This window comes from Saccharopolyspora flava (assembly GCF_900116135.1).
Classification (GTDB): domain Bacteria; phylum Actinomycetota; class Actinomycetes; order Mycobacteriales; family Pseudonocardiaceae; genus Saccharopolyspora; species Saccharopolyspora flava.
In genome coordinates this window covers 114,271-338,515 of record NZ_FOZX01000004.1, presented here as the reverse complement: position 1 = coordinate 338,515, position 224,245 = coordinate 114,271, and the positions used below count along the sequence as shown (strand labels likewise).

Here is a 224,245-nt window from a genome sequence, read left to right as displayed (position 1 = left end):
TGTCCGGGTGCAGCTGGTCGACGTCGACCCGGCGCGCGAGGCCACGGCGCGCGCTCTGGGCGTCGACTTCGCCGCGCCCGCCGACGCCGACGGCGAGTGCGATCTCGTGGTGCACGCCAGCGGCAGCGAGCAGGGCCTGGCCCGCTCGCTGGAACTGCTGGCCACCGATGGCCGGGTGGTCGAGCTGAGCTGGTACGGCGACCGGGCGGTGACCGTGCCGCTGGGCGAGTCGTTCCACTCGCGGCGGCTGACGATCCGCGGCAGCCAGGTCGGAACGGTCGCCCATCCCCGCCGCGACTTCGCGCAGCGGATGGGTCTGGCGCTGGAGCTGCTGACCGATCCGGTCTTCGACCACCTGATCAGCGGCGAGAGCCGGTTCGAGGATCTTCCCGAGCTGCTGGCGGCGGGGCTTCCGGCGCTGTGCCACCGGATCGCCTACTGAACAGCACGATCACGCCGGGCAGCGCGGCGATGAGGGTCAGCGCCCCGTAGGTCACCGAGGTCGCCAGGCCCTGCGCCGGGTCGAGCCCGGTGGCGGCGAAGGCCAGCGCCAGGAACGCCTCCCTGGGACCGAAACCGCCGACGTTGATCGGCAGCGCCATCACCAGCAGGGCGAGCACGAGCAGCGGCAGCAGCACGCCCAACGGCGCTTGCGCCCCGGAAGCGCGGGCGGCCACCAGGAACAGGGCCAGGTGCCCGGCGACGGTGGCCAGCGACGACACCGCCACCGGCGTCACCGCCCGCCGGGTGAGCACGCCGCGCCGCGCGTCCCGCCAGAACGTCACCGCGGCACGGCGCACCGCCGGGACCAGCAGTCCCAGCCCGGCGAGGACGCCGACGACGAGCACCGCGGGCAGCACCGGCACCTGCGGCATCGGATCGGCGACCAGCACGACCGCCCCGGCCACCAGGAGCGCGATCTGCCCGGCGAAGCGCTCCAGCAGCACGGCCCGCACGCCGCCGCCGAGATCGCCGGAGCGGTGCCCGTGGCTGACGGCCCGGTGCACGTCGCCCAGCACCCCGGCCGGCAGCACGGCGTTGAGCAGCAGCGCGCGGTAGTAGTCGGCGACGGCCGCGCGCAGCGGCAGCCGCAGCCCGAGACCGCGCGCGACGACGCACCACCGCCACGCGCTGAACACCGTGGTGGCCAGGCCGATGCCCAGCGCCGCCGGGACCGTCAGCGGACCGATCGCGCGCAGTCCGTCGAGGAACGCGTCGGTGCCCAGCCGCCAGGCCAGGACCGCGAGGATCCCGACCGCCGCGAGCACGCGCAGCCAGGGCCACAGCCGGCGGATCACGTCCGCTCCCCCGGGATCGCCAGGACGTCGGCGTGCCCGACGACGGCCTTGAGCTCCCCCGCCCGTCGCAGGTAGTCGGGTGCCGCTTCGGCGAGGTCCGGTTCCTGCTCGCAGGCGGCCTCGACCCAGCCGCGCAGCCACTGCTCGGTCAGCGGGCCGGGTTCGAGCCGCCAGGGGCTCGGCCGGGTGAGCACGGTCGCGCCGCGCTCCTCGAACGCGGCGGTGACGTGGGCGACGGCGTCCGGGCCGAGCCCGCGGCAGCGCTGGTGCCGGTTGAAGGCCGCCTCAAACCTGCGGTCGAAGGGTCCCGGCGGATCGAGCTCGACGCTGCCGGTGACGGTGAGCGTCAACAACGCCGGACACCCGGCCTCGACGCACGCGTCCACGAGCACGTCCACCTCCCCAGCGGTGAGCACGTCCAGCAACGCCGAAGCCGTGACCAGCGACGTTCCGGTCAGATCGGCCCCGGTCAGCGCCCCGATCTCCGCGACCCGCACCTCAAGCCCGTCCGTCCCAGCGGCAAGGTCCCGGGTGGCGAGGGCGAGCAGCTCCGGGTCGCGGTCTTGCAGCACCCAGCGCTCCGCGACACCGAGCCGCCCGCTCAGCCACCTCCGCATCGACCCGGTGCCGCTCCCGAGATCTCGGATCGTCACCTGGGGGCAGTTTTTGCCAGAATCGCCCGGGGTTTCGGGGGCGAGATCCCGGGCGGTTCTGGCTAAAACCGCCCCCAAGCGACGCGCCAACACCACGCGCAGGGGGTCGAGGAGGTCCGCCGCGCGGGCGGCGGCGTCGGCGGGTTCGCGGAGCGCCAACCACTCCGGGTCGAATCCGGCGGCGGTCATGCCTCCAGGCTAGTGAGCGCGGCGGCCAGCTGCCGCGCGGTGGCGTCCCAGGTCGGCAGCTCCGCGCGGCGGCGCAGCGCGGCCGCGCGCAGCCGCTCCCGGAACGCGGGATCGGCGACCCAGTCGCGCAGCGCGGCGGTGAGGGCGTCGAGGTCGCCGGGCGGCAGGAGCAGGCCGCCGTCGCCGAGCGCGTCCGGGACGGCGCTGGCGATGACCGGGATGCCCCGGGCCAGGCCCTCGGTGACGGCCATCCCGTAGGTCTCGGCCAGGGACGGCTGCACGAGCAGGTCCGCGCTCGCGTAGACCTCGTCGAGCTCGGCGCCGGTGAGCGGTCCGCGCAGCACGCCGCCGCGTTCCCGCAGCACCCGCGCGTACCCGGAGTCCCGTTCCGGGCCGACGAACTCGCAGGTCAGCGGCATGTCGTCGAGCGCCCGCAGCAGCAGTTCCTGCCCCTTGCGGGGCATCAGCGCGGCCACGCACAGCAGCCGCGACACCCCGTCGGTGCCGGTCGCGACCGGCGCGGGATCGGTCCCGGGGATCGCGATCCGGGCACCGGGGAGCCGCCGGGCCGTCTGCGGGCTGGTGGTGATGACGAGTTCCGCCGCGCTCAGCGCCCGCTGCTCGGCGGCGTCGAGCAGCGCCGCGGTCCGGGCGCTGAGCCCGGTCTCGTCGGCCAGCGGCAGGTGCACCAGGATCGCGACCCGCAGCCGGCGGGCGTGGGCGGCGATGACGTCCGGAACACCGCAGGCCACGATCCCGTCGAACAGCACCACCTCCCCGTCGGCGATGCCGCCGAGCGCGTGGCCGAGCCGGTCCAGCGCCGCGCGATCCGGCTGCGGCCACGCCCCGGCGACCGCGCTGACCCGCACCTCGAACCCCAGCTCCGCCAGGCCGGTGGCGGCGCGCCGGTCGTAGACGTTGCCGCCGCTGGGCAGCTCGTCGTCGGGGACGACCCAGTGGACCCTCACAGCTCGCGTTCGTACCCGGCCCACGCCACGTGGGACTCGTGCAGCACGACCTTCAGCCCGCTCAACCCGCGCGCGGAGGCGCCGAGCTTGCCGGAGCCGATCCGGTCGGCGAGCCGATCGGCGACGACCTTGGCCAGGAACTCCGTCGAGGTGTTGATCCCGGCGAACTCCTCGACCTCGTCGAGGTTGCGGTAGTTGAGCTCGGCCAGCACCTCGCCGAGCTGCTCGGTGGCGCGGCCGATGTCGACGACGACGTTGTCGGCGTCGAGCTGTTCGCGCTGGAACGTCGCGTCCACCACGTACGTCGCCCCGTGCAGGCGTTGCGCGGGACCGAAGGTCTCGCCCCGGAAGCTGTGGGCGATCATGACGTGATCGCGAACGGTGATGGTGAACAGGATGCGCCCTCCGTTCTCCTCAGCGGGCCCGCCACGGACCTCCGCGCGCCAGCGACATCACCAGCCCGGCGAACGCGGCGACACCCATCGTGATCGCGGCGACCGCGAAGCCCAGCCGCACGGCGGGATCGTCGGCGTTGGCGGCGTAGGACGCAACACCGGACGAGCCGAGCCAGCCGGTGAGGATCAGCAGCGCCACCGCGGTTCCCGCGGCCTGCGCGCTGTTGAACAGCATCGACCGGATGCCGTTGGCCACCGCCCGCTGATCGCTGCCCACTCCGGCCATGATCGACCCGGTGTTGGGCGCGGTGAACAACCCCGTCCCGGCACCGATCAACCCCAGGCACAGCGCCATGAGCAGCAGCGGCGACCCGGGCACGGCCAGCTGCCCGGCCAGGCCGACGATGCCGGCGACCACCAGCAGCGCACCGAAGCTCGACAGCGTCCGCGCCGACCAGCGCAGCGACAGCCGGGCGCTCAGCGGCGCGCACAGCATCATCACCAGCGCCAACGGCATGACGACGACACCGGCCTCCAGCGCGGTCCGGTGCTCGACCATCTGCTGGTGCAACCCGACCAGGACCACGACCCCGGCCCGGCAGAAGGAGTTGAAGAACGCCGCCGCGTACGCCTGCCCGCGGCCGGGCCGCTGCAGCAGCCGGAGGTCCAGCAGCGGAGCCGAGATCCGGCGCTCCACCAGCACGAACGCCACCAGCAGCGCGACACCGAGCACGATCGCGGCGGGCACCCGCGGATCGGCCGCTCCCCACGGTCCGATGCGGTTGATGCCGAACAGCAGCACGGCCAGGCCGGTGCTCGACAGCAGCGCCCCGGCCACGTCGAAGCGCTCGCGAGGTCCCCGGGCGCGCGGGATCGTCGGCAGCAGCCGCGACCCCAGCACCACGGCGAGGATCCCGATCGGCACGTTGACCAGGAACAGCGCGCGCCAGTCGGCGACGGTCACCAGCAGCCCGCCCAGCGCGGGCCCGATCATCTGCGCGATGGAGGCGGCCGTGATGTTCAGGCTCAACCCGTGCACCAGCCGGTCCGGCGGGAACACGTCGGTGAGGATCGCGGTGGTGTTGGTGACGGTCGTGGCCGCGGCGATCCCCTGCAGCACGCGCAGCACGATCAGCGTCGAGGCGTTCGGCGCGAACGCGCACAGCAGGCTGATCACGGTGAAGCAGGCCAGCCCGGTGAGGTAGATGGTCCGCCGCCCCAGCATGTCCGAGATGCGGCTGAACACCAGGATCGAGGCGGTGTTGCTGAGCATGAACGCCACGAGGAACCAGTCGGCGGTAGCGGCGGGAACCCGGAACGAAGCCGACAGCGCGGGCAGCGCCAGGTTCAGCGAGGTGGCGTTGACCAGCACCAACATCAACCCGAGCGTCGTCACCCCGAGCGCCCGACGACACCGGCGACGGACCTCCCGCTCGTCCTCCGCCACCACACCCACAGCACAACACTCCTTAGCCTCGCGAAGATGCTAACCCCCAAACACCTCCCCAAACCCCACGCGAGACCCCGACCACACACTCCGGGCCGGCCTCCAACGGAGACCGGCCCGACAGAGAGGTCAGTCGTGAGCTCGACCAAGGACAAGAACCACCCCGGACTTCCTCGACAAGAATCAGGATTCCACCCTCACGGACCTCATCCACGTCACCGTCCAGGTCGACTCCCGGGGGGGAAGTTTTCATGAAAACCTCACCCACTCACGAAAACGGAGGGTTCGTGAGTGGTCCCGTCGGTGGGGGAAGTTTTCATGAAAACTTCCCCCACTCTCGGGAGGCGACCAGGTGACTCGAGGTCGGTTTGTGCTGGTCACGGGAGTTGTGTGGGTGGGGGTGGGACAGTTTTCATGAAAACTTTCCCACCCCTGGTGGGGTGAGGTTTTCATGAAAACTTCGCGTTCTCGGGAGACCGGAGTGGGGACGGTTGTGGTCCGAACTGTCCCGGGATCGGGACGGTGATCGTGAGACAGGTCGGACCGCGAACCGCGTCAGGCGACCGGGATTGCTGGGGATCTTCCGAGGACTGCGCCGGAGGCGTCCAGGGCTTCCACCGCGATGACGGGGTGGGTGCCCTGGAGGTCGATCTTGGTTTCGAAGGCCGACTTGGGGGCGTCCGCGACCGGGGTGAGGTGCTGGTCGTCCGGGCCCGCGTGGACACGCCACGTGGTGACTTCGGTGGCTCCGTTCCAGCTGGTGTAGACGCTGGTCACGCCGTCGCCGGGTTGGCCCACGACCGCTGGGGAGTCCGTGGGCCTGCCGACCCACCGGGCTCGGTGGGCGCGGTAGGAGGCCATGGTCTCGGTGAAGCGGCCGTGGAAGAGGACCTCGTTGTCGGGGCCGAACTCGGTGAAGTACGGCTTGCCGCCCCAGCCGACGAACATGTGGCCGTTGGCCAGCAGCTGGGCGTTGCCCTGGTTCGGGGCGAGCAGGCCCTCCGGGCTCTCCGCGCTGCGCAGCAGCGTCGCCGTCTTGGCCGTCTCGTCGACGTCGAGGGTCATGCCGCGGGACTTGCCGCGGCCGGCGGCGTCGGCGTTGTCGAAGAGGCTGATCGTGCCGTCCTCGTGCCGGCGAACGTCGTGCTGCCAGGCGAAAGCCGCGTCCTCGCCCATCTCGAAGTCGCTCTTGCGCCCGCACAGGCGCCACTTCACCTCGCCCGAGGCGCGGTCGATGCGGTAGATCGCGTGCGTGCAGCGGGCCGAGATCAGCAGCGCGTCGCCGTCCTCGCAGATCGCGTTGAGGTGGATGTAGTCGTGGTAGACCTCCGAGTCCTTCGGGACCGCGTAGAACGACTCGTCCAGACCCACGTGCTCCAGGCTGTTCCACTCGAAGATCAGCTCGCCCGAGGCGATGTCGATCTCCTGCACCACGCCTTCCAGCACCTTCGAGTTCGGCTGCCCGCCCACCGCGGTGGTGTCCAGCCGCACCTCGCGGTAGGCCAGGATCAGCGCGGTGCCCTGCGGCGTGATGACGAACTCGTGCAGGTCACCGGTCAAGTCGTTGGCCGGGACGACCTCGGCGATGCGCGTGTAGGTCTCGTCCATGATCACGAACTTGCCGTGGCCGAAGCCCGGCGGGACCACGACCGTGCCCTCCCAGAAGGTCAGCACCGGTTTGCCCTGGTACTCCTGCACCTTCAGGTCGAAGTTCACGCCCTCCGACGACGGGCCGAACCAGACCGCCTGGCCGGTGTCGTCCATGAGCATCGCGCCCGGCTGGATCGGGGCGCGCGGCGCGGGCGCGTTCACGTCCATCGTGCTGGCACCGGTGGGCGTGAGCAGCACCTGCCCCGGCTCGGTGCCCGACGCCGGGGTGATGATCTCCATCAGCGGCGGGTGCAGGTCCGGCCGGGTGACCAGGTCGGCGCCCAGCGCGCCGACCGCCGGGCGCGGCGCGGCCTGCGCCACGCCCGACAGCGCCGCAGGCACCAGGGGTGCCGCGGCCAGCATCCGCAGCACGGATCTGCGGCCTAACTTCGTGGTGGACATGGGTCTCCTCGACAAGGTTCGGCGGGTATCAGGACTCGAACGGCGAGGTGAACTTGCCCTCGCGCTGCGTCTTCTCGACCAGGTCGCGGATCGAGCCGGAGTCGTTGACGTGCGGGAACGGCTCGTCCGGCACCGGCACCTCCAGGAACTCGCACAGCCGGTCCCAGCCCTCGCCGACCTTGTACACCAGCAGCCGGTCGGCCGGAACCGCTTCCTGCACGGCGGCGTTGTGCGCCTCGAAGACCTTGATGGCGTGCTCGCGGTCGTCGAAGCGGCCGTCGAAGGTGCCGTTCCAGATCATCCGCTCTATGGTCGGCCGCATCTTGAGGCTGAAGTCGTCGTCGGCCGGCGGCTCCTGCACGAACTGGTAGATCGTGTTGAACACGCTGTCGTACCAGCGCTCCGGGTCGCGGACGGTCAGCAGCACCTTCGCGTCCGGGTAGAAGTCCATGAGCTCGCGCCAGAACGTGCAGCCCGGCCAGTCCACGGTGGACTCGAACCCGCCGAGCACCGTCTCCCAGTCGTCAACGGCCCCGTCCAGCGCGCGGTCCCAGTCCTTGGCCCGCTCGGGCTGGGCGATGACCTCGAACATGTGGTAGCAGGGCGCGAATCCGAGGTACTCCAGCGCCGCCTTCATCGACGCGGTACCGGTGCGGCCGAACCCGGCTCCGATGATCTTGACCATGTGTGTCGCTCCTTCGTCGGGTGTTCTCAGCGCGTCTCGGTGATCAGGACCGCTCCCGCGGTCGCGTTGCTGGCGGTGTCGATGAGCACCGCTCCCCCGGTGAACCGGTTGTGCTCGTAGGGATCGCAGAACACCGGTTGCGCCAGCCGCAGCCGGACCTCCCCGATGTCGTTGAGCTGCAAGGAATCCGCCGGTCCGCGCTCCAGGGTGGTGACGTCGAGGCGTTCGCGGACCTCGGTGACGATCGCCTTGACCACCCGGGTGGTGTGCTTGAGCAGCAGCCGGGTTCCCGGTGTGAGCGGGGTTTTCGGCGACATCCAGCAGACCGTGGCGGTCAGCTCCTCGGCCGCGGCCGGCGGCTGCTCCGGCGCGCAGAGCACGTCGCCGCGGCTCACGTCGATGTCGTCGGCGAGCCGCAGCGCCACCGACTGCGGCGCCCGCCCGAGCTCCAGCTCGGCACCGGCGGAGTCGACGGCGACGACGCGGCTGCGCATCCCGGACGGCAGGTGCAGCACCTCCTCGCCGGGCGCGACGGTGCCGCCGGCGATCTGACCCGCGTAACCCCGGTAGTCCTGGTCCTGCGCGCGGATCGCGTACTGCACCGGCATCCGGAAACCGCTCGTCTCCTCGGCGATCTCGACGTTCTCCAGGTGCTCCAGCAGCGACGGGCCGTCGTACCAGGGCATCTCGGTGGAGCGGTCCACGACGTTGTCGCCGCGCAGCGCCGAGATCGGGATCGCGGTGACCTCGCGCAGCGCCAGGCGCTCGGTGAACGCCGCGAACTCACCGGTGATGGTGCGGAAGACCTCCTCGTCGTAGCCGACGAGGTCCATCTTGTTCACCGCCAGCACCAGCCGCGGCACCCGCAGCAGCCCGGCGAGCACGGCGTGCCTGCGGGACTGCTCGGTCAGCCCGTTGCGGGCGTCGACCAGCACGATCGCCAGGTCGGCGGTGGAGGCGCCGGTGACCATGTTGCGGGTGTACTGGGCGTGGCCCGGGGTGTCGGCGATGATGAAGGCGCGCCGCGCGGTCTCGAAGTAGCGGTGCGCCACATCGATGGTGATGCCCTGCTCGCGCTCGGCGCGCAGCCCGTCGGTGAGCATCGCCAGGTCCAGCTGCTCGTCGCCGCGCTCCTTGCTGGCCACCTCCAGCTGTTCGAGCTGGTCGGCCAGCAGCGACTTCGAGTCGTGCAGCAGGCGCCCGATCAGCGTCGACTTGCCGTCGTCGACCGCGCCCGCGGTGGCGAACCGCAGCAGGCTGTCGGCCGGGGCGAAGACCGGTTCGGTGGTGCTCATCAGAAGTATCCCTCCCGCTTGCGGTCCTCCATCGCCGCCGCGCTGGTGCGGTCGTCGGCGCGGGTCTGGCCGCGCTCGGAGATCCTGGTGGCGGCGATCTCGGCGATCACCTCGGACACCGTCGTGGCCTCCGACGGGACCGCGCCGGTGCAGGTCATGTCACCGACGGTGCGGAACCGCACGGACCGCTCCACCAGCTGCTCCTCGGGTTCGCGCGGCAGGAACGGGTTGTCGGCCAGCAGCATCCCGTCGCGCTCGAACACCTTGCGGTTGTGCGCGAAGTACAGCGACGGCAGCTCGACGTCCTCGCGGTCGATGTAGGTCCACACGTCGCGCTCGGTCCAGTTCGACAGCGGGAAGGCGCGCACGTTCTCGCCAGGGTGGATCAGTCCGTTGTAGAGGTTCCACAGCTCGGGGCGCTGGTTGCGCGGGTCCCACTGGCCGAAGCCGTCGCGGAAGGACAGCATGCGCTCCTTGGCGCGGGCGCGTTCCTCGTCGCGGCGGGCCCCGCCGAACAGCGCGTCGAAGCGGTGCTCGGCGATGGCCTCCAGCAGCGACGCCGTCTGCAGCCGGTTGCGGCTGGTCAGACCCTCGGGCTCAACGGTGCGCCCGGCGTCGATGGCCTCCTGCACGGAGGCCACCACGAGCCGCACGCCGAGCTCGGCGGCGCGGCGGTCCCGGAAGTCGAGGACCTCCTCGAAGTTGTGGCCGGTGTCGACGTGCAGCACCGGGAACGGGATCGGGGCGGGGGCGAAGGCCTTCTCGGCGAGCTTGAGCAGCACCGCGGAGTCCTTGCCGCCGGAGAACAGCAGCGCGGGCCGGTCGCGTTCGGCGACGACCTCGCGGATCAGGTGCACCGCCTCGGATTCCAGCACGTCCAGACGAGACAGTCCGGCGGGCATCAGCGACTCCCCTCGGGTCGATCGGACAGGGCGGTGAGCAGGTCCACGGCCAGCTCGCGGCGGCAGACCAGCAGGTCCGGCAGCCACGGGTCGGGGCGGTCGTAGACGAGCTCGGAGCCGTCGAGGCGGCTGGTGTGCAGTCCGGCGGCGCGGGCGATGCCGACCGGGGCGGCGCTGTCCCACTCGTACTGCCCGCCGCCGTGCAGGTAGGCGTCGACCTCGCCGAGCACCACGGCGGTGATCTTGGCCCCGGCCGATCCCATGGGAACCAGCTCGGCGCCGATCTGCTCGGCGATCTCGGTGACGAACTCGGGGGGACGGCTGCGGCTGACCGCGATGCGCGGGCGCGCGATGCCGTGCGTGGGCTGCTTGGGCGGCTCACCGGTGTCGAGCACGATGCCCTGCGCGGGCAGCGCGACGGCGGAGGCGATGACCTCGTGCCCTTCGGCCAGGGCCACGTGCACCGCCCAGTCCGCGCGGCCCGGTTCGGTGAACTCGCGGGTGCCGTCGAGCGGATCGACGATCCACACCCGTTGTCCCGCAACGCGTTCCGGCCCCGCCACGCCGTGCTCGGAGAGCACCGGGTCGTCCGGCCGCTCCTGCGCGAGGGCGTCGACGAGCAGGCGGTGGGCCGCGGCGTCACCGGCGTCGCCGAGCGCCTTGGGGTCCGAAGTGGACTCCTCCCGCAGCCGCAGAAGGCACTCCCCCGCTCGCTGCGCCAGCCCGGCGGCCAGCTCGTGGTCGTCCACGCTCACCCCACTACCTCCCTGTGTTCGTGCGCGGCGGATCGCCGCGACATCGCGTTGCGCAACGGCGGGATCGCCGTTCCCAGCAGCACGACCAGAAGCCCGGCCGCGACGCCGGTCAGGACGTCGGTGCCGAGCATCATCAGCCCGGTGGTCACCAGCATGCCGCCTAGCAGCACCCGCACCGGGCGATCCGGAACGCGCGCCGAGACCAGCGATCCCGCCAGCACACCGGGGATCGACCCGGCCAGCAGCGACCCGACAAGTCCGATGTGGACGTCACCGGCGACGAGGTGGCCGAGCGCCGAGACCAGCACGAGCGGGACGGCCTGGACGAGGTCGGTGCCGACAAGCCGCGCTGAGCTCAGCCCCCGGTTGAGCAGCAGCAGTACCACGATGATGATCGATCCGGAACCCACCGAAGTCGTACCCACGACGAGTCCCGCGACGGCGCCAAGCAGCACCGTGGGAACCGGCCGCACCCGCGTTCCGTCCGATGTGGACTCGCGGCGGGACAGCAGCATCCGCGCGAACAGCGTGATCGCGGCCAGCAGCACCGCGGCACCGACGAGCTCCTTGAGCAGCGACTCGGTCCCGCGCCCCAGCGAACCCGCCAGCAGCGATCCGGCCGCCGCGCACGGCAGCGAACCCAGGCACAACCAGCCCACCAGCGCGGGCTGCACGGTGCGGCGCCGCAGGTGCACCGCGGCGCCCAGCGGCTTCATCACCGCCGCGGCCACCAGGTCCGAGGACACCGCGGCCAGCGGCGGCACGCCGAAGACCAGCGTGAGCAGCGGCATGGTCAGCGCGCCGCCGCCCATGCCGGTCACGCCCACCATCAGGCCGGTGAGCAGGCCGGTCGCCGCTACACCGAGGTCCACGACCGCACCCAGCCCCGCTCGCGCAGCAACGCCACGACGCGTTCCACCGCCTCGTCCTGCGACAGCGCGGAGGTGTCCAGGACGAGGTCCGCGTCGTCGGGGACCTCGTAGGGGGCGGAGACGCCGGTGAACTCCGGGATCGAGCCGCTGCGGGCCTGCCGGTAGAGGCCCTTGCGGTCGCGGCGCTCGCACTCGCGCAGCGGCGTGGCCACGTGCACCAGCACGAAACCGCCGGTTTCGCGCACCATCCGCCGGACCGCGTCGCGGTCGGCGTGGTACGGCGCGATCGGCGCGCAGATCGCGGCGCCGCCGTGCCGGGTGATCTCGGCGGCGACGTAGCCGATGCGGCGGACGTTGCGGCTGCGGTCCTCGGCGGAGAAGCCGAGCCCCTCGCACAGCGTCCGGCGGACCACGTCGCCGTCGAGCAGGGTCACCGCGCGGTGGTCGTGGCAGCTGAGCTCGTCCCGCAGCGCGCGGGCCAGCGTGGACTTGCCCGCGCCGGACAGGCCGGTGAACAGCACGGTGAATCCGCGCGCCACCAGCGGCGGGTGCAGGCGGCGCTGCTGCTCGGCGATCGCGGGGGTGGTGAACCAGCCGGGCAGCTCCTCGCCGGCGTCCAGCAGCTCGCGCAGCCGCTCGTCGCTGAGCCCGGGCAGACTGTCGGCGGGGGCGACGTCGGCGGCCGGCAGCCAGCGGTCGGAGCGGTCGCGCACCACCTCCGGCGGCTCCAGCACCGGGATCGGGGCCTGGTCGAGGGCGGCCTCGGACAGCAGGTGGGTGGCGCCGTAGGCGGCGGCGACGTGCGCGGTCAGCAGCGCGTCGCGCTTCGGGTCGGCGCGGTGGACCAGCGGGACCGGCACGATCGTGCTGCCCTCGGGCAGCTCCGGGCGCGCGACCAGCACGGACTGGACGAGCGCTTCCGGGCGCGGGCCGGTCATCCGCGGCAGCAGCAGGACGTGCGCGCCGAGCTCGGCGGCCGTCTGCCGGATCTGGGCGAGCTCGCGGTGGTGCAGCGGCGCCGACGGCAGCACGCCGAGCACCGGGCCGTCGGGCAGGCCGGAGCGGACCCGGTCGGCAGGCGGCCGCAGCCTGCGCAGCACGCCGGTGGGTTCCTCGGCGGCCAGCACCGGGCCCGCCGCGTGCCAGCCCGCCTCGTCGGCCCAGGGGCGCTCGTTGCGGACGACGGCGACCGGGGCGCCCTCGGCGTCGCGCAGCTCGATCTCGTCGGCGGCGGCGATCTCCTCGGGCACGTCGAGGGTGATCGGCTCCGGCCAGGCCAGGTCGGCGGTCAGGCGCTGCCGGGTGCGCACCGACTCGACCTCGTCGGCGGACAGGAAACCGCGCAGCGGGGCGAAGGCCCCGTCCAGCAGTAGCTCCACATCGGACAGCTGGGCGGGCTCGGGGATCCAGGTCGCGCGACGTTGCGGACCGGCGGGGGCTTCGGCGTTCCCGCCCGAATGATCGGCATCCGTTCCGTTCGCGCTCACAGGCACCTCGGTCCTCAACTCGGGGACGAACCGGTCCATCCCGTGGGACGTCTGGATCCATACGGTGGCCGACCGCCCCCACCCGGAGAAGCCCGGTGACGATTACTCGCCAGTTCCGATTTTTCCCAAGTGCCGAACCGAATTCGCACACCGGGTCAGGTTTCAACCAGACATACTTCGTGTACCACGCGAATGATCGGCTCGCAGTCCGCGTGCGCACAAACGGGTGCCCACGCCGCGCGACGAGCCCCTCCGCCCACGGCGGTCGATCGCCGTTCACCGGGGGCCACGCGCCGTTAACGCGCCGTGCCGTTGCCGGTTTTCCCGTACGACGTGCGCGACCCCGGCCCACCGTCGCGAAGGTGAGCCGGGGTCGCTGTGAGGGGGACCTCACCAGGGGACAGTTTTTCCTCGAATTAACCCGACAAAACGGACTCTGATCATGGGTGATTCGAGGAAGAACTGTCGTGCTCCAGGAGTTCAGCCCTCCGCCGGGTAGCCGAACCGCATGATCGCCTGCGGGATGAGCGAGGTGCCGAGGCTCTCGGCGAGCGCCGTGCGCACCTCCCGCATGTGCAGCGGCTGGGTCATCATCGACACCGACAGACCCGCGCTGGTGGCCTCCAGCCACGCCCGCTCCACGGCCTGACCCGCGTGCACGTGATCGACCGCCCGGTCCCCGCGGGTGCCCACCAGCAGCACCGACTCCTCCCGCAGCAGCCGCGCGAGGACGTGCTCGTCGGGCAGGTGCGTGGTCAGCGCGGTCAGCCCGACCGCGGCGAGACCGCGCAGGTCACCGGACGCGCGCTGCAGCTTCCTGCCCTCCGGCGTCGCCCACCCGGTCAGCTCCCGGGTGTAGCCGGTGTCGGCGTGGAAGGCGTGCGCCGAGCGGCTCAGCATCCGCGCGACCTCGACCGCCTCGGCGGCCGAACCGACCCAGCGCCCTCCGCAGCGCGGACCGGCGGCGGCGTCGCGGATCTTCTCGCGCAGCAGCTCGGGCACCGGCCTGCGGGAGAACGGCTCGCGGTGGCTGTGACGCTGCGGGATCGATCGGGCCCAGCGCTGCTCGCGCGGGCTCGGCTCCGCCGGTTCCCCGGCGCTGACGACCGCGGAGACCAGGCCGCTGGTGGCCCCGAACTCCACGTGCGCGCGCCAGCCGAGGTCCCGCACCGCCAGCACGAGGTTCATCAGCGCCGCGCCGCAGGAGATCCGCTGGTCGCGGCCCTGGGGATCGTGGTCCATCAGCGCGGCCGGGTTCTCGCGCAGCACGGCCGTGCGCCGGTGCAACGTCAGCGTCCACGGCCGGCTGTTGTGCACCGACGGGGCGCGCGAGACCGATTCGCAGAGCTCGGCGATCTCCGTCGGCGTCCACTCCAGCTCCTGAGCCCGGACGTCTTCCAGCTGCTGCGCGACAGTCATCTGATCACCCTCCCTCGTCACGACGCGCCCCACCCCAGGGCGGTCCGCCGGGGCTTCCCACGTCCCCGGCCGTCACCGAGACTCCGGGCCGCCACCGGGTGCGCACAGGGAACAAAGTCCCGACGAACCGGACACCTCACCCGCTCCGGTGACAGCGCGAACCGGCCGCTCCGCGCCGGGTGTGACCGCCCTCTCGTTGCGCACCGGTTGCACGGGTCAACTAGGTTCGGACGCATGACCACTCGTTCGACGCCGCTGGACCTGCCGATCGCCGGCCTCGCCGGGCTGTTCGCCACCTCGGGGGTGTTGCACCTGGTCAGACCGCAGATCTTCGAGCCGCTGATCCCCTCGGCGCTGCCCGCGCGCACGACCGTGGAGGTCTCCGGCGTCGCCGAGATCGCCTGCGCGGCCGGACTGCTGCACCCGCGCACCCGCGCCACCGCGGGGCTCGCCAGCGCGGCCCTGCTGGTCGCGATCCTGCCCGGCAACGTCAAGATGAGCGTCGACGCGGGCAAGCGCGCCCGCCGCAAGCCCGGGCCGAAGTCCGCGGCGTTCTTCGCCGGAACCCTGGCCCGGCTCCCGCTGCAGTGGCCGATGATCCGCACCGCCCTGCGCGCCGCCGGACGCTAGAACGCGCAGGGGAGCTCCATCACGCCGTTGACGAAGCTGGTCCGCTGCCGGACCGGTTCGCCGGTGGCGTGGATGTCGGGCACCCGGGTGAACAGCTCCCGCAGCATCAGCCCGATCTCGCGGCGCGCCAGGTGCGCGCCGAGGCAGAAGTGCGGCCCTCGCGAGCCGAAACCCAAGTGCGGGTTGGGGTTTCGCAGCACGTTGAACCGGTAGGGATCGACGAACACCGTCTCGTCGCGGTTCGCCGACACGTAGTACATGATCATCCGGTCGCCGGTCCGGTAGCGCTGCCCCAGCAGGTCGACGTCGTGCTTGACGGTCCGCCGCATCCAGTTCACCGGCGTCGCGTAGCGCAGGACCTCCTCGATCGCGGCCGGCAGTCGCTCGTCGAGATCGGCCAGCACCAGGTCGCGCTGGTCGGGGTGCTCGGTGAACAGGGTCAGCGCGTGCGAGAGGGCGTTGCGGGTGGTCTCGTTGCCCGCCACGACCAGCAGCACGAACAGCTTGACCAGCTCCAGGTCGCTGAGCGCTTCGCCGTCGACGTCGCCCTGGACCATCGCGGTCACCACGTCGTCGGTGGGGTTCGCCCGCCGGTCGGTGGCGAGCTCGCTCATCAGCTCGTGCATGTACCGCGCGCTGTCGAGCAGCACCGTCGGCCGGGGCCGCCCGCACGGGTCCTCGTGGTCGGGGTCGCCGACGGCGGCGATGAGGTCGTTGGTGGCCGTCACGACCTCGGGCCGCGCGGAGGCCGGGACGCCCATCATCCGGCACACGATCTCCAGCGGCATGGGCATGGCGACCTGGCTGACGAAGTCGCACGGGCCGCGCTCGACGAGCGCGTCGACGATCTCGGTGGCCAGCAGGGCGACGTCGTCGGAGGCCTTGGCGACCATGCGCGGGGTGAACGCGCGCGCCACGATGCGGCGCAGCCGCGCGTGCCTCGGATCGTCGGTGCTGAGCATCGACCCCAGCAGCTCGGTGACCTCCGGCGGCGGGTCGTCGAGACCCACCGCGACCGGTTCCGAGCTGAACACCTGCGGATTGCGGCTGACCTCGGCGACCTGGTCGTAGCGGGTGAGGGCGTAGAAGCCGGGGCCGTCGTCGAGCGGGCAGTGCACGGGCTCGTCGGCCGCGCGCATCGCGGCGAACACCCGGTCCCACTCCGAACGCGGCTGTGCCCAGAAGTCGAGGTCGGACAGATCTACAGCGGTCATAGCGTCTCCCCACTCGATCTCCGACGCTAGGAGCCTCCGCTTGCACCGCTCTTTCACCCGGCGATCAGCCGCCCGCGGCGAGGAGCGGCAACGTTGGGCCGGACGATCGACTTTCGTGGGCCGTCCGTGTGGCAAGAACGTGAAATCGCCCGCTCAGCGGGGAGAATCGAGCGCACCGCAGCAAGAGGTGGGACATGTCCGGTTCGCTCTCGGGATCACGGCCCAACATCGTGCTCGTCGTCCTCGACGACCTCGGGTACGGCGACCTCGGCTGGTACGGCTCGTCGATCCCCACCCCGCGCATCGACGAGATCGGCCGCCGCGGCACGACTTTCCGGCAGGCCTACGCCGGCGCACCCATCTGCACGCCCTCCCGCGCGGCGCTGCTGACCGGGCGCTGCGCGCAGCGCGTCGGGCTGCCGGTGGTGCTGTGGCCGGAGGAGGAGCGCGGGCTCCCGGCGTTCGAGCGCACCGTGGCCGAGGTGCTGCGGTCTGCGGGGTATCGCACGGGGATCTTCGGCAAGTGGCACCTCGGCGATCCGCGGCTGTCCGGCAACCCGTGGGACGCCCAACCCGAATTCCTGCCGTCCGCGCACGGTTTCGATCACTACTGCGGGATCCCCTACAGCAACGACCAGGGGTGGGGCGACCAGCAGCGGCTGCCGCTGTACCGCGGCGACGCGGTGGCCGTCGACGACGTCAACACCGAGCGCGGGCAGGAGCTGCTGGCCGGGCAGTACACCGACGCCGCGATCGCGTTCATCCGGCGCAGCGTCGCCGAGCAGCGGCCGTTCTTCGCCTACGTGCCGCACAGCGCGGTGCACCAGCCGTTCCACGTGCCCGAGGAGACCGGGGGCGTCGACGGCAGCTACCCCGACATCGTCCGCGAGGTCGACCGGCAGGTGGGGCGGCTGCTCGACGAGCTGCGGGCGCTGGAGCTGGTGGACTCCACCCTGGTGATGCTCACCAGCGACAACGGGCCGTGGTTCTCCGGCAGCACCGGCGGGCTGCGGGGCCGCAAGACCGATCCGTTCGAGGGCGGCATCCGGGTGCCGTTCCTGGCCCGCTGGCCCGGGCGCGTCCCGGTCGCCGAGAACCCGCACCCGATCGCGTTCGTCGACGTGCTGCCGACGCTGGCCGACCTGGCCGGGGCCGCGCCGCCCTCGGACCGCCCGCTCGACGGCGTCAGCATCGCACCGGCGCTGGCGGGCGAGCCGATGCCGCCGGGCCGCACCCTGTACTTCTACGGCGATCTCGAGGAAGGGCCGGCGGGCGAGGTCCGGCAGGACTGGATGTGGAACGTCGCCGCGCTGCGCCAGGACCGGTGGAAGCTGCTGTGGCCGGCCACCGTCTGGCCCGAGCTGGGCAGGGAGATGCTGATCGACCTGGACCGCGATCCCGGCGAGACCACCGACGTGGCCGCCGCGCACCCGCTGATTTGCGACTCGCTGGCCGAGCGGGCGCGGATCTTCAACGACGACGTCCTCAGCCACCGCGACGCGGCGGTCCGGCGCACCCGGCGGACGCGGTGATCCGGATGCGAGGATGCGCACGTGAACGTCAAGGACCTGTGCCCGTGCGGCCTCGGCGAGCCCTACTCCGACTGCTGCGGGCCGCTGCACTCCGGTGAGCGCCAGGCGGCCACCGCCGAGCAGCTGATGCGCTCGCGCTACAGCGCGTTCGCCGTCGGCGACGCCGACTACCTGCTGCGCACCTGGCACCCGAAGACCCGACCGGCGGAGCTGGACCTCGACCCGGAGCAGCGCTGGCTGCGCCTGGAGATCCTCTCCCGCAGCGGCGGCGGCCCCTTCGACACCGAGGGCACGGTCGACTTCCTCGCCCGCTACCGCCACGACGGCCGCACCCACGTCCTCTCCGAGCACAGCCGCTTCACCCGCACCGCCAAGACCTGGCTCTACGTCGACGGCGACGTCAAGTCCTGAACCTCACCACAGGACAGTTTTTCCTCGAATCACCCGCGATCGATGTCCGAAATGTCTTGTTAATTCGAGGAAAAACCGTCCCCTGCCGAGCACCGCACACCCCGGAACCCCCAAACCCGAGATCCACACTCCGAGGCCACCCACCCCAGCGGTCAAAAACCGCAACATTCGTCGGGTCAAAAACCGCGGTATTCGACCGGTCAAAAACTGCGGTATTCGACGCAACGAAAACCGGGGTTTTCGACCGGGGGTCGTTCGGGTGGGTGAGGGGGTGAGGGTGTGGGGGTTATTTGGCGGGTTTGGGGAGGTAGGTCTTGGGGGTGAAGGTGAAGATCGTGTAGGTGCGGTCTTCGAGGGTGAAGCGGGCGTGCTTGGTCATGCCGAGGGCGCGGTGGACCTTCAGCGAGCGCTGGTTGGTGTTCTCGATGAACAACGCGGCCGACGGGTAGCGGTCGCCGAGCATGAGGGCCATGCCGGAGAGCAGGAGCCGGACCACTCCCCTGCCCCGGTACTTCGGCGCCACCACGACCGGGCCGTAGTAGAGGACGGGGCCTTCGAGCTTGCGCGTGAGCTGGACGGTCCGCTGCGCGGGCGGCGGCATGGGGCCGTCGCCTTCCGAGGTCAGCACGACTCCGGCGATCTTGTCCTTGTCCTCGGCCAGGAAGATGCCCGGCCCGCCGGCGAGCGCTTCCAGCGCCGCCTCGTCCCACTCCCCCTGGACGAAGCCCTGTTCGCCGCGCTTGTCCTCCGGCACCACGTCCTCGTGCGCGGAACGGAGCAGCTCGAGGATCGCGGGCCGGTCCTCCTTGGTCGCCAGGCGTACTGCAATGGGCATGCCGCGAAGCCTAACCCCCGCCCCGACCAGCGACGTTTCCGGTCATGGTTGAAGCGGGGACCGCCCGACCGACCCCCGCTCCAACCGCCCCCCAGTTCCCCCAGCAACCGGCTCGTTCCGCTGACGACGGGGTCGGGTGGAGCCGGACCACCCGAATCTCGCAGGTCATCTTCTCGCCCGCCAGGCACTCACCGGTTTCCGGGACGCTGGGACGTCTCCCACGTGTCCCACCTGCGCGAACACGAACGCGTGGGATGTTCCGGGGAACGCGCACAGCCCCTTCCGGACGCATTCCGGACCGGCCCGACCCGTGCCACACTGGCTTCTCGGTCTCGTGGAGTGACGGGAGCGCGGGTGACGGGTACGCGGAGCGTCGAGGCGTTGGCGGAGGCGTTGAGGGCGCTGAAGACCCGCAGCGGTCACAGCTACGAGCAGATCGGTCGGCGCGCCCACCTGGGGCGGTCCACGGTGCACCGGTACTGCAGCGGCGCGAGCGTGCCGTCGGAGTTCGGAGCGATCGAGCACATCGCCAAGGCCTGCGGTGCCGACCGCGAGGAGCTGTCCCGCCTCTACCACCTGTGGGTGCGCGCCGACGCCGCCCGCGAGACCCCCGACGCGGATTCCGAGGCCCGCGAGCCCGGTGCTCGGCGCCGGCGATGGCCCTGGTGGCTGCCGGTGGCGCTGCTGTGCGCGGTCGCGCTGGTGGCCGCCTACGCGTGGTTCCCCACCGGTGATGATCGGCCGGTGCCCGCGCGATCGGCCATCTCCGCACCGAGCTGGACCAGCGCGCCGATCCCGATCGCCCCGGAGTTCGTGGGCGTGACGACCAACAGCAACACCGGCCTGATGCCGTCGTTCCCGGTCGGGTCGGTGCGGCTGTGGAACTCCTCCACCGGCTGGCACGACCTGGAGCCCGAGCGCGGCCGCTACGACTGGACGGTCCTGGACACCCTGACCGGCAGCGCCCGAGCCAACGGCGTCCCGGTGACGATGACCTTCGGCAACACCCCGGACTGGGCGGCCCCCGGCAGCCCGCGCACGCCCGAGTCCGACGGCTCCCGCAGAGACCCGCCGCAGGACATGGCCGACTGGGACCGCTTCGTGCGCGCCGTGGTGGCCCACGCCGGGGACCGCATCGGCGCCTACGAGCTGTGGGACATCGGCAGTCCGCCCGACTTCAGCGGCACGGTCGAGCAGCTGGTGGAGATGACGCGCCTGGGCAGCCGCGCGATCCGCGAGCTCGCCCCGGGAGCCGCGGTCGTCTGCCCCGGTTTCGCCGACCTGTGGAGCCCGGCCGGGCACGACTGGATGCAGCGCTTCAGCGAGCTCGGCGGCTTCGAGCACTGCGACTACGCCTCGGTGAAGGTCAACCCGCGCAGCGCCTCCGACCCGCCGGAGACCATGATCGAGCTCCACGCGCGGATCGACGCGACGCTGCACCGGGGCCGCGGCGGCATCAGGTTGTGGAACGCGGGCTGGGCGCCGGAGGTCACCCAGCAGCGGCGGGTGGAGCCCGAGCGGGCCGCCGATCACGCCGTGCGCTACTTCCTGGCGAGCCTGTGGAGCGACTACGAGCGCACCTACTTCTACAACTGGGGCAGCGACAGGGTCCCGATGGTGCTGCAACCGCTCGGCTACGCGCCGACCAAGGCCGGGTTGTTCGTCGGCGAGCTGCAGCGCTGGCTCACCGGCGCCGAGATCACCTCGTGCGGCCAGGGCGAGCGAGCGGGTCTGCCCGGCAACGTGTGGCAGTGCCGGTTCCTGCGGGCGGGCAGGCCGTTCGTCATCCGCTGGACCCACGACGGCACGGCGCTGCTGCCCCCGGAACCCGGCACCACCCGCGTCCGCCACCTCGACGGCACCAGCGCGAGCCCGTCGGAGCGGATGCCGGTCACCGAACGCCCGGTCCTGATGGAGATCGGCTAGGCATCGCCGCACGGTCCTAGTGGTAGTGGTGCACGACCGCGTGGCCCTTGCCTCGGGCGATGAGGGCGCGGTTGACCGGCACGGTGAGCGCGAAGGCGATGGCCAGCGACGCCGCGAGCGAGAGCCAGAACAGCCAGGTGGTCAGGCCCGCGTCCATCGCGCCGGGGATGAGGACCATGAACAGGTTGTCGACGATCTCCATGACCGCGATCGAGACCGTGTCGGCGGCGAACGCGACGCCCAGGGCCGCGGTGAGGCCGACCCCGGCGCGCAGCACCGGCGCCATCGTGAGGCTGTAGCCGAAGACGAAGGCCAGGACGACCGAGAGCACGATCGTGCCCAGGTTTCCCCAGCCCAGCGCGGTGCCGATGACCATGCCGAGGATCTCGCCGATCGCGCAGCCGGTCAGGCAGTGCAGCGTGGCGCTGATCGCCGAGCGGGTCAGCCCCCGCCCCTCGGCCCCGGAGTGGTGGTGGTCCATGACGACCTCCCGGTTGGTCCGTTCCGACTGACCCGAACATACCCCCAGGGGGTATGGGTGTGCAACGCGCGGTGTTCCCCGGCAGCCCTCTGACCTGGCCGAACGGCGTCGCAAAAAATCTGTTGCCGCCTCCCCCTGACGAGTCATAGCCTGCGGGTACACAGGAAAGGAGGTGGTCCGACGTTGAATACCAACAGGACTTGTGAGGTGGCTGTCCGCTAGGACCGCCCACGGCACTCCTGCCGACCCGAGCGCGCGACGATCCCGCGGGATCTCCGCACGGGAGCGCGGTCGGCGAATACCAGGCAGCTACCCGGCCCCGGAGCCCCGAACTGTGTCCGGTTCGGCCTCCTCCCCGAGGAGGAAACGGCTCCGGGGCTGCTGCGTGTTCAGGCCGGTTCGCGTTCGGCGAAGAACGGCACGAAGTCCTTCCGCCGCCCGTCGGCCCGCAGCGTGTGCCCCATCCGCTTGGCGAAGCGCGGCGTGATCCACCGATCCAGCACCCGGGTTCCGGAGAAGTCGGTGGCCAGCTGCTCCTCGAACTCGTCGAGGTCCTCCAGCCGGTGCAGCCACACCTGCGCGACCAGGTTGGCCTCGCTGCCGATCGTGGCGCACAGCCGGATCTCCGGCAGCGACGCGATCGCGGCGGCGACCGTCGTCAGCTCGCGCTGCGGCACGTCCAGCCACAGCGTCGCGGCCACCTGCCACCCGGCCAGGTAGTGGGCGACCTCGCAGCGGGCGGACACGTAGTCCGAGGCCAGCAGCCGCTCGATCCAGCGGCTCGCGGTCGCCGTCGAGCAGCCGAGGCGCTGCGCCGCCTCCGACGCGGGCAGCCGCGCGTTCGGCCCGAGCATCCGCAGCAGCGCGAGATCCCGCTCCCCCGGCCGCGACTTCCCCTGCCCGCCAGCGGGTTTCAACGCGCGCTGCTGGTCGGGCGAGAGCGCGTCCAGCCGCCACGACCCGCCCTCGCGCAGGATGCGGCGGAAGAAGTGCGTCCGGGTCGCGCGCACGCCCGGGATCGTGGCGATCGAGGTCATCACCTCCTCGTCGAGCGCCATGACGCTGCCGGCGGAGACGGTGAGCATGAGGTCCCGGCGCCCCGAGGTCGCGTCGATGTTCCAGACATTGCTGAGCCTGGCGAGATCCTCGGTGACCGCGCGCCGGTTGCCGGGCACGGTCTCCACCTCGACGAACGCGTTGGCCTGCCAGCCGTGACCGGTCCAGGCCGGGTTGCGGCGCGGGTAGCAGCTGAACCACGCCAGGCCCTCGCGGGTGAGCCGCCGCCAGCGCCGGGTCAGCGTCGAGGGATCGACGTCGAGGACTCCGCCCAACCGCGTCCAGGTGACGCGCGGGTTGATCTGCAGAGCGTGGATCAGGCTCAGATCCGTCTCGTCGACTTTCGAAGAATCCTGCACGAAAACGACCGTATTCGAAGTTCTTTGCATCAACGAGACCCCGCGCGTGAACGGGGGATCATTCCGGAATCCAGCAAGTGAGCACGCCAGCCGGTGCGACGGGGCCCCGCCGCCGGCGTGCGCCGTGATCGACCCCTGGAGGCCGGGATGAGCACCCCGGGCATCGCCCACTCACCGATCCTGTGGCTCGCCGCGCTCGCCGTGTTCGCGGTGATCGCCGTGCAGTCCGCCGTGTACTGGCGCGCCGCCGTGCGCGGCGCCCCCGAAGCAGGGATGAGCCGGAAGGAGCTGGTCGGCGCGTTCCGCGTCGGGGCCCTGTCGGCGCTGGGACCGTCGCTGGCGGTCGTGTTCGTCGCGATCGGGCTGATCACCCTGTTCGGCACCCCCGCCGTGCTGACCCGCATCGGGCTGATCGGGTCGGCCGGGTTCGAGACCGCCGCGGCCCAGACCGCCGCCGAGGCGGCGGGCATCGAGCTCGGCGGCGCCGGTTACGACGACCGGGCTTTCGCGCTGGTGCTGTTCACCATGTCGGTCGGCGGGGCCGCGTGGATGATCACCGCGCTGGTGTTCACCCCGATCCTCAAGCGCGCCGACGCGAAGGTCCGCGCGCTCAACCCCACCGTGATGGCGGTGGTGCCCAGCGCGGCGATGATCGCCGCGTTCAGCTACCTGGGCCTGGCCGAGACCGCCAAGTCCGGCGTCCACCTGGTGGCGTTCCTCGCCGGGGCCGCGGCGATGCTGCTGCTCCAGTTCCTCGCCCGGCGCCTCGGCGCGCGGTGGCTCAAGGAGTGGTCGCTGGGGATCTCGATGGCCGTCGGCCTGGCCGCGGCCGGGATCGCGCTGTGAGCGGGAGGTGCGTGATGGCGGACGACTTCGAGCGCACCACCTCCCGGTGGGGCCGCTGGACGATGTCGGCCGGGCTGGTGATCTCCCTGGCCGGGCCGGTGTACCTGATGTTCGGCGCCGGCCTGTGGCCCGGTTTCGGGCTGGTGGCGCAGGCGTGGCTGGCGGTGGCGGCGGTGTTCGGCGTGATCTGGTTCGTCGAACCGATCTCCTACTACCCGATGCTGGGACCGGCGGCGACCTACCAGGCCTTCATGATCGGCAACATCGCCAACAAGCTGCTGCCCTCGGCGGTGGCCGCGCAGCAGGCGATCGGCGCCAAGCAGGGCACCCGGAAGGCCGAGATCGCCGCGGTCGTGGCCATCACCGGCGCGGCCGCGGTGCACCTGGCCTCGCTGCTGGTGTTCGTCGGGCTGCTCGGCACCTGGCTGGTGTCGGTGCTGCCGCCGGGTGTGCAGGAGGTCTTCGGCTACGTCGTGCCCGCGATCTTCGGCCCGGTGCTGGTGCAGTCGGCGATGACCGCCCGGCACCTGCGCACCGTGGTGATCGCCGTGGCCTGCGGGCTGATCGGGGTGTTCGTGCTGGTCCCGCTCGCGCCCGCGACGAGCACCTTCGCGATGGCGCTGTGCGTGCTGGCCGCCGTGGCGCTGTGCCTGGTCTTCCGCCCGAAGGCGGAGGTGTCCGAAACCGAGGAGAGAGCGGAGGTTTCCGCGTGAGCGCGACCGCAGTCAAAGAGGTCCTGGCCGGACTGGACGACGTCCGCGACGACCTGCACGCGCTGTACCGCCACCTGCACGCCCACCCCGAGCTGTCGATGCAGGAGCACCGGACGGCGGAGCTGATCGAGGAGCGCCTCGCCGCGCTGGGCGTCCCGGCGTTCCGCTGCGGCGGGACGGGCGTGGTGGGCGTGCTGGAGAACGGTCCCGGACCGGTGGTGGCGTTCCGCGCCGACACCGACGGGCTGCCGATCGACGAGCGCACCGGGCTCGACTACGCCTCGACGGCCACCGGGGTGCTGCCCGACGGCACCGAGACGGCGGTGATGCACGGCTGCGGGCACGACACCCACGTCGCCTCGCTGCTGGCCGCCGCGACGTTGATGTCCGGTGCCCGCCACGCCTGGTCGGGGACGCTGGTGCTGCTGTTCCAGCCCGGTGAGGAGGTCGCCGCCGGGGCGCGGGCGATGGTCGCCGACGGGCTGTGGGACCGGGCGCCGCGCCCGGAGGTGGTGCTCGGCCAGCACGTCATGTCCGGCCCGGCCGGTGCGGTCGGCTGCGCGACCGGGACCGCCGCGTCGATGGCCGACTCGTGGCAGGTCGTGGTGCGCGGGCGCGGGGCGCACGGGTCGCAGCCCGACCTCGCGCTGGACCCGATCGTGCAGGTCGCGCACACCATCACCCGCATCCAGGGCGTGGTGTCGCGGGAGGTGAGCCCGCTGTCGTCGGCGGTGGTGACGGTCGGGCGCATCGCGGGCGGGTTGAAGGAGAACATCATCCCGGACTCGGCGATGTTCACCCTCAACGTGCGCACCTTCGACGACGCCGTGCGCACCCGCGTGCTGGAGGCGCTGCGGCGCATCATCCGCGCCGAGGCCGAGGCCTCCGGAGCACCGGAACCGGAGATCACCGAGCTGTCGGCGTTCCCGAGGCTGGTCAACGACGAGGCGGTGTCCGGCCGGGTCACCGCCGCCCTCGACGCGCACTGGGGCGAGGGCTCGGTGCGCGCGGCCGAGGCGATGATGGGCAGCGAGGACTTCGGGGTGCTCGGCGAGGCCATCGGCGTGCCCTACTGCTTCTGGACGATCGGCGGCACCGATCCCGAGCGGCACGCCCGGGCCGAGGCCGACGGGGAGGTCGTGCCCGGCAACCACTCCCCGTTCTTCGCGCCGGTCGTCGAACCCACCTTGTCGCGGATGGTGGAGGCCGCGGTGGTGGGGATGCTGGAGTTCTTCAGCGGCGAGCCGCGGTGAGGTGGTGCGCCGCGATCGCCTCCAGGTGGACGAGATCGCAGGAGACGCTGGCGAAGGTGTAGCCCTGCGCCAGGCGCGGCGGTGCGGCCTCGCCGTCGGAGACGTGGAACCCGGCGGCGATGCCGGCCTCCGCCGCCGCGCGCTGGATCTCGTCGACGGCGGACTCGAACTCCGCGGCCACGGCGGGGTCGCCCGGGTGGGCGCCGCCGACGGCCAGGCACAGGTCGGCGGGGCCGACGTAGACGGCGTCGAGGCCGGGAGTCGCGCAGATCTCGCGGACGTTGGCCAGGCCCTGCGGGGTCTCGATCATGGCGATCACGACCGTGGACTCGTCGGCGTCGGCGGGGCGCGGGCCGATGCGCAGGCCCGACCGCATCGGGCCGTAGGAGCGGCGGCCGCGCGGCGGGTAGCGGGTCGCCTCGACGGCCGCGGCGGCGTCCTCGGCGGTGTCGACGAGCGGGACGATGACGCCCGCCGCCCCCGCGTCGAGGGCGTGGCCGATGCCGCTGGGCTCGTTGGCGGCGACCCGGACCAGGCCTTGCGCGCCGCCCGCCGCGTCGATGGCCATCAGCGCGTTGAGCATCCCGACGTGGCCGATCAGGCCGTGCTGGACGTCGACGACGAGGTAGTCGTACCCGACTCTCGCGATCCGCTCGGTGGCCGCCGGGGCGTCCAGGGCGATCCAGTAGCCGACGAGCTGATCCCGAGCGCGCAGCGAGCGCGCGAATTCGGCTGCGGGCACAGCGGTTCCTCCCGGAGGTGAGCGGCGGTTTCCGTCGCTTCTGTTCCTACCCATCCGGACGTGGAGTTGCAGCGTCGAACCGGGTGATCGCGGTGAGGAGGTGCTCGGCAGGGGACAGTTTTAGCCATAATTGCCCCTGAAAAGACGGGGCAATTATGGCTAAAACTGTCAGAGTCCGAAGAGCGAGACGGCCGAGACGAGCGCCAGGCCCACTACTGCGAGTGCACCCGAGGTGACCGCGAGGCGCTGGGCGAGGACGCGGCGGCCGGACATCGCGGCGGCCGTGCCGACGATGAGGGCGAGCGGGATCAGCACAGCGCAGAGCAGGTCAAGAGGCGCCATCGCCCGATCCCTCCCCGTAACATCGGCGTTAACTCCGGTCGGCGGCCCCCAAACTAACGATCAGCCGGGCTTCCGTAAACACCTCACAGCGGGTGACTTCGGGCACTTGGCGCCAAAACGCCAGTCCGGCCGCCCGGTGAACCCGAGCGGCCGGACGGACGTGCGGAGGATCAGCTCGGGGTCGGCAGCGACCGGCTGATGATCTCCTTCATGATCTCGGTGGTGCCCGCGTAGATCTGCTGGACGCGCATGTCGGTGAACACCCGCGCCACCGGGTACTCCTCCATGTAGCCGTAGCCGCCGAACAGCTGCAGGCACTGGTCGGCGACCTTCATCGCCCGCTCCGAGCACCAGTACTTGACCATCGCCGCGGTCGGGATGTCGAGCTCGCCCTCGACGTGCAGCTCGATGCACTCGTCCAGGAAGGACCGCGCGACCCGGGCCTCGGTGGCGATCTCGGCCAGCTCGAACTTGGTGTTCTGGAACTTGAAGATCGGGCGCCCGAAGGCCTCCCGCTGGTGGACGTAGCTCAGCGTCTCGTCGAGCACGAACTCCATCGCCGACACGCAGGCCACGGCGACGATGAGCCGTTCCTGCGGCAGCTGCGTCATCAGCTGGACGAAGCCCTCGCCCTCCTTCTCGCCGAGCAGGTTCGAGGCGGGCACGCGGCAGTCGTCGAAGAACAGCTCGCAGGTGTCCTGGCCCTTCATGCCGATCTTGTCGAGCACCCGGCCGCGCTTGAAGCCGGGGGTGTCGGTCGGCACGATCACCAGCGAGATCCCGGACGCGGCCTCCTCCGGGTTGGTCTTGGCCGCCACCAGCACCACGTCGGCCTGGTAGCCGTTGGTGATGAAGGTCTTGGCGCCGTTGACCACGTACTCGTCGCCGTCGCGGATCGCCTTGGTGGCGATGCCCTGCAGGTCGGAACCGGTGCCCGGCTCGGTCATGGCGATGGCGGCGACGGACTCGCCGCTGGCCAGCTTCGGCAGCCACTCGCGCTTCTGCGCCTCGGTGCCGTAGGCGAGCAGGTAGTGGGCGACGATGCCGCTGTGCAGCGAGGCGCCCCAGGAGCTGTCGCCGACGCGACCCTGCTCCTCGATCACCACGGCCTCGTGCGCGAAGGTGCCGCCGCCACCGCCGTACTCCTCCGGGATCGACAGGCACAGCAGGCCCGCTTCGCCGGCCTTGTTCCACAGCTCGCGGTCGACCTGCTTGTTGGCGATGAACCGCTCGGTGTTCGGCTTGATCTCCTTCTCGGCGAACGTGCGCGCGAGTCCGCGCAGGTCGTCGAGTTCCTCATTCATCCAGGGCGAGCGGCGAGCGGGCACGGCGAATCCTCCCATTACGGAACGCTGGGGTACTGGATACACGTTGTAGCACGCGCGTCGGACTGGGTACAAGCTGTATCAGAGGGTACGGTGTCGCCGTGGTGAACGTGGCGAGATGGGTCGATTCCACGGTGCGGCGCCGGACGGCGAAGGAAGCCCTGGACAACGACTCGCGGCGCGCGCAGATCGTCTCGGCCGCCGTCGAGGCCATCGACGAGAGCGGCCCGCACGTGGGCATGGCGCAGATCGCCGACCGCGCCGGGCTCCCCCGCCCCAACGTCTACCGGCACTTCGCGAGCAAGGACCAGCTCGACGCCGAGGTCACCCGCTTCGCCGCCACCGAGCTCATCCGCCGCGTCCGGCCGCACCTCACCCGCGCCGGCACGCCGTTCGAGGTGATCCGCGGGATCGTCGCGGCCAGCATCTCCTGGGCCTCCGAGCACCCGAACCTCTACCGCTTCGTCGCCGCCCAGCAGCAGACCAAGGCGCTGCACCGCGCCCGGATGGGCCGCACCCGCTTCCTCAACGAGATCGTGGAGGCCATGCGCGGCTACCTCGACGCCGCCGAACTGCCCGCCGCGCCACCGGACGGCGTGCTCGCGGGCATGATGGGGATGGTCGACGCCAGCATCATCTGGTGGCTCGACCACGCCGACGAGACCGAGGACGAGCTCGCCACCCGGGTCAGCCGCCAGATCGCCGTCGTGCTCATCGAACTCCTCGCCCAGCTCGGCATCGACATCCCCGACGACCAGATCTTCCGCCCCGCCTAGGGACTCTCCAGGCCGTACACGCGCTCGGCGTTGTCGCGGCCGATCATGCGCGCGACTCGGAGGGCGTCGTCGAGCGCCCAGTCGCCGGATTCGACGTGCCCGGACAGGACTTCGGCCATTCCCCGGCGCCAGAGCCGGGCGCCGAGGTGGTGCAGCTCGGGCAGGCCCCAGGCGTCCGAGGAGTAGAGGGTCTTGGCGAACGGGGCGAGTTCCAGGGATTCGGCGAGCACCGCGGTCGAGCGGGCACCGGTGTGGGTGAGGGCCAGCCCGACGTCGAAGTGCACGTGCGGCAACACCTGCGCCAGGTAGGCGGCGTGGCGGTGGAACGGGTAGCAGTGCAGCAGGAGCACGTCCACGCCGCGCGGCTCGACCTCGCGCAGGAATCCGGTCAGCAGCAGCGGATCGCAGCGGTGCAGGTCCAGGTCGGGGTCGCCGAACCCGGCGTGCAGCTGGAGCGGCAGGCCGCGCTCCACCCCGGCCCACAGCGCGAACCGCAGCAGCACCGGATCGCTCACCCGGGGCGCGCCCTCGCCCAACCAGGTCCCGGCCGCTTCCACGACCTCGGCGCGCTCCGGCGGCCGCGGGTCGAAGTCGAAGCCGAAGCGGTAGGCGACGATGCTCTTGAGCCCCACCGCCGAGGCCGTCCGCCGCGCCAGCTCCTCCTGGAACCGCGCGGGCAGGTCGGCCGCCGACACGCCCGATCGGCCGACGTCCTCCAGCACCGATTCCAGCCGCACCACCTCGTGCACCGGTTTCCCGGACGCCTCGGCCAGTTCCGCCAGGCCGCCGCCCAGCCCGGTGTCGACCAGGAACCGGCCCGCGCCGGAGGCCGCGAGCAGCCGCCAGGTCACCTCCTCGGCTCCCAGCGACACCCGCGCGGCCAGGTACTCCTCGGGCGTGGCGTGCGGCCGGAGACCGAGCACGGGCGCGCACCACCGCCGCAGCGCGAACCCCAGCGGCGAGTCGAACTGCGTCATCCAGCCCGGGATCGGGCGGTCGGACTCGGTGAGCAGCGACTCGAACCCGGCCCGGTCGAGCTTGCCCGGCACCACGCCGTGGACGTGGTGGTCCACCAGTGCGATGTCCTCGATCCCCGCGCGCAGCTCCTCCACCCCTCGCACGGTACCCGCCGGCCGCGCGAGCTGGCAGGGTCGCGCAACTCGAATTATTATCGTGTCACAACAACGATTTTCGATGTCTACTGTGGAGGGTTGAAGGGTGCGCAGCGTTGCCCGGGGACGGATGAAGAACCGCTTCGACCGATGGGACCGGGACGGCCTGGGCGGCCTGCGGCGGGAGGACTTCGAGCGGGAGGCCCGGCACATCGCCGCGGCGTTCGGCGCCGACCCCGAGGCACCGGAGGCCGTGCGGCTGCGGGAGGCGTTGCGCGGGCTCTTCGACCTCTGCGCGGACCAGGCCGGTGTCTCCCCGGACGCCGCGATCAGCGAGGTGCAGTTCCTCAAGGTCTCCGAGGACCTGATCTTCGAGCAGGGCGAGGCCGCGTTCAACCGCGCCCTGCGCCCCGTCGCGGCGGGCGTGATCGGCGTGTGCGACCGCGACGGGGACGGCCGGATCGACCGCGCGGAGTTCGTCCGGTGGCTGACCGCCCTCGGTCTCGACGACGCCCGGGCCGACGAGGCCTTCGAGCACGTCGCGGGCGGGACGGCCACGCTGGGGCTGGACGAACTCCTCGCGGCGATCCGCGACTACCACTACGGCCGGCTGGACGTCGAGCTCATCGCGGGCTGACCTGCGGCGACGTGGTCCGCCGCCAGCGCCGTGACGGTGCGGCGGCAGACCTTGCCGGTCGGGGCCAGCGGGAGTTCCGGCAGGCGCAGCAGGAACTCCGGGAGCTTGCGCCGCTCCAAACCCCGCTCGCCCTCCAGGAACTCGGTGACGTCGGACAGCGACAGCTCGGCGCTGCCCGCGGCCTGGCTGACGCAGGCGCACATCCGCTCCCCCAGCTCCTCGTCGGGCACCGGCACGCACGCCACGTCCACCACGTCCGGGTGCGCGGCCAGCTCCCGCTCCACCTCCGCCGGGCTGATCTTGAACCCGCCGCGCGAGACGACGTTCTCGACCCGCCCCAGCACGTGCAGCCGGCCGAGCTCGTCGAGCACCCCGAGATCACCGCTGCGCACCCACCCGCCGCGGGTGCGGTAGCGCTGGTCGAGACCCGGATCGGCGACGTAGCTCAACGGCGTCATCGGACCGCGCGCCCAGATCTCCCCCGCATCCCCGGGACCGACGTCGCGGCCCAGCTCGTCGACGACGCGGATCTCGGCGACCTCCGGGTCGGGGATCCCGGTGCCCGACCCGTTGCCGGTGCCGGTGAGCGCGGTGTGGCAGTTGATGCCGTCGGACGAGCCGTAGATCGTGATGACCCGCGTCCCGAAACGGCGGGTGCAGGCGCGCGCGGTCACGTCGGACAGCGGTGCCGCGCTGGAGACCACCGCGCGCAGGCTCGACAGGTCCTCGCCCGGCTCGCTCGGGTGCTCGGCCAGCCTGCGCAGCATGGTGGGCACGCCGAACAGGTGGGTCGGCCGGTGCCGGGTGACCGCGCGCAGCGCCTCCGCCGCGTCGAACCCGTGCTGCAGCACGACGGTCGCGCCGAGCGCGGCGATGCTCACGTGCGTGACCAGCGAGCCGTAGCCCGAGGAGAGCTTCATCAGCACCAGGGCGCGCATCGGCTCGTCGCCGCTGATCTCGCGCACGTAGTTGGCGCGGCCACCGGCCATCGCGTTGTGCGAGTAGGCGATCATCTTCGGCTCGGACTGCGAACCGGAGGTGACCAGCACCCGCACCGGCGCTTCGGGCTCGAGAACCGGTGGGTGCCAATCGGTTCCGCTGTCGAGGTCGTCGAAGAGGAACGCGCGGCGCACCGTCGGCAGCGCGGCGGCGACCTCGGCGTCGGCGGGGTCGGTGAAGATGCCCGCGGCCGCGCGGGACCGGCCGAGCAGGCTGCGGGTGTCCTGGGTGCCCGACCCGTCCGGGTAGGGCAGCGCGACGGCGCCGATGGCCGCGACGGCGAGCTCGGCGACGACCATCCGCCAGCCGTTGGGCATCCGGATGCCGATGATGTCGCCCTCGCCGAAGCCCTCCGCGCTCAGCGCCGCGGCCACCCGCCGGACCGCGTCGTCGAGGTCGGAGTAGCCGAGCACCACGTCGCCGTCGACGACGGCCTCGCGGTCGGGGTGCGCGCGCACCCGCTCGACGAACAGGTCGTAGACCGGTCGGTCGGGGCACAGGCCCTGCTCGACCCAGTGCCTGCGCAGCTCGGCGGGCACCAGGTCGCGGATCTCGATGCCGTTGCGCGACGTCCAGGTCATGCGAACTCCCAGGGTGGTTGCGGTGCGGTGTGCGTCGTGCGGGTGAGCGCGCGCTTGAAGCGCGGGTCGGCGGCCAGCTCGCGCAGGTCGGTGCGCACCGGCGTGCCGTCGGGCAGGACGGGCCTGCCGTCGCGCCGCACGAACCGGCCCGTCCCGCTGGGCTGGCGGGGGATCAGGCCCGCCGCCGAGTACAGCGAGCTGTCCACCCGAGCCCCGGCGCCGGTGCGCTCGCGGCGCAGCAGCGCGGCGAGAACGCCTGTGGCGCAAACGAGTCCGCCCATGATGTCGGTGAGCGTCATCAGCGACGGTGCTCCCTCGGCCGCCAGCCCGCTGTGGGCCTGCACGAGGAAGTCGGTGCCGAGCGGCGGATCCGGCCAGGGCAGCGGCGCCCAGCCCGAGGACCAGGCGTGCACGAGCCCGGGCCGCACGCGGGCGAGATCGTCCGCGTCGAGCCCGTGCGCCTCGGCCCTGCCGGGCGCCCAGTTGTGCACGAAGGCGTCGGCGCCGGAGACGAGTTCACGCACACCCTCCTGCCCGGCAGGGGTTTTCAGGTCCAGCTCGGTGACGCGCTTGCCGTCGTTGAGCACCCGGAAGCGCGCCGAGCAGTCCCCCGAGACCGGCGGGATGCCGCGCATCGGATCGCCGCCCGGCGGTTCGACGCGCACGACGTCGGCGCCGAGCATCTCCAGCACGTGCCCGGCCATCGGCCCCTGGATCCGGCGGGTCGACTCGACGACGACGATGCCCTCCAGCGGCCGACCGCCCGGCCACGGGCGTGAGCGGGACGTGCCCGGCAGGTCGTGCAGGGTGATCGCGGGGACGGGGGTCGGGTGGTCGCGGTCGGCGCGGATCGGCAGCACGCTCACGCCCGCCTGCTCGGCGACCCGCAGCAGCTCGCGGAACGGGAACCGCCGGGTGCGGGCGAGCAGCGCCGGCGGCAGCGAGCAGGAGGCGGTGGCGAAGCGCTGCTGGAACGGCCACCAGCCCGCGGCGACATCGGCCCGGTCCGCGTCGAGCCCGCTCCAGAACCGCTGCCACCCCTCGGGGTGCAGGGTCTCCAGCTCGAAGCGGACGCCGTCGCGGGAGCGGAACGGCGGGCGCTCGCCCGGTTCCCAGCGCTCGTCCCAGTCGTCGTCGGCGGTGGCCACGGCGAGGTACTGCCCGACCGCCAGCAGCGCGGCCTGGGCGACCGAGGTGCGCGCGGACCCGATCCGCGCGCCGCGCGCCCGCGCCAGCTCGGCGGCCAGCGACGCCTGCGCGGCCAGCACCCCGGCCACCGCCGAGGCGTAGTCGACGCCGAGCCTGCGGGGTTCGCCGGAGGCCCGGCCGTGGACGTGCATGATCCCGCATGCGGCCTGCACCGCGGACTCGTCGCGCAACGTCATCTCCACCGGCCCGGACCAGTCGACGTCGCACCAGACGGCGGGAGTCTCGCCGAGCTCGCGGAGCAGCCCGGCGGCCACGCGCTCGGCGATCACGGCTTGCGCCCCTGCACCGAGTGCAGAACGCTCGACGACGCGCGGAATCCGGGGTCGCGCATCACCTCGCGCACCCGCTCCAGCTCCGCGTCGGTCATCCCGGCGGCGAGCAGGCCGTCCCGCAGGTGGTGGGTGTGGTTGAGCTGCAGCATCAGCTCGGGCGATCCGGCGTGCCGGGTGCCGATGTGCGGGCGCGGGTCGATCGCGACCAGCCCGGCGGCGCGCATCGCGGCGGCGGCCTCGCGGCCCCACTCCGGGTTGCCGCCGCGGGAGCGCATGTGCCCAGTCTTGGCGGCGAGGAACTTCTCGTACAGCGCGGCGTCGGTGGCCAGCAACACCGGTTCGTAGCCGGCGTCGAGCTCGTCGACCTGCAACCACCCGCCGGGCTTGAGCGAGCGGACCAGCGCGCGCAGCACGGCTTCTCGCTGCGGGAAGTGCTGCAGCAGCATCCGCACCACGACGAGGTCGAAGTGCTCCTCCGGCAGCGGATCGGTGGTGATGTCGTGCACCGCCACCGTCAGGTTCGGGTGCGGCTCGACCTCGACGGGCGCGAGGTCGGTGGCCAGCACGCTCCCGGTGGGGGCGACGCGCTCGGCGAGCCAGCGGGCGATGCTGCCGCCGCCGGTGCCGACGTCGAGGCACCGCCAGCCGTCGCCGACACCGGTCTCCGCCAAGCGCCCGGTGGTGATGCCGTCGTAGGCCTCGGCGAGGCAGCGGTGCTGCTCCGCCACGTGCGCGTCCTCGCTGGTGAAGACGTAGCTGCGAGTCATGTCCACCGCCCGGTTCCGTAGGTGTCGTCGCTGCCGGTGAGCCGGTCCAGCAGGGCGAGCCTGCGGACCTTGCCGGTCCCGGTGCGCGGGACCTCGTCCCAGGTCAGCGCCACCGGCTCGGCCATCTCCGGAAGTCCGTGGCAGGCGTGGCGCCACGCGTGGTCGGACAGCGTCCCGTCGGCGGTGACCACGACCGGCAGCGGCGGCCCGTCCGCGCGGGCCAGCAGCACGCACTCCAGCGCGTGCGGGAGCCGTTCTTCGAGGGTGTCCTCGGCGGCCAGGCAGCTGCCCTCGGCGGCGCAATCGACCTCGCGGTCCACCAGGTGCACGCTGCCGTCGCGTCCCCGGATGGCGAGATCGCCGGTGTTCCACCACCGCCCGCGCTTCTTGGCGGCGTAGCGCTCGGTCTCGCCGAGGTAGTCCAGGCACAGCGCGCGGGTGCGGGCCAGCACGAGCCCCGTCTCCCCCGGCCGGACGGGGTGGAAGGTGGCCGGATCCACCACGCGCAGACGGGTTTTCAGCGGCACCGGTCGTCCCGCCGGGTGCGCGCGGGCGCGGCGCCGCTGCACCGAGGAGCGGTGGTGCAGCCGGAACGTCAGCGGCCCGGTCTCAGTCTGCCCCCAGCCGTCCAGCCACACCGGGTGCTTGCGGCCGCTGGCCTTCAGGTAGGCGCGCAGGGTCGGCGGGTGCACGGCGTCGTAGGTGCTGATGAACAGCCGCACCCGGCGGAACGGGTTGGCCAGCCGCGCGGTCAGCGGCCGGAACCGGACGAACGCGGCGGGCAGGCCTTCGAACACCGTCGGCGGGTGCTCGCGCAGCAGCGGGTCGGCCCGGTCGGGGTCCTGGGAGGTGAGCACCACGATCTCGGCGGGTGCGGCGCTGATGGTCGCGGCGGTCCAGCTGAAGGTGCGCCCGTGCGCGTAGGAGCTGGCGGTGGCCACGACGTCGTCGCGCCGCATCCCCACGACGGGTGTCGGCAGGGCTTCGAAGCGGGCGAGGTTGCCGATGATCGTGCGGGTGGAGTGCACGACGAGCTTGGGAACGCCGGTGGTGCCCGAGGAGTGGGTGATGATCAGCGGCGCGTCGTCGTCGCGGCGCTGCGGCGCGGGCGGGGTGCTGCCGCGCAGATCGTCGAGGGAGACGGTGCCGGGGGCGGGCGCGGTGCTCACGGTGGTGCGGGCGAAGGAGGCCAGGTCCACGCCCTCGGCGACGCCGCGGCCGAGCACCCGCGGGGAGGTCACGAGCACGTCGGGTTCGAGGCGTTTGAGCAGCGCCGAGGCGGTTTCGGCGGACAGGTGCGGCGAGAGCTTCGCCGGCACGGCCCCGGCGCGGATGGCGGCGCAGGCCAGCAGGTCGACGTCCCAGTGGTCGTCCTTGAGGATCGCCACCCGGCCGCCGGGCCGCGCCCCGGCCGCGACCCACCAGCCCGAGGCGGCGCGCACGAGCTCGGCCAGCGTCGTCACGTCGTGACGCCGGCCCGCTTCGGGTGCGATGTCGAAGGGCCGGTCGAGGTGGACGGTCGTGGTGCGGCCTCGGGCCGAGGCCTGCTCGAAGAGCCGACCCATGTCGTGCGGTAGCAACGCGAACTCCTTGTCGTCAGACCGGAATCGGTGAGCCGAGCCTGCTGAGCGTGCGGGAGACCGCCAGCGCGGCGGTGCGCACGGCGCCTTCGCTGTGCGGGCGCAGGTTCACCCAGTCGCCCGCGTAGTCGACCGGCCCCGGTTCGCGGTCGCGGAAGGCGGGCAGCGCGGCGAGCGCGGCCGGGGTGCACTCGGGCAGCGCGCAGCGGTGCCGGTGCACCTGCGCCTCCCCGCGGATCGGGAGGTAGCGCCGGATCGCCTCGGTGGTGCGCGCGATGATCTCGTGGTCGGGGGCGTCGAGCAGGCCCGCCGTGTTCGCCACGTTGATCACGGCCGTGACCAGGCCCTTCCCGGCCGGAACGCGGCGCGGGTGCTTGAGGTGGTCGAACAGGATCGCGGCGAGGAACTCCTCCTCGGCGCGCGGGGTGATCACCAGGTAGGGCCTGCCGGGCAGCTCGACCGGGGCGTCGAGCAGGAACGGCACCTTGATCGCCGAGGAGAACGTGCACGCGGCCAGGAACTCCGCTTCCGCCGGGGGCGCACCGGGGTGCAGCCGGGCGGCGATCGGCGCGGGCACGCACAGCAGCACCTGCCGCGCGCTGACCACGTCCGGCCCCACCCGCAGCCGGGCACCGGTCCCGTCGGCGACGACCTCGGTCACCTCCTGCCCGGTGACCACGTCGAGCTCGGTGGCCATGCGGCGGCAGGGCGTGTCCATGCCGTCGCGGTAGGTGCGCCAGCCGGAGGTGGCACCCACGGCCCGCTGCATCCCGAGGAGCACTGCGGCGGAGGACTTCTCGGGATCCCACAGGCAGAACGAGGCGGCGGGCTGGAGGAGGTAGTCGCCGAGGTCGCGGTGGTGGCGGCGCGCCAGCTCGGCGACGGTGGTGTCGCCGAGGTCCGAGGCCTCGGGCCGTTCCGGGTCGACGTCCACGGCCAGCCGCGGCAGGTCCAGACGGGCCCGTGCCGACAGCCCGGCGCCGGTGACCAGACCGCGCGCCGACCCGAATCCCAGGTGCGCCCGCCCGTCCCGCCACATCCCGATCGGCCGCCCGATCGCCGGGACGTCCTCGGCCCGGAAATCCAAGCGCCGCAGCAGGTCCCAGGTCGCCGGGTAGCCGTGCGGGGAGACCTGCTCGGCACCGGTGTCGATGGCGTAGCCGTCGCGGCGCGCGGTCATCATCCGCCCGCCGACCTGCCCGGCCGCCTCGTAGACCCGCACGTCCAGCCCGGCCCGGCGCAGCTCGTGGGCCGCGGTCAGCCCGGCGATGCCCGCGCCGACGACGGCCACGTCCACGTCGCGGCTCATCCGAGGGCCACCAGGACGTTGGCCAGCACCAGCAGCACGACGCAGGAGCGGTGGACGGTGAACCCGAGCTTGCGGGCGCGCATGATGTCGCCGACCGAGAAACCCAGGTGGTACTGCCGCGCCCGCAGCGCGGTGACCGGCAGCAGGAGCAGCGCGAACCACCACGGCGCGACCCCGGTCAGCGAGGCCAGCGCACCCAGCAGGAACTCCCCGATCGACAGCGCGGCGACGAACCGCGCGTTGCCGCGCCGCGAGGTCAGCGCGGCGACCGTCGGGCGCGCCACGGCGCGGTCGCCGTCGACGTCGTTGGTGTTGGAGTACACCCCGAACATCAGCGGCCCCATGCCGAACAGCACCGCCTGCACCAGCACGAAACCCGAGAACTGGCCGGTGATCAGGCCGTAGGGCGCCAGCACCAGGGTCGCGCCCAGCACCACCAGGAACGCCTCCTGGAATCCCCGGTAGCTGAGCTTGATCCCGTAGGAGTACTGCAGCGCCGCGGCGAACACGACCACCAGCAGCACCACGGTCCACATCGGACTGCTCGGTGCGGTGAGGATCGCCGCTCCCCACAGCAGCGCGCCGATCGCCGCCGCGCCCCAGGCGAAGCGCAGCGCCTCGGCCTCGGTGAGGGTGCCGGCCACCAGCGGCTTGCGGAGCTTCTTGCGCAGCCTGTTGTCCGGGCCGTAGTTGACCAGGTCGCTGCCGTCGCGGAATCCGGTGATGTCGTCGAAGGCCACCCCGGCCACGATCACCGCAACCTCGCCGAGCAGGAACAGCAGCAGCGTCCCCGGCTCGGCGGGCGCGGCCGAGGCCACCACGAGGATGCCCAGGTAGTAGTCGTAGACGTCGAACTTGCCGAGCCGCAGGTAGCTGCGGAACCGGGATTCCCCTGCGGTTCCCAGTGTTTCAGTGGACATGCGCGCTGAACTCCTCCACCGCGTCGGCCACCCGCTCCACCTCGGCGTCGGTGAGGTGCGGGTAGATCGGCAGCGCCAGGATGCGGGCGCAGGCGCGTTCGGCGTTCGGCCACCGCTCGCCCACCGGGGCGTGCCGGGCGAACGCGGGCTGCGCGGGCAGCGGCTGCGGGTAGTACACGTGCGAGCCGATGCCCTTGTCCGCCAGGAACTCGCGCAGCTCATCGCGCCGGTCGCTCTGCACGCAGTAGACGTAGTAGCAGCGCCCGTTGCGGCCCGGCGGTGGCGGGGTGATCCCCGGCAGTCGGCTGAAGCGCTCGGTGTAGTGCTCGGCGATGCGGGCCCGGCGCTCCAGCCGCGCGGCGAGCCCGGCGTAGCGGTAGGACTGGAACGCGGCCTGGATCTCGTCGAAGCGGCTGTTGACGCCCACCACCTCGTGCACGAACCGCTCGCGCTGACCGTGGTTGCGCAGCATCCGCACGTGCCGTCCCAGCTCCGGGTCGCGGGTCACCACCGCACCGCCCTCACCGGGCATCCCGAACGACTTGACCTGCACGAACGAGTACACCCCGGCCTCGCCCCACAACCCGGCCGGGGTGCCGTCGAGCACCGCGCCCTGGGCGACCGCGGAGTCCTCCAGCAGCCGCACCCCGCGCGCGGCCGCGATCTCGGCGAACCGGGGCATGTCGGCCATCACCGAGAACATGTGCGCGGGCATGATCGCCTTGGTCCGGTGGGTGATGCGCGCTTCCACCTCGTCGGGATCGGCGACCATGGTGCGCGGGTCGACGTCGGCGAACACCGGCTGCGCGCCGACCTCCAGCACCGCCGAGGCCAGCGGGGCGCAGCCGAACGCCGGCACCACGACCTCGTCGCAGGCGCCGACGCCCATCGCGCGCAGCACCAGCCCCAGCGCCGCGGTGCCGCTGCCGCAGGCCACCACGTCGGCGGCGCCGAGCTCCGCGCGCAGCAGGTCCTCGAAGGCGCGGGTGTGCTCGCCGAGGATGAACTTCTGCTCGGGCGCGGTGCCGATCTCGCGGATCAGGTCGAGCATGACCTTGCGGTCGCCCTCGAACAGGTCGGGCGGGAAGAACGGGATCTGCATCAGGGCCTCCCGGCGTAGAACTCGCGGATCGTCGCGCACACCCGGTCGACCTGCTCGTCGGTGAGGTCGGCGTGCAGCGGCAGCGCGAGGGCGCGCCGGCTGGCGGATTCGGCGCGCGGGAAATCACCGCGCCGGTGGCCGAGTTCGGCGAAGCACGGTTGCAGGTGCAGCGGGACCGGGTAGTAGGTCTCGGTGCCGATGCCGCGCTCGGCGAGGTGCCCGGCCAGCTCGTCGCGCAGCTCCACCTCGATGAGGTGCACGTAGAACACCGGCTCGTCGCCGGGGACCGGCAGCCGCACGACGCCGTCGAGGCCGCGCCGGTAGCGCTCGGCGAGCTCGGCCCGGCGCGCGATGTCGTCGTCCAGGTGCGCGAGCTTGGTCAGCAGGATCGCGGCCTGGATGTCGTCCATCTTGCTGTTGGTGCCGGTCATCCCGGTCTCGGTGGAGATCGTCGGGAAGTCGTCGAGGGTGCGCCCGAACCGCCCGTGGTGGCGCAGCCCGGCCACCAGGTCGGCGACCCGGTCGTCGTCGGTGAGCACCGCGCCCGCGTCGCCGAGCGCGCCGAGGGTCTTGGCGGGGAAGAACGACAGCACTCCCCCGGCCCCGTGCAGTCCGGCGTGCACACCGCCCTGCCGCATGCCGATGGCCTCGGCGCTGTCCTCCACCACGGTGAGCCCGAGGTCCCGGGCGACCTCGCCGAGCGCGGCCATGTCGGCCATCCGGCAGAACAGGTGCGCGGGCATCACGAAGCGGGTGCGCGGGGTCGCCACCCGCGCCACCTCGTCCGGGTCGAGCGCGTAGGTGTCGCGGTCGACGTCGGCGAACACCGGGGTCCCGCCCGCCAGCACCACCGCCGAGGCGGTGGCGATGAACGAGTACGCGGGCACCACGACCTCGTCACCGGGCCGCAGGCCCAGCGCCCGCAGCAGCAGGACCAGCGCGTCGGTCCCGCTGTTGACGCCGACCACCCGGCGGGCGCCGGTGTAGTCGGCGAGCGCGGCCTCGAGCTCGCCGACCTGCTTGCCGTGGGAGAACTTGCCGTTGTCGAAGACCTCCGCTATGCGCGCACTCATCTCCGGCCAGAGCCGTTCGAACGTGCGCGCCTGGGAGAAGAACGGAACGGACATTTCCGCCACTCCCCCAACGAATTCCGTCCCGAGGGACACGCTGGACCAACCCCCCGTGTGCGCGTTCAGAACCTGAATCGAACCTAACGAGAGTTGATCGTTTTCGACGGCTGGAGGAGGCATCTTCACTCCTTCCAGTGAGACGTCGTTTTTCGCGGCGGCAGAACGACTTCCGCGACCCGAGCGATCTGTACAGTCGGCCGCGGCCGGGTTCTCCGGCACCTCTCCCTTCCGCTTCTCGGTCCACAGAGGACGTCGTGCGATGCTGCAACCATTCGTGATCGGGCTCGGCCGCGCCGGTTCCGGCCTGCACCTGCGGGTGCTGGCGCAGGCGCGCGAGGTCGCGCCGGGGCTGTTCGCCGACGGGCCCGTGGTGGCCTGCGACCCCGACGTGCGACGGCACCGGCCGGACGTGACGCTCGTCGACTCGATCGGAGCCGCCGCGGCGAGCCTCGACCCGCACCGCACCGTCGTGCACGTCTGCACCCCGCCGCAGGGGCGCGCCGGGCTCCTCGCGGAGCTCGCCGAGCACGGCTTCCGGCGCGTCATCGCCGAGAAGCCGCTGGCCACGAGCCTGGAGGAGCTCGCGGCGATCGAGACCATCCGCGACCGGCACGACATGGACATCGCGGTGGTGAGCCACTGGCTGGAGTCCCGGCTCACCGAGCACCTGATCGGGCTGGTGGCCCGCGGCGGACTGCGTTCGGTGACCTTCGACCAGGACAAGCCGCGGTTCACGCGTTCCTGCGCGACCACCGGCCACCCGACCGCGTTCGACGTCGAGCTGCCGCACTCACTGGGCGTGGTGCTGCGGCTGGCCGGTGCCGCCGAGCTCGCCGAGGCCGAGTGCGCCGACATGCGCGTCGCCGACACGGTGCTGCCGCGGCTCGGCAGCGCCCGGCTCGTCCTCGACCACGCCGGGGGCGTGCGCAGCGAGATCCGGTCGGACCTGACCGCGCCCATCCGGCGCCGCCGGATCAGCCTCGAACTCGATTCCGGCACCGTCGTCGGCCACTACCCGATCGGCGCCGACGACGACCACGCTCAGCTGGAGATCAACGGCCGCCGGGTGGTCTTCCGCGACGACGCGCTGACCCGCTGGATGGTGCGCGCCTACGTCCACCACCACCGGCCCGCGGGCGAGCACGGCACGTTCGACCTGCACGCCGACATCATCCGCCTGCTCACCGCCGCCAAGGAGAGGACGCTCGCGCATGCACGCTGATCAGCTCGCCGGAATCGGGGACGAGGCCGCCGCGTCGCTGCCGGACCAGATCGCCGCGATCACCGCGCTCGGCTGGCCGGGCATCGAGCTGCGCAGCGTCGACGGGGTGCCGCTGGCCGACCTGGACTCCTCGCGCTTCCAGCGGGTGCGCCGCGCGGTCGCGGGAGCGGGCCTGCGGGTGGTGTGCCTGGACTCGCGGATCGGCAACTGGGCGCGCCCGATCACCGCACCACCGGACGCCGACCTGCGGGAACTCGACGTGCTGGCCGATCGGTGCGCGGCGCTGGGCACCCGCTACGTCCGGATCATGTCCTACCTCCCCGACGGTCTCGGCGAGACCGAGTGGCGGGAGCGGGTGCTGGAGCGCATCGCGCTGCTGGGCGATCGCGCGGCCCGGCACGGCGTGGTGCTGCTGCACGAGAACTGCTCGGGCTGGGCGGGTTCCGACCCGGAGCGGATGCTCCGGCTGGTCGACGCCGGCGGCCCGTGCCTGCGGCTGCTGTTCGACGTGGGCAACGGGATCGAGCACGGCTACGACGCCTTCGAGGTCCTGCAGCGGGTCCTGCCGCACGTCGAGCACGTGCACGTCAAGGACGCCGTCGGCGGCCCCGGCCGCGCCGAGTACGTGCTGCCCGGCGACGGCGACGCCCGCGTGCACGACTGCCTGCGGCTGCTGCTGGACCACGGCTACCGGGGTGCGCTGTCGCTGGAACCGCACCTGGTGACCCGGCCGCACGAGGGCGTGGCCGGCTCCGATCCCGAACCGTTCCTGCGGGCCGGGCGGCGGCTGGAGGGGTTGCTGCGCACCGCACCGACCGGTGTCGCGTGATGCTGTTCTCCGACGCCGACTGCGCCCTGCTGCTGGAGCTGCTGGAGCTGCCCACCGTCAGCCCGCTGGAGACCGCCGAGGAGCCGCGGCTGTGGCAGGCCCAGCGCCGCTACGCCCGCGCGGCCGAGGACCTGGGGTTCCGGGTGCTGCACCACGGCCCGCCCGATCCGGGCGTGCTCGACCGCGACGACGTGCCCGAGACCGTGCGGAGCGCGGGACCGGGTTTCCTCGACGCGCAGCCGAGCCTGCTGCTGCGGCGGGGTCCGGAACTGCCGCGATCCGAGACGGTGATGTTCAACGTGCACCTGGACACCGTCGCCGGGCTCGAACCCGTCGCCCTGCGCGACGGGAGCTTCACCGGACGCGGCGCGATCGACGCGAAAGGCCCTGCGGTGGCACTCCTCTCGGGAATCCGGGACGCGCTTCCCGCGCTGGGCGAGGACGTGTCGGTGCTGCTGCAGGTCGTCTCCGGCGAGGAGGGCGGGGCGATGGGCACCTACGGCACCCGGCCGCTGGTCGAGCAGGGCCACGTGGGGCGGCTCAACATCTGCTGCGAACCCACCGGCCTGCGCTACCTGCCGCGCTCGACTGCGTCGATGACCGCGCGGGTGCGGGTGGACGGGCAGGGCTCGATCGACGACCGGCCCGACGCCGGGCACAACGCGACCGCGCTGCTCGGGTTCCTCGCCCAGCACCTGGCGTCGCGGCTGGACACCACCGACCGGCCCGGGCGGCTCTGCGTCGCCGGGCTGCGCACCGGCGACCTGCACAACCGCGTCTACGGGTCCGGGCAGCTGCTGCTCAACCTCTCCTACGCCACCACGGCCGAGGGCGCGGCCGCCGAGAAGGCGCTGCAGCGCGCGGTCGAGGACGGCGTCGCGGAGTTCCGGGAGCGCTTCGCCGGCAGCCGGGAGTTCGCCCGCACCGCCCGCGACGCCGCCGCCATCACCCACCTGGACTGGGTCAAGCGCGGCCTGCCGTGCCTGGACGACGCCGATCCGTGGGCCGAGGGCCTGCTGGAACGCGCGGGCGCGGCGCGCTGGCCCGACGACGAGCCGTCCTTCACCTGCGACGCGATCTGGCTGCACGACCTGCCCGGCTGCTTCACCGCCGTGCTCGGCCCGGGTCGCCTCGACACCAACCACGCCCACGCCGACGGCGAGCACGCCGACCGCGCGGAGCTGGAGGAGTTCGCCGCCGTCGTCTCGGCGCTGCTCACCGAGTTCGCGCGGCACCGCACCGGAGAGGAACACGATGCACCCGACCACCACGACGTCCCCTGACACGACGACCGTCCCGCACGAACGCCTGCACGGCCTGGTCGCCGAGCGGTTCCGCGCGCACGGCGTGCCCGAACGGCGCGCCGACCTGGCCGCCTCGGCGCTGTGCCACGGCGACCTGTGCGGGTTCGACTCGCACGGCGTGTTCAACCTGCCCCGCCTGTACCTGCCGCTGCTGGAGTCCGGCCGCGCCGACCCCGCCGCCGAGCCGGTCGTGCGCGCCGAGCTGGGGGCCTGCGCGACGGTCGACGCCGGTCGCGCGCTGGGCCTGTGGGCCGCGGCGGAGCTGATGGACGACGCGATCGCCCGCGCCCGCGAGCACGGCGTCGGGCTGGTGTCGGTGCGCGGTGCGACGCACTTCGGGTGCGCCGGGTTCCACGCGGCCCGCGCCGCCGAGCAGGGCATGATCGGTGTCGTCGCGAGCAACTGCGGCGGTCAGCGCATCGCCCGGCCCCCGCTGGGCGCGGTCCCGCTGCTGGGCACCAACCCGCTGGCGGTGTCGGCGCCCGCCCTGCCCGGGCACCCGTTCCTGCTGGACATGAGCACGACCGTGGTGCCCACCGGCAAGGTGCGGGTCGCCGCGGGCGACGGCGCGGCGATCCCGGAGGGCTGGCTGGCCGACGATTCCGGCGCGGCGGTGACCGATCCGAGCGCCTTCGACGGCGGCACCGCGCACCTGCGCTGGCTGGGCGGCGACCCGGACACGGGCGCCCACAAGGGTTTCGGACTCGGTCTGGTCGTGGAACTGCTGGCCGCGCTGCTGTCCGGGTCGGCGCTGGGCCCCACCCCGGAGGCCGTGCTGGGCGACGCGGGACGCGACGACGACATCGGCTACTTCCTGCTGGCGATCGACGCCGAACGGCTGCGCCCCGGTTTCGCCGAGGCGGCGCGGACGATGTTCGGCGCGGTCCTCGACTGCCCGCCGGAAGGCCGGGTGCACTACCCGGGCTGGCAGGAGGCCGAGCGCGCGAACCAGCGGCGCCGCGACGGCGTCCCGGTCCGGACCCGGCTGCTGGCCGAGCTCGGCGAGGTGGCCGGCTGATGCGCGTGGCCATCGTCGGGCTGGGCGCGATCTCGGCCTACTACCTGGCGGCCGTCGAAGCCCGGGGCTGGGAGCTCGCCGCGGTCTGCGACCTGCGACCGGAGAAGCTGCGCGAGTTCGCCCCGCACGTCGGGCGGTTCACCGACCACCGGGCGCTGCTGGACTCGGTCGAGCTGGACGGACTCATCGTCACCGCCCCCAACGACGCGCACGCCGCGATCTGCCGGGACGCGCTGCGCCGGGAAGTCCCGGTGTGCGTGGAGAAACCGCTCGCCGTGTCCCTCGACGACGCGCGGGAACTCGTGGACCTCTCGGCCCGCTCCGGTGTGCCGCTGCTGACCTCGTTCCACCGCCGCTACAACGACAACGTGCGCCGGCTGCACGCCGAGGTCACCGCGCGCGGCGGTGCGGCGGCGCTGCGGGTGCGCTACCTGGAGCGCATCGAGGAACACCTCGGCGGCGACACCTGGTACCTCGACCCGGCGCGCTGCGGCGGCGGGTGCGTCGCCGACAACGGGCCGAACGCGTTCGACCTGGTCCGCCTGTTCCTCGGCGACGTCGACCTGGTGCACGCGGTGGTCAAGCACGAGGGCGGCACCGACCGCCAGGCCGTGATCGAGCTCGAATCGGCCGCGGGAGTCCCGGCGGTCGTGGAGCTGGACTGGTCGCATCCCGGCGAGACCAAGGACGTCGAGGTGCTGCTGACCGACGGCACGCGGCTGCGCGCCGACATGCTGGCCGGCCACCCCGGTTTCAAGAACTCGCTGTGGCACGAGTACCACGGCGTGCTCGACGACTTCGAGACCGCCGGGACCGATCCCGGCGGACTGGCCGCGCTGCGGCTGGTCCACGACACCTACCGGTTCTGCCAGGAGGGAACGCGGTGAACCCCGAGGAAGACGGTCCGAAGAGGACGCTGCGGGCTCGCGTGGTCAAGGTCCTGGTGCACCACCGCGCCGAGCGCGGGATGTCGCTGGAGCCGCACGCGAGCCGCTGCGTCCGCGCCGGTGACGTGCACGAGCTGGTCACCACCGATCACACCGACACGGCCGAGGGCGCCCGCATCGACCGGGTCGCGTTCCTCGGCTTCGCCGAGTTCGACCGGGGCGGCGTGCTGGACCGGGGTGACGAGGTGTGGTTCGGGGATCGCCGGATCGGCACCGTGCTCGGCTTCGACGCCTGCCACTTCCCGAACCACTACAACGTCCTCATCCACGCCGAAACCCCGCTCAGCGGCGCGGATCTCCAGCTGCGACCGGAGGCCCGGCTGAGCTTCGGCCAGCCGCTAGAGGTGGCGGATGTTCTCCCCGGCCAGCTTGCCCCGGGTGTCGAGCAGCAGGCACCGTGAGGCGACGAGGCGGACCGGGTCGTAGCAGGCGTGGTCCTGCAGCAGGATGGCCAGGTCCGCCTCGCGCAGGCCGTCCTCGACGCGCTCGACCCGGTCCAGTTCCCGTTCGCCGACGGCGAATTCGGGCACGTTCGGGTCGTGGTAGACGACGTCCGCCCCGGACTTGAGCAGGCCGGAGGCCACCGGCAGCGCGGGCGTCTCGCGGGTGTCGGCGATGTTCGGCTTGTAGCTCGCGCCGAGCAGCAGCACGCGAGCGCCCTCGACGGCGATCCCCGCGTGCTCCAGCAGCCGCTCGGCGCGGTGCCGTCTCGGGAAGCTCCTCGATCGGATTCCGAAAACCCTTGCCGCGAAGCGCTATCCACATCAACGAGTGCGCATGCTCGATGCGCTCGATCGTGCGACTCGGACTGCTGCGCCCGGATGTTCGTGCTGACATCGAACCGAAGGACGTCGAGGTCCTTCATCCACCAGAACTAAGGAGTTCCATCACCATGCTGTCCCAGTTCGGCAAGAAGTCCGCCGTCGCCGGTGCCGCCGCAGCCCTCGTCGCCGCCCCGCTGCTCGGCGCCCTGACCGCTCAGGCCGCCCCCTCCCCCGCGCCCGAGGACACCAAGGCGCTGCTGTCCTGCGACCTGTCCGGAACGGCCGAGTTCGCCCCGGCGCTGTCGGCGAACCCGCTCGGCGAGCAGACCCAGATGAAGGTCGAGGGCTCGGCCAAGAACTGCGCACCGGCCGGACGCGAGGCAGCCGACGTGCAGAGCGCGACCTTCAGCGGCGACCTCTCCGGCACGATGTCGTGAACCTCGCTGCCGCGCGACGTCGGCGGCGACGTCGACATCACCTGGAAGTTCAAGGACGGCAGCACCAAGACCAGCAAGGCCAACTTCGCCCTTAACATGGAGGGCGACCTGACCAAGCCCGGCCAGCCGGTCAACGGCGCGTTCGAGGGCAAGACCACCGACGGCGAGTTCGCCGACGCCCAGCACAAGGGCACCGGCACGTTCGACATGGCCTCCGCCGCGGGCGGCTGCCTGGCCGGTGGCCTGTCCTCGCTCGACTTCCAGGGCAAGTACGAGCTGAGCAAGTGACCTCCTGACACGGCAGGTCCCCCACGCAACGAGGGGCGGGGCAACGAAGCCCCGCCCCTCGTCGTGCACCGAGCGGATCAGCGCATCTCGACGACGATCTTGCCGAAGGGCCCCCGATCGAGGGCGTCGAAGGCCGCGGGCAGCTCGGCCAGCGGGTAACGGCTGTCGATCACCGGCCTGAGCCCGGTGGTGCGCACCGCTCTGACCAGGTCGCGCAGCGCGCGACGGTGACCGGTGGCGATCCCGTGGACGGTCACGTCCTTGAGCAGCAGCGGCATGAGCGGAGCGGAGAACTCGAACCCCTCCAGCGAACCGATCTGGTGCACGTGCCCGCCGACGGCCACCGCGTTCACGGCCTTGCCGAGGTGCGCCCCGCCGACGATCTCCAGCACGTGGTCGGCACCCCGATCACCGGTGATCTCGTAGACCGATTCGACGAGGTCGGCTTCGTGGCGGTCGATGACGTGGTCGGCCCCCAGATCCCGCGCACGGGCGATCTTCGCCGCGCTGCCGGAAACGATGACCTCGGCGCCGTGCGCCTTGGCGATCTGCAGGGCGAACAGCGAAACCCCGCCGGTTCCCTCGACGAGCACCACCTCACCGGGCCGCACCCGGCCGCGCTCGACGAGGGCGAACCAGGCGGTCAACCCGGCGCACGGCAAGGTGGCGGCTTCGGCGTGGCTCAGCGAAGGCGGCGCGTGCACGAACCAGCCCGCCGGGAAGGCGACGTGCTCGGCGAGCACGCCCGGGTAGTACCCGCCGAGCGTCCGGTACGCGGGGGTGCGGGCGTCGCCGGGGCGCAGGCCGTCGGTCCAGTCCGGGGTGAACGTGGAGATCACGTGATCGCCGAGATCGAACCCCGTGACCCCCTCGCCCAGCGCCACGACGGTGCCGGACAGATCCGAACCCGGGGTGAACGGAAACGCCAGCGGTAGCCCCCGGCCGCTCTCGGTGACCATCTTGTCGCGGTAGTTGAGCGCGACGGCCCCGACCTCGACCAGCAGCTCACCAGGGAGCCGGTTCCGGAACCGGAACCTCCCTGAGCTCCAGGCTGTCTCGGCCGATCTCGTTCATCTGCCAGCGGCGCATCATCGCTCTTCCTCGTGCGGAGGACGGTTCTCCCCGTCCCGGTGTCGGGTCATCCCGGCCAGCTGCCGCAACGAGCGCTCCGCGGGCGAGCCCGGGTCGGCGGAGAACAGGTAGAGGGTCTGCCCAGGGGATCCGATGACGGCGAACGAGTGGTAGTTGACCGCGATCTCCCCGACGAACGGGTTGTTGTAGTGCTTGAGCCCGTCGGTGCGGACGTGCACGTCGTGCCGCGCCCAGATCTCGCGGAACTCCTCGCTCCGCGCCGAGAGCTCGCCGACGAGCTCGATCAGGCGCGGGTCGTCGGCGTCGGCGGTGGCCCGGACGCTGGCCACCACTCCGCGGGCGACGGTGTCGCGGTCCCGGTAGAGGTCGCGGGCGACCGGGTCGAGGAAGATGTCCCGCATCAGGTTGCGTCCGGGGGTGAAGCCCTCGTTGAGCAACGTCGCGAGCTCGTTGGCGGCGAGCACGTCGCGGTGCCGACCGATGACCGCTGCGGGTTGCTCGGTCCACGCCTCGACCATGCGCTTGAGCTCCGGGCGGATCGTCTCCGGTTCCGGCACCCGTCGGCGGCCGACGGGTGGCGCTTCGGCGAGCACGTGCAGGTGCGCGGTCATCACCTCGTCGAGCTGCAACGCCCGGGCGAGGGCGTCGAGCACGGCGGGTGACGGATTGCGGTTCCGCCCCTGTTCCAACCGCGCGTAGTAGTGCGGGCTCACCCCGGAGAGGAAGGCGACCTCCTCCCTCCGCAGCCCCGGCACCCGCCGTTCCCGGTGGTCCGGCAACCGCACCGTGCCGGGATCGACGACTCCGCGCCGAGCGCGCAGGAACGCCCCCAGCGAATTCGAGCTCTCCTCAACCACGAAACCCACGGTATGCGCACTTCAAGGCCCGTGCCGCGCCCTCCGAGTGCTACCCGGGCAGCCGGCTCGCCCCGAGAAAATCAATCAAGCGTGCTTGATTTTTCTTGGTGTCGGGCCCACGCTGGTCGGCATGGCCAACGTGGGCGCTCTGCTGGACGACCTGTGCGCGGAAGGCGATGAGCTCGACGAGCTCGTCACCGGACTAGACGAGGCGAGGTGGGCGCTCGCCACGCCCGCCGAGGGGTGGACGATCGCGCACCAGATCGCCCACCTGGCCTGGACCGATGACGTGGCGCTGCTGTCGGCGACCGATCCCGACGGCTTCGCGGCCGTCGTCGAGAAGGCGATGCGGGACCCGTTCGGGTTCGTCGACGCCGCGGCCGCCGAGCGGGCCCGGGCCCGGCCCGCCGACCTGCTGTCGACCTGGCGGCTCGGCCGCGCCCGACTCGCCGAAGCCCTGCGCGGCGTCGAGGACGGGCGCAAGCTCGCCTGGTTCGGGCCGCCGATGAGCGTCGCCTCGATGGCCACCGCGCGGTTGATGGAGACCTGGGCGCACGGCCAGGACGTCGCCGACGCCCTCGGCGTCACCCGCGCGCCCACCGCGCGGCTGCGCCACGTCGCGCACATCGGCGTGCGCACCCGCGACTTCGCCTACGCCACCCACGGCCAGAACCCGCCCGCCGAGGAGTTCCGCGTCGAGCTCGTCGGCCCCGGCGGCGAGGCGTGGGAGTGGGGACCGGCCGAGGCCGCGCAGCGGATCTCCGCGCCCGCGCTGGACTTCTGCCTGCTGGTCACCCAGCGGCGGCACCCGGACGACCTCGCGATCGAGACCACCGGTGAGGACGCGGCGCACTGGCTGACCATCGCGCAGGCCTTCGCCGGCGCACCCGGCAAGGGCAGGAAGGCGGGCCAGCACTCATGATCGGCAGCGATCCCGACCTGCTGCGCGTCGGCAACTGCTCCGGTTTCTACGGCGACCGGTTCTCGGCGATGCGCGAGATGCTCACCGGCGGCGAGCTGGACGTGCTCACCGGCGACTACCTCGCCGAGCTGACCATGCTCATCCTCGGCCGCGACCGGCTCAAGGACCCCGATCTGGGGTACGCCAAGACGTTCCTGCGCCAGCTGGAGGACTGCCTCGGTCTCGCCGCCGAGCGCGGCGTGCGGATCGTGGCCAACGCCGGCGGTGCGAACCCGGCGGGCCTGGCCGACCGGATCCGGGAGCTCACCGCGCGGCTCGGCCTGGACGTCTCGGTCGCCCACGTCGAGGGCGACGACCTCACCGCGCGCGCCGCCGAGCTCGATCTCGGCTCTCCCCTGGTCGCCAACGCCTACCTGGGCTGCTGGGGGATCGTGGAGTGCCTGAACTCCGGTGCCGACGTGGTGGTCACCGGCCGGGTCACCGACGCCTCGGTCATCGTCGGACCCGCCGCGGCGCACTTCGGCTGGCAGCGAACGGATTTCGACGCGCTGGCCGGAGCGGTCGCGGCCGGGCACGTCATCGAGTGCGGGACGCAGGCCACCGGCGGCAACTACTCGTTCTTCACCGAGATCGCCGACCTGACCCGCCCCGGCTTCCCCATCGCCGAGCTGCGGCGCGACGGTTCCAGCGCGATCACCAAGCACCCGGGCACGGGCGGCGCGGTCACCGTCGACACCGTGACGGCGCAGCTGATGTACGAGATCCAGGACGAGCGCTACGCCGGACCCGACGTCACCACCCGGCTCGACACCATCGAGGTCGTCCAGGACGGCGAGGACCGGGTGCTGCTGCGCGGCACGCGCGGCGAGGCACCGCCGCCGCAGCTGAAGGTCTCGCTGAACACCCTCGGCGGGTTCCGCAACGAGATGGACTTCGTGCTCACCGGTCTCGACATCGAGGCCAAGGCCGAGCTCGCCCGGCGCCAGCTCGAAGCCGGGCTCCCCCGGCGTCCCGCCGAGCTGACCTGGACGCTGTCGCGGCTGGACCGGCCCGACGCCGACACCGAGGAGACCGCGAGCGCGATCCTGCGCTGCGTGGTGCGCGATTCCGACCAGGACGTGGTGGGCCGCGCATTCTCCAACGTCGCGGTCGAGATGGCCCTGGCCAGCTACCCGGGCTTCAGCCTCACCGGGGTCCCGGGCAAGGCCTCCCCCTACGGCGTGTTCACCGCGGGCCACGTCGACCCGGCCGAGGTCCCGCACGTCGCGGTCCTGCCCGACGGACGACGGGTCGACGTCCCTCCCGCGTCCGGGGTGGGGGAAGTTCTCATGAAAACTTCCCCCACCCCACCACGGGAACCAGAACCACTGCCGGGACCCACCCGCCGGGTCCCCCTGGGGACGTTCGTCGCGGCGCGCAGCGGGGACAAGGGCGGCAACGCCAACATCGGCGTGTGGGTGCGCACCGAGCAGCAGTGGCGCTGGCTCGCGCACGCGCTCACCGTCGAGAAGCTGCGCGAACTGCTGCCGGAGGCCGCCGAGCTGCCGATCACCCGCACGACGCTGCCAAACCTGCGGGCGCTGAACTTCGTCGTCGAGGGCATCCTCGGCGACGGCGCGGCGTCCCAGGCCCGGTTCGACCCGCAGGCCAAGGGACTCGGCGAATGGCTCCGGTCCCGGCACATCGACATCCCGGAGGCGCTGCTGTGAACCCGTGGGACACCGACGAGCGGCGGGGGTTGCGCGAGACCGCGCGGCGCTTCACCGAGAACGAGATCCTGCCGCACCAGGACGAGTGGGAGCGCGCGGGCTCGTTACCGCGCTCCCTGCACGAGAAAGCCGGAGCCCTGGGGCTTCTCGGCGCGGCGCTGCCGGTGGAGGCCGGCGGGGGCGGCGGCGACCTCATCGACGCCGCGGTCATCGCCGAGGAGATGCACCACGCGGGCGTCTCCGGCGGCACCTTCGCCTCGCTGTTCGCCTGCGGCATCGCCGTGCCGCACATGGCCGCCGCCGGTGATCCCGGCCAGATCGAGCGCTGGGTGAAGCCCACGCTGGCCGGACGGCTGATCGGATCGCTGGCCATCACCGAACCCGGCGGCGGGTCCGACGTGGGGCACCTGCGCACCCGCGCCGACCGCGACGGCGACCACTACGTCGTCAACGGCGCCAAGACCTTCATCACCTCCGGCTGCCGCGCCGACTACGTCGTCACCGCCGTGCGCACCGGCGACGACGGCGCGGGCGGGGTGTCGCTGCTGGTGATCGAGAAGGGCACGCCCGGTTTCACCGTCTCCCGCAAGCTGGAGAAGATGGGGTGGCACGCCTCCGACACCGCCGAGCTGGCCTTCACCGACGCCCGCGTCCCGGTCGAGAACCTGGTGGGTCCGGAGAACTCCGGGTTCCTGCAGATCGCCCAGGCGTTCCTCAGCGAACGCCTGTCGCTGGCGGTGCAGGCCTACGCCGGGGCGCAGCGCTGCCTGGACCTGGCCGAGCAGTGGTGCCGCGACCGCGAGACCTTCGGCCGCGCGCTGATCACCCGGCAGGCCGTGCAGAACACGCTCACCGAGATGGCCCGCAAGATCGACGTCGCCCGCGTCTACACCCGGCGGCTGGCCGAGCGCGCGGTCGCCGGTGAGCAGGACCTGACCGTCGAGGTGTGCTTCGCCAAGAACACCGCCGTGGAGGCCGGGGAGTGGGTGGCGCACCAGGCGCTGCAGCTGTTCGGCGGGCTCGGCTACATGCGCGAGTCCGAGGTCGAGCGCCAGTACCGGGACATGCGCATCCTCGGCATCGGCGGCGGCACCACCGAGATCATGACCGGACTGGCGGCGAACCGATTGGGGTATCGAGCGTGACGATCGTGAAGTCCGCAGTGGACACGAGTTCCGGCGAGTACGCCGACGCCGCGAAGGCGATGGTCGACAAGATCGCCGAGGTCGACGAGGCGCACGCCACCGCGCTGGCCGGCGGCGGCCCGTCGAAGGTCGAACGGCACCGCAAGCGCGGCAAGCTCACCGCGCGCGAGCGCATCGAGCTGCTCGTCGACGAGGACTCGCCGTTCCTGGAGCTGTGCCCGCTGGCCGCCTGGGGCAGCGACTTCCAGGTCGGCGCCTCGGTGGTCACCGGCATCGGCGTCGTGGAGGGCGTCGAGTGCATGATCGTGGCCAACGACCCGACCGTGCGCGGCGGCACCTCCAACCCGTGGACGCTGCGCAAGTCGTTGCGCGCCAACGAGATCGCCGAGAAGAACCGGCTGCCGGTGATCTCGCTGGTGGAGTCCGGTGGCGCCGACCTGCCCACGCAGAAGGAGGTGTTCATCCCGGGCGGCGCGCTGTTCCGCGACCTCACGCGGCTCTCCGCGCAGGGGATCCCGACGATCGCGCTGGTCTTCGGCAACTCCACGGCCGGCGGCGCCTACATCCCCGGCATGTCGGACCACACGGTGATGGTCAAGGAGCGCTCGAAGGTGTTCCTGGGCGGGCCGCCGCTGGTGAAGATGGCCACCGGGGAGGACGCCGACGACGAGTCCCTGGGCGGCGCCGACATGCACGCCACCACCTCCGGTCTGGCCGACCACTTCGCGGTCGACGAGCCGGACGCGCTGCGGCTGGGCCGCTCCATCGTCAAGCGCCTGAACTGGCGCAAGAAGGGCCCGGCCCCGCGCGCCGAGGTGCGCGAACCGCGCCACTCCCCCGAGGAGCTGCTGGGCGTGGTGCCCGCGGACCTGAAGGTGCCGTTCAACCCGCGCGAGGTGATCGCCCGCGTCGTCGACGACTCCGACTTCGACGAGTTCAAACCGCGCTACGGCTCCAGCCTGGTGACCGGGTGGGCGGAACTGCACGGCTACCCCGTCGGCATCCTCGCCAACGCGCGCGGCGTGCTGTTCTCCGAGGAGTCGCAGAAGGCCACGCAGTTCATCCAGCTGGCCAACCGCGCCGAGACCCCGCTGCTGTTCCTGCACAACACCACCGGCTACATGGTGGGCGCCGAGTACGAGCAGGGCGGCATCATCAAGCACGGCGCGATGATGATCAACGCGGTGTCCAACAGCAAGGTCCCGCACATCTCGCTGCTCATGGGCTCCTCCTACGGCGCCGGGCACTACGGCATGTGCGGGCGCGCCTACGACCCGAGGTTCCTGTTCTCCTGGCCCAGCGCGAAATCCGCGGTGATGGGACCCGCGCAGCTGGCCGGGGTCATCTCGATCGTCGGCCGCGCCGCCGCCGAGGCCAAGGGCCAGCCGTTCGACGAGGCCGGTGACGCCGCGATGCGGGAAGCGGTGGAGAACCAGATCGAAGCCGAGTCGCTGCCGATGTTCCTGTCCGGACGGCTCTACGACGACGGCGTCATCGACCCGCGCGACACCCGCACGGTGCTGGGAATGTGCCTGTCGGCCATCCACAACGCCCCGATCGAAGGCGCCGAGAACTTCGGCGTCTTCCGGATGTGAGGTCCGAAGCGATGATCACCAACGTTCTGGTCGCCAATCGCGGTGAGATCGCCCGGCGGGTGTTCGCCACCGCGCGCCGCATGGGCCTGTCCACCACCGCCGTGTTCTCCGACCCCGACGCGGGCGCGCCGCACGCCGCCGAGGCCGACGCGGCCCTGCGCCTGCCCGGCGACACCCCGGCCGAGACCTACCTGCGGGCCGAACGGCTCGTGCAGGCGGCGCGGGCGGCCGGGGCCGACGCCGTGCACCCCGGCTACGGGTTCCTGTCCGAGAACGCCGCCTTCGCCCAAGCCGTTTCCGACGCCGGGCTGACCTGGGTGGGCCCGCCGGTCAAGGCCATCGAGTCGATGGGCTCGAAGGTCGAGGCCAAGGCGCTGATGGCCGACGCCGGGGTGCCGGTGCTCGCCGAGCTCGACCCGTCCTCGGTCGCCGAGTCCGACCTGCCGGTGCTCATCAAGGCCTCCGCCGGCGGCGGCGGTCGCGGGATGCGGGTCGTGCGGGACCTGGCCGAGCTGCCCGGGCAGATCGAGGCCGCGCGCCGCGAAGCCGAGTCCGCCTTCGGCGATCCGACGGTGTTCTGCGAGCGCTACCTGGAGACCGGTCGCCACATCGAGGTGCAGGTCCTGGCCGATCGGCACGGGACGGTGTGGGCGCTGGGCGAGCGGGAGTGCTCGATCCAGCGCAGGCACCAGAAGGTCGTCGAGGAAGCCCCGTCGCCGCTGGTGGAGCGCACCCCGGGGATGCGGGAGCGGCTGTTCGAGGCGGCGCGGCTGGCGGCCTCGGCCATCGGCTACGAGGGCGCGGGAACCGTGGAGTTCCTGGCCGACGAGCGGGGCGAGTTCTTCTTCCTGGAGATGAACACCCGGCTGCAGGTGGAGCACCCGGTCACCGAGAACACCACCGGTCTCGACCTGGTGCGGCTGCAGCTGCAGATCGCCGACGGCCACGCCCTGCCCGCCGAACCCCCTGCCTCCCGAGGGCATTCGATCGAGGTGCGGCTCTACGCCGAGGACCCCGCCCAGGACTGGCGGCCGCAGAGCGGAACCCTGCGGCGGATCGAGATCCCCGGCGCCGCAGCCGAGTTCGCGGCGCTGGACTCCCCGGGGATCCGGCTGGACTCCGGTGTCACCGACGGCGACGCGGTGAGCATCCACTACGACCCGATGCTGGCCAAGGTCATCTCCCGCGGCGACACCCGCGAAGAGGCGGCGCGGCTGCTGGCCGCGAGCCTGTCCCGGGCGAAGATCCACGGCCTGGTCACCAACCGCGACCTGCTGGTGCGCGTGCTGCGGCACCCGGCGTTCCTGGCCGGGGACACCGACACCGCGTTCTTCGACCGGCACGGCCTGGGCGCCCTGGCGCGGCCGCTGGCCACCGACGACGCCGTCGCGCTGTCGGCGGTGGCCGCCGCGATGGCCGCCGCGGCCGAGAACCGCCGCACCGCAGGGGTTCTCGGCGGACTCCCGTCGGGCTGGCGGAACCTGCCGTCGACGCCGCAGACCAAGACCTACACCTGCGGTGATCGCGAGATCGAGGTGTCCTACCTCGCCAAGCGCACCGGTGCCGAGATCGCCGACCACCCCGGGCTGGTGGTCGTGGAGGCCACCCCGTCGCGCGTGGTGCTGGACGTGCCCGGCGAGCACGGGGCGCTGCGGCGGAGCTTCGACGTCGCCCGGTACGGCGAGCACGTCCACGTCGACTCCCCGCTGGGCCCGGTCGCGCTGGTGCGCACCCCGCGCTTCACCGACCCGGCCGAGCGCGTCAGCGAGGGATCGCTGCTGGCACCGATGCCCGGCAAGGTCATCCGGCTGGCCGCGGCCCCCGGCGAGGCGGTCACCGCGGGACAGCCGCTGCTGTGGCTGGAGGCGATGAAGATGGAGCACACCGTCGCCGCTCCGACCGACGGCGTCCTCGCCGAGCTCAACGTCACCGCGGGTCAGCAGGTCGAGGTGGGAACCGTGCTGGCCGTGGTCGACTCCCCCGACACCGAGGAGAAGGCATGAGCTTCATCGAGACCGACGAGCAGAAGGAGCTGCGCGCCTCCGTCGCCAAGCTCGCCCAGCGCTACAACCACGTCGACTACGTGCTGCCCAAGGCGCGTGCGCACGAGCCGCTGACCGAGCTCTGGAACGAGGCCGGGCAGCTCGGGTTCCTCGGCGTCAACATCCCCGAGGAGTACGGCGGGGGCGGTGCGGGCATCTACGAGCTCGCGCTGGTGCAGGAGGAGCTCGCCGCCCAGGGCGCGGGGCTGCTGCTGGTCGTGGTCTCCCCCGCGATCTGCGGCACGATCATCACCAAGTACGGCACGGCCGAGCAGAAGCAGCGCTGGCTGCCGGGACTCGCCGACGCCACCACCACGATGGTCTTCGCCATCACCGAACCGGACGCGGGCTCGAACTCGCACCACATCACCACCACCGCCCGCCGCGACGGCGCCGACTGGGTGCTGCAGGGCCAGAAGGTGTTCATCTCCGGTGTCGACCAGGCCGACGCGGTGCTGGTCGTGGCGCGCACCGAGGACTCCCGGACCGGCAAGCTCAAGCCCGCGCTGTTCATCGTGCCCACCGACGCGCCGAACTTCGTGGCGCAGCCGATGGAGATGGACATCATCGCCCCGGACCGCCAGTTCACGCTGTTCCTCGACGACGTCCGGCTGCCCGCCGACGCGCTGGTCGGCGAGGAGGACGCGGCGCTGATGCAGCTGTTCTCGGGCCTGAACCCGGAGCGCATCCTGGGCGCGGCGCTGGCCACCGGCATGGGCCGCTACGCGCTGGACCGGGCCGTGCAGTACGCCAACGAGCGCCAGGTGTGGAAGACCCCGATCGGCGCGCACCAGGGCATCGCGCACCCGCTGGCGCAGCACAAGATCGAGGTCGAACTGGCCAAGGTGATGATGCAGAAGGCCGCCACGCTCTACGACGCCGGGAAGGACATGGAGGCCGCCGAGGCGGCGAACATGGCCAAGTACGCCGCCGCCGAGGCCAGCATCGCCGCCCTCGACCGCGCCATCCAGACCCACGGCGGTTCGGGCCTGACCTCCGAGCACGGCCTCGCCGCGATGCTCGGAGCCGCCCGCATCGCGCGGGTCGCCCCGGTCAGCCGTGAAATGATCCTCAACTACGTCGCCCAGCACAGCCTGGGCCTGCCCAAGTCGTACTAGGGGGATCAGCGGTGATGAGGTCGCGTGAGCCGAAGCAGGATCGCAGTCGCGTGACGCGGCAGCGCTTGCTGGAGGCCACCATCGACTGCTTGGCGTCGCAGGGGTGGGACGCCACGACGGTCACGGCCGCCGCGCAGCGGGCGGGGGTGTCGCGGGGCGCCGCGCAGCACCACTTCCCGGCTCGCGAGGACCTCATCACCGCTGCTCTGGAGCACATGTTCGACGCGCGGATGGCCGAGATCCGCGCGGAGGGCACCCGGCTTCCCGAGGGGCCCGGCCGCACCGAGGCCGTGGTCGCGCGGGTGGTCGACTACTTCACCGGCGACCTGTTCAAGGCCGCCCTGCAGGTCTGGACGGCCGCCGCGGCGGACCCGTCGCTGCGGGAGCGGATCGTCCCGCTGGAGGCCAGGTTCGGGCGTTCGGTCCACCAGGTGGCGATCGAGATGCTCGGCGCCGACGACCGCGATCCCACCACCCGGCGCCTGGTGCAGGCCACCCTCGACATGGCGCGCGGCCTGGGCCTCGCCGACGTCCTCACCGACGACTCCACGCGCCGCGAGAACATCGTGGCCCAGTGGGCGAAAACCCTCGACGACGCCCTGCCGGCGACTTCCTGAGACGCGACAGGCCCGCGTCCCCGCCGGACTCGGACGGGATCACGGGCCTGCTCGGTCAGCGCTCGATCACGGCACGACCTGGACCTCGTCACCGACCTGGAGCTTGTCGAAGAACACCTCGGAGGACTTCTTCGACAGGTGGACGCAGCCCGCGGAGCGATCGGTGAGGCTGCCCTGGTGGAACGCGACGCCGGTGTTGGTGAAGAACACCGAGTTCGGCATCGGGGCGTCGAACTCGCGGCTGTGGTGGTCCTTGTCCTTCCACGTCACGTGGAAGGTGCCTGCGGGGGTGGGGGTGTCGGGGCGGCCGCCCAGCGCGGAGGCCTCGCCGTAGTAGACCTCGCCCGCGCGGATCAGCCAGGCGCGGTTGCGCGACAGGCTCACGCACGCGTGCGCGGTGGCGGTGCAGGGGGTGCCGGGAACCAGCTGCGGCTCCGGCGCCGGCTCGGCGGCGGCGCTCGCCGCACCGAGGGGCAGCACGGTGGCCGCCGCGGTCACCGACACCATCGCGATCCTGCTTAACATCCGTTCTCCCAACGTTCTCGGCCTCGGCCCGAACCCCAGTTCACGCGGGATGGGGACCTGGAACATGCCTCTTGGTGATCGAAGCAGCACACACTGTAGCGGAGGAGGTTTCGATCCGGTGACGAACGGCGGCAACACCACCCGAGGCGCGCAACCGGGTCAGCCCGCGACGCGGCGGACGCTGTGCACCTCGCCCATGTACTCGACCTCCTCGACCGTGACGTCCTGACCCTCGGTCGGGGCGTGCACGATCTTGCCGTTGCCGATGTAGATGCCGTCGTGGCTGGCGGAGCTGTAGAAGAAGACGATGTCGCCCGGCTTCATCTCCGACTGGGACACCGAGCGGCCCGCCGAGACCTGGGACCGCGTCGAGCTGGGCAGGTCGACACCGGCCTGCTTGTAGGCCCACTGCACCAGGCCCGAGCAGTCGAACTCCGACGGGCCCTTGGCGCCGAAGACGTACGGCGAGCCCTGCTTGCTCAGCGCCGCGTTCACCGCCTTGATCGCCGCACCGGACCCGGCGAGCTGGCCGACCGCGCTGGTCACCCCGGACAGCGCGTCCTTGTCCTTCTCGCTGAGCTCCTCGTACTGCTCCTTGACCTTGGCGACCTGCGCGTCCATGTCCTTCTTGCGGTTGGCGATGTCGCCTTCGAGCCGGGCCGCGTCGGCCTCGGCCCGCTCCGCTCCGGCGCGGGCCGCGTGGGCCTGCTGCTGCGCGCTCTCGGCGCGGTGGGTGGCGTCGGCGAAGGCGTGCACGGCCTCGTTGTTGTGCTGGGCCATCAGGTCCAGCGCGGCGGCGCGATCCAGGAACGCGTCCGGGGTTTCGCTGTCCAGGACGGCGCCGATCGAGTTCATCCGGGCGCCCTTGTAGGAGGCCTCGCTGAGCCGGTCGACCCGGCCCCGCAGCTGCTCCTCCTGCGCGTGCGCTCCCGCGGCGACCTTGTCGGCCTGCTGCGCCTCGGCGTTGAACCGGTCGAGATCGCGGCGCTTGGCCTCGTGATCGTCCTGCGCCTTCTTGTAGTCCTCGGTGAGGACCTCGGCCTGCCGGGACAGCTCGCGCAGCTTCTGCGCGGCCTGCGACGCCTCGCCGGACTCGGGCTGGGCCACCGCCGCCGGGGCGCCGCCGAGCATCGCGGTGGAGACGGCCGCGACCGCCAGCAGCGCGGTGCGCTTGGGGACGTGGTGCGCGTTCGACATGGGGCCGTTCACTCCTTCGAGCGGGACTGCGGCAGTGGGCGGTCACCCTAGATGCCCGCTCAACCGGAGGCCGGAACCGGCCAAATCCCCTCGATGAAGTCGTGCGCTGCGACAACGATCTCAACCGGCCGAAGTGGAGGGAGGCCCTCCGGCCATCCGCCGATCGTGATCCTTCGCACCGCCGCTCCCGGCTAACACCGGGCGGCGCCGCGACGACGTGCGCCCCGACGAACCAGGTCAGCCCGCGACGCGGCGGACGCTGTGCACCTCGCCCATGTACTTGACCTGCTCGACCATGACGTCCTGGCCCTCGGTGGGCGCGTGCACCATCTTGCCGTTGCCGATGTAGATGCCCACGTGGCTGGCCGAGGAGTAGAAGAAGATGAGGTCGCCGGGCTTCATCGACGACTGCGACACCTTGGTGCCCACCGACACCTGCGACTGCGTCGAGGCCGGCAGCGACACGCCCGCCTGCTTGTAGGCCCACTGCACCAGACCGGAGCAGTCGAACGAGCTGGGGCCCTTGGCGCCGAAGACGTACGGCGAGCCCTGCTTGCTCAGCGCCGCGTTGACCGCCTTGATCGCCACGCCGGAACCGAGCAGCGCGCCGACCTTGCTCTTCACGCCGGACAGCGCGTCCTTGTCCGAGTCGCTGAGCTCCTCGTAGGTCTCCTTGACCTTGGACACCTGGGCGTCCATGTCCTTCTTGCGGTTGGCGATGTCGCCTTCGAGCCGGGCCGCGTCGGCTTCGGCGCGCTGGGCCGCGGCGCGGGCGGTGTAGGCCTGCTGCCGGGCGCTCTCGGCGCGGTGGGTGGCGTCCGAGAGGGCGTGCACCGACCGGCTGTTGTGCTGCGACATGAGGTCGAGCGTGGAGGCGCGGTCCAGGAAGGCGTCCGGGCTCTCGGAGTTGAGGATCGCGGCGATGGAGTTCATCCGCGAGCCCTTGTAGGAGGCCTTGCTGAGCCGGTCGACCTGACCGCGCAGCTGCTCCTCCTGCGCGTGCGCGCCCGCGGCGACCTGGTCGGCCTGCTGCGCCTCGGCGTTGAACCGGTCGAGGTCACGGCGCTTGGCCTCGTGGTCGTCCTGCGCCTTCTTGTACTGCTCGGTGACCTCTTCGGCCTGCCGCGACAGGTCCCGCAGCTTCTGCGCCGCCTCGGAGGCGGACCCCGCCTGGTCGGGCTGCGCTCCGGCCGGGGAGGCGCCCAGCAGGGTCGACAGCGTTACGGTGGACAGAGCCGCTGCCGCCACCAGCGCCTTGCGCTTCGGCGTGTGCTTGGCGTAGTGCGTCATGGGGCCTCGTTCACTCCTTCTGCCAACGGCGCGGTGAGGAGGGCACCGTAGAACGCCCCCGCAGCGCGGGGAGAAGCGGACAACGACGCTCAAATCGGTTGCGAGTGAACGAATCCGGCATCGAATCCGGCCGAGAACGGGCATTTCCGCGCGGCTTTCGAACCTGCCCCGGAACGTGATCTTCGGCACCGTCCGATTCGGCTAACGCGCAGCACCCCCGGAACGACGTAGTGGAGAAGGCCTTCCGCGCAGCGCCCGCAACCGGGAAGAATCGGCGCAGACTGGGATTTTGCCACTTCCCCGAGAATGCGATCCCCCTGACGCGAAAATACCGCGACACATCCGCGCGAAATTGCGATGACCAGCCGAATCATTCCCCATCGCAGCCGCTTTCAACGCCGCGACCTCGACGATCACCGCTTCGCAGTTTCGCCAACATGGTCTAGACCCGTTGACACCGCACAGGCCGGACCATACGTTCTGCCGCGCTATCGGAATTCCACCTGACCGTTCTCCGGGGCCGAGCGCGCCGCGTTCCGGATCGATTCACGACCCGAGGATTCGCGACCGGGTCGTCCTGAGGGGAGACCCCGTGACGAGGAAACCGATCCGCTGGGCCGCGCTGGCGGCCGGACTGCTGATGCTGCCGATCGCCGGCGCCCTGACCGGGCAGGCCGCGCAGGCCGCGCCCGGCGATCTCAAGGCGGCTCCGTACTACATGCCGCTGGACAACAACCCGCAGGACATCGCCGAGGCGATCCAGTCCAGCGGGCAGAAGGACTACATCTTCGCCTTCGCCCTGGCGCCCTCCACCGATTCCTGCACGCCGACCTGGGACGGCAAGCCCGGTCAGGAGGTCGCCACCGACACCGCCGTGAAGGCCAAGGCCGACGCGGTGCGCGCCGCGGGCGGCAACCTGTCGGTGTCCTTCGGCGGCTACAACGGCATCGAGCTCGCCGCGGCCTGCGCCGACGCCACCGCGCTCGCCGATGCCTACCAGCAGGTGATCGACAAGTACGAGCTCAACCACATCGACCTCGACATCGAGGGCGACGACCTGGGCGACGTGCCCAACGAGACCAAGCGCTTCGAGGCCATCAAGATCCTCAAGGAGCGCAACGCCGACCTGCACGTCACCCTGACGCTGCCGATGACGACCGTCGGTCTCAACGAGGCGGGCAAGGCCGAGATCCAGCGCGCCAAGGACATGGGTGCCGAGATCGACCTGTTCAAGATCATGGACTTCGACTACGGCGGCCCCGGCCAGGACATGGCCAACAGCGCCATCTCCGTCGCCGAGGCCTTCCACCAGCAGCTGCGCCAGATCCACCCCGAGTTCGACGACGCCGCGGCCTACGCCCGCACCGGCGTGATCCTCATGAACGGCCACACCGACCAGCCGTCCGAGCTGTTCACCCCGGACACCTTCCGCGCGCTGCTCGACTACGCGAAGCAGAAGCAGATCGGCCGCCTCTCCTACTGGGCCCTCAACCGCGACCGCGTCTGCACCGAGCCCGGCGGCTGGGCCGACGGCAAGTGCAGCAGCGTCGAGCAGCAGCCCTACGAGTTCACCAAGATCATCGCCGAGTTCCAGTGATCCCCCGGAGAATCCTCATGCGCATCCCCCGCAAGATCGTGACCGCCCTCGTCGCCGGTTCGATGCTGCCCCTGGCGGCAGGATCCGCCCTGGCGCAGGACGCCCCCGCCCCGCTCGCCCCCGCCCCGGCCGAGATCAAGACCGCGCCCTACATCGACGTGATGCAGGAGAAGCCGACCCTCACCGAGGTCGCCGACGCCACCGGCCAGCAGCACTTCACGCTGGCCTTCGTGCTCGGCAGCGCCGCGGGCTGCACCCCGATGTGGGGCGGCGAGCGGGCCGTCGACGACCCGGCCATCAAGGGCCAGATCGACGAGCTGCGCGCGAAGGGCGGCGATGTCATCGTCGCCACCGGCGGCGCGATGGGCCCCTACCTGGAGAGCGTCTGCGGCAGCGCCGACGAGCTGCTGGGCGCCTACAAGGCGATCCTCGACGCGACCGGCGCCAACCACCTCGACGTCGACGTCGAGGCCAACATCCCGCAGGACCTCGTCAACGAGGCGCTGGCCAAGCTCCAGGCCGAGCGCGGCACCAAGATCAGCTACACGCTGCGGGTGCAGGCCGACGAGACCGGTCTCGACCCCTACTCGGTGCAGGTGTTGCAGAGCGCCGCCGCGCACGGCGTCGACGTGCTGGTCAACCCGATGACCATGGAGTTCGGTTCGCAGAAGCCCTGGGGCGACGCGGTGATCGCCGCCGCCGAGAGCACGCTGCGGCAGATGAAGGAGATCTGGCCGAACCTCAGCGACGCCGACCTCAGGGCCCGGCTGGGCGTGACGCCGATGATCGGCCGCAACTTCAACGGCAACATCTTCACCCAGGACGACGCGCGTCAGCTGCTGGACTGGGCCAACACCAACAAGATCGGCCTGCTGTCGTTCTGGTCGGCCGGCCGGGACAACGGTGACTGCCCGGGCGGCGCGGTGTCGCCGACCTGCAGCAGCATCGAGCAGCAGCCCTTCGAGTTCACCACCCTCTTCAAGGGCTTCGGCGCCTGACGCGCCGGTCGCGGTACCGGCGTTCCCGCGGGAGCGCCGGTACCGCGCTCAGACCCCCAGGCACTCGTAGGTCGTGCGCACGTAGTCGCGGGTCTTGGCCGCTCCCACGAGCTCGGCCGCCATCTTGTTCATCGCGTAGGCCAGCGTCATCCGCCGGTCGAGGTCGTTGACCACCACGGCACCGCCGTGCCCGACCCACCAGCAGATCCGCCCGGACGGCGTCGGCAGCAGCTCCGGCGTCGGCAGCGCGTAGCCCATCCCGAACGGGATCCGGTGTCCCAGAACCCGGTCCGGAGCGTCGGACTGCAGCTCGAAGATCCGCTCGATGACCTGCGACGACAGGTAGCGCCTGCCCCCGATCTCGCCGCCGTGCGAGATCGGCGACTGCATCCGCGCCACCGAGCGCGCGTTGCCCTGGCCGTTGAACCCGCCGAGCTCGGCGCCCAGGAACTCCCGCGTGGTGGTCACCTTCATCGAGAACAGCGGGTTGAGCAGCGCCCGCTGCCCGAACTCCCCCAGCTCCGGCGCGTGCGGCGGCGACTTGAGCCGCGCGACCCGCGCGTCCACCGATTCCGGTGCGCCGAGCCAGTAATCGGCGCCCAGCGGTTCGGCGAACCCGGTGCGCAGCAGCTCCCCGGCGGAGCGCCCGGTGGCCCGCAGCACGAGCTCGCCGAGCAGGTGGCCGTGGCTGATGGCCTGGTAACCCGACCCGTCCCCCGGCTCGAACCACGGCCGCTGCGCGGCCAGCAGCGCCGCCGCCCGGCGCGTGTCGTAGAGGTCCTCGACGGTCATCGTCGCGTCCCAGCCCGGAAGCCCGCTGGTGTGCCCGAGGACGTGCCGGACCAGCACCCCGCCCTTGCCCCGCTCGGCGAACTCCGGCCAGTAGCGCGCCACCGGCGCGTCCAGGTCCAGCTCGCCGGAGTCGGCGAGCCGCAGCACCACCAGCGCGAGCATCGTCTTGGTCACCGAGAACGTGTTGACCAGCGTGTCGGCCTCCCACGGCACGCCGTCGGAGGCCTCGCCGCCCCACAGGTCCACGACCGTCTCGCCGTCCTGGATCACGCACAGCGAGGCGCCGCGCTCCTGGCCGTCGGCCAGTCGTCGTTCCAGCAGGTCCCGCAGCGGTGCGAACCGGGGTGCGCAGCGACCGTTGGTCATCGGGCTCGTTTCCTTCCTGCGGCGATCTCGCGGCGCAGATCGCGGACGTACCGGGCGAAGTCGAGCTGGATGGTGTGCCGCGGCGCGTCGTAGTACTGGCGCAGGTGCGCGCGCTCGTCCTGCCCCATGATCCGCCGCATCCGCGCGGGATCGGGAAGCCGGTACTCGCCGGTGAGGTGCGCGGCGATGAGCTTGCTCTGCTGCTCGGCGAGGTTGACGATCGTCGGCGAGGCCTGCGCCAGCCCGGCGAAGTAGAGGTTGTCGATGCCGGGCTTGAGAATCCGCTTGTACAGCGGGAACCGGTGCTCGGCGTCGGGCTGCAGCTCCGCGTCGTCGAAGAACGGGAAGCTCATCGTGTAGCCGGTGGCGAACACGATCACGTCGGCCGCGATGCGCCTGCCGTCGGTGCACTCGATCTCGTCGCCGTCGAGCCTGCTGATCGCGGGCACGCAGGTCAGGTCGCCGGACCCGGACTTGGCGAGGAAATCGATGCTCACCGAGGGGTGCGCGGCCAGCGGTTCGTGGTCGGGTTCGGGCAGGCCGTAGTCCCGCATGGCGCCCACGTTGCCGCGAATCGCCTTCCGCGCCAAGCGCAGTGCCAGCGGTTTCGGCATCCAGGGCGGCATCATGAGCTTGTCGGCGGGCTTGCCGCCGCGGTACTTCGGCAGCACCCACACGCCGCGCCGGGCCGAGACCCACACGTGCTCGGCGATGGAGCGGTGCGAGAGCTCCGAGGCGATGTCCAGCGCCGAGTTGCCCATGCCGACCACCACGACCCGCTTGCCCCGCATGTCGACCGGCGAGAACGGGCTGCGGTAGGCGTGGCTGTGCAGGGTGGTGCCGGTGAACTCGCCCGGGTACTGCGGGGTGCGCGGGTTCCAGTGGTGGCCGTTGGCGACCACCAGCGCGTCGTAGTCGCGGGTCTCGCCGCTGCTCAACCGGACTCGCCAGCGGCCGTCGGAGGTGCGGGCGGCGTGCTCCACGCGGGTGTTGAAGGTGATGGTCTCGCGCAGACCGAAGTGCTCGACGTAGTCGCGGAAGTACCGGTGGATCAGCGTGTGGTGCGGGAAGTCCGGCCAGTCCGGGGGCGCCGGGAAGTCCTCGAACTGCAAGCGGGTGGTCGAGGTGTCGATGTGCAGCGATTCGTAGCAGGCGGACCTTCCGTTGGGGTTGTCGAAGTACCAGTTCCCGCCGACGTCGTCGGACTCCTCGAAGCAGTCGTAGCGGATCCCCGCGTCGCGCAGCCGCTTGGCGGTGGTGAAGCCGGAGCACCCGGCACCGATGATGCAGACCACCGGATCCGAACCCATCGGCAACCTCCTCGTCGCGATGCGATCGACGAACGCTCCCTCGCGGAGCGATCGCCGGTCGACTCTGCCATTTCGCTGACGCGGTGTCTAGTGAGTGGATGCCGGGTAGGGTCGGGCCCGTGACGACCCTCCGGCAGCAGCAGAAGCAGCGGACCCGCGGTGCCCTGCTGACCGCGGCCCGGCGGTTGTTCGTCGAGCGCGGCTACGCGGCGGTCACCGTCGACGACATCACCACCGAGGTCGGCTGCAGCCGCGCGACCTTCTACCTGCACTTCAGCGGAAAACCCGACGTGCTGCGGCGGATCGGCGCCGAAACGGTGCAGCAGCGCGCGGTCTCGGTCTACGCCGACCTGGACGAGGTGCTGGCGAGCGGCTCGCGAGCCGAGTTCGCGGAGTGGCTGCGCCGCGCCGTGGACTGGTTCGAGCGCAACCGGGACATCCTGCCGGTGTGGGACGAGGCGGTGGCCCTGGAACCCTCGTTCCGGCCGATCGCAACGGAGGCGGTGGCGGAGCTGCCGGCGGCGATGCCGCGCTACCTCGAGCGGTGGGGCCAGGACCGCGACGACGAGGCCCGGCTGCGGGTCGGGCTCCTGGTGACCCAGCTGGAGCGGTTCTTCACGCGCTGGGCCGTGCAGGGCACGCTGGACACCGGCGAGACCGATCCCGCGGTGACGCTGACCGACATCTGGTACCCGGCGTTGCTGCCGCCCGAGCAGCGCCACTCCACCGAGTCGGACTGAAAAGTCTTTCACATCAATTCGTTTCGCTGAGTGATCGCGACGATCACCCCATCCAGCGATGCCGATTCGCTCGCCTTTTCGAACCGCGCCGTGCATCATTTAGTACATGAGTTCGAATGCGATGAACCCCGGAATTCGACCCCCTCGACGGTCCACAGTGCTCGGAAGGAACGCACCGATGTTCACGACGATGCCCGCACCCCAACCGGAATTCGCCACCACGCATTCTTTTTCGCGCGGTCCACCGCCGCTGACGGCATGACGCACCGCACCGACCTCCGGGCCGGTTGACCCAACATGCCTGCGCGGCTTGCTGTTTGACAACTCCAGAGTGGGAAGACGAGACCGGAGGCGCTCTGCGGTCGTCGCGCGGGCCGATCACGCCCGCGCGACGACCGCCATCCCGGCGGCGCGAGGTGATCAGAACCGAAGGCGGGCCCCGCCACGTGTTCACAACGACCCGACCGCACAACGGAAGAGCCCCCATGCCGATCCCCGCCCCCGACTTCGACCAGATCTTCGTCGACGGTTCCCGCCACGAGCTCTCCGACGGCGACGGCGCCACCGTCCGGCTGCACCGGGAGACGTCGCTGTGGATGCCCTCCGGCAAGGTCTACGCCGGTGAGCCCTTCATGTTCGGTTCCGCCGAGGACGGGGCGTTCGTCCAGGAGGTCCCGCCGGGCACCTACCCGGTGGTGCTGGCCGAAGCCCGCTTCGGCGAGGCCGACCAGCCGAGCTGGTACCAGGTGGTGGCCGCGATCAAGATCCAGGTCCGCGACGAGCCGTCCACCTCCTGGGAGATGGCCGTGGTCGCCGGGCAGGACGCGACGACGCTGGACGGCCACTCCTTCTTCGGCTACCCGGTCGACGGCGGCACCGGTGGTTTCGTCGACGCGGGCAACCTCGCCCACTGCGACGACGAGGACTACATCGACCGCGTCCTGGAATGCCTGGAGGAGCGCGACTTCACCGGGGTCGGCAGGCTCGCCGACGAGGAGGACCGCACGATCGTCGTGGTGTGCTCCTCCGGCGGCGGCGACGGCCACTACCCGACCTGGGTCGGCCGCAACGCCGACGGTGAGATCACCTGCTTCGTCACGGACTTCTTCGTCCTCACCGGCGACGACGAGGAGGACGAGGTCGATGACCGGGGCGATGACGGGGACACCGGCCCGGACGAGAACGCCTTGGAGGAGTACGCACCGGGCGACTACGCCACCGGTGACCGGATGCGCGTCGGGCAGACGTTGCGCCGCGAATCGCTCACCTCGCCGAACGGGCGCTTCTCGCTGGTGCACCAGGACGACGGGAACATCGTGCTCTACGACACCGAGTCGCTGCGGGCGTGGTGGGCGTCGAACACCTGCGGCGCCGACACCGCCTTGTGCGCGCTGCGCGACACCGACGGGCTCGTCCTGTTCTCCCCGCGGGGCAAGCGAATCTGGTGCAGCGGGGCGACGCGCCCGGCCACCGAGCTCGCGGTGCGCGACAGCGGCGAGGTCGTCATCACCGACGCCGGCGGCGAGACCGTCTGGACCTCCGGCAGCGCCTCGGTCGCGCCCTCGGGACCGGCCGCGATTGGCGACCGGATGCTGCCCGGCCAGACGCTCGGCCGCCAGTCGCTGACCTCCGAGTCCGGTCGTCACACGCTGACCCACCAGGACGACGGGAACCTGGTGCTCTACAGCAACGAAGGTCGCGGAGCGCTCTGGGCCTCCGACACCCAGGGGCGCGGGACCGGCCGCTGCAAGCTGCTCGACAGCGGCGATCTCGTGCTCTACGACCGGCGCGGCGGGATCGTGTGGTCGACCGGGACCGACGGCCACCCGGGTGCCGTGCTCACCGTCGGCGACGAGGGCGTCGAGCTGCGCAACGCCGATGGCGTCGCGGTCTGGAGCATCCGCACCGCCCGGGGAACCGAGTGCACCGCGCCGCTCGCCACGACCGCGGCGACACCGGCCGTGCCCCTGCAGCCGTTGCTGGCCGCCGAGATGATCGCGGCGGTACCGGCCATTCCGGCGGTACCGGTCGAAGAACCCCGGAACTGACGGGATTCCCGCGATGTCCGCCGGGCGTCAGTCCCCCGCCTTGACCGGCTCGGGCTTCCCGTCCTCCTCGTCGCCGACCTTGTCCTCCCCTCGGCGGCGGAAGAACTGGAAGCCCGGGATGCCGGCGATCGCCCGGCGGACGTCGTAGGTGACCTCGAGGAGTTCGTGGATCTCCGGACCGACCCGGTCGAGCGTGCGCAGGATCGGCAGGATGTCCGACAGCACGTGCTCGGTGAGCTGCGGGAGCTCGTCGACCAGCCGGATCGCCGCGTCGACCTCGGACTCGGAGAGCTCGTCGACGAACCGGTCCAGCAGCGGCGCGGCCTTCTTGGCCGTCGGCGCGTAGACCGCGAGCAGCTCGTCGGCGTCGGCCGAGGTGCGCCGCACCTGGTCGACGGTCTTGGCCGCGTCGTCGCACACCCCGCTCGCGCGCCCGACCACCGCCTCGGCCATCGCCGAGACCCGCCCGGCGTCGGAGACGATCGGCGCCGCGGCGACGGCGACGGCCCGGGCGTCCTGGATCGTGTCCTGAGCGTCCTCGACGGTGCCGTTGGCTCGCTGGACCAGGTCCTCGACCTGGTCGACGACCGCGGAGATGCGGCGGACGAGCTGCTCCGCGTCACCGAGGAGACCGAGGACGCGGGTCGGGGCGGTGGCCACGGCGGTGGCCGATTCGGTCGCCCAGCCCACGGTCGACTTCGCGAGTCCGAGGACGTCGGAGGGCGCGGGTACGCGGAACACCATGTCCTCCACTGTGCACACCCGTTGATCGAATCGCCACCACATCACGGCGCGTCGCCGGTCACCGCGGAGCCGTTCCCCCGGGAGGTACGGAGGTTGCGCCCCCGGGCGCCTACTCGATCCTCACGCGGTCGCCGGCCCCGTCCGACAGGAACGCGGCCAGCGCAGCTCCCCGTTCGAGCAGTTCCGTCCGCTCGCGGCGGGAGAACCTGCGCAGCGGCGCGATGTCCACCGTGTCGCCGGTGCACCGCCAGGTTCCGGCGACGCGCCCGTCCACCAGGACGACGCGCTCACCGGCCACCGACACACCGCGGTGCTCGTCGTCGACCACGCGGCTGCGGTCCTGGTATCCGAGGACCGCGTTGTCGAAGGCGGGCAGGAACCGCACGGGCGCAGGCACGTCCGGGTCCGGGCGCGGGGCGTCGGGCAGGTCCAGCAGCTCGCGGCCGCGCACGTCCCGGAACGACACCAGTTCCGCGCGCAGCGCCTTGACCGCGTCCGGCAGTCCCGCCAGACCCGACCAGGCGCGGATGTCGGCGGTGGCGGCGGGACCGAAGGCCGCGAGGTAGCGGCGCACGAGCTCCCGCCCCACCCCGTCGTCCGGTGAGGCGGGCTCGACCTCGCGACCGAGCCAGGTCGAGATCGGCAGGTAGCGCGCCGCTCCCCCGGTCCGCCACAGCCCGCGCGGCGGCAGCTGGACCACCGGGATCAGCGCCCCCACCAGCGTCTCCCCCAGCGCTCGAGGGCTGATGCCAGGCCGGTTCCGGGCCACCGCGGCGCCGAGCTCGGCCATCGAACGCGCCTCGCCTCCGTCCAGCACCTCCCGCCCTTCCGCGGCGAGCTCGTCGAGGTCCATCCCCGACAGTTCGCGCCGGTAGACGCCGAGGACGCGCTGCAGCAGCATCGCCTCGTGGCGCGTGCGCCAGGCCAGCACGTCCTCCGCCGTCAGCAGGTGGATGGTGCGGCGCATCAGGTGCGTCCGCACCACGCGCTTCGCGGTGAGCAGGTCCGAGAGCTCGGCCGGGTCGAACGCGCGCAGCCGCGACCAGAGGCCGACGAAGGGTTCCTGCGGTTGCTGGGCCTGCAGGCCGCACAGGTGCGCGACGGCGTCGCGCGGCGCGAGTGCCGCGGGTTCGAGCAGCAGCTGCCGGGCCAGGCTCGCTCGGTTGAGCGCCCGGTCGTCGAGAACCACCACGGGATCAGGTGGTGGTCCGGCCGTCGAGCGTTTCGCGGATGATGTCCGCGTGCCCGGCGTGCTGGGCGGTCTCGGAGATCACGTGCAGCAGCACGCGCCGCGCGCTGAGCACGGTGCCCGGCTCGTTCCACGGGGCATCCGGCACCGGGTGCTCGATCAGCAGGTCCGGCAGCGCGGCGACGATCTCCTCGGTGCGGGCCGCCACCTGCGCGTAGCGCTCCAGGATCCCGTCGAGGGTGTCGCCGGGCAGCATCTGGAAGTCGTTGAGCCGGTCGGTCATCCACTGCGGGTACTCGCGGGCGGTGCCGGACTCGATGTCACTCCAGGTGACACCGTCGGGCAGGTCGAAGGACATCGCCGACGAGCCCTCCACGACGAACCGCAGCCATCCCTCCTCGGTGCTGGCGACGTGCTTGACGATGCCGCCCAGGCACAGCTCGCTGCGGGTGGGACGTTCGCCCAGCTGTTCGTCGCTGAGGCCGCGCACGGTGATGAGCACCTGTTCGCGCGCGGTGGCGAGTTCGGCGAGCAAGTCCCGCTTCTCGACCTCGAGCGCGTTCTTCGTAGCAGTCATACGAGCAGGGTGGCACCGGTAGCGGTCAGGACGTGTCCGCTATCGGGTGCACGATGGGAGATATGCCGACCACCTCAGCCCGGTTGCTCGCGCTGCTGTCCCTGCTCCAGGCACGGCGGGACTGGCCCGGTCGCGCGCTGGCCAAGCGCTTGGAGGTCAGCGACCGCACGGTGCGCCGCGACGTCGACCGGTTGCGGGAACTGGGCTATCCGATCTCGACGGTCAAGGGACCCGACGGCGGGTACCGCCTGGAGGCGGGCAGCGACCTGCCGCCGCTGCTGTTCGACGACGAGCAGGCGGTCGCGCTGGCCATCGCGCTGCGCATCGCCACCACCGCGGGCGCCGGCATCGAGGAGGGCGCGACCCGCGCGCTGACCACGGTGCGCCAGGTGATGCCCTCCCGGCTGCGGCACCGGATCGACTCGCTGCGGGTGACCGCCGTGGAGCGCAGCACGGCGCACCGGGTCGGCAGCGACGTGCTGATGGCGCTCAGCGGAGCGGTGCACGCGCGCGAGGAACTGCGCTTCGACTACAGCGGGTCCGAGGCCCCGCGCCGGGTTCACCCGCACCACCTGATCACCTGGGGCGGGCGCTGGTACCTCGTCGCCTGGGACCTCGACCGCGCGGACTGGCGGATCTTCCGCGCCGACCGCATCACGCCGCGCGTGCCGACCGGACCGCGCTTCACGCCCCGCGCGCTGCCGGGCGGGGACGTGGCGGCCTTCGTCCGCGGCCGGTTCCAAGGGTCGCAGGACTGGCCGTGCCGAGGGGAAGTCGTCCTCGACCTGCCCGCGGCCACGGTCTCCCGCTACACCTACGACGGTGTCGTCGAGGCGCTGACCGACGACCGGTGCCGGCTCGTGCTCGGGTCGTGGTCCTGGCGGGCGCTGGCCGCCGAGATCGGCAAGTACGACGCGGACATCGAGGTGATCGGTCCCGCGGAGCTCAGGGCCGCCTTCGCGCGACTCGCGGAGCGGTACGCGAAAGCGGCCTCCGACCAACCCGGTTCGAGATGAACGACGGCGAACCCGGACGCTCAGGGTTCGATGAGTCCGGCCCGGATCGCGTATCGGGTGAGCTCCAGCCGGTCCTTCATGCCCAGCTTCGCCATCAGGTTGGAGCGGTGGCGCTCCACGGTCTTGATGCTGATGACGAGCAGGTCGGCGATCTCCTTCGAGGAGTGCCCCTCGGCGACGAGCTTGAGGATCTCCTCCTCGCGATCGGTGATGGCCCGCTCCGGTACCGCCGCGCCGTGCTCCACGCGCTCGAGGTAGCTGCGGATCAGCGCCGTCACCGCGCCCGGGTACAGGAACGGCTCGCCGCGCACGGCGGCGCGGCAGGCCTCCACCAGGTCGCGGTCGGCGACGGACTTGAGCACGTACCCGGAGGCACCGGACTTGAGCGCCTCGAACAGGTACTGCTCGTTGTCGTACATCGTCAGGATCAGCACCCGCAGGTCCGGTTGCAGCCGGATCAGCTGGCGCGCCGCCTGCAACCCGGTCAGCCGCGGCATCGCGATGTCGAGGATGGCCAGGTCCGGCCGGTGGGTGCGGGCCAGCTCGACCGCCTCGGCCCCGTCACCGGCCTCGGCGACGACGGTGAGGTCGGGCTCGTTGTCGAGGATCAGCCGGACTCCGCGCCGGACCAGCACGTGGTCGTCGGCGAGCAGGATGCGCGTCGGGTCGGTCATCGCCCGCTCCCGTTCTGGATCGGCACGTCGAGCCGCACCTCCGTACCCCCTTCGGGAGCGGGCTCGACCGCCAGCACGGCACCGGCGAGCAGCGCGCGCTCGCGCATGCCCCGGATGCCCGCGCCCTCCGCGGCGTCACCGATGCCCACGCCGTCGTCGCGGATCCGCAGCCGCACCGCGGAGCGCTCGACGCGCACGCTCAGATCGATGCGGGCGGCCTGCGCGTGCCGGACGGCGTTGGTGATGCTCTCCTGCGCCACCCGGTAGATGACCAGCTCGACCTCCTCGCCCAGCTCGGGCAGCTCGCCGTCGATCCGGCAGCGCGCCGCCCCGCCGCGCACCTCCGCGGTGAGCGACTTGAGCGCGCTGGCCAGGCCGAGCTCCTCCAGCACCCCGGGGCGGAGCCGCCGGGCGATGCGGCGGATCTCGTCGAGGCTGTCGCGGGTGGTCTCCTGCACCTGGTGCAGGGCGGTGGCCACGGCTTCCGGCGCCTCGTCGGACACCCTGCGCATCTCCAGCAGCACCGCGGTCAGGCTCTGCCCGACCTCGTCGTGGAGCTCGCGGGCGATGCGGCGGCGCTCGGCCTCCTGCGCCGACAGGGCCCGGGCGTTGCTCGTGGCGCGCTCGATCTCGAGCCGGTCGAGCATCGCGTTGAACGCCTTGATCAGGTCCGCGATGCCGCCGTGCCCGGCCACCGGCGGGCGCGAGCCCGGCCGCAGCAGGTCGATGGTGGTCATCGCGCGGGTCAGCCGCCGCAGCGGCAGGAACCCGATGCGCAGCAGCAGCGCGTTGGCCACGAGCATCGCGGCCAGCCCGGCGACCAGGATCAGCCCCTCGGCGGGCAGCACCGGCGTGGACACCGTGGCCGGGCTGAGCACCAGCAACGCCGTCGCGCCGGAGAGCACCGCGGCGTTGAGCAGGAACACCCGCCAGAACAAGGACACGCCCACACCTCCTCACACCCCCTTCATTCGACCACCGGACGCGGTTCGAACACACATACGGGTGGGGGCGCTCGAGGAATGGGTGTCAACCCCGATGTCGAAAACCGCCTGTGTGGGTGAGGCTGAGTCGGGTACCTGCGGCAGAGGAAGAGCGACAAGCGTGACAACAGCCGGATCCGGCGGGGCGAAGAGCCGCCGGAAGATCAGCTGGGATCTGGTTCGAGCCGGCTGCGTGGTGCTGGTGATGCTGTACCACTCCACCAGCCTGAGCGTTTTCCTTCACCCGGAGCTGGAACCGCGTGCCGTCGAGTTCCCCTACCAGGTCGGCGCCAGCCTGCTGCTGGTCGTCTCCGCCTACTTCGCGTGCGTGACCATCAGGCGCGGCACGATGCTGCGCTACTGGTGGGGCCGGATCGCCAGGCTGCTGCCGTCGTTCCTGGCGGCGGTGGTGATCAGCTACTTCGTGCTGCGCGCGTTCCCGATCGAGGGCTGGTTCTTCCCGCTGCCCGAGGACCTGCGGGCGAACCTGCTGATGCTGTGGCACTGGAAGCCCCAGGACTACCCGTTCATCGACGGTTCGCACTGGACGGTGCCGTTGCAGCTGATGGGCTTCACCGCCGCGGCCCTGCTCTACAAGAGCAGCTGGGGCCACGGCAGGCGGATGCTGATCATCATGTGGGTGGCGGTGATCCTGCCGCTGCTGCAGTGGCCGATCCGCATCAACGACCCGGTCGAGAGCTACCGGGTGGTGGTCGACGGGATCGGCATGCACCGCTGGCACCTGTTCGTGGCCGGTGTGGCGATCTGGATGTGGTCGGTCAACCGCCTGAGCACGCCGCACTTCGCGACGCTGCTGGCGCTGTGCATGGCGGCCCAGGAGGTGCACAACTACACGCGCACCCCGGAGGGCCTGCTCGCCGACACCGGTTCGTCGGTCGCGGTCGCCATCGGCATGTGCGTGATCGCACTGGTCGCGCGTTCCCCCGACCTGCCGATGCCGCCGCTGCTGGCTCGTGCCGTGACCTGGTTCGCCGGCATCTCCTACGGCACGTTCCTGATGCACCAGGCGATCGGCTACATCGTGCTGCGCAAGCTGCAGGACGTGGGCGTGGACACCATCACGCAGACGCTGGCGATGCTGGTCACCGGCACCCTGCTGGGCTGGATGCTCACCCGGGTGGTGGAAAAACCCGCCCACGAACTGCTGATGCGCCCCTTCACCCAGCGCGGTTCGGCTCACACCCGGGAAACAAAAGCCACCGGGCAGCGTTGAACCCGGTGTGAAGAAGATCGGGTTCCTGTCCTTCGGGCACTGGTCGGACTCGCCGCACTCGCAGACGAGGACGGCCTCCGACGCCCTGCACCAGGCCATCGACCTGTCGGTGGCCGCCGAAGAGCTCGGCGCCGACGGCGCCTACTTCCGCGTGCACCACTTCGCGCGGCAGTACGGGTCGCCGTTCCCGCTGCTGGCGGCGGTCGGGGCGCGGACGAGCCGCATCGAGATCGGCACCGGCGTGATCGACATGCGCTACGAGAACCCGCTCTACATGGCCGAGGACGCCGGGGCGGCCGACCTCATCTCCGACGGCCGGCTGCAGCTGGGCATCAGCCGGGGGTCGCCGGAGCAGGTCATCGACGGCTTCCGGTACTTCGGCTACCAGCCGCCGGAGGGCCAGACCGACGCGGACATGGCGCGCACCCACACCGAGGTGCTGCTGGAGGTCCTCAAGGGCGGCGGTTTCGCCCAGCCCAATCCGCGGCCGATGTTCCCGAACCCGCCCGGCCTGCTGCGCGTCGAACCGCACTCGCCGGGCCTGCGCGACCGCATCTGGTGGGGGTCGGGTTCCAACGCCACGGCGCGGTGGGCGGCCGAGCTGGGCATGAACCTGCAGAGCTCCACCCTCAAGGACGACGAGAGCGGCGAGCCGCTGCACGTCCAGCAGCGCAAGCAGATCGAGGCCTACCGGGAGGCGTGGCGCGCCGCGGGGCACGAGCGCGAGCCGCGCGTGTCGGTCAGCCGCAGCATCTTCGCCATCGTCAACGACCTCGACGACATGTACTTCGGCGATGAGGACAACACCGAGGACAAGATCGGCAACATCGACGCCCAGACCCGGGCGGTCTTCGGCCGCTCCTACGCGGCCGAGCCCGATGTGCTGGTCGAGCAGCTGGCCGAGGACGAGGCGATCGCGGCGGCCGACACCCTGCTGCTGACCGTCCCCAACCAGCTGGGCGTGGACTACAACGCCCACGTCATCGACAGCATCCTCCGCCACGTGGCCCCGGAGCTGGGCTGGCGCTGATCCTCCGGGCGAGCCGGCCCCGCGGCCGGTGCACCGGAACTGGCTGAGCCAGTCGGCCAGTTCGGTATTGACTTCGCCGCGCGATTCACGGAAAGTGGCTGAGCCAGTGAGCCACTGTGCCGCGCACCACACCCCCTCGTGGTGCGCGGGCCCGCGCAGGCAAGGAGGCAAAGGTGCCGCCCGAAGTCATCTCGATCCTGGTGCTGGTCGCCGCGTTCGCCATCGCCACCACGTTGTCGGTGAACATGGGCGTGCTGTGCTTCGCAGCCGCGTTCCTGGTCGCCACGGTCTTCGGCGGGCTGTCCGAGGACGACATCTTCGACGGCTTCCCCGGGGACCTGTTCGTGGTCCTGGTGGGCGTGACGTTCCTGTTCGCGATAGCCCGGGCCAACGGCACGACCGACTGGGTCGTGCAACGCGCCGTCCGCATGGTCGGCGGCCGCATCGCGCTGATCCCGTGGGTGATGTTCGGCATCGGCGCGGTGCTCACCGCGATCGGCGCGGTCAGCCCGGCGGCGGTGGCGATCGTGGCTCCGATCGCGCTGAACCTCGCCGCCCGCTACAAGATCAACCCGCTGCTGATGGGCGCGATGGTCGTGCACGGCACGCAGGCCGGCGGGTTCTCCCCGATCAGCATCTACGGCGGCATCGTCAACGAGGTCGTGGCCAACAGCGGCCTGCCGGGCAGCCCGGTGGCGCTGTTCCTGGGCAGCTTCGCCGCCAACGCGGTGATCGCGGGCGTGGTGTTCGTGGTCTTCGGCGGGCTGCGGCTGCGTCGCGCCACCGAGGCCCGGCAGCTCATCGCGACCGGTTCGGGCGGCACCGGCGGCGCCATCGCCGCCGACGACCGGGACGAGGACCTCCGGCTCAACCGCGACCGCGTGCTGACCCTGGCCGGGCTGGCCGTCCTGGTGATCACCACGCTCGGTTTCGGCCTCGACGTCGGCCTGATGGCGATGAGCATCGCGGTGGTGCTCAGCGTGGTCTCGCCGAAGATGGGCAAGGCCGCTCCGGCCGAGGTCGCCTGGCCGACCGTGCTGCTGATCTGCGGTGTGCTCACCTACGTCGGCGTGCTGGAGAAGATGGGCACGATCGACTACGTGGGTCACTCGGTGGCCGGCATCGGCGTTCCGCTGCTGGCGGCGCTGCTGCTGTGCTACATCGGCGCGATCGTGTCGGCCTTCGCCTCGTCGGTGGGCATCATGGGCGCGCTGATCCCGCTGGCGGTGCCGTTCCTGCAGAGCGGCAGCGTCGGGCCGATCGGCATGATCACGGCCTTCGCGGTGGCGGCCACCGTGGTCGACGTGAGCCCCTTCTCCACCAACGGCGCGATCGTGCTGGCCAACGCCAAGGACGTCGACAAGGACTCCTTCTTCCGGCAGCTGCTCGTCTACGGCGGGGTCATCGTGGTGGCGGCGCCGCTGGCGCTGTGGATCCTGCTGGTGCTACCGCACTTCGGCTGACCGGGGCCGGCCGGGGCGCGCCGCTCGCGACGCGCCCCGGCCGCGACCTCAGACCAGCTCGCCGCCCTGCACGACGTGGCGGATGCGCTCGGGTTCGGCCAGCGCGGCGATGTCGGCGAGCGGGTCGCCGTCGCAGACCACGAGGTCGGCGCGCGCTCCGTGCCGGAGGGTGCCGATCTCGCCGCTCATGCCGAGCAGCTCGGCGGCGGTGCTGGTGGCCGAGCGGATCACGTCCAGCGGCCGCTGCACCTCGCTGCGGATCCGGAACTCCTCGTTCTGGTGGCGGTGCATCCCGCCGAGCAGGTCGGTGCCGTAGGCGATCTTCACGCCGCCCCGGTGCGCGGTCTCCAGCGCGGCGAGCCCGGCGCCGAGCACCTCGTCGACCTTGCGCCAGCTGTCCTCGGGCAGCCCGAACTCGCGCCCCTCGGTCTTGAGCGCCCAGTAGGTCACCAGCGTGGGCACCAGGAACGCGTCGTGCTCGAGGAACTCGGCCACGTTGGACTCGTCGATGAGGTTGCCGTGCTCGATGGAGCGGATGCCGGCGCGCAGCGACCGGCTGACCGAGCGCGCGGTGTAGGCGTGCGCGGCGACGTAGCGGTTGGCGGCCTCGGCCTCCTGCACGACCGCGTGCAGCTCGTCCATCGAGTACTGGGTGGAGTCGATCCGGTCGGTCGGCGAGGCCACCCCTCCCCCGGCCATCACCTTGATGTGGTGGGCGCCCTTGCGGAGCTCGTCGCGGGCGGCGGCGCGCACCGCGTCGACGCCGTCGGCGATGCGGCCGAGCCCGGCGCAGCACTGGTGCCCGTCGTGCACGCGCGTGCCGCGCGGGCGGCTGTCGCCGTGCCCGCCGGTCTGGCTCAGCGCCTTGCCGCAGAACGCCAGCCGCGGTCCGCGGATGAGCCCTTCGGCTTGCGCGTCGGCGAGCCCGAAGTCCGCGCCGGACGCGTCGCGCACCGTGGTGAACCCGCGGTCGAGCATGCCGCTCATGATGCGCGCGGAGTGCGCCGCGGCGTAGGCGGGCGACCAGGTGGTCAGCGCCCCGAGATCGGCGGTGGCGGCGGTGACGTGCACGTGCGCGTCGATCAGGCCGGGCAGCACGGTCGCCCCGCCGAGGTCGACGATCCGCGCGTCATCCGGGGCCTTGAGCCCGGGGCCGGTCTCGACGATGCGGCCGTCGGCGCACAGCAGGTCGCCCTCGGCGTACTCGCCGGTCTCGACGTCGAGCAGAGCGCCGGAGCGCAGCAGCAGTGTGGTCACGGGGTCGGTTCCTCCTCGGGTCGGTCGATGCGCTGCACGAGTTCGCCCAGCGCGGGTGCGGCCAGCACCGCCAGCTCTTGCACGCGCGGCACCTGGGATCGGCGGTAGGCGCCCGGCGCGTCGAGCAGGTTGAGCACGCCGAGCGCGCCGGAGTCGCCCACCACGGGCACGTTGATCACCGACCCGCAGCCGAGTTCGGCGATGAGCCGGTGGTCGGCGAAGACCTCCCGCACCGAGGCCTCGTCCGGGCCGAAGTAGGGCTCTCGCGCGACGATGCAGCGCTCCAGCCAGTCCGCGGCGACCTCGACGCTCTTCTCCCCGCCGACCGGGTACTGCTCGGGGTGACTGCTGTGCGCGCGGTGCAGCACGCGGCGACCGGGCAACCACGCGAGCACCGTGAACAGCCGCACTCCGACGTCGCGCCGGACGCGTTCCTCCACTTCGGACAGTCTCATCGGGCCTCCGCCTTCGTTCCGCCGGTTTCGGTGAGCTCTTCCAGCGACCGGCCCGCGGTGGACAGCCCGAACAGCAGGGTGCACACCACGCCGACCGCGAGCACGGCCGTGGTCAGGCCGAACACGCCGGCGAAGCCCAGCGAGGCCGCCGACAGCCCGATCACCGACGGCGCGATGATGCTGCCGACCCGGCCGAACGCGCTGGACAGGCCGGACCCGGAGGCCCGGATCCAGGTCGGGAACACCTCCGGCGTGTAGGAGTACACGGCCGCGTAGGTGCCGTTGAGGAAGAACGACAGCACCGCCGCCGAGGTCGTGATCAGCACCGGGTCGGTCATCTGGCTCATCCAGAACGCGCTGGCGGCGGCACCGGCGAGGTAGAGCGCGATGGTGTTCTTGCGGTCCAGGTACTCGCCGAGCCAGGCCGCCGAGAAGTACCCGGGGACCTGCGCCAGGTAGATGATGATCGAGAACTCGAAGCTCTTGGTGACCGTGATGCCCTGCTGCACCAGCAAGGTCGGGATCCAGGTGAAGAACCCGTAGTAGGAGAAGGTGATCACGAACCAGATGAGCCAGGTGATCGCGGTGCGCCGGGCCATGGAGCCGCTCCACAGGTACTTCAGCGCGGACAGCAGCCCGACCTTGCGCGTCTCGGCGGGCTTGTCGACGACGGCCTCCGGAACCGGCGGCAGCTCGGCGCGGGTGGCCGCCCGAACCTTCGCCTCCAGGTCGACCACGACCTCCTCGGCTTCGGCGGTGCGGCCGTTGGCCAGCAGGTAGCGGGGTGATTCGGGCAGCGAGCGGCGCCACCACAGCAGCAGCACGATCGGCGCGGCGGTGATCACCTGCGCCCAGCGCCATCCCTCGGGAACGGGCTGCACGACGAAGCGGCCGAGCAGCGCGGCGGCCACGAACCCGAAGGAGAAGAACCCGGCCAGGGCGCCGACGAACCAGCCGCGCCGCGCGGCCGGGACGAACTCCGACAGGAAGGGCGCGATGATCGCGCTCTCGGCGCCGGCGCCGAACCCGGCGAGCACGCGGGCGCCGAGGAAGATCTCGTAGTTCGGCGAGAGCGCTCCGACCACGGAGAACAGGGCGTAGACCGCCAGGGCCCACATCATGACCTTCTTGCGTCCGATGCGGTCGCCGAGCAGTCCGGCGCAGGTGGCTCCGAACAGGAAGCCGAAGGGGGTGGCGGAGCCGATCAGGCCGAGCTGGGCGTTGGTCAAGCCCCATTCGTCCTGAACGCTCGGCAGCAGGAAGGCCACCACGGCCGAGTCCATGCCGTCGAAGGTGTAACCGAGGCCGCCCAGTAACAGCAGCAGGTAGTGCGGCCGGCTCAGCGGGAGCCGGTCGAGTCGGGCCAGCAGGGACACGGGGTGCCTCCCAATGCGTCTCAGCACCAAGCGAAAGTGCACAGCAACATATAGTGCACAAATCGCGAACTGCAATACCTGTTGCGTTGAGAGCTCGTTAAGCTGTGCCCCCGACGAGAGGAGCCCCATGACCGACGGCGGGCCCGACGGCTTCGAGGCGTGGCTGCGCGGACGCGTGCCCGAGCGCGGATTGCGCAGCAAGGGCGCGTCCGTGCTGCAGGTGCTGCTCACCCAGCCGAGACGCGTCTCCTACGGTTCCGCCGCCGAGGCCGCCGCGCTGGCCGGGGTCAACGTCGCCACGGTCAGCCGGACCGCGCAGGCGCTGGGCTTCACCGGCTGGTCCGACCTCCAGCAGGAGCTGCGGGCCCGCTACCTGTCCTCGCTGAGCGCACCGGACGTGGCCTCCGCGCAGCACACCGAGGGCGAGCTCGGCACCGCGTCGCTGCGCCGGGACCTGGAGTCGCTGGCGGTGCTCAACCGCCGCCTCGACGAGCAGCTGCTGCGCACCGTCGCCGAGGCGATCGCGCGGGCCCGGCGCACGGTGATCGTGGCCAACGGCAGCTACCTCGCGGTCGGCTCCGCGCTCGGCCACAACGTCCAGCTGGCCGGCTACGACGCGAGCGTCGTGCACGACGAGGCCGAGCTGGCCAACGCGATCTCGCGGGTCGGGCCGGACGACGTGGTGATCGCGATCAGCTTCTGGCGGCTCTACCAGAGCACGGTGACCGCGGCCGAGGAGGCGCACGAGCGGGGCGCGCGGGTCTTCGCGCTCACCGACGCGGCCAGCCCCGCCCTGGCCGCGGCCGCCGAGGAGGTCGTGCTGATCCCGGCCGAGGGCGTGGCGTTCTTCCCGTCGCTGGCACCGGGTTTGGCGATGGCGCAGGCGATCGCCGCACAGCTGTCCACGGTGGACCCGGACCGCACCCGCCGGTCCATCGAGGCCGCCGAGGCCCAGTGGTCGCGGTTCCACCTGCTGCACCGCACACCCCGGCGCGACTGAGCCGCTACCCGAGCACGAGCGGCACGCCGGCGGGCAGTCCGTCCAGTTCGGACTCGGTGGGGGCGCGCCTGCCGGTGCCCACCAGCAGCGCGTCGGTGTCCGACAACGCCGCGGGGAACGGGGTTCCGGCGATCCGGTCGAGCAGGTGCCGCGAAGCGGCCAGGGTCTCGCCGGGCGGGCCGGGCACGTGCGGCAGGTGCGCGACCAGGTCGAGGTGGTGCAGCGTCCACTCCAGCACGTAGGCGTCGAGGAAGTCGGCGACGGTGAGGACCTCGCCCTTCGTCTCGACCCGGCCCTGCGGATCGGCGAGCCGCGCGGCCCGGCCCGCGGCCGAGCCGACGTCGTCGAGGTGGAACTTCAGCAGCCGCGGATCGTGGTACGCGGCGGCCAGCCGGATCGTCAGCGCGTCCAGCGGGTCGTCACCGCTGGGCTGCGCGGGCGCGAGATCCCAGTAGGTGACGGCGTTGCGGGTCGGTTCGGACTCCGCCGGTGTGGCCAGCGTGATCAGGACGTCCTGCGCATCGGTGATCAGGTGGCACACCAGGTCCCGCACCAGCCAGCCGCGGCATCCGGACGCCCGCAGCAGGTCGTCGTCGGCGAGGTCGGCGACCACCGACCGCAGCGACGTCCACGCCGTGGTGAACAGCTCCATCCCGCCACGGTAACCAGCCCGGCTTTCACGCGGCCGACACCCGGGCGCGCAGACCGTCGAGCAGCAGGTGCAGTCCCTGCTCGAAATCCGCCGCACCACCGGGATTCCGGTCAATCGCACCTGCGCTGGCGGCCTGCATCGCGGTCTGCTCCTCGACGGTGTGCCCGAAGACCAGGTGCAGGATCGCGCGGGTGCCGACGTCGACCAGATCCTCCGGCAGGCCGCCGTCGGCGAGCGCGGAGCGCAGCGCGGCGGCGGGCTCGCGGGCGCCGAGCCCGAAGGTGTGCGCGGTGACGACGACCTCGGCGCCGTCCCGGTAGGCGAGCATCGCATCGCGCAGCTCGCCGCAGATCTCGATCACCCGCCGGTCCCAGCGCTCGGCCCGGCGGGGCCTGCTCCCCCGCTGCAGGATCTCGTCGGCCACGGCCGCCAGCAGCGACTGCTTGTTGGGGACGTGGTGGTAGAGCGCGCTGGGCTGCACGCCGAGCTCGGAGGCGAGCCGGCGCATGGTCAGCGATTCCAGCCCGTACTCGTCGAGCACCGCGACGGCTCGTTCCACGACGTCGCTGCGGTGGTAGCGCACTCGAGACCTCCCGTTGACCGATCGACTCCCCCAGTCTAGCCTGAACGCCGTTCAGGTGAACACTGTTCAGGTCGACTTCGGGAGACACCCATGAGCTCCACCTTCGATCAGCTCGCCGACGCGGTCCTGGCCGGACGCGCCGCCGCGGCCGAGGACGCGCTCGCCGTGCTGCGCGCCGACGACGCCGAGCTGATGTCCGTCGTGGCGGCGGCGAGCAGGCTGCGCAGGGCGCACTTCGGCAACACCGTCAAGGTCAACTACCTGGTGAACCTGAAGTCCGGGCTGTGCCCGGAGAACTGCCACTACTGCTCGCAGGCGCTCGGCTCGAACGCGCCGATCCTGAAGTACTCCTGGCTGTCGAAGGACGAGACGCTGCGCCAGGCCGGCGCCGGGCTCCAGGGCGGCGCGAGCCGGGTCTGCCTGGTCTCCTCCGGGCGCGGACCGTCCCACCGCGACATCGACAAGGTCACCGAGATGGTCGGCGCGCTCAAGTCCGAGCACCCCGACGTCGAGGTGTGCGCCTGCCTGGGCCTGCTCTCCGACGGCCAGGCCGAGCGGCTCAAGGACGCCGGGGTGGACGCCTACAACCACAACATCAACACGGCCGAGAGCCACCACGACTCGATCGTCCAGACCCACACCTACGCCGACCGCGTGGACACCGTCGACAAGGCCAGGACCGCGGGGCTGTCGCCCTGCTCCGGGCTCATCGCGGGCCTGGGCGAGACCGACGAGCAGCTGGTGGAGGCCCTGTTCGCGCTGCGGGAGCTGGAGTCGGACTCGATCCCGGTGAACTTCCTGATGCCCTTCGACGGCACCCCGTTCGAGAACACCTGGGAGCTCTCGCCCGCCCGCTGCGTGAAGATCCTGGCGATGGCGCGGTTCGTCTGCCCGGACCGGGAGATCCGCATCGCCGGGGGCCGCGAGATGCACCTGCGCTCGCTGCAGCCGGTGGCCCTGCAGGTCGCCAACTCGCTGTTCCTCGGCGACTACCTCACCTCCGAGGGCCAGGAGGCCGAGGCCGACCTGGCGATGATCCGGGACAGCGGGTTCGTCGTGCTGGGCTCGGAAGAGGAGATCGCGCAGCGGCCGGCCGATCCGGCGATCCGCCGTCGCGGCGCGGGCACCGACGTCCTGCCCAACGCCTGATGACCACCCCCGCGTTGAGCGACGCCGCCGCGCTGCTGGCCTTCGACCGCGAGCACCTGTGGCACCCCTACACCTCGATGCTCGACCCGGCCCCGACCCGGCTGGTCACCGGAGCCTCCGGCAGCAGGATCGAGATCGACGGCACCGGTGAGGTCGTCGACGGGATGGCCTCGTGGTGGTCGGCGATCCACGGCTACCGGCACCCCGCGCTCGACCGGGCGCTGCGGGAGCAGGCCGAGCGGTTCTCGCACGTGATGTTCGGCGGGCTCACCCACGCACCGGCCGTCGAGCTGGCCCGGCGCCTGGTGGAGATCACCCCGGACGGGCTCGACCGGGTGTTCCTGGCCGACTCGGGTTCGGTGAGCGTCGAGGTCGCGATGAAGATGGCGCTGCAGCACCAGCGCGGCCGGAAGCGCCCGCGGCGCACCCGGTTCCTCACGGTGCGCGGCGGGTACCACGGCGACACCTTCGACTGCATGAGCGTGTGCGACCCCGACGGCGGCATGCACTCGATGTGGTCGTCGCTGCTGCCCGGGCAGGTGTTCGGCGAGCGGCCGCCTGCGCTCGGCGAGGACGTGACGGCGTGGGCCGAGGGCTTCCGGGCGCTGGCCGCCGAGCACGCCGACCGGCTGGCCGGGCTCGTCGTGGAACCGCTGCTGCAGGGCGCGGGCGGGATGCGCCCCTACCCCGCCGAGTGCCTGCGGGTGTTCCGGGAGGTCGCCGACGAGCACGGGCTGGTGCTGATCTTCGACGAGATCGCCACCGGGTTCGGCCGCACCGGCACCTTCTTCGCCGCCGAGGCGGGCGGGGTGAGCCCCGACGTGCTGTGCCTGGGCAAGGCGCTCACCGGCGGGTACCTGACGCTGGCGGCGACGCTGTGCACCGGCGAGGTGGCGCGCGGGATCTCCGGCAGCGACTCGGGCGTGCTCATGCACGGCCCCACGTTCATGGGCAACCCGCTGGCCTGCGCGGTCGCCTCGGCGAGCCTGGACCTGCTCGCCACCGGCGAGTGGGAACGGGACGTGCGCCGGATCAACACCGGGCTGCAGGCCCTGCACGACGTCGACGCCGCCGAGGTGCGGGTGCTGGGCGCGGTCGGCGTGGTCCGCCTCGACCACCCGGTGGACGTGGCGAAGGCGACCGAGGCGGCGCTGGCCGAGGGCGCGTGGCTGCGGCCGTTCCGGGACCTGATCTACACGATGCCGCCGTACGTGTGCAGCGACGCCGACGTCGCGACGCTGTGCGCGGGCATCGCGGCCGCGGCGGAGGCGGGATGAGCTGGCCGCGGTGGCTGGCCGAGCAGCGGGCGGAGCGCGAGCGCGCGGGTCTTCAGCGCGCCCTGCGCCCGCGCGCGCTCGGCGAGGACGTCCTCGACCTGGCGAGCAACGACTACCTGGGCTTGAGCGCGCACCCCGAGGTGCGCGCCGCCGCGGCCGGTGCGGCCCGGTCGTGGGGAGCGGGCTCGGGCGCGTCGCGGCTGGTCACGGGAACCACGACGCTGCACGGCGAACTGGAGGCCGAACTCGCCGGCTTCACCGGCCGTCCTGCGGCGCTGGTGTGCTCCACGGGCTATCACGCGAACCTCTCGGCGGTGACGGCACTGGCCGATCGCGAGGCGCTGATCGTCTCGGACGCGCACGTGCACGCCTCGCTGGTCGACGCGGCCCGCTTGTCGCGCGCGACGGTGGAGGCGGTGCCGCACAACGACGTCGACGCGGTGCGGGCGGCGCTGGACTCGGCAGGCGGGCGACGCGCGATGGTGCTGGCCGAGTCGGTGTACTCGGTGCTCGGCGACGCGGCACCGCTGGCGGAGCTGGCCGGGATCTGCGCAGAGCGCGGCGCCCTGCTGCTGGTGGACGAGGCGCACGGGCTCGGTGTCGTCGGTGACGGGGGCCGCGGCCTGGTGGCCGGTCTGGAGCGGGCACCGCACGTGGTGATGACGGCGACGCTGTCGAAGTCGCTGGGCGCGATGGGCGGCGCGGTGCTCGGGTCGCCGGAACTCGTCGAGCACCTGGTCAACCGGGCGCGGCCGTTCATCTTCGACACCGCGCTGGCCCCGGCGCCCACCGCCGGGGCACTGGCGGCGCTGCGCGTGCTGCGGGACCGCCCGGAGCTGCCGGAGCGGATCCACCTCCGGGCCGCGCGGCTCGCCGAGCGACTGGGCGTCGCCTCGTCCACGGGCGCGGTGCTGTCGGTGCCGATGCCCTCGCCGCAGCGGGCGCTGGCCGCGCAGGCCGCCGCGCGGGAGGCCGGTGTGCGGGTGGGGTGCTTCCGGCCGCCGTCGGTGCCCGACGGGGTGTCGCGGCTGCGGATCACCGCGCAAGCCGGGATCGCCGAGCACGCCTGGGAGCACGCGGTCGAGGTGCTGACGGGAGTCGTCGAGCGGCACGGAGGTGGGTCGTGATCGTCTTCGTCACCGGGACCGACACCGGCGTCGGCAAGACCGTGGCCACCGCCGCGCTCGCCGTCCACCTCGGACCTGACGTGGTGGTGGTCAAGCCGACCCAGACCGGCACCGACGAGCCCGACGCCGAGGTGGTCCGCCGCCTGGCCGGATGCCGGGTCGCCCAGCTCGCGCACCTCCCGGACCCGCTCGCCCCGGACACCGCCGCCCGGCTGCGCGGGACCGCGGTCCCCGCGATCGGCGAGCACGCGACGCGCCTGGCCGAGCTCGCCCGCCGCTACGAGGTCGTGATCGTGGAGGGGGCCGGCGGCGCCCTGGTCCGCCTCGACACCGCCGGGGGCACGCTGCCCGATCTGGCCGCCGAACTGGCCCGCGATCACGAGGTGCGGGTGCAGGTCGTCACCCGGGTCGGCCTGGGCACGCTCAACCACACCGAGCTGACCGTCGAGGCGCTGCGCGGACGCGGCCTGGACCCGGCGGGGCTCGTGCTGGGCTCGGTGCCCGCGAAGCCGGACCTGGCGGAGCGGTGCAACACCACCGAGCTCCCCCGCGTCACCGGCGTGCCGGTGCTCGCCGCGCTGCCCGAGGGCGCGGGCTCGCTCCCGCCCGGGGAGTTCCGCGCCCGGGCCGGTTCCTGGTTCCGCTGAGGCTGATCGGCTCGTCGGGCACCCGCGCCGAAGCGCGGCACGTTCCGGCGCGACAGTGGACTATCTGGGCGTGACGATGCGGTGGTCGAAGGCGTAGACGATGGCCGCGGCCCGGTCGCGCACGCCGAGCTTGACGAAGATGTGGCCGACGTGGCTCTTCACGGTCACCTCGGAGATGCCGAGGTCGGCGGCGATCTCGGCGTTGGACAGACCGCGGCCGAGCAGCACCAGCACGTCGCGCTCGCGGGAGGTGAGCTCCTCGGCGGAGGTGGCCTCGGGTTCGGGCGCGCTGCTGCGGTAGGCGGTGAGCACGCGCCCGGTCACGGCCGGGTCCAGGCAGGCCTCGCCCGCGGCCAGCGCGCGCACGGCGCGGATGACCTCCTCGGCGGGCGAGTCCTTGAGCAGGAAACCGCTGGCCCCGGCGCGCAGCGCGCCGGAGAGCAGCTGGTCGTCGTCGAAGGTGGTCAGCACCAGCACCGGCGGCGGGTCCTCGCCGGCCTGCAGCCGGCGGGTGGCCTCGATCCCGTCGACGTGCTTCATCCGCAGGTCCATGACCACGACGTCGGGCCGCTCGGCGGCCACGGCGGGGGCCACCTCGGAGCCGTCCGCGCACTCGCCGACGATGCCGAACCCGTCCTTGCGGCGCAGGATGCGCCGCAGCCCCGAGCGCACCAGCTCTTGGTCGTCGACGAGCAGCACCTTGATCATCGGGCCTCCTCCGCGGGCACGTCGTCGGGCGCGAACTCGGCGCGCACCACCCACCGGCCGCCGTCGGGGCCGGCGTCGAGCCGCCCGCCGAGCAGTTCGGCGCGCTGGCGCATCCCGGCGATGCCGTTGCCCGTCACGGCCTCGGGCAGCGCGCCCGACAGGTCGTTGGCCACGGTCAGCGCGGCACCGCCGCCGAGGACCAGCCGCACCTCGGTGCTGCTGCCGGGCGCGTGCTTGACGACGTTGGCCAGCGCTTCGCGGGTGATCCGGTAGAGCGCGAGACCCGTTGCGGCCGAGACGGATCCGGGATCGCCGTCGATGTCGCAGACCACCGGGACCCCGGCCCGCACGACGTCGGTGACGAGCTCGTCGATGTCGCCGATCCCCGGCTCCGGGCGGACTTTCGACGGTTCGGAGTCCAGCAGCCCCACCGTGCGGCGGATGTCGGCGATGGCCTGGCGGCCGAGGCGTTCGGCGTCGGTGAGCGCGTCGACGGCCTCGTCGACGTCGCGGTCCTCCTGCAACGCGCGGCGGGCGCCGGTGAGGTGCAGCAGCGTGATGCTCAGCGAGTGGGCGACGACGTCGTGCACCTCGCGGGCGATGCGGCGGCGCTCGTCGTCGGCGGCCTGCGCGGTCCGCTCGGCCTGCGTCCGGCGCTCCTGCTCGAACAGCCGCAGCTGGGTCCGGATGATGTAGCCGGTCGCCCAGCCGAGCGCGACGGTCACCAGCGAGAACGCCAGCCCGTAGCCGAGGTGGCCGAGCGCGGCGGCGGTCGTGGGGACCAGCGCCGCCACGGCCGCGGTCGTCAGGCTCACCCGCGCCGAGGTGACGGCGGCGCACTCGGCGAGCATCACCACCAGGATCAGCGGCGCGAGGTCGTTGGCCACCGGGTGGACCAGCAGGATCGAGGTGCCCAGCAGCGCGCAGACGGCCACGCCGAGGGGCCGCCCGCCGTCCGGGACGGGGCGGCCGGCCAGCAGGTACACCACCGGGACGATCGCCAGCAGACCGCCGACCAGCGTCCAGTCGGCGACCCCGGCGGCCAGTCGCTGCGCCACCGCGACCGCCGCGACCACCACCAGGCACGCATGCCCGGGCAGCACGACGGCCGGCGGGTAGCCGAACGGCAGCGCCGCGGCCCGGCCGTGCACGTAGCGGATCACACGCCTCATCCCGGTCAGCCTAGAACGCCGCGCGAGCCCGGTGGATCTCCTCCTCAGGTAGGAGGCGGAACCGGACCCGCAGGACGATGTGCGCCCGGTCACCCGCCGGATAGCGTGATGGCATGACGACCTCGATCGCCCCGTCAGCGCCGCACCGGGGACGCTGGTGGGAGAACGCGACGCCCTCCGGTTCCCGCGAGTGGGTGCCCTCGCCCGCGGGCCCGACCGACGAGCCGGGCACGCCGCCCCCGCTGCACGGCTCGGGGCGCCTGCGCCAGACCCTGCGGTTCGCCCACGACCAGGGTTCGCTGCTGTTCGAGGCCGCCCGCGAGCACGGCGACATCTTCGGCGTCACCACGCTGTTGGAGAAGCGGCCGCTGGCCATCACCGCGCACCCGGATCACGTGAAGTCGCTGTTCACCGCGGGACCGGCGCTGGCGCCGTCGACGGCGGGGCAGTCGATGCTGCGGCCGATCGTCGGCGATTCGGTGCTGACGGTGACCGGCGAGCCGCACCGCCGCAAGCGCAAGCTGCTCATGCCGCCGTTCCACGGCAAGGCCATCGCGCGCTACCGCGAGCAGATCCGGGAGGCCACCGACCGGGAGATCGCCTCGTGGCGGCCGGGTTCGCGGATCCGGCTGGCCGACGCCGCCCAGAAGGTCACCCTCGACGTGATCATGTCCGGCGTGTTCGGCATCGACTACCGCTCCGGCGAGGCCGAGCAGCTGCTGCGCACCCGGTTGCGGCAGCTGCTGGGCCTGTCGGTGAGCCCGCTGGCCCGGGTCAGCGAGGTGCTGTCGATGCGCAAGACCGAGCCCTTCGGGCTGCAGAAGTGGGGGTTGGCGCACCTCGACCGCGCGGTCATGGCGGTCATCGCCGAGCGGCGCGCCGCGCACGTGCCGGGAGAGCGGCACGACATCCTGTCGCTGCTGCTCGACGCCCGCGACGACGAGGGCGAGGCGCTCAGCGACGGCGAGCTGCGCAACGAGCTGCTCACGCTGGTGCTCGCCGGGCACGAGACCACCGCCAACTCCATCGGCTGGGCCTTCGAGCGCCTGGTGCGCAACCCGGGTCCCTACGGCAGGCTCCGCGAGGCGGCGAGAGGCGAGGACGCCGAGAACTACGTCGAGGCCACCATCCACGAGTCGATGCGGGTGCGGCCGGTGATCCCGATCCTGGGCAGGCGGGTCAAGGCCGACTGGCGCTTCGGCGACACCGTGGTGCCGGCGAACACGCGGGTGCTGGTCGGGGTGTTGTCGCTGCACCACCGCGACGACGTCTACGCCGATCCGTTCACCTTCGACCCGGAGCGCTTCATCGGCGTGAAACCCGGCTCCAGCACGTGGATCCCGTTCGGCGGCGGCGACCGCCGGTGCCTGGGCGCGACGCTGGCGATGGAGGAGATGCGCATCCTCACCGCCGAGATCGCGCGCCGCACCGACCTGAAAGCCGTGTCGCAGGCGGCGGAACGCCCGGTGCACCGCAACGTCACGATGATCCCGGGACGCGGCGGGACGGTCGAGATCACCTCGGTGCGACCGTGATCACGTCCGTGACCTGGCCGACGTCCGGCTAATTCCCGGCCGTCGCCGCGCGATCTCGTCAACGGGGAGACACCCCGCCGACGAGAGCGGAGCGATGAGCACCGACACGCGAACGCGCATCATCCTGAAGAACCTGGCGCCGCTGCGCGAGCAGGCCGAGCCCTACGACGACTGGCGGCGGCTGGACCGCGAGGCCGCGGTCGCCGCCCACCGCATCCGGGACTTCGAGCTGCCGGGCCGGAACAGCGACGCGAAGCGCTGACCCGCGTCCCGGCCCGGGGGATCAGGCTCCGGGGGCGAGGATGTCGGCGTCGAAGCCGACGGCCTGCAGGGTGCCGAGCGGGTCGGCGACGAGCTTGCGGGCTTCCAGGTCCATGATGCCGAGGACGCAGGTGATGTCGGCGGAGATGGTGCCGTCGGCCTTGGTGATCACCGTGTCGAGGTGGAAGGACTTCCCCGAGCCGAACTTGGCTTCGCAGGAGGCCTCGACGTGCTCGTTGGCGCGCAGTTCGCGCCGGAAGTTCACGGTGGTGCTCAGCAGCACCGGCGACAGCTTCTTCGCGACCAGCCCGTCCCAGTCGCACCCGGCCGCCTGGAACCCGGCGACCCGCGCCACCTCGCCGTACTGGTGGTACACGGCGTGGTTGACGTGGCCGAGCGCGTCGAGCTCGTAGCTGCGGACCTGAAGCGGAACACGAAAAGTCACGTTCCCACCGTAAGCAGCGGGTCCGGCGCGCGCGCCGCAATCATGACCAGGATCGCATGAGGCCCAGACCTCATCGGGGGTGCCCGGATCTCGTCAGGGCACCTGGTAGTCGCTGTCGCGGGCGTCGGTGATGGCCATGTGCCCGGGCGCGTGGCCGATGGCGAACGAGGGCGCGGACTGCATGACCGCCGCCTGCGGGGTGACGCCGCAGGCCCAGAACACCGGGATCTCGCCGGGCCGGATCTCCACCGCCTCGCCGAAGTCGGGGGCGTCGAGGTCGGTGATGCCCAGCTGCTCCGGCGAGCCGATGTGCACCGGGGCGCCGTGCACGGCCGGGTAGCGGGAGGTGACGCGCACGGCGGTGGCGACCAGTTCGGCCGGGATCGGGCGCATCGAGACCACCAGGGGACCCGACAGCGCCCCGGCCGGGCGGCATTGCCGCGACGTCCGGTACATCGGCACGTTGCCGCCGGTCTCGATGTGGCGGACCGGCACCCCGGCCTCCAGCAGCGCGGCCTCGAAGGTGAAGCTGCAGCCGATCAGGAAGCTCACCAGGTCGTCCCGCCACAGGTCGGTGACCTCGGTGCGTTCCTCGACGAGCCGCCCGTCGCGGTAGACGGTGTAGGCGGGCAGGTCGGTGCGCAGGTCACCGGCGAACAGCGACGCGCTGGTCTCCCCCGGCTCGGTCACGTCCAGCACCGGGCACGACCGGGGGTTGCGCTGGGCGAACAGCAGGAAGTCGTAGGCGTGCTCGCGCGGCAGCGAGATCAGGTTCGCCTGCGTCCACCCGACGCTGAACCCGGAGGTGGGCACCCGCAGCCCGTCCCGGAACGCCGCCCTGGCCTGCTCGGGTGAGAAGTCCTTCGCCATCGCGCACTCCTGTCGTGCTCAGAGGTATCGGAAGTGGACGTGCTGACCGGGGCGCGCCTGCGCGGCCTTGGCCACGTCCTCGGCCACCACCACGCCGATCACCGGGTAGCCGCCGGTGACGGGGTGGTCGGCCAGGAACAGGGTGGGCGTGCCCAGCGGCGGCACCTGCAGGGCTCCGGTGACCATGCCTTCGCTGGGCAGCTCGTCGGTGATGCTGCGCTCCAGCACCGGCCCGTCGAGCCGCATGCCGACCCGGTTGCTCTCGGAGGTCACCTCGTAGGGCGCGCTGACCAGCGTCGACAGCGCCTCGGCGGTGAACCAGTCGTCGCGCGGGCCGGGCCGCACCCGCAGCACGACGTGCTCGGGCGGGTCGGCGACGGGCGCGAGGTCCACGACCGGGAACCGCTCGGGCGGTGTCCCGACGGGCAGTGCGGTCCCGGGCGTCAGCGGAGCGGGCCCGAGGCCGGAGAGCACGTCGGTGGACCGCGATCCCAGCACCGGCTCGACGTCGATGCCGCCGCGGACGGCGAGGTAGCTGCGCAGTCCGACGGCGGGAACGCCCAGCCGCAGCTCGGTTCCGCTCGGCACGCGCAGCACCGAGTTGGGCGCCGCGCCGCGACCGTCCACTGTGATCGGACAGGGCGCCCCGGTGAGCGCCACCGTCAGGTCCCGGTCGGCGCGCAGGGCGAGTCCGCCGAAGGTGATCTCGATGCCGGCGGTGTCCTCGTCGTTGCCGACCAGCCGGTTGGCCAGCCGCAGCGAACGGGTGTCGGCGGCACCGGAGGTGCCCACGCCGATCCCGGCCAGGCCCGGCCTGCCGAGGTCTTGCACGGTGGCCAGCGGGCCGGTGGCCAGCACTTCCACGCTCATCCGATCTCCCTGAACCGCACTCGCACGCCCGGTCGCAGCAGGGCGGGCGGGTCGCGGTCGATGTTGAAGATCTGCAGGTCGGTGCGGCCGATGAGCTGCCACCCGCCGGGTGATTCGCGCGGGTAGATGCCGCTGAACGCCCCCGCCAGGCCGACGGCTCCGGCGGGCACCGCGGTGCGCGACTCGGTGCGGCGCGGCACCACCAGGTCCTCGGGCCCGCCGGTGAGGTAGCCGAAACCCGGTGCGAAACCGCCGAAGGCGACCTTCCAGTCGGCTCTGGTGTGCCGGTCGACGACCTCGCGCTCGGTGAGCCCGGTCAGCCGCGCGACCTCGGTGAGGTCGGCGCCGTCGTAGGTCACCGGCACTTCCAGCTCCTCGCCCTCGTCGCGCAGCCCGTCGCGGGGTTCGGCGGCGCGCACCGCGTCCTCGACGGCGCGCGGGTCGGCGCGGCGCGGATCCAGGTGCAGCAGCAGCGTTCTCGCCGCGGGGACGAGGTCGGTGACGCCTTCGGGCGGGGCGTCGGACAGGGCCGCGTAGAGGGCGTGCACCTGCCGCAGGTCGTCGAGTTCGACGAGCAGCCCGGAGTCGGCGCAGGGCAGGAACCGCATCATCGGCCTCCCGCCGCGAAGGGCCGCAGCTCGACCCCGGCGTCGGCGAGCCGGTCGCGCACGGTGCGGGCGATGTCGACCGCGCCGGGGCTGTCGCCGTGCACGCAGATCGAGTCGGCGAGCACCCGGATCTCGCTGCCGTCGACGGCGCGGATCGGTTCGCCCGCTGCCAGCGCCAGGCAGCGCTGGGCGATCTCGTCGGGGTCGTGCAGCACGGCGCCGGGTTCGCGCCGCGACACCAGCGTCGCCTCGGGCGTGTAGGCGCGGTCGGCGAAGGCTTCGCGGTGGGTCGGCAGCCCGGCCCGCTCGGCCTGCTCGAGCCACTGGGATCCGGGCAGTCCGAGCACCGCCAGTCCCGGGTCGTAGGCGCGGACGGCGTCGACGACGGCGGCGGCCTGCTCGGCGTGGTGCACGATGGCGTTGTAGAGCGCGCCGTGCGGTTTGACGTAGCGGACCTCGGTCCCGGCGACGCGGGCGAAGCCCTCCAGCGCGCCGATCTGGTAGAGCACGTCGTCGGTCAGCTCGCGCCGGGGCACGTCGATGAACCGGCGGCCGAACCCGGCCAGGTCCCGGTAGGCGACCTGCGCGCCGACGGCCACGCCCCGCTCGGCGGCGCGCTCGACCGCCGATCGGATCACCGTGGCGTCGCCGGCGTGGAAGCCGCAGGCGACGTTGGCGCTGGTCACCACGCCCAGCAGCGCTTCGTCGTCGCCGAGTTCCCAGCGGCCGAACCCTTCGGCCAGATCCGCGTTGAGATCCACCGTCGTCCTCACTTCCCCACCGCGATCGGTCATTCCCAGAGGGCGGCGATGCCGCTCACCGAGTTGACGCCCAGGTACACCGTCACCAGCCACGCCACGGCCCCGAGCGCCAGCAGCCAGCGCGGGTAGCGGTAGCCGCCGAGCAGGTCGCCGCGCCGGGCCGCGACGAACATGAGCACGCCGAAGCCCACCGGCAGGATCAGCCCGTTGAGCGCGCCCGCCAGCACCAGCAGTGTGGTCGGCGCCTGCTTCAGCAGCACGAACACCAGCGCCGAGACGGCCACGAACGCCACGACGAGCCAGTTGCGGGCCTTCTCCAGCGACCGGGAGAAGGTCACCAGGAACGACACCGAGGTGTAGGCGGCGCCGACGACCGAGGTGATGCTGGCGGCCCAGAGGATCATGCCGAACAGCCGCAGTCCGACCTCGCCGGCCGCGTGCTGGAAGGCTTCCGCGGTGGGGTTGCCGGAGCCGAGCGCCGCGCCGCCGGTGACCACGCCGAGCACCGCGAGGAACAGCACGAGCCGCATCACGCCGGTGACCAGGAGCGACACCACGGAGCTGCGGCTGACGTCGACGATCTGGTCGGGTCCGGTGACTCCGGCGTCGACGAGCCGGTGCGCGCCCGCGTAGGTGATGTAGCCGCCGACGGTGCCGCCGATGAGGGTGGTGATGGCCAGGAAGTCGACCTGCTCCGGCCACACGGCCTGCACCAGCGCCTGCCCGACGGGCGGCGAGGAGGAGAAGGCGACGAACGCGGTCAGCACGATCATCGCGATGCCGAGCACGACGACGATGCGGTCCATGGCCACGCCGGCGCGCCTGCTCAGGAAGATGCCGATGGCGATCACCGCGGACAGCGCGCCGCCGATCTTGGCGTCGAGGCCGAACAGGGCGTCCAGGCCGAGGGAGGTGCCTGCGATGTTGCCGACGTTGAACACGAGCCCGCCGAAGACCACCAGCGCGGCCATCGCGTAGCCGAGCCCGGGCAGCACCTTGTTGCCGAGGTCCTGGGCGCGCATGCCGGAGACGCCGATGACGCGCCAGACGTTCAGCTGCACGGCGATGTCGACCAGGATCGACACCAGGATCGCGAAGGCGAAGGCGGCGCCGAGCTGGACGGTGAACTGGGTCGTCTGGGTGATGAAGCCGGGGCCGATGGCACTGGTGGCCATGAGGAACACGGCACCGAGCAGGGTGCTGCGTCTGCCCTTCGAGCCGTTCTGCCGGGGCGTGCTCGTCTCGGTCATGGCACTCCGATCGCGGTCGGGCGGTTCCCGCGCTTGCTGCGGTTCGGGACAACATAGAGAATTGTTGAACAATCCCGCAATCCCTCGTGTGGAACTTTCCCGTTAAACTGTTGATCACCTGCACCGACTGCACTGGGGGCCCGAGGTGACCGCGACCGACCCGTGGGCGGATCTGCTGGCGGCCGACCGCGCGCTGCTGGACCGCACCAGCACCGCCGAGCGGGTCGCCGACGTGCTGCGGCAGCGGATCATCGACGGCGCCCTGTCCCCCGGCACCCGGCTGTCCGAGGAGAGCGCGGGCAAAGCCCTGGCCGTCTCCCGCAACACGCTGCGCGAGGCGTTCCGGCTGCTGGTGCACGAACGGCTGCTGGTGCACGAGTTCCACCGCGGCGTGTTCGTCCGGGTCCTGTCCGCCGAGGACGTCATCGACCTCTACCGGATCCGCCGCCTGCTGGAGACCAGCGCGGCGCGCCGCGGCGCGAACCCCGAGCTGGTCGCCGCGGTGGATCGCGCGGTCGGCGACGGCGAGCGCGCGGCCGCCGAGGAACGCTGGTGGGACGTGGGCACGGCCAACATGCGCTTCCACGAGGCGGTGGCGGCGCTGGCCGGCAGCCCCCGGGTGAACGAGACGATGCGCCAGCTGCTCGCCGAGCTGCGCCTGGCCTTCCACGTGATGTCGCGGCCCGAGGAGTTCCACCGCCCCTACCTCGGCTTCAACCGCGAGATCGCCGATCTGCTCACCGCGGGCCAGAGCGAGCGGGCGGCCGACAAGCTCGACGCGTACTTCGACGCCGCCGAGGACCAGCTCGTCGCCGCCTACCGCGACTACCAGGGGTAGAGGCTGCTCAGCAGCACGTGCACGGCGGTGCCGCCGAAGATGCTCAGCACCGCGTTGCGCTTCCACAGGTGCAGGCCGACGGTCACCGCCAGCGACAGCGCCGTCGGCGCGACCGCCGCGACGCCGGTGTCGCGCAGGGTGTAGACGGCGAGGATCACCATGACGCCCACCGGCATCCGCGAGCCCAGGAAGTGCACGGTGGCGCTGCTGCGCAGCGGTGCCAGCGCGGCGAACGGCAGCGCCCGCAACGCCCAGGTGACCACTGCCGACACCGCCACCACGCAGCCGACGTAGATCGGGTCAGGCATCGGATTCCCTCCCGCGCACCAGGTTTCGGATCAGCGGGACGCGGCTCAGCAGCAGGCACCCGGTGAACGCCCCCAGCGCGGGCAGCAGCATCCCGTCGCCGAAGATCAGCATCGACACCAGCGCGCAGATCATCGCCAGCGCCGGCGCGGGAACGCTGCGCCGCGCCCGGTAGGCGTCGAGGGCGAGCACGACGAACAGCGCGGTCAGCGCGAAGTCCAGCCCGTCGAGCCGGACCGGCACCAGCTCCCCGAACAGGGCGCCGAGCGTTCCGCCCGCCACCCAGTAGCCCTGCAGCAGCACCTGCAACCACACGATCCGCCTGCCGCTCCACTCCCGCGCCGCAGGTCCGGTGCTCAGCGCGTAGGCCTCGTCGGTGAGCGCGAAGGTGCTGTAGATCTTGCCGATCCGGCCGCGCACCCGGTGCAGCGGGAACGACAGCGCGTAGAACACGTGCCGGAAGTTGACCAGCAGGGCGGTCACCGCGACCTGCGCGAGCGGAGCGGCGGCTGCGATGAGGCCGATCAGCAGGAACTCCAGCGAGCCCGCGTAGACCAGCGCGGTGAACGCGGTCGCCCACCACCAGTCGAATCCGGCGTGCGTCACGAGCAGTCCGAAGGCGATGCCGAGCGGGATCATCGCCAGTCCGACGGAGCTCGAATCGCGCAGGGCTGCGCGGAAGTCGCCGCGCGGCGGCGCAGTGGTCTCATCGACCAGAAGAGCGGGCATGCCTGCAATTTTAGGTGTCGATCCGGGTAATATGGTTGCCCTGCGTTCCCCGTTTTCGAGCTTGAGAGCAATGATATGACGCTGGATGACCTCGACCGAACAATATTGTCTCACCTGCGTCAGAACGGCAGGTTGACCAACGTCGAGCTCGCCCAGCGCGTCGGGCTCACGCCCGCCCCGTGCCTGCGACGGGTCAAGCGCCTGGAGTCGGAGGGGATCATCGCGGGCTACCGAGCCCGCATCGACCCGGCCGCGGCCGGGCGGGGTTTCGAGGTGATGGTCTCGGTGGAGATCAGCATCAACGACCGGCAGACCGTCGAGGAGCTCGAAGCGGCGATCACCGCCTACGACGAGGTCATCGAGGTCCACCGGCTGTTCGGCCGTCCCGACTACCTCATCCGCGTCGCCGTCGAGGACTCCGCCACGTTCGAAACCTTCCTCACCACCAAGCTCATGGCCCTGCGCGCCGTGGCCCGGGTCGACTCCCACATGATCATGAAGAAGCTCAAGACGAGCGACTGAGGTCCCGGTCGGCGGTGATCAGCGCGGTCTGCCGGCGAGGACTATTCACCCTTGGGTTCGCCGGGCGGTTCCTGGGTGCCGTGGCGCGGCGGGTGCGTCGGCTGCGGGGATCCGGCCGGGGTTACCGGCGATCCCTTCGCCGTGTCGCGCGCTTCGGCGGGCTGGGCCCGGTGCTCACCGGGCGCGGGTTCGGCGCCGCGGTCGAGCTCGCCGAGCCGCTGGTTGATGAGTTCGACGACCTGCGGGCGGTCGTTGTGCCGCTGCTCGTAGTCGAGCACCCGGGTGAGCTCGGCGCGGCCGAGCGACCGAATCATGTGCTGCAGCGAACCCGTCGACAGCTGGTCGTAGTCCGGCAGCGGAAAGTCCTGCTCCTGCATCGCGGTCTCCTGGTCCGGGCGTGGGTCGGCGGGGGCGCGTACGGCCCCCGCCGATCGGAAATCCCTGGAGTCCTGCGGACTCCAGGGATTCTGCGGTCAGTCGTCCCGGCGCAGGGCGTCCTTCGCGTGCTCGCCGGCCTGCTTGAGGTTGCCCTTGGCCTGCTCGGTCTTGCCCTCGACCTCGGTCCGGCGGTCGCCGGTCGCGCTGCCGAGCTTCTCCTTGGCCTTGCCCAGCGTCTCCTCGACCTTGTGACGGGCCTTGTCCATCGCAGACATGTGCAACTCCCTCTCTTCGTCGGGCACCCCCGGCCTACCCCCGCACCCCTGATCCCGAAACACGCGACTCGCTGCGAGCCGGTGACCGGCGGTCGAGAATCGGAGCACCACCGGAGTCGACTCGGGAGACACCCATGAGCACAACGGCGCAGATCGGCGTCACCGGACTGGCTGTCATGGGCCGCAACCTGGCCCGCAACTTCGCGCGCAACGGCTACGCGGTCGCGCTGCACAACCGCACGCCCGCCCGCACCCGCGAACTCGTCGAGGAGTTCGGGCAGGAGGGCACGTTCGTGCCCACCGAGTCCGCGGAGGAGTTCGTGGCCGCGCTCGAACGCCCGCGCCGGCTGGTCGTCATGGTCAAGGCCGGGGATCCCACCGACGCGGTGATCAGCGAGTTCGCGCCGCTGCTGGAGGACGGCGACGTGATCATCGACGGCGGCAACGCGCACTTCGCCGACACCCGCCGCCGCGAGCAGGAGCTGCGCGAACGCGGCATCCACTTCGTCGGCACCGGCATCTCCGGTGGTGAGGAGGGGGCGCTGCACGGACCGAGCATCATGCCGGGCGGTTCGAAGGAGTCCTACGCCTCGCTCGGCCCGATGCTGGAGCGCATCGCCGCCCAGGCCGACGACGGCGCGCCGTGCGTCACCCACGTCGGGGCCGACGGTGCCGGGCACTTCGTGAAGATGGTGCACAACGGCATCGAGTACGCCGACATGCAGCTCATCGGCGAGGCCTACCAGCTGCTGCGCGACGTCGGCGGCTACTCGCCCGACGAGATCGCCGGGATCTTCCGGGCGTGGAACACCGGGCGGCTGGACTCCTACCTCATCGAGATCACCGCCGAGGTCCTCTCGCACGTGGACGCCGCGACCGGGCGCCCGTTCGTCGACGTGGTGGCCGACCGGGCCGAGCAGAAGGGCACCGGCCGCTGGACCGTGCAGCTCGCCCTGGAGCTGGGCGTGCCGGTGTCGGGCATCGCCGAGGCGGTGTTCGCCCGCTCGCTGTCCGGCCACACCGCCCTGCGCGAGGCGTCCGCGCAGCTCGCGGGCCCGACGCCGCAGGCGCTGGGACCCACCGAGGCGGCGACGTTCGCCGACCGGGTCGAGCAGGCGCTGTACGCGTCGAAGATCGTGTCCTACACGCAGGGCTTCCACGAGATCGCGGCCGGAAGCGCGCAGTACGACTGGAACCTGGATCTCGGTGCCATCGCGTCGATCTGGCGCGGCGGCTGCATCATCCGCGCGGCCTTCCTCGACCGCATCCGCGCCGCCTACGACAGCCGCCCCGACCTGCCGAGCCTGCTCGCCGACGCCGAGTTCGCCGAGGAGATCGCCGAGGCGCAGGACGATTGGCGCGCGGTGCTGGTGGCCGCGACCGAACAGGGCGTTCCCGCACCGGGTTTCGCGGCCGCGCTGTCCTACTACGACGCGCTGCGCGCCGACCGGCTCCCGGCCGCGCTCACCCAGGGCCAGCGGGACTTCTTCGGCGCGCACACCTACCGCCGCACCGACCGCGACGGCACCTTCCACACCCTGTGGGGAGGCGACCGCACCGAGGTCGAGGCCTGAGTCAGGGCTCGCGGGGCGGTCGCGCGGCGGGGACCGCGAGCGCCGAGGGCACGAGCAGCACCGCGACCAGCAGCAGGGCGTGCAGGGTGCCGACGTGGTCGGCGAGGTAACCCAGCAGCGGCGGGCCCGCGAGGAACGCGGTGTAGCCGATGGTGGACACGACGCTGACCCGGGCCGCGGCCCGGGCCGGGTCGTCGGCCGCGGCGCTCATGCCGACCGGGAACCCCAGCGAGGCGCCGAGTCCCCAGATCGCGGCTCCGAGGAACACCAGCGGCAGCCCGGTCCCGTGCACCACCAGCAGGACGCCGACCGCGGCGGTGGCCATCGTCGCCCACAGCACCTCGGCACGGCCGAAGCGGTCGAGCAGGACGGTGCCGACGACGCGTCCGGCGGTCATGGCGCTGAGGAACACGGCGAACCCGACGGCGCCGAGCCACGGCGGGAGGTGATGGCCGTCGACCAGCGAGACCGCCAGCCAGTCGTTGGCGGTGCCCTCGGTGAGCGCCATCGTCAGCACCATGAGCCCGATCAGCAGCGTGCGGGGTTCCGCCCAGGCGCGCAGGATGCCGCCACCGGACCTCCGAGGGGAGTCGCGCTCGGGCTCGTCGCGGGCGGGCAGCAGCGCCGGGACGGCCAGCGCCGGTCCGACGGCCACCAGGACCGCGGTCGCGATCAGGTGCACCACGACCGGCACGCCGAGGCCCGCGCAGGCCGCGCCGATCCCGGCGCCGATCACCGTGCCGAGGCTGAAACCCGCGTGGAACCGGGGCATGATCGTGCGCCCGATCGCGCGCTCCACCGAGGCACCGTCGATGTTCATCGACACGTCCCACAGCCCGGTTCCCAGCCCGAACGCGAACAGGCCCGCCGCGGTGATCCACACGTTGCCGAACGCACCGGCCCCGGTTCCCGACAGCGCCAGCCCGGCAGCGCAGACCACGGCTCCCCCGCTGATCACCGCCCGAGCCCCGAACCGGTGCACCACCGCCCCGGACAGCGGCAGCGCGAGCAGCGAACCCACCGAGATCGCCAGCAGCATCCGGCCCAGCTCGCCCGGCGTCACCGACAGCGCGTCCCGCACCTCCGGGATCCGCGACATCCAGCTCGCCATCGCGAACCCGTTGAGCGCGAACACCACCGCCACGGCGTTGCGCGCTCGCAGCACGCCGGGATCGACCCGCGTTTCGACCGGCACGCGCTCCCCCAGTCCGCAGCATCGATCCAGGACTCCGCCGAGTCTGCGACCTGACGCTGAAGCGGTCAAACCACTTTCGTGCGAAAGCGACGCGTCAGGCGGTCTTCCCCGCGTGCCGGTCGAGAGCGGCGGGGTCGTGGGCGGCGAAGACGTCGATGCCCTCCGGCCGGGCGGCGAGTTCGCGGAGCCGCTCCTGGTTGTGCCGCCGGGCCCGGTCGTCGGCGGCCATGACGCGCTGGAACGCGCGCAGCCCGGGCGGGCAGTGCGGGGGCCGGGCAAGCTCGCCGCCGCTGAAGAAGGCGTCGCCCGCGTGCAGCAGCCAGCCGGATCCGGTGTCGACGGCGACGCCGACGTGGCCGGTGGTGTGGCCGCCGAGCGGGACCAGCAGGATCTCCTCGGGCAGCCCGTCGAGGTCGCGCACCGCCTCGAAGCCGAACCAGTCCTGCCCGGACGCGCCCTCGTAGGTGGCCCAGTCCGGGCCGTGCGCCCACTGGCTCGCCCGGTAGCGCATGTCGGAGGCCTCGGTGGCCGCGCGCAGTTCGGGGGCGTGGACGTGCACCTTGGCCTGCGGGAAGTCCCGCAGGCCACCGGCGTGGTCGAGGTCGAGGTGGGTGAGCACCACGTGCCGCACGTCGGCCGGGTCGTGCCCCAGAGCCTTGACCTGCGCGAGCGCGGTCGAGGCGGGGTCGAGCAGCGGGTGCATCAGCATCCGGAACGGCGCCGGCAGCGAGGTCTGCGCCGGGTCGGCATCGGCGCTGCCGAAACCGCTGTCGACCAGCACCAATCCGCGCTCGGTCTCGACGAGCAGGCAGTGGCAGACCATGCGGGCCCGCCCGAGCACCGAGCCCCGCCCGTCGATGAACCGGCCGCCGAGGGGACGCATCGGACCGCAATCGAGATGATGAACCCGCATGACGGCCACCTTAGGCGATCAGCCGCCCGCCATCGCCCCGATGATCATGTACGGCTCCTTGCCCGAGACGACCTCCTCCGGCAGCGGATCGTCGATGTCGGCGTTGGACAGGTCGAGCTCGCAGGCGAAGAACCTGATGAACGCCCGCCGCTTCCGGGTGTCGTGGTCGCGGACCGTGCCGCGCAGCGCCGGGTAGCGGGCTTCCAGCGCGTCGAGCACGAGCCGCTGCGTCGGAACCCCGTCGACCTCGACGAGGACCTCGTGCTCGGGGATCTTCGCCAGCGTGCGCAGGTGCGCGGGAAGCAGGATGCGGATCATGGCAGCGTCTGCACCTCCACCGACAGGACCGAGGGGAGGTTGTTGACGATGGGCTGCCAGGTGTCGCCGGAGTCGGGCGAGACGTAGACGTCGCCGCCGGTGGTGCCGAAGTAGACGCCGCAGTCGTCGAGCTCGTCGACCGCCATCGCGTCGCGCAGCACGTTGACGTAGCAGTGCTCCTGCGGCAGTCCCTTGCCCAGCGGCTCCCACTCGTTGCCGCCGACGCGGCTGCGGTAGACGCGCAGCTTGCCCTCCGGCGGGTAGTGCTGCTCGTCGCTGTGGATCGGCACCACGTAGACCGTGTCGGGTTCGTGGGCGTGCACGTCGATCGGGAAGCCGAAGTCGGTGGGCAGGTCGCCGCTGATCTCGTACCAGGACTCGCCCGCGTCGTCGCTGCGCATCACGTCCCAGTGCTTCTGCATGAACAGCACGTCGGGCCGGTCGCGGTGCAGCGCCAGGCGGTGCACGCAGTGGCCGACGTCGGCGTCCGGGTCCGGGATCTGGCCGGAGTGCAGGCCGTGGTTGATGGGCCGCCAGGACTTGCCGCCGTCGTCGGTGCGGAACGCGCCCGCCGCCGAGATCGCGATGTAGAAGCGGTCCGGGTTGTTCGGCGCCTGGATGATCGTGTGCAGGCACATGCCGCCGGCGCCGGGCTGCCAGTGCGGGGCGGATTCGTGCTCGCGCAGCGCGGGCAGCTCGTGCCAGCTGCGGCCGGCGTCGGTGCTGCGGAAGAACGCGGCGTCCTCGACCCCGGCGTAGATCGTGTCGGGGTCGGTGGCCGAGGGCTCCAGGTGCCAGACGCGGGTGAACTCCCACGGGCGCGGAGTGCCGTCGTACCAGAGGTGGGTGCCCGGGGTGCCGTCGTAGGAGAAGTGGTTGTCGACGGGGTTCCAGGTGCGGCCGCCGTCGTCGGAGCGCTGGATCTGCTGGCCGAACCAGCCCATCGACTGGGAGGCGAACAGGCGGTCGGGGTCGGCCTTGGAGGCTTTGAGGTGGTAGAGCTCCCAGCCGCCGAAGTGCGGGCCTTCCACCTCCCACGTTGCGCGGGTGCCGTCGGCGGTGAGGATGAACGCTCCCTTGCGGGTGCCGACGAGGACTCGGACACGACTCATGAGTGGGCTCCCTGCGCTGGTCAAGGCTGGTGTCACGCTCAACGTAGGCTCGCCGCGAGGGCTTGTCTTCTCCGATCTTGCGCAATCGGCGAGGCCAGCGGCGGCAGCGCGACCAGCACCGGAGCCGACCAGGGCGGCACCACGCGCAGGGTGATGTCGCGGTCCTCGCCGGGGCGCGCGGGGCCGATGCGCACGGGGGTGGGCGAGCCGCCGACGACGTTCCAGCCCGGCACCAGCTGCTCGGTGTGCTCGGCGCGGGCGGCGAACGCCGTCGCCAGCAGCCAGTAGGTGCCGGTGCCGATGCCGGTCAGCGCGAAGCGGCCCTGCTCGTCCAGCAGCGCCCCGACCGCCGGGATGCCGCGCGGGCAGCGCTGCGGGAACAGGCCGACGTAGATCGCGGCGTCCCCGCCGAGCGCGAGGCGGGCGTCCGGGCCGAGGTGGACCGCGCCGGTGACGGCGCCGCCGACGCCGGGTTCACCGGTCATGACGGGCCGGGGCGGGGCGTCGCTGAGCAGGTCGGGCAGCCTGCGGAACTGCACCGGGGACAGCCCGATGTCGGCGGTGAACCGCCGGGTGAAGGTGCCCACGGAGCTGAAGCCGACCTCGCAGCAGATGTCGCTGACGCGCTCGTCGGTGTCCAGCAGGAGCCGTTTGGCGCGCTGGAAGCGGTGCGCGGCCAGGAATCTGCCGGGCGGCTGGCCGTGGGCGCGCTCGAACGCGCGGGCGAGGTGGAAGGGGCTGTAGCCGACGTGGTCGGCGACGTCGGACAGCGTGATGGGTTCCCGGGCGTGGCCCGCGATGAAGCAGGCGGCCTCGACTGCGGCGTTCGACATCGGCACCTTCCCCCGTTCGGCCCAGTCCCGGCGGCATGACGCGACGGTACCGCGCACATCCGACATTCCGGATTCGAAATCGGGCCGAGACCCCGCTGGGCTAGGCTGCCCGTGTTTGATCTTGAGAACGGGGAGTGTCGGTGCGGAAGCTGGTGCGGCGCGGCCGGTCCGGGCTCGATCGCGCGGTGTTCGCCGCCGCGCGGGCGTGGCCGTTGTCGCTGGTGGCGCTGGGCGCCCTGCTCATCGCGGTCGTGCTGCTGCCGACCGCCGCGGGGATCGCGGCGGCGGTGCTCGTGCTGGTGCCGGGCGGCGTCCTGCTGACCACGCACCTGCGCGGGGTGCGCGGCCGCTGGGCGGGCCACGACTTCTCCCCCGCCGAAACACCGTTTCCGCACACCGAGATCGGCGTTCCGGCCGCCTACCCGGATGCCCGGTACGTGCCGCTGGCCGGTCGCGGGACCGCTCTGCTCAGCGACGAGATCGACCACGCCGTGCGGGAGCGCCGCTTCGCGGTGCGCCTGGACGAGCGGCCCTACCGGCCCGCGCCGCGGCTGCGCGCCACCGCACCGCACCTGCCCGCGCTGCGCTCGGCGGAGAACCCGCTGTTCAACGGGCCCGTGGTGGGCCTGCGCACCGACCCGCTACCGGGCACCGGTGACGCCGAGGTGCGGCTGCACCGGGCCCGCTACTTCGACTTCCAGTGCACCAACGAGCTGTGCGGGCTGCGGATCGCCGACCGCGAATCCGGTGCGGTGTTCGACCCGCACCGCGAGCTGCTGACCGACGCGGCGGGCCGACTGCGCCCGCTCGACACCGGGGAGCTCGCCGACGTCGTCGGGATCTCGACGCTGGCGTTCACCACCGACGGGCTGCTGGTGATCGTCGGCGACGGCGACCCGTCCGGCAGCGGCTCGCTGGAGCCGCGCGACCTGCTCACCGCCGACGGCGCGCCCCGAGGTGAGCTGGGCGAGGTGCTGCGCACCGGCATGGAGCGGGAACTGCGCGAGGAGACCGGGCTGGCGCGGGGATCGGTGGCCGGCACCGAGCTCACCGGGTTCGCGCGCTGGATGGAGCGCGGCGCGAAACCGGAGTTCTTCGGCATCACCCGGCTGTCGGTGTCCAGCGCGAGCCTGCACCGCGACGAGGTGTCGTTCCTGGAGGTCGACCTGGCCACGCTGAGCCGGGAGCTGCGCACCGGTTCGCCCCTGCTGGACGCGCCGAGCCTGCCGCAGCCGATCCGCGAGCACGGCTCGCTGCCGCTGCTGCTGGCGGTGCGGGCGGCGGCGCTGCGGTAGGGGAATCCTTCAGCACCGCACCGGGAAATCACCGATGGCGGCGGGTCGCGGATCTTCCTAGCGTTGATCGGCACGAGGCGGTTCCTCGACCGAGAAGGACGCGCCATGCCTGTGCTCAGCGAGAACGGCGCCCCGCGCGCCGGTATCGGGCGGATCGGCCTGGCCAGCGGGGTGGGTGCGACGCTGGAGTTCTACGACTTCGCCATCTACGGCACGGCGGCCGCGCTGGTGTTCGGGCAGATCTTCTTCCGCAGCGACGACGAATGGTTCGGCGCATTCCTGGGCCTGGCGACCTTCGCCGTGGGGTTCCTGTTCACCCCGCTGGGCGCGCTGCTGTTCGGCTGGATCGGTGACCGCTGGGGGCGACGCTTCTCGCTGCTGCTGACGTTCGCGGTGATGGGCTCGGCGACGCTGCTGATGGGTCTGCTGCCGTCGTACCTGGCGATCGGGATCACCGCGCCGCTGCTGCTGATCGTGCTGCGGGTGTTCCACGGGCTGGCGCGCGGCGGGGAGATCGGCGGCGCGGCGGTCCTGGCCGTCGAGCACGCGCCGCCGCACCGCCGCGGGGTGTTCGGGTCGTTCGCGGCGCTGGGTTCGCCGATCGGGCAGCTGCTGGCGAACCTGGCGTTCGCGCTGGTCCTGCTGCTGCCGATGCGAGCCGTGATCGACTGGGGCTGGCGGCTGCCGTTCCTGGTGGGCGGCGTGGTGCTGGCGCTGGGACTGTGGGCGCGGCGCGGCGTCGACGAGACCCCGGAGTTCGCCGCGCTGCCGCCTCGGCGGAAGACCCCGCTGTCGGCGCTGTTCCGCGACGACTGGCGTCGGCTGCTGCTGGCCGCCGGGGTGAACCTCGGGTTGAACGCCAACATGTTCATCCTCGCCACGTTCATGCTCTCCTACGCCACGGCCGCCGCGCCGCAAGGGCTGGCGCTGCCGCGGCAGCCGATCGTGCTGGGCAGCGTCGTCGGCCTGCTGTGCCACTCGGTGACGATCGTGGTGGCCTGCGCGCTGTCGGACCGGCTGGGCCGCAAACCGGTGATGATCTCGGGCGCGGTGGCGGCGCTGCTCTACGCGCTGGTGATGTTCCGCATCGCCGACATCGGCACCCCGCTCGCGGTGGGAGTCGCGGTGATCATCGGCTTCACCATCGGCGGGTTCCTGTTCGGGCCGCTGCTGGCCTTCTTCTCGGAGTTGTTCGGCGTCGAGCAGCGGCAGTCCGGCGTGGGCCTGGCGTTCCAGCTCGGCAGCGTCCTCGGCGGCGGGCTGGCTCCGATGATCGCCAACCGGCTGATCGCGGTGACCGGCAGTTCCGACGCCGTCGGCGCCTACATCGCGGCGGGCCTGCTGGTGTCGCTGCTGTGCCTGCTCGCCCTGCCGGAGACCGCGCCCGCACGAACGGGAGGAACCGCATGACCGACCCGACGTTGACCGCCCGGATCGCCGCGCTGACTAGGCGAGTCGAGACCCTGGAGGCCGAGGCGGAGATCCGGCGGATCCAGGCGCGCTACCTGTTCCTGTGCGACACGCCGTGCCCGGAGTTCGCGGTGCGCGACGACGCCGAGCGCATCGACCTGATCATGGAGCTCTACGCCGACGACGCGGTGTGGGAGGGCGTCGGCGAGCACTACGACGGCCAGTTCGGCCGCGCCGAGGGGCACGACCAGATCCGGGCGCACTTCGAGCGGTTCTGGTCGCGCGATCCCGCGCTGGTGCTCAACGCGCACTACCTGACCTCGGAGCAGATCCACGTCGACGGCGACGAGGCGACCGGGCTGTGGATCCACGTGCAGCCGTGGCTGTTCGCCGACGGCACCGGTCTGCTGCGTTCCAGCAGGCTCAGCAACGCCTTCCGCCGCGAGCCCGGGGGCTGGAAGATCACCCGCACGCGCACCGAGAACGTGTTCGTCGCTCCCCTTCCGGACCGGTTCGCCTCAGATCACCCGTCGGCGTCGGTGCTGCTGCGACCCGGCCCGGGTTCGTAGCGGATCGGACCTGTCGGGCCGCGTGACGCGTGCCTAGTCTTGACCTTTCCCCTGGTTCGCCTGGAGGGATCATGACGACGACGCTTTCCGCCCCGGTGGTGCACATCGTCGACGACGACGAGGCGCACCGGCAGTCCCTGGTGTTCCTGCTCAAGACCGTCGGCGTGCAGGCGCTGACCTACCCGGACGCGGCCGGTTTCCTCGCCGAGTTCGATCCGGCCGAGCCCGGTGTGGTGATCGTGGACGTGCGGATGCCGGGGTCGAGCGGGTTCCAGCTGCAGGAGGAGCTGTCGGCGCGGGAGTACCCGGCTCCGGTGATCTTCTGCTCGGCGCACGGCGACATCCCGATGTCGGTGCGCGCGATGCGGCTGGGCGCGGTGGACTTCCTGGAGAAGCCCTACGAGCCGCAGCGGATGCTCGACGTGGTGCAGGACCAGCTGCGGGAGGCCGAGCGGTGCTTCGCCGCGCACGCCGAGCGGCTGCGGGTCCGCGAGCGGATCTCGACGCTGACCCCGCGCGAGCGGGAGGTCCTGCGCCTGGTCGTGGACGGTCTGTCGAGTCAGCTCATCGCCCGCCGGCTCGGCACGAGCGTGAAGACCGTCGACGTGCACCGCGCCAGGATCAAGTCCAAAACGGGCTCCACCAGTCTCGGCACCCTCGTCCGAGACCTCCTCCAGAACTCGATCCCCCTCTGACCCCGCGCAGTTTTCATGAAAACTGCACTCCCCCACGAAAACCCAAAACCCCCTCGGTCACGCCCCCACAATCGCGAAGTTTTCATGAAAACTCCCCCCACCCCCACACCAACGGACACCGAGAGACCCCACGACGACCACCTCGAAAACCACTTGTGGATAACGTCTTTCATCGGACTCGATGAGTACCGTCCTCGTGGGGAGGGGAAGTTTTCATGAAAACTGACATCCGGGAGGAGGACGTCGGGGTGGTGGTCGGGTGGAGGAAGTTTTCATGAAAACTGACATCGGGAAGGGGACGTGAGGGTGGTGGTTGGGTGGGGGAAGTTTTCATGAAAACTGCGCCCACCCAACACGACCGGGTTCCGGTCAGGGTTCGGTCCAGGTGGCTTGTGCCGTCCAGTAGTGCATGCCCGAGGGGCTGATGCCGTGCCGCCACGGGGTGGTGCGGCGCAGGAGGGGTTCGACCTCGGCGGTGGCGGCGTCGGCGGCGTCCGGACCGTCGGCGTCGACGAGCCAGTGGACCCACTCCAGCTCACGACCGGCGGTGTCGTGGACGAACAGGTCGACGTGCCGCCAGCCGTAGCCGTGCGTGTCCTCGTAGCAGGTCAGGGTCATCGTCCGGTCATCCACGACGCGCTCCCGCCAGGCCGTGGAACTCGCGCTGGAAGTACACCAGGCCACCGCTGCCGGAGCGGGTGATCACCCGCTCGGCCTCGAGGAACATCACCGAGTGCGAGCCCTGGACCCGCACCTGGCTCAGGCGCCCGATCACCGAGGAGGCCGCGTCCCGCAGCACCGGCACCTCGGCGAAGTCGCAGACCTCGCCGGTGAACCGCTCGTGCATCGGCAGCGCCCCGGCGAAACGCAGCGCCAGGTCCCGCTGACCGGAACCGAGCACGTTCACGCAGGCCCGCGCGTTGGCGGCGAGCACGTCGTGCGCGCGGCTGGCGCGGTGCACGCACACCAGCATCGTCGGCGGCTCGTCGGTGACCGAGCAGGCGGCGCTGACGGTGATGCCCGCGCGCCCCGCCGGACCGTCGGTGGTGACGACGCTGACCCCGGCCGACAGGGTCGCCATCGCCGCCCGGAACTCCCGCTGCGCGGGCATCAGCTCTGCCACGGCTCCTCCTCCCGGCCGGCTCCCCACGAACCTACGTTCCCCCGGCTCCCCGGCGACATCGAGACTTCCCCACCGCCCGCTGAAGCTTTTCCCTACGCCAGCGGGAGGGTGAAGGCGAACAGCGAGCCTCCGCCGTCTCGGGGTTCGCACCAGATCGAGCCGTGCTGGCGGTTGATGATGCGGTAGCTCAGCGCGAGGCCGATGCCGCTGCCGTGCTCCTTGCTGGTGAACGACTCCGCGAACGGGTCCGCCCGCACCCCGCACCCCCGGTCGGCGACGACGACGGCCCCGTCCTCGTCGCGGAGCTCGGTGATCAGCTCGATCCGGCGGTCCGCGCGGTCGGTCCCGGCCATCTCGTCGATGGCGTTGAAGCACAGGTTGAGCACCACCTGCCCGGTCAGCACGCGTTCGCAGCGCACCGGCAGCGGCTGCTCGCTCAACCGCACCCCGACCTCCACCCCGGCGGCGGACGCGCGCAACCGCACGAAGTACAGGCATTCGTCGACGATCGCGTTGAGGTCCACGACCTGCTCGACGTGTTCGAGGTGGCCGACGAACGACCGCAGCGCCCCGACGATCGCCGAGACCCGGTCGATCTGCCGGTCGGCGCTGTCCAGCCCGTACTCCAGCTGCTCGGTGGTGCCCGGCGGCACGCGGCCGACCGACTCCAGCGCCTGGGCGTGGGCGCGCACCCCGGCGACGAAGTTCGCGGCGGCGGCCAGCGGCTGGCCGAGCTCATGGGCGATGGCCATCGCCATGTCGCCCATCGCGTTGTAGCGGGCCAGGTGGTTCTCGTGCCGCAGTTCCAGCTCCCGCCGCTCCTCGCCGCGGATCCGGGTGGAGACGTCGTGCAGGATCATCAGGAACGCGTCGACGTCGCGCAGCCGCTCCAGCCCGCCTTCCAGCGTCACGGGTTCGGCGCCGGGGATCTCCAGCCGCACGGGCGCCGCCGGGTCGGCCGCAGCCGCGGCCTCCGCCCAGCCGATCTCGGCGCCGTCGCGCCGCAACCGGGCGTAGGAGGTCAGCAACCGCCCGACGGGCGGCTCGGTGTCGCCGGACAGCCCGAGGTGCGTCAGCGCGGTGTCGGTGGCGAAGCGGATCGCACCGGCGGAGTCGAGCATGAACGCGACCGTGGAGGTGTGCCGGGCCAGCGCGTCGACGTAGGAGGTGGTCTGGCGCAGCTCGGCCTCCACCCGCTGCTCCCGCTCGACGTCCCGGAACTGCACCATCACCGCAGGTCCCTGGGCCAGTTCGACGCGCACGGCGACGGCGTCGGTGGGGATGACGCGCCCGGTTCTGGACCGGTAGTGCCACTCGATGCGGCTCATGCCCCGCTCGACGGCGTCCTGCAGCCAGGCCCGGCCGATGACCCGGTCGTACTGCTGGGCGGAGCTGCTCATGTGGTTGGCCTTGAGCGGCCGCAGCTCGCTGACGCTCCACTCCAGCAGCGCGCACGCGGCCGGGTTGGCCCACAGGATGTTCTTGGTCGCCGCGTCGTGGATCAGCACGCACAGGTGGGAGGCGCGCATCATCGCGACGAAGTCGGAGTCCACCAGTTCCGGCGCCTGCGGATCGACCACCATCACCCCAGGCTAGATCCGGTCGGCGGCCTCGTCGCTGAAGATTTCCCCTACTCGCCACCTGGGCAATCCCGATGTCGCCGCGCGCCGCGGCTGCTTAGCGTCGAAGCGCACCCCGACGACGAGGAGCGTGCCATGCTCGAGGGATCCGCCGGTGACGCGGCGTGGGAGGCGGTGCTGACCGAGCTCGCCGAGCGCCGCGAGGAGTTCCACGCGCAGTCCTACGTCCCCCGCGACTTCGTCGGCAGGCTCAAGGGATTGGGGCTGTTCCGCGCGTCCACCCCGGCTCGGTTCGGCGGCGCCCCGCTGCCGCCGCCGGAGTTCCTGCGCGCCGTCGAGCGGATCTCGTCGGTGGACGGGTCCACCGGCTGGGTGGCGGGTTTCGGCTCGGCCGGGACCTACCTGGCGTGCCTGCCGCCGGAGACGCAGGCGGAGGTCTACGCCGAGGGACCGGACGTGGTCTACGGGGGCGCGATGTTCCCGGTCAACCCGGTCACCCGCACCGAGCGCGGCTACCTGGTCTCGGGCCGGTGGCGGTTCGCCAGCGGCTGCATGGCCGCCGACCTGCTCAGCGTGGGCATCCCGGGCGACGCCGACGGCGACAACCGGCCGCGCGCGGCGGTGCTGCGTCCCGAGCAGGTGGAGATCGTGCGGGACTGGGACGTCACGGGGATGCGCGCCTCGGGCTCGTTCGACGTGGTGGTGCGCGACGTGGAGGTGCCGCACGAGTGGACGTTCGTGCGCGGCGGTGCGTCGTGCGTGGACGAGCCGCTGTACCACTACCCCACGATCGGCTACCAGGCTCAGGTGCACGCGGCGGTGGGTCTGGGCGTGGCGGGGGCGGCGCTGGACTTCGCCGCGCGGGCGGGGTCGCGCACCGGGGTGACCGGCGCTCCCCCGCTGGCCGACCGCGCCTACTACCGCACCGGGTACGCGCAGGCGGTGGCGTCGCTGCGGTCGGCGCGCGCGTTCTACTACGAGGTCGCCCAGGACGTGTGGGACACCGTCGCGGCCGGCGGCGAGGCCTCCGACGAGCAGAACGCGCAGATCCGGTTGTCGGCGACGCACGTGGCGGCCACGGCCGCGCGGGTGGTGCACGAGGTGTGCGGGTTCTCCGGGACCGCGACCATCGACAACTCCCATCCGCTGCAGCGGATGCGCCAGGACTCGCAGGTGCCGGCGCTGCACGCGTTCCTGATGCCCTCGATGTACGACGCCGCCGGGTCCGTGCTGCTGGGACGTCCGCCGACGGTGCCCGGATTCCGCTGATCCCGACCTCGACCCCGGGGAGACGCCATGACCGCTGCACCGCTGCGGGTGCTGTTCTGCATCGGCATCAACCAGAACTTCTTCGACCTGCCCCGCGACGGCGTCACCGCCGCAGACGTCTGGAGCGCGTTCGTCGAGATGATGGACGGCATCAAGGCGCTGCCGGGCGTGGAGTTCATCGGCGACATCGACGACGACAGCCACCTGGTCGGGCCGTCGGACTCGTGGCCGTGGACCTGCTACCTGCTGGCCGACGTCGACTCCCAGCCGACCGTCCGGGCCGCGTGCGACCTGTTCCGCACCGTCCGAGTAGGACAGTCGGAGTGGAAGTTGTGGAAGTACACCAAGATCGAGGCCCGGATCGGCCGGGCGCTCACGCCGCGCGAGTACTGAGGTGTCCCGATGACCGCCGAGATCACCGCGAGCAACGTCCACGCCCTGCCGCCCGCCGAGCTCGTCGCGCCGGACCGCGTCGCCGCGCGGCTCTACACCGATCCCGGGATCTTCGAGCTGGAGATGACGCGGATCTTCGAGCGCAGCTGGGTGTGGGTGGCGCACGACAGCGAGCTGCCGGAGCCGGGCACGTTCAAGTCCACGCACGTCGGCAGGCAGCCGGTCATCGTCACCCGCGACCGGCGCGGCGAGGTGCGCACGATGCTCAACCGCTGCCGGCATCGCGGCGCCAGCGTGTGCGAGCGGAAGTCGGGGCGCGCCAACGGTTTCACCTGCCCCTACCACGCGTGGTCCTACGGGCTGGACGGCTCGCTGCGCGGCGTCCCCTACCCCGACGGCTACACCGGGGTGCTGGATCGCGGCGGCATGGGCCTGCGGCGGCTGCGCACCGAGTCCTGCGGCGGGATGATCTTCGCGACCTTCGACGACGACGCCGAACCGCTGGCGGAGTTCCTGGGCGACGCGCGGCCGTGGATCGACCGGTTCTTCAAGCAGGGCGGCGGCTATCCGGTGAAAGTGCTGGGAACGCACCGGTTCCGGTATCGGGGGAACTGGAAGATCCAGCTGGAGAACACCACGGACGGCTACCACTTCCCGATCGTGCACCGCTCGTGGATGGCGTCGGTGGACGCCGAGACGGCGAACATGATGAGCTTCATGACCGACCCGGAGGCCGTCACGCACGACCTCGGCCACGGGCACTCGGTGATGCGGATGGTGCCCGAGCACTCCGATCTCGACGTCGACGACGGCACCGAGAAGCTGCAGGACCGGTTCCGCTCCCTGGTCTCCCGGCTGGAGTCGGCCGGTGTCGACGAAGCCGGGATCCGGCGGCTGGTGCGGGCGATGCACGGAACCGGGTTCAACCTCAACCTGTTCCCGAACGTGTCGATGTCGATCTCGTTCTTCCGGGTGCTGCGGCCGATCAGCGTCGGCGAGACCGAGATCGAGCACGTCGCGATCGGCCCGGACGGGCCGCCGGAGATCACCGGGCCGGTCAACCGCGAGCGGCTGCGCGCGCACGAGCACTTCCAGGGGCCGTTCGGGTTCGGCACGCCCGACGACGCCGAGGGCTGGGACCGGGTGCAGCGCGGCACCACCGCCGCCCCCGACATGCCGATCATGGTCAATCGCGGCCTGGGCCGCGAGACCTCGTCGCCGGAGGGCTGGCCGACCTCGCACGTCACCGACGAGACCGGGATGCGCGCCGCCTACGCGCAGTGGAAGGCGATGATGGCCGATGGCTGACCTGCGAAATCCGGTGCTGGACGGTGATGTCCGGGTGTCCCGGGCGATCGAGCTGGTGTGGCGGGAGGCCGAGCTGCTCGACCGCAAGGACTACCGCGCGTGGCAGGAGCTCTACGCGGAGGACGGCGTCTACGCGATCCCGATCGACCGGGACGCCGAGGAGTTCGACGACGTGCTCAACATGGCCTACGACGACGCGCGGATGCGGCGGTTGCGGGTCGACCGCATGACCGAGGGCTACGCGATCGCCGCGGTGGACTCGGCGATCACGGTCCGCACGGTCTCCCGCTTCGTGCCCACCGCGGTCTCCGACGCGGAGGTGTCGTTGCGCGCCGCGCAGGTCCTGGTGGCCTACAAGCGCGGGACGCACGACCTGTGGGCGGCCGACGTCGACTACACGATCCGGCTCGGCGAGCGGGACTCGCTGGTGCGCAAGGTGATCCGGCTGGTCAACAGCGAGGACGCCGTTCCCGCAGCGGGATTCCTGCTGTGACGGCCGTGGTCACCGGCGGGGCGAACGGGCTGGGCGCGGCCATCGCCCGCCGCCTGCACGCCGACGGGCACGCCGTGGTGATCGCCGACGTCGACGGCGCGGGCGCCCGGGAGCTGGCCACGTCGCTGGATCCCACCACCGCGCGCGGCCGCGCGGTCGACGTCACCGACCGGGAGGCGCTCACCGGACTGCTGGAATCGGTGGTCGCGGAGTTCGGGCCGGTGCGGGTGCTGGTGAACAACGCGGCCCGCACGAAGGCGACCCCGCTGTTCGACATCACCCCGGAGGAATTCGACGAGGTGATGGCCGTGAACGTCACCGGCACGTTCCAGGCCTGCCAGGTCTTCGGCGCGCACATGGCCGAGCAGGGCTACGGCCGGATCGTGAACATGGCCTCGCTGGCGGGCCAGAACGGCGGCACGGCCACCGGCGGGCACTACGCGTCGTCGAAGGGCGCGATCATGTCGGCGACGAAGGTCTTCGCCCGCGAACTGGCCTCGCGCAGCGTGACGGTCAACGCGGTCTCGCCGGGCCCGCAGGACTCGCCGGCGGTGCGCGGCATCGTCGGCGAGGAGAACCTGGAGGCGTTCGCCCGCAACATCCCGGTCGGGCGCCTGGGCGATCCGGCGTTCGTCGCCGACGTCGTCGCGCTGCTGGCCTCACCCCGCGCGCACTCGGTCACCGGCGCCTGCTGGGACATCAACGGCGGCCTCCACATGCGCTGAGCGGGGCGGCTACGCGTGGGGCTCGTGCGGGAAGGAGATCTCGCGCAGGATCGCGCGCAGTTCGTCGAGGCGGCGGGGTGACATCCGGTGGAAGTAGCCGTCCTCGAGCTCGGTCACCCGCGCCTGCGCCTCGGCGACGAGCTCACGCCCGGATTCGGTGGCCTGGACGAGCTTGTTGCGCCGGTCGCGGGGATCGGGGATGCGCGCCACCAGGTCTCGCTGCTCCAGCTCGTCGACCAGCGCCACGACCTGGCTGGGGTCGAGCCCGATGATCTCGGCCAGCCTGCGCTGGTTGATGCCCGCACCCTCCTCCGCGGACAGCGCCAGGACCGAGTACGACCGCACCCGCAGGCCCAGGGGCTCCAGCTCGGCGCTGACCGAGCGGGCCACCACACCGCTCGCCCGCGACAGCAGGAACCCCAGGTCATCGACCAGGCCGTGATGCGCGCCCACGTTCGGTCCTCCCCTTCGTCCGTGCCGCACACACTAGCACCACATCAATCATTGAATTCTGCAACGATGGATGTTCTCCTTCTTGCAGGTCCCGCTTCGAGCCGCCGGAGATGAGCGCGATGAGCAGGTACGAGTACGGCATCGACTTCGAACGCATCAGCGCGATCGACGTGCACACCCACGTCGAGATCGACAGCCACGGCCACCGCTCCCTGGACGACGAGCTGATGGCCGCCTCGGAGAAGTACTTCAAGTCCGGCGCCGAGCGGACCCCGAGCCTGGCGAGCATCGCCGAGCACTACCGCGAGCGGAACATGGCGGCCGTCGTGTTCACCGTGGACTGCGCCTCCGAGACCGGGCACCCGGCGAACTCGGTGGAGGAGATCGCCGAGGGCGCAGCCGAGCACAACGACGTGCTGATCCCGTTCGGCTCGGTGGACCCGTGGCAGGGGAAGGCGGCGGCGCGGCGCGCTCGCGCGCTGGTCGCCGACCACGGCGTGCGCGGGTTCAAGTTCCACCCCAGCCTGCAGGGCTTCGAACCGCACGACCGGCGCTTCTACCCGCTCTACGAGGCCATCGCCGAGTGCGGGGTGCCCGCCCTGTTCCACACCGGCCAGACCGGCATCGGCGCGGGCCTGCCCGGCGGGCACGGGATCAAGCTGCGCTACTCGGACCCGATGCTGCTCGACGACGTCGCCGCCGACTTCCCGACGCTGACGATCATCATGGCGCACCCGTCGGTGCCGTGGCAGGACGCGGCGATCTCGGTCGCCACGCACAAGCCCAACGTCTACATCGACCTGTCCGGCTGGTCGCCGAAGTACTTCCCGCCGCAGCTGGTCCGCGCCGCGAACTCGATGCTGCGCCACAAGGTGCTCTTCGGGTCCGACTTCCCGGTCATCCAGCCGGACCGCTGGATGCGCGACTTCGAGCAGCTGGAGATCAAGGACGAGGTGCGGCCGCTGATCTTCAAGGAGAACGCGCTACGCGCGCTCGGTCTGCGCTGAGCGCGCCGTGACGCCGAGGACGATGAGCAGCTGCGCAACGGCGTAGGTGGCCATGATGGCGATGATGTTCGCGTCGCCCGGCAGCGCGGTGGCGAACTCGCCGAGGGCGATGAGCCCGTCGGAGACCATGAAGATCGCCCCACCCGCCCAGGTCAGCGGGTGCACGCCGGTCGACAGCACAGCCATCGACAGCAGCAGCAGGCCGTAGACGACCACGGCCGGCGTCAGCACCCCGGCGTGCGGCAGGCAGGCCGCGACCAGCGCCGCGAACACCAGCAGGTACGGCACCAGCCACCCGCGCCTGCGCGCGAGCACGCTGCGGTCGCGGTCCGGCAGGAAGGCCAGCACGAACACGATCTGCGCGAGCAGGAAGCCGCCGACCATGCTCAGGAACTCCGCGTCCCCGTCCAGGAACCGGGGAACGGTGTCGCCGAGCCAGGAGAACCCCAGCGCCACCAGCACGAGCCGCACCAGCCGGGGCCGGGGACCCGGCACCGCCAGCGCCAGGTGCGCGGCGAGCACCGGCATCAGCAGCACCTGCGTCGCCACCGCCACCGGCTCGTGGTCGACGACCTGGGCCACCACGAGGTGGGGTCAGGGGGTGGTGGCGACGTAGACCGTGTTGGCGGAGGTTCCTCCGGTGTAGTGGTTGTCGAAGGTGACGACGTGGGGGGTGACTTCGTCGAAGACCTCAGCCAGGGTGCGGGTGAAGGCGTCGTGCGGCGGGTCGTCGGACCAGAGGGCGAAGACGCCGCCCGGGTGCAGGTGCGCGGCCATCCGGCGCAGGCCGTCGGGGGTGTAGAAGTCGGCGTGGCCGGTGTCGAGGACGTGCTGCGGCGAGTGGTCGATGTCGAGCAGGATCGCGTGGAACCGCCGCCCCGCGTCGAAGCCCTCGTCCGACTCGGCGAGCGCGAAGAAGTCCCCGTGCGCGAACCGGTTTCGCGGATCGCCGGTGAGATCCCGCGCCAGCGGCAGCAGTCCGCGCTCGTGCCACTCGATGACCTCACCGAGACCCTCCACCACCAGCAGCGACCGGACCCGCGAGTCCTCCAGCGCCGCGCGGGCCGTGTAACCGAGCCCGAGCCCGCCGACGACCACGTCCAGCTCCGAACCGGACACCGCGGCCAGCCCGAGCCGCGCGAGCTTCTCCTCGGCGACGGTGAACAGGCTCGACATCAGGTACTCGTCGTCGAGCTTGACCTCGAAGACGTCCACGTCCAGCACCGGGTCCCGGCGCCGCCGCAGGCTGATCGCCCCGATCGGCGTCTCCCGCCAGTCGATCTCCTCGAACCGCAACCCCACAACGCCACCTCTTCCGAAAACCCCGACCCTACCCGCCGGCCCCGCCGGACCACGGCAGCGGCGTTTTCGACGGTATTCCCGGTTGGCGCAACGTTCGGCCGCAACGGCCGCCGCTGCGCAACGAAAGCGGCTTCTGAAGTTCACGGTCGACTCGCTAACGTGACGCGCCGGCGAAGTGCGGCAGAGCACATCCGGACGGGACGCCGAGTGCGTCCACAGTGGAGGATCACGTGGTGGAGGACGCGCTCGCGCAGTCGCGCGGATCGGGGAAAAGCCGTGGAGCGCAGCTGTTCCGGCGCAAACCGGTCGCCGATCTGGTCGCCGACAGCGGCCAGGGGCAGGGCGGTGCGCTGCGGCGGTCGCTGGGGCTGTGGCAGCTGACCACGCTCAGCGTCGGCGCGACGCTGGGGACCGGGATCTTCGTGGTGCTGGGCGAGGCCGTGCCGCTGGCCGGGCCCGGGGTGGCGCTGGCGTTCGTCATCGCCGGTGTCACCGCGCTGCTGTCGGCGCTGTCCTACGCCGAGCTCGCGGGCATGATCCCGGTCGCGGGCTCCTCGTACTCCTACGCCTACGCGACGATGGGCGAGCTCGCGGCCTGGGTGTGCGGGTGGTGCCTGATGCTGGAGTACGGCGTGTCGGTCGCGGCCGTGGCGGTCGGCTGGGGCCAGTACGTCAACGAGCTCCTCCACCTGTTGGTGGGCGTGGAGCTGCCGGAGTCGCTGAGCGCCCCGCCGGGAGACGGCGGCCTGCTCAACGTGCCCGCCGCGGCGGTGGTGCTGCTGGCGATGGTGGCGCTGCTGGGCGGTGCGCGGGAGAGCGCGCGGGTCAACACCGCGATGGTGGTGATCAAGACCGCGACGCTGGTGCTGTTCTGCGCGCTGGCGTTCACCGCCGTGCGAGCCGGCAACTACTCGCCGCTGCTGCCGCTGGGCATGGGCGGGGTGAGCGCGGCGGCGGGCAAGCTGTTCTTCTCCTACATCGGTTTCGACGCCGCCTCCACCGCCGGTTCCGAGGCGCGCAACCCGCAGCGCGACCTGCCGCGCGCGATCATGCTCTCGCTGGTGCTGGTGACCGTGCTGTACTGCCTGGTCGCGCTGGCCGCGGTCGGCGCGATGCACTGGACGGAGTTCGCGGGCACCGAGGCGGCGCTGAGCAAGGTGCTGGGCGGCACGACCGGTTCGGTCCTGCTGTCGGCGGGCGCGATCGTGGCGGTGGCCAGCGTGGTGCTCACCGTGCTGTACGGGCAGACCCGGATCCTGTTCTCGATGTCGCGGGACGGCCTGGTGCCGCCGCTGTTCTCGCGCGTGCACCCGCGCACCGGCGTGCCGCGCGCCAACACCGCGCTGGTGTCGGGTTTCATCGCGGTGCTCGCCGCGGTGGTGCCGCTGGGCGAGCTCGCCGACGCCACCAGCATCGGCACCCTGTTCGCGTTCGCCCTGGTCAACCTGGCGGTCGTGGTGCTGCGCCGCCGCAACCCGGAGCTGCCGCGCTCGTTCCGCGCCCCGCTGGTGCCGCTGGTCCCGGCGCTGGGCGTGCTGTCCTGCTGCTACCTCATGTTCAGCCTCGGCGCACCGACCTGGCTGGCCTTCGGCGGGTGGATGCTGCTCGGCCTCGCCGTGTACTTCGCCTACGGCCGCAGGCATTCCGGCCTCGCGGGCTGAGCGCGCACCGCGTCGCGGCACGTACGGTCGGGGGAGGACGACTCCGACGAGAAGGGCGGCGTGTTGCGCAAGGTCAAGGACCTCACCGGACCGGGAATCACCGACCACCTGGGCATCGGCGGCACCGACCTGGGGGTCACCGCGATCGCACCGGACGGCAGGCTGGTGGCAGTGTTCGGCGACACCTTCGACCGGGCCGGGGTCGGCGGGCCGGGCTGGCGCTCGCCGGTGGTGGTGTTCGGCGACGCCGCCGGTGCGCGCGGCGGCATCCGGTGGACCGGGTCGCTCGGGCCGCGCAGCGACTACGCCGACCAAGCCCTGCCGTACCAGCACGATTCGGTGATCGACGGGCGCCCGGTGTCGACCGTGCTGCCGACCGACCTGATCACCCTCGGCGACCAGATGTTCCTGCACGTCATGGTCTGCCAGGGGCTGGGCAACGTGCACTGGACGGAGATCCACCGCTCCACCGACAACGGCGAGACCTGGCAGCACACCGGCGCGACCTGGCCCGGTGACGCGCACGGCGGGCTGTTCCAGATGCTGACCTGGGAGCTCGGCGACGACGGTTTCGTCTACGCCTTCTCCACGGGTTTCCAGCGCGACAAGGGCCTGATCCTGCAGCGGGTGCCCGCCGACCGGATCACCGATCCCGCCGCGTGGCAGGGCTGGGGCTTCCGGGACGGCCGGTGGGCGTGGGGCAACCCGCCGACGGTGGCGCTCACCGGCGCCTACGGCGAGCTGTGCCTGCGGCGGGTCGAGGACCGCTGGCTGCTGGCGCTGTTCAACGCCGGCGACTACCGGATCGACGTGCTCAACCTGGACGGTCCGACGGCGAACCTCTACGAGGCGGTCCGGGGCACGGTGCTGCACGGCTGCGCGTGGGGCTGCGAGGACCACGAGGCCGGGCACGTGGCGCAGCTCTACGGCGGCTACATCGTCCCGGGTTCGACGCTGGACGACCTGCACCTGGTGGTCAGCCAGTGGAACACCGAGCGCAACTGGCCCTACCGCGCCATGCAGTTCGCCGGCACCGCTCCGCGACCGGGCGACCGGCCGCTGCCGCCGCCTCCACCGCCGGGCGAGAGCGGTGGTCTGCTCAAGGACGCGGTGCTCAAGGGCGCCGGGAAGCTGGCGAAGCGGTTCCTGTCGTGAGTGATGTCCGGCACCGCCGAGCGTAGGTTACTGACGGGTAATATAGCCTCTCGGGTCATGAGCACCCAGACTCCGACCCACGCGCTGTGGACCAAGCTGTCCGGCATCCCCGGCGGCCGCGCCCTGTTCTCGCTGAGCGTGAGCCTCAAGGCGCCGTACTTCCGGACCGTCCTGCCCTCGATCCGGGAGATGAAGCCGGGCCGCTGCGTGGTCACCTCGCCGAAGTGGTGGGGCGTGCACAACCACATCGGCACCTACCACGCGATCGCCGCGTGCAACCTCGCCGAGGTCGCGATGGGCATGGTCGCCGAGGCCACGGTGCCCACCTCGCACCGCTGGCTGCCGAAGAAGATGCGGGTCGACTACGTCGCCAAGGCCGAGACGAGCATGCGCGCGGTGGCCGAGCTGGAGTCGATCCCGGAGTTCGGCGACGAGGGCCAGGAGGTCGACGTCCCGGTCAACGTCTACGACAAGCACGACGAGGTCGTGGTCCGCGCCGTCATCACCATCTGGGTCACCCGCAAGAAGAAGTGAGCCCGGACGCGAACGAGCCCCCGTCCGGAGCGGACGGGGGCTCGCCGGTGCTACGAGGTCCGGATCAGACCAGGTCGTAGCGGTCGAGGTTCATGACCTTGACCCAGGCCTTGACGAAGTCGTCGAGGAACTTCTGCTTGCCGTCGGCCGAGGCGTAGACCTCGGCGATGACGCGCAGCTCGGAGTTCGAACCGAAGACCAGGTCGTTGCGGGTACCGGTCCAGACGACCGCACCGGAGGCGTCGGTGGCCTCGAAGGTGGACTTGTCGTCCGAAGTGGACCGCCAGGTGTAGGCCATGTCCAGCAGGTTCACGAAGAAGTCGTTGGTCAGCACGCCCGGCTTGTCCGTGAACACGCCGTTTTTCGACCCGTCGTAGTTGGCGCCCAGCACGCGCAGACCGCCGACCAGCACGGTCATCTCCGGGGCGCTCAGGGTGAGCAGGTTGGCCCGGTCGATGAGGTGGTACTCGGCGGGCAGCTCCGCGGCCTTGCTCGAGTAGTTGCGGAAGCCGTCGGCGATGGGCTCCAGCGCGTCGAAGGAGTCCGCGTCGGTGTGCTCCTCACCGGCGTCGACGCGACCCTGGGTGAAGGGCACCTCGATGGTGGAGCCGGCGTCGGCGGCGGCCTTCTCGATCGCGGCGGAACCGCCGAGCACGATCAGGTCGGCCAGCGAGACCTTCTTGCCGAACGACTGCTGCACGCCCTCCAGCGCGGAGAGCACGGTGGCCAGCTGGTCCGGGTTGTTGACCTCCCAGTTGCGCTGCGGCTCCAGGCGGATGCGGGCACCGTTGGCGCCGCCCCGCTTGTCGCTGCCGCGGAAGGTGGAGGCCGAGGCCCAGGCCACCGACACCAGCTGCGACACGCTCAGGCCGGTCTCGAGGATCTTGGCCTTGAGGGCCTTGATGTCCTCATCGGACAGCGTGTCGTTGTCGTTGGCCGGCAGCGGGTCCTGCCAGATCAGGTCTTCCTCAGGCACCTCCGGGCCGAGGTAGAGCGACTTCGGGCCCATGTCGCGGTGGGTCAGCTTGAACCAGGCGCGGGCGAACGCGTCGGCGAACTCGTCCGGGTTCTCCATGAACCGGCGCGCGATCGGCTCGTAGATCGGGTCGTAGCGCAGCGCCAGGTCGGTGGTCAGCATGTTCGGCGCGATCTTGTTCGACGGGTCGTGCGCGTCGGGCACCGTGCCCTCGCCCGCGCCGCCCTTCGGACGCCACTGCCAGGCACCGCCCGGACCCTGGAAGACCTCCCACTCGAAGCTGAAGAGGTTCCACAGGAAGTTGGTCGACCACTTGGTGGGCGTGGTGGTCCAGGTGACCTCCAGACCACTGGTGATGGTGTCGCCGCCCTTGCCGGAGCCGAAGTTGTTCTTCCAGCCCAGGCCCATCTGCTCCAGGCCCGCGCCCTCCGGCTCGGCCTCCAGGTTGGAGTCGGGGGCCGCGCCGTGGGTCTTGCCGAAGGTGTGACCACCGGCGATCAGCGCGACGGTCTCCTCGTCGTTCATCGCCATCCGGCCGAAGGTCTCGCGGATGTCGCGAGCGGCGGCGACCGGGTCGGGCTGACCCTCCGGGCCCTCCGGGTTGACGTAGATCAGACCCATGTGGGTGGCGCCCAGCAGACGCTCCAGCTCGCGCTCACCGGACGCGGTGGAGATGCGCTTGTCGCTGCCCAGCCAGGTGGTCTCGGCACCCCAGTAGACGTCGTCCTCGGGCTCCCAGTCGTCGACGCGGCCGCCGCCGAAGCCGAAGGTCTTGAAGCCCATCGACTCAAGCGCGACGTTGCCGGTCAGGATCATCAGGTCGGCCCAGGACAGCTTGCGGCCGTACTTCTGCTTGACGGGCCACAGCAGACGGCGCGCCTTGTCCAGGCTGACGTTGTCCGGCCAGGAGTTCAGCGGGGCGAAGCGCTGCTGACCGCCGCCGGCGCCGCCGCGACCGTCGCTGATGCGGTAGGTACCGGCCGAGTGCCACGCCATGCGGATCATCAGCGGGCCGTAGTGCCCGAAGTCCGCCGGCCACCAGTCCTGCGAGGTGGTCAGGACCTCCTGGATGTCCTTCTTGACCGCGTCCAGGTCCAGCGTCTTGAACTCCGCGGCGTAGTCGAAGTCCTCGCCCAGCGGGTTCTTGTTCGGGTGCTGCTTGGCCAGGATCTTCAGGTTGAGCCGCTTCGGCCACCAGTCGCGGTTGGCGTCACCCTGGGTGGGGTGAGTGAGGCCCCCGTGCGCGACCGGGCAGCCGCCGGTCTCGTTCGTCTCTTGGGTGTCAGGGCTGTCAGACACGGGAATCCTTCCGAATTTTCAGTGCGGTTCTTCAGCGGATTCGGGGGCACACGATGCGCAGAGCCCCCAGTAGATGACCTCGGCCTCGTCTATGACGAAGCCGTGGGTATCCGACGCCGTCAGGCACGGCGCCTCGCCCACGGAGCAGTCGACGTCGTGGATCTGGCCGCAGGACCGGCACACGACGTGGTGGTGGTTGTCCCCGACCCGCGCTTCGTAGCGGGCCACGGAACCCATCGGCTGGATGCGGCGCACCAGCCCGGCGATGGTGAGGGCGCGCAGGACGTCGTAGACGGCCTGGTGCGACACCTTGGGCAGGTCCTGGCGAACCAGTCCGATGATCGAATCGGTGTCGGCGTGCGCGTTCTCGTGGACCGCGGACAGCACTGCCACCCGAGGCCGCGTCACGCGCAGAGCCGCCTCGCGCAACAGTCGCTCGTAGTCCGCGGTCGTGTTCACGTGATCCACCCTGCCGCATTTTCTTGAACTAATCAAGTCAAGCGTTCGGCGTGTCCCCGTCCGGGTGATCCGGATGGGACCCGCGGGACGTGTGAGGTGCGCGGGGTCCCCCGCACCTCACACGGACAGGAAGCGAGAACCCCGTGCCCGAACCAGGTTTTGCGCCCGGCGTGCTGGACGCCCACGGCGATCCGAAGTGGATCACCGAGCTGGCCTGCGCCGACCCCAACCACGTCCTGCACGTCGTCCGCGGCCTGGACCCGAAGGCCGCGCTGGAGGTCCTCGGCGCCGAGCCGCACCTGATCCAACGCTGCGAGCTGCCCGAGAGCAAGCCCGACGACTGGACCTCGCTGCCCGAACTGGCGCTCGGGAGCGACCCGGATTCGGCGGCGGCGCTGCTCGCGGGCAGCGTCGGCGGGTGGACGTTCGTCTACGACGACTCCGGCCACACCTTCCACGACGCCCTCGAGGAGCTGTCGGCGTCCGGCCGCACCGCCGCGACCAGCGTGTTCACCATCAACGCCGACGCGAGCATGGCCTACGCGGTCGACGGCGAGGAGCTCGCCTGGGTCAAGGTCGACGACCTCACCGAGGAGGACATCGCCGGCTTCCCCGACGAGCTCCGCGCGGCCTTCGAGACGGCGGGCGTGGTCGAGCAGGACTACCTGGATCCCGACGACTTCGACTTCGCGGTCACCATGCGCGCCACCTGCGCCCTCGCCGGCCTCACGGCCTTCACGATCGACGACCTCCGCGCGCTCCCCCTCCTCGGAGCCAACGTCGGGTGATCTTCGCGCGGCAGCCGACAGTTTTTCCTCGAATCACCCATGATCGACGTCCGTTTTATCCGGTCAATTCGAGGAAAAACTGTCCCCTGCCCAGGAGCTCCCCACCGCGAGGCCGCCGCGGCGCGGGACGGCTCACGTCGCGGCGGCTCGCAGGGACGGGAGGAATTGGTCGAGGGCGTACGGGAGCGACAGCGGTGACGGGGTGTTGAGACCCGCGATCGTCGGGTAAGCGAGGACCTCGACCGTGCCTGGGAGCTGGGCGAAGCCCGGGATGCCCGCGAGGGCCGAGCGGTCACCGCCGTTGACCACGAAGGCCACCAGGTCCGCGCGCAGCAGGTCCACGCGCTCCGGGCTGACCCGGATCCGGGCCTGGTGGGTGGCGGCTCCGGTCTCGACCACCGGCGGGTGGATGTGCATCCCCAGCGAGTGGAACAGCTGCGCGGCGCCGTCGTTCTCGTCGGCGACGAGGTACATCGCGTCGCCGACCACGTACTGCCCCATCGCGAAGGTCTTGCCGCGCAGCCCCGGCAGCCGCCGCGCGGTCTCGGCAATGCGGCCCTCCACCTCCGACACCACGCGCTCGGCGTCGGCGGGCCGGTCCAGGAACCGGCCCGCCGTGCGCACCAGGTCCTGCCAGGCGGGCACCGAGTCGGCCCGGGGCGGCGCGGCGATGGTGGGCGCCGCGCGGGACAGCAGCCGGTAGGTGGCCGGGTCGGTGATCGCGTAGGACGACACGATGAGATCCGGCTTGAGCGCGAGGATCCGCTCGACCGGCACGCCGCCGGAGACGTCGAGCCCGACGGCGCCGGGATCGAGCCGCTCCCACGGGACCCGACCGGCCGGCATCATCCGGTCCACGCCGTAGCCGACCGGCTGCACGCCGAGCGAGAGCAGCACGTCGGTCCACTGCCGGTCGAGGCTGACCACGCGCTTCGGCACGTGGTCGATCGCGGTGGTCCCGAAGCGGTGCGCGACGGTGACCGGCGAGGCCAGTGCGTCACCCGCGGAGTCCTGCCCGGCGGGAGCGCAGGCGGTGACGCCGAGCAGGACTAGGAACAGTGCGACCAGCCTCATGAGCAGCGAGGCTAGTCGCACTTCGATCGTCCGGGAACCCGGAAGATCACCTCCGTCGCAATTCCACCGGAAGCCCGTCCACCGGCACCGGCAGCGAGACGTAGTCCCACTTCACCTCGTACCCGCGCGGCACCGTCCAGGTGTAGCCGCGCAGCATCTCGTGCAGCAGCGCCTTGACCTCCAGGGTTCCGAAGTGCAGGCCGATGCACTTGTGCGCGCCGCCGCCGAAGGGCACCCACGCGAACCGGTGCGACTTGTCCTCCCGGCGGCCCTCGGCGAAGCGCTCGGGGTCGAAGTCGAACGGGTTGCTCCAGTGGTCAGCGGAGAAGTGGTTGAGGAACGGCGAGACCCCCACCATCGTCCCGGCCGGCAGGTGGTGGCCGAGGACCTCGGTGTCGCGGACGGTCGTGCGCACCATCGACGGCACCGGCGCCACCAGCCGCAGCGACTCCTTGATCACCAGGTCGAGGGTCTCCAGCTTTTCCAGCGCCTCGATGTCGGGGACCTCGTCGCCCAGCGCGAGGGATTCGGCGCGGGCGCGCTCCTGCCACTCCGGGTGCTTGGCCAGGAAGTAGGCCACGGCGGTGCTGGTGATGGTGGAGGTGTCGTGGGCCGCCATCATCAGGAAGATCATGTGGTTGATGACGTCGTCGTCGCCGAACTGCTCGCCGTCCTCGCTGCGCGCGTGGCACAGCGCCGAGAACAGGTCGTCGCCCTCGGAACGGCGGGCGCGGCCGATGTTGTCGGCGAAGTAGCGCTCCAGCAGCTTGCGCCCGTTCACGCCCGCGGCCCAGCGGCCGCCCGGGACGGGGTAGCGCACGACGGCGGTGGCCGCGCGGACCGAGTCGACGAAGGCGCGGTTGATGCGGTCGGCGTCCTTGCCGCTGCGCTGGTCCATGAACACGCGGGTGGCCACGTCGAGGGTGAGCTGCTTGAGCAGCCAGTACAGCCGCGGCCGCTCCTGGCCGCCCCAGGCTTGGACTCCCTCGCGCAGCGTCGGCCCCATCTGGTCGACGTAGCCGGTGAGGCGTTGCCGGGTGAAGGCCTGCTGCATGATCCGCCGGTGCGACATGTGCTCGTCGAAGTCCAGCAGCATCAGGCCGCGGTGGAAGAACGTGTCGATGAGCGCGCGCCAACCGCCTTGGGAGAACGCCTTGTCCTTGTTGATCAGGGCGATCGAGGTGGCTTCCGGGCCGCCGAGGGTGACCATCGGGCGCCCCAGCGAGTGCGCCCAGGAGATCGGCCCGTAGAGCTGGAAGCGGCGCAGCGCGAAGGAAGGCCCGTAGCGCATGAAGTCCAGGGAGTGGCCGATGAGCGGCGGGCCGGCGTCGCCGAGGATGGGTTTGAGCCCGCTCCCGGGCGGTGGCGGGGCGAGTTCGGTGACGGGCCACCGCTTTTCGAGGATGCGCTGATCCACCGAACGCGGCAGCGGTATCGACGTCAGCGGCGGGACTCGCCGTCGGATCGCTTCGTTGACCTTCTCCAGCTGGAAAACCACTGCTGCTCCTCACCCTTGAAGAACGGCCCCGTTCGGGGAACGGGTGGGTCCTGCCGAGTTGTTCACCGATCGTCGAGCAACACCCCGGCATCGGACGGGGACGAGACCTCAGCACGCGCGAGGAAGATCAGCTCTGGAACTCAGCGGAACGGGCTCTGACACGGCTCGTCGTGGGCAACGTCGTGCGTCCGATAGTCGCACCGCAACACCCCGCGGTCAATGTCACACCAGAACTGTCCCGTACCACCCCACATCACCCGATCGTGACCCAAACCCCCAGCTCACGCCCCCGCAGGTCAAAAACCCCGGTTTTCGTCGCGTCGAATACCGGAGTTTTCGACCGGTCGAATACCGGAGTTTTTGACCCGACGAAAACCGGGGTTTTCGACCGGAGGCGGGGTGAGGGGTGGTCAGATGGTGTCCATTGTGGAGATTCGCCAGGTGTTGTCGGGGGTTTTGGTGAGGGTTGTTCGGATTCTGGCGCCTTCGATGAGAGGGGTGGGGTGCCGGGAGCTCGTGGTGAGTTGGTTGATGAAGGCGAGGAGGACGACCTCGTCGTCCGTGGCCGTGACGACGCCCAGGGCGGAGACCGTGGTTCTGGTGGTGATGCGGTCCCGGGTGGCGGCGGGGCGGATCGCGGTGCGCTGGAGTTCGAGGTAGTCCCGGGCGAAGGGGCCGGTGACGGCGCGGGCCGCGGCGGCGAAGTCCCGGTCGAGCGTGTCGTGGCTGTAGCTGAGGACCTCGGGGATCTGCTCGGCGGCCGCGCGGGTGGCCTCGGCGCGCGCCGCCTCCACCCGGGTGGCCTCGGCCTGCCGCAGGTACAGGACGGTGACCCCGGCGGTGGCGGCCAGCAGGACCGCCACGACCAGCAGCGGGACGAGCAGGCGGCGCTTCGGCTTCGCGGGGGCGGCGGTGTCATCGACGACGTCGGTGGCGGTCATGGCACGAACTCCAGGTTGGCGACGAGCCAGGTCTGCGCGGTCTTCTCCACGGTGATCCGCAGCCGGTACTGGCGCTGCTGGCCCTCCGGCGCGCCGGCGTTGCCGACCGTGGCCCGCACCGCCGCCAGAGCGACCGCGGTGCGCCCGTCGGAGCGCTCCAGCGCGGCCTCGACGACCTCGCCGCGCGAGGTCACCTGCGAGCCGGTGACGATGTCGCGGAACGCGGTGGCCTGCGACGCGAACTGCTCCTTGAACGCGCCCGTGGCCATCCCCGCCAGCCGCTGGGCGTCCTGGTCGATGGTCCGCGCGCTGAGGTTGGTCAGTCCCAGCGCGGCCTGCCGGGCCGCGGCCACGGCCTGCCGGTCGGACTCCGCCTTGTCGGCGGCGGCCTGCGCGGTCTGGTGGAACCGGGTTCCCAGCACGGCGAGCCCGATCAGCACCAGCGCCGCCAGCACCAGTCCGCTCGCGCGCCTCACTTCAGCAGCAGATCGCGCCACGTCCCCTCCTCCGCTCTCGGGTGTTGCCGCGCGTCGCCCAGCAGCACCAGGTGGCCGTCGGGCAGCATCGCGTTGCCGGTGTCCGGGTCGTAGGTGGCCACGACCTCGCCGGGAGCCGCCCCGCAGGAGGCGGCGGACGATCCGCGACGGCGAGGATCGTTGGCGCACGGGTAGTTCCGCGCGCCGCGGATCGAGCGCGGGTCGTCAGGCACGACGTGGCAGTACTGGTCCGGCGGGACCTCGGCGGGCGACTCGTCGTCGAAGGAGCGCTGCCGGTCCATCGGCGTGTAGCCGGAGTAGCACGGGGGCGGATTGTTGACCGAGACCCGGATGCCCAGGTGTGCGCTGCCGGGGGCGGCGCCGGGCTGCTGCACGACGCGCTGCAGCGCCGCGGTCACCGCCGGGTAGAGCACGAGGGTCTGCGCCACGCCCGGCAGCTGGGTGCGCACGACCTGGCCCGTCGAGCCGAGGTCGGTGAGCAGCTGCGGCAGCGCGGGCGTCAACCGCTGTTCCAGGCCGATGAGCTGCTCGGCGGCGGGCGGGGTGTGCGCGAGCAGCCCGCGCAGGTCCTGGTCGCTGCGCCGCAGCTGCTCGCTGAAGGACGCGAGATCCCGCAGCGCGGAACGGGTTTCGGGCGCGATCTGCTGCTGGGTGCGCAGGAACGGGCCGAGCTGGTGGATGAGGTCGACGGTGGGTTCGAGGTTCAGCCCGGCCTGGTGCAGCACCGTCCTCGTGTTCTCCAGCAGGGTCGTGACCTGCGGTTCCGCCCCGCCGAGCCCGGTGGTGAGCTCGTCGAGGACGACGGTGAGCTTGTCCTGCGGGATGGAGGCGGCCAGGTCGTCGAGGCTGGTGAGCAGCTCGTCGGTGCGCGGCAGCGTCGTGGTGGCGGTGATGCGGTCGCCGGGGCGCAGCCAGGGCGGCCCGTCGCCGTCGGGGGTGAGGTTGACCGACTGCTCCCCGATCGCGGACTTGCCGCGGATCGCGGCGCTCACCCGGGCCGGGACGCGCACGTCGTCGTCGATGCCGAGGGTGGCCACGGCGGTGCCGTCGCCGAGGTCGACCGAGCGCACCTTGCCGATCTCGACGTCCCGGTAGCCCACCATCGCGCCCGGGTAGAGCCCGGTGGCGTCCGGGAACACCGCGGTGACCTCGTACTGCCCGAAGCCGAGCAGCTGGCGCAGGTCGAGGTAGTTGATCAGCACCGTGCTCACGCCGAACACGGTGAGCGCGGTGAACACGGCGAGCTGGATCCGCACCTTCCTGGTCAGCATCAGTTCCCTCCCAGCAGGTCGCCGAGCAGCGGGATCGCCGGGTCCGGCGGCGGGTTCTCCGGCGGCGGCGAGTCCGGCGGGGGTTCGATCGGCGAGCCGATGCCCAGCGGTCCCCGGATCGGGTCGGTGGCCTGCAGCGCGGTGCGGGCGGCGTCGAAGACGGTTTCGGCGGGAGTGCCCGCCAGCAGCCCGGATTCGAGGCCGGGCGTCGAGAGGTCCAGCGTCACGGCCAGATTCAGGAAGTCGCCGCGCACGACCTTCTTGTAGGTGCTCAGCGGGAACAGCAGCGTTCCCAGCGTGTCGAGGGATTTCGGCACGTCGTCGCCCGCGGCGACGAGCTGCTGCAGCGAGGGCCGCAGGTCGTCGACGACCGACAGCAGGTCGTCGCGGGAGCGGTCGAGCACCTCGCCGCCGACGGCGCCGAGCCTGCTGGAGGCCTCAAGCGCGGAGCGCAGCGAGTCGCGCTGCTCGTTGAGCACGCGGATGCCCGGCCCCAGCTCGTCGACGGCGTGCCCGAGCCGCTGGGAGTTCGCGCGCAGCCGCGCGGCCAGGCCGTCGACGGCTTCGATCGAGCGCACGATCTGGGCCTTCTGCTCGTCGGCGGAGCGGGCGAGGGCATCGAGCTGGTGGATGAGGTCGCGGGTCTGCTGCTCGTTGCCGCCCAGCGCCCGGTTGAGCTCGTCGGTGATCACCCGGACCTGCCGCAGTCCGCCGCCGTTGAGCCACAGCGACAGCGCGGCCAGCAGTTCCTCCGTGCCCGGGTAGCGGTTGGTGCGCTCGGCGGGGATGACGGCGCCGTCGGCGAGCCTGCCGACCGGGTCGGGCGGGGCGGCGAGTTCGACGTACTGGGCGCCGAGCAGGCTCTTCTGCCCGACGTTGGCGACGGCGTTGGCGGGCAGCACGACACCCGGGTCCAGGCCGATCTCGACCTCGGCCTGCCAGCCGTGCAGGCCGATGCGGCGGACCGCGCCGACGGTGACGTCGTCGACCTTGACCTCCGAGCGCGGCACCAGGTTGGCGACGTCGGCGAAGCGCACCACGACGCGCCGCGCGTCGGTGCCGCTGCCGGGACCGCCGGGCAGCGGCACCAGCTGGGCGCTGTCCACGGCACACCCGGCGAGCAGGCAGCTGATCAGCAGCAGGGCGAGACCGCGCATCACGGGCCTCCCGGAGCCGGTCGCTGGTGCGGGTTCCCGGTGCGGTGCAGCGGGTCGAGTCCGACCGGCGGGTAGGGCATGTCGAGGGGTTTGAGCAGCGGGTCGAGCGCGGCGCGGCAGTCGTCGATGGTGCCGCCGGCGGAGAACACCATCTGGCAGGTCAGGCTGGACACGCTCGCGGTGTAGGGCATCTGGATGCGGGTGCTGGCCGAGCCGGTGCTGGGCTCGTAGACGTTGTAGAGGTTGGCCAGGGTCTGCGGCGCGACGTGCAGCACGTCGGCGAGGTCCCCGCGGCTGGCGGCCAGCGTGGAGCCGACGTCGCGGAGCTCGCCGACGGTGTCGCCGAGCTGCTGCTGGTGGGTTCGGGTGAAGTCGGTGATCGTCACCAGCGCCCGGTCCGAGGCGGCCAGGGCCCGGCCCAGTTCGGCGCCGTTGTCGTCGGCGAGCGCGCTCAGCGAGGCGAGCTGGGTGGAGAAGGTCGTGAGCTGCTGCCGGCTGTCGTTAAGCCCGGCGGTGAGCTCGTCGAGTTGCCGCAGGCTGGTGAACAGGTCCTCGCTGCCCGCGGCGACCGTGCCGGACGTCCCGGCGAGCTGGTCGAGCGTGCGGCGGAACTCGGCGCCGTTGCCGCCCAGGTTGTTCGCCCCGGCCTCGATCGCCCGCGACACCGCGCCCTGCCGGTTCGCGCCGTGCGGGCCCAGAGCCCGCGTCAGCTCGGTGAGTTCGGCGTTGGTCTGGTCCCACTCGGCGGGCACCGCGGTGCGCTCGATCGGGATCCGGGCCTCGTCGGCCAGCACCGGGCCGCCCCGGTAGACCGGCGCGAGCTGCAGGTACCGGCCGCTGACCAGGCTCGGCGCCACCAGCGCCACCGAGGTGTCGGCCGGGACCTTCCGGGCGGCGTCGTAGCCGAAGCGCACCCGCACGTGGTCGCCTTCGGGCACGATCTCGTCGATCTCGCCGACCCGCACCCCCAGCACCCGCACCTCGTCGTCGACGTGGATGCCGCTGGCGCTCGGGAAGTAGGCGGTGGCGTGCTTCTGCCGATCGGCGGTCAGCAGGTAGGCCGCGGCGGCCACCAGCAGCGCGCCGATCAGCAGCGCCAGCACTCGCCGGGTCATCGGGTCCCCCTCCCCAGCAGGTCCTGCAGTCCGGGAACGGCGTTGGTGGGCGGGATGTTGGCGAAGAAGGCGTCCAGGGCGGGCATGGTGGACAGCACCTCCCCGAGGGTGCGCAGCATCGGCACGGCCTCGTGCAGGGCGGCGGTGAGCTGATCGCGGTTGTCCCGCAGGATCGCCACCGCCGAGCGGAGTTCGGTCAGCGCGGGCCGCAGCTGCGCGTCGTTCTCGCGGGCCAGCGCGTCGAGCTGGTCGGCGGTCGTGGTCAGGTCGGCGAGCAGCCGCTCGATCGCGGCCTGGCGCTGGTTGAGCGCGGTCAGCAGCGCGGTTCCCTGGTCGAAGATCGCCCGCAGGTCCTGCTGGTGGCCGGCGAGCACCTCGGTGGTGGCGCGCGCGTGCTCCAGCAGGGAGCGCAGTTCGGCGTCGCGGGCGTTGACGCTCTCCGCCAGGCGCCGCAGGCCGCTCAGCGCCTGGGGTGCGCTGCGCGCGGTGCCGTCGAGGGTGTCGGCCACGGCGGTCAGCGCGGTCGTCAACCGGTCGGTGTCGAGCCGGGAGGTGGTGTCGGTGAGGCTCTGCAGGGCTTGGGTGACGTCGTAGGGCGCGATGGTGCGCGACAGCGGGATCTGCGCGTCGTTCGGCAGCTCCCCGGGCCCGGCCGGTGCCAGGCTCAGCGCCTTCTCGCCGAGCGCGCTCTGCGCCTTGATCGCCGCGGTGCTCCCCTCCCCCACCCGCAGGTCGGGTTCGTCGACGGTGAACGACACCAGCACGTCGGTGTCGCGCAGCTCAACGTCCTCGACGCGGCCGACGGTCATGCCCGACACCACCACCGGATCGCCCTCCACGAGGCCACCGGCCTCGGAGAACACGGCGTGCAGGCCGCGTCCGGCCAGCAGCGGCGAGATCGCGTCGCCGCTGAGCGAGAACAGCACGACGACGGCGATCAGCAGCGAGCCGACGACGCCGAGCCGGGAGTCGTTCACGTCAGTTCCCGCCTTCCTCGGCGCAGCGCCGCACATCGCTGTCGATCCACGGGGTGTAGAGGTAGCCGCCGGTGGGGGCGCTGGTGCGCACCCGCACGCTGCACAGGTAGGCGTTGAAGAAGTTGCCGTTGACGCCGATCCGGCCGATCCGCCGGTAGGCCTCGGGCAGCTCGCGCAGCGCGGAGCGCACCTGCTCGTCGTGGGCGTCGAGGGTGCCCGCGATGGTGCCCAGGTCGCCGATCTCGGCGCGCAGGTCGGGCCGCAGCCGGGGCAGCAGGTCGGCGGCGGTGGCGGTGAGGCCGTGCAGGTGGTCGACGGCGCCGGTGATCGCGCCGCGGTCGGCGGCCAGCCCGTCGACCAGCTGCCGGGTCTGCCCGATGACCTCCGAGACCTGCCGGTCGTGCGCGTCGAAGGTGGCCAGCGCGGCGTCGAGGTTGCCGATGACGTCGCCGATGAGCCGGTCCCGGTCGGCGAGGGTGTGGGTGACCGAGGCCAGCGAGGTCAGGAACGAGTCCAGCGCCCCGGCCTCGCCCTGCAGCACCTGGATCAGCGAGCCGGAGAGCTGGTTGACCTGCTCCGGCGACAGCGCCTGGAATAGCGGCTGGAACCCGCCGACGAGCACGTCGAGGTCCAGCGCGGGCGAGGTCCGCTGCAGCGGGATGACCTGCTCGCCCAGCGGCGTTCCGCCGTCGCCTTCGGCGAGTTCCAGGTAGCGGTTGCCGACGAGGTCGCGGTACTTCACCGCCGCGCGGGTGCCGCTGGTCAGCGGGGGCGCGCCGGAGACGGTCATGCTCACCAGCACGGTGGCGTCGGGCCGCATCCGCAGGTCGTCGACCTGCCCCACGCGCACGCCCGCGATCCGCACCGGGTCGCCGGGTTCCAGGTAGGACACGTCGAAGAACACCGCGCGCACCTCGGTCTCCTCCCCGGCCCTGCGGGTTTCGCCGAGCAGCAGCGCGATGTAGCCGGCGGCGAGCGCGGCGACGGTGAAGAACGCGGCGAGCTTGACGACCTCGGCTCTCACCGGCCACCTCCCAGCGGGGAGAGCGGGCCGAACAGGTACACCGCCAGCAGGTCGGGGTTGAGCCGCGGGCTCTCGTCGGTGCCGCGGTAGGGGTTGGCGCCGGTGTCGTAGTTGACGTACGGCGGGATTCCCCGCACCTCGGGCAACCCGTGGCAGTCGGGGCCGGTGTCCACACCGGTCTTGGGCAGGTTCTGCGGGTACTCGTAGGCGGGGATGCCCGGCAGCATGCTCACGGTGACGTGCGTGTTGGGGTGGGTGCCGCCGAACTCGGGCCCGCCGGTGACGGCCCGGATGAGGTCGCCGTTGTGCACCATGCCGCCGAAGAAGCACGGCACGACCGGCGAGTACCGCCGCAGCAGCCCGGCCGTCGGTTGCAGCTCGTCGAGCGCGGACACCAGCGGAGGGCCGTTGTCGTCGAGGAACTCGCCGGTGCCGTTGCCGAGCTCGGTCAGCGACAGCAGGAATCCGGCGAAGGCCCGCTTCTGCTCGACCAGGGTGCTGCCGGTGCCGCCGAGGTTGCTCGCGGTGGCGGTGAGGTCGTCGGTCACGTCCCGGTAGTGCTCGGCGACCGCGGTGACCTGCGGCAGCCGGGATTCGAGCTCGGGCAGGTTCGGGTTGAACGCGCGCAGGTAGCCGTCGGTGTCGGCGATGAGCGCGCGGATCCGGTCGCCGTTGCCGCGCAGCGACCCGGACACCGAGGTCAGGGCCGCGTTGAGCTTGCTGGGCGGCACGCCGCGCAGGGTGTCCATGACGTGGTCGAAGGTGTGGTCCAGCTCGACGGTGACGCGCGCGCGGTTCAGCACCGCTCCGGCGGCGATGTGCTCGCCGGTGTCGGGACCGGGCCGCAGTTCGACGTACTTGGCGCCGAACACGGTGGCGGGCACCAGGTTCGCGGTGACCTGGGCGGGGATGCGCTCGGCCTGCGCGGGGTCGAGCTCGACGGCGAGGCGGGCTCCGGTGCCGTCGCTGGTGACCTCGGCGACCGAGCCGACCTCGACGCCGCGCAGCTTGACCGGCGAGCCCGGTTCCATCAGCAGCCCGGAGCGGTCGGCGAGCACGGTGATCGGCAGGACGCGGTCGAAGGCCCGGTTGTACTGCGCCACCGACAGCACCGCCAGCAGCGCGACGCACACCGCGAACGCGGCGCCGATGAGGACGTATCGCGAGTTCACCGGCCTCACCCCGAGATGTGGACCGAGGAGGCGGAACCGTAGATCGCCAGGTCGAGCAGCAGGTCGACCAGCATCACCCCGATCAGCGAGCCGCGCACGGCCTTGCCGACCGCCTGACCGACGCCGGCGGGACCGCCGCTCGCGGCGAAGCCGTGGTAGCAGTGCACCGACATCACCACGACCGACATGGTCAGCGCCTTGACGAACGACCACAGCAGGTCGGAGGGCACCAGGAACGCGCTGAAGTAGTGGTCGTAGGTGCCGCCGGACTGGGCGTAGGCGACGGTGACGACCAGCCGGGTCGCGGCGAACGAGCCGAGCACGGCCAGCGAGTACAACGGGATGATCGCCACGAACCCGGCGATGATCCGGGTGGTCACCAGGTACGGCACCGACCGGATCGCCATCACCTCCAGCGCGTCGATCTCCTCGCTGATGCGCATCGCCCCGAGCTGCGCGGTGAAACCGGCGCCGACGGTGGCGGTCAGCGCCACCCCGGCGATGACCGGCGCGGCCTCGCGGGTGTTGGCGTAGGAGGAGACGAACCCGGCCAGCGCTTCGACGCCGATGTTGGCCAGCGAGGAGTAGCCCTGCAGCCCGACCTCGACGCCGATCGCGGCGGTCATGAACACCACGATCACCACGGTTCCGCCGATCACGGCCAGTCCCCCGGTGCCGAGGCTGACCTCGGCGATGAGGCGCACGACCTCGCGCTTGTAGCGCATCAGCGCCGTGGGCACCGAGGCGTAGACGCGGCCGTGGAAGACGACCTGCCTGCCGGTGTCCTCGAGTCTGCGCAGCGGCACCCGGATCACCCGGGTGCGCTTGGATTCGCCGATCGCCATCCGCTCAACTCCTCGTTTGCAGGAACACCGCGGTGATCAAGGAATTGGCGGCGAAGAGCAGGATGAAGCTGAACACGACGGTCTGGTTCACCGCGTCGCCGACGCCTTTCGGACCGCCTTTCGCGTTGAGCCCGAGGTGGCAGGCGACGAGTCCGGACAGCAATCCGAACACGGCCGCCTTCAACTCGCTGACGAGAAGATCATCAATTCCGGTGAGCAGCGTCAGATTCGCGACGAAGAGCCCGGCGCTGGCCTTCTGCACGAGCACCGAGAACAGGAAGCTGCCCGCCAGTCCCACGAAGGTGACCAGTCCGTTGAGCGCCAGCGCCACGACCGTGGAGGCCAGCACCCGGGGAACCACCAGGCGGTGCACGGGGTTGAGCCCCATGACGCCCAGCGCCTCGATCTCGTCGCGGATCTTGCGCGCCCCCAGGTCGGCGCAGATCGCCGTCGCCCCTGCTCCGGCGACGACGAGAACGCTGACCATGGGCCCGATCTCGCGCACCACGGCCAGCCCCGCGCCCGCCCCGGCGAGGTCGGTGGCACCGATCTCGGTGAGCAGCTGGTTGAGCTGGAAGACGACGATCACGCAGAACGGGATGGCCACCAGCAGCGTCGGCACCACCGACACGCTCACGATCATCCAGGACTGCTGCAGGAACTCGCGGAGCTGGAAAGGGCGTCGGAATCCCTGACGCACGACCTCGGCCGACAACCGGTAGAAGGAACCGACGGGAACGCTGATCCTGGCCATCCCGGAATTCGCCATCGACCGACCTCCCCCGGGCAGGCAGAAATCCACTACGACGCGAAAAGCGATTCACTGCAAGAAGAACGAGAGACGGTCGCTCGAAAAGACAAGTGCACGAGTAGCAATCGGCGGCGGCTGTTCGGCGGTGCGGACGATAGTCGCATTACGCTCCCTTAACGTCAACAACCCCCGCCCGAAACACCACCCAGCGGAACCCCCCAGCACACCCACTGCTCCAACAAGGTGACCCCCACCCGAGCCACCCACCCCGACCCCCCTCCGGACCTCGCGGCCAGGCCCCGGCGGGGCCTCGCGTGCCGCTGCCCGGCTCCGGGTTCGACGGGGTCCTGGAGCAGGGCAGTTTTAGTCATAACTGTCCCTGAGAAGACGGGACAGTTATGACTAAAACTGCCGTCGCCGAAGGACTCAGCACTGGGACGCGCCCGCGTCGGCGGCGGCAGGGCCAGGCGTCGGGTGGGGGTCGTCGGTGACGGGGTCGAGGCGGGGGAGTTCTGCTGGGAGTTCGGTGCGTCTGCGGACGTTGAGCTTGCGGTAGACGCGGGTGAGGTGCTGCTCGACCGTGCTGACGGTGATGTAGAGGCGGCGGCCGATCTCGCGGTTGGTCTGGCCGCGGGCGGCGAGTTCGGCGACCTTGCGCTCGGCCTCGCTCAGCAGCGGCGTTCCGGACGTGGTCGGAGTGGGTTCGGGGCGGGTGTCGAGGTGGTCGCGGAGGTGGTGCGGCAGGACCTCGGCCTGGCAGGACTTGGCCATCTGGTCGGCTTTGCGCAGCACCAGGCGGGCGTTGCCGAGCTGGCCGAGCTCGCTGTGGGCCTGGCTGAGGTCGGCCAGCGCGCGGGCCAGCTCCAGCCGGTCGTCGACGCGTTCCAGCAGCTGCACGGCTTCGCGGAGGACGGCGACGCGCTGGCGGGGTTCGCTGCAGGCGGCCAGCACGCGCAGGGCGATCGCGCGCAGGCGCGCACCTCCGCTGTCGTGCCCGAGCTGCTCGGCGACCAGGTCCCGGGCCTCCTTGCGGCGGCCCAGCAGCAGGTAGGTCTGGGCGAGGTCGCTGCGCCACGGGATCGCGGTCGGCACCGCCGGGTCGCCGCGGCGCATCCGGGCGGCGATCCGCTCGAAGGCGTCCAGGGCGGCGAGGGTGCGGCCGGTGGCCAGCGCGTGCCTGCCGGTGGCGTGCAGGTGGCGCAGGCCGAAGGTGGTCGCGGCCATCTCGTCCGGGACGGGACGGGCGAGCAGTTCGGCGGCCGCGTCGTGACGCCCCAGCGCCGAGTTGACCAGGATCAACGTCGACTGCGGCAGTCCGACCAGCACGCCCCAGCTCTGCGGGTGCAGCAGCTGCAGGGCCTCCTGGGCCTGGGTCTCGGCGGCGATGAGGTCGCCGCGTCGCCACGACATGTCGGCCCGGACCGCGCTGATCAGCGCGCGAGTGGTGGTGGCGCCCTGCCTGCGGGCCTGGTCGGCCACGGCCGCGCACCAGCGCTGGGCGCGCTCGGCGTGCCCGGTGTGGTCGAGGGCGAGCACGGCGGCGGCCGCGGCCTCGGGCAGCACGTCCCCGGAGCAGCTCTGCAGCACGTGCTCGGCGGCGCGCAGCACCTCGCCCGGGGCGTCCTGGGTCCAGGCGCCCATCAGCTGCGCGGTGCGCTGCCAGCGGGTGTCGCCGACGTCGAGGGCGGCGGGTTCGGGCAGCGCGCCGTGGATCCACTCGGCGGCGATGCGCAGTTCGGCGGCGTCGCGCGGCTGCGGTTCTCCCGCGTGCTCGCGGGTGGCGCGCAGCAGGTCGCAGGGCTGCTCGCCCTGCCACCACCGCAGCCGGGCCACCGGGATCGCGTCGCGCCACGACAGGTCGCCGCGGTCGGCGAGCGTGCCGAGGTGGCGCACGGCCAGCGACGGGTTGAGCCGCCAGGCCGCGCGCACCAGGGCGGCGCGGATCTCGACGCGTTCGCGCTCGTCCTCGGCGGCGGGCAACGCGAGTTGCAGGCAGCGCACGGCCAGGTCGGCATCGTCGAGCAGGGACTGCTCGGCGGCGTAGCGCAGCGGCCGCATCGCCCAGCGGCCCGGGACCTCGCCCGCGGCGGTGAGGTGGCGGGCGATCTCGACGGCCGGGTGACCGCGCCGGTGCAGCAGCTCGGCGGCGCGCGCGTGCAGCCGGGCTGCCTCGGCGGCACCGAGGCTCGCCAGCACGACGTCGGGGTTGCGCAGCCGGTGCTCGCGCAGCAGACCCGTGGATTCGAGGACGTCCAGGACGGGTCCCACGGCCCGGGTGCTGCGGTCGAGCAGGTCGGCGACCAGCGCCCGCGACGCCTGCTCACCGAGGATCGCCGCCGCCACGGCGACCGGCAGGAAGTCGGGGTCCCAGCGCGTCAGGCAGTCCAGCACGGCGCGGCGGAAGCGCGGGCCGACGGCCAGGCCGTCGTCGACGAGCGCGCGCAGCAGGAACGGGTTGCCGCCGGTGAGCGCGAGCGCCGTCGCGGCCCGGTCGGCGTCGCCGATCAGCTCGGCCACGCCGGATTCCGTCAGCGGGGCGAGATCGAGGCGGTGGTCCGGTTGGCGGACCAGCTCGGCGTGCGGCGCCTCGCGGGTCAGGTCCGGCCGCTCCCACTCGGTGAGCACCAGCAGCACCCGCGAGGACGCGATGCGTCTGCGCAGGTAGAGCAGCACCTGCTGGGATTCGGGGTCGGCGAGGTGCACGTCGTCGACGGCCAGCACCAGCGGTCCCCGCTCGGTCGGCAGCAGCGCGCTGATCTCCTCCAGCGCGCGGGCGTCGAGCGGCGAGGTGGCGCGGTCGCGCACGCTGCGCCCGGTGCCGGCGAGCAGCTGGGCGATCACGCCGAGCGGCAGCTCCCGCTCGGCCCGGGAACCGACGGCCCGCAGCACGGTCGCGCGCCCGCCCGCGAGGTCGCCGAGGGCGTCCAGCAGCGCGGTCTTGCCCGTGGCCATGCCGCCGCCGATGAGCACGACCCGGCCGCGTCCCCGCTCGCAGTCGGCCAGCGATTCTGACAATCGGGCTAATTCGCTGATCCGTTCGGTCACCATCGCCTGAACTCCACACGTCCACTCGCGCAACGGTTCTCGGCTCGTGACCGGTGCCGGTGCGCGGACTCGCCGCCTACACCCCGCTCCGACGGGGCCGGCCGCGACGCGGTTCCGCGACGGCGGTGAAGTCCTGCGGTTGTTCCCGAACGAAAACGTCCCGGGGCGAACGCCTCAGCGGCGGGACAGGGCGCGCCGCAGCTCCTCCTTGCTCATCTTCGAACGCCCTTCGATGCCTTCGCGCTTGGCGTCCTCGTAGAGCTGCCGCTTGGTGCGCCCGCCCGGGCCCTCGCGGTTGCCGGAGCGCTTGCCCCCGCGGCGCTGCGGCGGGATGTCCTGGGTGGAGACCTCGCTGCGCTGCCGGGCGGTCCCCTTCTGCGCCCGGTTCTTGTTCACGGTCCGCGCGGCGATCTCCTCCGCCCGGCCCTCACCGGACCCGCGCTTCTTCGCCCCCTGCTTGACGTGCTCGTACTGCCGCTCGTCCTTCGCGGACCACGCACGCTGCGGCATGAGCCCCCTCCAATCCCGAACGCATCATCACCTCCCCCACACCTACCCCCGCACCCCACGCCGAAAACCCCCTCCTCGGGTCAAATACCGCAGGTTTTGTCGGGTCAAAAACCGCAGGTTTTGACCGGTCGAATACCGCAGGTTTTGACCCGAGGAGGGCTAGGAGGTGGCGTGGGTGTTGCGGAGGAGGCGGGCCGCGGCGAGGGCGAGGGGATCGAGGTCCTGGGGCGGGGCGTCGACGAGGTGGTCGAGCTCGGACTTCATCCGGGGGTCCCAGAACATCCTGATGTGGTCGGCCACCTCCTGCGCCGCTTGGCGCGCTGGGAGGTGGGCGAACTGGATGGCGATGTCGTTGGCCATCCGGACCTGCGGCGAGACGTCGGTGCTCACTCGCTCATCACCGCCTCCCGCTGCTCGGCCCCGGCCTGCTCCTGGCTCGCCTCGCGGGCGACCTGCACGGCGGTCACCTTGTACTCCGGGCAGTTGGTGGCCCAGTCGGAGTTCTCCGTGGTCACCACGTTCGCCCCGGTCACCGGGTGGTGGAAGGTCGTGTACACCACGCCCACCGGCATCCGGTCGGAGACCTTCGCGCGCAGCGACGTCGTGCCCACCCGGCTCGACAGGTTCACCACGTCACCGGTGGAGATGCCGCGGTCCTCCGCGTCGTGCGGGTGGATCTCCAGCACGTCCTCCGGGTGCCAGGCGACGTTGGCGGTGCGCCGGGTCTGCGCGCCGACGTTGTACTGCGACAGGATCCGGCCCGTGGTGAGCACCAGCGGGTAGCGGCGGGTGCTGCGCTCGCGGGTCGCCACGAACGGGGTGAGCACGAACTTCCCCTTGCCGCGCACGAACTCCTCGGCGTGCATGATCGGCGTGCCTTCCGGCGCCTTGTCGTTGCACGGCCACTGGACGCTGCCGAGCTCGTCCAGCTTGGCGAACGACACGCCCGCGAAAGTCGGTGTCACGGACGCGATCTCGTCCATGATCTCGCGCGGGTGGTCGTAGTGCATGGGATAGCCCATCGCCTGGGCGATCTCGCAGGCCACCTGCCACTCGTCCTTGCCGGGCTTGGGCACCATCACCGGGCGGACCCGGTTGATCCGCCGCTCGGCGTTGGTGAACGTGCCGTCCTTCTCCAGGAACGAGGTGCCCGGCAGGAACACGTGCGCGAACTTGCTGGTCTCGTTGAGGAACAGGTCCTGCACGACCACCAGCTCCATCGCCGACAGAGCCGCCTGCACGTGCCGGGTGTTGGGGTCGGACTGGGCGATGTCCTCGCCCTGCACGAACAACCCGTGGAAGCTGCCGTCGACCGCGGCGTCGAACATGTTCGGGATCCGCAACCCCGGTTCGGCGAGAATCGGCCGCTCCCAAAGCTTCTCGAACACCTCGCGGACCGCGTCGTCGGCGACGTGCCGGTAGCCGGACAGCTCGTGCGGGAACGAGCCCATGTCGCACGAGCCCTGCACGTTGTTCTGCCCGCGCAGCGGGTTCACGCCCACCCCGTCGCGACCGATGTTGCCGGTCGCCATCGCGAGGTTGGCCATGCCCATCACCATCGTCGAGCCCTGGCTGTGCTCAGTGACGCCCAGGCCGTAGTAGATCGCGCCGTTGCCGCCGGTGGCGTAGAGCCGCGCGGCCTCGCGGACCTGCTCGGCGGGCACGCCGGTGATCGACTCCACGGACTCGGGGCTGTTCTCCGGCCGGGCGATGAACTCCGCCCACTCCTCGAAGCCCTCGCAGCGCGACGCCACGAACGACGAATCGGTCAGGCCCTCGGTCACCACCACGTGCGCCAGCGCGTTGACCATCGCCACGTTGGTGCCCGGCGAGAGCTGCAGGTGGTGGGAGGCCTCGACGTGCGGGCTGCGCACCAGGTCGATGCGGCGCGGGTCGACGACGACGAGCTTGGCGCCCTCCCGCAGCCGGCGCTTCATCCGCGAGGCGAACACCGGGTGCCCGTCGGTCGGGTTCGCCCCGATCACCACGATCACGTCGGCAGCGGCCACCGACCGGAAGTCCTGGGTCCCGGCCGAGGTCCCGAAGGTCTGCTTGAGCCCGTAGCCGGTCGGCGAGTGGCACACCCGCGCGCAGGTGTCGACGTTGTTGTTGCCGAACGCCGCCCGCACCATCTTCTGCACCGCGTAGACCTCCTCGTTGGTGCAGCGCGAGGAGGTGATACCGCCGATGCTGTTGGCGCCGTGCCGGGCCTGGATGTCGCGGAACCGCTCGGCCACGTAGGAGATCGCGGTGTCCCAATCGGTTTCGCGCCACTCGTCGGTGATGCTCTCCCGGATCATCGGGCTGAGCCTGCGGTCCGGGTGAGTGGCGTAGCCGAACGCGAAGCGGCCCTTGACGCAGGAGTGGCCCTCGTTGGCGCCGCCGTCCTTGTAGGGCACCATGCGCACCAGCTCGTCACCGCGCAGCTCGGCCTTGAACGAGCAGCCCACCCCGCAGTAGGCGCAGGTCGTGAGCACCGAGCGGGTCGGCATGCCGAGGTCGACCACCGACTTCTCCTGCAAGGTGGCCGTCGGGCACGCCTGCACGCACGCGCCGCACGACACGCAGTCGGACTCCAGGAAAGGATCCCCTTGCCCGGCCACGACTTTCGAGTCGAACCCGCGGCCGTCGATGGTCAGCGCGAAGGTGCCCTGCACCTCGTCGCAGGCGCGCACGCAGCGGGAGCACACGATGCACTTGGAGGCGTCGAAGTCGAAGTACGGGTTGGAGGTGTCCTTCGGCGCGTCGAGGTGGTTCTCCCCCTCGTAGCCGTAGCGGACCTGGCGCAGCCCGACCACGCCGGACATGTCCTGCAGCTCGCAGTCGCCGTTGGCCGAGCAGGTCAGGCAGTCCAGCGGGTGGTCGGAGATGTAGAGCTCCATGACGCCCTGGCGCAGCTTCTCCAGCCGCGGCGTCTGGGTGCTGACCTTCATGCCCTCGGCCACCGGCGTGGTGCAGGAGGCCGGGGTGCCCTTGCGGCCGTCGATCTCCACCAGGCACAACCGGCACGAGCCGAACGCCTCCAGGCTGTCGGTGGCGCACAGCTTGGGGATGTCGGTGCCGGACTCGGCGGCGGCGCGCATCACCGACGTGCCCTCGGGCACGGTGACCGGCACGCCGTCGATCTCGACGGTGACGGTGGCCTCCCCCGCCCGGGCCGGGGTGCCGAAGTCGGGTTCCTTCAACAGGCCCATCGCCTACTTCGCCTCCTTCAGGAAGTCCTCGGGGAAGTGCTCCAGCGCGCTGCGCACCGGGTTCGGGGTGAGCCCGCCCATCGCGCACAGCGACCCGTCGGTCATCAGCTCGCAGAGGTCGTTGAGCACGGCGAGGTTGCCGTCGCGGTCCTGCCCGCCGACGATCCGGTCGACGGTCTCCACCCCGCGCACCGCGCCGACCCGGCACGGGGTGCACTTGCCGCAGGACTCCTCCGCGCAGAACTCGAACGCGAAGCGCGCCATCGCCGCCATGTCGGTGGTGTCGTCGAAGACCGTGATGCCGCCGTGGCCCAGCATCGCCTGCGCCTCGCCCAGCGCCTCGTAGTCCATCGGCAGGCCGAACCGCTCGGGCGGCACGTAGGAGCCGAGCGGACCGCCGATCTGCACCGCGCGCACCGGCCGCCCGGACGGGGTGCCGCCGCCGTAGCCGTTGACCAGCTCGTCGATGGTGATGCCGAAAGCGGTCTCGAACACGCCGCCGCGCGCGACGTTGCCCGCCAGCTGGAACACCTGGGTGCCGCGCGAGCGCTCCACGCCCAGCTCGGCGTAGGCCTGGCCGCCGTCGGCGAGGATCGCCGGGACGCTGGCCAGGGTGAGCACGTTGTTGACGACGGTGGGTTTGCCGAACAGGCCGGTGACGGCCGGGATCGGCGGTTTGGCGCGCACCATGCCGCGCTTGCCCTCCAGGCTCTCCAGCATGGAGGTCTCCTCGCCGCAGATGTAGGCACCGGCGCCGACCCGCACGAACAGGTCGAAGCGCAGGTCCGAGCCGAGGATTGCCTCGCCGAGCCAGCCCGCCGCGTAGGCCGCGTCGATGGCCCGCCGCAGCGCGCGCACCGCGTCGGGGTACTCGGAGCGGACGTAGACGTAGCCCTCGGTGGCGCCGACGGCGTGGGCGGCGATGGTCATGCCCTCGATGAGGCAGAACGGGTCGCCCTCCATGAGCATCCGGTCGGCGAAGGTGCCCGAGTCGCCCTCGTCGGCGTTGCAGCAGATGAACTTGTCGGGGCCGTCGGCCTGCAGCACGGTGTTCCACTTGATCCCGGCCGGGAACCCGGCGCCGCCGCGCCCGCGCAGGCCGGAGGCGGTGACCTCCTCGACGACCTCGGACGGCTTCTTGGCCAGCGCCGCGCGGAGACCGCGCATCCCGCCGTGCGCCTCGTAGTCCGATGTGGACAGCGGGTCGGTGATGCCGACGCGGGCGAAGCACAGCCGCTGCTGGTCGCGCATCCACGGCAGCTCGTCGACCACGCCCTGGCGCAGCTCGTGCTCGGCGCCGCGCAGCATCCCGGCGTCGATCAGCTCCGGGACGCGCCCCGGGGTGACCGGGCCGTAGCCGACGCGGCCCCGCTCGGTGTCGACCTCGACCAGCGGTTCGAGCCAGAGCATCCCCCGGGAACCGTTGCGCACCAGTCGGATCGGCTCGTCGGCGGCGCGCTGGATGGCCGCGGCGACCTCGTTCGCGCCGACCGAGACGGCGGCGGAGTCCTGCGGGACGTGCACGGTGATCATGCGCTGCCCTCCGCGAGGATCTCGACGAGCCGGCTGCGATCCACCCGGCCGTGCAGGCATCCGTTGATCTGCGCGGACGGTCCGAGCGCGCAGTTGCCCAGGCAGAACACCTGGTCGAGGGTGACCGAGCGGTCCGGGGTCGTCTGGCCGATCTTGACGCCGAAGACCTGCTCGGCGTCGGCGACCAGCCGCTCGGCGCCGACCGACTGGCAGGCCTCGGCGCGGCAGATCTTGATCGTGGTGGCGCCGGCGGGTTCGGAGCGGAAGTCGGTGTAGAACGAGATGACCCCGTGGACGTCGGCCCGCGAGAGGTTGAGCTCCTCGGCCAGGATCGGCACCGCCTGCGGATCGATCCAGCCGAACTCCTCCTGGAGGTGGTGCAAGATGGGCAGCAGCGCCCCGCGTTCGCCCCGGTGCGCTTCGACCACGCCGCGCACCCGTTCCGCTCTCGTCATCTGCGTCTCCACTCCGTTGTAGATTGGGTCCACGGTCGCGCCGCCGGACGCGGAGTTCAACGCACGCTCGTTTATGCAGCGATAAGCGCGGAGTATCGCTGTGCACCGACCGTCACCGAATTCGTGCCATCTTCGCTGGACAGGGGCATTTTCCGGACTTTTCCCGGGCCGCCGCGGCGCATTTCGCGAACGCTGCGAGACCGGGCGCGACCAGCGTTTTCACCCATCTGCGTCAATCCTTGATCATTTCTTCCCGGGTGCCGCTGGTTGGGCCTCCCGCGCCGTTCGTCCGGGGTTGCCGCGCACTCGTCCCGTTCGCCTTGCCGGGTGTTTCCGGGGGCGCCTAACTTCGATTCCGACGGTGAATCGGGGAATTGCCGTCAACCCCGATTCCCGCCGCCGGAAAGCGAACTCCGGCGGACCGCGAAACCCGAGGAGATGCGATGACCTGGGAAACCCCTGACTACACCGTGATCGACGTCTGCGCTGAGGTCACCGGCTACTTCTACCGGTCCGAGGACTGATCGATCGCTCCCACCACGGCTAGCCCGGTGCCGCGAGGCCCGGCCCTCCGCTGGTCGACGACCCCGGTTTTCGCGCGACGAAAACCGGGGTTTTCGGGCTCGGGGCGGCCCTGCGGCACCGACATCCCCGGAGTCCGGTGAAAGGGAGTGGCGTCGATGCCCCCGGCCACGCATCGAGTCCGAGCCTGCGCGACCCACGAGCTGCCGCCCGGCACCGTGCGGCGCCTGCGCACCATGCCCCCGGTGGCGGTGTTCAACGTCGCCGGCCGCCTCTACGCCATCGACGACGTCTGCTCGCACGCCTACGCGATCCTCAGCGAAGGCCACTTCGACGGGACGTCGCTGGAATGCCCGATGCACATGTCCCGCTTCGACGTCCGCAACGGCGAACCGCTGTGCCCGCCGGCGACCGAGCCACTGCGCACCCACCAGGTGGAGGTCACCGGCAACGAGATCGTCGTCCACGTCGAGGTCGGCAACGGCTGAGGGACGGTTCTCAGCCAGAAACACCTGGGATTTCACCCCCGGCCCCCTCGACTCGGGACAGTTTTCATGAAAACTGCACCACCCCTGAGGGGAACGGTGATGATGAGACCCCTTCTCCCGTCAGGACGGGGGAAGTTTTCATGAAAACTTCGCGGTGTTCGGGACGGGACAGTTTTCATGAAAACTGTCCCGTCCCCAGCACCGCACACCCCGGACACCCCGGTGCCGGGGTGCGGTCGCGTGGGGCTCAGCGGGTCGAGGTCGTGACCCGGCGGTAGACCGGGTCCGGCGTCGTGGTCCGCGGCGCGTTGGCCTTGTCCACCGCGTCCTCGACGAGGTGGTGGTCCGGCGAGTAGGTGCAGACCGGGTCCGTGCGGGAGGCGTCGCCGGTGAGCGCGAACGCCTGGCAGCGGCAGCCGCCGAAGTCGATCTCCTTGCGGGAGCAGGACCTGCACGGCTCCGGCATCCAGCCGGTGCCCCGGAACGCCTCGAACGCAGGGGATTTCGCCCAGATCCAGTAAAGCGAGCGCTCCCTCGCCGACGGGAACTCCAGGGTGTCGATGTCGGCGGCGACCGGGCACGGGTACACCCCGCCGTCCGGCGCGACGGTCAGCGCCGTGGCGGCCCACCCGCCCATGCAGGGCTTCGGGAACGGCTCGTAGTAGTCCGGCAGGATCCACAGCAGTTCCATCGTCCCGGCCAGCTCGGCCTTGCGACGGCGGTAGACCTGCTCGGCGGCCGCCAGCTGCTCGCGGCTGGGCAGCAGCACGTCCCGGTTGAGCAGGCCCCAGCCGTAGTACTGCGTGTTGGCCAGCTCCAGCCGCTCGGCGCCCCACTCGCGGCAGACGTCGATGATCGCGTCCAGCCGGTCGAGGTTGAGCCGGTGCAGCACGACGTTCATGTTCAACGGCAGCCCGGCGTCGGCGATGATCCGCGCCGCCTCCCGCTTCTTGTCGAACCGCTTGGTCGCCGCGACCAGCTCGCTGGCCTCGGCGTTCTCGCCCTGCACGCTGAGCTGCACGCTGTTGAGCCCGGCGGCCACCAGCGACCGCGCGCGCTGCTCGGTGAACCCGAGGCCGCTGGTGATCAGGTTGGTGTAGAGCTCGCAGCCGCGCGCCTCGGTGATGAGCTCGGCCAGGTCGGGGCGCAGCAGCGGCTCGCCGCCGGAGAAGTGCACCTGCACGACACCGAGGTCGGCGGCCTCGCGGATCACCCGCAGCCAGTCCTCGGTGCTCATCTCCCGCTCACGCGCCTGCAGCTCCAGCGGGTTCGAGCAGTACAGGCAGTGCAGCGGGCACCGGTGGGTGAGCTCGGCGAGGAGCCCGTAGGGCGCGGAGGTCATGCCATCACCCACCCCTGGTCGCGGGCGTCGCGCAGGAACGTCAGCACGTCGTCGGTGATCCCGGTGGTGCCGAACTGCTCCTCCAGCACCTCGACGATCTCGCGCACCGTCCGGTCGCCGTCGCACAGCCGCAGGATCGCCGAGCTCGACGCGTTGAGCTCGACGACGCGTTCCGGCAGCAGCAGCAGGTCGGCGTCGCGGACCTTGTCGTGCTTGAGCATCGCCTTGGTCACCAGTCGGGGTCTGCTCTCGGGTTCCATCACCGGTCCTTGCCGTAGGCGAGCTGCACCGCATCGAGCAGGGTCCACAGCACGTCGCACTTGAACTCCAGCGCGCGCAGGCACGCTTCCTGCTTCTCGCGGGTGTCGGCGTGGGTGAGCACGAGGCCGAGCAGGTGCTCGATGTCAGCGGGCTGCTGGGTCAACCGGGTCCGGAAGTACTCCAGGCCGCGCGAGTCCAGCCACGGGTAGTGCTTCTCGACGTCGACGATGCGGCGGCTGAGCAGGTCGGGCGCGAACAGCTCGGTCATCGCCGAGGCGACCGCCTCCAGCCAGGGCTTGTGCCGGCAGAAGTCGACGTAGGCGTCGACGGCGAAGCGCACCCCGGGCAGCACGGTGCGGACGTCGTGCAGCTCCTCGCGGGACAGCCCGACCGCGGCGCCGAGCCGCACCCAGCGCTCGATCCCGCCTTCGGTGTCGGCGGTGCCGTCGTGGTCGGTGATGCGCTTGATCCACCGGCGCCGCTGCGCTCCGTCGGGGAGCTTGGTGAGGATGAACGCGTCCTTGATCGGCAGGTTGATCTGGTAGTAGAACCGGTTGCGCACCCAGCCGCGGAACTCCTCCTCGGTGAGGTCTCCGGCGTGCATCCGCTGGTTGAACGGGTGCAGGTGGTGGTAGCGCGCCTCGCCCACCGCCCGCAGCTCGGCCTCGAACTCCTCCGACGACCAGGGCCTCATAGTTCGACCTCCAGACCCGCACGTCCCACCTCGATGCCCTGCGCCGCGAGTTCAGCTCGCTCGGCGGAGTCCGGGTCGAGGATGGGGTTGGTGTTGTTGACGTGGACGTAGATCTTGCGGCGGGCGGGCAGCGCGGCCAGCCGGCGCGCCGATCCGTCCGGGCCGCTGATGGGCATGTGGCCCATGGACCTGCCGGGGCGGTCCCCGGTGCCCTGGCGGGCCATCTCGTCGTCGGTCCAGAACGTCCCGTCGACGAACACGCACTCGGCGTCGGCGACCTGCTCGGCGAAGTGCTCGTCCCACCGCGGCACGCCCGGCGCGTACACGGCGGTGCCGCCGCTGACCGGGTCGTGCAGCACGTAACCGGTCTCCCACTCGCCGGGTCCGGCGAGGCGGCCGACGTAGCGCGGCGGTTTGCTGCCGGTCGCGAAGGCCGTCACCCGGAGCCGTTCGTCGAGGTCGACGGGCTTGCCGACGTGGAGGGTCTCCCACCGGAAGTCGGCGTAGTCGGCGACCAGGTCGCGCACCGGGAAGTGGTCGGTGAGCGCCGCGAGCACCGGTGCCGTGCCGCGCACCTCGAGGGCCGAGCCCTCGCGGAGCACCAGCAGTCCGATGGTGTGGTCGAACTCGGCGTCGGTGAGCAGCACGCCGGCGACCGGTGTGTCCCGCACCCCGGGTCCGGGGTGCAGCCGGGGGTCGGCGGCGATCTGGTGGTGCACGTCGGGAGTGGCGTTGAGCAGGTACCAGCGGTCGCCCGTGCCGGACACCGCCAGGCCCGCGTGCGCCGAAGCGCGCTCCGGTGCTGTGCGGGCCTTACGGCATCCGGCGCAGGCGCAGTTCCACTGCGGGTACCCGCCACCTGCCGCGACTCCCAGGCAGTGGATGAGCACGATCGACCGTCAGCCCTGGTGGTGGTAGCCGGTGACTTCGGCGCAGACGTCGATCACGGTGTAGGCAGGGGTCTCCCAGGTCATGAATGCCTCCTCGCAGTTCACGTGTTCGGGCAGTTCACAGCCTCGGCGATCGGTCGTCGCGGTGACAACCGATCGCCGACCGGCGGCGTGGAACCGCCCACGAGCGGCACCGCGGGGACTACGAGCGGTGCGGTTCGAGCTTGCGCGTGATCGCCCGCTCCGGCAGCGCGTGCCGCTCGTCAAACGCCCAAGAGGCGACGGATTTCCGGCGCGTGACGCCGGGAGACGGGGACCGTTTCGGGCACCCGGGGGTCGGTGACGAGGAACAGCTCGCCCTTGGTGCCGCGCTCGACCTCGGCGACCCGGCGGAGGTTGACCAGGAACCGGCGGTGCACGCGGCGGAACCCGTGGCGGGTCAGCGCCTGGTCGACGTGGTCCAGTCCCCTGGTGGCGGCCAGGATCCGGCCGCGGTCGGTGCTGAGCCACACGGTGTTGCGGTCGGCCTCGGCGTAGCGGATCTCCGACGGGGCCAGCAGCACCAGGCGGTCGTTGCGTATCCCGATGACCCGCGGGGGCATCGGCACCGCGGCGCCCTCTCCCGCGCGCCCGTACGGTTCGCCCTCTTGGAGACCGAAGGCGCAGAGCATCCCGACGACGCGGTTGGCCTCGGTGATGGGCCGCAGCGTCGCGGGCATGGTTCCTTCGGCGGCGACGCCGAGCTGGGCGTAGCCGCTCCACTGTGGATTCTGCGCGGCGCGGCTCGCGGCCCAGCGCACCACGTCGTCGAGCTCGGGGATCTCGGGGCAGGAGCGCTCGCCGGGTTCCAGCGCGCCGCGCGAGGCCGGGGCGTCGCCCGGCAGGCGCAGCATGGCCAGGGCCGCGGCGTTGGCGGCGATGATCTTGCCGCCGCGGTCCAGGGCGACCAGCGGGCCGGTGGAGTCGGTGCGCTCCTGCTTGAAGGCGGCGACCGCGCGCCGGGCCTCGCCGACGGCTCTGCGGTGGATCTCCTGCTCGATGCCGGCCGCGGCGGTGCGCAGCCAGGTCGGGACCTGCTCGGAGAGCGTCGCGCCCCACCGGGAGATGTTGATCGAGGCGATGGCCGATCCGGTGACGACGTCGCGGATGGCGATGCCCGCGCAGTCCCACTGGTGCAGCCCCTCGCACCAGTGCTCGGGTCCGGTGACCGTCACCGGGCCCGCGACCTCGAAGGACGTGCCCATCCCGTTGGTGCCGGTGGCCTTCTCCGACCACGACGACCAGGGCGCCATGTTCGACATCTCGGCGCGGCGCCGGGTCGACGGGTCGCCCCAGGTGCCGAGGATGCGCCCGGTGCCGTCGGTGACCGCCACGACCCCGCCGTCGAGCTCGACGTCGCGGCCCGCCAGTGCTCCCAGCCCGCCGAGCTGGGTGAAGATGACGTCGTTGTCCGGTCCGTGGTCGTGGTGGCCGGGGGCCGGTGGTGCGGCGTCCAGTCCCGGGTCCACTTCGTACTGATCTCGGCAGCGGTACCAGGAGGCGAGGATCTCGGGGCGCACCGACGCGGTGACGTCGTCACCGGTGGCGAAGGCCTCCCAGGCCTTGGCGACGGCGGAGGTGGAGGTCAGCGCATCTCCGCCGGGCGTGCTCGGTGCGATTTCCAGCGGCGGGACCAAGCCGGCCATCACGACCTCCTCGTCGTCGTCCAGACATGCGCCACCGCCCACTGGGCGTGACCCCGATCACGCTAAGGGGTCGCCATACGTGGAAGCAAGAGCGGCCATCCACTTGGTCCAGTGACCAGGCGTGCAATTGATCTCGTTGCACACCAAGGAAAACCGTCCGTTCGGGTAGTTGCGGAGTCCGAACGGGCAGACCGCGCATCCGCTTCGGGCGATCACCGCGCGCAACCCCGCCCCACCAGCGGGCCGGGCCTCGCGTTCGTGCGCGGGACTAGCATGCCCGCATGCTGCTGCGGCAACTGGAATACCTGACCACCCTCGCGCGCGAGAAGCACTTCGCCCGCGCCGCGAAGGCCTGCTACATCTCGCAACCCGCGATGTCGGCGGCGATCCGCAAGCTCGAAGCCGAGCTGCACGTCCAGATCATCCAGCGCGGCAACCGCTTCATCGGGTTCACCCCCGAGGGAGAGCGGATCCTCAAGTGGGCCTACCGCATCCTCGCCGAGCGCGACGCGCTGGTCGAGGACGTCGGGGCGATGCGGGAAGGGCTCAGCGGCCGGCTGCGGATGGGCTGCATCCCCACGGCGCTGTGCGTGGTGCCGATCCTGACGTCGCTGCTGTGCCAGGACCAGCCCCGGGTGCGGGTGCAGGTGAGCTCGATGACCTCCATCGAGATCCAGCGGGGGCTGTCGCAGTACGGGCTCGACGTCGGGGTCACCTACATCGACAACGAGCCGCTGACCGGCGTCCGCACGGTCCCGCTCTACCACGAGCGCTACCTGCTGCTGGCCGCCGAGGACGACCTCGAGGAGCGCGACAGCGCGACCTGGGCGGAGGCGGCCGAGCTGCCGCTGTGCCTGCTGTCGGAGGACATGCAGAACCGGCGCATCCTCAACTCGGTCTTCGAGCAGGCCCAGGCCCGGCCCCAGCCCGCGGTCGAGACCAACTCGATCAGCGCCCTCTACGCCCACGTCCGCGAGGGCCCGTGGGCCACGGTCCTCCCCCACTCCTGGCTGCTGCGCTTCGGCGTCCCCGAGGGCATGCGCGCGGTCCCCCTCAAGGACCCCGAGATCAGCAAGACCATCGGCCTCGTCCTCCACGACAGGGACCCCGAACCCATCCTCGCCAAGGCCTTCGTCGACACAGCCCGCACAGTCGACCTCGACGAACTCCTCACCGCCACCACCCCCACCTGACACCCCACCCCAACCCCAGCGACAGCAACGCCACAGCGGGCATCCTCCCGGGCAGAGGACAGTTTTTGCCACAACTGTCCGGACATTTCGGGCACCACCCCGCGACAGTTTTCACTAAAACTGCCCCCTACCCACCACCACAGGCCAAATACCGGAGGTTTCGACCGGTCAAAAACCGCGGTATTCGACCGGTCAAATACCGCAGTTTTTGACCCCGGGAGCCGCCGGGACGACGCTCGCGGACTTCCGCTAGACGACCTTCGTCGGAACGTGGGCCTCCGCACGGATCAGGGAGAGGTGAGCGCGCGGGCCAGGGCGGGCCAGACCGTTCAGCTCCCCTTGCGACGCGCGAGACCCCCGTTCCGGTAGGCATTTTCCGGGCGCATGGGCGTCGGCGGGTTCGGTCGGACCTGGGGTGGCTGGGAGTTGGTGTTGGTTCAGCTTTACTGGATGGGATCGTGTTGCGTCAAGGGTTTGTCCTGACATTCTTACCTGGTGGAGCAAGGGTGGCGGACCGTGGGTCCACTGTGGACCCAACGCTGCGGAAGCGGTTCGCGCGTCCGGGTCTTGACATCGTTGTGATGCGCCGCACAGCATTGATCGGCACCAGGGATTGATCGACACCAAGGCACTCCCTCCGGAGGAATCGAGGACCTCGCCGCGATGAAGATCGGAGTAGCCGGGGTCGGCCGGATCGGCTCCATGCACGCCACGAACCTCGCCGCGCTCGACGACGTCGACCAACTGCTTCTCTTCGACCCGGCGCCCGGCAGAGCCGAGGCCGCCGCCCGCGAGATCGGCGCCACCGCCGTGACCACAGTGGACGATCTGCTCGCCGCCGACGGCGTGCTCGTCGCCACCCCGACCGACACGCACGCTGCGATGGTGCGCGCCGCGCTGTCCGCCGGAACCCCGGTGCTGTGCGAGAAACCGCTGGCCCCAGACCTGTCCACGATGTCGGCGCTGGTCGAGGAGATCGAGCGCTCGGGAGTGCCGGTGCTGGTGGGCTTCCAGCGCCGGTTCGACCCCGACACCGCCGAGGTGCACCGCCGGATGCGCGACGGCAGCGCCGGGTCGGCGTACCTGGTGCGCGCGGTGTGCCACGATCACCTGCCGCCGCCCAAGGAGTTCATCGCGACCTCCGGCGGGCTGTTCCGCGACTGCCTGATCCACGACCTCGACGCCGTGCCGTGGCTGCTCGGCGAACCGGTCGCCGAGGTCTACGCGTCCGGATCGGTGCTGGTCGACGAGTCGTTCCGGGAGGCCGGGGACGTCGACAACGCGGTGGTGTCGCTGCGCTTCGCCGGGGGCGCGCACGCGCTGCTGTCGGCCGCGCGGCACGACCCGGTGGGCTACGACTGCCGCCTGGAGGTCTTCGCCTCGCGGGACACCCTCACCGTCGGGTTCGACGAGCGCGCCCCGCTCAGCACCGTCCGAGGCGGCCCCGACGAGCCGTGGACGTCGTTCACCGAGCGCTACCACGACGCCTACGTGCGGGAGGCCCGCGTGTTCCTCGACGTCATCGCCGGAAAGGCCGAGAACCCCTCCCCCGCAAGGGAAGCGCTGGTCAGCCTGCGGCTGGCCGAGGCGTGCGAGGAATCGCTGCGCGCCGGGAAGCCGGTGGGGGTGGGCGCGTGAGCTTCAAGGTCGCCGCCGCGCCGATCTCCTGGGGCGTGAGCGAAGTGCCCGGCTGGGGGCGGATTCTCGAACCCGACTGCGTCCTGTCCGAGATGGCGGGGCTGGGCGTCTACGCCACCGAGCTCGGCCCGCCCGGCTACCTGCCGGATCCGCCGACGATCGTCGGCAGGCACGGGTTGGAGCTGGTCGGCGGCTTCCTCGCGATCCCCCTGCACGACCCCGGAACCGCCGAAGCCGGCATCGCCGAGGCCACCGCGACGGCGCGCAAGATCGCGCGCGGCGGCGGGGAGATCGTGGTGCTCGCGGCCGCCACCGGGCTCGACGGCTACGACCGGCGCCCCGACCTCGACGACGCGCAGTGGGCGACGCTGGTCGAGACCTGCCACCGCGTCGGCGAGGTCGTGCGCGCCGAGGGGCTGCGCGTCGCGCTGCACCCGCACGTCGGCACCCACGTCGAGACCGAGGACGAGGTGGAGCGGTTCCTGGCCGACTCGACGATGCCGTTGTGCCTGGACACCGGGCACCTGCTGGTCGGCGGGACCGATCCGGTCGCGCTCGCCGAGCGGCATCCCGCGCGCATCGGGCACCTGCACCTCAAGGACGTCCGCGCCGACCTGGCCGCCGAGGTCCGCTCCGGCCGGCTCGGGTTCGCCGAGGCCGTCGCCGCCGGGCTGTTCGTGCCGCTCGGCGACGGCGACGTCGACACCGAGGCGATGGTCCGCGCGGTGCACGCCGCCGGGTATCGCGGCTGGTACGTGCTGGAGCAGGACATCGCGCTGGGCCCGGACTCCCCCGACGGCGCACCCAGGCGCGACACCGCGCGCAGCCTGGTCCACCTGGACCAGATCTTCTCCCGCATCCAGGAAGGCCGATGATCCCCTCACGCAGACCCGCAACGGCGCGGGTGCTGCCGGTGCTCCTGATCGGAGCGCTGGCGCTGGCCGGGTGCGCCGGCCCCAAGGCGTCCGGTCCGCTGCCGGGCGCGCACGAGCGGGTCGTCTCCCGCGACGGGCCACCGCGGGTCGCGGTGATCAGCCACAGCACGCCCGGCGACGCGTTCTGGAACGTCGTGCAGAACGGGGCCGAGCAGGCCGGGCGCGACCTGGGCGTCGAGGTCCAGTACCAGGCCGATCCCGACCCCGGCAACCAGGCGAAGCTGGTGGACAACGCGATCGCCCAGGGCGCCGACGGGCTGGTGGTGTCGCTGGGCAGCCCGGAGGCCCTGCGGAGCTCGGTGACCCGGGCGGTCGCCGCGGGCATCCCGGTGATCACCATCAACGCCGGTGAGGAGGTCAGCGCCGCCTTCGGCGCGCTCACCCACGTCGGGCAGAGCGAGACCGTCGCCGGTCAGGCCGCCGGGCAGCGGTTCTCCCGGGCGGGCAAGCACGAGCTGCTGTGCGTGATCCACCAGGCCGGGGTGGAGACGCTCAACCAGCGCTGCCGCGGCGCGCGGGAGGGCTTCACCGCGGGCCGGGTGGTGGATCTGCAGGTCGACATCAACAACCCGACCGACGCCCAGTCGCGGATCCGGGGCGCGTTGCAGTCCGATCCGGGGATCGACGGCGTGCTCACGCTCAACCCGCAGGTCGCGGCGAACGCGGTCAACGCCGTGCGGGAATCGGGGTCGAAGGCAGCGGTGTCGACGTTCGACCTCAACGGCGACGTGGTGGCCTCGATCCGAGCCGGGGAGCTGCTGTTCGCCGTCGACCAGCAGCAGTACGAGCAGGGATACCTGCCGGTGGTGTACCTGAAGTTGTTCTGGGACAACGCCAATACCGTGGGCGGCGGCAAACCCGTCTACACCGGACCCGGTTTCGTCGACAGGTCCAATGTGGACGTCGTCGGCGAGTACGCGCGACGCGGAACGAGGTAGCCGTGCTCTCACGCTTGTCGTCCCGTCCCGAGCTGGGCGCGGTGGTCGGTGCGATCGCCGTGTTCGCGTTCTTCTCGCTGATCACCGACGAGTTCCTGTCGCCGCTGGGCGTGGCGACCTGGCTGGACGACTCGGCGACGCTGGGCATCATGGCCGTCGGCGTGGCGGTGCTCATGATCGGCGGCGAGTTCGACCTCTCCGCCGGCGTCATGACCGCCTCCACCGCACTGGTCACGGCGATCGCGTCCACCGAGCTCGGCTGGAGCGTCTGGGCCGGGCTGGCGCTGTCGCTGCTGTTCGCGCTGGTCGTGGGCGCGTTCAACGGGTTGCTGGTGATGCGCACCGGGCTGCCCAGCTTCATCGTCACGCTCGGCACGTTCTTCGCGCTGCAGGGCCTCAACCTCGGCGTGACGCGGCTGGTCACCGGGACCGTGCAGGTGTCGGGCATCCGCTCGGCGCCCGGTTACGAATCCGCCGGGTTCGTCTTCGCCTCCACGGTGGACGTCGGCGGGACGCCGTTCCCGATCTCGATCGCGTGGTGGGCCGGGGCGGCACTGGTTGCCTCGCTGGTGCTGCTGCGGACCCGGTTCGGCAACTGGATCTTCGCCGTCGGCGGGTCGGCCACCAGCGCCCGCGCGGTCGGCGTTCCGGTGCTGGGCACCAAGGTCGGGCTGTTCATGACCACCGCGCTGTGCGGCTGGCTGGTCGGCTCGATCAACATCCTGCGGTTCACCACCGTGCAGGCCAACCAGGGCGTGGGCCTGGAGTTCCAGTTCATCATCGCCGCGGTGATCGGCGGGTGCCTGCTCACCGGCGGCTTCGGCTCGGCGATCGGGGCCGCGGTCGGCGCGCTGATCTTCGGCATGGTGCGGCAGGGAATCGTGTTCGCGCGCTGGGACAACGACTGGTTCTTCCTGTTCCTGGGCGTGCTGCTGCTGGCCGCCGTGCTGGTCAACAACTCCTTCCGCCGCCGCGCGGAACGGCAACGGAGGTAGCCGATGACTCCGCTCCTGCAGGCGCGCGGCCTCGGCAAGGACTACGGCAGCGTCACCGCCCTCCGGGACGTCTCGACGGTGGTCAACGCCGGCGAGGTCACCTGCGTGCTCGGCGACAACGGCGCGGGCAAGTCGACGCTGATCAAGATCCTGGCGGGCGCGCACCGGCACGACGCCGGGGAGCTGCTGTTCGAGGGCTCGCCGGTGCGGTTCGGCTCGCCGCGCGAGGCCCTGGACCGCGGGATCGCCACGGTGTTCCAGGACCTGGCGGTGGTGCCGCTGATGAGCGTCTGGCGCAACTTCTTCCTCGGCTCCGAGCCCGGCCGGTGGGGCCTGATCGACCGCAGGCGGGCTCGCGAGACCACCCGCGCGGCGCTGGCCGAGATGGGCATCGAGCTCCGCGACGTCGAGCAACCGGTGGGCACGCTCTCCGGCGGCGAGCGGCAGTGCGTGGCGATCGCGCGCGCGGTGCACTTCGGGGCGAAGGTGCTCATCCTCGACGAGCCGACCGCCGCGCTGGGCGTCAAGCAGGCCGGGATCGTGCTCAAGCACGTGGCCCGCGCCCGCGATCGCGGCCTGGGCGTCGTGCTGATCACCCACAACCCGCACCACGCCTACCCGGTCGGCGACCGGTTCCTGCTGCTCAAGCGCGGGCGCAGCCTCGGCAGCCACGAGAAGGCCGACATCACCGTCGACCACCTCACCCACCAGATGGCCGGCGGGGCCGAACTCGACACCCTCACCCGCGAACTCGACCCGGACTGACCCTGGCCAACCCGCCGACCGACCCGCTAGCCTACCAAGCACTTGCTTGTCCCGATTTCCACGGAAATCGGGGTCCACGAGGTGAGGAGGCGGGTGTGGCGACGTTGCCCATGTTCCGGCTGGACGGCCGGGTGGCGTTGGTGTCCGGGGCCGGGCGCGGGATCGGGGCCGCGACGGCGTTGGGCCTGGCGGAGGCCGGGGCCGACGTGGCGGTGCTGTCGCGCACCCCCGAGCAGATCGAGTCCGTGGTGAAGCAGGCCCGCGAGCTCGGACGGCGGGCCGTGGCGATCCCGACCGACGCCGGGGACCCGGACGCGGTCTCGGCGGCGGTCGCCCGGGCCGCCGACGAGCTCGGCAGGCTGGACGTGGTGGTGAGCGTGACCGGCGGGTCGATGCCGCGGCCGTTCACCGACACCCACGACGAGGCGCTGCGGAAGTCCTTCGAGAACAACGTGGTGCACGGCGTCCGGCTGGTGCGCGAGGCCGTGCCGCACCTGGCCCGGTCGGACTCGGCGAGCGTGGTGATGGTCTCCAGCAGCACCGGTCATCTCGTCGGGCGCGGCTACCTCGCCTACGGCGCCGCCAAGGCGTCGCTGGACCACGCGGTCCGCATGATGGCCGCCGATCTCAACCCGAACATCCGCGTCAACGCGGTCGCCCCGGGCGCCATCCTCACCGAGGCGCTCGAGGTCGTCGCAGCGGACCCGACGATGAAGGCCACCCTGGAGGAGCACACCCCGCTGCGCCGCATCGGCACCCCCGAGGACGTCGCGGCGGCCATCCTCTACCTCGCCTCGCCCGCGTCGTCCTACGTCACGGGCCAGGTCCTCGCGGTCGACGGCGGCCTCGTCACCCCCAACATGCCCCTCCCCATCCCCGACGTCGAACCCCCCACCAACACCTGATCACTCCCACTCCCCCGGTCAAAAACCGCAGGTTTCGTCGGGTCAAAAACTGCGGTTTTCGTCGGGTCGAATACCGCGGTTTTTGACCGGTCGAATACCGCAGGTTTTGTCGGGGCGAATACCGGAGGTTTTGACCCGGGGGTGGGAGTGGGTCACTCGCAGGCGATTCCGTCGTCGTCTCTGTCAAGTTTGGACGAGTAGCCGGTGTCGCCTCGGTGCAGCGGGGCGGCGCCTGCGGCGCGGGCCTGGGCGCAGTTGGCGTAGTAGGCGGGGAGGACGGGTCGGCCGGTGTCGGGGGCCGGGATCGGGGCCGGTTCGGGTGCCGGGGCGGGAACCGGGGCCGGAGCCGGAGCCGGGACGGCCTGGGCCGGTGGGTTGCAGCGCTCGTTCCAGAGGCCGCGGTGGGCGATCTTCGCGGTGGCCTCGGCCTGGACGAGTTCGGCGGTCAGGCCCTCGGCCAGGAACGACTGCGGGTAGAACTTCGCCGCGCCCTGCTGCAGAGCGACCGAGGAGTACTCGGCACCGTCGGGCAGGAACAGCGAGACCTCCGGGTCGTTGCTGCGCCCGCTGCTCCAGCCGACGCCGAACACCGCGCGCACCGTCGTGCCGCGCAGCGTCCGCTCGGCGAACGAGCGGGCCTCGGCCTCCCAGCACTGCCCCGCCGACGGCGTCTGCAGCCCGGCGAGGCGCACGACCTGCGGTTCCCGGCCGGGCACCCGGATCAGCACGCGGTCGTCGTCGAGGACGTCGAGCACCAGCGCCTGATCCTGCGGTGGCGCGGGCGCGACGACGGGTTCGGGCGCGGCCACCGACGGCGGCGGCGAGCTCGGTTCCCGCAGCACCTGCGGCCCGGCCGGTTGCGCCCGCTCGGAGGGTTCGGACAACCCGCCGATCACCAGCAGCGCGAGCACGGCGCCGAGCGCGGACGCACCGGCGATCAGCGGCGCCCGCTTCGAGCCGCCCCGCCGGTACCAGTAGGCGCCGACGGCGGGCCAGAGCGTCAGCGGCCAGATCACCGCTGCGACCACCCCGGCCATCACCCACGGCCACGCGCGGCCCTGCCGGGCTCGCTGCTGCCACAGCAGCACGCTCATGACCACCGTCGCCACCATGCCGACCAGGTAGACGATCCCGAAGACCATCGGACTCCTCACTGCGCTCGGGTTCGGAGCACGATGATCCCTCACTCGATCGGGTGGCCGTGGCCGGTTCCGCCGGAACACCACCCCACCGGACCAACGCCGGCCCCCTCGGTGAGCCGGGGGCGCAGCTCGGGTGCGGACGTCACCAAGGGACAGTTTTAGTGAAAACTGTCCGGGCAAAACGGACATTGATCATGGGTGATTCGAGGAAAAACTGTCCCCTGGCGACGAACAGCCCGACCGCACCCGAGGCACGCACCTCCGGGACACCCCGCGGTTCGCGACGTCTGTCGTCGGTGCGGAACCGCTTCGTCATACGTATTCATGCGGAGGATGATGTTCCGGTTCAACGGCGATCACCCTGGAGTAGTATTCGTATGCAGCTCAGCCGAGAGGGGAAAGGCCTTGATCACCAGTCGCGACGTGGCTCGTCTGGCGGGAGTGTCGCAGCCGACGGTGTCGCGGGCGCTGCGCGGCGATCAGCGCGTTTCCGAGGCTACTAGGGAACGGGTCCAGCGCGCGGCCGATGCGCTCAACTACGTGCCGAGCGAGACCGGCCGCAGCCTGTCGACCCGGATGACCAAGCGCATCGGCGTGGTGGTCACCGACCTGACCAACCCGTTCTACCCGCACCTGATCGGCCCGCTGCACGACGAGCTGGAGCGGCACGGCTACCGGATGATGCTGTTCACCGAGCGCTCCGAGACCGCGGTGGCCAGCCAGCGGCTGCTGGACCGCTCGATCGACGGGGTCGTGCTGGCGACCGCGACCGTCGGGTCCCGGCTGCCCGACGATTTGCAGCGGCGCGAGCTGCCGTTCGTCTTCCTCAACCGCGAGGCCGGTGGTCAGCCCGCCGACGCCGCCGTGGTGGACAACGAGCTCGGCGGCAGGCTCGTCGCCCGCGAGCTGGCGCGGCTGGGACACCGCACCATCGCCCACATCGGCGGCCCGGCCGACACCACGACCGGCCGCGGCCGCGAGATGGGTTTCCGCCTCGGGCTGTCCGAGGCCGGCATCGGGTTGCCCGAAACCGCCGTGCGGCGCGGTCCTTTCGACTTCGACACCGGGTACCGGGCGCTGACCGAGATCCTGGACGACCCGCGGCCGCCGAGCGCGGTGTTCTGCGGCAACGACGTGATCGCGGTCGGCGCGTTCAACGCCGCCAAGGCGCGCGGCGTGCGCATCCCGGAGGACCTGACGCTGATCGGCTTCGACGACATCCCGATGGCGGCGTGGGAGGCCTTCGACCTCACCACCGTGCACTACGACCTCGCCGAGCTCGCCCAGGAGGCGGCGCGCCTGGTGGTGCAGCGCATCGAGTCCCGCGAGACCGAACCCCGCAGGACGCTGTTCACCCCGGAACTGGTCCTGCGAGGCACCCACGCCGCGCGCTGAGACGCGCACACCTCTCACACCGCTGAGATCGTCGTCCCGCTGAGCTTCAGCCCGGCGTTGCGGAGCATGCGCCGGCCGACGATGCGCTGGAACGCCAGCAGCAGGACGATCACGACGACCACCAGCACGTCGTCGAGCAGCGGGACCAGGTCGATCGGCAGCGTCAGCGCCATCACGACGCGCCCGGCCGAGTCGAGCAGGAACATCGCTCCCCAGAACGCGGTGCACGACCACAGCACGCGGCGGAAGGCCGGGTAGCGCTCCCAGTTGGCCGCCCACTCGGCCCTGCGCTGGTCGTCGAAGATCTCCACCGCCGCGCTGTAGAGCAGCGGCCTGCGGGCGAAGAGCGTTGCCAGCAGCAGGATTCCGAGCGCGGCGGTGCCCCACGCGGCGCGCACCAGCAGCAGTCGCGGCTCGCCGGTCACCAGCGACATGACGACGCTGAGCGCGACGGCGCCGAGCATGAACAGCGTCAGCCCGCTGACCCGCCGCTCGGTGAGGTAGGAGCGCGCGGCGCGGATCACCGGCACGATCGCGGCCAGCAGCAGCGACGTGGTCGGGGTGAGCCCGGCGATGCGCGCGAGGTAGTAGACCGCGACGGGTCCGAGCAGGTCGGGGCCGATCCGGCGCAGCAGCGGCCGCAGGCCGGCCTTCACGCCGCGGCTCCGGCGCGGACCGCGAGGTCGATGGCCGTGACGACTTCGCGCTGGTAGAGCTCCAGGTCGACGTCGGATCCGTCGCGGACGCGCTGCGCGGCGGCGTCGATGCTCGCGCGGATCAGCACCGCCATCGAGCGGGTGTCGAAGTCGCGGAACTCGCCGCTGCGCTGACCGTCGGCGAGGATCTCGGCCAGCCCGGTGACGCTGTGGTCCTGGCTGTCGACGCTGGTGTAGCCCTGGTCGTCGGCGGTGCGCAGGTGCGGGCCGATCTCGGTGAGCGCGGCGATCTCGGCCGGGTGCTCGCGCAGGAATCGCAGGTTGGACTCCAGGTAGGCGCGCAGCTTGCCGGCCATCGTCGGTTCGGCGTCGATGCGCGGCGTCATCTCCTCGGAGGCGGCGCCGAAGACCTCCAGCACGACCTGGCGGAGCAGGTCGTTCTTGTCGGCGAAGTGGTAGGAGATCAGGCGCGGGCTGCTCAGCCCGGCCTTCTCGGTGATCCGCGCGAAACTCGCCTTGCTGTAACCGACTTCGGCGATGGTCTCGATCGCGGCGCGCACGATCTGAGTCCGCCGGGCCTCGGTGGTGAAGCTGCGTGCCACGACCGGTCCCTCCCCAGGTTTTTATCTGACTGGATAAACACTACACCAGCCGGATAAATCCTGGGAAGGGACCGCGCGGTCAGCGAGCCAGCGTGCGCAGCAGCTGCACGAGGATGTGGGTCAGGTTGTAGAGCACCAGCCCCGGCGGGGCCTTCTCCCCCTGCTCGGCCGAGCCCACGATCGTCATCAGCGGCGCACCCCCGGCGGCCGAGACCACCTGCGACAACCGGGCCACGACCTCCGGGTCGGACGGGCCTTCGCGCCCCATCGCCACCGACAGGTCCGCCGGGCCCACCAGGATCGTGTCCACGCCGTCCACCGCGAGGATCTCGGCGGTGTTGTCGCAGGCCAGCGGTGTTTCCAGCATCGGGATCACCATCGTGGTCCGCTCGGCGGCGGCCAGGTGCTCGGCGATCGAGCGAGTGCCGAAGCGGCCCGCGCGGCTGTAGGTGGCGAAGCCGCGCTCGCCCAGCGGCGGGTAGTGCGCGGCGGCGACCACCTCGCGCGCCTGCTCGGGGGTGTCGACGTGCGGGACGATCACGCCCTGCGCACCCAGGTCGAGCACCCGCAGGATCAGCGCCGGCTCGTTCTCACCGACCCTGACCAGTACCGGGAGCCCGTGGGCGTCGGCGATCTGCAGGTGCTGCTGCAGGCTGAGCAGGTCGGCGGGACCGTGCTCGCAATCGATGACCGCGTAGTCGAGACCGGCCACCGCGGCCATCTCCAGGAGGCCCTCCGACGGCAGCCGCAGCAGCCCGCCGTGCAGCCGCTCCCCCGCCCGGACCCGTTGCTTCAAGCTCGTCATCGGCCCACCATTCCCGCCGACAGGTCGATGTCGGCTCCGCACATCCCGCGCATCTGCAGCATCGCCACCAGCGCCTGCCCGACTTCCTCCTCGGTCACCATCCGGTGCAGCAGCGCGCGGGAGACGAACTCCCGCTCCGCGGCTTCCTCGGTGATGCCGCTGCGCTCGGCCTCGAGGCGGAAGTTGCGCGTCATGCGCGGTCCTTCCACCGGCCCGGGCGACAGCGAGTTCACCGTCACCCCGCGCGGCCCGACCTCCCCGGCCAGCGTCGTGGTCAGGCCGATGACGGCCGTCTTCGACGCGCAGTAGGGAGTCCGGTTCAGCAGCGGCCGCTTGCCCGACACCGAGGCGACGTTGACGACGTCGCCGCTGCCGCGCTCCACCATCGGCGGCAGGAACGCGCGGCACATCAGGTAGACGCCGCGCACGTTGATGTCGAAGACCTCGTCCCACTCGCCGGGTTCGATCTCCAGCAGCGGTTTGACGGGTCCGGCGACCCCCGCGTTGTTGACCAGGATCGAGATCTCCTCGTCCGCCAGCTCCTCGGCCAGCGCCGACACCGAGGCGGGGTCGGAGACGTCGCAGGTCGCGGCCCGCCCGTCGAGACCGTCGAGGGTCTCCTCCAGCACCTCGCGCCTGCGGCCCACGGCCACGACCCGGGCTCCGGCGGCGGACAGCGCCCGGGACATCGCGCGCCCCAGGCCGTTCCCGCCACCGGTGACCAGGGCCGTGCGCCCGGTGAGCGGTGTGGTCATGCTTCTCCTCGTTCCAGTAGTCGCCGGATGAGCGCGCCCACCACGGCGGGTCGTTCCAGCGGGAGCAGGTGCCCGGCCCCGGAGAGCACGTGCAGCCTCCCCCGCGCGGCCCGGTTGACGATGTCCTCGTGAAACCCCGTGGGGCACAGCGCGTCCCGATCCCCGCACAGCACCCGGACGGGACCGGGGTAGGCGGCGACGGCGTCGTAGGCCGCGACGCGCGTGGCCTGCGCGGCCAGCTGGTCGCGGAAGACCTCCGGGCCGATCCGCTTCGCCATGCCCAGGAACCGCTCCCGCAGCGGGCTGCTCGGCTCGGCGAACATCGCGGGTCCGATCTCGGCCACGACCTCGTCGAAGTCGCCCGCTGCCTGACGTTCCCAGGCCGCGAGCTGCTCGGGCCGGGGCGCTCCGGCGTTGGTCGACAGGGCGCCGAACGCGCGCACCCGCTCCGGCGCCCGCCGCAGCACCTCGAACCCGACGATCGCGCCGAGACTCAGCCCCACCAGCGAGAACTCACCGTCCACCGAGGACAGGACCTGCTCTGCCATGCCGCCGATGGTGGGCTCGGTGATCTCGGCGTGCACCACCTCGCCCGGCAGCTCCGGCAGGTCCGACCACAGGTCGGCGTCGCAGAGCATGCCGGGCACCAGGACCGTCGGCGTCACTTGCCCACCGGTCGCGGGATGAGGTGGAACGGGGCCAGGTAGCCGTTGTGGTCGACGCCGACCCCGGCGTCCGCGGCGGCCTTGACGACCTCGTCGTCCCAGTCCAGCCGGACCCGGCCGTCACCGCTGTTGATGACCAGCATGCTGGCGGTGTCGTCGGAGGCGTTGCGGACCTTGCGCCAGGCACCGGCAGGCACCGAGAGCATGTCCCACGGCCCCAGCGTCACGGTGAGCTCCTCCTCGCGGTTGAGGGTCACCTCCCACTCGCCGTCGAAGACCATGAGCACCTGGGTCTCGGGGTGGCGGTGGGTGAGCATGCCCTCGCCCGGGGCCGCGCGCAGCCAGGAGATGTTGTGGCCGTGCGGGTTGTAGATGACCGGCTCCTGCAGCCGGTCCTCGGTCATGCCGAAGCCGATGACCTGCGCCAGCTCGGCCCCGCCACCCGGCAGCGCGGCGCCCAGCAGCGCTCGGGCCGACCACTCCAGGTCATCGGGGGTGGCGACGCGCTTGCGCATCTTCTCCACCGGGTAGGAGGTCAGGGCGGCGATGTCCTCGTCGCTCATCGGCCGCTTGAGCTCGGACTCCTCGGGCTTCTCGTCGCCGGCCACGGTGTCGATGAGCCGGTTGTCCTCGGTGAGGAACAGCCCGTGCCCCTCGGCCTCGCGCAGCACGCTGGGACCCCAGATGATGCCGCCGGTGTCGTCGTGCCCGAGGCAGGTGAACAACCAGCCGTCGTCCGGGCCGATGTTGGTGAAGCCGCGGTAGATCCAGGTCGGGATCGAGGCGATGTCGCCCTCCCGCAGCACCAGCTCGCCCTCCTGCCCGTCGGCACCCCAGCGCAGCAGGAACTCGCCCCGGAAGCAGATGAACACCTCGGCGGTGAAGTGCAGGTGCAGGTTGTTGACGATGCCGTGCGGCATCGCGGCGGCACCGATGTTGTAGCCGTGGGCTTCGCGCAGGTTGACCACCTGGTTCGCGCTCTGGGTCACCCCCGGCCCGATCATCGAGTAGTTCTCCTTGCGGTCGGAGCCCGGTGTGCGGCAGTCGATGAACGCCTGGTTGCACGAGACGAAGTCCGATCGCCGGATCGTCCGCCGCTCCAGCTCCTGCCGGGTCACCTCGACCTGAGACATCAGCACCTCCGTGTGAATACGTATGTATTGATAAAACGCGCTGTGAACGGCGGTGTCAATAGCGCTCGGGAAACCGTCTACCGGTGTCGTAGGGTGCGCTCGTGACCCTCAACCAGCTGCGCGCGTTCCTGCTCGCGCACCGGCTCGGCACGTTCACGGCGGTGGCGAACGAGCTGGACATGGCCCAGCCGTCGGTGTCCGAGCTCGTCCGCCGCCTGGAGGAGGAGCTGGGTACCGCGCTGTTCGCGCGCGGCAGCCGCAAGCTCACCCTGTCCGAGGCCGGGCGGGAGCTGCTGCCCTTCGCCGAGCAGGCGCTGGCCGCCGTCGACCACGGCGGCGCGGCGGTGCGCGCGCTGAACACCCTCAGCGGCGGTACCGCGACGTTCGGGCTGCTGCGCAACGCCGACTACTACCTGCTGTCGGACCTGGTGCGGCAGTTCCTCGACCGCTACCCGGACGTGAAAGTCCGCCTGGTGGGCCAGAACTCAGCGGAGACGGCGGCGGCCGTGCGCGACGGCGACCTGGAGGCCGGGCTGGTCGTGCTGCCCATCGACGACGAGGCGCTGTCGGTGACGCCGCTGGCCCGCGACGAGGTCCTCTACGTCAGCCGGGATCCCGAGCGCGTGCGGCGCCCGGTGGAGATGGAGGACCTGACCAGGGCACCGCTGATCCTCTACGACGCGCGCTACGGCTGGAACGACCCGACCCGCCGCCAGCTGGCCGAGCGGGCCCAGCTGGCCGGGGTCGCGCTGGACGCGGGGATCGAGGTCGAGCACGTGGAGTCCGCGCTGCGGCTGGCCGCCCAGGGCATCGGCGACACCATCGCCTGCCGCGCGGTGGTCGACAGCCACCGCTTCCCGCCCGAGCTGCACACCGCGCCGTTCGCCGAACCGCTGCACGACACCATCGCCCTGATCCACCGGCGCAACCGCACGCTGTCCCCGGCGACCCGGGAACTCGCGCGACTCGCCCAGGAAACCCTGCTCAGCAGCGGGACTCCCTGGGCGAGCACGTGATTCGGCTACTGCTGCACCATCGGCTTGCCGGTGGTGAGGTCCAAGCGGTAGCTCTCCTCCATCCACTTGATCACCACGACCAGGGAGATCACCGCGGCCACCGCGAGGTAGCCCCAGACCGCGTAGATCGTGCCGAAGGTGCTCACCAGCAGGGCCGAGACGAACGGCGTGATGCCGGAGAACAGCGCGAACGAGGAGTTGTAGGCCACACCGCCCGCGCTGAAGCGGGTCTTGGTCGCGAACATCTCGGCGACGCAGACCGTGACGATGCCGGTCAGGAAGAACTCCGGGATCACGTAGATCAGCTGCGCGATCACCGCCGAGGTGAACGTGCCCAGCTGCGCGACCGCGAAGGCCGCGGGCACCAGCAGCAGCGCCGCGAGGTAGCCGGTGATGAGCATCGGCCGGCGTCCGATGCGGTCCGAGAGCGCGCCCGCCAGCGGCAGCAGCGGGATGATCACCGCGACCGAGATCGCGTTGGAGCCCAGCGCTTCCGCCCGCGACAGGCCGACGTTGGACGACAGGAACTCCGGCAGGTAGGTGACCCAGGTGTAGGACACGATCGCCAGGGTGATCGACGAGCCGCAGAACACCAGCATCTCGCGCCACTGCGACTTGAAGGCCTCGGTGAGCGGGGCCTTGACGACCTCGGCGCCGTCGGCGGTGGCCTTGACGAATTCCGGCGTCTCGCCGACCCGGTTGCGCACCCACAGCCCGATCAGGCTCAGCGGCAGCGCCAGCAGGAACGGGATGCGCCAGCCGTAGCTCTGCAGCGCGGCGTCGTCGAACAGCACCGCGGTGAGCGCGGACGTGCCCGCGCCGCCGAGGATTCCGACGAACACGCTGATCGAGACGAACGAGGTGTAGTACGCCCGCCGCTTGGGGTGCGCCCACTCGACGACGAACGCGATGGCGCCGACGTACTCACCGCCGGAGATCAGCGCCTGCACCATCCGCATCAGCAGCAGGAGCAGCGGCGCCAGCATGCCGACCTGCTCGTAGGTGGGCAGCACGCCGATCAGCGCCGTGCACAGACCCATCAGGGCGATCGTCCAGAGCAGGACCGACCGGCGGCCGAAGCGGTCGCCCCAGCGGCCGAGGATCATGCCGCCGAGCGGGCGGATGATCGTGCCGATGGCGAGGATCGCGTAGGTGCTCAGCACCCCGACGACGGGGTCCTGCGAGGGGAAGAACACCGGTGCCATGACCGGCGCGAGATAGCCGTAGATGCCGAAATCGAACTGCTCGACGAAGTTGCCGATGGTGCCGGCCGTGACGGCCTTGCGCATCGGTTCCGGGGACTGCGCCTGTTTTTCGGGCACGGGAGTTGAGGTCGACAATCGCTGCTCCGAGATCCGGGCGGGCTTTCCGCGGCCCGCGCATGCCTGCTGCTCGATCGGACGAGTCGGCGGGATTCGCAAGAGAGTCGCAGCGGCCGAATCGTGTGTCAAGCCCCACATGCATACGGATGTCTTCCTGTTGCCGGAGAGTTCCGCGCGGCAACCACGCGATGTGCATACGGATTAGCAGATCGTGATCGCATAGGGTTGCCCTATGCCGACTACAAGAAACTCCGCTCTTGTCCTGTGGTCCAGACCCGCTTAGCGTTCGCCTCATGCGATTCAGCCCACGGCTGCTCGGCGCCCTCGCCGGGCGGTTCGACCACCTCAAAGCGCCCTCGGAAACCCCTGCGGCCCAGCAGGACCCGGCGGTGGCGCAGCGCGTCTCGGAGATGCTCGGCGAGATCGAGCGCGACGGCCACGACGCCGTGCTGCGCTACGCCCGCGAGCTCGACGGCTGGCAGGAACCGGACGTCGAGCTCTCCCCCGCGGCCGTGCGCGCCTCCGGCGACGCCCTCACCCCCGAGCACCGCGCGGCCCTGGAGCTGGGAGCCGAGCGCACCCGCCGCTTCGCCGAGCTGCAGCGCGCCGGGCTCTCCGACGCCGAGATCGAGCTCGCCCCGGGCCTGACCACCGGGTACCGCTACGTGCCGGTGGGCAGCGTGGGCGCCTACCTGCCCGCGGGCCGCTTCCCGCTGACGGCGGGCGCGTTCATGACCGTCGGCGTGGCCAAGGCCGCCGGCGTGCCGACCGTGATCGCCTGCCTGCCCCCGGGCAAGGACGGCAAGGCCGACCCGGCCGTCGTCTACTCCGCGCACCTGTCGGGCGTGGACCGGGTGTTCGTGCTCGGCGGCGTGCAGGCGCTGGCCGCGATGTCGTTCGGGCTGCTCGGCGAGGAACCGGTCGACATGATCGTCGGCGCGGGCAACGCCTTCGTCGCCGAGGCCAAGCGCCAGCTGTTCGGCCGGGTCGCCATCGACCTGCTCGCCGGACCGTCGGAGGTCGCGGTGATCGCCGACGAGACCGCCGACCCGGAGCTGGTGGCCGCCGACCTGCTCGGCCAGGCCGAGCACGGCGTCAACTCCCCCGCCGCGCTGGTCACCACCTCGCGCGAGCTGGGCGAGAAGGTCGTCGAGGAGGCCGACAAGCAGCTGGCGTCGCTGCCGACCGCCGAGATCGCCGGCCCCGCCTGGCGCGACTACGGCTCGGTGACCTGGGCGCAGGACCGCGAGACGGCCGTCGCGCTGATGGACGACCTGGCTCCCGAGCACCTGGAGATCCAGACCGCCGACGACGACTACTACCACGACGCGCTGCGCAACTACGGCTCGATCTTCCTGGGCACCTGGAGCACCGTCGCCTACTCCGACAAGGGCATGGCGGGCACCAACCACGTGCTGCCCACCGCGGGCGGCGCCCGGCACAGCGCGGGCCTGTCGGTCTCGCGGTTCCTGAAACCGCTGACCTACCAGCGCGTTTCGCGCGAGGCCACGCCGCTGCTGGCCGAGGCCGTGGAGACCATTTCCGACTACGAGGGCATGGCGGCGCACAAGGCCACCGCGACGCTGCGGCTGGAGCGCCTCCGGGAAGGCGACGCACGATGACCGAGATCTCCGAGCAGCCCACCGGTTCCCCCGGCGGCACCATGACCTCCGGCAAGCGCACGATGCCGAGCGATTTCAGCATCGCCGTGCGCCCCGGAGCGGGCGTGACGCTGGGCGGGGTGAACTACGGCGGCGAGCGGCGCCAGTCGATGGAGGGCTTCGAGGACGCCTACACCGACATCGTCGACTACATCGTCCGGATCACCCACCGCATCTGGGAAGACCAGGACATCGGCTACATCTACGACACCTACGCCCAGGGCTGCCGGCTCTACGACGACAGCGGCGTGAAGTACGGCGTGGAGCGGCTGATCGACGGCACGACGCAGAGCATCAACGCCTTCCCGGACTGCCGCCACTACGCCGACGACGTGATCTGGGCGGGCAGCGACACCGAGGGGTTCGTGACCTCGCACCGGGCCATCAACATCGGCACCCACACCGGTCCCTGGCGCTGGGGCCCGCCCACCGGCCGCAAGCTGGAGACCTGGGTGATGGCCAACTGCGTGGTGTGGCAGAACGAGATCTACGAGGAGTGGGTCCTCTACAACACCGCGGCCAAGCTCCAGCAGCTCGGCGTCAACGTCGCCGAGGCGGCGCGCACCTACGCCCGCGAGGGCGGGCTCACCCCGGTCTCCGAGCGCCCCTCCTCGGAGGCGCTGCGGCTGGTCGGCGGGCGCAAGCCGGTGCTGCTGCCGGAGCCGGACAACAAGTCCGGCTACGACGTGGAGGGCTCGGTCCGGGCGTTGTGGCACAACGTGTTCAACCGCCGCGACCTGAGCGCGATCGACCGCTTCTACGCCGAGAACGTGCGCTGGCACGGCACCACCAACCGCACCGGCTGGGGTCGTTCCGACGTGCGCGCCATGGCGCGGAGCCTGCTGGCCACCTTCCCCGACCTGGGCGTGCAGGTCGACGAGGTGTACTGGATGGGCAACGACAACGACGGCTACAGCATCTCGGTGCGCTGGTCGGGAGCCGGAACCCACCGCGGCGTCGGCCTGTACGGCAAGCCCACCGGCAAGCGGGCGCACCTCTGGGGCATGTCGCAGCTCTACGTGATGCACGGCCGCATCGTCGAGGAGTGGTCGCTGTTCAACGAGTTCGACGTGATCGCGCAGCTCGTCGCCGAGGACGGCGGGCCTGAACTGGTCTGACCCGGCATCACCGCCGCCCGGGACGCGGTTCCGGGCGGCGGTGTCAGGGCCGAAAACGGAGCAATCGTCCCCACCGGCGGACCGGATGTGCTAGACATTACCAACGCGTAGTGGCACATCCGACGTTGCACACACGGCCGCGAGGGGGCGGTGCACGTGAGTTCCGAGGTCGACGCTCTGCTCGACGAGATGCGGAAGAACGGCTGGGAATCCTACGTGTTCGGGCCGCGCGACAGCCCGCACGCCGTGGGCCTGGCCCACCGCTGGGAGACCTGCGCCGACGTCCTGGTGCTGCACGCCGAGGACGACGCCACCGCGTACCGGATGCCGCTGTGCCCGGACGCCGACCTGTTCGCGCCGGGCATCGTGTCCTGGCACTACCACGCACCGGCCGAGTGGACGATCCGCGCGGTGCTCGCGCTCCCCCAGCCCGGCGCGCCCGACGCGCCGCTGGCGATGCTGACCCCGCCGCCGGACTGCGCCGTTCCCTCGTCGCTGCGCCGCACCATGACGATCCGGCCGAACCCGCGCCGCGCTCACGTCTCCACCTGATCGGGTGAGCTTCGGCGCTGCCGCGCGCTAGACCGGCGGGCAACCTGGGCTGGTGCCGCTGACGCATCCGGACAACACGCCCCACCCGCGCCGCGACGAGCTCGCGGTGAACCCGATCTTCGCGCGCGAACCCGTGCACGTGCCCGCCTTCGACTTCCCCGCCGACGGAATCGACCCCGAGGTGGCGTACCAGATCGTGCACGACGAGCTGATGCTCGACGGCAACGCGCGGCTGAACCTCGCGACGTTCGTGTCGACGTGGATGGAACCGCAGGCCACGCGGCTGATGTCGGAGTGCTTCGACAAGAACATGATCGACAAGGACGAGTACCCGCGCACCGCCGCGCTGGAGGACCGGTGCGTGCGGATGCTCGCCGGGCTGTGGCACGCGCCCGACCCGCACCACGTCGTCGGCTGCTCCACGACGGGATCGTCGGAGGCCTGCATGCTCGCCGGCCTGGCGCTCAAGCGGCGCTGGAAGGGCACCGGGACGCCGAACCTCGTGATGGGCGCCAACGTGCAGATCTGCTGGGAGAAGTTCGCGAACTTCTTCGAGATCGAGCCGCGCTACGTGCCGATGGAGGGCGACCGGTTCACGCTCTCGGCCGAGGAGGCGCTCAAGCGGGTCGACGAGAACACCATCGGCGTCGTGGCCATCCTCGGCTCGACCTTCGACGGCGCCTACGAGCCGGTCGCCGAGATCTGCCGCGCCCTCGACGAGCTGGCCGCGCGCGGCGGGCCGGACGTGCCGGTGCACGTCGACGGCGCGTCCGGGGCGATGATCGCGCCGTTCCTGGACCCGGACCTGGTGTGGGACTTCCGGCTGCCGCGGGTGGCCTCGATCAACACCTCCGGGCACAAGTACGGCCTGGTCTACCCGGGCGTGGGCTGGGTCGTGTGGCGCACGCCCGAGGCGCTGCCGGAGGAGCTGGTGTTCCGGGTGAACTACCTCGGCGGCGAGATGCCGACCTTCGCGCTGAACTTCTCGCGGCCGGGAGCGCAGGTGGCCGCGCAGTACTTCTCGTTCCTGCGGCTGGGTTTCGACGGGTACCGCCGGGTGCAGCAGGAGTGCCGCGACGTGGCGATGCGGCTGGCGCGCGAGTTCGCCGAGCTCGGACCGTTCGAGCCGCTCACCGATGCCGGTCAGGTCCCGGCCTTCGCGGTCAAGCTCCGCGACGAGGTGACCGATTATTCCGTTTTCGACATCTCCGCTGCGCTGCGCGCCAGCGGCTGGCTCGTCCCGGCCTACACGTTCCCCGCGAACCGGACGGATCTGGCGGTGCTGCGGATCGTGGTGCGCAACGGCTTCAGCCACGACCTGGCCGATCTGCTGCTCGACGACCTGCGTCGCGCATTGCCGCTGCTGCGGGCCCAGAGCGCTCCGGCGCGCGGCCGGGACTCGGCGGGTTTCGCGCACGGCGCGGGCTCGTCCCGCACTTGAGCGGGCGTGCGGGAAAAACTCCCGGAGAACGGGAAAACCCTGCGCGGAGCCGGTGCGAGGGGTCACCCTAAGTCGATCAGGTGATCAGGTCGTGCTCGCGGACGACTAGCCTGCGCGGTTATGAGTCGTTCCGAGGACGCGAACGCGCGGCTGACCGAGCTCGCGCTGCAGGCGCGCCGCGGCGACCCGCACGCGATGGAGGCGTTCGTGCGGGAGAGCCAGCACGACGTCTGGCGCTTCGTCGCGCACCTGGCAGGCCCGCACCTCGCCGACGACCTCGCGCAGGAGACGTTCCTGCGCGCCTTCCGCAGCGTCCGCCGGTTCGGCGCCCGGTCCTCGGCCCGCACGTGGCTGCTCAGCATCGCCCGCCGCGTGGTCGTCGATCAGATCCGCTACGAGCGCTCCCGCCCCCGCACCACCCACACCGGCCCGGACGCCGAGCCCGCCTCGCCGGATTCGGGCTTCGAGAACGTCGTGGAGCTCAACCTCCTGCTCGACGACCTCGACCCGGAACGCCGCGAAGCGCTCGTCCTCACCCAGGTCCTGGGCCTGTCCTACGCGGAAGCCGCCCACATCACCGGCTGCCCCATCGGCACCATCCGCTCCCGAGTCGCCCGAGCCCGAGACCAACTCCTCACCACCCAAACCCACCCCGACGAAGAAACCGGCTGACCCGGTCCGGCGGCGCTACGGTACGTTTCGCAACAGACGCGACCGAGATGACCCAAGCTTTGGTAGACGCAACCCACTACGAGTACGTTTCGAAAGGAACGCGACCAAGGCGACCCAAGCTTTGGTAAACGCGACCCACTACGGATACGTTTCGAAAGGCAGGGGCAATTTCTTCTGAAATTGGCGGACCGCACAACGCGAGGAGGACCACGAAACGAAGCCAATTTCTGGAGAAATTGCCCCTCCGTACGCACCCAAAGTACCCCGCGGAGCGCTCCCAAGACGACCCCGTGGGGGTCGTGACAGTTTTCATGAAAACTGTCACCCCACCCACACGACGGGACCCCAAAACCCCAGTTCAAGCACCTCGAGGGTTGGGATCTTCTCCACAGAGGAACCTCGTGGGGTCGGAAAGTTTTCATGAAAACTGTCACCACCCCCACGGGGTTCTTCGGGAGCGCTTCGCGGGGTCGGGTTGCCTGCGTGCGGAGTGACAATTTCTCCAGAAATTGGCTTCGTCTTGGGGTTTTCTCGCGTTGTGGGGTCTGTCAATTTCAGAAGAAATTGCCACTGCCTATCGAAACGTACTCGTAGTGGGTCGCCTCTACTAAAGCTTGGGTCGCCTCGGTCGCGTTCGTTGCGAAACGTACCCGTAGTGGGTTGCGTCTACCAAAGCTTGGGTCGCCTTGGTCGCGTTCCTTGCGAAACGTACTCGCAGTGGGTCGCGTCTACCAAAGCTTGGGTCGCCTTGGTCGCGTTCCTTGCGAAACGTACCCGTAGTGGGTCGCGTCTACCAAAGCTTGGGTCGCCTCGGTCGCGTTCCTTGCGAAACGCACTCGCAGTGGGTCGCCTCTACCAAAGCTTGGGTCGCCTCGGTCGCGTCCGTTGCGGAACGTATCTTGTCCCCTGGTGAGGTGCGAGTCCTTGCGGGACCACGCACCCGGCCTCGTCTCGGTGGACGTGGCGGAGGGGGTGGGTACCCGGTGGGAACTTTCCCGGGGGTGGGGGCGACAGTAGGGGTGTGGAGTGTTCTGTGTGCCGGGAGGCGCTGTCGGCGCGGTTGGACGGTGAGGAGTCGCCGGTGGCCGCCGTCGAGGTGGAGCGGCATCTCGCCGGGTGCGAGCAGTGCCGGGACTGGGAGTCCCGGGCCGTCGCGCTGAGCAGGTCGTTGCGGGTGCGGGCCGTGCCGAGCACGCCCGACCTGACCGCGTCGGTGCTGCGGTCGCTGCCCGAGCCCGCCGTGCGGCGCTGGCCGCGGGTGCTGCTCGGCGCGGTCGCCGTCGTCCAGCTCGTCCTCGGAGCGCTGCAGCTCGCGGGCGTCGGCGGGCACGAGGCGATGGCCGGGCACGTGTTCCACGAGAGCACCGCGTGGAACCTGGCGCTGGGCGCCGGGTTCGGCTGGGCGGCCTGGCGGGTCCGGGCCGGTGCCGGGATGCTGCCGGTGCTCGGCGCGTTCCTGGCCGTGCTCACCGTCGTCAGCGTCCAGGACCTGATCAGCGGCGTCGTCACGGCCGGACGCCTGGCCTCGCACCTGCCGCTGCTGGTGGCGCTGGCGCTGCTGCTGATCATCCGCCGCGACCACCGCGACCTGACCCCCGGACCGAACCGCAGCGCCCGGTCCGGCGAGCACACCGCCACCGCCGACGATCCCGACGAACCGGCGCCCCCGCGCGAACTCGGCCCCACCGCCTACCGCGAGGCGGGCTAGGCCGGCGAGCAGGTTCTCAGCGCTTGCGGCCCATCGCCGCCCAGTAGTAGGCGCTGTGCGGGTCGACCCGGCGCTCGGGGTGGAGCTGGGTGACCCCGGCCGGTTCGGGATCCGGGCGCCACGCCAGCACCGGTGCCACGCCGGGTTCGACCAGGTCCATGCCGTCGAAGAGCGCGGCCACCTCGGATTCGCTCCGCGGCTGGAACGGGATGCCGGACTGCTCGGCGGAGGCGACGACACCGGCCATCGCCTCGGGGTCGAAGTCCGCGGTCGGGTGGGTGATCGTCAGGTAGCTGCCGGAGGGCACCGCGCCCATCAGCTTTCCCAGCACCTGCCGCACCTCCTCGTTCTCGCGGAAGTACATCAGCACCGCCACCAGCATCACCGCGGTCGGCTGCGTCAGGTCGAGGGTCTCGGTCAGCGCCGGGTCGGACAGGATCGCGTCCGGATCGTGCAGGTCGGCGAAGAGGAACTTGGTCGCGCCCTCGTCGGTGCTGGTCATCAGCGCGCGGGCGTGCGCGAGGACGATGGGGTCGTTGTCGACGTAGACCACGCGGCAGCCGGGTTCGGCGCTCTGCGCGACCTCGTGGACGTTGCCGCTGGTGGGGATTCCGGTGCCGATGTCGAGGAACTGCCGGATCCCGCACTCGCGCACCAGGTACCGGACGGCGCGCCCGACGAACGCGCGGTTCGCCCGCGCCATCGTCTTGATCGTCGGGATGTGCCCGGCGATCGCGTCGCCCAGCGCGCGGTCGGCCTCGAAGTTGTCCTTGCCGCCCAGCCAGTAGTCGTAGACGCGGGCCTCGTGCGCGACGGTGGTGTCGATCTCGACCGGCAGCCGGCCGCCCTGCTGGTTCATCCGCATCCCTCGGATCAGTAGGTGTCCCTTAACTCCCGCAGCAGCTGCGGCGTGTCCTCCGGGGTCGCCGCCTGGACGCTGAGCATGTTCATCACGGCCTGGTACTGGTCCAGGTCGTTGCGCTTGTCCAGGTACAGCGCGCTGGTGAGCTGCTCCAGGTAGACGACGTCGGGCAGGTCCGACTCCGGGAAGCGCACGATGGTGAACGGTCCCCCGGCCGCGGCGTGCCCGCCGACGCTGTAGGGCAGCATCTGGATCGTGACGTTGGGCAGCTCGGCGATGCGGATCAGGTGGTCGATCTGCCCGCGCATGATCCGCTCCCCGCCGATCGGACGGCGCAGCGCGGCCTCGTCGATGACCGCCCACAGCGTCGGCGGTTCCGGGCGGGTGAGGATGTCCTGGCGGCGCGTCCGCAGCGCGACCCGGCGGTCGACCTCGGCGGCGGGTTCCTGCCCGTGCCCCAGCATGATCACCGCGCGCGCGTAGTCGGGGGTCTGCAGCAGCCCCGGCACGAACTGCGCCTCGTAGGTGCGGATGATCTCGGCTGCCTGCTCCAGGCCGAGGTAGGTCTCGAACCACGACGGCAGCAGGTCACCGTACTGATGCCACCAGCCGGGTTCGTTGGCCTGCCGCGCCAGCGACAGGAACGCGGCGCGCTCGTTGTCGTCCCGCACGCCGTAGAGCGTGAGCAGGTCGTTGAGGTCGCGCTCGCGGAAGCTGACCCGGCCCAGCTCCAGCCTGCTGATCTTGGCGTGGGAGCCGCGGATCGCCTCGCCCGCGGCCTCGCGGGTGATCCCGCGCTCTTCGCGGAGGCGGCGCAGCTGCCCGCCGAGCGCGATGCGCAGCACCGTCGGCCCCGCGGTGGAACCGCTCTGCGCGGCGCTGGATCTGCTCTGACTCTCCGGCTCGATGCCCATCATGTCGATACCCCCATCGGGAGCAATGCGGCGTCCGATCGCCGCCAAAGCCAGTCAGCAGATTAGATCATCGAAGTCGCCTTCTTTAACCCCTTCGAGAAAAAGGGCGATTTCTTCGCGGGTGTAGACGAGCACCGGACCTTCGGCGAAGCGGGAGTTGCGCACCGCGATGCGGCCGCGTTCCAGCGCGGCGACCTCGACGCAGTTGCCGCTGGGGTTGCTGTGGGCGCTCTTCCGCCACCGCAGGTCGGACCGCCGGTTGAGGTCCGCCCAGCGCGGGCCCTCCGACAACACGGTCTCCGGCATGAGTGCCTCCAACATTCGGGCGAAATCGCGTCCGTACGTGCAAGTGTTCTTGCAAACGTTCTTGCATCTGCAAGGTCCGTCCGGGACAGTAGCAGCAGCAGGTCGAGTGCCGATCTTGATCCGTCAGCGGGAAACCGGCGTCCGGCAAACGGCCCCGGTGCAGGTGGGAGGAGGCCGAGAGGCATGTTCCGCTTGTCGCGGCGTCAGAACCCCTGCCGCGAACGCCCGATTCGCCCGTCCTCTCCCCAGGATCGGATCTTCTGATGAGCGGGCTCGTGACGGTCGTCGCGTTATCCCTCTGCCTGATCCTCGCGCTGCAGCTGCTCGCCGCGCGCCGGGCGCGACGCGCCCTCGAGAGACGGCTCGCGATCGCCGATCGCGCGGCGCACACCGATCCGCTGACCGGCCTGGCCAACCGCGCGGGGCTGAACCGCGCGCTGGACCGGCAGCGCACCACGTCCCGTCCCGGCGATCACGTCGCGATGATCCTGCTGGACCTGGACGGGCTGAAGGAGACCAACGACCTCTACGGCCACGACTTCGGCGACAGCGTTCTGGTCGCCGCGGCCAAGCAGATCCAGGAGACCGTCGCCCGGCGCACGCAGCACGAAACCGGGCTCGCGGCGTGCGCGGCCCGGCTCGGTGGAGATGAGTTCGTGGTGCTGCTAGGTGCCGACGCCCGCAGCGGTGTCGCCGCCGAGGACGCCGAAGCGCTGGCCGAGGAGCTGTGCGCGGGCATCGCCTCCGCCGAGGTCATGGCGGAGATGCCGATCCGCTGCACGGCCAGCGCGGGTGTGGCGGTGCTGCCGGCGCACCGGATGCACCAGCTGATCACCGCCGCGGACAAGGCCATGTACCGGGCCAAGTCCACGCGTTCCGGAACCTCCCGCTACCAGCCGCTCGATGACGTGTCGGAGCGCATCCCCCGTCACCGAACGGCGCTGGTGGCGCTGGAAGGCGGGGCCTTCCAGAAGGAAGCTCAGGCGTAAGCGGTCTGCCGAACGCCGCCGACCATGCGGTGGGCTTCGGCGTTGCAGGCCGGGCAGGTGGTCCAGAGCCAGGCCATCTCGCCGACTTCGGCGTTCATCTGGCGGTCGCAGAGTGTCGTGATGGTGCTTCCGGCCGGGTAACCCCCGGAAGGCCGGGGGTCGGTGCTCGCGTGACGCTCCCCTAGGGCCGGAACCCAATGGAACGGATGCATCCGCACTCTCCTTCGCTGCCGTTTCCCGACGCCGTACTGTATGTCTCGTCTTGCCCGATTCGAACCGGATCGTCGGCCGCCCGGCCGAAAACAACCCAATCCGGGTAATCGCTCACTCAGATGGATTCAAGACCCACGATCCCTGCGGTCGCAGCCAGGCACCGACCACACGGCAAGGCCCCGTCTGAGGGAATATTCTCGATCGTCTCATGATCCAACAGGAGTCCGCACGCCGTGCGCGTCACCCGCGCGTACCAATCCACCGCTGAAATCGCGTGCGCCTGGCGCAATGTCACCTGTTCAGCGGTATGCGAGACCCACAGACACCCGATCTGCGCCTGCTCTGATCTCTCCCCCCGGGTGGCCCCGGTCATCTTCAGTGGCATGACCCCTCCCCGGATCGACTACGATTAATCGTAAGCACATCAGGGCGACGGAGTCGAGAGACGCGGAAGGGACGCACCACGATGCTTCACCCGGAACGGACGGAAAGCCCGGTTTTCGGCGCCACCGGCTGGGGTTCGGCGGCCGCCTGCGGGCCGAACGGCGGGAACTGCGTCGAGGTGAACTTAACCGTGCCCGGGCACGTCGGCGTCCGCGACAGCAAGCGGCTCACCGGAGACGTCACGCTGGACTTCGACACGGCGAGCTGGCGCCGATTTCTGCACCGCACGCGCGCCGGCGCGTTCGACATCGACTAGATCATCGCAGCTCAGAGGGCGTTCGGGATTAATCACCCTCGGACGCCCCACTTCGGTAGTGACCCGTTTGCCGCACAACCACGTCCGAGTGCATTAGAGTGTTGTTCTTGACAGACGCGTTTGCGCTTGTCAGACGTGGTGACGGCGAAAGCATACGAGCGGAGATCTGGTGCCGAGCACGGTAACTTCGCGGCGCAGGCAGCTCGGGAACGAGATCCGGCGCGCGCGGCAGGCCGCGAGCATGACCCAGCAGGAAGTCGCCGAGCTGCTCGGATGCAGCCAGGGCAAGATCAACAAGATCGAGTCGGGCACGGTCGCGGTCAAGAACGCCGAGCTGCAGAAGATGCTGGAGGCGTTCAACTCCGGCAAGGCCGAGTCCGAGCTGATGATGGAGCTGGCCCGCTCCAGCTCCGGGCAGCGCGGCCAGTGGGCCGGCTACCGCTCGGCGGTGCCGCAGTGGTTCCGCACCTTCACCGACCTCGAACCCGCCGCGACCGAGATCCTGAGCTGGCACGGCGAGCGCATCCCCGGCCCGCTGCAGTCCGAGCACTTCATGCTCACGCAGTTCTCCGAGGACCGCGCCACCGACGTGACCGCGCTGGTGCGCAACCGCCTGGACCGCAAGCAGGTCTTCGACCTGCCGCGCCCGCCGTACTACCGGTTCGTGCTCAGCGAGGCCGCCTTCCACCGGATGCCCGGCGGCCCGAACCCGTCGGTGGCGCTGGACCAGGTCGAGCACCTGCTGGACCTGCAGACCCGCTATCCCAAGGCGTACGTGCACATCCTGCCGTTCGACGTGCGGCTGCCCTACGTGCCCAACGACTTCACGATCATGCGCTTCTCCGACGGCACCAAGGACTTCGTGTTCGTCGAGCACGTGGCGGGCGGGCTGTACCTGGACGACGAGGACGACTTCAACCTCTTCAACGACGCCTGGGACCGCCTCCGCGGCGCCGCCCTCGAACGCCACGACACGGTCAACTACCTCCAGGAACTGGCCAAGAAGTACAAGTCCCAGATCGACTTCTGACGGCTCCCGAACCCGCACGCCGGTCAAGAACTGCAACTTTCACGCGTCAAAAACCCCGGTTTTCGTCGGGTCGAAAACCGGGGTTTTTGACTTGAGTACCCAGATCGGGTGGTGGGGTCAGGCGACTGGGGTGGGGAGTTCGGAGGGGGTTTTCTGCACGTCCCCGCGGGTTTTGGTGCGGCCGTGGGTGGCGTAGAGGGTGAGCCCGACGAAGACGATGCCGCCGACGAGGTTGCCGAGGACCGTGGGGATCTCGTTCCAGATGAAGTAGTCGGCGATGGAGAAGTCGCCGCCGAGCATCAGGCCGCTCGGGAACAGGAACATGTTGACCACCGAGTGCTCGAAGCCCATGTAGAAGAACACCAGGATCGGCATCCACATGCCGATCACCTTGCCGGACACCGACTTCGACATCATCGCGGCCACGACACCGGTGGAGACCATCCAGTTGCACAGCACGCCGCGCACGAACAGCGTCAGCATGCCCGCGGCGCCGTGCTCGGCGTAGCCGAGGGTCCGGCTCTCCCCGATCGAGCCGAGCTTCTGCCCGACTGCGTTGGGGTCGACGGTGAACGCGAAGGTCACGATGATCGCCATCAGCACGGCCACGGTCAGCGCGCCCGCGAAGTTCCCGAGGAACACCAGACCCCAGTTGCGCAGCACGCCGGTGAGCTTCACCCCGGGCCGCTTGTCCAGCCACGCCAGCGGCGCCAGCGTGAACACGCCGGTGAGCAGGTCGAACCCGAGCAGGTAGAGCAGGCAGAAGCCGACCGGGAACAGCAGCGCCCCGACCAGCGGCACCCCGGTCTCGACGGTGATGCTCACCGCGAAGGCCGCGGCCAGCGCCAGGATGGCACCCGCCATGTAGGCGCGGATGACGGTGTCCCGGGTGGACATGAAGATCTTGGACTCGCCGGCGTCGATCATCTTGCCGACGAACTCTGGCGGACTCACGTAGGACACGACGAACTCCTCGAAGCCGGATGGGGAAACGGGTACCGTTGCGGAACGGCGTCGTTCCCGGTCTGGCTGGCAGTGTCGACATCCCCCGTGTCCCCGGTGTAACGCGGCCGCGAGATCCGCATCAACAGGATCTCACCACGGATCCCGGTCGCTCGTCAGTCGAGCATGGACACGATCCGCGCGGCCATCTCGCCCGGATCGCCAGAATCGGGCCGCAGCACCAGGTCCGGCCGCTCCGGCCGCTCGTAGGCGTCGTCGACGCCGGTGAACCCGGTGATCTCCCCCGCCCGCGCCCGCGCGTAGAGGCCCTTGGGGTCACGCGCCTCGCACACCTCGACGGGGGTGTCGACGAAGACCTCGACGAAGGTCAGCCCGGCCTCCCGGTGCACCTGCCGGGCGCGCTCCCGGTCGGCGCGGTAGGGGCTGATCAGCGACACGATGGACACCACGCCGGAGTCGGCGAACAGCCGCGCCACCTCGCCGACGCGGCGGACGTTCTCGGCCCGGTCCTCGGCGCTGAAGCCCAGGTCGGCGTTGAGCCCGTGCCGCAGGTTGTCGCCGTCGAGCAGGTAGGCCGGCCTGCCCGAGGCCACCAGCCTGCGCTCCAGCTCGACGGCCACGGTCGACTTGCCCGACGCCGACAGCCCGGTCAGCCACACCGTCGCACCCCGGGTCCGCCGCTGCTCCCGGCGGACCGCGGTCGACACCCAGGTCACGGCGGACTCGGCCACGTCCGGCCCGGTGATCATGCCCGCGGCGACGGTGTCGTGGGTGTCCTCGTCGACGAGGATGAAGCTGCCGGTGGTGCGGTTGCGCCGGTAGGCGTCGAACAGCAGCGGCTGCTGGGTGCGCAGCCGGATCCGCCCGATCTCGTTGAGCGACAACGATGTCGCGGTCGTGTCGCGGTGCAGGGTGTTGATGTCGAGCCGGTAGTCGAGCTGCCGCACCCGGGCGCGGGTGGCGCTCGTGGTGTGCTGGATCGCGTAGCGCGCACCGGGTTCCAGCGCGGACCGCTCGGTGAGCCAGCAGACCAGGGCGTCGACGTCCTGACCGGTGTGCGGGCGGTTCTGCGGCCGGCACAGCATGTCGCCGCGCGCGACGTCGAGGTCGTCGGTGAGGCGCACGGTGACCGCCTGCGGCGTGAAGGCCTCCTGCAGCGGTTCGCCGCCGGGTCCCCAGATCTCGGCGATGCCGGTGCTGAAGCCGGAGGGCAGCACCACGACGTCGTCGCCGGGCCTGAGCACTCCCCCGGCCACGGTTCCGGCGTAGCCGCGGACGTCGCCGTCGCGGATGACGTACTGCACCGGCAGCCGCGCGTCGACGAGGTTGCGGTCGGAGGCGACGTGGACCTCCTCCAGGTGGTGCAGCAGCGACGTGCCCTCGTACCAGGGCATGTTCTCGCTGCGGTGCACGACGTTGTCCCCGCGCAGCGCGGAGACCGGGATGAACGTCAGGTCCGGCGCGTCGAGCTTCGCAGCGAAGGAGGCGAACTCGGCGCGGATCTCGTCGAACCGCTGCTGCGAATAATCGACCAGGTCCATCTTGTTGACGCACAGCACCAGGTGCGGGATGCCGAGCAGGCTGGCCACGAACGCGTGCCTGCGGGACTGCTCCAGCACTCCCTTGCGGGCGTCGATGAGCACCAGCGCGAGGTCGGCGGTGGAGGCGCCGGTGACCATGTTGCGGGTGTACTGGATGTGCCCGGGGGTGTCGGCGATGATGAACTTGCGCTTGGGCGTGGCGAAGTAGCGGTGCGCGACGTCGATGGTGATGCCCTGCTCGCGCTCGGCCCGCAGCCCGTCGGTGAGCAGCGCGAGGTCCGGCCCCTCGTCGCCTCGGCTGGCGCGCTCGACGGCTTCGAGCTGGTCGCTGAGGATCGTCTTGGAGTCGTAGAGCAGGCGCCCGATCAGCGTGGACTTGCCGTCGTCCACGCTCCCGGCGGTGGCCAGGCGAAGCAGCTGCGTCATCTGAGCTCCTCTTCGGTTGCGCTGCGGGTTCCCGGTTGCCACGGCGAAGCCGTGTCTCTTTCCCCACCTCAGGCGCTGGCACCGCCGCGGGTTCTCAGACGTCTTCTGGGGAGGACAGCCGACGTGTCGTGTATTGGCATACATAAGCCTCGGATCCCGGAGCCAGAAGGCGTCTGAGGTTCCGCTACCCGCACCGCCAAGCAACAAGACCACAGAACTCTCATTAGAAGTAGCCTTCTCGCTTGCGGTCTTCCATGCCCGCTTCCGAGATGCGGTCGTCTGCTCGGGTGGCGCCGCGTTCGGTGACCCGGGCGGCGGCGACCTCGGCGACGACGTCGGCGACGGTGCTCGCGGTGGAGGGAACGCAGCCGGTGCAGGTCGCGTCGCCGACGGTGCGGAAGCGGACGGTGGCCTCGTAGGGCTGCTCGTCCTCGCCGGGCGTCAGGTGCGGGTTGGTGGCCAGCAGCATCCCGTCGCGCTCGAAGACGGTGCGCCGGTGGGCGTAGTAGATCGAGGGGAGCTCGATGCCCTCGTCGAGGACGTACTGCCAGATGTCGAGCTCGGTCCAGTCCGACAGCGGGAAGACGCGGATGTGCTCGCCCTTGCGGTGCCTGCCGTTGTAGAGGTGCCACAGCTCGGGACGCTGGTTGCGCGGATCCCACTGGCCGAACTCGTCGCGGAAGCTGAACACCCGCTCCTTGGCGCGGGCCTTCTCCTCGTCGCGGCGGGCACCGCCGAAGACGGCGTCGAAGCGGTGCTCGCCGATGCTGCGCAGCAGGGTCCGGGTCTGCAACCGGTTGCGCCCGGCCCCGGGCTGCTCGACGGAGCGGCCCGCGTCGAGGTCGTCCTGGACGCTGCCGACCACCAGCCGCAGGCCCAGGCGTTGCACCGTGCGGTCCCGGAAGTCGATGACCTCGGCGAAGTTGTGGCCGGTGTCGATGTGCAGCACCGGGAACGGCAGCGGCGCGGGCCAAAACGCCTTGCGCGCCACGTGCAGCATCACGGCGGAGTCCTTGCCGCCGGAGAACAGCAGCGCCGGGCGTTCGAAGCAGGCGGCGACCTCGCGGAAGACGTGCACCGCCTCGGCTTCCAGGCCGCGCAGGTGGGTCAGTTCGTAGGTCGTGGTCACGGCGGACCCGCCCTTCGGATCAGAACCTGATCTAGAACAAGTTTCACAGAAAAGTAGAACAAGTTCTTGCGCATGGTCAAGCTGCGCGGAAAGCTGGGGGAACCCCGGACGGACCGAGCGAGGAGGCGTCGTGGACCTGGTCGCGATGGAGGAGATCAAGCGCCTGAAGCACCGCTACCTGCGAGCGGTCGACCTGAAGCTGTGGCACGAGCTGGCCGACACCATCACCGAGGACGCGGTCGGCGACTACGGAACCGAGGCCGCCGGCCAGAAGCTCCACCTCGTCGGCCGCGAGGAGATCCTCGCGTTCATGCGGGAGAACCTGGGTCCGGGCATCATCACCACGCACTTCGCGGGACAGCCCGAGATCGACGTCGACGGCGACACCGCCACCGGCACCTGGTGCTTCGAGGACACGGTCATCGCCACCGAGTTCAAGACGATCATCCGGGGTTCGGCCTTCTACGAGGACACCTACCGCCGCGAGTCCGACGGCGCGTGGCGCATCAGCCGGACCGGCTACACCCGGACCTACGAGTTCCTGCACACCTTCGACGACCTCCCCAACTTCACCCTCACAGCCAACCGCTGGGCCTGACCGAAACGGACAACCGTCAGGCAACCGCCGCAGGCGGTTTCGCAGTACCCCACCTCAGGCGCTGGCACCGCCGCGGGTTCTCAGACGTCTTCTGGTGAGGACAGCCGCAGCGCCGTGTATTGGACATACATCAGTCGCGGATCCCGGAGCCAGAAGACGTCTGAGGTTCCGCTACCCGCACCGCCGAGCAAGAAGACCACAGAGCATTAGAACAGGTTTCAAAGAAGGAAAAGATGCTCACGCAGCCTTTCGCTGATGCTGTTGCCGAAGCCGAGGAGATCATCAAGGGCGCCAAGCACATTCGCACCGATCAGGACCTGATCGAGGGCTACGACTACCTGGCGGGCAGCATCCAGGCGTCGATGATGCTGGCCTGGGCCTTCGAGCGGGATCACCCGTACTTCATCCAGTCGACCGGCCCGCACACCAAGATGGGCCTGGACAACCCGGACGCGCTGTACTTCCACTCCTACATCCGCGACGACGCCGAGTACGTGGTGACCGGGAAACGCGGCAGCACAACGGATCTCAGCTTCCAGGTGCTCAACGGCGACTACTCGCCGGTGGACGTGCCGGACAGCCTCGCGGCCTTCGACGACCGGCGCATCGACATCGGCGACGACGGCGAGTTCGAGGTGCGCTTCGGGCCGGGGCCTGCCGGGCCGAACTACTTCACCCTCGCCCCGGGTTCGGCGATGCTGGTGGTGCGCGAGGTCTACAGCGATTGGGACACCGAGCGGCGCGGTCTGATCCGCATCCGGCGCGCCGACACCGCGGGCACCGCTCCCCCGCCGCGCACGATGGACCTGATGACCAAGCGCTACGGCGTGGCGGGCAAGATCCTGCTCAGCCGGTTGCGGACGTTCCTGGCGTTCCCGGAGTGGTTCTACCTCAACCAGCCGGTGAACACGATGAACGAGCCGCGCTCGACGCCGGGCGGGCTGTCCACCCAGATGTCCTCGGCCGGGCACTTCGAGCTCGCCGACGACCAGGCGATGATCATCACGGTGCCCCGCTCGGAGGCTCCCTACCAGGGCTTCCAGCTCGGCAGCCCCTGGTACATCTCCACCGACTACATCAACCACCAGACCAGCCTCACCGCCGACCAGGCGCGCACCGATCCCGACGGCAAGATCCGCTTCGTGCTCGCCGAGCGGGATCCCGGGCTGGCCAACTGGATCGAGCTCACCGGGCACCGGCGCGGGTACATGCAGATCCGCTGGCAGAGGCTCTCCCGCGAGCTGGGCCCCGAGGACGGCCCGCAGGTGGAGGTGGTGCCGTTCGCCGAGCTGCCGGAACGCCTTCCGCACCACGAGGAATCGCGCATCACGCCCGAGCAGTGGCGCGAGCGCATCACCGCGCGGCAGGCCGCCGTGCACTACCGGATGCTGGGGTGAGGTCGATGCTGGACGGACTGCTGCGCGACAAGGTCGTCGTCGTCTCCGGGATCGGGCCCGGTCTGGGCCGGTCGCTGGCGCTGCGCAGCGCGCAGGCCGGCGCCGACGTGGTGCTGGCCGCGCGCACCGAGAAGCGGCTGGAGCAGGTCGCCGGCGAGGTCGAGGAACTGGGACGTCGGGCGCTGGTGGTGCCCACCGACATCACCTCCGAGGACGACGCCGCGAACCTGGTCTCCCGCTCGGTGGAGCACTTCGGGAAGGTCGACGCGCTGATCAACAACGCGTTCGCGATCCCGCCGCTGGCCGATCTGGCCGACACCGACCTGGAGGCGATCCGGCAGGGCTTCGAGACCACCTCGATCGCCGCGCTGCGGATGACCAGGCTGTTCGCCCCCGCGCTGACCGAGACCCGCGGCGCGGTGCTCATGGTGAACTCCGCGGTGCTGCGGCACTCCCGCCGCAACTACGGGGCCTACAAGATGGCCAAGTCCAGCCTGCTGTCGCTGGCGCAGAGCCTGGCCACCGAGCTCGGGCCGCGGGGCGTGCGGGTCAACACCATCGCCCCCGGCTACATCTGGGCGGACTCGCTCAAGTGGTACCTCGGCCACCTCGCCGAGCAGCGCGGGATCACCCGCGACGAGGTCTACGAGGAGACCGCCGCCACCACGGACCTGCGCAAACTGCCGGAACCGGACGAGATCGCCGACGCGGGCCTGTTCCTGATCTCCGACCTGTCGCGGATCATCACCGGCCAGTGCCTGGACGTCAACGCAGGAGAATTCCACCACTGAGGAGCGGTTCATGAGCATCGGTCGCGACGACGTCGGCACCGTCGAAGACCTGCACGCCTCGGCCACCCGGCTCGTCGGGCTCGACGACTTCGGCCCCGACGACTACACCGACGGGCTCGGCGTGCTGCTGGAGTCCTACGAGCGGGACGCCGGGCTGACGCCGCTGGGCAACAAGGTGGCGCGCGCGTTCCTGCGGGGCGCGCTGACCGCGCGGCTGATCAGCGAGGACGCGTGGAAGAAGCACCCGCAGCACGCCGAGGTCGCCATCGAGCGCCCCATCTTCGTCACCGGGCTGCCGCGCACCGGGACCACGGCGCTGCACCGGCTGCTCACCGCCGACCCGGCCAACCAGGGCCTGGAGCTGTGGCTGACCGAGGTGCCGCAACCGCGCCCGCCGCGCGAGACCTGGGCCGACGACCCGGTCTTCCAGGGCATCCAGCAGGGCTACACCCAGCACCACGTGGAGCACCCCGAGTTCATGGGCGTGCACTACATGTCGGCCGAGCAGGTCGAGGAGTGCTGGCAACTGCTGCGGCAGTCGATGCGGTCGATCTCCTACGAGTGCCTGGCGCACCTGCCGACCTACTCGCGCTGGCTGGCCGGGCAGGACTGGACGGCGGCCTACGCGCGGCACAAGCGCAACCTGCAGCTCATCGGCCTGCCGGACCGGAACCGGCGCTGGGTGCTGAAGAACCCGAGTCACCTGTTCGCGCTGGACGCGCTGCTGGAGGCCTACCCGGACGCGCTGGTGATCCAGACGCACCGCGAGCCGCGCACCGCGATCGCCTCGGTGTGCAGCCTGGCCGCGCACGCCACCCACGACTGGTCGGAGACCTTCCGCGGCGAGACCATCGGCCGCGACCAGCTGGAGCTGTGGTCCCGCGGGCTGGACGAGTTCACCGCGGCCCGCGCCCGGCACGACCCGGACCGCTTCTTCGACGTGCGCTACGAGGACTTCACCGCCGACCCGATCGGCGTGGTGCAGCGGATCTACCGGCACTTCGGGATCCCGCTCGACGACGCCGCGACGCAGGCCATGCGGGGCCTGCACGCCGAGAGCACCGCGGGGCACGCCAAACCCGCGCACCGCTACTCGCTGGCCGACTTCGGGTTGCGGGAAGAAGAGGTCGACGAGCGCTTCGCCGGATGGGCTCCGGTCGGTTAGATTCCGGGCGAATTTCGACGCACCGGAGGGCGAAGCATGGCGTACGGCGACTACCAGCTGGAGATCTACCTCAACGGCCTGAGCGGGGTGCTGCCCGACCTGCCGATGGAGTTCGAGGAGCTGGAGGAGCGCGCGAAGGCCGCCATGTCGCCGTCGGTGTGGTCCTACGTCCACGGCGGCGCCGGATCGGAGCGCACGCAGCGCGCCAACGTCTCGGCGTTCGACCGGTGGGGGCTGGTGCCGCGGATGTTCGTCGGCGCCGAGCAGCGGGACCTGTCGGTGGAGCTGTTCGGGATGACGCTGCCGTCGCCGGTGTTCATGGCGCCGATCGGCGTGCTGGGCATCTGCGGGCAGGACGGCCACGGCGACCTGGCCACCGCGCGGGCCGCGGCTCAGACCGGGGTGCCGATGGTGGCCTCGACGCTGTCGTCGGACCCGCTGGAGGACGTGGCGGGCGAATTCGGTGACACGCCGGGGTTCTTCCAGCTCTACACGCCGAAGGACCGGGATCTGGCGGAAAGCCTGGTGCGCCGGGCCGAGAAGGCGGGCTACAAGGGCATCGTCGTCACCCTCGACACCTGGATCCCGGGCTGGCGGCCGCGCGACCTCGCGACCTCGAACTTCCCGCAGCTGCGGGGTCACTGCCTGAGCAACTACTACACCGACCCGGTGTTCCGGGCGGGTCTGGACAAGAGTCCCGAGGAGGACCCGGGTGCGGCGGTGCTGCGCTGGGTCTCCACCTTCGGCAACCCGCTGACCTGGAACGATCTTCCGTGGCTGCGATCGCTGACGGACCTGCCGCTGCTCGTCAAGGGCATCTGCCACCCCGACGACGTCCGCCGCGCCAAGGACGGCGGCGTGGACGGCATCTACTGCTCCACCCACGGCGGCCGCCAGGCCGACGGCGGCCTCCCGGCCCTGGAGGTCCTCCCGGAGGTCATCGACGCCGCCGACGGGATGCCGGTGCTGTTCGACTCCGGCGTCCGCAGCGGCGCCGACGTCATCAAGGCCCTCGCCCTGGGCGCCACCGCGGTCGGCATCGGCCGCCCCTACGCCTACGGCCTCGCCCTCGGCGGCACCCCCGGCGTCACCCACGTCCTCCGCAGCGTCCTCGCCGAAGCCGACCTCATCATGGCCGTCGACGGCTACCCCACCCTCGGCGACCTCACCCGAGACGCCCTCCGCCCCCTCACCTGACCGACCTCGGGTCAAATACCGCAGGATTCGTCCGGTCAAATACCGCAGTTTTTGACCGGGCGAATACCGCAGGTTTTGACCCGGGGACGGTGCCGGGGCCCGTGATGGGGGTTCTCACCTGGGGATTTGGGGGAAGTACCCGATCGGACGAAGAGCGGGGTCACAGTCGGGATCGATAACGGGCGGGGTGCGGGGAGCGATCTTCTCCACAGAGGTAAAACCTACCTTTACTCGGAGATCGGAGGTCGCGATGGCGCAGGTAATGAGCCTGGCGTTCGTCGGCTCCGCTGTCGTGCTGCTCATCGCCGTGCTGATCGTGCGGGAGAGCGGACGTCGGAGCACCGCGCGGTGGGAGCTAGAACGGGAGCGGCTGCGGCGGGACACGCTCACCCAACTGGCCGCGGACGACCGGGAGCACGCACGCGCGCTGCTCAAGAGCGCCCGCGAGCTGTTCGGCGCGGGACACGTCGCGACCGCGGCGATTCTGGAGATGCAGGCGACCGACTACGAGATGCGCGCCGACGACCACGAGGCCGCGCGCACCGACCCGACCTCGCCGATCTTCCCGATGCGGCAACACCAACTGTCCTCGTGACCACGACGAACCGGGTCCTGCGCGGCACTTTCGCGCAGGACCCGGTCGCGTTCTGCACCGTTCGGAGCGAGTTCGGGCCCCCGAACGGCCGAAACGCGCTCCTCCCGGACCATCCGGGTCCCGCACGGTCGACAACACCGATAGACTCCCGGAAAACGTGATCAACTCCACGGGGAGCGCGGCACCGATGGCCAGCGAAGGCGAGGCCGCCGACGGCGGGGCGACGGCCGGCATCGACACCAGCAAGGCGAGCATCGCGCGCGTCTACGACATGTTCCTGGGCGGCAAGGACAACTTCGCCGTCGACCGCGAGGTCTACGAGTCCATCCAGGCCGTCTCGCCGCACGGCGACGACGTCGCCAGATCGATCCGCCGCTGGCTGATCCGCGTGGTCCGCCACCTCGCCGGTCCCGAGGTCGGCATCGACCAGTTCCTGGACATCGGTTCCGGCCTGCCGACCGTGGAGAACACCCACGAGATCGCCCAGCGCCACAACCCGGACGCCACCGTCGTCTACGTCGACAACGACGCGACGGTCGCCGCCTACGGCCGGGCGCTGATGGAGGAGAACGACCGCACCCACTTCGCCACGGCCGACCTGCGCGATCCGGCGACGCTGCTGGCCGCGCCGCACGTCGCCAAGCTCGACTTCGACCGGCCGATGGCGATGATCCAGTGCGCCACGCTGCACCACGTCGACGACGCCGACGACCCGGTCGCGTTCATGCGGCACTACGTCGACGCGCTGCCCTCCGGCTCCTACCTGGCGATCTCGCACTGGTGGGACCCGGTCGACGAGCTGCCCGAGGGCCACCGGATGGCCCGCGAGCTGGAGCAGCGGTGGCGCGAGTCGTCGATGGGCAGCGGGCGATACCGGACGCGCGAGGAGATCGGGGAGCTCTTCAGCGGCCTGGAGCTCGTGGAGCCCGGCCTGGTGGAGCTTGACGACTGGTGGCCGGACGGGCCGCGGCTGCGCGAGGTCTCGCTGGTGGAGCGGCTGATCCTCGGCGGCGTCGCCTCTAAGCCCTGAGACACCGGTCGGTTCAGCCGTCCCGCTCGCGCAGCGCGGTGCGCAGGATCCGCGCGTGCTCGGCGCTGAGCGACGCGGCGAAGTGCCCGAGGACCACCTCGGGCGCGCCGGAGGCGTCGAGCACCTGGCCGAGCATCCGCGCGGCGGCCTCCTCGCGGCTGCGCGTGGGCCGGTAGCGGTAGGCCCGGCTCTCCATCTCCCGCTGCACCCAGCCCTTGCGGTGCAGGTTGTCGAGGACCGTGAGCACGGTCGTGTAGGCCAGCGATCGGCCGGTGTCGAGCCGCTCCAGCACGTCGCGCACCTTGACCGGCTCCGGCTCTTCCCACAGCACCTGCATCACGGCGGCTTCGAGCTCGCCCAGACAACGCATGGCCCCTCCTCCCCGGGCCACATCGTACGTCCGGGCTGCGCACGTCGCGCACGCTACGTGAATGCGGTTCGGGTTCATCGCGGACGCCGTCCACCAGCACTTCCGCATCGAGAGGAACCCCGTTGACCGCCAATCGGATTCACAACTACTATGCTGATTAGTAGCGGGCTCACCCCCAAATCCCCGAGGCCGCTACCTGCGCGAGGTCCCCGGCATCCCCCCTCGTTGGTCCTCGCGGAATGCTGAGCGGGCCCTTTCCCCCCAGAGGGCCCGCTCAGCCCCGTTTCACCGGCACCGAAGCGGAATTGCCGAATCCATTTCCGGACGCATTCGCCGGGCGACCCCTGCCGCTCGCTCGTACCTGCCTACCAGCGGCTTCGCCCCGACGCGGGGCACCTGTCCGGACGTGTCGCCTCCGCCGAGGACCGAATGCACCGGGTTCGCCGCCGTGCGCTGGAACAACGCAGTTCGGCGCGCAGAACCACCCCTTAGTGCGGCACACAAGGTTACTCCGCCGTGATTGGTGCGTGCCCGGATCGTATTCGCCGATGTGAATTCGATCCTATTCCGCTCCAGCGCCCTCTGCGATGCTGGCCCGCCGCCCCCGGAAGTCCGCGAATCCCGGGCAAAAGCAGAAGAATTCGGATGGCTCCATGACACCCACACCGCACCCACGACGCACTGACGCCGCGCGCCGGTGGGGCGTGCGATGACCGCGCAGGACGACCTCGGCGCCGAGGTCGAGCAGCTGCTGCGCGCCTTCGAGGCGGCGCTGGCCGAGACCGACCTGCTCGGCAGGCACGCCGACCCCGACGAGGAGCCGGAGCGGCTGCGCGACCTGCGCCAGCAGGTCGTGGAGTACGTGCGGTCGGTCCCCGCCGAGCACCTGCCGCGCCAGCGCTGCGGCAACTGCACCGGCCAGGGCGAGGTCTCGGCCGTGCACGTCCGGCGCGGGTCGGAGACCGAGCTGCCCGAGTTCACCACCGCCCAGCGGCTCTGCCCCAACTGCTGGGGCACCGGCCTCTCCCTCCGCCACACCGAACAACCCCCGGAGCTGGAGGCCTAGCTCGCCGCCCGCGCCCTGAAATTCGGTGGCGCGCACCGACTTGCCCGGTGCATGGTTGTTCCGTGGTTGTGGACCACGTCGGCGATGCGCTCCCCCGCGGTTCTCGGGCCCGCGGTGGGCGCTGCTCGCCGAACCCACCGGTGCCGATGCCGAGCTCGGGTTCGGCATCGGCACCGGACGGGTCGTCGATCATCACGCAGCGCGGGAAATCCGTTGCTGCGAGCGGATAGTATTAGTCCACATCGGATGATCGACCGGATCGCGCGGCTCTGGTAGGAAGCGCGCATGCGCTTCTACGCGGAACGCCCGACACGCCTTGCGGGACAGCTGCTCTCCGACCTCCTCGCGATCGGGTGGGTCGCCGGGTTCTGGTGGCTCGCGGACCTGGCCAGGTCCGCGGTGCTGGAGTTGCAGGCCTCGGGCCATCGGATGATCGAGGCCGGGGGCGGGCTCCGGACGACGTTCACCGACGCCGCGCGCACGGCCTCCGAGGTCCCGTTCGTCGGCGACGACCTGGCGGGCGCGCTCGGCAGGGGAACCGCGGCCGGTGACGTCCTCGTGGACGCGGGCGGGCGGCTGATGGAGGTGATCGATCTGGCCGCAGGCGGTGTCTTCGCGGTGATCGTGGTGCTCGCGCTGATCCCGGTGCTCGCGGTCTGGTTACCGCGCCGCATCCGCTACGCCCGCGCGGCCGGGCAGGCGGTGGCGATGCGCGCCCAGGGTCCGGACCTGCTGGCGCTGCGCGCGCTGACCGAGCTCCCCCACCGGCGTCTCCGGCGGGTCGGCCGCGAGCCCGCGGCGGCCTGGCGCGAGGGCGACGCCGAGGTCATCGCGCAGCTGGCCGGGATGCGACTGGCCTCGCTGGGACTGCGGGTCAGCTGACCGATTCGGAGCGGTCCACCAGACCGAGCCGCAGGTGCTCGCTGTGGTAGACGGCCTCGTCGAGCAGCTGGGCGACGTGGTTGTCGTAGAGGCTGTAGACGATGCTGCGGCCCGAGCGCGCGCCGACGACCAGGCCGAGGTTGCGCAGCAGCCGCAGCTGGTGGGACACGGCGGACTGTTCCATGCCGACGGCCTCGGCGAGCTCGGTGACCGGGCGCGGACCCCGTCGCAGCTCGGCGAGGATCAGCAGCCGGCTCGGGGTGGCCAGCGCCTGCAGCGTGTTCGCCACGTGCTGGGCCGACTCCGCGTCGAGCCTGATCTCCTCCCGATCCACTCCGTGTCCCATGCGGGGCAGTCTAGACCGCTGTTTGCATGAACGCATGTTCATGTGTTCTCCTGTGCGGGTCATGCCCGGAACTGCGGAGAGGTCTTCACCCGTGGTCACGTCCGCCCCCGCCGCCCCGCGACTCGCGCCACCCGCGCGGACCAGGCTGTTCGCGCTGCCCGAGATGCGGTGGGCCGCCGCCGCTCTCGGCCTGTTCCTCGCCGGCCTCGCCCTGCAGCTGGCCGGCGCCCCGGAGTGGTCCTGGTGGGCGCTCTACCTGGCCTGCTACGCCACCGGCGGCTGGGAACCGGGACTGGCCGGGCTGCAGGCGCTGCGGGAGAAGACCCTCGACGTCGACCTGCTGATGGTGCTGGCCGCGATCGGCGCGGCCGCCATCGGCGAGATCACCGACGGGGCGCTGCTCATCGTCATCTTCGCGACCTCCGGCGCGCTGGAGGCGCTGGCCACCGCGCGCACCGAGGACTCCGTGCGCGGGCTGCTCAGCCTCGCCCCCGAGACCGCCACCGTCGTCACCGCCGGTGGCGTCGAGCAGGTCCGGCCCGCCGCCAAGCTGGAGATCGGCGACGAGGTGCTGATCCGCCCCGGCGAGCGCATCCCCGCCGACGGCACCGTGCTGTCCGGCTCCAGCGACGTCGACCAGGCGACCATCACCGGTGAACCGCTGCCGGTGGACGTCACGACCGGCTCGGAGGTGTTCGCGGGCACGCTCAACGGCACCGGGTCGCTGCGCGTGTGGGTCGGGCGCCGCGCGGAGGACTCGGTGGTCGCGCGGATCGCGGCGCTGGTCGAGCAGGCCGGGCAGACCAAGGCGCGCACCCAGCTGTTCATCGAGAAGGTGGAGCAGCGGTACTCGATCGGCATGGTCATCGCCACCGTCGCGCTGTTCGCCATCCCGCTGCTGCTGGGGTCCGACCTGCGGGAATCGCTGCTGCGGGCGATGACGTTCATGATCGTCGCCTCGCCGTGCGCGGTGGTGCTGGCCACGATGCCGCCGCTGCTGGCCGCGATCGCCAACGCCGGGCGGCACGGCGTGCTGGTCAAGTCCGCGGTGGTGATGGAACACCTGGGCACGACGACCAAGGTCGCCTTCGACAAGACCGGCACGCTCACCCGAGGCACCCCCGAGGTCGCCGAGGTGCGGGTGCTGGACCCGGCGTTCTCGCGCGAGGACCTGCTGCGGCTGGCCGCGGCCGCCGAGCGGCCCAGCGAGCACCCGCTGGCGACGGCCGTGGTGCGCGCCGCCGAGCGCGCGGAGCTGACGCTGCCGCCCGCCGAGGGCTTCGCGGCTCTGCCGGGTCGCGGCGTCACCGCCCGGGTGGACGGCCACCACGTCGAGATCGGCGCCGCACCCGAGGACTTCGAGGTCGCCGCCGGGAGCACGGCCGTGCTGGTGCGGCGGGACGGCGAGCCGGTGGGGCTGCTGGCCATCACCGACCGGCCGCGCCCGGAAGCCGCCGAGGCGGTGGCCGCGACCCGGGCGCTGACCGGCGATCCCGTGCTGCTGACCGGGGACAGCGCCGCCGGGGCGAGCGAGATCGCCGCGCACGTGGGCATCACCGACGTGCGCGCGGGACTGCTGCCGGAGCGCAAGCTCGACGAGGTCGAGGCGATGCGGTCGGCCGGGCACCGGGTCGCGTTCGTCGGCGACGGCATCAACGACGCCCCGGCCCTGGCCACCGCGCACGCGGGGGTCGCGATGGGCGGGGCGGCCTCGGACCTGACGTTGCGGACCGCGGACGCGATCATCGTGCGCGACGACCTCCACGCGCTGCCGGCCGTCATCGAGCTCTCCCGCCGCGCCCGCCGCGTGGTCACGGCCAACCTCGTCATCGCGGGCACCTTCATCGCGGTGCTGGTGACCTGGGACCTCGTCGGTCACCTCCCGCTGCCGCTCGGCGTGGCGGGGCACGAGGGCTCCACGATCCTGGTGGCCCTCAACGGCCTCCGCCTCCTCCACCCCCGCGCCTGGAAGGCGTCCTGAGCTGTGGTCCGGCAGGGTGCGAACGTCACCAGGGGACAGTTTTAGCCATAACTGCCCGCGCTCGATGTCCGAAATGTCGGGTCAGTTATGGCTAAAACTGCCCCCTGCCGCCCCGCGCCCCGCGGGAGCCCGGGGCGGTTCTCGCGCACCGCGGGTCAGAGGTCGAGTTCGAGGGGGCCTCGTGCTCGGGAGACGCAGGGGGCGATCGAGGTGGCCGTCTCGGGTTCGGAGAGGTAGAGGTCGCGGTGCAGGGGCTCGCCGGCGGTGAACGGCGTGACGCACTCGCCGCAGACGCCCCGGCGGCAGCGGTGCGCGACCTCGACACCGGCCGATTCCAGCGCCTCCAGCAGGGTTTCGCCCGCCCCGACGGGCACCGTCGCACCCGTGCGGCGAAGGTGGGCGGTGAACGGCTCGCCGGGGGCGGGCAGCACGCCGAAGCGCTCGGTGTGGATCCGGGTGCGCGGCCAGCCCGCCGCGCGCGCCCGCGCGAGCACCTCGTCGGTGAACGGCACCGGGCCGCAGACGTAGAGGTGCGTGCCCAGCGGCTGGTCGGCGAGGTCGAGCCCGCGCCAGAACTCGGCGCGCGAGCGGGTCAGGTGCGCGCCGGGCAGGTCCTCGGCGTGCACGGCGTTGCGGGAGACGTGGTGGACCTCGACCGAGCGCTGCCAGAGCCGCGCGGCCCGGACGTGCGAGAGGATCGGCGTGACACCGATGCCCGCGGCCACCAGCAGGTGGTGCCGAGCGGTCTGCACGGGAGCGAAACCGCTTCGGGGACCGTCGGTTTCGACGACGTCGCCGGGCGCCAGCCGGTGCATCCAGCGCGAGTCGCCGGAGCCCAGCCGCACCGAGATCTCGTAGTGCTCGGGCCGGAACCCGTCGCCGGTCAGCGAGTAGGCGTGGCGCCGGGAACCGCGCACCACCTCGATGTGGCTGCCCGGCACGTAGGACCGCACGTCGCCGACCAGCCGGATCCGCCGGACGCCGTCGGCGATGAGGCGGGTGTCGGAGACGGTGAGCCGGGTCATCGCCGCAACCACTCCAGCAGCTCCGGGCGGATCTCGCCGTAGCCCTTGTAGTCGGCCATCTCGTCGGGCAGTTCGGCCAGCACGGCCGCGAACTGCTCGCGCCAGGCCGGGACCAGCGCCAGCTCCCGCATCGGCAGCAGGTAGGTGCGGATGAGGAACAGGATCGAGCCGGTCAGCGGCAGCCGGATCAGGTGCTGCACCTCCACCCGCAGGTGCAGGGTCTCGCCGAGGTCGCCGATCGAACCGCGCTCGGCTCCCCACTCGTCGTAGGTCTCCAGCGAGGCGTCGAGCCGGTGCCCGACGGTGGAGCTCCAGTTCAGCCGCCGGTAGCAGTCGCCGGGTTGCAGGCCCAGAAGGAACCGCTCGGCGCGCGGGATCGCGCCGTCGGCGAGGTCGCGCGGGACGGGCCCGTGCAGCTCGGTGAACGACATGCCGAGCACGAACTCGATGGACCAGTTCGACGCGAACGTGACCACCCCGGCGTCGGCGAACAGCCGCCCCTCGCGCTCGTCGAGCAGCACGAGGTCGTCGTTGACCTGGGAGGCGGCGAAGCGCAGCGGCGGCTCGCCCAGCGAGTCCTCGTCGCCGAACCGGAACCGCCTGCTCACGCCGAGTCTGCTGTTCTCCCAGTGGAATTCGCGGTCCCCGGTGCTGCTCAGGGTCATCGCCGGGTCGGTGGCGGCGGCTTCGGCGAGCAGGTGCAGCAGCGCGTCCCACCCGGCCGCGCGCATGTGCGGGAGCTCGACGTGCCTGCCGGGGTCGCGGCGCAGGATCTCGGCGCGCTCGGTGAGTTCGGCCTCGTAGCCGGCGTGCGGGTCCAGGACGGTGCCGCCCCACTCCCCCGCCGCCGTGCGGTGCGCGCGGGGCGCGGCCTCGACGTTGACGCCGTAGCGGTAGCGGTCGCCTTCCAGCGGCCACGGGAACCGCCGCACGCGCTCGGGCAGGGTCACCGGAACGCCTCCACGTCGGCGTGGAACCCCAGGTAGGAGCCCCGGTGGCGGGAGACGTGGGCGTAGACGTGCAGCGGCTGCCCGCAACCGGAGCAGGTGAGGCGGGAGCCCGGCGAGGTCGTCGCGGGGGTCTGGGCGGTGCAGTGCGCGCAGTGCACCAGCAGCCGATCCCGGGAGGTGACCCGGCAGCGGATCTCCTCGTCCACGGCCCCGGCGGCGATCGCCCGCGCCCGCAGGGACAGCACGTCGGCCTCCGGACCGGCCAGCATCAGCCGCCACCCCACCCGCGCCCGCGCCAGCTGCTCGTCCAGGGCCTCGAAGGCCTCCTCGGCGCTGTCGACCTGGATCGTCCACACCGGACTGTTGTGGGTGGGGGAAGTTTTCATGAAAACTTCCCCCACCCACGAGTCCACGATCGCCTCGGCCGGGTCACCGATCCCGACGAGCGTGTAGCTCGTCCCGTCCGGGTCGACGGCGACCTGCGCGGGCCAGTCGGGAACGCTGGTGCGGGCCCCGGCCGCCATCCGCTCGTCCACCCGCCGAGTACACAAAGGCCGGGCGCGGTGTGTCAACCGCGCCCGGCCCAGGTCACGCCGCGCTACTGAACCGCCCAGTACCCGAAGGCCTGGAAGTCCGGGGACGGGCCGAACGGGCTCATCGGCGCCAGCCGCACCGTCAGCTCCGGGCCGGTCACCAGGTTCCCCGGGATCGTGATGACGGTCTCCGACCAGCCCTTCTGCTCCGGCTTGAGCCAGTGCTTGCCCAGGTCGGTGCCGTCGGCGTAGACCCGCACGTCGCGGGCACCGGTGTAGAGGCCTGGCTTGGGGCCGGTGGAGTCGTGGCGGGCGATGAGCCGCACCTGCTTGCCCGGCACCAGGTTGTGCAGGGTGAACTCCTCCTCGCCGATGATGTGCCTGGCGCTGTCGACGACCTGGTGACCACCGGTTTCGAGGGTGCGCGCCTCGGTCATCGGCTGGAACCCGGCGCGCGCGGTGCGCACCACGTGGTCGTGGTCGGCCTCGGAGGTCATCGACCCGACGTCGACGTAGTCGCGGATGGTGCCGTTGACCGGGCGGATCGGCTTGTCACCGGTGTCGATCAAGCTCCAGTCGGCCTTGTAGACCGTCATGACCGGCAGCGCGAGCACCGGGGCGCCGAGCACGCCGGCCTCAGCGAGGTGCTCCAACTGCACGCCGTTGGGCATCCGGTCGTAGATGGCGATGTAGTCGGGGCGGTCCTCGGGCGACATCGCGCGCAGCTCCTCGTAGAGCGCGCCCATGCCGTTGAGCGCGGGCTTGGCCAGCCCGTTGGTGGTCAGCCCGACGAGGTCGACGGTCGGGTGCCCGCCCAGGTAGGCGGCGGCGCCGACGTCGTGCACGCCCAGCCGGGCGTCCTCCGGCAGGTTGCCCTTGGTCCAGTTGGCCAGCGCGACCACGCGCTCCCGGATGCCGCCGGAGTCCTGCACGGCGTTGTGCACCCAGGTCGGCACCGACAGGGCCGTGAACAGCGCCGCCACCGCCAGCAGCGCCACCGGGGTCTTGTCGCCCAGCCGCAGCCGCTTGCCGACCTCGATCAGGCCGATGACGGCGGCGAGCACGAACAGCGGCAGGAACGGCTGCAGGTAGCGGACCTGCTGCCACAGCGCGGTGCCCATCGTCGAGATCGCCCCGAGCGCCAGGACCGTGCCGATGCCGATCGTCCAGCCCGCCCAGCGGCGCGGGCCGCCGTCGCGCACCAGCACCGCCACGCCGAGCGCGGCCAGCGCGAGCGCACCGGGGAAGGCGAAGTCCTGCCGGTTGAGGCCGGCGAGGATCTCCATGAACGCCGAGAAGTTGTCCGCGGTCTTGCCCGCCAGCTCGCCGAAGCTCAGGTTCGGCATGGACAGGTGCGACTTGGCCTGCGAGCCGTTCGGCGAGGAGTGACCGGTGGTGACCAGGTAGAACAGCAGTTGCGCGCCGATCACCGCGAACGGCAGCGCCGACCAGATCATCGACCCGATCCGCACCGGCAGGGGCCGGGCGCGGCGCGCGCTGAGGTAGATCATCAGCAGCGGCACCGGCAGCAGGAACACCAGCGCTTCCAGGCGGCACAGCGCGGCCAGCGCCACCAGCACCGGGGTCCAGCGGAAGACTCCGCCGGGCAGTTCCCGCACCAGCATCAGCAGCGTGCCGACCAGCAGCAACGCGGTGATCGAGACCTCCATGCCGCTGGAGGCGCCCCACAGCAGCGGACCGCTGAGCGCGACCAGGAAGCCCGCCCACACGCCCGCGACGGGCCCGGCGACGCGACGGCCCAGCAGCGCGACGCCTCCGGCGGTGAGCGCGTGGCAGACGACGCCGAACAGCACGGCGAAGGGCAGGAACAGCCCGCCGTGCACCCCGAGGAAGTAGAACGCACCCAGCACCAGCACGTAGAGCAGGCTGCTGGCACCGGTGGAGATCGGGTCACCGTCGTTGTACTGCAGGAACTGGCCCTGCCCGATCTGCTTGGCGTACTGGGCGTGAATGTAGGCGTCGTCCAGCGGCGGGATGTAGCGGCCGCCGTTGTAGTGCACGTTGATCAGCACGAACGCCAGTCCGGCGGCCAGCGCCACCAGCGGCACGGCCCACATCCCGATCCGGTCGAGGCGCCACCGGCGCGCGGGCACGTCCGCGCGTCTCGTCGTTTCGGTTAACTCCGGTACGACCGGCTCTTTCGTCACGCTCAACCCAACGGGTCCTTCCAGGCAGGAGTTTTCGCGCCTGCACACCGTTGGGCCGGCCCGTGCGATCGACTATAGAGGGCGGTTTTCCCGGATTCGCCGGGTGCCACCGCACAGCTCGGTAACCGTTCAACAACCCGGTAACCGCGCGATAACCCGGTGCTCACTGCGCGGCCCAGTAGCCGAAGGACTTGTAGTCCGGGTAGGGGCCGACGAACTCCTGCGTCGCGCCCATCCGCACCGTCAGGTCCGGCCCGGTCACCAGCCGGGCCGGGATCTCGATCACGGACTCGTTCCAGCCCTTCGGATCGGGCACCAGCTCGTGCTTGCCGAGGTCGACGCCTCCGGCGAACACCCGCACCTCGCGCATCCCGGTGTAGAAGCCGCCTTTCGGCCCGCTGGCGTCGTGCCGGGCGATCAGCTGGACGGGCTCGCCGGGTTCGAGGTGGTGCAGGGTGAACTCCTCCTCGCCCCAGATGTGCCGGGCGCTGTCGACCATCCGTCTGCCGCCGGAGTCGACGGTGCGCAGCTCGGTCATCGGCGGAAAGTCCGAGCGCGCGGCGATGAAGCGGTGCTCGTGCGCGCGCTCGGAGTCCATGGACCCGACGTTGACGTGATCACGGATCCGGCCCCGCACAGGGGTTTCCGGCCGGTCGCCGGAGCCGAACAGGCTCCAGTCGGTCTTCCTCACGGTGATCTGCGGGGTCGCCAGCACCGGGTCGGTGTAGACGCCCGCGGCGGCGAGCTTGTCGAGCTCGATGCCGCCGGGCATGGCGTCGTAGGCGGCGACGTAGTCGGGCAGCTGGTCGGGTGGCAGGGTGCGCAGCTTCTCGTAGAGCGAGCCCATCCCGTTGAGCGCGGGTTTCGCGAGGTCGTTGGTGGTGAGCCCGACGAGGTCGACGGTGGGGTGACCGCTGAGGTAGGCGGCGGCACCGACGTCGTGCACGCCCAGCCGCGCGCCCTCCGGCAGCCCGCCCTTGGCCCAGGCCGCGAGGGTGACGAGCCGTTCCCGGATGCTGGCCGACTCGACGACCATCACGTGCGCCCACATCGGCACCGACACGGCCGTGAACAGCGCGGCGATCAGCAGGATTCCGGTGGCCGCGCGGCCGGGCAGGCGCAGCGCGCCGACGACCGCGCCGATGCCGACCACGGTGGCCAGCAGGACCAGCGGCAGGAACGGCTGCAGGTACCGGACCTGCTGCCACAGCGCGGTGCCCATCGTCGAGATCGCCCCGAGCGCCAGGACCGTGCCGGCGCCGATCGTGACGCCGACGAGTCGGCGGGCGTCGTCGTGCCTGCTCAGCGCGACCACGCCGATGGCGGCGAGCAGCAGGGCGCCGGGGAGCACGAAGTCCTGCCTGCTGATCCCGCTGAGGATCTGCAGGAACTGGGAGAAGTTCTCCGAGGTCTTGCCGACGAACTCGCCGAGGTTGAAGTGCGGGATGCTGGTCAGCGACTTCGACTGGGAGCCGTTGGGCGAGGCGTGCCCGGTGGCCAGCCGGTAGAGCAGCAGCTGCGCGCCGACGACCGCGAACGGCAGCAGGCACCAGGCCATCGCGCCGATGCGGGCGAGGCCGCTGCGGAGGCGGGTGGCGCGCATCATCAGCGGCACCAGCGCGACGAGGAACGCCAGCACCTCCATCCGGGACAGCGCCGCCAGCGCGGCGAGCACCGGGGTCCACCGGAACAGCCCGGACGGTGCTTCCCGCACCACCATCAGCAGCGTCGCGACCAGCAGGAACGAGGTCAGCGTGATCTCCATGCCGCTGGTGGCGCCCCACAGCATCGGGCCGCTGAAGGCCACCAGCGCTCCGGCCCAGCGGCCGGTGGCACGGTCGACCAGGCGCTGCCCGAGCAGCAGCACCCCGGCCGCGGTGGCGGCGTGGCAGACGACGCCGAGCAGCACGGCCGCGGGCATCAGCAGGCCGCCGTGCAGGCCGACGGCGTACAGCGCGCCGAGGACGAGCACGTAGAGCAGGCTGCTGGCGCCGGTGCTCATCGGTTCGCCGTCGTGGAACCGCAGGAACTCGCCGCGCCCGATCTGCTTGCCGTACTGCAAGTGGATGTAGGCGTCGTCGAGCGACGGGATGTAGCGCCCGCCGTTGTAGTGCACGTCGATCACGGCGAACAGGAGACCCGCCAGCAGCGCCCCTCCCGCCACGAACCACATCGCGCGGTCCCGCTTCTCCCGCGGTGGCACGGCGCTCCACTGCGGTTGTCCCACATCCGTTGCTACGGGGTCCTTCTCAATCGTCACCCGAAAGGTCCTCTCGATCCGCCCAGCGGACGCCGCCCCCAGCGACCGTCGGAACCCGACACGCGACCGACCCGGGTCGCGTTGCCGAGCACGGGATCATCCACGATGAAATCGGCCCGCACGGAGTATCTTTCTGGGCTGATCGGCCTAGAGGTTAGCCCTGTGCGGGCCTTCTCAACGCACCCGGCCCCTCGGGCGTGTTGGATTCAATCCCAGGCGTCGATGACGTCGATCAGGTCGTCGGTCCAGGAGCGCAGGATGCGGCGTCCTTCGGAGCCGCTCGCGCCGCGCGGGTCGCCGAGGACGCCGTTGGCGCTGACCGCCGCCGTGCCACCGGCGCGCAACCGGTCGATGAGCTCGGAAAGCGGTGCCGTGTTGCCGATTTCGGCTCGTTCGAGGCGGACTGCGTGCGGGCGCAGGGCGAGCATCACCGAGGTCTCGGTGCGTCCGGCGTGGCTGTCGTCGGCGCGGCCGGTCGGCGACCAGGCCAGCACCCGGCGGCCTTCGGAGCGCAGGGTGCGCACGGCGTTGCGGACCGGGACGGCGTTGCCGCCGTGGCAGGAGACGAGCACGACGCCGCTGAAGGCGTCGGCGGAGCGGCCGAGCTCGGTGAGCAGCAGTTCGGTGGCGGCCTGCCCGATCGACAGGGTGCCGGGGAACGCGGCGTGCTCGCCGCTGGAGCCGTAGGCCACGGGTGGCGCGATCACGACCTCGCGCTGCTCGGCGAGGCGTTCGCACAGGGCGACGGCGATGTCGGTGTCGACGGTGCACGGCAGGTGCGGGCCGTGCTGCTCGGTGGCGCCGACCGGGACCGCGAGCAGCCGGGGTTCCCGCAGCTCGGGCCAGGTGGTCTCGCCGAAGTTCACGCCGGATCACCGCCGACGGGGACGCTGGCGCGCCCGCCCCGGTCGGTGAGCACCGGCCGCAGCGCGGTGGTGCTGCGCTCGCGGAGGGCACCGCGCAGCACGCCGCAGCCGTAGGCGGCGTCCTCGGCGACGCGGGCGAGGGCGTGCCGCAGCGGGTCGAGTTCGCGCGGTTCGGCGAGGTGGCGGGCGGCGACGAAGGCGAGCACGAGGCGTCCGCGCTTGCTCAGCAGCAGCGGCGGGATCGCCAGCGGCGCCCACGCCCGCCCGGCGCAGTCGGCGAGAAGCCGCGCGGCGCCGAGGTTCCCGCGCACCGCGAGGGTGATCGACTCACGGACGGGGATGCCGAACGCGCCGAGCTTGCGGGTGAGCAGCACCGCCGCCGCGCCGGTCACGACCAGCGCCGAGCGGTGGCGGCCGAGGATGACGAGCAGCCACACCAGCGCGCTCCACAGCGACAGCCGCACGGGCGCGACGTTCTCGCCGTGGCGGCTGCCGAGCGGTCCGGCCGAGCAGCCGTAGCCGTAGCGCTGCCGCAGCAGCGCGGGCCAGCTGGGGCGCGGGGCGTGCTCGACGATCGCGGCGGGTTCGTAGCGGGCCTGGTGGCGGGCGGTCAGCCGCCAGATGAGGTCGACGTCCTCGCCGAAGCGCAGCGACTCGTCGAAACCGCCCAGCTCGACCAGGGTTTCGGTGCGCACGAGCAGCGCGGCGGTGGGCACGTAGCTGATCCGGCTGCCCGCGCGCACCGGTCCTGGCCGCTCGCCCAGGTCCAGCGGTGAGCAGGTCCGCTCGAACCGCTCCAGCGCCGAATCCCCCTTCCTGCTGCGGACTCTCGGCGCGACGGCGGCGACGTCGGGGTCGTCGAAGTGCCGCAGCAGCGGGTCCAGCCAGCCGGGCTCGGGAACGGTGTCGGCGTCGAGGAACGCCACCAGCGGGGTGTCGGCGAGCCGCCACCCGGCGTTGCGGGCCGCGCCCGGACCGCGCGGGGTGTCGTGGCGGACCGCGGCGCCGGGGATCGGTGTCGGCGAGCCGTCGTCGACGAGCAGCACCCGCATCCCCGCCAGCGCGTCGAGCAGCGCGCTCGGGCGCGGGCCGCGGACGGGGATGACGACGGTGACGTCCTCGGCCCGCAGGCTCCCGGTCTCGTGCTGGGGGTGCACCATCCCGCTGCGCACCAGCCGCCGCACGAGCGGGTTCTGGCTGGTCACGGGCTTTCCGGCAAGCCACTCGTCGAGGAGTTCCGAGCCGCGCGCGGTGAGCCGCAGGATGCGGTACGGCGAACCGCCGGCGACGGTCCGGCCGTCGTCGAAGCGCCGCAGGCTCGCATCGGCCACGAGCTTCACGCGGTGAACCCCCCGTCGGCGTGCACGACGGTGCCGGTGATGGCCGAGGCGCGCTCGTCGCACAGCCAACACACGGCCGCGGCGACCTCCTCGGGTTCCAGGAGCCGGTCGACGACCTGGTGGGTCGCGAACTCCTCGACGTCGTCGAGGTCGTAGTAGGAGGCGGTCGCGGTGAGCATGTCGGTGCGGGTGGAGCCCGGCGAGACGGCGGTGGCGTTGACCCCGGTGCCGCGCAGGTCGGTCGCCAGACCCCGGATCAGCCCGACCACGGCGTGCTTGGCCGCGTTGTAGCCGGCCAGGTGGTAGAGGCCGCGGTGCGCGGCGGCCGAGGCCAGCGCGACGAACCGGCCGGAGCGGGGTTCGGGGCGGCGCAGCATCGCCGGGACGGCCGCGCGGGCCAGGTTCGCCACGCCGCGCACGTCGATGTCGAAGAGCAGGTCCAGCTCGACGTCGGGGGTCTCCCACAGGGGCGTGCCACCGGCCATGATCGCGGCCGCGGCGACGGCGGCGTCGAGCCCGCCGAACTCGGCCTCGGCGACCTGCACCGCCCCGGCCAGCGCGTCGGCGTCGCGCACGTCGGCGACGACCTCGCGCACCGAATCCGGGTGCGCGTCGGCGAGTTCGCGCAGCTCGTCGCGGGTGCCGAGCCGGTAGGGCACGCCGGGCAGGTCGGCGCACACGTCGAGGGCGACGACCTGCCAGCCCTCCGCCACCAGCTGCCGCACCACGCACGCGCCCACTCCCCGGGCGGCTCCGGTGACCAGCGCGACGCGGCTCATGACCGGTACCCCTGACGCCGCAGGTAGGCCAGCAGCTCGTCGGCCGCCGCGGCGGGCTCGAGCGGGCCCACGACGGTGGGCGGGGTGCGGTCGACCAGCGCCCCTGTGAGCTCCAGGACCCGGCGGTGGGCGGTGTCGCCGCTGGGCGGCGGGTAGGCGCGCGGTCGCGGCGTGCGCGGCCGGGTGGAGACCACGTCGGCGGCGGTGTCCGGCGGTGTGCCGGGCACGACGGCGATCTCGGCTTCCCGCGCGGCCAGCACGGCGGGCAGCGGGGCGCGGCGCAGCCGCAGACCGCCCTCGACGGAGACGACGGCGGGGCTGGGCAGGCGCAGGACCTCGCGCGCACCTCCGTCGAGCCGGCGGTGCGCGACCACCCGGTCGCCGTCGAGCTCGAGGTGGACCACGCCGAGCGCCTGGGCGGCGTCGAGGTGCGCGGCCAGGAACGCCGGGGTCGCACCGGTGCCGCCGTCGGCGGACCGGTCGCCGCAGAGCACGAGGTCGGTCTCGGGCAGCGCGGCGGCCAGCGAGCGGGCCGCGGACCCGTTGTGCGCCAAGGAGTTCAGGGGCGTGTCGAGGTCGACGCGGGTGGCCCGGTCGGCCCCGGCCGCCAGGGCGTCGCGCAGGCCCTCCTCGGTCTCCGGCGGGCCGGCGGCCAGCACGTGCACGCTGCCGCCGGTGAGCTCGGCGAGGCGCAGCGCGTGCTCCAGCGCCGCGTGCTCGGCGGGCGTCTCGCCCCGGTGGGCGGTGCCCAGCGCGCCGGTCAGCGGATCGACCTCGACGCGCTGCCACGACCGGCTCAGCGCCACTGCGATGCGCATGTCTGTCAGCCCCTCCGGAACACGACGCCGTTGCCGCCGTCGGGATAGGTCCAGGTGATGGCCCCGGCGTTGTTGCAGATCTGGTAGCAGGTGCCGCATTCGAAGCACTGCTCGTAGTTGAACAGGATGCCGCCGTCGCCGGTGGGCACGAACAGCTTCGCCGGGCACGCCGACACGCAGGCCTGGGTCGTGCAGGACCGGCAGATCTCGGTGTCGACGGTGATGTGGGCGCGCTCACCGACGTCGAAGTCGACGGTGCCCATGCGGTCCTCGAAGGAGATGTCTCGGTACATGCCCGCCTCTTTCAGCCGAAGGTGCGCAGACCGGTCCAGGCGTCGGCGGCGAGCTGCCGCAGCCGGACGCCGTGACGGGCGGCGGTGTCGCGGAACAGCTTGCCCAGCCGGGGTTTCGGCGCCGGGTTGCCGACGGTGAACACCCCTTGGGCGAAGTCGCACAGCAGCTTCGGGTACTGCTGCTGCACCCGGTCGGAGAGCACGAGTTCGGGCGCGCGCTGCAGCCGCTCGTGGTCGGCGAGCACGAAGGACGACTTCAGCCGCTTCCGGTACCCGTCGAGCCCGCCGCCGGTCGCGACGGCTTCGGCGGCGGTGCGCCCGGCGGCCAGGCCGGATCCGATCGCGAAGTTGACGCCCTCCAGCCAGATCCCGGCCGCCAGGCACATCGCGGCCGCGTCGCCGGTGACGAGCATGCCGGGCGTGGACAGCGGCGGCATGCTGCGGTAGCCGCCCTCCGGGATGAGGTGCGCGGAGTACTCCTTGAGCTCGGCGCCGCGCAGGTAGGGCGCGATCGCCGGGTGCGCCTTGAGGTCGGCGAGCACGTCCTCCGGCCGCCTGCCCGACTTCGCCAGGTCGGTCAGCGAGAGCACGACGCCGACGCTGACGGTGTCGCGGTTGGTGTAGAGGAACCCGCCGCCGGCGATGTCGCCGGTGCAGCCGAGGATCTCGAAGTCGGCGCCCTGGTCGCCGCTGAGGCCGAAGCGCTCGTCGATGGTCGCGCGCGGCAGCGCCAGGGTCTCCTTCACGCCGAGCGTCTGGTGCTCGGGGTCGGTGCCGGGCAGCAGCCCGGCCTGCTTGGCCAGGAAGGCGTTGACGCCGTCGGCGGCGATCACGACCTTCGCGCGGATGTCGCCGTCGGGCCGGTCGGTGCGCACGCCGACGATCCGGCCGTTCTCCCGGAGGACGTCGGTGGCCACGGTCGAGGTGACCAGCCGCGCCCCGGCGTCGACGGCCTTGCCCGCCAGCCACGAGTCGAAGTCGGCGCGGAAGGTCGTCATGCCGTTGTAGGGGGCGCTGCCCCAGTCCTCGGTGCGGAAGTCGACGGTGAGCGCCTGGTGGCCGGTGAGCATCATGGTGCTGCGCCGGGTCACCCAGCGCTGCACGGGCACCTCGCGCCACCACTCGGGCAGCACCTCGTCGAGCACGCGGGCGTAGACGACTCCGCCGTAGACGTTCTTGGAGCCGGGGAACGGTCCGCGTTCGAGCAGGAGGACGCTGCGCCCGGCGCGGGCGAGTTCGAGTGCGGCGGCCGATCCGGCGGGACCGGCGCCGACGACGACGGCATCGACTTCAGTCATCTCGTCTCCGGCGGTCGAGTTCGGCCAGGACCGCGGGGGCGTCGGCGATGATGCCGAGGTCGGCCATGGCGGTCATCGGGCAGTGCGGGTCGGTGTTGATGCTCACGACGTGCTCGGGGCGTCCGAGACCGCCGGTGTGCTGGGTGGCGCCGGAGATGCCGAAGGCGACGTAGAGGTCGGGGTCGACGACGACGCCGGTGGTGCCGATCTGGCGGTCGTGCCCGGCCCAGCCGGCGTCGGTGACGACGCGGGTGGCCCCGGCGGAGGCGCCGAGCCAGGCGGCGACCTCGGTGAGCGTGCGCATCGCGGCGGTGCCGTCCTCGCCGGGGCGGACGAGCCCGGCGCCGCCGCCGAGGATGCGGCGGGCCTCGGTGAGCTCGACGGTCTCGGGCTCGGGCGGCCGGACCTCGACCAGCTCGGCGTCGCGGGCGGTGCCCGGTGCTGCGTCGAGCGGGACGGGTTCCGGTGGGGGCAGCGGTGTTCCGACTCCGCGCACCCCCGGGGTGAGGGTGACGACGACGGGGCCGGTGAAGCGGACCCGCACCTGCACCCGATCGTCCACTCGGGACAGATCGGCGGTGTCGGTGCCGCACTGGACGGCGCCCGCGTGCAGCGGCCTGCCGGTGGTGAAGGCCAGGCGGGGAGCCAGGTCTCGGCCGTCGGGCGAGGCGGGCAGCAGCACCACCCGCACCTCGCCGAGCAGCGGCGCGAGCGTCGCGGCGAGCGAACCCGGTGCCACCACGTCGCTTTCGACGGTCCAGGTGGTGCGGGCGGCGCTGAGCTCCTTGGCGGCGCGGGCCGTGCCGGTGCCGGTGAGCAGCGCGGCTCCGCCGGCTTCGGCGACGGTCTCGTCGGCACCGGCGGGCAGCGCGCCGTCGCGGACGACGACGATCGCGAGGGTGTCGGGCAGGGCGCTCACAGTTCCACCGCCACTCGGTGTCCTTCGATCACGGCCGCGTGCGCGCGGCGGGGCGCGAGGCAGTCCCCCGCCCGGTGCACCGGGAACGGCGCGTCGCGCAGCTCGTGCCACAGCTCGTCGACGGGGCTCTGGTGCACCGCGCACACCACCCAGTCGACGACGTGCTCGGTGGTCTCGCCGGTGGTGTGCTTGAGGATCTGCAGCGACACCCGCTCGCCGTCGGCCGAGGCGCCCATGACGACCTCGTCGGTGCGCTGCCCGATCCCCTTGGCGTGGGCGCGGATGTTGAAGGTCTCCATGTCGAGCGTGACGCCGAGGTCCTGGCACACGACCATGCCCGGCGTGCTGATCCGCACCCGGCAGCCCCGGTCGGCCAGCAGCTCGGCGACCGAGGCGGCCTGCTGGAACCCGAGCTCGTCGACGAGGAGCACCTCGCCTTCCGGGCTCGCGTCCCCGGAGAGCACGTCGCGGACGTCCACGATCCGGTCCAGATCACCAGCCCACCAAGGCTTTTCGGGACGCGCTCCGGTGGCCAGGACGACGGCGTCGGGGTGTTCTTCGCGCAGCAGCTGCGCGGTGGCGGCGACGCCGGTCTTGACGTCGACGCCGTGGCGGGCGCACTCGGCGCGCAGGTTCCGCACCACGTCGAGGAATTCGGCGCGGCCCGGCACGCTCGCGGCCTGGGCGACCTGACCGCCGGTCTCGGGCGCCTGCTCGAACAGCGTCACGTGGTGGCCGCGCTCGGCCGCGGTGGCCGCGGCCTGCAACCCGGCCGGTCCGCCGCCGACGACGAGCACCCGGTCGCGCCTGCGCGGCATCGGCAGCGCCACCGATTCCCGCCCGGTGCGCGGGTTCTCGATGCAGCCGAGCCAGCGGTTCAGCCCCATCCGGCCGACGCACTCCTGGTTGCAGGACAGGCAGGTTCGGATGTCGGTGGCGTGCCCGGAGCGGGCCTTGGCGGCGAAGTCGGCGTCGGCGATCTGGCCGCGCACCACCCCGACCAGGTCGCAGTGGCCCTCCTCCAGGGCGCGTTCGGCCTGCAGCGGGTCCTTGATCCGGCCGACGCCGACGACCGGAAGGTCCACGGCCTGGCGGATCGCGTTGGAGATGAACAGCGCGTAGCCCGGCGGGATCGCCATCGACGCCTCGATCATGTACAGCGTCGAGGTCGCGACCCCGATGGAGGTGTTGATGTAGTCGACCTCGCCGGTGGCCTCGACCATCCTGGCGACCTCGACGGCCTCGTCGATGGTCGTGCCGCCCTCGATCAGCTCGTCGCCGCAGATCCGCACGCCCAGCGCGCGATCCGGGCCCAAGGAGTCCCGGACGGCGTCGATGATCTCCAGCAGGATCCGGGCCCGCCCGGCCAGCGACCCGCCGTAGGCGTCGGTGCGCTTGTTGGTGGCCGGGGACAGGAAACCGCGCACGATCGACGAGTGCGAGCACTGCAACTCCACCCCGTCGAAGCCGCCCTCGGCGCAGTGCGCGGCCACGGTCCCGTACCCGGCGACGACCTCGGCGATCTCGCGGGCGTCGATGGCCTTGGGCACCTCGCGGAACATCGGGTCGGGCACCGGCGAGGGCGCCCACACCGGCAGCCGCGAGTACATCGACGACGCCTGCCCGCCGTTGTGGTTGAGCTGCGCGAAGATCGGCGTCCCGTGCGCGTGCACCGCCTCGGTGATGCGCCGGTAGCCCTCGACGACCGACGGGTTGAAGCCGTGGATGAGCTTCTCGTACGGCCAGTCGGTGGGGTGGGTGGAGTGCTCCTCGGTGATGACGAGCCCGGCCCCGCCTTCGGCGCGCGCCGCGTAGTAGGCGGCGTGCTGCTCGGTCGGGTGCCCGTCGCGCGCGTAGTTGGTGAGGTGCGCGGAGAACACGATGCGGTTGCGCACGGTCACCGGCCCCACCCGCAGCGGGGAGAACAGGTAGCGGCTCATCGCAGACCTCCCGCCGCCCGGCGGCCTTCCAGGACCGCCTCGTGGATCGTGCGCGGCGCCACGCAGTCGCCGATCGGCAGGCCCTCGACCCGCTGATCGGGCAGCCGGTGTCCGCAGTGGACGACGGCGGCGGCCGGGCGCTCGCGGGTCTCGGCGGTGAACACGTCCTCCAGCACCACGTGCCCGTCGCGGACCTCGCGCAGCAGGGAGCGCTTCTCCAGCGCCACTCCGGCCCGCTGGAGCCGGGCGTTGGCGTCGGCGAGGTCGCCGGTCAGCGCGAGTTGGGTGCCCACGACCTGATCCTGCGTCACGATCGCCGTCTCCACCCCGCGAGCCGCCAGCAGCTCGGCGACCCCGACCCCGACGAAGTCCCCGACGGGATCGTGCACCACCACCGGGCCGTCCGGTATCTGGCCGCCGAGCAGTTCGACGACGTCGAGCACCACTCCCCCGTCGACCTTGAAGTTCCGCGGTCCGGGCGCGGACCCGGTCGCCACCACGACCTCCCGCCCGTCCAGCTCCTCGGGTCCGACTTCAACCCCGGTACGCACCTGCACGCCGAGCCGTCGGACCTCGCCCTCCAGCCACTCGACCAACCCGAGCAACCGCTCCCGGCCGGCGACTTCTGCCGCCGTCCGGGCCATGCCTCCGAGCCGCTCGTCCCGCTCGACGAGCTCCACCCGCCGCCCACGAGACGCCAGCACCCGAGCGGCCTCCAGCCCCGCAGGACCACCCCCGACCACCAGCACCGGTTCCGAGGACCCGATTTCCGTTGAAATCGGGATCTCGTCGGTTTCGTGGCCGGCGGTGGGGTTGGCGATGCAGGTGACGAGGGGGTTGCGGTTGTCCCGGACCGCGCACTTCTGGTTGCACAGGACGCAGGGGCGGACCGGGACGTCGTCGCGGGTCTTGGCGACGAGGTCAGGGTCGGCGATCTGGGCCCGGGTCATCTCGACGAGGTCGGCGACGCCGTCGTCGAGGGCCCACTGGGCCTGGCCGGGGTCGACGACGCTGCCCTGCAGGACCACCGGGGTGTCACCGGCGGATTCCCGGATGCCGCGGCACAGATCGATGTTGAAGCCCGGTTCGGTGTGCAGGTCGGGCCGGGTGGCCGAGGTGCCCATCGCCGAACCCCGGACGACGGCGAGGTAGTCGACCTGGTCGCGGATCGACTCGACGATCCCGGCCGCGGCCTCCGGGGTGATCCCGGCCCAGGGGGCGAGTTCGTCGCAGGACAGCCGCAGTCCGAGCACGCCGTCGCCGATCGCCTCGCGCACGGCGGCGAGGACCTCGCGCAGCAGTCGGGTGCGGTCGGTGCCGTAGTCGTCACCGCGCTGGTTGGTCAGCCCGGACAGGAACTGCCGCAGCAGCGAGAACTGCCCGGCGTTGAGCTCCACCCCGTGCAGCCCGCTGCCGACCGCCAACCGGGCCGCGTCGGCGAAACCGCGCACCAGCGCGTCGATCTCGAGCTGCTCCATCTCCATCGGCATCTCGCGGCTGGCCACGTCGGGCACCCGCGAGGGCGCCCACAGCACGCGCTGCGAGAACGCCGACGAGCCCTGCGACCCCGAGTGCCCGAGACCCGCGAGCACCACCGTCCCCTGTGGACGGCAGGCCTCGGCGACGGCCGCCCAGCCGGGACCGCAGCGCGAGGCCAGCGGCGCCCGCTCGTAGGGCCAGTCCGAGTCGTGCACGCCAGCGATCTCGGTGACCAGCACGCCGGTCCCACCCGCCGCGCGGGCGGCGTAGTAGGCGACGTGCCGGTCCGAGATGTCGCGCTCACGGCCGAGATTGGTCTCGTGCGGGCCGAACAGCACCCGGGAGGGAGCCCGGGTCCGGCCGATCTCGACCGGATCGACCAGTGTCACGGCTCGCTCACCAGCGGAGACGAGTCGCACGGCTTGGCCGGGACGGTCGGCATCCCGAGCCCGACCTTCTTGCGCTGCGACGCCCGCGAGTGGTCCTGAGTGGACTTCGGCAGCACGCTCTTGTCCACGATGGACAGCGCGGACTGCCCGTGCCCCTGCACGCACTCGGGGTCGGGCCCGTCCAGCGGCAGCCCGGTGAAGAACTTCGCCGCCATGCACCCGCCCTGGCAGGCGTCGTACTGCGAGCAGGACGCGCAGGCACCCGCCGACTGCGGCTGCCGGAGGTCGTTGAACAGCTCCGATTCCCGCCACACGCGGGCGAAACCGCCCTCCTCGCGGACGTTGCCGCCCTTGAACACGTCGTGGATGGCGAACGGGCACGCGTAGACGTCGCCGACCGGGTCGATCAGGCACACCACCCGGCCCGCGCCGCACAGGTTCAGCCCCGGCAGCGGGGTCGACCCCAGGGCGTTGAGGTGGAAGAACGAGTCACCGGTGAGCACCTGGTCGCCGTGCGCGACCAGCCAGTCGTAGATCTGCCGCTGCTGCGCGTCGGAGGGGTGCAGCTCGTCCCACACGTCGGCGCCGCGCCCGGAGGGCCGCAGCCGGGTGATGCGCAGCTGCGCGCCGAAACCGTCGGCGATGGCCTTGAAGTCGTCGAGCTGGTCGACGTTCTGGCTGGTCATCACGACCGAGATCTTGAAGTCGCGCATGCCCGCGTCGGAGAGGTTCTGCAGCGCGGTCATGGCCATGTCGAACGATCCCGGGCCGCGCACGGCGTCGTTGACCTCGCGGGTCGCGCCGTCGAGGGAGATCTGCACGTCGACGTAGTCGGTGGCGGCCAGCCTCCGGGCGCGCTCCGGGTCGAGGCGCAGCCCGTTGGTGGAGAACTTCACCCCGACCTGGTGGTCGATGGCGTAGTCGAGGAGTTCCCAGAAGTCCGGCCGCACGGTGGGTTCCCCGCCGCCGACGTTGACGTAGAAGACCTGCATCCGCTGCAGCTCGTCGATGACGGCCTTCATCTCGTCGGTCGACAGCTCGTTCGGATCGCGTCTGCCCGAAGAGGACAGGCAGTGCTCGCAGGCGAGGTTGCAGGCGTAGGTCCATTCCCAGGTCAAGCAGATCGGGGCGTCCAGACCGCCCTTGAACTGCTCGACCAGCGCGGGAACCGGTGCTGTGGTGGTCATTTCGCGGCTCACATCCAAACCGGACTTCGTCGTCGGGCAGAGGAGTCGTGCGCCTGCTACTCCGGTTCCGCCTGGGGGCGGATCATGTCGGAGGCAGCGAGGGAGGCCAGGGCCTTGCGGAACTGGGGCCGGCGCTGCTCGGGGAGGGTTTCCAGCGCGTCTTCGACGCTGGGGTGCTCACCGAGTTCGCGGACCAGTTCCACCAGTTCGGGCACTTTCAGGAACGACAGCTTCCGGTTGCCGAAGTGGTACGCGAGCGCCCCGAACGGTTCGGGGCGCAACGCGACCTGCGGGTTCAGCCGGTAGCCGCGGCTGATGTCGAACTCCGCGGCGGCCACGGTCAGTAGACCCCGCACATGCCGTCGATGGAGACCTCCTCGACCAGGAGCTCCTCCTCGACGGCGGGTTCGGTACCGGTGCTCTGTTCGATCTGCTGGTCAGACATGTGCGATGCTCCTCACAGTGTCGAGCTACCATCGACACGGTATTTGCACCCGGTGCACTTTCACAAGACGCGGAGCGGAATTCCTTGCGGCCTGACACATCTGGAGCAGTGCAGCGACCCGGCGGACGCCGAAAGGTCACCACCGCAGCGGAATTGGAGCAGGTGGCGTTCGACCTGTTCGACGAACAGGGATTCGAGCGCACCACGGTCTCCGACATCGCGGCCGCGGCGGGCATCGCGCGGCGCACGTTCTTCCACTACTTCCCGTCGAAGAACGACATCCCGTGGGGAGACTTCGATTCCGGTCTGGACCGGATGCGCGCCGAGTTCCGCGCGCTGCCCGAGGACCTCCCGCTGATGGAGGCCGTGCGGCACTGCCTGGTCGAGTTCAACCGGGTGCCTGCCGAGCAGGTCCCGGACCACCGCAGGCGGATGCGGCTGATCCTGGGAGTTCCCGCGCTGCAAGCGCATTCGACGCTGCGCTTCGAGGCCTGGCGCGAGGTGGTGGCCGAATTCGTCGGCCACCGCCTCGGCCGGCCGTCCACCGCGCTGACTCCGCAGACCATCGCGCACGCCACCCTGGGCGTCGCGCTGTCGGCCTACCAGCACTGGCTGGACCACCCCGAGCAGGAACTCTCGGACCTGCTCGGAACGGCCATGCGCGAACTAGCGCTCGCGCACACCGATCAGTAGTCGGCGTCGGTGTACTTGATGATCCCGCGCATGTTCTTTCCGGACATCATGTCGGCGTAGCCCGTGTTGATGTCCTCGAGCTTGTACTCGGCGGTGATGAGCTCGTCCAGCTTGAGCGTGCCGTTGCGGTAGTGCTCCAGCAGGCGCGGGATCTGGGTGCGCGGGCTGACACCGCCGAAGATGGCGCCCTGCAAGCGCTTCTGCAGCAGGGTGAGCTCGAACAGCGAGACCTGGGCGTCGAGCTGCTCGGCCCGGCCCATGCCGGTGACCACGACCTGCCCGCCCTTCTTCGTCATCGACAGCGCCGGTTGCAGGTGCTCGCCGGTCGTCTCGCCGATGCAGATCAGCACGCTGTCGGCCATCTGGCCCCAGGTCAGCTCGCCGACCGCGGCGTGCGCCTCCTCCATGGTCGCGAAGGAGTGCGTGGCGCCGAGTTCCTCGGACTTGGTGCGCTTGAACTCGACCGGGTCGACCGCCAGGACGTAGCGGGCGCCCGCGGCCGCCGCGCCCTGCACGGCGTTGATGCCGACGCCGCCGCAGCCGACGACGACCACGGTGTCGCCGGTGCGGGTCTCACCGATCTCGGTCGCGGTCCCCCAGCCGGTGGACACGCCGCAGCCCAGCAGCGCAGCCTTCTCCAGCGGGATGTCCTTCTCGATGACCTGCACCGAGGCCTGGTTGACCGTCACGTACGGCGCGAAGGTGCCCAGCAGGCACATCGGCGCGGCGGGTTGTCCCTGGTAGGTGATCCGGTGACCGCCGGAGATGGCCTCACCGCTGAGCAGTCCCGCGCCCGCGTCGCAGAGGTTCTGCATGCCCTTGGCGCACGCCCGGCATCTGCCGCACCCGGGGATGAAGGTGAGCACCACGTGGTCGCCCTCGTTGATCCCGGACACCCCGGGGCCCACTTGCGTGACGACCCCGGCGCCCTCGTGACCCCCGACCGCGGGGTAGATCGCCATCGGGGTGGCACCGGTGCGCAGGTGCTCGTCGGAGTGGCACAGGCCCGAGGCTGCGAGCCTCACCTGCACTTCGCCCTCGATCGGATCGCCCAGCTCGATCTCCGCGACTTCCCAGTCTTTACCCGGCTCGTGCAGGATTGCGGCCTTCGTCCTCATAACCACTCCTCGTCGAGTGCGGAAGAACATGCGCAACCGAGAATGAGAACCCGGTCACAGCGAAGTCAAGGACGTGAGCGCACGATCAGCAGCGGAGCCGGCGAGTGGTGGATCAGCTTGTGGCTGGTCGATCCCAGGTGCGCCCCGGCGACACCACCGCGGCCGTGAGCTCCGACGACGACCAGCTGCGCCTCGGACGAGTGGTTGATGAGCGCGGCGACGGGTGAGCCGCAGCCGACGATCCGCTCGACGGCGACGTTCGGGAAGCGCTCCCGCCACCCGGCCATGATCTCGGCGAGGAACAGCTGTTCCTTCTCCGCGACCTCCTCGGCGGGAAGCCTGCTGCGCAGCCACATCAGGTCGATGCCGACGACCTCCCAGGTGTGCACCACGTGCAGCGGTTCGCCGACCGAGTCGGCGAACCGGAAGGCCTGCGCGAGAACCGGAGCCGCCGATTCCGCGTCGTCGACGCCGACGACGACCGGCCCGGCGGTGGGGAACGTCGGCGGGTCGCCGACGTCCGGGACGACGGCGACGGGACCGAGCGCGTGCGCGGCGACCTTGACCGCCACGGCCCCGGCCAGCAGTCCCGCGAACCCGCCGAACCCGCGGTCGCCGACGACGAGCAGTTCGGCGGCGGCGGATTCGGCGACGAGCACCCGCTCGGGTGAACCGGGCAGCGCCGCGGTGCTCACCTTCACGTCCGGCTGAGCGGTCTGGGCGTGCTCGGCGGCGTCCGCGAGCCAGCGGGTGACCTGCGCGCGCACGTGGTCCTCCCCGGCGTGCGCGGTCGGGTCCGCGTAGACGATCCGCAGCTCGCAGCCTCTCCGCACGGCCTCGCGCGCGGCCCAGGCGGCGGCGTTGCGCGCGACCGCCGAGCCGTCGACACCCACCACGACGTTCATCCCGGCCTCCCCCGTCAATCCCTCCCAGGGTGCGCGACGGGGGCGGCGGGCGCCTTCCGGATCAGACCGGCAGGCGGCCGGGCACGAGCAGTTCGGTGTTGCGGTCGGTGTGGTCGCCGAGCTGCTCGAGGTCGGCGTTGGGGTCGTTGAACGACAGCTCCCGGTACAGCGCGGCCAGCGCGGCGGGCGAGCGGTCGTCGTAGTCGGCCTGGTAGGGGCTGTCGGCCTCGACGAGGGTGGTGAACAGCGAGATCGTGCCGTCGCGGTTGTCGGCGATCTCGATGACCCGGGCCAGCTGCGGGTAGTCGACGTGCGAGGCGGTGTTGATCTCCCAGAAGCCGCGTTCGGGGTCGTCGGCGCCGTGCGGGGTGATGGTGTTGCGGTGGGTGTGGCCGTTGACCCAGGCCAGCACGTTGGGGAAGCGCTGCAGCAGCCGCACGACGCCGTCGCCGCCGACGCGGGGTTGGCCGGGCGAGCGGAAGTCGGGCCACAGCGCGGTCATGGTGCCGGAGGTGTGGTGGCTGAACAGCACGAACAGCTCGTCGGTGACGTGCTGGGTCTGCTTGCGCCCGACCGCGTCGTAGTAGGTGGAGCTGCCCCGGGTGAGCACGTCCTCCAGCCAGCGGTACTGGTCGAGCCCGAGCGATCCCTCGGCGAGCCCGGCGGTGTTGGTGGAGTCCATCGCGATGCCGGTGACGCCGGGCGCGATCCGGAAGGTGTAGTGCGGCTTGGGGTCGGCGGCGTCGAAGCCGTGCCCGGCCGGGCCGGGGCCGGTGCGGGCGTCGTCGAGGTGGGCGGCGATGAACTCCTCGGTGGTGAACGGGTGGCGCCGCTGGTCGGGGGTCACGGTGCGCACGATCGTGTTGCCGCCGAGGATGGTCCGGCCGGAGACCTCGCGGCCGCCGCGCAGCATCTCGGCGACGGCCGCGGCTTCCCGCTCGTCCCGGCCGATGATCTTGCGGTCACCGGTGTACCAGTCGTTGACGCGCGGGATGGCCTGGTCGGCGAGGGTGCCCATGACGCTGTTGTCGTGGTTGCCGAACACCGCGTACCAGGGGATGTCCAGGCCGGGGCTGGCGAACGGGCGCAGCGCGTCGGTCAGCAGGCCCGGCAGCACCGGGAACCCGCGCTCGCGGAAGCGGTCGTCCACCCCGCCCTCGGGGTGCCAGTACAGCGGGTCGCCGGAGTCCTGGACCCCTTCGTAGTGCGCGGCACCGGTGTTCTGGGCGAGCGGGCCGCCGTTGAGGACGGCGAAGTACCAGTCGAGCTCCGCGCGCTCGTGGTTGTCGGTGCTGTCCCCGGTGGTGATCATGAAGTCCATCGGGTGCCCGGTGACGGGTCCGGTGCGCAGCTGGTTGATCCGCTGCACGAGGTGCGCGGCGGCCAGCGCGCCCAGCGTCTCCTGCGGGCGGAAGGCGCCCCCGGCCAGCGGGTGCAGGTACTCGAAGCGGGCGGGGCTCTGCGCGTCGGTGATGTGCAGGTCGGTGAACTGCGTGAACGCGGTGACCGGGACGCGGCGGTCGATCCGGCCGGGGTCGGCGACGGCCAGGTCGGTGCGCACGATCTGCGGCCATCCCGGTCCCGCGATCAGCCGCCGGTAGCCCTCACCGGAGGTGGGCTGGGCGGCCACGTCCAGGGTCGTTCGGGCCGGTGCGGCGCTCGCGGTGCCGCTGAGGCCGAGCGCCACACCCGTCATGCCCGCGGCCAGCATGAAGCCGCGCCTGCTCAAGTCCGTCATGTCAGTCCTCTGATCAGCCGGGAACTGATCAGAAAACCTTTCACGTTCTTCGCATCCGGAACACCACAGTTCAGGTGAAGAGCGAACGAACGACGACGAAACGGATCAGCGCAGTACGCCGGTCGGCAGCACCGCGTGCACGCCCCACGTCTCGTTGGCGACCTGGGTGATCCGCAGGTCGACCGTGGTGCTCGCCAGCGCCAGCGCCGACGGGCGATCCAGGGCCCGCTCGATCTGCAGCCAGTCGACCATCGCGCCCAGCGCCGTCGCGGTGGCCTCGTTGAGGTCGGCGTCGAAGCCGAAGGTGACCAGGCCGCCCGGGGTTTCGGCGTGGATGCCCGGGGCCGGGCGGTCCACGACGAGGTCCAGGCGAACCCGCGTGGTCATGCCGCACTCGATGGCCGTGCCGCCCACCTCGCCGTCGCCCTGGCGCGCGTGCCCGTCGCCGAGCAGCAGCATCGCGTCCGGCACCGTCACCGGCAGGTACAGCGTCGAGCCGGCCACCAGCTCGCGGCAGTCGATGTTGCCGCCGCCCTCGGCCCGCGGCGGGATCGTGGAGTGCTCACCCGGCTCGGCGGGCGGCATCCCCACCACGCCGAGGAACGGGGCCAGCCGCACCCGGTGCCCGTGCTGATCGGTCCCGGTCTCCCCGTCGAGCTCCCACAACAACCAGGTTCGCTCCTCCTCGGCCACCCGCAACCGGCGCATCAGCCAGTTGTCCTTGCCTGCGGCCGCGGTCCACCCCCACTCAGCGGGGGTGATCTCCTCGAAGTGCACGGCCAGCACCATCCCCGGCTTCGCCCCGCGCACCGCGATCGGCCCGGTCAGGCAGTGCCCCCGCCGTCCGGGGAACACCCGGGGCCGCTCCTCCCCCGGCACCCGCTGCCGCTCCCGATGCCCCGCGCAGTCCAGCGACTCCACGGTCACCACGTCCCCGGCCTCCACGCTCACCACCGGAGCGATGTCCCGGCTGAACACGTCAACGAGATTCCCACCCTCAGCCCGAACCTCGACAGAACCCACCGCACAACCTCCACCCCTGAGAACCCCCACCACCCAACCAGGACGAACTCCCCCAGCCAAGTGACGATCCCCACCCCTCAGGTCAAAAACCGCAGTTTTCGTCGGGTCGAATACCGCAGTTTTCGACCCGACGAATACCGCAGTTTTTGACCGGAGGTCACTCGAATGGGGTGGGTCAGGGGTGTCAACCATGCGGCGGAGCCGCATTCTCTTCCACCACGCCAGCAACTGGCACCGCCGCGGGTTCTGAGCGCTTTCGTGGCGAGTACGCCGGGACGCCGTGTATTGGACATACATCAGGAGCGGCGCACGGAGTCCACGGAAGCGCTCAGGTTCCGCTACCCGCACCGCCAAGCAGCCGGACCACTGGAAGCATTCCTCAACTGTGGGTGAGGTCCAGAGCGGAGCGGATGATCGTGTCGGTGTCCAGGCCGTGGTGGCGGTAGACGTCGTCGAGGGAGCCGGACTGGCCGAAACCGGTGACGCCCAAGTGGATTGAGGGGGTCCGGTTGATGCCCGCGAGGAACGCGAGGGCGTGCGGGTGTCCGTCGAGGACGGTGACCATCGGGCGGGCCCGGTCGGCCGGGAAGATCTGGTCGAGGACGCCCCGGTCGGCGTCGCCCCGGTGGGCACGGAAGAGCAGGTCCGGGCTGGTCACGCAGATGACGTCGGCGTCGACGCCCTGCTCGGCGAGGCGGTCGGCGGCCGCCAGCGTCTCGGTCATGAGCGCGCCCATGCCGACCAGCGTCACCTGCGGGTCGGCGGCGCGGCGCAGCGCGTAGCCGCCGCCGACGACCTGCCTGCGACGACGCTCCCTCGCCGCCGGGTCGGTCGGCACCGACGCCAGCGACTGGTCCACCGGACGGGTCGACAACCGCAGGTAGGACGAGGACCCGCCGGGCTTGCCGAGCTGCGACATCGCCGCGAGCAGGCACCACTCGGTGTCGACGGCGAACGCGGGCTCGTAGCTGGTCACGCCCGGCTGCTCCAGCCCGATCGACGGCGTGCCGACCGACTGGTGCGCGCCGCCCTCCGGCGCGAGGCTCACCCCGGACGGGGTGCCGACCAGGATCGACTGGCCGCCGCCGTAGACGCCGAACGACCACGGTTCCAGCGCCCGCCCCAGGAAGCAGTCGTAGACCACCCCGATCGGCAGCAGCGGCTGGCCCCAGCGGCTCCAGGTCGACCCGAGCTCGCCGAGCAGGCTGACCAGGTTCGTCTCGGCGATGCCGAGCTCGATGTGCTGGCCGGCCGGGCGTTCCCGCCAGTGCAGGATCGTCTCGGCGTCGTCGGCGAACCAGTCGACGCGCTCCGACGGCGACCACACGCCGACCTTGTTCAGCCAGCCGCCGAGGTTGGTGGTGGAGCTGACGTCGGGCGCCAGCGTCACGATCCGCTCGGCCGCCTCCGGCGATTCGCGGGTCAGGTCCAGCAGCGTGCGCCCCAGCGCCGCTTGGGTCGTGGTGGTGCCGCTGGGGGTGCGGCCGATGTCGGCGGGCAGCCGCGGCGGCTTCACCCGGGCGCGCTCGCGCCGCCGCAGGCGGGAAGCCGTTGCGGCGCAGAGCTTCCCGGCCGGGCTGTCGTCGGCGAAGCGGTGCCACGGGTCGTCGAGGTCGGCGCCGACCTGCGCGGCCAGCTGCTGCATCTGGTCCTCGCCGAGCAGCGAACCGTGGTTCTGCGGGTGCCCTTCGGTGGCCAGCCCGTAGCCCTTGATGGTGTAGGCGAAGATGACGGTGGGCCGGGTGTCGTCGATAGCCTGGAACGCCGAGTCCAGCGCGTCGAGGTCGTGACCGCCGAGGTTGCGGATCGCCACCGCCAGCGTCTCGTCGTCCACATCGGATAGCAGGCGCTCGATCACGCTGTCCCCGGCGGGAATTCGCTCCCGCAGCTGTGCCGGGGTGCAGCGCAGCAGGCGCTGGTACTCGGGGTTGCTCATGCCGTCGATGCGCTCGCGCAGCGCGGCACCGCCGGGCCGGGCGAACAGCTCCTCCAGCACCTGGCCGTACTTGAGCGTGATCACCTGCCACCCGGCCGCGGTGAACATGCCCTGCAGCCGGTTCGCGGCGATGTTGGGCACGACCCGGTCCAGCGACTGCCGGTTGAGGTCGACGATCCACACGACCTCGCCCAGGTCGGCCACGGTCGGGTCGAGGATCGCCTCCCAGCAGGCGCCCTCGTCGAGCTCGGCGTCGCCGAGCAGCGAGTACTGGCGTCCGGTGCCCGCCCCTCCGCCGTGGGTGTCGACGTAGCGGCGGGCCACGGCACCCCAGATCGGCGCGGTGGCGCCGATGCCGACCGAGCCGGTCGAGTAGTCGGCCGGGTCGGGGTCCTTGGTGCGGCTCGGGTAGCTCTGCACGCCGCCGAACTCGCGCAGCGTGGTCAGGTGCTTCTCGTCGAGCGAGCCGAGCAGGTAGTTGATGGCGTGCAGCACCGGCGAGGCGTGCGGTTTGACCGACACCCGGTCGGCCGCGGTGAGGTGCTCGAAGTACAGCGCGGTCATGATCGACACCATCGAGGCGCAGGACGCCTGGTGGCCGCCGACCTTGAGACCGGTGCCGTTCGGGCGGACCCGGTTGGCGTGGTCGATCATCGCGGTGGCCAGCCACAGCACCCGCTGCTCGACCTCGCGCAGATCCGCCGTCTCGGTGCGGGCAGGTACCACGCTCGTCATCACGCCTCCTCGCGTTGCCACATTGCGCCCAGAAGAACACCAAGGCAACAATCACTGCACAAGACCTGGTCGCGGAATCGAGCAATCTGCTCACGACGCCGGGCCGGAACGACCGACGAGGTGAACAGATTGCCCACCGCCGAGCCGCTCGACGACATCGACATCCGCCTGCTGCTGGCGCTGCAGGACGAGCCGCGCGCCACCGTGGTGGCGCTGGCCGAGCGAGTCGGGTTGTCCCGCAACACCGTTCAGGCTCGGCTGGCGAAGCTGGAACCGCGACTCGGCGCGTTCGAACGCCGCATCGACCCGACCACCCTGG

General features: G+C 71.6%; 225 protein-coding genes (2 of these 225 running past the window's edge). 90 read left to right on the top strand and 135 right to left on the bottom strand.

Features of this window, described 5'->3' with window-relative positions; genetic code table 11:
- Positions 1-442 carry the 3' portion of a zinc-dependent alcohol dehydrogenase gene (locus tag BM424_RS14960; RefSeq protein WP_093417827.1) on the top strand. Its footprint begins 509 nt before the window's first position, so the window shows 442 of its 951 coding nt (coding positions 510-951); its start codon lies off the left edge, out of view; the stop codon is at positions 440-442.
- Here the strand turns inward: BM424_RS14960 and BM424_RS14955 are convergent.
- The 13 genes from BM424_RS14955 to BM424_RS14895 all read right to left on the bottom strand — a co-directional run bounded on the left by BM424_RS14955 (position 360) and on the right by BM424_RS14895 (position 14,417).
- A complete protein-coding gene (locus BM424_RS14955; protein ID WP_245775864.1) occupies positions 360-1,298 on the bottom strand; it encodes a lysylphosphatidylglycerol synthase transmembrane domain-containing protein in 939 nt (312 codons plus the stop codon). The genes BM424_RS14960 and BM424_RS14955 overlap by 83 nt on opposite strands.
- The gene (locus tag BM424_RS14950) at positions 1,295-2,140 is read right to left on the bottom strand and encodes a hypothetical protein (RefSeq protein WP_093417824.1); all 846 of its coding nucleotides are present in this window, start codon (positions 2,138-2,140) and stop codon (positions 1,295-1,297) included. Before BM424_RS14950 ends, BM424_RS14955 begins: the two co-directional genes overlap by 4 nt.
- A complete protein-coding gene (locus BM424_RS14945) occupies positions 2,137-3,108 on the bottom strand; it encodes a glycosyltransferase family 4 protein (RefSeq protein WP_093417821.1) in 972 nt (323 codons plus the stop codon). Before BM424_RS14945 ends, BM424_RS14950 begins: the two co-directional genes overlap by 4 nt.
- Complete coding sequence (locus BM424_RS14940) at positions 3,105-3,503, bottom strand: 6-pyruvoyl trahydropterin synthase family protein (RefSeq protein ID WP_093417818.1); 399 nt, start codon at positions 3,501-3,503, stop codon at positions 3,105-3,107. Before BM424_RS14940 ends, BM424_RS14945 begins: the two co-directional genes overlap by 4 nt.
- Positions 3,504-3,522: 19 nt before the next feature.
- Positions 3,523-4,959 carry an MFS transporter gene (locus BM424_RS14935; RefSeq protein ID WP_139274073.1) on the bottom strand — a complete coding sequence of 479 codons (1,437 nt, stop codon included), beginning with the start codon at positions 4,957-4,959 and terminating at the stop codon, positions 3,523-3,525.
- 546 nt (positions 4,960-5,505) lie between these two features.
- Positions 5,506-7,002 (bottom strand): arylsulfotransferase family protein, encoded by a 1,497-nt coding sequence (locus BM424_RS14930; RefSeq protein WP_093417812.1) that lies wholly within the window; start codon positions 7,000-7,002, stop codon positions 5,506-5,508.
- Positions 7,003-7,030: 28 nt separating this feature from the next.
- Positions 7,031-7,687: a sulfotransferase family protein gene (locus tag BM424_RS14925; protein ID WP_093417809.1), complete on the bottom strand. Its 657-nt coding sequence runs from the start codon at positions 7,685-7,687 to the stop codon at positions 7,031-7,033.
- A gap of 26 nt (positions 7,688-7,713) precedes the next feature.
- Positions 7,714-8,982 (bottom strand): sulfate adenylyltransferase subunit 1, encoded by a 1,269-nt coding sequence (locus tag BM424_RS14920; RefSeq protein WP_093417806.1) that lies wholly within the window; start codon positions 8,980-8,982, stop codon positions 7,714-7,716.
- A complete protein-coding gene (cysD, locus tag BM424_RS14915; RefSeq protein WP_093417803.1) occupies positions 8,982-9,884 on the bottom strand; it encodes a sulfate adenylyltransferase subunit CysD in 903 nt (300 codons plus the stop codon). Before cysD (BM424_RS14915) ends, BM424_RS14920 begins: the two co-directional genes overlap by 1 nt.
- Positions 9,884-10,639 (bottom strand): 3'(2'),5'-bisphosphate nucleotidase CysQ, encoded by a 756-nt coding sequence (locus BM424_RS14910; RefSeq protein ID WP_093417800.1) that lies wholly within the window; start codon positions 10,637-10,639, stop codon positions 9,884-9,886. Before BM424_RS14910 ends, cysD (BM424_RS14915) begins: the two co-directional genes overlap by 1 nt.
- Entirely contained in the window at positions 10,636-11,511 is an 876-nt protein-coding gene (locus BM424_RS14905; RefSeq protein WP_093417797.1) for a sulfite exporter TauE/SafE family protein, read from the bottom strand. Before BM424_RS14905 ends, BM424_RS14910 begins: the two co-directional genes overlap by 4 nt.
- Positions 11,496-12,998, bottom strand: a complete 1,503-nt coding sequence (cysC, locus tag BM424_RS14900; RefSeq protein ID WP_245775863.1) for an adenylyl-sulfate kinase — start codon at positions 12,996-12,998, stop codon at positions 11,496-11,498. Before cysC (BM424_RS14900) ends, BM424_RS14905 begins: the two co-directional genes overlap by 16 nt.
- A gap of 480 nt (positions 12,999-13,478) precedes the next feature.
- The gene (locus BM424_RS14895; RefSeq protein ID WP_093417792.1) at positions 13,479-14,417 is read right to left on the bottom strand and encodes a nitroreductase family protein; all 939 of its coding nucleotides are present in this window, start codon (positions 14,415-14,417) and stop codon (positions 13,479-13,481) included.
- Positions 14,418-14,651: 234 nt separating this feature from the next.
- Here BM424_RS14895 and BM424_RS14890 point away from each other — a divergent pair, with 234 nt between their 5' ends.
- Complete coding sequence (locus tag BM424_RS14890; protein WP_093417790.1) at positions 14,652-15,047, top strand: DoxX family protein; 396 nt, start codon at positions 14,652-14,654, stop codon at positions 15,045-15,047.
- Here BM424_RS14890 and BM424_RS14885 read toward each other — a convergent pair.
- Positions 15,044-16,261 (bottom strand): cytochrome P450, encoded by a 1,218-nt coding sequence (locus tag BM424_RS14885; protein WP_093417787.1) that lies wholly within the window; start codon positions 16,259-16,261, stop codon positions 15,044-15,046. The two genes, BM424_RS14890 and BM424_RS14885, sit on opposite strands and share 4 nt — an antisense overlap.
- 194 nt (positions 16,262-16,455) lie before the next feature.
- Between BM424_RS14885 and BM424_RS14880 the strand changes: the two genes are divergently transcribed.
- Both BM424_RS14880 and BM424_RS14875 read left to right on the top strand, forming a co-directional pair.
- Positions 16,456-17,793 (top strand): sulfatase-like hydrolase/transferase, encoded by a 1,338-nt coding sequence (locus BM424_RS14880; RefSeq protein WP_093417785.1) that lies wholly within the window; start codon positions 16,456-16,458, stop codon positions 17,791-17,793.
- Between the two features lie 21 nt (positions 17,794-17,814).
- A complete protein-coding gene (locus BM424_RS14875; protein WP_093417782.1) occupies positions 17,815-18,204 on the top strand; it encodes a YchJ family protein in 390 nt (129 codons plus the stop codon).
- Between the two features lie 286 nt (positions 18,205-18,490).
- Here BM424_RS14875 and BM424_RS28845 read toward each other — a convergent pair whose 3' ends face one another.
- The gene (locus tag BM424_RS28845; protein ID WP_175548104.1) at positions 18,491-19,039 is read right to left on the bottom strand and encodes a GNAT family N-acetyltransferase; all 549 of its coding nucleotides are present in this window, start codon (positions 19,037-19,039) and stop codon (positions 18,491-18,493) included.
- 354 nt (positions 19,040-19,393) lie between these two features.
- On the opposite strand from BM424_RS28845, the gene BM424_RS14870 reads away from it, so the two are divergent.
- Positions 19,394-20,965 (top strand): helix-turn-helix domain-containing protein, encoded by a 1,572-nt coding sequence (locus tag BM424_RS14870; protein WP_175548103.1) that lies wholly within the window; start codon positions 19,394-19,396, stop codon positions 20,963-20,965.
- A 16-nt stretch (positions 20,966-20,981) separates the two neighbouring features.
- On the opposite strand, the gene BM424_RS14865 is transcribed toward BM424_RS14870, so the two are convergent.
- Both BM424_RS14865 and BM424_RS14860 read right to left on the bottom strand, forming a co-directional pair.
- Positions 20,982-21,446, bottom strand: coding sequence for a DUF4396 domain-containing protein (locus BM424_RS14865; RefSeq protein ID WP_093417777.1), 465 nt, complete (start codon positions 21,444-21,446; stop codon positions 20,982-20,984).
- Positions 21,447-21,835: 389 nt separating this feature from the next.
- The gene (locus tag BM424_RS14860; RefSeq protein WP_175548102.1) at positions 21,836-22,861 is read right to left on the bottom strand and encodes an Lrp/AsnC family transcriptional regulator; all 1,026 of its coding nucleotides are present in this window, start codon (positions 22,859-22,861) and stop codon (positions 21,836-21,838) included.
- A 147-nt stretch (positions 22,862-23,008) separates the two neighbouring features.
- On the opposite strand from BM424_RS14860, the gene BM424_RS14855 reads away from it, so the two are divergent.
- The 3 genes from BM424_RS14855 to BM424_RS14845 are packed head-to-tail and all read left to right on the top strand — an operon-like array spanning position 23,009 to position 25,673.
- Positions 23,009-23,707: a DUF5058 family protein gene (locus BM424_RS14855; protein WP_093417772.1), complete on the top strand. Its 699-nt coding sequence runs from the start codon at positions 23,009-23,011 to the stop codon at positions 23,705-23,707.
- 14 nt (positions 23,708-23,721) lie between these two features.
- Positions 23,722-24,420 (top strand): hypothetical protein, encoded by a 699-nt coding sequence (locus BM424_RS14850; protein WP_093417769.1) that lies wholly within the window; start codon positions 23,722-23,724, stop codon positions 24,418-24,420.
- Positions 24,417-25,673: an amidohydrolase gene (locus tag BM424_RS14845; RefSeq protein ID WP_245775862.1), complete on the top strand. Its 1,257-nt coding sequence runs from the start codon at positions 24,417-24,419 to the stop codon at positions 25,671-25,673. The genes BM424_RS14850 and BM424_RS14845 overlap by 4 nt, the downstream gene beginning before the upstream one ends.
- Here the strand turns inward: BM424_RS14845 and BM424_RS14840 are convergent.
- From BM424_RS14840 to BM424_RS14835, 3 genes are all read right to left on the bottom strand, one after another.
- A complete protein-coding gene (locus tag BM424_RS14840; protein WP_093417765.1) occupies positions 25,654-26,415 on the bottom strand; it encodes an HpcH/HpaI aldolase family protein in 762 nt (253 codons plus the stop codon). The two genes, BM424_RS14845 and BM424_RS14840, sit on opposite strands and share 20 nt — an antisense overlap.
- Positions 26,416-26,583: 168 nt before the next feature.
- Positions 26,584-26,757 carry a hypothetical protein gene (locus BM424_RS28840; protein WP_175548100.1) on the bottom strand — a complete coding sequence of 58 codons (174 nt, stop codon included), beginning with the start codon at positions 26,755-26,757 and terminating at the stop codon, positions 26,584-26,586.
- 170 nt (positions 26,758-26,927) lie between these two features.
- The gene (locus BM424_RS14835) at positions 26,928-28,061 is read right to left on the bottom strand and encodes an acyl-CoA dehydrogenase family protein (RefSeq protein WP_093417763.1); all 1,134 of its coding nucleotides are present in this window, start codon (positions 28,059-28,061) and stop codon (positions 26,928-26,930) included.
- A 122-nt stretch (positions 28,062-28,183) separates the two neighbouring features.
- Here BM424_RS14835 and BM424_RS14830 point away from each other — a divergent pair, with 122 nt between their 5' ends.
- A complete protein-coding gene (locus tag BM424_RS14830; RefSeq protein ID WP_093417760.1) occupies positions 28,184-28,858 on the top strand; it encodes a TetR/AcrR family transcriptional regulator in 675 nt (224 codons plus the stop codon).
- Here the strand turns inward: BM424_RS14830 and BM424_RS14825 are convergent.
- Complete coding sequence (locus BM424_RS14825; protein WP_245775861.1) at positions 28,855-29,970, bottom strand: amidohydrolase family protein; 1,116 nt, start codon at positions 29,968-29,970, stop codon at positions 28,855-28,857. The two genes, BM424_RS14830 and BM424_RS14825, sit on opposite strands and share 4 nt — an antisense overlap.
- Before the next feature lie 106 nt (positions 29,971-30,076).
- Between BM424_RS14825 and BM424_RS14820 the strand changes: the two genes are divergently transcribed.
- Positions 30,077-30,607, top strand: coding sequence for an EF-hand domain-containing protein (locus BM424_RS14820; protein WP_245775860.1), 531 nt, complete (start codon positions 30,077-30,079; stop codon positions 30,605-30,607).
- On the opposite strand, the gene BM424_RS14815 is transcribed toward BM424_RS14820, so the two are convergent.
- The 8 genes from BM424_RS14815 to BM424_RS14780 are packed head-to-tail and all read right to left on the bottom strand — an operon-like array spanning position 30,571 to position 40,473.
- Positions 30,571-32,187 carry a class I adenylate-forming enzyme family protein gene (locus BM424_RS14815; protein WP_093417757.1) on the bottom strand — a complete coding sequence of 539 codons (1,617 nt, stop codon included), beginning with the start codon at positions 32,185-32,187 and terminating at the stop codon, positions 30,571-30,573. The two genes, BM424_RS14820 and BM424_RS14815, sit on opposite strands and share 37 nt — an antisense overlap.
- A complete protein-coding gene (locus tag BM424_RS14810) occupies positions 32,184-33,665 on the bottom strand; it encodes a CoA transferase (protein ID WP_342742619.1) in 1,482 nt (493 codons plus the stop codon). The genes BM424_RS14815 and BM424_RS14810 overlap by 4 nt, the downstream gene beginning before the upstream one ends.
- Positions 33,662-34,435 carry a class I SAM-dependent methyltransferase gene (locus tag BM424_RS14805; protein ID WP_093418260.1) on the bottom strand — a complete coding sequence of 258 codons (774 nt, stop codon included), beginning with the start codon at positions 34,433-34,435 and terminating at the stop codon, positions 33,662-33,664. Before BM424_RS14805 ends, BM424_RS14810 begins: the two co-directional genes overlap by 4 nt.
- Complete coding sequence (locus BM424_RS14800) at positions 34,432-36,015, bottom strand: class I adenylate-forming enzyme family protein (protein WP_342742618.1); 1,584 nt, start codon at positions 36,013-36,015, stop codon at positions 34,432-34,434. The genes BM424_RS14805 and BM424_RS14800 overlap by 4 nt, the downstream gene beginning before the upstream one ends.
- A gap of 16 nt (positions 36,016-36,031) precedes the next feature.
- Positions 36,032-37,324 (bottom strand): protoporphyrinogen/coproporphyrinogen oxidase, encoded by a 1,293-nt coding sequence (locus BM424_RS14795; RefSeq protein WP_093417752.1) that lies wholly within the window; start codon positions 37,322-37,324, stop codon positions 36,032-36,034.
- The gene (locus tag BM424_RS14790; RefSeq protein WP_093417750.1) at positions 37,321-38,244 is read right to left on the bottom strand and encodes a UbiA family prenyltransferase; all 924 of its coding nucleotides are present in this window, start codon (positions 38,242-38,244) and stop codon (positions 37,321-37,323) included. The genes BM424_RS14795 and BM424_RS14790 overlap by 4 nt, the downstream gene beginning before the upstream one ends.
- A complete protein-coding gene (locus tag BM424_RS14785; RefSeq protein ID WP_093417747.1) occupies positions 38,234-39,346 on the bottom strand; it encodes a DegT/DnrJ/EryC1/StrS family aminotransferase in 1,113 nt (370 codons plus the stop codon). Before BM424_RS14785 ends, BM424_RS14790 begins: the two co-directional genes overlap by 11 nt.
- Positions 39,346-40,473, bottom strand: coding sequence for a DegT/DnrJ/EryC1/StrS family aminotransferase (locus tag BM424_RS14780; protein WP_093417745.1), 1,128 nt, complete (start codon positions 40,471-40,473; stop codon positions 39,346-39,348). The genes BM424_RS14785 and BM424_RS14780 overlap by 1 nt, the downstream gene beginning before the upstream one ends.
- Positions 40,474-40,735: 262 nt before the next feature.
- On the opposite strand from BM424_RS14780, the gene BM424_RS14775 reads away from it, so the two are divergent.
- The 6 genes from BM424_RS14775 to BM424_RS14750 are packed head-to-tail and all read left to right on the top strand — an operon-like array spanning position 40,736 to position 46,197.
- On the top strand, positions 40,736-41,698 hold the full coding sequence (locus BM424_RS14775; RefSeq protein WP_093417742.1) for a Gfo/Idh/MocA family oxidoreductase: 963 nt from the start codon (positions 40,736-40,738) through the stop codon (positions 41,696-41,698).
- Complete coding sequence (locus BM424_RS14770; protein ID WP_093417740.1) at positions 41,688-42,527, top strand: sugar phosphate isomerase/epimerase family protein; 840 nt, start codon at positions 41,688-41,690, stop codon at positions 42,525-42,527. The genes BM424_RS14775 and BM424_RS14770 overlap by 11 nt, the downstream gene beginning before the upstream one ends.
- The gene (locus tag BM424_RS14765) at positions 42,527-43,810 is read left to right on the top strand and encodes a M20/M25/M40 family metallo-hydrolase (RefSeq protein WP_093418258.1); all 1,284 of its coding nucleotides are present in this window, start codon (positions 42,527-42,529) and stop codon (positions 43,808-43,810) included. The genes BM424_RS14770 and BM424_RS14765 overlap by 1 nt, the downstream gene beginning before the upstream one ends.
- Positions 43,782-44,849 carry an Ldh family oxidoreductase gene (locus tag BM424_RS14760; protein ID WP_093417737.1) on the top strand — a complete coding sequence of 356 codons (1,068 nt, stop codon included), beginning with the start codon at positions 43,782-43,784 and terminating at the stop codon, positions 44,847-44,849. Before BM424_RS14765 ends, BM424_RS14760 begins: the two co-directional genes overlap by 29 nt.
- The gene (locus tag BM424_RS14755) at positions 44,849-45,736 is read left to right on the top strand and encodes a Gfo/Idh/MocA family protein (RefSeq protein ID WP_093417734.1); all 888 of its coding nucleotides are present in this window, start codon (positions 44,849-44,851) and stop codon (positions 45,734-45,736) included. Before BM424_RS14760 ends, BM424_RS14755 begins: the two co-directional genes overlap by 1 nt.
- Entirely contained in the window at positions 45,733-46,197 is a 465-nt protein-coding gene (locus BM424_RS14750; RefSeq protein WP_217649709.1) for a DUF6917 domain-containing protein, read from the top strand. The genes BM424_RS14755 and BM424_RS14750 overlap by 4 nt, the downstream gene beginning before the upstream one ends.
- Here the strand turns inward: BM424_RS14750 and BM424_RS14745 are convergent.
- Positions 46,135-46,446: a UDP binding domain-containing protein gene (locus tag BM424_RS14745; RefSeq protein ID WP_175548099.1), complete on the bottom strand. Its 312-nt coding sequence runs from the start codon at positions 46,444-46,446 to the stop codon at positions 46,135-46,137. The two genes, BM424_RS14750 and BM424_RS14745, sit on opposite strands and share 63 nt — an antisense overlap.
- Positions 46,447-46,688: 242 nt before the next feature.
- On the opposite strand from BM424_RS14745, the gene BM424_RS14740 reads away from it, so the two are divergent.
- Both BM424_RS14740 and BM424_RS14735 read left to right on the top strand, forming a co-directional pair.
- Positions 46,689-46,997, top strand: coding sequence for a hypothetical protein (locus BM424_RS14740; protein WP_093417729.1), 309 nt, complete (start codon positions 46,689-46,691; stop codon positions 46,995-46,997).
- A gap of 96 nt (positions 46,998-47,093) precedes the next feature.
- Complete coding sequence (locus BM424_RS14735; RefSeq protein WP_093417727.1) at positions 47,094-47,285, top strand: hypothetical protein; 192 nt, start codon at positions 47,094-47,096, stop codon at positions 47,283-47,285.
- A 77-nt stretch (positions 47,286-47,362) separates the two neighbouring features.
- On the opposite strand, the gene BM424_RS14730 is transcribed toward BM424_RS14735, so the two are convergent.
- Entirely contained in the window at positions 47,363-48,286 is a 924-nt protein-coding gene (locus BM424_RS14730) for a zinc-dependent alcohol dehydrogenase family protein (protein ID WP_425442021.1), read from the bottom strand.
- A gap of 87 nt (positions 48,287-48,373) precedes the next feature.
- The gene (locus BM424_RS14725; protein ID WP_093418255.1) at positions 48,374-49,234 is read right to left on the bottom strand and encodes a helix-turn-helix transcriptional regulator; all 861 of its coding nucleotides are present in this window, start codon (positions 49,232-49,234) and stop codon (positions 48,374-48,376) included.
- A 130-nt stretch (positions 49,235-49,364) separates the two neighbouring features.
- Between BM424_RS14725 and BM424_RS14720 the strand changes: the two genes are divergently transcribed.
- The 7 genes from BM424_RS14720 to BM424_RS14690 are packed head-to-tail and all read left to right on the top strand — an operon-like array spanning position 49,365 to position 58,382.
- Positions 49,365-50,156 (top strand): TIGR03084 family metal-binding protein, encoded by a 792-nt coding sequence (locus BM424_RS14720; protein WP_093417724.1) that lies wholly within the window; start codon positions 49,365-49,367, stop codon positions 50,154-50,156.
- Positions 50,153-51,865 (top strand): acyclic terpene utilization AtuA family protein, encoded by a 1,713-nt coding sequence (locus BM424_RS14715; protein WP_093417720.1) that lies wholly within the window; start codon positions 50,153-50,155, stop codon positions 51,863-51,865. The genes BM424_RS14720 and BM424_RS14715 overlap by 4 nt, the downstream gene beginning before the upstream one ends.
- A complete protein-coding gene (locus BM424_RS14710) occupies positions 51,862-53,010 on the top strand; it encodes an acyl-CoA dehydrogenase family protein (RefSeq protein ID WP_093417717.1) in 1,149 nt (382 codons plus the stop codon). Before BM424_RS14715 ends, BM424_RS14710 begins: the two co-directional genes overlap by 4 nt.
- Positions 53,007-54,605, top strand: coding sequence for an acyl-CoA carboxylase subunit beta (locus tag BM424_RS14705; RefSeq protein ID WP_093417715.1), 1,599 nt, complete (start codon positions 53,007-53,009; stop codon positions 54,603-54,605). Before BM424_RS14710 ends, BM424_RS14705 begins: the two co-directional genes overlap by 4 nt.
- Before the next feature lie 11 nt (positions 54,606-54,616).
- Positions 54,617-56,608 (top strand): ATP-binding protein, encoded by a 1,992-nt coding sequence (locus tag BM424_RS14700; protein ID WP_093418251.1) that lies wholly within the window; start codon positions 54,617-54,619, stop codon positions 56,606-56,608.
- Positions 56,605-57,765: an acyl-CoA dehydrogenase family protein gene (locus BM424_RS14695; RefSeq protein WP_093417712.1), complete on the top strand. Its 1,161-nt coding sequence runs from the start codon at positions 56,605-56,607 to the stop codon at positions 57,763-57,765. Before BM424_RS14700 ends, BM424_RS14695 begins: the two co-directional genes overlap by 4 nt.
- 14 nt (positions 57,766-57,779) lie before the next feature.
- Positions 57,780-58,382: a TetR/AcrR family transcriptional regulator gene (locus BM424_RS14690; protein WP_093417710.1), complete on the top strand. Its 603-nt coding sequence runs from the start codon at positions 57,780-57,782 to the stop codon at positions 58,380-58,382.
- 66 nt (positions 58,383-58,448) lie between these two features.
- Here BM424_RS14690 and BM424_RS14685 read toward each other — a convergent pair whose 3' ends face one another.
- The 3 genes from BM424_RS14685 to BM424_RS14675 form a co-directional block, all read right to left on the bottom strand.
- Positions 58,449-58,907, bottom strand: coding sequence for a L,D-transpeptidase (locus BM424_RS14685; protein ID WP_093417707.1), 459 nt, complete (start codon positions 58,905-58,907; stop codon positions 58,449-58,451).
- Between the two features lie 159 nt (positions 58,908-59,066).
- Positions 59,067-60,104, bottom strand: a complete 1,038-nt coding sequence (locus BM424_RS14680; RefSeq protein ID WP_093417705.1) for a C40 family peptidase — start codon at positions 60,102-60,104, stop codon at positions 59,067-59,069.
- 237 nt (positions 60,105-60,341) lie between these two features.
- Positions 60,342-61,394 (bottom strand): C40 family peptidase, encoded by a 1,053-nt coding sequence (locus BM424_RS14675; protein ID WP_093417702.1) that lies wholly within the window; start codon positions 61,392-61,394, stop codon positions 60,342-60,344.
- A 592-nt stretch (positions 61,395-61,986) separates the two neighbouring features.
- Here BM424_RS14675 and BM424_RS14670 point away from each other — a divergent pair.
- Together BM424_RS14670 and BM424_RS14665 are read left to right on the top strand one after the other, a co-directional pair.
- Entirely contained in the window at positions 61,987-62,991 is a 1,005-nt protein-coding gene (locus BM424_RS14670; RefSeq protein ID WP_093417699.1) for a chitinase, read from the top strand.
- A gap of 17 nt (positions 62,992-63,008) precedes the next feature.
- On the top strand, positions 63,009-63,989 hold the full coding sequence (locus tag BM424_RS14665; protein WP_093417697.1) for a chitinase: 981 nt from the start codon (positions 63,009-63,011) through the stop codon (positions 63,987-63,989).
- Between the two features lie 48 nt (positions 63,990-64,037).
- On the opposite strand, the gene BM424_RS14660 is transcribed toward BM424_RS14665, so the two are convergent.
- Both BM424_RS14660 and BM424_RS14655 read right to left on the bottom strand, forming a co-directional pair.
- Entirely contained in the window at positions 64,038-65,147 is a 1,110-nt protein-coding gene (locus BM424_RS14660; protein WP_093417694.1) for a serine hydrolase domain-containing protein, read from the bottom strand.
- Positions 65,144-66,457: a flavin-containing monooxygenase gene (locus BM424_RS14655; RefSeq protein WP_093417692.1), complete on the bottom strand. Its 1,314-nt coding sequence runs from the start codon at positions 66,455-66,457 to the stop codon at positions 65,144-65,146. Before BM424_RS14655 ends, BM424_RS14660 begins: the two co-directional genes overlap by 4 nt.
- Positions 66,458-66,576: 119 nt before the next feature.
- Here BM424_RS14655 and BM424_RS14650 point away from each other — a divergent pair, with 119 nt between their 5' ends.
- The 3 genes from BM424_RS14650 (at position 66,577) to BM424_RS14645 (ending at position 69,245) form a co-directional block, all read left to right on the top strand.
- Positions 66,577-67,197 carry a TetR/AcrR family transcriptional regulator gene (locus BM424_RS14650; RefSeq protein ID WP_245775859.1) on the top strand — a complete coding sequence of 207 codons (621 nt, stop codon included), beginning with the start codon at positions 66,577-66,579 and terminating at the stop codon, positions 67,195-67,197.
- A gap of 30 nt (positions 67,198-67,227) precedes the next feature.
- Positions 67,228-67,488: a hypothetical protein gene (locus tag BM424_RS28425; RefSeq protein ID WP_139274071.1), complete on the top strand. Its 261-nt coding sequence runs from the start codon at positions 67,228-67,230 to the stop codon at positions 67,486-67,488.
- A gap of 194 nt (positions 67,489-67,682) precedes the next feature.
- Positions 67,683-69,245: a DUF4241 domain-containing protein gene (locus tag BM424_RS14645; RefSeq protein ID WP_093417687.1), complete on the top strand. Its 1,563-nt coding sequence runs from the start codon at positions 67,683-67,685 to the stop codon at positions 69,243-69,245.
- Positions 69,246-69,272: 27 nt separating this feature from the next.
- Here BM424_RS14645 and BM424_RS14640 read toward each other — a convergent pair whose 3' ends face one another.
- From BM424_RS14640 to BM424_RS14630, 3 genes are all read right to left on the bottom strand, one after another.
- Positions 69,273-69,989: a hypothetical protein gene (locus tag BM424_RS14640; RefSeq protein ID WP_093417684.1), complete on the bottom strand. Its 717-nt coding sequence runs from the start codon at positions 69,987-69,989 to the stop codon at positions 69,273-69,275.
- A gap of 109 nt (positions 69,990-70,098) precedes the next feature.
- Positions 70,099-71,181 carry a winged helix DNA-binding domain-containing protein gene (locus BM424_RS14635; RefSeq protein WP_093417683.1) on the bottom strand — a complete coding sequence of 361 codons (1,083 nt, stop codon included), beginning with the start codon at positions 71,179-71,181 and terminating at the stop codon, positions 70,099-70,101.
- A 4-nt stretch (positions 71,182-71,185) separates the two neighbouring features.
- The gene (locus BM424_RS14630; RefSeq protein WP_093417680.1) at positions 71,186-71,755 is read right to left on the bottom strand and encodes a DinB family protein; all 570 of its coding nucleotides are present in this window, start codon (positions 71,753-71,755) and stop codon (positions 71,186-71,188) included.
- Positions 71,756-71,817: 62 nt separating this feature from the next.
- On the opposite strand from BM424_RS14630, the gene BM424_RS14625 reads away from it, so the two are divergent.
- Positions 71,818-72,771, top strand: coding sequence for a helix-turn-helix transcriptional regulator (locus BM424_RS14625; protein ID WP_175548098.1), 954 nt, complete (start codon positions 71,818-71,820; stop codon positions 72,769-72,771).
- A gap of 20 nt (positions 72,772-72,791) precedes the next feature.
- Here the strand turns inward: BM424_RS14625 and BM424_RS14620 are convergent, their stop codons facing one another.
- A complete protein-coding gene (locus tag BM424_RS14620; protein ID WP_093417676.1) occupies positions 72,792-73,445 on the bottom strand; it encodes a response regulator in 654 nt (217 codons plus the stop codon).
- The gene (locus tag BM424_RS14615) at positions 73,442-74,389 is read right to left on the bottom strand and encodes a HAMP domain-containing sensor histidine kinase (protein WP_093418249.1); all 948 of its coding nucleotides are present in this window, start codon (positions 74,387-74,389) and stop codon (positions 73,442-73,444) included. The genes BM424_RS14620 and BM424_RS14615 overlap by 4 nt, the downstream gene beginning before the upstream one ends.
- A gap of 160 nt (positions 74,390-74,549) precedes the next feature.
- On the opposite strand from BM424_RS14615, the gene BM424_RS14610 reads away from it, so the two are divergent.
- The 3 genes from BM424_RS14610 to BM424_RS14600 all read left to right on the top strand — a co-directional run bounded on the left by BM424_RS14610 (position 74,550) and on the right by BM424_RS14600 (position 78,155).
- Positions 74,550-75,662 (top strand): acyltransferase family protein, encoded by a 1,113-nt coding sequence (locus tag BM424_RS14610; RefSeq protein WP_245775858.1) that lies wholly within the window; start codon positions 74,550-74,552, stop codon positions 75,660-75,662.
- Positions 75,663-75,669: 7 nt separating this feature from the next.
- Positions 75,670-76,692, top strand: coding sequence for an LLM class flavin-dependent oxidoreductase (locus tag BM424_RS14605; protein WP_093417670.1), 1,023 nt, complete (start codon positions 75,670-75,672; stop codon positions 76,690-76,692).
- Positions 76,693-76,865: 173 nt separating this feature from the next.
- Positions 76,866-78,155, top strand: a complete 1,290-nt coding sequence (locus BM424_RS14600; protein ID WP_093417668.1) for an SLC13 family permease — start codon at positions 76,866-76,868, stop codon at positions 78,153-78,155.
- A gap of 48 nt (positions 78,156-78,203) precedes the next feature.
- Here BM424_RS14600 and BM424_RS14595 read toward each other — a convergent pair whose 3' ends face one another.
- From BM424_RS14595 to BM424_RS14585, 3 genes are read right to left on the bottom strand one after another with little or no spacing between them, the layout of a single operon-like run.
- Positions 78,204-79,412, bottom strand: coding sequence for a metal-dependent hydrolase family protein (locus BM424_RS14595; RefSeq protein WP_093417665.1), 1,209 nt, complete (start codon positions 79,410-79,412; stop codon positions 78,204-78,206).
- The gene (locus BM424_RS14590; RefSeq protein ID WP_093417663.1) at positions 79,409-79,867 is read right to left on the bottom strand and encodes a GAF domain-containing protein; all 459 of its coding nucleotides are present in this window, start codon (positions 79,865-79,867) and stop codon (positions 79,409-79,411) included. Before BM424_RS14590 ends, BM424_RS14595 begins: the two co-directional genes overlap by 4 nt.
- Complete coding sequence (locus BM424_RS14585) at positions 79,864-81,243, bottom strand: MFS transporter (RefSeq protein WP_093417661.1); 1,380 nt, start codon at positions 81,241-81,243, stop codon at positions 79,864-79,866. The genes BM424_RS14590 and BM424_RS14585 overlap by 4 nt, the downstream gene beginning before the upstream one ends.
- Positions 81,244-81,370: 127 nt before the next feature.
- Between BM424_RS14585 and BM424_RS14580 the strand changes: the two genes are divergently transcribed.
- On the top strand, positions 81,371-82,243 hold the full coding sequence (locus tag BM424_RS14580; RefSeq protein WP_093417658.1) for a MurR/RpiR family transcriptional regulator: 873 nt from the start codon (positions 81,371-81,373) through the stop codon (positions 82,241-82,243).
- Between the two features lie 4 nt (positions 82,244-82,247).
- On the opposite strand, the gene BM424_RS14575 is transcribed toward BM424_RS14580, so the two are convergent.
- Complete coding sequence (locus tag BM424_RS14575) at positions 82,248-82,895, bottom strand: maleylpyruvate isomerase N-terminal domain-containing protein (protein ID WP_093417656.1); 648 nt, start codon at positions 82,893-82,895, stop codon at positions 82,248-82,250.
- Positions 82,896-82,920: 25 nt separating this feature from the next.
- Entirely contained in the window at positions 82,921-83,478 is a 558-nt protein-coding gene (locus BM424_RS14570; protein ID WP_093417653.1) for a TetR/AcrR family transcriptional regulator C-terminal domain-containing protein, read from the bottom strand.
- Between the two features lie 90 nt (positions 83,479-83,568).
- On the opposite strand from BM424_RS14570, the gene bioB reads away from it, so the two are divergent.
- From bioB to bioD, 4 genes are read left to right on the top strand one after another with little or no spacing between them, the layout of a single operon-like run.
- Positions 83,569-84,627, top strand: a complete 1,059-nt coding sequence (gene bioB / locus BM424_RS14565; protein ID WP_093417651.1) for a biotin synthase BioB — start codon at positions 83,569-83,571, stop codon at positions 84,625-84,627.
- Complete coding sequence (locus BM424_RS14560) at positions 84,627-85,904, top strand: adenosylmethionine--8-amino-7-oxononanoate transaminase (RefSeq protein ID WP_093417648.1); 1,278 nt, start codon at positions 84,627-84,629, stop codon at positions 85,902-85,904. Before bioB ends, BM424_RS14560 begins: the two co-directional genes overlap by 1 nt.
- The gene (locus BM424_RS14555; protein ID WP_093417646.1) at positions 85,901-87,031 is read left to right on the top strand and encodes an 8-amino-7-oxononanoate synthase; all 1,131 of its coding nucleotides are present in this window, start codon (positions 85,901-85,903) and stop codon (positions 87,029-87,031) included. The genes BM424_RS14560 and BM424_RS14555 overlap by 4 nt, the downstream gene beginning before the upstream one ends.
- Positions 87,028-87,678, top strand: a complete 651-nt coding sequence (bioD, locus tag BM424_RS14550) for a dethiobiotin synthase (protein WP_093417643.1) — start codon at positions 87,028-87,030, stop codon at positions 87,676-87,678. The genes BM424_RS14555 and bioD overlap by 4 nt, the downstream gene beginning before the upstream one ends.
- A 60-nt stretch (positions 87,679-87,738) precedes the next feature.
- Here the strand turns inward: bioD and BM424_RS14545 are convergent, their stop codons facing one another.
- Positions 87,739-88,386 carry a response regulator gene (locus BM424_RS14545; protein WP_093417641.1) on the bottom strand — a complete coding sequence of 216 codons (648 nt, stop codon included), beginning with the start codon at positions 88,384-88,386 and terminating at the stop codon, positions 87,739-87,741.
- Positions 88,383-89,558, bottom strand: coding sequence for a sensor histidine kinase (locus tag BM424_RS14540; protein ID WP_093417638.1), 1,176 nt, complete (start codon positions 89,556-89,558; stop codon positions 88,383-88,385). The genes BM424_RS14545 and BM424_RS14540 overlap by 4 nt, the downstream gene beginning before the upstream one ends.
- 113 nt (positions 89,559-89,671) lie before the next feature.
- On the opposite strand from BM424_RS14540, the gene BM424_RS14535 reads away from it, so the two are divergent.
- Complete coding sequence (locus tag BM424_RS14535; RefSeq protein ID WP_093417636.1) at positions 89,672-91,093, top strand: cytochrome P450; 1,422 nt, start codon at positions 89,672-89,674, stop codon at positions 91,091-91,093.
- A 94-nt stretch (positions 91,094-91,187) separates the two neighbouring features.
- On the top strand, positions 91,188-91,355 hold the full coding sequence (locus tag BM424_RS28835) for a hypothetical protein (RefSeq protein ID WP_175548097.1): 168 nt from the start codon (positions 91,188-91,190) through the stop codon (positions 91,353-91,355).
- Between the two features lie 21 nt (positions 91,356-91,376).
- Here the strand turns inward: BM424_RS28835 and BM424_RS14530 are convergent, their stop codons facing one another.
- The 6 genes from BM424_RS14530 to BM424_RS14505 all read right to left on the bottom strand — a co-directional run bounded on the left by BM424_RS14530 (position 91,377) and on the right by BM424_RS14505 (position 96,158).
- Entirely contained in the window at positions 91,377-91,799 is a 423-nt protein-coding gene (locus BM424_RS14530) for an acyl-CoA thioesterase (RefSeq protein WP_093417633.1), read from the bottom strand.
- 93 nt (positions 91,800-91,892) lie between these two features.
- Entirely contained in the window at positions 91,893-92,669 is a 777-nt protein-coding gene (locus BM424_RS14525; protein ID WP_093417631.1) for a putative hydro-lyase, read from the bottom strand.
- Positions 92,670-92,687: 18 nt separating this feature from the next.
- Entirely contained in the window at positions 92,688-93,539 is an 852-nt protein-coding gene (locus tag BM424_RS14520; protein ID WP_093417628.1) for a 5-oxoprolinase subunit C family protein, read from the bottom strand.
- Entirely contained in the window at positions 93,536-94,147 is a 612-nt protein-coding gene (gene pxpB, locus BM424_RS14515; RefSeq protein ID WP_093417625.1) for a 5-oxoprolinase subunit PxpB, read from the bottom strand. The genes BM424_RS14520 and pxpB overlap by 4 nt, the downstream gene beginning before the upstream one ends.
- A complete protein-coding gene (locus tag BM424_RS14510) occupies positions 94,147-94,908 on the bottom strand; it encodes a LamB/YcsF family protein (RefSeq protein WP_245775857.1) in 762 nt (253 codons plus the stop codon). Before BM424_RS14510 ends, pxpB begins: the two co-directional genes overlap by 1 nt.
- 29 nt (positions 94,909-94,937) lie before the next feature.
- On the bottom strand, positions 94,938-96,158 hold the full coding sequence (locus tag BM424_RS14505; protein ID WP_093417619.1) for an NRAMP family divalent metal transporter: 1,221 nt from the start codon (positions 96,156-96,158) through the stop codon (positions 94,938-94,940).
- Positions 96,159-96,303: 145 nt separating this feature from the next.
- On the opposite strand from BM424_RS14505, the gene BM424_RS14500 reads away from it, so the two are divergent.
- Positions 96,304-96,996: a GntR family transcriptional regulator gene (locus BM424_RS14500; protein WP_093417617.1), complete on the top strand. Its 693-nt coding sequence runs from the start codon at positions 96,304-96,306 to the stop codon at positions 96,994-96,996.
- Here the strand turns inward: BM424_RS14500 and BM424_RS14495 are convergent.
- Both BM424_RS14495 and BM424_RS14490 read right to left on the bottom strand, forming a co-directional pair.
- Positions 96,984-97,304: a branched-chain amino acid transporter permease gene (locus tag BM424_RS14495; protein WP_093417614.1), complete on the bottom strand. Its 321-nt coding sequence runs from the start codon at positions 97,302-97,304 to the stop codon at positions 96,984-96,986. The two genes, BM424_RS14500 and BM424_RS14495, sit on opposite strands and share 13 nt — an antisense overlap.
- The gene (locus tag BM424_RS14490) at positions 97,297-98,031 is read right to left on the bottom strand and encodes an AzlC family ABC transporter permease (RefSeq protein ID WP_093417612.1); all 735 of its coding nucleotides are present in this window, start codon (positions 98,029-98,031) and stop codon (positions 97,297-97,299) included. The genes BM424_RS14495 and BM424_RS14490 overlap by 8 nt, the downstream gene beginning before the upstream one ends.
- Positions 98,032-98,106: 75 nt before the next feature.
- On the opposite strand from BM424_RS14490, the gene BM424_RS14485 reads away from it, so the two are divergent.
- Positions 98,107-98,553 carry an Lrp/AsnC family transcriptional regulator gene (locus tag BM424_RS14485; protein WP_093417609.1) on the top strand — a complete coding sequence of 149 codons (447 nt, stop codon included), beginning with the start codon at positions 98,107-98,109 and terminating at the stop codon, positions 98,551-98,553.
- A 41-nt stretch (positions 98,554-98,594) separates the two neighbouring features.
- On the opposite strand, the gene BM424_RS14480 is transcribed toward BM424_RS14485, so the two are convergent.
- Both BM424_RS14480 and BM424_RS14475 read right to left on the bottom strand, forming a co-directional pair.
- A complete protein-coding gene (locus BM424_RS14480) occupies positions 98,595-98,930 on the bottom strand; it encodes a DUF8129 domain-containing protein (protein ID WP_093417606.1) in 336 nt (111 codons plus the stop codon).
- Positions 98,931-99,026: 96 nt separating this feature from the next.
- A complete protein-coding gene (locus tag BM424_RS14475; protein ID WP_093417604.1) occupies positions 99,027-99,206 on the bottom strand; it encodes a CsbD family protein in 180 nt (59 codons plus the stop codon).
- A 134-nt stretch (positions 99,207-99,340) separates the two neighbouring features.
- On the opposite strand from BM424_RS14475, the gene gndA reads away from it, so the two are divergent.
- Complete coding sequence (gene gndA, locus BM424_RS14470; RefSeq protein ID WP_093417601.1) at positions 99,341-100,780, top strand: NADP-dependent phosphogluconate dehydrogenase; 1,440 nt, start codon at positions 99,341-99,343, stop codon at positions 100,778-100,780.
- A gap of 1 nt (position 100,781) precedes the next feature.
- On the opposite strand, the gene BM424_RS14465 is transcribed toward gndA, so the two are convergent.
- The 5 genes from BM424_RS14465 to BM424_RS14445 all read right to left on the bottom strand — a co-directional run bounded on the left by BM424_RS14465 (position 100,782) and on the right by BM424_RS14445 (position 105,151).
- Positions 100,782-101,975 (bottom strand): MFS transporter, encoded by a 1,194-nt coding sequence (locus BM424_RS14465; RefSeq protein ID WP_093417599.1) that lies wholly within the window; start codon positions 101,973-101,975, stop codon positions 100,782-100,784.
- A gap of 94 nt (positions 101,976-102,069) precedes the next feature.
- On the bottom strand, positions 102,070-102,888 hold the full coding sequence (locus tag BM424_RS14460; RefSeq protein ID WP_093417597.1) for an MBL fold metallo-hydrolase: 819 nt from the start codon (positions 102,886-102,888) through the stop codon (positions 102,070-102,072).
- A gap of 18 nt (positions 102,889-102,906) precedes the next feature.
- A complete protein-coding gene (locus tag BM424_RS14455) occupies positions 102,907-103,206 on the bottom strand; it encodes a MoaD/ThiS family protein (RefSeq protein WP_093417594.1) in 300 nt (99 codons plus the stop codon).
- Positions 103,203-104,318 (bottom strand): WD40/YVTN/BNR-like repeat-containing protein, encoded by a 1,116-nt coding sequence (locus BM424_RS14450; protein ID WP_093417592.1) that lies wholly within the window; start codon positions 104,316-104,318, stop codon positions 103,203-103,205. Before BM424_RS14450 ends, BM424_RS14455 begins: the two co-directional genes overlap by 4 nt.
- Positions 104,319-104,356: 38 nt before the next feature.
- Positions 104,357-105,151 carry a helix-turn-helix transcriptional regulator gene (locus BM424_RS14445; protein WP_093417589.1) on the bottom strand — a complete coding sequence of 265 codons (795 nt, stop codon included), beginning with the start codon at positions 105,149-105,151 and terminating at the stop codon, positions 104,357-104,359.
- Between the two features lie 140 nt (positions 105,152-105,291).
- Between BM424_RS14445 and BM424_RS14440 the strand changes: the two genes are divergently transcribed.
- From BM424_RS14440 to BM424_RS14425, 4 genes are all read left to right on the top strand, one after another.
- The gene (locus BM424_RS14440; RefSeq protein WP_093418246.1) at positions 105,292-106,446 is read left to right on the top strand and encodes a hypothetical protein; all 1,155 of its coding nucleotides are present in this window, start codon (positions 105,292-105,294) and stop codon (positions 106,444-106,446) included.
- Between the two features lie 105 nt (positions 106,447-106,551).
- Positions 106,552-107,856: an MFS transporter gene (locus BM424_RS14435; RefSeq protein ID WP_093417587.1), complete on the top strand. Its 1,305-nt coding sequence runs from the start codon at positions 106,552-106,554 to the stop codon at positions 107,854-107,856.
- The gene (locus tag BM424_RS14430; protein ID WP_093417584.1) at positions 107,853-108,425 is read left to right on the top strand and encodes a nuclear transport factor 2 family protein; all 573 of its coding nucleotides are present in this window, start codon (positions 107,853-107,855) and stop codon (positions 108,423-108,425) included. The genes BM424_RS14435 and BM424_RS14430 overlap by 4 nt, the downstream gene beginning before the upstream one ends.
- Before the next feature lie 71 nt (positions 108,426-108,496).
- A complete protein-coding gene (locus BM424_RS14425) occupies positions 108,497-109,120 on the top strand; it encodes a response regulator transcription factor (protein WP_093417582.1) in 624 nt (207 codons plus the stop codon).
- A 369-nt stretch (positions 109,121-109,489) separates the two neighbouring features.
- On the opposite strand, the gene BM424_RS14420 is transcribed toward BM424_RS14425, so the two are convergent.
- The 3 genes from BM424_RS14420 to BM424_RS14410 form a co-directional block, all read right to left on the bottom strand.
- Positions 109,490-109,753, bottom strand: a complete 264-nt coding sequence (locus BM424_RS14420; protein ID WP_245775856.1) for a hypothetical protein — start codon at positions 109,751-109,753, stop codon at positions 109,490-109,492.
- The gene (locus BM424_RS14415; RefSeq protein ID WP_245775855.1) at positions 109,746-110,243 is read right to left on the bottom strand and encodes a flavin reductase; all 498 of its coding nucleotides are present in this window, start codon (positions 110,241-110,243) and stop codon (positions 109,746-109,748) included. The genes BM424_RS14420 and BM424_RS14415 overlap by 8 nt, the downstream gene beginning before the upstream one ends.
- Positions 110,244-110,335: 92 nt before the next feature.
- Positions 110,336-111,826: a PAS domain-containing sensor histidine kinase gene (locus tag BM424_RS14410; RefSeq protein ID WP_093418240.1), complete on the bottom strand. Its 1,491-nt coding sequence runs from the start codon at positions 111,824-111,826 to the stop codon at positions 110,336-110,338.
- A gap of 132 nt (positions 111,827-111,958) precedes the next feature.
- Here BM424_RS14410 and BM424_RS14405 point away from each other — a divergent pair, with 132 nt between their 5' ends.
- From BM424_RS14405 to BM424_RS14385, 5 genes are read left to right on the top strand one after another with little or no spacing between them, the layout of a single operon-like run.
- Positions 111,959-113,092 carry an acyl-CoA dehydrogenase family protein gene (locus BM424_RS14405; protein ID WP_093417578.1) on the top strand — a complete coding sequence of 378 codons (1,134 nt, stop codon included), beginning with the start codon at positions 111,959-111,961 and terminating at the stop codon, positions 113,090-113,092.
- Between the two features lie 27 nt (positions 113,093-113,119).
- Positions 113,120-113,485: a hypothetical protein gene (locus BM424_RS14400; protein WP_093417575.1), complete on the top strand. Its 366-nt coding sequence runs from the start codon at positions 113,120-113,122 to the stop codon at positions 113,483-113,485.
- Positions 113,486-113,494: 9 nt separating this feature from the next.
- Entirely contained in the window at positions 113,495-114,793 is a 1,299-nt protein-coding gene (locus tag BM424_RS14395; protein ID WP_093417573.1) for an aromatic ring-hydroxylating oxygenase subunit alpha, read from the top strand.
- On the top strand, positions 114,786-115,286 hold the full coding sequence (locus tag BM424_RS14390; RefSeq protein ID WP_093417570.1) for an aromatic-ring-hydroxylating dioxygenase subunit beta: 501 nt from the start codon (positions 114,786-114,788) through the stop codon (positions 115,284-115,286). The genes BM424_RS14395 and BM424_RS14390 overlap by 8 nt, the downstream gene beginning before the upstream one ends.
- Positions 115,283-116,011, top strand: coding sequence for an SDR family NAD(P)-dependent oxidoreductase (locus tag BM424_RS14385; RefSeq protein ID WP_342742615.1), 729 nt, complete (start codon positions 115,283-115,285; stop codon positions 116,009-116,011). The genes BM424_RS14390 and BM424_RS14385 overlap by 4 nt, the downstream gene beginning before the upstream one ends.
- A 9-nt stretch (positions 116,012-116,020) precedes the next feature.
- Here BM424_RS14385 and BM424_RS14380 read toward each other — a convergent pair whose 3' ends face one another.
- On the bottom strand, positions 116,021-116,464 hold the full coding sequence (locus BM424_RS14380; RefSeq protein WP_093417567.1) for a MarR family winged helix-turn-helix transcriptional regulator: 444 nt from the start codon (positions 116,462-116,464) through the stop codon (positions 116,021-116,023).
- Between the two features lie 119 nt (positions 116,465-116,583).
- On the opposite strand from BM424_RS14380, the gene couO reads away from it, so the two are divergent.
- Complete coding sequence (gene couO / locus BM424_RS14375; RefSeq protein WP_093417565.1) at positions 116,584-117,471, top strand: 4-hydroxyphenyl-beta-ketoacyl-CoA hydrolase; 888 nt, start codon at positions 116,584-116,586, stop codon at positions 117,469-117,471.
- On the opposite strand, the gene BM424_RS14370 is transcribed toward couO, so the two are convergent.
- Together BM424_RS14370 and BM424_RS14365 are read right to left on the bottom strand one after the other, a co-directional pair.
- Positions 117,448-118,053 (bottom strand): lysoplasmalogenase, encoded by a 606-nt coding sequence (locus BM424_RS14370; protein WP_139274070.1) that lies wholly within the window; start codon positions 118,051-118,053, stop codon positions 117,448-117,450. The two genes, couO and BM424_RS14370, sit on opposite strands and share 24 nt — an antisense overlap.
- Positions 118,054-118,065: 12 nt before the next feature.
- Positions 118,066-118,773, bottom strand: coding sequence for a polyamine aminopropyltransferase (locus tag BM424_RS14365; RefSeq protein WP_093417560.1), 708 nt, complete (start codon positions 118,771-118,773; stop codon positions 118,066-118,068).
- Between the two features lie 233 nt (positions 118,774-119,006).
- Between BM424_RS14365 and BM424_RS14360 the strand changes: the two genes are divergently transcribed.
- From BM424_RS14360 to BM424_RS14350, 3 genes are read left to right on the top strand one after another with little or no spacing between them, the layout of a single operon-like run.
- A complete protein-coding gene (locus BM424_RS14360) occupies positions 119,007-120,434 on the top strand; it encodes an amino acid permease (protein ID WP_245775854.1) in 1,428 nt (475 codons plus the stop codon).
- 60 nt (positions 120,435-120,494) lie between these two features.
- The gene (locus BM424_RS14355; protein ID WP_245775853.1) at positions 120,495-121,589 is read left to right on the top strand and encodes a glycoside hydrolase family 183 protein; all 1,095 of its coding nucleotides are present in this window, start codon (positions 120,495-120,497) and stop codon (positions 121,587-121,589) included.
- A 57-nt stretch (positions 121,590-121,646) separates the two neighbouring features.
- Entirely contained in the window at positions 121,647-122,123 is a 477-nt protein-coding gene (locus tag BM424_RS14350) for a hotdog fold domain-containing protein (RefSeq protein WP_093417554.1), read from the top strand.
- Between the two features lie 64 nt (positions 122,124-122,187).
- Here BM424_RS14350 and katG read toward each other — a convergent pair whose 3' ends face one another.
- Positions 122,188-124,398 (bottom strand): catalase/peroxidase HPI, encoded by a 2,211-nt coding sequence (gene katG, locus BM424_RS14345; protein WP_093417552.1) that lies wholly within the window; start codon positions 124,396-124,398, stop codon positions 122,188-122,190.
- An 18-nt stretch (positions 124,399-124,416) separates the two neighbouring features.
- The gene (locus BM424_RS14340; RefSeq protein ID WP_175548095.1) at positions 124,417-124,857 is read right to left on the bottom strand and encodes a Fur family transcriptional regulator; all 441 of its coding nucleotides are present in this window, start codon (positions 124,855-124,857) and stop codon (positions 124,417-124,419) included.
- A gap of 143 nt (positions 124,858-125,000) precedes the next feature.
- On the opposite strand from BM424_RS14340, the gene BM424_RS14335 reads away from it, so the two are divergent.
- A complete protein-coding gene (locus BM424_RS14335) occupies positions 125,001-125,645 on the top strand; it encodes a DUF6461 domain-containing protein (protein ID WP_093417549.1) in 645 nt (214 codons plus the stop codon).
- A gap of 132 nt (positions 125,646-125,777) precedes the next feature.
- On the opposite strand, the gene BM424_RS14330 is transcribed toward BM424_RS14335, so the two are convergent.
- The 18 genes from BM424_RS14330 to BM424_RS14250 form a co-directional block, all read right to left on the bottom strand.
- On the bottom strand, positions 125,778-126,719 hold the full coding sequence (locus BM424_RS14330; protein WP_093417547.1) for an ABC transporter substrate-binding protein: 942 nt from the start codon (positions 126,717-126,719) through the stop codon (positions 125,778-125,780).
- A gap of 46 nt (positions 126,720-126,765) precedes the next feature.
- Positions 126,766-128,217, bottom strand: coding sequence for a cytochrome P450 (locus BM424_RS14325; protein WP_093417544.1), 1,452 nt, complete (start codon positions 128,215-128,217; stop codon positions 126,766-126,768).
- A 410-nt stretch (positions 128,218-128,627) separates the two neighbouring features.
- On the bottom strand, positions 128,628-129,158 hold the full coding sequence (locus BM424_RS14320) for a hypothetical protein (protein ID WP_093417542.1): 531 nt from the start codon (positions 129,156-129,158) through the stop codon (positions 128,628-128,630).
- Positions 129,155-129,634 (bottom strand): hypothetical protein, encoded by a 480-nt coding sequence (locus BM424_RS14315; RefSeq protein ID WP_093417539.1) that lies wholly within the window; start codon positions 129,632-129,634, stop codon positions 129,155-129,157. The genes BM424_RS14320 and BM424_RS14315 overlap by 4 nt, the downstream gene beginning before the upstream one ends.
- A complete protein-coding gene (locus tag BM424_RS14310) occupies positions 129,631-130,926 on the bottom strand; it encodes an MCE family protein (protein WP_093417536.1) in 1,296 nt (431 codons plus the stop codon). The genes BM424_RS14315 and BM424_RS14310 overlap by 4 nt, the downstream gene beginning before the upstream one ends.
- Positions 130,926-132,083: an MCE family protein gene (locus tag BM424_RS14305; protein ID WP_093417533.1), complete on the bottom strand. Its 1,158-nt coding sequence runs from the start codon at positions 132,081-132,083 to the stop codon at positions 130,926-130,928. The genes BM424_RS14310 and BM424_RS14305 overlap by 1 nt, the downstream gene beginning before the upstream one ends.
- Positions 132,083-133,198, bottom strand: coding sequence for an MCE family protein (locus BM424_RS14300; RefSeq protein ID WP_093417530.1), 1,116 nt, complete (start codon positions 133,196-133,198; stop codon positions 132,083-132,085). The genes BM424_RS14305 and BM424_RS14300 overlap by 1 nt, the downstream gene beginning before the upstream one ends.
- On the bottom strand, positions 133,195-134,175 hold the full coding sequence (locus BM424_RS14295; protein WP_175548094.1) for an MCE family protein: 981 nt from the start codon (positions 134,173-134,175) through the stop codon (positions 133,195-133,197). Before BM424_RS14295 ends, BM424_RS14300 begins: the two co-directional genes overlap by 4 nt.
- Before the next feature lies 1 nt (position 134,176).
- Positions 134,177-135,199, bottom strand: a complete 1,023-nt coding sequence (locus BM424_RS14290; RefSeq protein ID WP_175548093.1) for an MCE family protein — start codon at positions 135,197-135,199, stop codon at positions 134,177-134,179.
- A complete protein-coding gene (locus BM424_RS28420; RefSeq protein WP_175548092.1) occupies positions 135,196-136,371 on the bottom strand; it encodes an MCE family protein in 1,176 nt (391 codons plus the stop codon). Before BM424_RS28420 ends, BM424_RS14290 begins: the two co-directional genes overlap by 4 nt.
- A gap of 5 nt (positions 136,372-136,376) precedes the next feature.
- Positions 136,377-137,216 carry an MlaE family ABC transporter permease gene (locus tag BM424_RS28415; protein WP_139274068.1) on the bottom strand — a complete coding sequence of 280 codons (840 nt, stop codon included), beginning with the start codon at positions 137,214-137,216 and terminating at the stop codon, positions 136,377-136,379.
- 4 nt (positions 137,217-137,220) lie between these two features.
- A complete protein-coding gene (locus tag BM424_RS14280; protein ID WP_093417520.1) occupies positions 137,221-137,985 on the bottom strand; it encodes an MlaE family ABC transporter permease in 765 nt (254 codons plus the stop codon).
- 408 nt (positions 137,986-138,393) lie between these two features.
- Positions 138,394-141,015 carry a helix-turn-helix transcriptional regulator gene (locus BM424_RS14275; RefSeq protein WP_093417518.1) on the bottom strand — a complete coding sequence of 874 codons (2,622 nt, stop codon included), beginning with the start codon at positions 141,013-141,015 and terminating at the stop codon, positions 138,394-138,396.
- A gap of 171 nt (positions 141,016-141,186) precedes the next feature.
- Positions 141,187-141,522: a plasmid stabilization protein gene (locus BM424_RS14270; protein WP_093417515.1), complete on the bottom strand. Its 336-nt coding sequence runs from the start codon at positions 141,520-141,522 to the stop codon at positions 141,187-141,189.
- Positions 141,523-141,681: 159 nt separating this feature from the next.
- Positions 141,682-141,912 carry a formate dehydrogenase subunit delta gene (locus tag BM424_RS14265; protein WP_217649706.1) on the bottom strand — a complete coding sequence of 77 codons (231 nt, stop codon included), beginning with the start codon at positions 141,910-141,912 and terminating at the stop codon, positions 141,682-141,684.
- Positions 141,909-144,716 (bottom strand): formate dehydrogenase subunit alpha, encoded by a 2,808-nt coding sequence (gene fdhF / locus BM424_RS14260; RefSeq protein ID WP_093417513.1) that lies wholly within the window; start codon positions 144,714-144,716, stop codon positions 141,909-141,911. The genes BM424_RS14265 and fdhF overlap by 4 nt, the downstream gene beginning before the upstream one ends.
- A gap of 3 nt (positions 144,717-144,719) precedes the next feature.
- Positions 144,720-146,249: a formate dehydrogenase beta subunit gene (locus tag BM424_RS14255; protein WP_093417510.1), complete on the bottom strand. Its 1,530-nt coding sequence runs from the start codon at positions 146,247-146,249 to the stop codon at positions 144,720-144,722.
- Positions 146,246-146,704 (bottom strand): NAD(P)H-dependent oxidoreductase subunit E, encoded by a 459-nt coding sequence (locus tag BM424_RS14250; RefSeq protein ID WP_093418227.1) that lies wholly within the window; start codon positions 146,702-146,704, stop codon positions 146,246-146,248. Before BM424_RS14250 ends, BM424_RS14255 begins: the two co-directional genes overlap by 4 nt.
- 443 nt (positions 146,705-147,147) lie before the next feature.
- On the opposite strand from BM424_RS14250, the gene pqqA (BM424_RS29875) reads away from it, so the two are divergent.
- Together pqqA (BM424_RS29875) and BM424_RS14240 are read left to right on the top strand one after the other, a co-directional pair.
- Positions 147,148-147,228 carry a pyrroloquinoline quinone precursor peptide PqqA gene (gene pqqA, locus BM424_RS29875; protein ID WP_093417508.1) on the top strand — a complete coding sequence of 27 codons (81 nt, stop codon included), beginning with the start codon at positions 147,148-147,150 and terminating at the stop codon, positions 147,226-147,228.
- A 156-nt stretch (positions 147,229-147,384) separates the two neighbouring features.
- Positions 147,385-147,714, top strand: coding sequence for a bifunctional 3-phenylpropionate/cinnamic acid dioxygenase ferredoxin subunit (locus BM424_RS14240; RefSeq protein WP_093417505.1), 330 nt, complete (start codon positions 147,385-147,387; stop codon positions 147,712-147,714).
- A 247-nt stretch (positions 147,715-147,961) separates the two neighbouring features.
- Here the strand turns inward: BM424_RS14240 and pqqE are convergent, their stop codons facing one another.
- From pqqE to BM424_RS14215, 6 genes are all read right to left on the bottom strand, one after another.
- Positions 147,962-149,056, bottom strand: coding sequence for a pyrroloquinoline quinone biosynthesis protein PqqE (pqqE, locus tag BM424_RS14235; RefSeq protein WP_093417503.1), 1,095 nt, complete (start codon positions 149,054-149,056; stop codon positions 147,962-147,964).
- A complete protein-coding gene (gene pqqD / locus BM424_RS14230; protein ID WP_093417500.1) occupies positions 149,053-149,316 on the bottom strand; it encodes a pyrroloquinoline quinone biosynthesis peptide chaperone PqqD in 264 nt (87 codons plus the stop codon). Before pqqD ends, pqqE begins: the two co-directional genes overlap by 4 nt.
- Entirely contained in the window at positions 149,316-150,011 is a 696-nt protein-coding gene (pqqC, locus tag BM424_RS14225; RefSeq protein WP_093417498.1) for a pyrroloquinoline-quinone synthase PqqC, read from the bottom strand. Before pqqC ends, pqqD begins: the two co-directional genes overlap by 1 nt.
- Complete coding sequence (gene pqqB, locus BM424_RS14220) at positions 150,008-150,901, bottom strand: pyrroloquinoline quinone biosynthesis protein PqqB (protein WP_093417495.1); 894 nt, start codon at positions 150,899-150,901, stop codon at positions 150,008-150,010. Before pqqB ends, pqqC begins: the two co-directional genes overlap by 4 nt.
- A 9-nt stretch (positions 150,902-150,910) precedes the next feature.
- Positions 150,911-151,006 (bottom strand): pyrroloquinoline quinone precursor peptide PqqA, encoded by a 96-nt coding sequence (gene pqqA, locus BM424_RS28410; RefSeq protein ID WP_139274067.1) that lies wholly within the window; start codon positions 151,004-151,006, stop codon positions 150,911-150,913.
- A 158-nt stretch (positions 151,007-151,164) separates the two neighbouring features.
- Positions 151,165-152,586 (bottom strand): DNA-binding protein, encoded by a 1,422-nt coding sequence (locus BM424_RS14215; protein ID WP_093417493.1) that lies wholly within the window; start codon positions 152,584-152,586, stop codon positions 151,165-151,167.
- Between the two features lie 281 nt (positions 152,587-152,867).
- Here BM424_RS14215 and BM424_RS14210 point away from each other — a divergent pair, with 281 nt between their 5' ends.
- The 7 genes from BM424_RS14210 (at position 152,868) to BM424_RS14180 (ending at position 159,955) form a co-directional block, all read left to right on the top strand.
- Positions 152,868-153,779, top strand: a complete 912-nt coding sequence (locus tag BM424_RS14210) for a LysR family transcriptional regulator (protein ID WP_093417490.1) — start codon at positions 152,868-152,870, stop codon at positions 153,777-153,779.
- A 663-nt stretch (positions 153,780-154,442) separates the two neighbouring features.
- A complete protein-coding gene (locus BM424_RS14205; RefSeq protein ID WP_093417488.1) occupies positions 154,443-155,417 on the top strand; it encodes a Gfo/Idh/MocA family oxidoreductase in 975 nt (324 codons plus the stop codon).
- On the top strand, positions 155,414-156,292 hold the full coding sequence (locus BM424_RS14200) for a sugar phosphate isomerase/epimerase family protein (RefSeq protein WP_245775852.1): 879 nt from the start codon (positions 155,414-155,416) through the stop codon (positions 156,290-156,292). The genes BM424_RS14205 and BM424_RS14200 overlap by 4 nt, the downstream gene beginning before the upstream one ends.
- Positions 156,289-157,290, top strand: coding sequence for a sugar ABC transporter substrate-binding protein (locus tag BM424_RS14195; RefSeq protein WP_093417485.1), 1,002 nt, complete (start codon positions 156,289-156,291; stop codon positions 157,288-157,290). The genes BM424_RS14200 and BM424_RS14195 overlap by 4 nt, the downstream gene beginning before the upstream one ends.
- Positions 157,291-157,292: 2 nt before the next feature.
- A complete protein-coding gene (locus BM424_RS14190; protein WP_245775851.1) occupies positions 157,293-158,285 on the top strand; it encodes an ABC transporter permease in 993 nt (330 codons plus the stop codon).
- A 3-nt stretch (positions 158,286-158,288) separates the two neighbouring features.
- The gene (locus tag BM424_RS14185; protein WP_093417482.1) at positions 158,289-159,050 is read left to right on the top strand and encodes an ATP-binding cassette domain-containing protein; all 762 of its coding nucleotides are present in this window, start codon (positions 158,289-158,291) and stop codon (positions 159,048-159,050) included.
- A gap of 95 nt (positions 159,051-159,145) precedes the next feature.
- Positions 159,146-159,955: an SDR family oxidoreductase gene (locus tag BM424_RS14180; protein ID WP_245775850.1), complete on the top strand. Its 810-nt coding sequence runs from the start codon at positions 159,146-159,148 to the stop codon at positions 159,953-159,955.
- 152 nt (positions 159,956-160,107) lie between these two features.
- Here BM424_RS14180 and BM424_RS29195 read toward each other — a convergent pair whose 3' ends face one another.
- Positions 160,108-161,097: a thermonuclease family protein gene (locus BM424_RS29195; RefSeq protein WP_093417477.1), complete on the bottom strand. Its 990-nt coding sequence runs from the start codon at positions 161,095-161,097 to the stop codon at positions 160,108-160,110.
- A gap of 405 nt (positions 161,098-161,502) precedes the next feature.
- On the opposite strand from BM424_RS29195, the gene BM424_RS14170 reads away from it, so the two are divergent.
- Entirely contained in the window at positions 161,503-162,492 is a 990-nt protein-coding gene (locus BM424_RS14170) for a LacI family DNA-binding transcriptional regulator (protein ID WP_245775849.1), read from the top strand.
- 14 nt (positions 162,493-162,506) lie between these two features.
- On the opposite strand, the gene BM424_RS14165 is transcribed toward BM424_RS14170, so the two are convergent.
- From BM424_RS14165 to BM424_RS14140, 6 genes are all read right to left on the bottom strand, one after another.
- Positions 162,507-163,148: a VC0807 family protein gene (locus tag BM424_RS14165; protein WP_217649704.1), complete on the bottom strand. Its 642-nt coding sequence runs from the start codon at positions 163,146-163,148 to the stop codon at positions 162,507-162,509.
- Positions 163,145-163,750, bottom strand: coding sequence for a TetR/AcrR family transcriptional regulator (locus BM424_RS14160; RefSeq protein WP_093417475.1), 606 nt, complete (start codon positions 163,748-163,750; stop codon positions 163,145-163,147). Before BM424_RS14160 ends, BM424_RS14165 begins: the two co-directional genes overlap by 4 nt.
- A 79-nt stretch (positions 163,751-163,829) precedes the next feature.
- Positions 163,830-164,555 carry an HpcH/HpaI aldolase family protein gene (locus BM424_RS14155; RefSeq protein ID WP_093417471.1) on the bottom strand — a complete coding sequence of 242 codons (726 nt, stop codon included), beginning with the start codon at positions 164,553-164,555 and terminating at the stop codon, positions 163,830-163,832.
- Positions 164,552-165,310, bottom strand: coding sequence for an SDR family NAD(P)-dependent oxidoreductase (locus BM424_RS14150; protein WP_093417469.1), 759 nt, complete (start codon positions 165,308-165,310; stop codon positions 164,552-164,554). Before BM424_RS14150 ends, BM424_RS14155 begins: the two co-directional genes overlap by 4 nt.
- Positions 165,307-165,975, bottom strand: coding sequence for an alpha/beta fold hydrolase (locus BM424_RS14145; RefSeq protein WP_245775848.1), 669 nt, complete (start codon positions 165,973-165,975; stop codon positions 165,307-165,309). The genes BM424_RS14150 and BM424_RS14145 overlap by 4 nt, the downstream gene beginning before the upstream one ends.
- Positions 165,972-167,108 (bottom strand): cupin domain-containing protein, encoded by a 1,137-nt coding sequence (locus tag BM424_RS14140; protein WP_093417466.1) that lies wholly within the window; start codon positions 167,106-167,108, stop codon positions 165,972-165,974. Before BM424_RS14140 ends, BM424_RS14145 begins: the two co-directional genes overlap by 4 nt.
- 101 nt (positions 167,109-167,209) lie before the next feature.
- Here BM424_RS14140 and BM424_RS14135 point away from each other — a divergent pair, with 101 nt between their 5' ends.
- Positions 167,210-168,124, top strand: coding sequence for a LysR family transcriptional regulator (locus BM424_RS14135; protein WP_093417464.1), 915 nt, complete (start codon positions 167,210-167,212; stop codon positions 168,122-168,124).
- Between the two features lie 5 nt (positions 168,125-168,129).
- On the opposite strand, the gene BM424_RS14130 is transcribed toward BM424_RS14135, so the two are convergent.
- Positions 168,130-169,446 (bottom strand): MFS transporter, encoded by a 1,317-nt coding sequence (locus BM424_RS14130; protein WP_245775847.1) that lies wholly within the window; start codon positions 169,444-169,446, stop codon positions 168,130-168,132.
- 293 nt (positions 169,447-169,739) lie between these two features.
- Between BM424_RS14130 and hisD the strand changes: the two genes are divergently transcribed.
- The 6 genes from hisD (at position 169,740) to BM424_RS14100 (ending at position 176,598) form a co-directional block, all read left to right on the top strand.
- Positions 169,740-171,068: a histidinol dehydrogenase gene (hisD, locus tag BM424_RS14125; RefSeq protein ID WP_093417459.1), complete on the top strand. Its 1,329-nt coding sequence runs from the start codon at positions 169,740-169,742 to the stop codon at positions 171,066-171,068.
- Positions 171,065-172,225 (top strand): ester cyclase, encoded by a 1,161-nt coding sequence (locus BM424_RS14120; protein ID WP_093417456.1) that lies wholly within the window; start codon positions 171,065-171,067, stop codon positions 172,223-172,225. Before hisD ends, BM424_RS14120 begins: the two co-directional genes overlap by 4 nt.
- 156 nt (positions 172,226-172,381) lie before the next feature.
- Positions 172,382-172,777 carry a hypothetical protein gene (locus BM424_RS14115; RefSeq protein ID WP_139274066.1) on the top strand — a complete coding sequence of 132 codons (396 nt, stop codon included), beginning with the start codon at positions 172,382-172,384 and terminating at the stop codon, positions 172,775-172,777.
- Between the two features lie 52 nt (positions 172,778-172,829).
- Complete coding sequence (gene gad, locus BM424_RS14110) at positions 172,830-174,218, top strand: glutamate decarboxylase (RefSeq protein WP_093417450.1); 1,389 nt, start codon at positions 172,830-172,832, stop codon at positions 174,216-174,218.
- Positions 174,219-174,338: 120 nt separating this feature from the next.
- Complete coding sequence (locus BM424_RS14105; RefSeq protein WP_093417447.1) at positions 174,339-174,890, top strand: sigma-70 family RNA polymerase sigma factor; 552 nt, start codon at positions 174,339-174,341, stop codon at positions 174,888-174,890.
- A gap of 1,021 nt (positions 174,891-175,911) precedes the next feature.
- Entirely contained in the window at positions 175,912-176,598 is a 687-nt protein-coding gene (locus BM424_RS14100) for a zf-HC2 domain-containing protein (RefSeq protein WP_093417445.1), read from the top strand.
- 16 nt (positions 176,599-176,614) lie between these two features.
- On the opposite strand, the gene BM424_RS14095 is transcribed toward BM424_RS14100, so the two are convergent.
- The 3 genes from BM424_RS14095 to BM424_RS14085 are packed head-to-tail and all read right to left on the bottom strand — an operon-like array spanning position 176,615 to position 178,680.
- On the bottom strand, positions 176,615-177,457 hold the full coding sequence (locus BM424_RS14095) for an SAM-dependent methyltransferase (protein ID WP_093417443.1): 843 nt from the start codon (positions 177,455-177,457) through the stop codon (positions 176,615-176,617).
- 14 nt (positions 177,458-177,471) lie between these two features.
- Complete coding sequence (locus tag BM424_RS14090) at positions 177,472-178,377, bottom strand: helix-turn-helix domain-containing protein (protein WP_342742614.1); 906 nt, start codon at positions 178,375-178,377, stop codon at positions 177,472-177,474.
- A 51-nt stretch (positions 178,378-178,428) separates the two neighbouring features.
- Positions 178,429-178,680 (bottom strand): DUF397 domain-containing protein, encoded by a 252-nt coding sequence (locus BM424_RS14085; protein ID WP_093418209.1) that lies wholly within the window; start codon positions 178,678-178,680, stop codon positions 178,429-178,431.
- A gap of 263 nt (positions 178,681-178,943) precedes the next feature.
- Here BM424_RS14085 and BM424_RS14080 point away from each other — a divergent pair, with 263 nt between their 5' ends.
- On the top strand, positions 178,944-179,669 hold the full coding sequence (locus BM424_RS14080) for a GGDEF domain-containing protein (protein WP_093417441.1): 726 nt from the start codon (positions 178,944-178,946) through the stop codon (positions 179,667-179,669).
- Here BM424_RS14080 and BM424_RS14075 read toward each other — a convergent pair.
- Positions 179,660-179,881, bottom strand: a complete 222-nt coding sequence (locus BM424_RS14075) for an HC3 family zinc finger protein (protein WP_093417439.1) — start codon at positions 179,879-179,881, stop codon at positions 179,660-179,662. The two genes, BM424_RS14080 and BM424_RS14075, sit on opposite strands and share 10 nt — an antisense overlap.
- 467 nt (positions 179,882-180,348) lie before the next feature.
- Here BM424_RS14075 and BM424_RS14065 point away from each other — a divergent pair, with 467 nt between their 5' ends.
- Both BM424_RS14065 and BM424_RS14060 read left to right on the top strand, forming a co-directional pair.
- A complete protein-coding gene (locus BM424_RS14065; protein ID WP_093417435.1) occupies positions 180,349-180,582 on the top strand; it encodes a DUF397 domain-containing protein in 234 nt (77 codons plus the stop codon).
- Between the two features lie 169 nt (positions 180,583-180,751).
- Positions 180,752-181,612 (top strand): helix-turn-helix domain-containing protein, encoded by an 861-nt coding sequence (locus BM424_RS14060; protein ID WP_093417433.1) that lies wholly within the window; start codon positions 180,752-180,754, stop codon positions 181,610-181,612.
- Between the two features lie 117 nt (positions 181,613-181,729).
- Here BM424_RS14060 and BM424_RS14055 read toward each other — a convergent pair whose 3' ends face one another.
- The 3 genes from BM424_RS14055 to cysD (BM424_RS14045) form a co-directional block, all read right to left on the bottom strand.
- Positions 181,730-182,575 (bottom strand): formate/nitrite transporter family protein, encoded by an 846-nt coding sequence (locus BM424_RS14055; RefSeq protein ID WP_093417430.1) that lies wholly within the window; start codon positions 182,573-182,575, stop codon positions 181,730-181,732.
- Positions 182,576-182,730: 155 nt separating this feature from the next.
- Positions 182,731-184,542, bottom strand: coding sequence for an adenylyl-sulfate kinase (gene cysC, locus BM424_RS14050; RefSeq protein WP_093417428.1), 1,812 nt, complete (start codon positions 184,540-184,542; stop codon positions 182,731-182,733).
- Between the two features lie 223 nt (positions 184,543-184,765).
- The gene (gene cysD / locus BM424_RS14045) at positions 184,766-185,671 is read right to left on the bottom strand and encodes a sulfate adenylyltransferase subunit CysD (protein ID WP_093417426.1); all 906 of its coding nucleotides are present in this window, start codon (positions 185,669-185,671) and stop codon (positions 184,766-184,768) included.
- 130 nt (positions 185,672-185,801) lie between these two features.
- Here cysD (BM424_RS14045) and BM424_RS14040 point away from each other — a divergent pair, with 130 nt between their 5' ends.
- The 7 genes from BM424_RS14040 (at position 185,802) to BM424_RS14010 (ending at position 192,444) form a co-directional block, all read left to right on the top strand.
- Positions 185,802-186,269: a nuclear transport factor 2 family protein gene (locus BM424_RS14040; protein ID WP_093417423.1), complete on the top strand. Its 468-nt coding sequence runs from the start codon at positions 185,802-185,804 to the stop codon at positions 186,267-186,269.
- Positions 186,270-186,502: 233 nt separating this feature from the next.
- Entirely contained in the window at positions 186,503-187,666 is a 1,164-nt protein-coding gene (locus tag BM424_RS14035) for a hypothetical protein (RefSeq protein WP_093417421.1), read from the top strand.
- Positions 187,667-187,671: 5 nt separating this feature from the next.
- The gene (locus BM424_RS14030; protein WP_093418207.1) at positions 187,672-188,457 is read left to right on the top strand and encodes an SDR family oxidoreductase; all 786 of its coding nucleotides are present in this window, start codon (positions 187,672-187,674) and stop codon (positions 188,455-188,457) included.
- Positions 188,458-188,467: 10 nt separating this feature from the next.
- The gene (locus BM424_RS14025) at positions 188,468-189,622 is read left to right on the top strand and encodes a sulfotransferase family protein (RefSeq protein ID WP_093417418.1); all 1,155 of its coding nucleotides are present in this window, start codon (positions 188,468-188,470) and stop codon (positions 189,620-189,622) included.
- 36 nt (positions 189,623-189,658) lie between these two features.
- On the top strand, positions 189,659-190,819 hold the full coding sequence (locus BM424_RS14020) for a lactate 2-monooxygenase (protein WP_093417416.1): 1,161 nt from the start codon (positions 189,659-189,661) through the stop codon (positions 190,817-190,819).
- 250 nt (positions 190,820-191,069) lie between these two features.
- Positions 191,070-191,414: a hypothetical protein gene (locus BM424_RS14015; protein ID WP_139274065.1), complete on the top strand. Its 345-nt coding sequence runs from the start codon at positions 191,070-191,072 to the stop codon at positions 191,412-191,414.
- Between the two features lie 187 nt (positions 191,415-191,601).
- Positions 191,602-192,444, top strand: a complete 843-nt coding sequence (locus tag BM424_RS14010; protein ID WP_093417410.1) for an SAM-dependent methyltransferase — start codon at positions 191,602-191,604, stop codon at positions 192,442-192,444.
- Positions 192,445-192,457: 13 nt separating this feature from the next.
- Here the strand turns inward: BM424_RS14010 and BM424_RS14005 are convergent, their stop codons facing one another.
- Complete coding sequence (locus BM424_RS14005; RefSeq protein ID WP_093417407.1) at positions 192,458-192,814, bottom strand: BlaI/MecI/CopY family transcriptional regulator; 357 nt, start codon at positions 192,812-192,814, stop codon at positions 192,458-192,460.
- 709 nt (positions 192,815-193,523) lie between these two features.
- Here BM424_RS14005 and BM424_RS14000 point away from each other — a divergent pair.
- Together BM424_RS14000 and BM424_RS13995 are read left to right on the top strand one after the other, a co-directional pair.
- On the top strand, positions 193,524-193,880 hold the full coding sequence (locus BM424_RS14000; RefSeq protein WP_093417404.1) for a hypothetical protein: 357 nt from the start codon (positions 193,524-193,526) through the stop codon (positions 193,878-193,880).
- Positions 193,881-194,165: 285 nt separating this feature from the next.
- Positions 194,166-194,762 carry a hypothetical protein gene (locus BM424_RS13995; protein ID WP_093417402.1) on the top strand — a complete coding sequence of 199 codons (597 nt, stop codon included), beginning with the start codon at positions 194,166-194,168 and terminating at the stop codon, positions 194,760-194,762.
- Here BM424_RS13995 and BM424_RS13990 read toward each other — a convergent pair.
- Positions 194,755-195,108, bottom strand: a complete 354-nt coding sequence (locus BM424_RS13990) for an ArsR/SmtB family transcription factor (RefSeq protein WP_093417399.1) — start codon at positions 195,106-195,108, stop codon at positions 194,755-194,757. The two genes, BM424_RS13995 and BM424_RS13990, sit on opposite strands and share 8 nt — an antisense overlap.
- 61 nt (positions 195,109-195,169) lie before the next feature.
- On the opposite strand from BM424_RS13990, the gene BM424_RS13985 reads away from it, so the two are divergent.
- On the top strand, positions 195,170-197,089 hold the full coding sequence (locus BM424_RS13985; RefSeq protein ID WP_093418204.1) for a heavy metal translocating P-type ATPase: 1,920 nt from the start codon (positions 195,170-195,172) through the stop codon (positions 197,087-197,089).
- 155 nt (positions 197,090-197,244) lie between these two features.
- Here the strand turns inward: BM424_RS13985 and BM424_RS13980 are convergent, their stop codons facing one another.
- The 17 genes from BM424_RS13980 to mftA all read right to left on the bottom strand — a co-directional run bounded on the left by BM424_RS13980 (position 197,245) and on the right by mftA (position 215,778).
- Positions 197,245-198,114 carry a PDR/VanB family oxidoreductase gene (locus BM424_RS13980; protein ID WP_093417396.1) on the bottom strand — a complete coding sequence of 290 codons (870 nt, stop codon included), beginning with the start codon at positions 198,112-198,114 and terminating at the stop codon, positions 197,245-197,247.
- On the bottom strand, positions 198,111-199,064 hold the full coding sequence (locus BM424_RS13975) for a heme-dependent oxidative N-demethylase family protein (protein WP_217649703.1): 954 nt from the start codon (positions 199,062-199,064) through the stop codon (positions 198,111-198,113). Before BM424_RS13975 ends, BM424_RS13980 begins: the two co-directional genes overlap by 4 nt.
- The gene (locus tag BM424_RS13970) at positions 199,061-199,600 is read right to left on the bottom strand and encodes a dimethylamine monooxygenase subunit DmmA family protein (RefSeq protein WP_139274064.1); all 540 of its coding nucleotides are present in this window, start codon (positions 199,598-199,600) and stop codon (positions 199,061-199,063) included. The genes BM424_RS13975 and BM424_RS13970 overlap by 4 nt, the downstream gene beginning before the upstream one ends.
- Positions 199,601-199,662: 62 nt before the next feature.
- Complete coding sequence (locus BM424_RS13965; protein WP_093417390.1) at positions 199,663-201,711, bottom strand: hypothetical protein; 2,049 nt, start codon at positions 201,709-201,711, stop codon at positions 199,663-199,665.
- 217 nt (positions 201,712-201,928) lie between these two features.
- Positions 201,929-204,025 (bottom strand): glycosyltransferase family protein, encoded by a 2,097-nt coding sequence (locus BM424_RS13960; protein WP_139274063.1) that lies wholly within the window; start codon positions 204,023-204,025, stop codon positions 201,929-201,931.
- A gap of 206 nt (positions 204,026-204,231) precedes the next feature.
- Positions 204,232-204,891 carry a mycofactocin biosynthesis peptidyl-dipeptidase MftE gene (gene mftE, locus BM424_RS13955; RefSeq protein WP_093417385.1) on the bottom strand — a complete coding sequence of 220 codons (660 nt, stop codon included), beginning with the start codon at positions 204,889-204,891 and terminating at the stop codon, positions 204,232-204,234.
- On the bottom strand, positions 204,888-206,231 hold the full coding sequence (gene mftF, locus BM424_RS13950) for a mycofactocin biosynthesis glycosyltransferase MftF (protein ID WP_093417382.1): 1,344 nt from the start codon (positions 206,229-206,231) through the stop codon (positions 204,888-204,890). Before mftF ends, mftE begins: the two co-directional genes overlap by 4 nt.
- Positions 206,228-207,010, bottom strand: coding sequence for a mycofactocin-coupled SDR family oxidoreductase (locus BM424_RS13945; RefSeq protein ID WP_093417380.1), 783 nt, complete (start codon positions 207,008-207,010; stop codon positions 206,228-206,230). Before BM424_RS13945 ends, mftF begins: the two co-directional genes overlap by 4 nt.
- A complete protein-coding gene (locus tag BM424_RS13940) occupies positions 207,007-207,828 on the bottom strand; it encodes a mycofactocin-associated electron transfer flavoprotein beta subunit (protein ID WP_175548090.1) in 822 nt (273 codons plus the stop codon). The genes BM424_RS13945 and BM424_RS13940 overlap by 4 nt, the downstream gene beginning before the upstream one ends.
- Before the next feature lie 5 nt (positions 207,829-207,833).
- Complete coding sequence (locus tag BM424_RS13935; RefSeq protein ID WP_093417374.1) at positions 207,834-208,121, bottom strand: ferredoxin family protein; 288 nt, start codon at positions 208,119-208,121, stop codon at positions 207,834-207,836.
- An 11-nt stretch (positions 208,122-208,132) separates the two neighbouring features.
- The gene (locus BM424_RS13930) at positions 208,133-209,419 is read right to left on the bottom strand and encodes an FAD-dependent oxidoreductase (RefSeq protein ID WP_093417372.1); all 1,287 of its coding nucleotides are present in this window, start codon (positions 209,417-209,419) and stop codon (positions 208,133-208,135) included.
- Complete coding sequence (locus BM424_RS13925; RefSeq protein WP_093417369.1) at positions 209,412-210,338, bottom strand: mycofactocin-associated electron transfer flavoprotein alpha subunit; 927 nt, start codon at positions 210,336-210,338, stop codon at positions 209,412-209,414. The genes BM424_RS13930 and BM424_RS13925 overlap by 8 nt, the downstream gene beginning before the upstream one ends.
- A complete protein-coding gene (locus BM424_RS13920; protein ID WP_093417366.1) occupies positions 210,335-212,278 on the bottom strand; it encodes a mycofactocin system FadH/OYE family oxidoreductase 2 in 1,944 nt (647 codons plus the stop codon). The genes BM424_RS13925 and BM424_RS13920 overlap by 4 nt, the downstream gene beginning before the upstream one ends.
- Positions 212,275-214,146, bottom strand: a complete 1,872-nt coding sequence (locus BM424_RS13915; protein WP_093417364.1) for a mycofactocin system FadH/OYE family oxidoreductase 1 — start codon at positions 214,144-214,146, stop codon at positions 212,275-212,277. The genes BM424_RS13920 and BM424_RS13915 overlap by 4 nt, the downstream gene beginning before the upstream one ends.
- Positions 214,143-215,333 (bottom strand): mycofactocin radical SAM maturase, encoded by a 1,191-nt coding sequence (gene mftC / locus BM424_RS13910; protein ID WP_093417361.1) that lies wholly within the window; start codon positions 215,331-215,333, stop codon positions 214,143-214,145. Before mftC ends, BM424_RS13915 begins: the two co-directional genes overlap by 4 nt.
- Positions 215,334-215,389: 56 nt before the next feature.
- Positions 215,390-215,671 (bottom strand): mycofactocin biosynthesis chaperone MftB, encoded by a 282-nt coding sequence (mftB, locus tag BM424_RS13905; RefSeq protein WP_093417358.1) that lies wholly within the window; start codon positions 215,669-215,671, stop codon positions 215,390-215,392.
- Positions 215,672-215,673: 2 nt separating this feature from the next.
- Positions 215,674-215,778, bottom strand: a complete 105-nt coding sequence (gene mftA / locus BM424_RS13900; protein ID WP_093417355.1) for a mycofactocin precursor MftA — start codon at positions 215,776-215,778, stop codon at positions 215,674-215,676.
- Between mftA and mftR the strand changes: the two genes are divergently transcribed.
- Positions 215,779-216,471: a mycofactocin system transcriptional regulator gene (gene mftR / locus BM424_RS13895; protein WP_425442013.1), complete on the top strand. Its 693-nt coding sequence runs from the start codon at positions 215,779-215,781 to the stop codon at positions 216,469-216,471.
- On the opposite strand, the gene BM424_RS13890 is transcribed toward mftR, so the two are convergent.
- From BM424_RS13890 to BM424_RS13870, 5 genes are all read right to left on the bottom strand, one after another.
- Positions 216,465-217,589, bottom strand: coding sequence for an NDMA-dependent alcohol dehydrogenase (locus tag BM424_RS13890; RefSeq protein ID WP_093417350.1), 1,125 nt, complete (start codon positions 217,587-217,589; stop codon positions 216,465-216,467). The genes mftR and BM424_RS13890 overlap by 7 nt on opposite strands.
- A gap of 65 nt (positions 217,590-217,654) precedes the next feature.
- A complete protein-coding gene (locus BM424_RS13885; protein ID WP_093417347.1) occupies positions 217,655-218,494 on the bottom strand; it encodes a universal stress protein in 840 nt (279 codons plus the stop codon).
- 61 nt (positions 218,495-218,555) lie between these two features.
- A complete protein-coding gene (locus BM424_RS13880) occupies positions 218,556-220,232 on the bottom strand; it encodes a TIGR03767 family metallophosphoesterase (protein ID WP_093417345.1) in 1,677 nt (558 codons plus the stop codon).
- A gap of 105 nt (positions 220,233-220,337) precedes the next feature.
- Positions 220,338-221,210 carry an acetamidase/formamidase family protein gene (locus tag BM424_RS13875; protein ID WP_245775845.1) on the bottom strand — a complete coding sequence of 291 codons (873 nt, stop codon included), beginning with the start codon at positions 221,208-221,210 and terminating at the stop codon, positions 220,338-220,340.
- Between the two features lie 424 nt (positions 221,211-221,634).
- The gene (locus tag BM424_RS13870) at positions 221,635-223,926 is read right to left on the bottom strand and encodes a transketolase-like TK C-terminal-containing protein (RefSeq protein ID WP_093417342.1); all 2,292 of its coding nucleotides are present in this window, start codon (positions 223,924-223,926) and stop codon (positions 221,635-221,637) included.
- 129 nt (positions 223,927-224,055) lie between these two features.
- On the opposite strand from BM424_RS13870, the gene BM424_RS13865 reads away from it, so the two are divergent.
- Positions 224,056-224,245: the 5' portion of an Lrp/AsnC family transcriptional regulator gene (locus BM424_RS13865; protein ID WP_093417340.1), read on the top strand. 293 nt of this gene lie beyond the right edge of the window; 190 of the gene's 483 nt are visible here — the first part of the coding sequence; its start codon is at positions 224,056-224,058; its stop codon lies off the right edge, out of view.

What these genes read in the sequence shown, in the direction of transcription:
- BM424_RS14950 (WP_093417824.1), bottom strand. Translation starts at nt 2,140, where the DNA reads ATGACCGCCGCCGGATTCGACCCGGAGTGGTTGGCGCTCCGCGAACCC.
- BM424_RS14930 (WP_093417812.1), bottom strand. Translation starts at nt 7,002, where the DNA reads ATGTCCACCACGAAGTTAGGCCGCAGATCCGTGCTGCGGATGCTGGCC.
- BM424_RS14925 (WP_093417809.1), bottom strand. Translation starts at nt 7,687, where the DNA reads ATGGTCAAGATCATCGGAGCCGGGTTCGGCCGCACCGGTACCGCGTCG.
- BM424_RS14920 (WP_093417806.1), bottom strand. Translation starts at nt 8,982, where the DNA reads ATGAGCACCACCGAACCGGTCTTCGCCCCGGCCGACAGCCTGCTGCGG.
- cysD (WP_093417803.1), bottom strand. Translation starts at nt 9,884, where the DNA reads ATGCCCGCCGGACTGTCTCGTCTGGACGTGCTGGAATCCGAGGCGGTG.
- BM424_RS14895 (WP_093417792.1), bottom strand. Translation starts at nt 14,417, where the DNA reads ATGACTGTCGCGCAGCAGCTGGAAGACGTCCGGGCTCAGGAGCTGGAG.
- BM424_RS14890 (WP_093417790.1), top strand. Translation starts at nt 14,652, where the DNA reads ATGACCACTCGTTCGACGCCGCTGGACCTGCCGATCGCCGGCCTCGCC.
- BM424_RS14885 (WP_093417787.1), bottom strand. Translation starts at nt 16,261, where the DNA reads ATGACCGCTGTAGATCTGTCCGACCTCGACTTCTGGGCACAGCCGCGT.
- BM424_RS14880 (WP_093417785.1), top strand. Translation starts at nt 16,456, where the DNA reads ATGTCCGGTTCGCTCTCGGGATCACGGCCCAACATCGTGCTCGTCGTC.
- BM424_RS28845 (WP_175548104.1), bottom strand. Translation starts at nt 19,039, where the DNA reads ATGCCCATTGCAGTACGCCTGGCGACCAAGGAGGACCGGCCCGCGATC.
- BM424_RS14865 (WP_093417777.1), bottom strand. Translation starts at nt 21,446, where the DNA reads ATGGACCACCACCACTCCGGGGCCGAGGGGCGGGGGCTGACCCGCTCG.
- BM424_RS14855 (WP_093417772.1), top strand. Translation starts at nt 23,009, where the DNA reads ATGAGCACCCCGGGCATCGCCCACTCACCGATCCTGTGGCTCGCCGCG.
- BM424_RS14850 (WP_093417769.1), top strand. Translation starts at nt 23,722, where the DNA reads ATGGCGGACGACTTCGAGCGCACCACCTCCCGGTGGGGCCGCTGGACG.
- BM424_RS28840 (WP_175548100.1), bottom strand. Translation starts at nt 26,757, where the DNA reads ATGGCGCCTCTTGACCTGCTCTGCGCTGTGCTGATCCCGCTCGCCCTC.
- BM424_RS14835 (WP_093417763.1), bottom strand. Translation starts at nt 28,061, where the DNA reads ATGAATGAGGAACTCGACGACCTGCGCGGACTCGCGCGCACGTTCGCC.
- BM424_RS14815 (WP_093417757.1), bottom strand. Translation starts at nt 32,187, where the DNA reads ATGACCTGGACGTCGCGCAACGGCATCGAGATCCGCGACCTGGTGCCC.
- BM424_RS14805 (WP_093418260.1), bottom strand. Translation starts at nt 34,435, where the DNA reads ATGACTCGCAGCTACGTCTTCACCAGCGAGGACGCGCACGTGGCGGAG.
- BM424_RS14795 (WP_093417752.1), bottom strand. Translation starts at nt 37,324, where the DNA reads ATGAGCCGCGACGTGGACGTGGCCGTCGTCGGCGCGGGCATCGCCGGG.
- BM424_RS14790 (WP_093417750.1), bottom strand. Translation starts at nt 38,244, where the DNA reads ATGTCCACTGAAACACTGGGAACCGCAGGGGAATCCCGGTTCCGCAGC.
- BM424_RS14785 (WP_093417747.1), bottom strand. Translation starts at nt 39,346, where the DNA reads ATGCAGATCCCGTTCTTCCCGCCCGACCTGTTCGAGGGCGACCGCAAG.
- BM424_RS14780 (WP_093417745.1), bottom strand. Translation starts at nt 40,473, where the DNA reads ATGTCCGTTCCGTTCTTCTCCCAGGCGCGCACGTTCGAACGGCTCTGG.
- BM424_RS14775 (WP_093417742.1), top strand. Translation starts at nt 40,736, where the DNA reads ATGCTGCAACCATTCGTGATCGGGCTCGGCCGCGCCGGTTCCGGCCTG.
- BM424_RS14770 (WP_093417740.1), top strand. Translation starts at nt 41,688, where the DNA reads ATGCACGCTGATCAGCTCGCCGGAATCGGGGACGAGGCCGCCGCGTCG.
- BM424_RS14765 (WP_093418258.1), top strand. Translation starts at nt 42,527, where the DNA reads ATGCTGTTCTCCGACGCCGACTGCGCCCTGCTGCTGGAGCTGCTGGAG.
- BM424_RS14760 (WP_093417737.1), top strand. Translation starts at nt 43,782, where the DNA reads ATGCACCCGACCACCACGACGTCCCCTGACACGACGACCGTCCCGCAC.
- BM424_RS14755 (WP_093417734.1), top strand. Translation starts at nt 44,849, where the DNA reads ATGCGCGTGGCCATCGTCGGGCTGGGCGCGATCTCGGCCTACTACCTG.
- BM424_RS14740 (WP_093417729.1), top strand. Translation starts at nt 46,689, where the DNA reads ATGCTGTCCCAGTTCGGCAAGAAGTCCGCCGTCGCCGGTGCCGCCGCA.
- BM424_RS14735 (WP_093417727.1), top strand. Translation starts at nt 47,094, where the DNA reads ATGGAGGGCGACCTGACCAAGCCCGGCCAGCCGGTCAACGGCGCGTTC.
- BM424_RS14720 (WP_093417724.1), top strand. Translation starts at nt 49,365, where the DNA reads ATGGCCAACGTGGGCGCTCTGCTGGACGACCTGTGCGCGGAAGGCGAT.
- BM424_RS14715 (WP_093417720.1), top strand. Translation starts at nt 50,153, where the DNA reads ATGATCGGCAGCGATCCCGACCTGCTGCGCGTCGGCAACTGCTCCGGT.
- BM424_RS14700 (WP_093418251.1), top strand. Translation starts at nt 54,617, where the DNA reads ATGATCACCAACGTTCTGGTCGCCAATCGCGGTGAGATCGCCCGGCGG.
- BM424_RS14695 (WP_093417712.1), top strand. Translation starts at nt 56,605, where the DNA reads ATGAGCTTCATCGAGACCGACGAGCAGAAGGAGCTGCGCGCCTCCGTC.
- BM424_RS14690 (WP_093417710.1), top strand. Translation starts at nt 57,780, where the DNA reads ATGAGGTCGCGTGAGCCGAAGCAGGATCGCAGTCGCGTGACGCGGCAG.
- BM424_RS14685 (WP_093417707.1), bottom strand. Translation starts at nt 58,907, where the DNA reads ATGTTAAGCAGGATCGCGATGGTGTCGGTGACCGCGGCGGCCACCGTG.
- BM424_RS14680 (WP_093417705.1), bottom strand. Translation starts at nt 60,104, where the DNA reads ATGTCGAACGCGCACCACGTCCCCAAGCGCACCGCGCTGCTGGCGGTC.
- BM424_RS14675 (WP_093417702.1), bottom strand. Translation starts at nt 61,394, where the DNA reads ATGACGCACTACGCCAAGCACACGCCGAAGCGCAAGGCGCTGGTGGCG.
- BM424_RS14665 (WP_093417697.1), top strand. Translation starts at nt 63,009, where the DNA reads ATGCGCATCCCCCGCAAGATCGTGACCGCCCTCGTCGCCGGTTCGATG.
- BM424_RS14660 (WP_093417694.1), bottom strand. Translation starts at nt 65,147, where the DNA reads ATGACCAACGGTCGCTGCGCACCCCGGTTCGCACCGCTGCGGGACCTG.
- BM424_RS14655 (WP_093417692.1), bottom strand. Translation starts at nt 66,457, where the DNA reads ATGGGTTCGGATCCGGTGGTCTGCATCATCGGTGCCGGGTGCTCCGGC.
- BM424_RS14645 (WP_093417687.1), top strand. Translation starts at nt 67,683, where the DNA reads ATGCCGATCCCCGCCCCCGACTTCGACCAGATCTTCGTCGACGGTTCC.
- BM424_RS14640 (WP_093417684.1), bottom strand. Translation starts at nt 69,989, where the DNA reads ATGGTGTTCCGCGTACCCGCGCCCTCCGACGTCCTCGGACTCGCGAAG.
- BM424_RS14630 (WP_093417680.1), bottom strand. Translation starts at nt 71,755, where the DNA reads ATGACTGCTACGAAGAACGCGCTCGAGGTCGAGAAGCGGGACTTGCTC.
- BM424_RS14625 (WP_175548098.1), top strand. Translation starts at nt 71,818, where the DNA reads ATGCCGACCACCTCAGCCCGGTTGCTCGCGCTGCTGTCCCTGCTCCAG.
- BM424_RS14620 (WP_093417676.1), bottom strand. Translation starts at nt 73,445, where the DNA reads ATGACCGACCCGACGCGCATCCTGCTCGCCGACGACCACGTGCTGGTC.
- BM424_RS14590 (WP_093417663.1), bottom strand. Translation starts at nt 79,867, where the DNA reads ATGAGACTGTCCGAAGTGGAGGAACGCGTCCGGCGCGACGTCGGAGTG.
- BM424_RS14580 (WP_093417658.1), top strand. Translation starts at nt 81,371, where the DNA reads ATGACCGACGGCGGGCCCGACGGCTTCGAGGCGTGGCTGCGCGGACGC.
- BM424_RS14575 (WP_093417656.1), bottom strand. Translation starts at nt 82,895, where the DNA reads ATGGAGCTGTTCACCACGGCGTGGACGTCGCTGCGGTCGGTGGTCGCC.
- bioB (WP_093417651.1), top strand. Translation starts at nt 83,569, where the DNA reads ATGAGCTCCACCTTCGATCAGCTCGCCGACGCGGTCCTGGCCGGACGC.
- BM424_RS14560 (WP_093417648.1), top strand. Translation starts at nt 84,627, where the DNA reads ATGACCACCCCCGCGTTGAGCGACGCCGCCGCGCTGCTGGCCTTCGAC.
- BM424_RS14555 (WP_093417646.1), top strand. Translation starts at nt 85,901, where the DNA reads ATGAGCTGGCCGCGGTGGCTGGCCGAGCAGCGGGCGGAGCGCGAGCGC.
- BM424_RS14545 (WP_093417641.1), bottom strand. Translation starts at nt 88,386, where the DNA reads ATGATCAAGGTGCTGCTCGTCGACGACCAAGAGCTGGTGCGCTCGGGG.
- BM424_RS14540 (WP_093417638.1), bottom strand. Translation starts at nt 89,558, where the DNA reads ATGAGGCGTGTGATCCGCTACGTGCACGGCCGGGCCGCGGCGCTGCCG.
- BM424_RS14535 (WP_093417636.1), top strand. Translation starts at nt 89,672, where the DNA reads ATGACGACCTCGATCGCCCCGTCAGCGCCGCACCGGGGACGCTGGTGG.
- BM424_RS28835 (WP_175548097.1), top strand. Translation starts at nt 91,188, where the DNA reads ATGAGCACCGACACGCGAACGCGCATCATCCTGAAGAACCTGGCGCCG.
- BM424_RS14525 (WP_093417631.1), bottom strand. Translation starts at nt 92,669, where the DNA reads ATGGCGAAGGACTTCTCACCCGAGCAGGCCAGGGCGGCGTTCCGGGAC.
- BM424_RS14520 (WP_093417628.1), bottom strand. Translation starts at nt 93,539, where the DNA reads ATGAGCGTGGAAGTGCTGGCCACCGGCCCGCTGGCCACCGTGCAAGAC.
- pxpB (WP_093417625.1), bottom strand. Translation starts at nt 94,147, where the DNA reads ATGCGGTTCCTGCCCTGCGCCGACTCCGGGCTGCTCGTCGAACTCGAC.
- BM424_RS14505 (WP_093417619.1), bottom strand. Translation starts at nt 96,158, where the DNA reads ATGACCGAGACGAGCACGCCCCGGCAGAACGGCTCGAAGGGCAGACGC.
- BM424_RS14495 (WP_093417614.1), bottom strand. Translation starts at nt 97,304, where the DNA reads ATGCCTGACCCGATCTACGTCGGCTGCGTGGTGGCGGTGTCGGCAGTG.
- BM424_RS14490 (WP_093417612.1), bottom strand. Translation starts at nt 98,031, where the DNA reads ATGCCCGCTCTTCTGGTCGATGAGACCACTGCGCCGCCGCGCGGCGAC.
- BM424_RS14485 (WP_093417609.1), top strand. Translation starts at nt 98,107, where the DNA reads ATGACGCTGGATGACCTCGACCGAACAATATTGTCTCACCTGCGTCAG.
- BM424_RS14480 (WP_093417606.1), bottom strand. Translation starts at nt 98,930, where the DNA reads ATGCAGGAGCAGGACTTTCCGCTGCCGGACTACGACCAGCTGTCGACG.
- BM424_RS14475 (WP_093417604.1), bottom strand. Translation starts at nt 99,206, where the DNA reads ATGTCTGCGATGGACAAGGCCCGTCACAAGGTCGAGGAGACGCTGGGC.
- gndA (WP_093417601.1), top strand. Translation starts at nt 99,341, where the DNA reads ATGAGCACAACGGCGCAGATCGGCGTCACCGGACTGGCTGTCATGGGC.
- BM424_RS14460 (WP_093417597.1), bottom strand. Translation starts at nt 102,888, where the DNA reads ATGCGGGTTCATCATCTCGATTGCGGTCCGATGCGTCCCCTCGGCGGC.
- BM424_RS14455 (WP_093417594.1), bottom strand. Translation starts at nt 103,206, where the DNA reads ATGATCCGCATCCTGCTTCCCGCGCACCTGCGCACGCTGGCGAAGATC.
- BM424_RS14450 (WP_093417592.1), bottom strand. Translation starts at nt 104,318, where the DNA reads ATGAGTCGTGTCCGAGTCCTCGTCGGCACCCGCAAGGGAGCGTTCATC.
- BM424_RS14445 (WP_093417589.1), bottom strand. Translation starts at nt 105,151, where the DNA reads ATGTCGAACGCCGCAGTCGAGGCCGCCTGCTTCATCGCGGGCCACGCC.
- BM424_RS14435 (WP_093417587.1), top strand. Translation starts at nt 106,552, where the DNA reads ATGCCTGTGCTCAGCGAGAACGGCGCCCCGCGCGCCGGTATCGGGCGG.
- BM424_RS14430 (WP_093417584.1), top strand. Translation starts at nt 107,853, where the DNA reads ATGACCGACCCGACGTTGACCGCCCGGATCGCCGCGCTGACTAGGCGA.
- BM424_RS14425 (WP_093417582.1), top strand. Translation starts at nt 108,497, where the DNA reads ATGACGACGACGCTTTCCGCCCCGGTGGTGCACATCGTCGACGACGAC.
- BM424_RS14410 (WP_093418240.1), bottom strand. Translation starts at nt 111,826, where the DNA reads ATGGTGGTCGATCCGCAGGCGCCGGAACTGGTGGACTCCGACTTCGTC.
- BM424_RS14405 (WP_093417578.1), top strand. Translation starts at nt 111,959, where the DNA reads ATGCTCGAGGGATCCGCCGGTGACGCGGCGTGGGAGGCGGTGCTGACC.
- BM424_RS14400 (WP_093417575.1), top strand. Translation starts at nt 113,120, where the DNA reads ATGACCGCTGCACCGCTGCGGGTGCTGTTCTGCATCGGCATCAACCAG.
- BM424_RS14395 (WP_093417573.1), top strand. Translation starts at nt 113,495, where the DNA reads ATGACCGCCGAGATCACCGCGAGCAACGTCCACGCCCTGCCGCCCGCC.
- BM424_RS14390 (WP_093417570.1), top strand. Translation starts at nt 114,786, where the DNA reads ATGGCTGACCTGCGAAATCCGGTGCTGGACGGTGATGTCCGGGTGTCC.
- couO (WP_093417565.1), top strand. Translation starts at nt 116,584, where the DNA reads ATGAGCAGGTACGAGTACGGCATCGACTTCGAACGCATCAGCGCGATC.
- BM424_RS14350 (WP_093417554.1), top strand. Translation starts at nt 121,647, where the DNA reads ATGAGCACCCAGACTCCGACCCACGCGCTGTGGACCAAGCTGTCCGGC.
- BM424_RS14330 (WP_093417547.1), bottom strand. Translation starts at nt 126,719, where the DNA reads ATGAGGCTGGTCGCACTGTTCCTAGTCCTGCTCGGCGTCACCGCCTGC.
- BM424_RS14320 (WP_093417542.1), bottom strand. Translation starts at nt 129,158, where the DNA reads ATGACCGCCACCGACGTCGTCGATGACACCGCCGCCCCCGCGAAGCCG.
- BM424_RS14310 (WP_093417536.1), bottom strand. Translation starts at nt 130,926, where the DNA reads ATGCTGACCAGGAAGGTGCGGATCCAGCTCGCCGTGTTCACCGCGCTC.
- BM424_RS14305 (WP_093417533.1), bottom strand. Translation starts at nt 132,083, where the DNA reads ATGCGCGGTCTCGCCCTGCTGCTGATCAGCTGCCTGCTCGCCGGGTGT.
- BM424_RS14300 (WP_093417530.1), bottom strand. Translation starts at nt 133,198, where the DNA reads ATGACCCGGCGAGTGCTGGCGCTGCTGATCGGCGCGCTGCTGGTGGCC.
- BM424_RS28415 (WP_139274068.1), bottom strand. Translation starts at nt 137,216, where the DNA reads ATGGCGATCGGCGAATCCAAGCGCACCCGGGTGATCCGGGTGCCGCTG.
- BM424_RS14280 (WP_093417520.1), bottom strand. Translation starts at nt 137,985, where the DNA reads ATGGCGAATTCCGGGATGGCCAGGATCAGCGTTCCCGTCGGTTCCTTC.
- BM424_RS14275 (WP_093417518.1), bottom strand. Translation starts at nt 141,015, where the DNA reads ATGGTGACCGAACGGATCAGCGAATTAGCCCGATTGTCAGAATCGCTG.
- BM424_RS14270 (WP_093417515.1), bottom strand. Translation starts at nt 141,522, where the DNA reads ATGCCGCAGCGTGCGTGGTCCGCGAAGGACGAGCGGCAGTACGAGCAC.
- fdhF (WP_093417513.1), bottom strand. Translation starts at nt 144,716, where the DNA reads ATGGGCCTGTTGAAGGAACCCGACTTCGGCACCCCGGCCCGGGCGGGG.
- BM424_RS14255 (WP_093417510.1), bottom strand. Translation starts at nt 146,249, where the DNA reads ATGATCACCGTGCACGTCCCGCAGGACTCCGCCGCCGTCTCGGTCGGC.
- BM424_RS14250 (WP_093418227.1), bottom strand. Translation starts at nt 146,704, where the DNA reads ATGACGAGAGCGGAACGGGTGCGCGGCGTGGTCGAAGCGCACCGGGGC.
- pqqA (WP_093417508.1), top strand. Translation starts at nt 147,148, where the DNA reads ATGACCTGGGAAACCCCTGACTACACCGTGATCGACGTCTGCGCTGAG.
- BM424_RS14240 (WP_093417505.1), top strand. Translation starts at nt 147,385, where the DNA reads ATGCCCCCGGCCACGCATCGAGTCCGAGCCTGCGCGACCCACGAGCTG.
- pqqE (WP_093417503.1), bottom strand. Translation starts at nt 149,056, where the DNA reads ATGACCTCCGCGCCCTACGGGCTCCTCGCCGAGCTCACCCACCGGTGC.
- pqqD (WP_093417500.1), bottom strand. Translation starts at nt 149,316, where the DNA reads ATGGAACCCGAGAGCAGACCCCGACTGGTGACCAAGGCGATGCTCAAG.
- pqqC (WP_093417498.1), bottom strand. Translation starts at nt 150,011, where the DNA reads ATGAGGCCCTGGTCGTCGGAGGAGTTCGAGGCCGAGCTGCGGGCGGTG.
- BM424_RS14215 (WP_093417493.1), bottom strand. Translation starts at nt 152,586, where the DNA reads ATGGCCGGCTTGGTCCCGCCGCTGGAAATCGCACCGAGCACGCCCGGC.
- BM424_RS14210 (WP_093417490.1), top strand. Translation starts at nt 152,868, where the DNA reads ATGCTGCTGCGGCAACTGGAATACCTGACCACCCTCGCGCGCGAGAAG.
- BM424_RS14205 (WP_093417488.1), top strand. Translation starts at nt 154,443, where the DNA reads ATGAAGATCGGAGTAGCCGGGGTCGGCCGGATCGGCTCCATGCACGCC.
- BM424_RS14195 (WP_093417485.1), top strand. Translation starts at nt 156,289, where the DNA reads ATGATCCCCTCACGCAGACCCGCAACGGCGCGGGTGCTGCCGGTGCTC.
- BM424_RS14185 (WP_093417482.1), top strand. Translation starts at nt 158,289, where the DNA reads ATGACTCCGCTCCTGCAGGCGCGCGGCCTCGGCAAGGACTACGGCAGC.
- BM424_RS29195 (WP_093417477.1), bottom strand. Translation starts at nt 161,097, where the DNA reads ATGGTCTTCGGGATCGTCTACCTGGTCGGCATGGTGGCGACGGTGGTC.
- BM424_RS14155 (WP_093417471.1), bottom strand. Translation starts at nt 164,555, where the DNA reads ATGACGAGCTTGAAGCAACGGGTCCGGGCGGGGGAGCGGCTGCACGGC.
- BM424_RS14150 (WP_093417469.1), bottom strand. Translation starts at nt 165,310, where the DNA reads ATGACCACACCGCTCACCGGGCGCACGGCCCTGGTCACCGGTGGCGGG.
- BM424_RS14140 (WP_093417466.1), bottom strand. Translation starts at nt 167,108, where the DNA reads ATGTCTCAGGTCGAGGTGACCCGGCAGGAGCTGGAGCGGCGGACGATC.
- hisD (WP_093417459.1), top strand. Translation starts at nt 169,740, where the DNA reads ATGCGATTCAGCCCACGGCTGCTCGGCGCCCTCGCCGGGCGGTTCGAC.
- BM424_RS14120 (WP_093417456.1), top strand. Translation starts at nt 171,065, where the DNA reads ATGACCGAGATCTCCGAGCAGCCCACCGGTTCCCCCGGCGGCACCATG.
- BM424_RS14105 (WP_093417447.1), top strand. Translation starts at nt 174,339, where the DNA reads ATGAGTCGTTCCGAGGACGCGAACGCGCGGCTGACCGAGCTCGCGCTG.
- BM424_RS14095 (WP_093417443.1), bottom strand. Translation starts at nt 177,457, where the DNA reads ATGAACCAGCAGGGCGGCCGGCTGCCGGTCGAGATCGACACCACCGTC.
- BM424_RS14090 (WP_342742614.1), bottom strand. Translation starts at nt 178,377, where the DNA reads ATGATGGGCATCGAGCCGGAGAGTCAGAGCAGATCCAGCGCCGCGCAG.
- BM424_RS14085 (WP_093418209.1), bottom strand. Translation starts at nt 178,680, where the DNA reads ATGCCGGAGACCGTGTTGTCGGAGGGCCCGCGCTGGGCGGACCTCAAC.
- BM424_RS14080 (WP_093417441.1), top strand. Translation starts at nt 178,944, where the DNA reads ATGAGCGGGCTCGTGACGGTCGTCGCGTTATCCCTCTGCCTGATCCTC.
- BM424_RS14075 (WP_093417439.1), bottom strand. Translation starts at nt 179,881, where the DNA reads ATGCATCCGTTCCATTGGGTTCCGGCCCTAGGGGAGCGTCACGCGAGC.
- BM424_RS14065 (WP_093417435.1), top strand. Translation starts at nt 180,349, where the DNA reads ATGCTTCACCCGGAACGGACGGAAAGCCCGGTTTTCGGCGCCACCGGC.
- cysC (WP_093417428.1), bottom strand. Translation starts at nt 184,542, where the DNA reads ATGACGCAGCTGCTTCGCCTGGCCACCGCCGGGAGCGTGGACGACGGC.
- BM424_RS14035 (WP_093417421.1), top strand. Translation starts at nt 186,503, where the DNA reads ATGCTCACGCAGCCTTTCGCTGATGCTGTTGCCGAAGCCGAGGAGATC.
- BM424_RS14030 (WP_093418207.1), top strand. Translation starts at nt 187,672, where the DNA reads ATGCTGGACGGACTGCTGCGCGACAAGGTCGTCGTCGTCTCCGGGATC.
- BM424_RS14025 (WP_093417418.1), top strand. Translation starts at nt 188,468, where the DNA reads ATGAGCATCGGTCGCGACGACGTCGGCACCGTCGAAGACCTGCACGCC.
- BM424_RS14020 (WP_093417416.1), top strand. Translation starts at nt 189,659, where the DNA reads ATGGCGTACGGCGACTACCAGCTGGAGATCTACCTCAACGGCCTGAGC.
- BM424_RS14015 (WP_139274065.1), top strand. Translation starts at nt 191,070, where the DNA reads ATGGCGCAGGTAATGAGCCTGGCGTTCGTCGGCTCCGCTGTCGTGCTG.
- BM424_RS14010 (WP_093417410.1), top strand. Translation starts at nt 191,602, where the DNA reads ATGGCCAGCGAAGGCGAGGCCGCCGACGGCGGGGCGACGGCCGGCATC.
- BM424_RS14005 (WP_093417407.1), bottom strand. Translation starts at nt 192,814, where the DNA reads ATGCGTTGTCTGGGCGAGCTCGAAGCCGCCGTGATGCAGGTGCTGTGG.
- BM424_RS14000 (WP_093417404.1), top strand. Translation starts at nt 193,524, where the DNA reads ATGACCGCGCAGGACGACCTCGGCGCCGAGGTCGAGCAGCTGCTGCGC.
- BM424_RS13995 (WP_093417402.1), top strand. Translation starts at nt 194,166, where the DNA reads ATGCGCTTCTACGCGGAACGCCCGACACGCCTTGCGGGACAGCTGCTC.
- BM424_RS13990 (WP_093417399.1), bottom strand. Translation starts at nt 195,108, where the DNA reads ATGGGACACGGAGTGGATCGGGAGGAGATCAGGCTCGACGCGGAGTCG.
- BM424_RS13985 (WP_093418204.1), top strand. Translation starts at nt 195,170, where the DNA reads ATGCCCGGAACTGCGGAGAGGTCTTCACCCGTGGTCACGTCCGCCCCC.
- BM424_RS13980 (WP_093417396.1), bottom strand. Translation starts at nt 198,114, where the DNA reads ATGACCCGGCTCACCGTCTCCGACACCCGCCTCATCGCCGACGGCGTC.
- BM424_RS13945 (WP_093417380.1), bottom strand. Translation starts at nt 207,010, where the DNA reads ATGAGCCGCGTCGCGCTGGTCACCGGAGCCGCCCGGGGAGTGGGCGCG.
- BM424_RS13940 (WP_175548090.1), bottom strand. Translation starts at nt 207,828, where the DNA reads ATGCGCATCGCAGTGGCGCTGAGCCGGTCGTGGCAGCGCGTCGAGGTC.
- BM424_RS13935 (WP_093417374.1), bottom strand. Translation starts at nt 208,121, where the DNA reads ATGTACCGAGACATCTCCTTCGAGGACCGCATGGGCACCGTCGACTTC.
- BM424_RS13930 (WP_093417372.1), bottom strand. Translation starts at nt 209,419, where the DNA reads ATGACTGAAGTCGATGCCGTCGTCGTCGGCGCCGGTCCCGCCGGATCG.
- BM424_RS13920 (WP_093417366.1), bottom strand. Translation starts at nt 212,278, where the DNA reads ATGAGCCGCTACCTGTTCTCCCCGCTGCGGGTGGGGCCGGTGACCGTG.
- mftC (WP_093417361.1), bottom strand. Translation starts at nt 215,333, where the DNA reads ATGACCACCACAGCACCGGTTCCCGCGCTGGTCGAGCAGTTCAAGGGC.
- mftA (WP_093417355.1), bottom strand. Translation starts at nt 215,778, where the DNA reads ATGTCTGACCAGCAGATCGAACAGAGCACCGGTACCGAACCCGCCGTC.
- BM424_RS13890 (WP_093417350.1), bottom strand. Translation starts at nt 217,589, where the DNA reads ATGAGGACGAAGGCCGCAATCCTGCACGAGCCGGGTAAAGACTGGGAA.
- BM424_RS13885 (WP_093417347.1), bottom strand. Translation starts at nt 218,494, where the DNA reads ATGAACGTCGTGGTGGGTGTCGACGGCTCGGCGGTCGCGCGCAACGCC.
- BM424_RS13880 (WP_093417345.1), bottom strand. Translation starts at nt 220,232, where the DNA reads ATGACGGACTTGAGCAGGCGCGGCTTCATGCTGGCCGCGGGCATGACG.
- BM424_RS13870 (WP_093417342.1), bottom strand. Translation starts at nt 223,926, where the DNA reads ATGACGAGCGTGGTACCTGCCCGCACCGAGACGGCGGATCTGCGCGAG.